Source organism: Micromonospora sp. CA-248260 (assembly GCF_050942205.1).
GTDB lineage: Bacteria > Actinomycetota > Actinomycetes > Mycobacteriales > Micromonosporaceae > Micromonospora > Micromonospora antibiotica.
The window spans coordinates 6,073,846-6,303,624 of record NZ_CP192021.1; the positions used below are offsets into that span (position 1 = coordinate 6,073,846).

Below are 229,779 nucleotides of genomic sequence, written 5' to 3' on the forward strand. Positions count from 1 at the left end.
AGAGCCCCCCGACCACGGTGGCGCAGCGCAACCCCAGCGCCCGGGCGTACGGGGTGAGTGCCGTGGTGACCTGGGCGGCCAGCTCACGGGTGGGGACCAGCACCAGGGCGAGCGGGCGACCCGGGCGGGCCCGGTGACCGGCGGTGCGGTGCAGCAGCGGGAGCCCGAAGGCGAGGGTCTTGCCCGAGCCGGTGCGGCCCCGGCCGAGCACGTCCCGGCCGGCCAGCGAGTCCGGCAGGGTGGCCGTCTGGATCGGGAACGGCTCGGTGATGCCCTGCTTGGTCAGCTCGGCGAGCAGCGCCGGCGCGAGGCCGGTCGCGGCGAAGGTGGGAATGGTCATGGTCATGCGGAATGCCTTCCTCGACGCGGCACGTGTCGAGGGAGGGCGCCGAGACTCGGCGCGGTCTCCGACGGAGCAGTCCGTCGAAGACTCACAAGCACGAACCGATGGGGTACGGGCCGGTCCGCCGCAGCACGCCGCGTCCCGCCGGAGCGGGGGGCGGCGCGGCGGACCGGTCCGTCACCGGGTCCGGAGGACCCGGTGGGTGTTACGGACGATCCGAAGATCAGAGCGGGCGGATGTTCTCCGCCTGCGGGCCCTTCTGGCCCTGGGTCACCTCGAACTCGACCCGCTGGTTCTCGTCCAGGCTCCGGTAGCCGGAGGACTGGATCGCCGAGAAGTGGGCGAAGACGTCGGCGCCGCCGCCGTCCGGGGTGATGAAGCCGAAGCCCTTGTCAGCGTTGAACCACTTGACGGTGCCAATTGCCATCTGTTTCGTCTCCTTGACGGAACGTCGAACCCGCACCTGTTGCGGGCCCGAAGAGGAGCGCCCCGCGCGGGATGCGCGAATCGCCTGTTGTTTTTGGTCGCCCCGCCCGGAGAGCTCCGGACACAACAAAGAGCGCCTGGGGCCACAATCCGCCAGGCGCACACAGAGTCTCTGGAAACCAAAACTGCAACAAGAACAACCTACCACGGATCTTCGGGAGCGCCACCCCCCGCTGGAATTTCCGGCAACCCGGCGATGATCGTGGTCAGCCCGTCGGCGTCCAGCAGGTCCGCCGGCCGCACCGTCACCCCCTCCCGGACGTAGTGGAAGGCCGCCCCCACCCGGTCCACCGGCACTCCGGCCAGCTCCGCCCAGGCCAGCCGGTACACGGCCAGCTGCACCGCGACCACCTCGGCCTCAACCCCGGTCGGCTGCCGGCCGGTCTTCCAGTCGACCACGTCGTACCGGCCGCCGGGGCGGGTGAACACGGCGTCCATCCGGCCCCGCACCACCACGCCGGCCAGCACCGTGGCGAACGGCACCTCGACCTCCACCGGCACCCGGTCGGCCCACTCGCTGGCCAGGAAGCGCTCCTGGAGCTCGGCCAGCGCCGCGTCGGGGGCGGCGTCCGCGTCGGCCGCACCCGGCAACTCGTCCACGTCGAGCAGCCGGTCGGCCCCGAAGCGGGCCTCCAGCCACGCGTGGAAGGCGGTACCCCGCCGGGCGTACGGGCTGGGCGGGGCCGGCATCGGCCGGCGCAGCGTACGGGCCAGCTGCGCCGGGTCCCGGCGCAGCGCCACCAACTGGGTGACCGACAGGTGCCCGGGTAGCACCACCTCCACCGCCTCGGCCTGCCGCAGCAGCTCCGCCCGCTCGGCCAGGAGCAGATCCGCCTCCCGCCGCCACCGCGCCACCTCCGGATCGGGCTCCGGACCCGCCGCCTCCGGACCAGCCGCCCCCCTGCCCGCCGCCGGCGTGCCCGTGGGAGGCGGGGCCACCGCCTGGGGGGCCACCACCTGCGAGGCCACCACCTGCGGGGCCGCCGCCTGGAGGGCCACCACCTGCGGGGCCGCCGCCTGCGGAGACACCGCCTGGGGGGCCACCACCTGTGGGTCGCCGGGCACCACGGCGGGCGCGGGATCGCGGCGGGCCGCGTCGGGGTCGGCGAGGAAGCGGCGGACCAGGGCCGCCGCCTCGGTCAACGCCGGCCGGCGGGGGCCCAGCGGGTCGGCCGGCCACTCCGCCCGCAGCACCACCTCGGTGGTCGGATTGACCGCGTCACCGGCCGGCTCGGGCGTCCACTCGTCGACCAGCAGGCCGTCCCCACCGGCCAGGCAGGCGTCGTACACCTCGCGGAGCAGCACCGACGGGCCCCGGAACCGTTTGGTCCCCTCCCCCCACCAGTAGCCGGAGCAGAGCAGCAGCCGCCGGGGCCGGGTCACCGCCACGTACGCCAGCCGGCGTTCCTCACGCTCGTCGTGGGCCCGCCAGGCGTCGGTGAAGTCGGACACCACCCGGGCCACCCCGCGCTGGTCTATCACCTCGGTCAGGTCGAGCGTGGGCAACCCGTCGGCGTCGCCGCGCAACGGGAACGGCAGCACCCCGAGCCCACCCAGCCAGTGGTCGGAGCTACGGACCTGACCGGGCCAGCTGCCCCGGGTCAACCCGGCGACCGCCACGACGTCCCACTCCAGGCCCTTGGCGGCGTGTGCGGTGAGCACCTGCACCGCGCCCTCCACCACCTCCACCTCGCCCGGGGACAGCCCACGTTCCTCGTCCTCGGCGGCGGCCAGGTAGGCCAGGAAACCGGCGAGCGTCGCCGCCGGGGTCTCGCCGCTGAACCGGGCCGCCACGTCACCGAGCGCGTCCAGGTGCCCCCGGGCCAGTCCGGCGTCGCCGGTGCCGTCCCGGCCGGCCCGGACCGCCACCTCGACGTCCAGCCCGATGGTGCGTTCCACGTCCGCGATCAGCTCCGGCAGCGTCTGGTCCAGCCGGTAGCGCAGCAGGGCCAGCTCCATCCCGTACGACCGCAGCCGCGCGTAGCCCTCCGCCGAGTACGTCTGCGCCGGCCCCAGATCGGCCAGCGCCTCCACCAGGGTCGCCTCGTCGAGGGTGTCCACGACGATCTCCGGCCCGTCGTCGCCGGTCAGCTCCCGGCGGGCCCGGGCGATGACCCGCGCCCGCCGGTGCAGGGCGACCAGGTCACGCGGCCCGATCCGCCAGCGCGCCCCGGTGAGCAGCCGCAGCAGCGCCGCACCGTCGGTCGGGTCGGCGAGCACCCGCAGCGTGCAGACCACGTCCCGTACCTCAGGGGTGTCCAGCAGCCCGCCCAGGCCGACCACCTCGACCGGCAGCCCCCGGGCCCGCAGGGCGGCCTCGATCGCCGGGATCTGGCTGCGCAGCCGGACCAGCACGGCGGTGGCGGGGCGCTGCGGCACCGGGATGTGCTCGGGCAGCGCGCCGGGCATCCGGGCCGCCCCCCGCCAGGCGGCGAGCACACTGTCGGCGATCCAGTCCGCCTCGTCGACGTACGTGGGCAGCAGCGCGCAGTGCACGGTGCCGGCGGCCCGCCCGCGCGGGCTGCGGTGCGGGATCGGGTCGCGGACGCTCAGCGCGGCGTGCAGCTCCGGCACCCGGGCGCCGGCGGCCCGCAGCGGCACCGACAGCGCGTTGGCCACGCCGAGGATCTCCGGCCGGTTACGCCAGCTGGTGGTGAGGCTCATCGCCTCGGCGGGGGCACCGTCGGCGCGGGCGAAGTCGGTGGGGAACCGGTCCAGCGTGCCGGCGCTGGCCCCCCGCCACCCGTAGATCGACTGGCAGGGGTCGCCGACGGCGGTGACCGGGTGACCGCCGCCGAAGAGGTGGTTGAGCAGCACCACCTGGGCGTGGCTGGTGTCCTGGTACTCGTCGAGCAGCACCACCCGGAAGCGGTCCCGCTCGACCGCGCCGACCGCCGGGTGGTCCCGGGCCACCCGGGCGGCACGGGCGAGCTGGTCGGCGAAGTCCATCGCCTCGAAGTCGTCCTTGCGCCGGGCGTACGCCCGCACCAGCGGCAGCAGCTTCAGCCGGGTGCGTTGCAGCTGGAGGGCCTTGCGGACGTCGGCATAGACCCGGCCCGGGTGGGACTGCACCTCGGCGAAGAACCGGCCCGTCCAGGCGGCCAGGGTGTCCGGGTCGACCAGGTGCTCGTCCAACTCGCCGGCCAGCGCGAGCACGGCGTCGGTGATGGTGCTCGGCATCCGGTCGACCTCGGACATGTCGCCGTCGTAGTTGCGCACCAGCAGGTCGACGAGCTGCCACCGGGACGCCTCGGTGAGCAGCCGGGTGGTCGGCTCGTAGCCGGCCCGTAGCCCGTGCTCGGTGACGATCCGCCCGGCGTACGAGTGGTAGGTGGAGACGGTGGGCTCGCCGGCCAGCGGGTCGTCCAGCGGGTTGCGGGCCCGCCGCCCGAGCCGCCGCACCAACTGGTCGAGCCGGGTCCGCACCCGGTGCGCCAACTCACCGGCCGCCTTGCGGGTGAAGGTCAGCCCGAGGATCTGCTCCGGGCGGACGTAGGAGTTGGCGACCAGCCAGACCACCCGGGCGGCCATCGTCTCGGTCTTGCCCGAACCGGCACCCGCCACCACCAGCAGCGGCGCGACCGGTGCCGCGATGATCGCGGCCTGTTCGGCGGTGGGGGCGGGCAGCCGGAGCAGCCGGGCCAGCTCCACCGGCGTGTAGCGCGGCCCGGCGTCGGCGGCGCGGGGCGCGGGGGTGGCCGCGCTGAACAGCGTCGGTTGGGTCACCCCTCCCCCTCGTGGCCGGTCGCCGGTGGCTCCACGACCTGGCGGCCCTGCCCGGAGACGGGGCAGCTGGTCCGCACCGGGCAGACCCGGCACTTCGCGTTGGCGACGGCGGCGAAGGTCGAGGCGGCCATCGTATCGGCGGTGCGCCGGACCAGGGCGGTGGCCCAGCCGGCCTCGGGGCCCTGCCCGGCGGCGGCCTGGGTCTGCTCGCGGGCGTCCTTCGCACCGGTACCGAGCTGCACCAGCGCCGCGCCCCCGGCCTCGTCGCCGAACTCGGCGAACCCACCCGCCTCCACCGCCGCCTGGTACGCCCCGAGCTGCGGATGCTCGGCCACCTCCCGCTCGGTGACCATCGTCGACTTGCCGGTCTTGAGGTCGATCACCACGAGCCGGCCGTCGGCGTCGACCTCCAGCCGGTCGACCCGGCCGGTCAGCTCGATCGGACGGGTCGGGTCGTCGAGGCGGACCGCGAACTCGTGTTCGATGGCGAGCAGCCGACGCGGGTTGCCGGCCAGCCAGCGCAGCAGCTTGTCCACCATGGCCTCGGCGCGTTCCCGTTCCGGGCCGACCATCCACCGGGCGGCCAGCTCGATCGCGTCGAACCGGGCGGCCACGTACTCCAGCAGGGCCGTGCGGTCGGCGCTGGCGTCCTCGGCCAGCATCGCGGCGGCGTGCACCAGGTTGCCGACGCCCTGGGCGGCGCTGGCCGGCCCGCTGCCGCCGTGCCGTTCGAGCAGCCAGCGCAGGCTGCACCGCAGCGCGCTCTCCATCCCCGACGGGGTGACCCGGACCGGTTCGCCCTCGTCGGCCAACGGCCGGTCGTCGGAGAGGCTGCGCAGCCCCCACCAGTCGTCCGGGTGCGCGCCGGGAATGCCGGCGGCGGCCAGCCGGGCCAGTTCGGCCGCCGCCGCACGCCGCCGGGCCACCGACGCCGCCGGATCGACGACTGCGGTACGCAGCTCAGCCACCAGCGCGGAGAGGGTGAGCGCCCGGGGTGGCCGCCCCACGGGCAACTCGCCGGGCAGGGCGTCACCGGCCTCCCCGGGCCCCGCCGCCGACCCCTGGTCAGCCGCCTCGGCGCCGTGGCGGTGGGCGGTCGGCGGATCGTGGCGGGAGGGTGCCCCTGCGGGGGCCGGCTCCGGCCGCGGGTCCTGGTTGTCCACGCCGGCAGTGGGCAGGGCCGGCGTGGTGCTGTCACCCTGCGCCCGGTCGGCACCGACGCCGCCGACGGACGGGGTCCGAGCGGGGCCCCCGGGCGAGGTCGGGGGCCGGGTCGGGGTCGGGATCGGATCGTCGGGCGGGATCGGATCGTCAGGCGGGGTCGGATCGTCAGGCGGGGTGGGGTCGTCGCCGGAGGTGCCGGTGACGCCGAGTTCGTGCAGGAACCGGCTGGGCTGCTCCTCGTGGTCGTCGCCACCGACGGCCGCCGAGGCGACGGCGGTGACCAGCAGCCGACGCCGGGCCCGGGTCACCGCCACGTGGAACAGCCGGCGTTCCTCGTCGAGCAGGGCGGAGGTCTGCCCGACCAGGCCGGCCCGGGTGCCGGTGCCGTCCGCCCGGCCGACCAGCACGTCGACCAGCCGTTCGGAGCCGAGCAGGCTGCCGCGCAGCCGCAGGTCGGGCCAGACGCCCTCCTGCACGCCGGCCACCGCGACGAGGTCCCACTCCAGTCCCTTGGCGGCGTGCGCGGTGAGCAGGCGGACCGCCTCGCCCCGGTCGGCGCTGGCCGCCAGGGTGTCCGCCGGCAGGTCCTGGCCGAGGACGTGGTCGAGGAATACCTCGGTACGCGCGCCGGGCAGCCGGTCGACGAACCGGGCCGCCGCGTCGAAGAGCACCAGCACCGCGTCGAGGTCCCGGTCGGCGGCCTCGGCCCGCCAACGCTGGGCGGTCTCGTGCTCCCCGGTGGCCTCCCGGCCCCGGTTGATCGCCCCCGCCCAGCGTTCGGCGAGCCCGCTGGCGTCCCACACCGCCCAGAGCACGTCCTCGGCGGTGGCCCGGGGCACCGCCGCCGCCGTCCGCGCGGTGGCGAGCAGCTCCGCCACCGTCCGGGCCGGCTCGACCCAGCGGCGTTCGATGCCGGCCAGCTCCGCCGGGTCGGCCAGCGCCTCGACGATCAGCTCGCCGGAGGGCCGCCGGTCGCCCCGGGCCAGGGCGAGCGCCCGCAGCCCCTGCCGCAGCCGCCGCTCGGCCAGCGGGTCGGCCCCGCCCAGCGGCGAGTGCAGCAGGGCGACCGCGGACTCCTCGTCCAGCCGGGCCGGTTCGAGCGCGCAGCGCAGCAGGAGCAGCAGCGGGGCGACCGCGGGTTGCAGGTGCAGCGGCAGGTCCTCGCCGTGCACGACGGTGGGCACCCCGGCGGCGTGCAACGCCCGCCGCAGCGCCGGCAGGTGCAGGTGGGTCGAGCGGACCAGCACCGCCATCGCCGACCAGGGCACCCCGTCGAGCAGGTGGGCGGAGCGCAGCGCGTGGGCCAACCAGGCGGCCTCGCTGGTGGCCGAACGGAAGGTACGCACCTGCACGCTGCCGGGTGGCGCGTCGGGCAGCGGTCGTAGCCGCCGGTGCCCGGCCGGCCCGCGCAACCGCCGGGCCAGGCGACCGGTGGCCCCGAGCAGCACCGCACCCGCCCGGTAGGACGTGGTGAGGGTGACCTGCGCCGCCGGGGCCCCGGAGGCCGTCCGGAACCGGTGCGGGAAGGCGGTCACCACGGCCGGGTCGGCACCCCGGAAGGCGTACGTGGAGGAGTCCGGGTCGGCGAAGGCCACCAGGGAACGGCCACCACCGGCCAGGACGGCCAGCAGGTCCTGCTGGGCCGGGTCGGTGTCGGCCAGTTCGTCGACGTAGACGTGGGCCAGCCGGCGACGCTCGGCCTCCAGCAGCTCCGGATCGTCGAGGAGCATGCCGGTGGCCGCCCGCACCAGCTCGGCCGGGTCGTACGCCACGGAGCCCCGGTTGCTGACGTCGCGCAGCGCGAGGACGGCGACGTACTCCCGGAGGAACCGGGCGGCGGCCGGCCAGTCGGTGCGGCCCAGCTTCTCCCCCAGCCGGGCCAGCTCGACCGGCCCGACGCCGCGTTCGGCGGCCCGCATCAGCAGGTCACGCAGCTGGCCGGCGAACGCCCGGGTACGCAGGGCGGGGAGCAGGTCGTCCGGCCAACCGACCGGGTCGTCGGGTTCGGTGCCGACGACGTCCAGCAGCTCCCGGATGATCAGATCCTGCTCGGGCCCGGTGAGCAGCCGGGGGGACGGCTCGCCGCGTTCGGCGGCGGCCCGGCGCAGCAGGCCGAAGGCGTACGCCGGGAAGGTGCGCACCAGCGGCTCGCGCAGCACCCGGTGGCCGTCGGCGGCGATCCGGGCCTCGATCCGGTGCCGCAGCCCGGTGGCCTGCCGACGGCTGAAGGTGAGCACCAGCAGGCGCTCCGGGTCGACCCCCTCGGCGACCCGGGCGGCGACCGCCTCGACCAGGGTGCCGGTCTTGCCGGTGCCCGGCCCGCCGAGGACCAGCATCGGCCCGGCGGTGTGCGCCACGACCTCCGCCTGGAGCGGATCGGGCCGACGCGCCGGCGGGTGGGTGGCCCCACTCGCCGTTGCCCGGGGCCGCAACTCCCCCCGGGGGTACGCGGCATCGCCCGCCGACCCCCCGGGCCGCGGCTCCCCCTCGACGCCTGACCCGGCCCGATCCGGGCCCACGGTCGCCCCGCCGTGCCGACCGTCCCCCCGGACGCTCGCGGCGGACCGGCCGCCTTCCGGGCCCGATCCGGCAGGTCGGCGCACCAGCCGGTACCCCTGCACCCCCACATCCCACCACGCGGGTACGACACCACCCACCGCACCACCCCGCCCGGGCCCGGCCGGTGGCCGGCGGTCGGAAGTCGGTGCCGGCCACCCGGCCCGAACCCGCACCGCCCGGCCCCGGCGACGGGTGGGGATCAGGGCAGTTGGGACTCCAGGGCGTCCAGCGCGGTCGAGACGGTGGGGGCGACAGTGAGCAGGCCCAGGCCGGCCGGCTTGAGGAAGGTCTGTTCGGTGATGGTGCCCAGCCAGTCGAGCAATGGACGGTAGAAGCCGTCGGTGTCGACCAGCACCATCGGCTTGGTGTGCATGGCCAGGGTGGCCGTGGTCCAGACCTCGAACAGCTCGTCCAGGGTGCCCAGTCCGCCGGGCAGGGTGAGGAACGCGTCCGACTTCTCGATCATGATGGTCTTGCGGCTGGCCATGCCGTCGGTGACGAGCAGTTCGTCCGAGGCCAGGTCGGCGACCTCCAGGTCCACCAGCGCCTGCGGGATCACCCCGACGGTGCGCCCACCGGCCGCCCGCGCCCCGTCGACGAGGGCGCCCATCATGCCGACGCAGCCACCGCCGCTGACCAGCGTGTGCCCGCGCCGGGCCAGCTCCGCGCCGGTCTCGGCCGCCAGATCCAACCAGCGCTGGTCGAGGGTACGGGAGGACGCGCAGAAGACACAGATCGCCGCCACCGGCTCAGCCCTCCCGACCGTCGACGACACCCCGGCCCGCCCCGGACCCCGGCTCACCGGACCCTGACTCACCGGACCCCGGCTCACCAGGCCCGGCCGGACCGGACGCGGGGCTGCCTGGCGGCGGGCTACCGGAATCGGCGCTGCTCGACGTCGGACTGCCGGACGCGTGGCTGCCCGATGGGTGACTGCCCGATGGGTGGCTGCCCGACGCGGGACTGCCGGGCGAGAGACTGCCCGACGCGGGACTGCCCGACGCGGGACTGCCCGACGCGGGGGTGTCGGGCTTCGTGTCGGTGGCGTCTGCGACGGCGGCGGCCCGGCGGGCGGCCTGTTGGTCGGCGGCGGTCCGGGCGACCGCCTCCTCACGTACCGCCTCCTGGTCGACGGCGAGGGCCGCCTCGGCCTCGACGATGTGCCGTACCGCCGCGTCGACGTCGTCGGTGAGGCAGATCAGCTCCAGGTCCACCGGGCCGATCTTGCCCTCGGCAGCCATGCTGTCCCGCAGCCAGTCGAGCAGCCCCCGCCAGTAGTCGGTGCCCATCAGCACCACCGGGAAGCGGGTCACCTTGCCGGTCTGCACCAGGGTGAGCGCCTCGAACAGCTCGTCCATGGTGCCGAAGCCGCCGGGCAGCACGACGAACGCCTGGGCGTACTTGACGAACATGGTCTTGCGGGCGAAAAAGTAGCGGAAGTCGATGGCCAGGTCGACCCAGTCGTTGAGCCCCTGCTCGAAGGGAAGTTCGATGCCCAGCCCGACGGAGAGGCCGCCGGCTTCACTGGCACCCCGGTTGGCCGCCTCCATCACTCCGGGGCCACCGCCGGTGATCACCGCGTAACCGGCCCGGGCGAGGCCGGCCCCCAACTCCTCGGCCAGCCGGCACTCCGGACTGTCGGGTTTACTACGCGCGGAGCCGAAGACACTCACCGCGGGCGGCAGGTCGGCCAGCGTGTCGAAGCCCTCGACGAACTCGGCGAGGATCCGCAGCGCGCGCCAGGCGTCCTTGGTTTTCCAGTCGCTGCGCCCCCGGGAGTCCAACAACCGCTGGTCAGCGGTGCTGGTGGGGATCGCGCCACGGCGCAGCGTGACCGCTCCCCGGTGCCGCTCCGGATCGCGGCCCGGCCGCCGCCCGTTGGTCTGACTCATGACAGCCACCGTAGTGGAGGCGCACGTCAGGGCGGTGCCGGCCGACAGGTCGGAGAAAAAGTTCGCGATCATGGGCAACTAATTCTGTCGCCCGTACGTCTTACTATTCACATACCGGGTATGGCCCGGCGCGCGCCTTCGGGGGAGGAGCAAGCGTGATCAGCAACAACGAGCGGATGCGTATCCGCCGGCAGATGCAGCGACGGATCAACGAGGTGGTGGCCGAGCGCCGCCGCGCCCGACAGCTGGAGGTGCCGGTGGAACCCGCCGCCCAGCCCGTCGAGCCCACCGAACCCGACAATCCCCGCCTCACCACCGTCTGACACCCACCACCCGCCCAACCAGCCCCACCCCGCTCCCCACCCAATCAGCCTCACCCCACCAGCCTCACCCAGCCAGCCTCACCCTGAGTTTCACCCCACCAGCCCCACCACGGCCCCGGCGGTCCCCGACCCCGGGGCCTCACCATGCATCCCCCACCCCTTCCAGCGCCCACACCCCACCCGCGCCCCTCCCCGCACTGGCGATCAAGAAGTTTGCGGCTGGTGATCAAGAAGTTTGCGGGCCGGGAGAGCGCTCCCCGTGACGCAAACCTCTTGATCACCGGGCCGAGCCGGGGCGCGGGCGGAGCGCGGGGTGGGGTGGGTTGGGGTGGGTTGGGGTGGGGGGTGGGTTAGGCGGGGGTCAGCCAGCGGTGGAGGGTGGCGGCGCCGTCGCGGATCTTGGTCAGTTCGACGTGCTCGTCCTTGTGGTGGGCCAGGTTGGGGTCGCCCGGGCCGAAGTTCAGCGCCGGGATGCCCATCGCCGCGAACCGGGCGACGTCCGTCCAGCCCAGCTTGCCCCTCGGGGCCGAGCCCACCGCCGCCAGGAACTCCTGGGCCACCGGGGCCTTGAGGCCGGGGAGTGCGCCGGCCGCCACGTCGGTGACCGTCAACTCGTAGCCGGCGAGCACTTCGCGCAGGTGCGCCTCGGCTGCCGCCGGGTCGCGGTCCGGGGCGAACCGGTAGTTGATCTCGATCTCGCAGCGGTCGGGGACGACGTTGCCGGCCACCCCGCCGCCGATCCGCACCGCGTTCAGGCCCTCACGGAAGTCGCAGCCGTCGATGGTGACCCGCCGCGCCTCGTACGTCGAGAGCCGGCGCAGCACCTCGCCCGCCCCGTGGATGGCGTTCACCCCACGCCAGGACCGGGCCGCGTGGGCCCGCTCGCCGTGCAGGGTGACGACCGCCCGCATGGTGCCCTGACAGCCGACCTCGACGATGCCGTACGTCGGCTCCAGCAGCACCGCGAAGTCGGCCTGGAGCCACTCCGGGTGCGCCCCACCGACCAGGGTGAGGCCGTTGTACCGGGACTCGATCTCCTCGGCCTCGTAGAACAGGTACGTCACGTCGTAGCGGGGGTCGGGCAGGGTCACCGCCAGGTGCAGCGCGAAGGCCACCCCGGACTTCATGTCGGAGGTGCCGCAGCCGTACATCAGGTCGCCGCGCATGGTCGACGGGAAGTTGTCGTTGAGGGGCACCGTGTCCAGGTGCCCGGCGAGCACCACCCGGGAGTCCCGGCCGAGGTCCGTGCGCGCCATCACCGTGTTGCCGTGCCGGAAGGTGCTCAGGTGCGGCACCCGGCGCAGCACCTCCTCGACGCAGTCGGCGATCGCCTTCTCGTCGAGGGAGACGGACTCGATGTCGACCAGGGCACGGGTCAGCGCCACCGGATCGGCCAGGACCTCGGGGGTAAGCGGGTTCTCCATGGTTCGCACGGTACCGTCCTGAACGGTGGGCGCGAGGGGTGAGCCCACCGGCCCCGCAGCCGCGAACGAGAGGGTAGAACAGTGACGTCCCAATCCGCCTGGGGAATCGGCGTGGCCACCGTGACCGCCGCCGAGCAGGTGCTCGACACCTGGTACCCGACCGGCAAGCTGGGCCTGGGTGAGCTGCCGCTGGTCCCCGGCGAGGACCAGGCCGACGTGCTCGACCTGCCACCCGGCGCGATCGGCGAGCGGGCCCTGCCGGGTCTGCGTACGGTGCAGGTGGTCACCGTGATCGGCGCGCTGGACGAGCCGATCAAGGACGCCGCCGACGCGTACCTGCGGCTGCACCTGCTCTCCCACCGCCTGGTGCGGCCCAACGAGCTGAACCTCGACGGCATCTTCGGCAAACTGGCGAACGTGGCCTGGACCTCGGCCGGGCCGTGCCCGCCGGAGCGGGTCGACGAGCTGCGGGTGATCGAGCGGGCCGCCGGCCGCCACCTGGCCGTGTACGGGGTGGACAAGTTCCCCCGGATGACCGACTACGTGGTGCCCGCCGGGGTGCGGATCGCCGACGCGGACCGGGTCCGGCTCGGCGCCCACCTCGCCACGGGAACCACCGTGATGCAGGAGGGTTTCGTCAACTTCAACGCCGGCACGCTGGGCACCTCGATGGTCGAGGGCCGGATCGTGCAGGGCGTGGTGGTCGGTGACGGCTCCGACATCGGCGGCGGCGCGTCGATCATGGGGACCCTCTCCGGTGGCGGCACCGACCGGGTCCGCATCGGTGAGCGGAGCCTGGTCGGCGCGAACGCCGGGGTCGGCATCTCGCTCGGCGACGACTGTGTGGTCGAGGCCGGCTGCTACGTCACCGCCGCCTCCAAGATCACTCTGCCGGACGGCCGGGTGGTCAAGGCCCGTGAGCTGTCCGGCGTCGACGGGCTGCTGTTCTGGCGTAACTCGGTGACCGGCGCGTTGGAGGCGAAGCCGCGCACGGGTCGGGGCATCGAGCTGAACGCCGCCCTGCACGCCAACGACTGAACCGCCCGAAACGCCGACGCCCGGGCCGCCCTGCACGCCAACAACCGAACCGCCCGAGACGCCAACAACCGGGCCGCCCTGCACGCCGACGCCCGAGCCGCCCGGCGGCGTGCGGGCCGCCGTCGGTGCGCGCACGGGCTCCGGGCCCGCGACGTCACCGTCGCGGGCCCGGACGTCGGGTCACTTCAGGCGGTACGCCTGGATGATCCGGGTGCTCGCGGTGTTGCCGTCGGTGTCCCGGGCGGTCGCCCGCAGGGACGCGTACCCGGCACCGGCCGGGTGCTTGACCAGCGCCACCGTGCCCTGGCCCGGCACCTTCACCACGGTCGCCCGCCGCCAGGTCTTCCCGCCGTCGTACGACACGTCGACGCTGAGCTTCGCCAGCTTGGCGGTGCCGGCGCCCGCCTGCCGCCGCACCTGCACCGGTACGGCGAAGACCTGCCCGGCCGGGGCGGTGTTGTCGGCGTTCAGCCGCGGGGTGAACCGGATCTCCGACAGCTGCAGCCGCTTCGGCGTGTCACCCGCCACGTGCCCCGAGCGGAAGGTCCAGCTCGCCTCCACCTCGGTGCTGAGGTCGGTGAGGTTCCGCTTGGCCCCGACGGTCAGCTTGTAGTCGGCGTCCCCCTTCGGCACGGTGAACTCGCCGTACCCCGAGGTGTCGAGCTCCTCCACCAGCTTGCCGTTGCGCCACAGGACGGTACGGGCGGTGTCGTTGAGCGACACCCCGATGTGCCCGGCCGCGTCACTGTGCAGTGCCACGCTCACCAGGATGGTGTCCCCGATCCGGGTGACGCTCTCCTCCGGCCAGCGTGGGGTGGGCAGGGACGGCCCGAGCGGCGCGGCCCCCCAGGTCTCGGTGACCCGGCGGCCTGCCTGGTAGGCGGCGGACCGGCTCAGGAGGATCGCCTGGAGGTCCAGCCAGCCATCCTCGGTCCGGGTGCCGAAGTCCAGTTCGGAGTCCCAGCGCACACCCTTGGTGCTGTAGTGCTCGACCCGCTGGCCGGGCACGTCGGTGGCGAGCCCGACGGCCCAGCCGCCGGTGTTGTAGCCGTTGTCCGGGAAGACCAGCCGCTCGGCTTCCATCTTCGGGTACGGGTCACGGAACCTGTGCACCACCGTGGCCAGGTCACGCTTGCGGTAGTCGCGGACGAAACCACTGGGCAGCCTGCCCGGGATGGTCTCGGCCAGCGCGTACAGGTAGGGGCTGTGCTCGGCTTCGAGGTCGGCCCACTGGCTGTTGACGGTGGCGACGAACTCGTCGGCCGACACCGCCCTGCCGAGCTGCCCGGTGGACAGTCCGTCGAAGGTGTCGAAGGAGACGATGCCGGAGCCGAAGCTGCCGCCGTCGGGGGTGAGGAAGTTGGCGCTGACGTCGACCAGGGCGACCTTCGCGTCGGCCTGCGGGACGGTCATCCGCACCGGCTTGGCCTTGCGCAGATCGATGGTGACCGCCGTGTCGCCGTCGACCACCAGCTCCGGCTGGGCGAGCAGGGCCAGCCCGCCCGACTGCTCGTCCGGCCCCGGCTCGAAGAAGACGCTGCTCAGCCCGTACCTGCCCTTGGGGACCCGGACCTCGGCGACGCCGTCGAAGTCGGTGACGTCCACCAGGTCGTACCCGGTGAGGTCGGCCAGGGTGGTCGAGTAGTCGCCGCCGGGCTTTCCGCTGCGGTCGAGGTGGGTGAGCGTGACGGTGTAGCTCTCCACCTCCCGGTGCACGGCCAGCGGGGTCACCGCGACGGTGGACCCCGACCGGGCCACCACCCGACCGGTCCAGTAGCCGTCGACACCGAGTCGGGTGTCGGCGGTGACGGTGGTCTCGGCCCGACCGCCGGCCGGGACGGTGATCCGGTTGACGCCGAGGGTGAACATGCCGGCCGGCGCGGCCTTCCCGCCCGGTCCCTGCACCTCAAGGGTCAGGTCGAGGGTGACCGGGGCCGTCCCGGCGTTGTGCCAGGCGACGGTCCGGGTGATCGGGGCGTCGTCGCCGTGCGGCCAGAGGGCCCGACCGAACGAGACGCTGACCGGGTCGGTGGTGACCTGCTCGGTGATCGCCCGGGTCAGGTCCACCCGACCGGCGCCCTGTTCGTATGCGGTCTGCGTGGGGTGCGGCTTGGCGGCGGCCATCAGGGTCGCCTTGAGCTGCCCGGCCTTCCAGCCGGGGTGCTGCTGGGCCAGCAACGCCACCGAGCCGGCGACGTGCGGGGTGGCCATCGAGGTGCCGGAGAGTGCGACGTACTGCGTCCCCACCGGGTCACCGATCTGGCCGTCGACGGAGCGGGCGGCCACGATGTCGACGCCGGGTGCGGTGATGTCGGGCTTGAGCGCGTCGTCACCGACCCGGGGACCCCGGCTGGAGAAGTCGGCCAGTTCGTCGTCCCGGTCGACCGCGCCGACGGTGAGCGCGGCGTCGGCGCTGCCAGGTGAGCCGACCGAGCCGTCCCGGCCGTCGTTGCCGGCGGCGATGACGAAGAGGCTGCCGGTCTGGGCGGTCAGCGTCTGGACGGCCTCCTCCAGCGGGTCGACCTCCGGGGTGTCCGTGCCACCGAGGCTGAGGTTGACCACGGCGGCCTTCTTGTCGACAGTGGCCCACTGCATGCCGGCCAGGATCGACGACTCGGCGCAGCCGAACTCCTCGCAGACCTTGCCGTCGAGGAGCTTCGCGTCCGGCGCGACGCCCTTGTACTTCCCACCGGAGGCGGCACCGCTGCCGGCGATGGTGGACGCGACGTGGGTGCCGTGCCCGACGGTGTCCTTCTGGTCCGGCGTGTCGCTGAAGTTGCGTGCCTCGCTCACCTTGCCGGCCAGGTCCGGGTGGGTGGCGTCGACGCCGGTGTCCAGCACCGCGACGGTCACCCCCTTGCCGGTGTAACCGGCCGCCCATGCGGTCGGCGCACCGATCTGGGGCACGCTGTGGTCGAGGGAGAGTGCGCGACGACCGTCCAACCAGATCCGCTCGACGCCCCCTGCCGCGCCGAGTCGGGCACTGCCGGCACCGGTGAGCGTGGACCAGACCGCGCCGGCTGAGGACTTGCCGGCGGTCAGGGCCGCGCCCTGGATCGCCGGGAGCTCGCGGGTCACCCGGGTGCCGGGCAGCGCGGTCGCGCCACGCCGGGACTGCTCCGAGCGGTACGACACCAGCAGTGGCAGATTGTCCCGGTGGGCGTCGTCGTAGCGGGCGGCGATCAGCGCGGTGACGTCGAACAGCCGCCGGTCGACCTGGCCCGAGCGCAGCAGCGGCAGCGCGTCGCGGGGCACCACGTTGAGGTGGCCGTGTTCGCGGCGGACCAGGAACTGCTGGTGCTTGCGGCCGACGCCGGGGCGCACGGCGGCGCCACCGGTGCGGGTGACGGTGACCTGGTCCCCGGTGATCAGGGTGACCGTGGTGGAGCCGGCGGCCGGCGTGGTGGGCCGGGACGCGGGCGGGGCGGCCGGGGCGGCGTTCGCGCCCGTCGCCGGCAGACCGAGAGCCAGGGCGAGCACCAACCCGCCGGCCGCGGTTCTTCTGCTTCCGTGCAACGGATCCTCCTTCTGGGGCGTTTCATGACCGGAGTCACATCGACGCCTAGAATTACATACCCGGTATGCAAATAGAAGGCCGAATGATGACCGTCCGGACACATTGCTGCGACAGGACCGACCCACTTCCCACCCCGGGGACGACCGACCGGTGACCATGGCCTGGTGACGTCCATGAGGGAACGCATGCTCGCCGGCGAGCCGTACATCGCGAACGAGCCCGAGATCATCGCCGACCTGGACCGCGCGGCGCGGCTCACCGAACGCTTCAACCGCAGCGCCGCCGACGACCCGCAGGGCCGGCTCGCCACCCTGCGCGACCTGCTCGGCAGCCTCGGCGAGGGCGCCTGGGTACGCCCGCCGCTGCACTGCGACTACGGCTGGCAGACCCACCTCGGGGCCCGCAGCTTCGTCAACTTCAACGCGGTCCTGCTCGACGTGGCCCGGATCACCATCGGCGCGGACGTCCAGATCGGACCCAACGTGCAACTGCTCACCGCCACCCACCCGGTCGAGGCGGAGCCCCGCCGGGCCAAGTGGGAGTCCGCCCAGCCGATCACCATCGGCGACAACGTCTGGCTCGGCGGCGGGGTGATCGTCCTCGCCGGAGTGACCATCGGGGCGAACACGGTGGTCGGGGCCGGCTCGGTGGTCACCCGCGACCTACCGGCCAACGTGGTCGCCGTGGGTAACCCAGCACGGGTGATCCGTACCCTGAAATAGCGGCTGAGCTGCGAGAACACCGGACAGATCGGTGGGCGAATCAGGAAATCCGATGCACTCTGGGTAGTGAAGACGTCACCAGGGAGCACCGATGGCCGAGCGTGTACTCGAACTCCGGGTGCACGGCGTGTCGAACACCCCGCCCGACCAGATCCTCGGCCTGCCCACCGACCCGACCGGTGTCGGCCAGCCGCCCCGACTCGTCTCCGGCGGTGACGTCACGGGCTTCTACCGCGCCAGCGACTCCGCCCCGGACGACCCGGTCGTCGTCGAGGCGTACAGCTGGGGGCAGTTGACGTCGGGGGCGCGGACCGCACGTGACGTCGAACGGGCCCTGTGGACGCTGCTGCTGCCGTTCACCCTGGCCAACGTCGCGCTGTACGCCCGCCCCGGCATCCCGCCCGACCCGGACACCGAACGCTGGGGCAGCCGCTCCGGCATCACCGCCTGGCTGATCCGGCTGTTCTGTCTGAGCCTCACCGGCACCCTGGTGCTCGCCGCCGCCGGCGTCGGGGTCGACCTGATCGCCTGGCAGTGCATCGATCAGGAGTGCCTGCGGCAACTGCCCGGCTCGTGGGAGTTCCTCGGCCGGGGCTGGTGGCGCACGGACGCCCACGCGCTCGCCGCCGGCCTGCTGGTGCCGTTGTCCATGCTGCTGGTGCTCGGCGTCGTCGCTTGGCGCACCTACCAGTACGAGGCCGAGATGCCCGCCGACCCCCGCCCCCCGCTGGCCGACGACGGGGAACAACCCGCCGCTGCCGGGCCCGGCCTGGCCAACCCGTTGCAGGACCCCACCTTCTGGAGCGGGGAGGGCCAACTGCGCCGCGCCGCCGTCCTGCACCTGTGCGTCGGCGCGGCGCTCGCCGCCGCGGTACCCGTCGGCGCGGTGCTGGTGATGGACCCGGCCCGGGGCGTACGGGCCGTGATCGCCGCCCCGACCGTCACCGCCCTGGTCGTGGTGGTGGCGATCGCGGTGGTGGCGGTGGGCCGGCCCTGGCTGACCCGGCGCAGCGGGGCCACCCCGCTCGGCCGGTGGAGCCTCGCCGTCGGCGTGCTCACCGGCCTGGCCCTGGTCGGCACCTTCACCCTCCTGCTGCTGCCGGACGGCCCCGCCGGCACCCCGCTGGCGCAGTGGCGTCCGCCCGCCGGGTGCGCCCGTGACCCGGGCCTCGCCGGCTGCCTCACCGACCACTCCCTGCCCGGCTACGACGGCCTCGTCGCCTGGCTCGCCACCTACCAGGTGCTGCTGCTGATCGCCATCGGCACCGTCGCCCGGTCCGGACGACGCGCACTGCTCCTCCCCGGCACGGTCGGCGTGCTGCTGCCCCTCGGGATGGCCTGGCGCGACGGCTGGCTGCCCGGCCTCCCCACCGCCCCCGACGGGCTGCTGATCTGGATGCTCGCCGCACCGGCCATCGCGGTCGCCGCGATCGGGTTGCTGCTGCCGCGCACCGGCAGCGACGACGACCAGCAACCGCTGGGCACGTACACCGACGTGGCCTGGGGCGGCCGGGGGGCGGCGGTGATCGCCGGCTTCGGCTGGATGATGGCCATCGCCTACTGTGCCGGTCTGCTCTACTGGATCGCCGACCGGCTCGACGGTCCCGCCTCACCCAGCGGATTCTCCCCGATCGCGCCGCCGTTGCCGGTGATCTGGGCCGGCCTGGCCTTCACCGTCGCCACCGCCGCCCTGATCGGCACGCTGATCCGCGCCGCAATGATCTTCGGCGGGCTGCGTCGCGCCGAGTACACCCGGCTCACCGCCGGCCGGCGGGACCTCTCCGCGCACGACCTGCGCCGCTGCCGGGACGTCAGCACCTTCCGCGCGCTGCACCGCCTGGTCGGCGAACACGCGGTACGGCTGATCGGCCACTACGCCGCCATCGCGGCGGTGCTGGTGGCCTTCTCCTGCGTGGCCGCGCTCACCCGTACCCGCCCCGCACCGGCCGGCGCGTCGGGCTGGGCGGGTCTGGTACGCGCCGCCGCCGACCTCGGCGACACCATGCTGGGCTGGCTCCCCCTGGTGGTCGCCGGCCTGGGCATGCTCGTCTACCGCAACGACACCGTCCGGCGCAGCGTCGGGGTGCTCTGGGACATCGGCACCTTCTGGCCGCGCGCCGCGCACCCGCTCGCCCCGCCCAGCTATGCGGAACGGGCCGTACCCGAGTTGCAGACCCGGGTCGCCGGAATCCTGGCGCTGAGCGAACAGGACCCGCGCCGGATGGACGGGGTGATCCTCTCCGGGCACAGCCAGGGCACGGTGATCTGCGCGGCGACGCTGCTCCAGCTCCCGGCCCGGTGGCGGCGGCGGATCTGGTTCCTGTCGTACGGCTGCCAGCTCACCCGGCTCTACGGACGGGTCTTCCCCGCCTACTTCGGCCCGGACCGGCTCCGGGTGCTCGCCGACAACCTGACCTGGCCCTCCGGCCACGTCGCGTGGACCAACTTCTGGCGCGACACCGACCCCCTCGGCTGGCGGGTCAGCGCCGGGGAACGGGACGTGCCGGTGACCGACCCGGAGGCGCTGCACCCCAGCGGGGGTGAGGTCGCCGACCCGCCGATCCGCAACCACAGCGGCTATCCGGAGGCGTTGGAGTTCCACCGGGAACGGACCCTGGTGGCCCGGCTGCTGCGGCGTACCGTCCCGTCACCCCGGGTCGGTTGACCGGATCACCAGGTCGGCCCGGTCGGCGGTGCCCGCCACCAGCGCGGCGTTCGCCTCGTCGCTGCCGTACGCCCAGGTGTGCGCCGCCTCCGGCGACCGCCCGTACGCCACGTGCCGCGCCACCAACCGACGCAACCGCAGCTCGGCGTCCAGGTCGAGGAACCACGCCTCGTGCAGCAACGACCGCACCTCGTCCCAGGGGGGATCGTCGAGCAGCAGATAGTTGCCCTCGGTCACCACCAGCCGGACCGAGGGCGGCACCTCCACCGCCCCGGCCACCGGCTCCTCCAGATCACGGCGGAACAGCGGCGCGTACACGGCGGTCGGCTCCAACCGGCGCAACCGGCGCAGCAACGACACGTACCCGTTGGCGTCGAAGGTGTCGACCGCGCCCTTGCGGTCGGCCCGGCCCAGCCGGACCAGCTCCGCCTGGGCGAGGTGGAAACCGTCCATCGGCACCAGCCGGGCGGTCGGGCCGACCGCCGCGACGATCCGCTCGGCCAGCGTGGACTTGCCCGCCCCGGGCGCACCGGTGATGCCCAGCAGCTGCCGGGGGCCGGCGTCGGCCAGCGACCGGGCCCGGGCCACCAGGTCGTCGAGGGAGCACGGACGCGCCTCGGGCATCAGGTCAGGACCGGCTCGCTGATGGTGAACCGGGCCCGCACCACCGCGTGCACCGACTGCGGGCGGGGGTCGAGTTCCAGCTCCGGTGCGCCGGCCATCCGGTCCTGGCGGGCGTACATCGCCCCACCCCCGGCGAACCCCTCGTCGGTGTCGGCCAGCTCCAGCAGGGCGGTCACCCGGGCACCGAGCGCCTCGGCGTACTCCCGGGCCCGGCGCAACGCGTCGGCGATCGCCTCGTGCCGGGCCTCCCGGTGGGCCGGGCTGTCCGGCCGCAGCGACCACCAGGGGCCGGCCACCTCGACGTGGTCCAGCTCGGCCAGCCGCAACATCAGCTCGGCCAGGGAGCCGAAGTCGGTGACGGTGACCGTGGTGGAGACGCTGCCCAGGTAGCCGACGACCCGCTCACCGGACCGGTTCGTCTCGGGTCGCACCCGCAGCTCCCCGGCCTCCCGGCGGTCCACCGCCGGCTCGTGCTCGTCGAGCAGCACCCGGACGGCGGCGGCCCGCTCGGCGAGCCGGGTCAGGGCGACCTGACGGTCCCGTTCCCGGGCCGTCGCGGTCACCTCGAACCGGGCCAGCTCGGGTGCCACCTCCCGGTACGCCTCACCGCGTACCGCCACCACCGGTCCGTCCGCCACGCACCCACCCTAACGGCGCAACCGGACCGCCGCCGGTTTCCGCACGGTCAGGCCGGGGCCTCGGCGGGCCGCAGACCGGTGTACGTCACCGTCTCCCCCGCCACCGTGCAACCGGTGAGGTGCCCACCGGACTCACCCACCGACCGGACGAACGCCAACTCCTGCGCCGGGTCCCCGGCGAGGGCGAACCGCCGGTGGACGGGTCGCACGTCGCCCGGCGGCAGCCGTACCGTCCGGGCCCGCTCGTAGTGCGCCACCAGCGCGGGCAGGTCGTCGTCGCGGACCGCCTCGGTCAGCCCGTCGAGCGCCGCCCGCACCTCGGCCAACTGCCGCAGCACCTGCTCCCGGTTGGCCAGCAGCATGTCGGCGGTACGCCGGGCCGGGGTCGTCGCGACCCGGGTGCCGTCACGGAAGCTGCCCGCCGCGAGCCGGACCACCGCGTCCCGCACCGCCGAGTCGGCGGCGGCCCCGGCCAGGCTGCCGGCCAGCAGGTGCGGTACGTGGGAGGAGAGCGCCACCACGGAGTCGTGCACCCCCGGCGACATCGGTACGACGTGCGCGGCGAAGACGTCGACGATGAGCCCGACCAGCGTCCGGAACGGCACCAACCCGTCGACGCTCGGGCAGAGCACCCAGGCCGCGTCGACGAAGAGGCCCGCGAGCGCGGCCGTCAGCCCGGCCCGCTCGGTGCCGGCCATCGGGTGACCGGGGACGAACCGGCCGGTCAGCCCGTGCGCCCCGGCGAACCCGGCGACGGCCGCCTTGGTGCTGCCCACGTCGGTGATGACACACCGGTCGTCGGTCAGCCCGGACACGGTGAGCAGGGTCTGCGGCAGACTCGGCAGGGGACCACCGAGGAACACCACGTCCCGGTCCCGGACCGCGTCGGCCAGCTCGTCGGGGAAGGTGAGGCCCCGGCGACGGCCCTCGGCCCGGGTCGCCGGGTCCGGGTCCCAGCCGGCCACCGGCGTACCCGCCTCGTGCAGCCGCAGCAGGATCGAACCGCCGATCAGGCCGGTGCCGACCACGGCGACCCGGGGCCGGCCCACCTCGTCACCCACCGCAGCCGCCCCTACGGCTGGGCGAGCCGCTGGGCGACCGCCGCGACGTGCGCGTCCGACCCGGTCAAGGCCACCCGGACGTGCCGCTGCCCGGCCGGGCCGTAGAAGGCCCCGGCGGCGACCAGGATGCCCCGTCGGGCCAGCCGGTCGACGGTGTCCCAGCAGTCCTCGTCGCGGGTGACCCAGAGGTAGAGGCCCGCCTCGGAGTGGTCCACCCGGAAGCCCGCCCGGGTGAACGCGGCGAGCAGTGTCTCCCGCCGGGCCCGGTAGCGTTCCCGCTGCTCGTCGGCGTGCGCCTGGTCGGCCAGCGCGGCCACCATCGCGGCCTGCACCGGAGCCGGGACGATCATGCCGGCGTGCTTGCGGATCTTCAGCAGCTCGGCGACGAGCGCCGGATCACCGGCGACGAACCCGGCCCGGTAGCCGGCCAGGTTGGACCGCTTGGACAGCGAGTGCACCGCCAGCACCGAGTCGTACGACCCGCCGCAGACCTCCGGCGCGAGCACCGACACCGGCGCGGCGTCGGCCGTCCAGCCCAGCGGCAGGTAGCACTCGTCGCTGGCCACCACGGCACCGCGCTCCCGGGCCCAGTCGACCACCTTGCGCAGGTGGGCGGCGGGCAGCACCCGACCGGTCGGGTTGCCGGGCGAGTTGACCCAGACCAGGCGTACCCGGGAGGTGGGGCCGACCGCGGTCAGCGAGTCGGCGCGGACGGTGGTGGCGCCGGCCAGCCGGGCCCCGTCCTCATATGTCGGATAGGCGACCGACGGCACCACGACCACGTCGCCGGGGCCGATCCCGAGCAGGGTGGGCAGCCAGGCGACCAGTTCCTTGGAACCGATCGTCGGCAGCACCCCGAGCCCGTCGGCACCCGCACCGCAGGCGCGGGCCACCCAGCCGGCGATGGCGTCGCGTAGCGCCGGGGTGCCCGCCGTCAGCGGGTAGCCCGGCGCGTCGGCGGCGTCCGCCAGCGCCTGCCGGATCACCGGGGGCACCGGGTCGACCGGCGTGCCCATGGAGAGGTTGATCAGGCCGTCCGGGTGCGCCGCGGCCAGGGCGGCCGCGGCGTCCAGCGTGTCCCAGGTGAACTCGGGCAACCGCGCCGACACCGGACCGGGCCGGGCCGGGCCCGACGCGGACCCGGCCGACGACCCCGACGCACCACCGGCCGGCACCACCGACCCGGGGCCGACCGGCACCACAGCCGGCCCGGCCGGCGAGCCCGGCACCGCAGCCGGCGAGCCCGGTGTCCCGGCTGCCGGCCGGTTCAGTGGCCCTCGCCGCGCGGCGGCTGGCCGGCGACGAACGTCGCGTCCTTCTCCACCTTGCCGATCTTCGACGCGCCGCCCGGCGAGCCCAGGTCCTCGAAGAACTCGTAGTTGGCCCCGGTGTAGTCCTTCCACTGCTCCGGGACGTCGTCCTCGTAGAAGATGGCCTCCACCGGGCAGACCGGCTCACAGGCACCACAGTCGACGCATTCGTCGGGGTGGATGTAGAGCATCCGGTTGCCCTCGTAAATGCAGTCGACCGGGCATTCCTCGATGCATGCCTTGTCGAGCACATCCACGCACGGCTCGGCGATGATGTAGGTCACCGGTCTTCTCCTCCGCCAGACTCGTCGCGATCACCCGCGACGCTAAGAGCCTAGTATCTCGCCGGGGAGGAGGTCGATCGTGCTCCGACAGCAGGATGTGGGACACCGGATCGTGGTTCGCCGCATTGTGGGGATTCGCGAGGGCCGGCCCCTCTTTTCGGACGCCCTCGGTGAGCTGGTCGAGCTGAGCGAGACTCATCTCACCATCGCCACCGCCCAGGGCCGGCTCCGGGTGCCGGTGGCCGAGGTGCACCGGGCCAAGCGGGTGCCCCCCACCCGCCGGCCCACCGCCTCGGCCGTGGTCGAACTGGAACTCGCCGCCGACGAGGCGTGGCCGGCACCGGTACGCGCCCGGCTCGGCGACTGGCTGCTGCGCTCCGCCGACGGCTGGACCGGCCGGGCCAATTCGGCGCTGCCGGTCGGCGACCCGGACCGCCCGCTGCCGGCGGCGATCGACGCGATCGAACGCTGGTACGCCGAACACGGCCAACCCGCCATGGTCAACACGCCGTTGCCGCTGGCCGTGCCGGTCGGCGCCGAACTGGACGCCCGGGGCTGGACCGCCCGGCCGCTGACCCTGGTGCAGACCGTCCCGCTGGCCACGCTGCGGCCGGCGGAGCCGCCCCCGCATCGCCCCCGGTCCCACCCCGCAAGGCCCGGCCGGCGGTGCGGCGGTCGCCCTCACCGGCGTGCCGTCCGAGGAGTGGCTCGCGGTCGCCGCCGGGCGCAAGGGCGGCCTGCCGGACTCCGCCCGGCACATCCTGACCGCCGTGGCCCAGGTCCGCTTCGCCCAGGTGTACGGCGACGGCGCGCTGCTGGCGACGGGCCGGGGCACGGTCACCGGGCAGGGCCGCTGGCTGGGGCTCAGCCTGATCGAGGTGGCCCCGCAGGCACGCCGGCAGGGGCTGGCCGCCCGGGTGATCCGGGCGCTGGCCGACTGGGGCACGGCCGAGGGCGCGACCCACGCCTTCCTCCAGGTGGAACAGCGCAACATCGAGGCGGTCTCGCTCTACCGCAAGCTCGGCTTCACCACCCACCACACCTACCTCACCCGCGTCGCCCCTCCCACCTGACCCACCCCGGGCGGGTGGGTCAGCGGCGGACCACCCGGCGGGGCTTGCCCACGTTACGCTCGGCGTACCGTTGGAGCTGGCGGGAGCGGTGGTCGCGGCCGAGGGCGATGAGCACCAGGTAGCCGATCGCCACGCCGGCCGCCGCGGCGGCGAGATAGAGCCAGATCTGGGCGAAGAAGAGCCCCGCTCCCCCACCGAACGGATCGTTGCCGACCAGCAGCGGGCCGACGAGCACGGTCAGCAGCAGCGCCACCGCCACCGCGGCGGCCACGTCGGCTCCCCAACGCGCCGCCGGCACGACCCGGCCCCAGGCGAAGACCACCCCGGCCAGCACCAGTCCGACCACGATGAACATGCCCAGCGAGACCCGGTCGGCGGCAGTGTCGTTCCCGTCGAAGCCGAGCTTGATGATCACCCGGGCCACCACGTTGACCGCGAACAATGCCGCCGCGAGTACGCCGACAGCCCGCCACCGATCTCTCATCACACGCCTCCTGCCACACCGCCCGCCGCGTCGACGGGGCTCCTGGCAGGAATATCTACCACCGTCGGCTGTGTGCCGTCATCACCCGTCGTGGCGGCGCGGCTGCGGGCTGAGGATCTGCCGGAACGCCATCACCGCGAACGTCATCGCGCCGGTGGTGATCATCGCCAGCCCGACCCAGTTGTCCCCGGCGACCAGCAGGTCACCCTCGGCAGTACGGACCGCTGCCACCGCCATCAGCACGAACCACGGCAGGGCCGGCAACGCCACCGCCCACTTGCGGCCGATCGTGGCGTACGCGAACCAGCTCACCGCGATCGCCCCCAGGATGGTGACCACCACCGACACCCCGATCAGCTGCCCGCCGACCCGGACGGTGGACAGCAGCAGGCCGATCAGGGCGGTGAGCACCCCGCCGACCACGGCGACCAGCCCGCCGACCAACCGCAGCACGACGTCGAACAGGCGTACCGTCGGGCCGGGTGGCGGCGGGACGGCGGCGGTCTCCTCCTCGACTACCGGCATCGGCGTGGCGGGCAGCGTCACCGGAGCCCGGCCGTCGCCGAGGCCGGCCCGCCCCCCACCGGGTACGCCTGCTCCGGCCGACGTGCCGCCGCCACCGGCTGACCGGCAGCCGGGTCGGGCCGGCCGGCGGACGAGCCCGACGGGTTCGTGTCGATCCCGGCGAAGAGGTCACTCTCCCAGCCGTTCGGTCCACCGGCTGGGCCGGGTTCCCCCACCGCCAGGGTGAAGAACTCCACACCCATGAACTCGGCGCCGAAGTTGCCGGCGATCGCGTACAACCAGGAGTTGGCGGGGATCTGGGTGCCGTGCGCCCGCATCGCCGCCTCTTTGGCGGCGTGCTGGTCGGTGGCGTCGATCCGGGCGGCGATCTGGTCGTCCGGGGTGCCGAAGGGCAGTTCGTCGACGCTGTCGATGCCCGCGAACGGGTTGTCCGAGGACTCGGTGAAGTGGCTCATGCCGGCCTCCAGGACGCTGCGTGGCAGCGCCGTCCAGTAGACCTTGGCCGGGGCGATGCCCTCCGCGGCGGCCAGCTCGTGTGCCCGCATCGTCACCCGGTGCGCCTGGATGTGGTCCGGGTGACCGTAGAAGCCGTTCGGGTCGTAGGTGACCATGACCTGCGGGCGGATCTCCCGGATGACGTCCAGGAGCTGACCGGCGGCCACGTCGAGGTCGGCCGCCCAGAACGCCCGGGGGTGCTCGTTGGTGGCCAGCCCCATCATGCCCGAGTCCCGGTAGCGGCCCGCGCCACCGAGGAAGCGGTGGTCGGTGACGCCGAGCGCGGCGCAGGCGGCGGCCAGCTCCCCGATCCGGAAGCCGCCGAGCTGGTCGGCCTCGGCAGCGGCGAGCTGCGCCAGCTCCGGCACGTGGATCTCGCCTTCCTCGCCGAGGGTGCAGGTCACCAGCGTGACGTGGGCGCCGTCGGCGGCGTAGTGCGCCATCGTCGACCCGGTGCCGATGGACTCGTCGTCGGGATGCGCGTGGACCAGCAGCAGGCGTCGGTCGGGCAGCGTCGTCACGACGGTCACTCTAACCGGCGGTCCGTCCGCGCCGGGGCGTACGCGTCCACCCAGGTCGGCCACATCACGCCCGGCACCGCTCTACGATCCGGGTTGTGGACTTTCCCGAGCTGGCCGCCCGTACCCGTCGGTTCAGCCACGGGGCGCCGCGTGCCGTGTCCGTGACCGGTGACGGTTCCCGGGTGGTCTTCCTCCGCTCGGGCGGCCCGGAGGACCCGGCCGACGCGCTCTGGGCGCTGGAGACCGCCTCCGCCGAGGAACGCCTGGTCGCCGACCCGGCCGTGCTGCTCGGCGACGACGCCGACCCGGTGGCGCTGGCCCCCGGTGAGCGGGCGTTGCGCGAACGACGCCGGCTCAGCACCGCCGGCATCGGCTCGTACGCCCTGGACGGGGCGGGCCGGGTGGCGGTGTTCGCGCTGGCCGGCCGGCTGTTCCGGGCCGATCTGGTGCACGGCGACGTGATCGAGGTGAGCACCGTCGGCCCGGTGATCGACCCGCGTCCCGACCCGACCGGTCAGCGGGTGGCCTACGTGACCGACACCGCCGACGGGGTACGCCGGGGCGAGCTGCGGGTGGTCGCCCCGGACGGCACCGACTCCCTGCTGGCCGGCGAGGACGGTGGGGTGAGCTGGGGGCTCGCCGAGCATGTGGCGGCGGAGGAGTTCGGCCGGTTCCGGGGTTACTGGTGGGCCCCGGACGGGCGGATGGTGCTCGCCGCCCGGGTCGACGAGTCCCGGCTGCCGCGCTGGCACCTGCACGACCCGGCGGACCCGGCGACCCCGCCGACCACCGTCGCGTACCCCCGGGCGGGTGGGCCGAACGCCGAGGTCAGCCTGCACCTGCTCGACCTGGACGACGGCTGGGTCGACGTGCACTGGGACCGGGAGACCTACCCGTACCTGGCCTCGGTCGACTGGGCCGACGGCAACCCGCTGATCACGGTGCTGCGCCGGTCGCAGCAACACGGCCTGGTGCTGGCGGTGGACCCGCGTACCGGGGAGACGCAGGTGCACGCGGAGCTGGCCGACCCGCGCTGGGTGGAGCCGATCCCGGGCACCCCCGCGCACCTGCCGGACGGCCGGGTGCTGGTCGGCGGCGAACTGGCCCACGACGGGTACGACGCCCGCTGCCTGTTCGCCGACGGCACCCTGCTCACCCCGCCCTCGCTGTACGTACGACGGGTGGTGGGCCGGCTGCCCACCGGTCCCGGGCCGGCCGACCTGCTGGTGGAGGCGAGCGAGGGCGAACCGAGCCAACGGCACCTCTACCGGGTCCGTACCGTGATCGGTGGTGGGGTGGACGCCCGCCGGATGAGCAGCACCCCCGGCTGGCACACGGCGGCGGTCGGCGGGGACACCCTGGTGGTCGGCACCGCCTCGCTGGACGAGGCCGGGACGAGCTGGTCGGTGTGGCGCGGCGACCGGGAGGTGGCCCGGCTACGGTCGCTGGCGGCGACCCCGTCGTCGGCGCCCCGGCCGATGCTGGTCCGGGTGACCGACCGCCGGTTACCGTCGGCGGTGCTCTACCCGACCGAGCACGTCAAGGGCACCCGGCTGCCGGTGCTGCTGGACGTCTACGGCGGCCCCGGCCACCAGGAGGTGGTGGCAGCCCGGTCGGCCTGGCTGGAACGGCAGTGGTGGGCGGACTGCGGGTTCGCCGTGGTCACCATCGACAACCGGGGTACGCCGGGCGTGGCACCGTCGTTCGAGAAGGCTATCCACCGGCGGGTGGCCGACGTGATCCTGACCGACCAGGTGGACGCGTTGACCGCGCTCGCCGGCAAGCACCCCGACCTGGACCTCGACCGGGTGGCGATCCGGGGCTGGTCGTTCGGCGGCTGGCTGGCCGGGTTGGCCGTGCTACGCCACCCGGAGCTGTTCCGGTGCGGCATCGCCGGCGCCCCGGTCACCGACTGGACGCTGTACGACACCGCCTACACCGAGCGTTACCTGGGCCTGCCCGACGACGGCATCGACGTGTACGGGCACCACTCGCTGGTGGAGCTGGCGGCGGAGCCGCTGCATCCCGGCGAGCCGGCCCGCCCGCTGCTGCTGGTGCACGGGATGGTCGACGACAACGTGGTCGCCGCGCACACGCTGCGGCTGTCGGCGGCACTGCTGTCGACCGGCCGGCCGCACGCGGTGCTGCCGCTGACCGGGGCCACCCACATGGCGGCCGGTGGGCTGTCCGAACGCCTGCTCCGCCTGGAACTCGACTTCCTCCGCACCCACCTGGGTTGACCTGGTCGGCGCGGACCGGACCGGTCTGCTGGTCGGGGCGGGCCAGCAGGGCGAACGCGTTCGGCAGGCGGCCCCGAAAGCCCGCCGCGTCAACGTCACCACCACCCCACCCCACCCCCGCCCCGGTGATCAAGAGGTTTACGTCATTCTGCGGCCGAATTCTGACGCATACCTCTTGATCACCGGGGCGGGGCGAGCAACCGGTCACCGGGTGGGACGGGGAACGGAAACAGGGCTGCGGTGGGGGGCGGGTTCGCGCAGACTTTCCGGTGATTCCGCCGCCCCGAACCCGGAGATGACATGCAGACGTTGCGTCCAGAGCCGACCGCGCGGCGTGCCGGCTGGATGTGGGCCGGGGCTGCGGCTGGGCTCCTGCTCGCGGTGGGCATGTTCGTGAACAGCAACAAGTCCCGTACCCCTGCCTCGGCGAGCCGGCCGCCGACGGAGACCTTCGTGGCCTCCGGCACGGTGCTGCTCGGCGACGGGGCGTCCTTCGTCGCCGACGGGCACGGCGGCTGCGCCGGTACGGGCGACCATGCCGGCGTCGACCAGGTGCGCGGCCCGGTGCTCGACCGGCAGCCAGCGCCACCCCTCCCAGCCGATCACCTCATCGTGCCGGGCGACCGCCTGCGGGCCGTCGCCCAACTCCACGGCGGCGGTGACCCGTCCCGCCTCGACGGCAGCCGGCCCGAACCCCGTCCGGTGGTGGTCGTGCCCGTCGCCCACCCGGGCGGCCATCTCGGCGGCCTCGTTCAACAGCTCACCGGCCGCCCGGTCGTCTCCGGCCCGCGCCGCGATCAATGCGGCCTGCACCAGCAGCGACCCACACAGCGACCACTCCTGCGGCGTACCACCGTCAGGGTCGGCCGGGGCCACCTGGTAGGCCGCAGCCAACATCACGGACCGCGCCCCCGCCGACGCCCGCAGCACCTGACCGAGTTGCACCGCCGCACCCGCCAGCAACACCCGCTCACCGGTGGCGGCGCACATCGCCCGCTCGGCGGCCATCCAGGCAAGACTCCCCTCGTCCAGCTTCACCAGCAGCGCCGCCGTCACCCGGTACGCCTGCACCACCGCCGCCCGACCCGCCTCCGGGTCCCGCACGTGGGCGCGGTGCACCTCGGTCAACAGCCCCGGCAGCAACTCCACGAGGCGCGGGTAGCGGGCCTGCTGGAATGTCGTCCACGCGTGCTCCACCGCCCGCGCCAGTCGATCCGTCGACGGCACCTCCCGGCCCGCCGTCGGCCGACCAAGTGCCATCTCGTACGTCGACAACGCCGCCCTGATCCGGCCGACGCCCGCACCACGCACGGCCGCCTCGGCGGGCTGGACCTCCCGACCGAGCAGCGTCGCGGTGTCCACCCGCAGCACGGCCGCGACCTCCCGGATGGTCGACATCCGCTCCAGGGGGCGTACTCCCCGTTCGACCTTGTCCACCCAGCTCTTCGACTTGCCCAGCCGGTCGGCGAACGACTGTTGCGACAGCTTCCGCCGCACCCGCAGGTATGCCACCCGCCGACCGATCGGCAGGGAGTCACCGCCACCGCGTCACCGCCGATCCGGCACTGCCCTGGTCGTCTCCTCTACGGGTATCCGCTCCGCCTCGGCCTGCGCCAGAATCCGCTGCCGCGCCGCCTCCCGCTCGGCGGCGTCGATCTGCTCGCCCCGGCCCGTCGTCGACCCGTCGCCACGACGCTTCATCGTCACCCCCATCAACATCGCGGCGGCAAGCTCATGCCAACGCGTGCTTCATAGATTGACGCTGGAGTGTCGCCATGCGCGGCGGCATAAGGAGTGACAATAGGGTCACTTAGGGGACGACATTAAGGCGACAGAGCGGTACGGTGACCGGCATGGCTGCCCCCAACATCACGCTGCGTACGGTCCGGACCAGGATGCGGATGAGCCAGGACGACTTCGCCCGTGCGCTCCAAGCAGCCGGCCACCGCGTCGGCGAGCCCAATGACGCCAACAAGCGACTCGTCCAACGCTGGGAGGCCGGGGTGATCGCCGCCCCTCGGCCCCTCTACGCCCGCGCGTTGGAGGTCGTCACCGGCCTGCCCATCACACTGCTCGGTTTCGCCGCGATGCCGGACGGCGGCGCGGTGGATGATCCCCACGGCGGCAACGGCCTCACCTCGCCCATGGGCGACCTGGCCACCCCGGCGCCCAGATCAGCCGCCGTGCACGGGTCACACGAGGGGGTGTGGCTGAGCCGCTATCAATACCACTCCAGCAGCCGGGGCGAGTCCTTCGCCGGGCAGCACTTCGTGGTCGTGCTCCAGCACGGTGACCGGTTGACCGTGCGCAGCCTGCCCGGCTCGGCGGCCTCGTCGCTGTCGCTGGATCTCAGCGTGGACGGTGCCGTCGTCACCGGCACCTGGGTGGAGCAGACCGACCCCGCCGGCCACTACCGGGGAGCCCGCTACCACGGCGCGATCCAACTGCTGGTGGAGCCGACCGGCCGGCGGATGGCGGGGAAGTGGGTCGGGTTCGGCAAGGACATGGACGTCAACACGGGCCCCTGGGAGCTGACCTTCCAGGACGCTTCGACGTCCAAGACGACGCTCGACCGCTACAACACCCCGCCCGAGTAGTCTCTTGACGCCATGTGCCTCCGTTCGGGATCCCACTACTCACCGATCAGGGCGCGAGGGGGCGATTCCCCCGCCGCCACAGGGCCGTCCATGGGTGGCATGCTTCGTCGGACCGTCGCGGCGAAGCGTCGTGCGCCTGCGCTGGCCAGGTAGTCCAATACCTGGTGGGCCGTCAACTGACGACCACGTCGGCCCGTGCCGGCCGCCTGCTCGCCGAGAATCCGCAGCAGGGTTCGCGGCTCACGGGCCCACAGATCGAGGAGAACGGTGTCGGGGTGTTCGGCGACCACCCCGTGGGGTTCGCAGGCGGCGAGGGGGAAGTCCCGCAGGTTGCAGGTGATGATCGAGTCTGCTCCGGTTGCCACCGCAGCGGCCAGCACGTGCCGGTCCTTGGGGTCGTTGCGCATCTGGTCGATCAGGTGCTCGTAGCCGGTGACCAATGCGTCCTCGAAGGCCGCGTTCATGAACGCGATTCGCCGGTCGATCGCGGCTGCCGGCACCGGCACGTGTCGTCGGACCTCCGCAAGAATGGCCGGTGACCAGCGCGGTTGATAGAGGTCTTCCTCAGCCAGCCGCAACAGGAAGTCGCACAGTGCGTTGGGGATCAGAACGTTGGCGTCCAGGACCGCGATCGTCGTCACCCGTCAGGCCGCGTCATCCGTCTCGACCGGTGCGGGCTGTCCGTACATGCCCATCTCGACCGCGTCTGCAGTCAACTCGTCGAGGAGCGCCCGCCGGGCCTGCCCACGCCGATCCCGATAGGCCAGAACCTGGTCAAGCGGGATCCGGCGCGACGAGTTCGGCCGCGAATAGCCGATCTCGCCGGCCTCCAGCAGTTTGATCAGGGTGGGACGGGACACTCCGAGCAACCCCGCTGCCTCGGTGGTCGTCAACTCCCGGTCCACCGGCACGATTGCCACCCCCCGACCGGAGGCCAGGACATCGGCGATCCGGGTCAACACGTCCCGCACGGACGACGACACCTCGACCTGCACCCCACCACGGGTTACCGCCAAAGCCCCCGAGCCGTCGTGGAGCAGGCTGACCAACTCGGTAAGCGAATGGCGTTCGCTGTCCCCCGGCATGATCGCTTCCGCAGCCATAGCCCCTCCCTACCGTTCGACGCCATCACCATCATCCCCTGAAGTGAAAAAAGTGCAACCACCTTCGCGGTTCGGAGCGGCCCGAGCTGGCGGCGGGCTCGCTCATGTCAACAATTGCGCAAATCGTACGAGTCGTACAAGCTTCGACGGACGCCGCCATTACCACTCAGCGCGCCCACGAGCGCCGACGGGCTCCCTCCCGACGCCGACCGGGGAGGGAGCCCGCCGGCTCAGGGTGGCGTCACTGTTTGACGTGGGCGTTGACGAAGGACGGGTAGCCGAAGACGCTGGAGATGAAGACCCCGCCGGCCTTGGACCCGTGGACCGTGTAGGCCACGTCGACGAAGAGCGGCACCACCGGGGCGTACTCGGTCATGATCCGCTGGTCGAGCTTGCCCCACTCGGGCCCCTGGTCGGCCGGGGGCATCGCCTGGATCCGGTCGATCTCGGCGTTGACCGCCGGGTCGTTGAAGTACGCCTGGTTGCTGTTGCCCTCGGCCTTGATGGTGCGGCCGTCGTAGAGCACCGGCAGGATCGACGCGCCGCTGGGCCAGTCGGCGGCCCAGTTGCCGATGTAGAGGTCCCACGGGTTGTTCTTCTTCTTGATCTCGTCGAGCTTCGCGTCGTCCGGGATGTTCCGCACAGTGATCTTGAAGCCGGCGCGTTCCAGGTTGCCCTTGAGCTGGGTGCCGATCTGCTGTTCGGTGGCGCTGTCGGCCACCCCGAGGACCAGCTCCGGGGTTTTCCCGCCGAGCAGTTCCTTGGCCTTGTCGACGTCGCCGTTGGCACCGGCCGGGTAGGCGTCGTACGCCTGGTAGCCGATGGTGGACGGCGGCATCAGGGTGGTCATCGGCTGGGCGACGGTCTGCCCACCGAGGGCCTTGACCAGGCCGTCCCGGTCGATGGCGTAGTTGAGCGCCCGCCGGACCGCGAGGTCGGTCACCCGCTGGTTGTTGATCACCAACTGGTTGGCGCTCGGCGTCGGGGACAGGATGCTCCGCGCCTTGAGGGCCTGGTCCTGGGCGACCCGCGCGACCAGCGAGGCGGGCACGTAGTTCCAGGCCAGCGCGCTCTGGTCGGTGCCGTTGTCGGCGATCACCCGGTTGACGGCCGCGTCGGGTGTCGGCCCGAAGGTCCAGACGAACTGGTCCGGATACTGGTGGCGGACCGGGTCGGTGGCGGCGTCCCAGTGCGGGTTGCGGTCCAGGGTGAGTTGCACCCCGGCCTGGTTCTTGGCGATCTTGTACGGTCCGGAGGAGAACGGCTTCTGGTCCAGGTTGACCCCGGTGTCCCGGTCCGGCCGCAGTGGCGCGGTCGTCGGCAGCGAGACCGCGAACGGCAGGTCGCAGCGGGGCTTGGCGAACTCGAACCGCACCGTCTTGGCGTCCGGGGTGGTCAGGCCCGGCGGCAGCGACGTCCTGTTCTTCGCGAAGTCCCACTTCGTGTCGTACTGCGGGCTGTCGGCCAGCCACTCCTGCAGGTAGGTGGGGCCGCCGGTCAGGTCGGGGTCGAAGGAGCGGGCGATGCCGTACGCGATCTCCTTGGACGTGATCGGGCTGCCGTCCTCGAACTTGACCCCGTCCTTGACGGTGAACTCCCAGACCCGGCAGTCGCTGTTGACGTTGTTGCCGGGGGTCTGCGCCAGGTCACCGACCAGGACCAGGCCACCCTTGCCGTCGTCCTTCCAGGTGGTCAGGTAGCGGGCGAAGAGCGGGTTGGCCATCAGCCCGGCGAAGGAGTACGTCCGCTGCGGGTCCAGGTGGGAGATGGGCGTCTCCCGGATGACGGTGAAGGTGCCGCCCTTCGCCGCGCCGGCCACCTCGGCGGCGGGGCCCTGCGAGTCCTTCGGGTCGGTGGCGATCACCCCGGTCTGCTGCCGGCCGGTGTCCACGGTGGTGCCTTCGCCCGTGTTCTCCGAGCAGGCCCCCAACGCCACCACCAGGGCGATCGCGCCGCCTGCGGCGGCTGCTGCGCGTGGTCGCATTCCTACCTCCTCCACCCCGTCACCGTCGGGCGTGAACGCCGACGTCCCGAGGATCGTCAAGAAGAAAAACTTCGGACTGTCTAACAGATGTCGACAACTCTTGTCGCCCGGCGGGCCGGGTGCGCTGCACCCGACAGGCCGCCCGCCGGCTCAGCGCAGCCGTACCCGGGGGTCGATCGCCGCGTACAGCAGGTCCACCAGCACGTTCGCCAGCACCACGAAGACCGCCGCGATCAGCACGGTCGCCATGATGGTGGGCAGGTCACCGGCGCGCACCGCGTCGACCGCCGTGCGCCCCATGCCGTTGAGGCCGAAGGTGGTCTCGGTGATCACCGTGCCGCCGAGCGCGCCGCCGACGTCCAGGCCGGCGATGGTCACCACCGGGGTGATCGCCGCGCGCAGCGCGTGCCGGCCGTACACCGTGGGTTGGGACAGGCCCTTGGCCCGCGCGGTGCGGACGAAGTCCTCGGACAGCGTCTCCAGCATCTGCGCCCGGGACAGCCGGGCGTAGATGGCGGAGAAGAGGAACGCCAGCGCCAGCCAGGCCAGCACCAGGCCACTGGCCCAGCGCACCGGGTCGTCCAGCAGCGGCGTGTAGCTGGGCACCGGCAGCCAGCGCAGCGTGTAGACGAACACCAGCAGCAGCACCGCCCCCACGAAGTACAGCTGCAACGACGCCCCGGTCAGTGAGAAGCCGATCGCCGCCCGGTCCAGCCAGGTGCCCCGGCGCAGCGCCGACACCACACCCAGGCCCACCCCGAGCAGCAGCCACAGCACCGCCGCCGGGACGACGATGCTCAACGTCACCGGCAGCACCCGGGAGATGGTGTCGCTGACCGCCTCGTTGGACACGTACGACCAGCCCAGGCAGGGCGCGTCGCACCGGCCACCCTGGGTGCTGCCGAGGTCCCGGCCGGTGACGATGCCCTTCATGTAGCCGGCGTACTGGCTGATCAGCGGGTCGCGCAGGCCCAACTCCTGACGGACCCGTTCCAACCGTTCCGGGTTGCAGTTCTTCGGGCACATGCCGGTGACCGGGTCCCGGGGCAGGGCGAAGAACATCAGGAAGCTGAGCACGCTCACCGCGAAGAGCGTCAACGTCGCCGAGAAGAGCCGCTTGACCAGGAACCGCGCCACCGCCGCACCCTCCTACCGGGACGACTTCGGGTCGAGCGCGTCGCGCAACGCGTCACCGAAGAGGTTGAAGGCGAACACGAGCGCAAAGATCGTGACGCCGGGGAAGAAGACGTACGCCGGGTCGGTCTGGAGGTAGTCCAGGCTGCGGTAGATCATCCGGCCGAAGCTGGGGGTGGCGTCGGTCAACCCGACCCCGATGAACGACAACGCCGCCTCGCCGGTGACGTACGCCGGCACCGCCAGCGAGAAGGACACCAGGATCGGCGCCCAGAGGTTGGGCAGCAGTTGCCGGAACAGCATGTGTCCCAGCCCCGCGCCGCTGGCCCGCGCCGCCTCCACGAACTCCCGCTCGCGCAGCGCGATCACCTGCCCGCGCACCAGCCGGGCGGTGCTCGTCCAGCCGAACAACGCGAAGACGGCGATCAGCACCCCGATCTGGAACGCGGCCGGCACCTCGTCCCGCTGGCCGTAGAAGCGCAGCGCGAGGGTCGGCGTCAACGCCAACGCGATGATCAGGAACGGCATCGCCAGGGTCAGGTCGGTGACCCAGTTGACCACCGCGTCCACCCAGCCGCCCAGGTAGCCGGCGACGGTGCCCAGCACGACACCGATCACCGCCGTGGTCACCGCCGCCGCCACGGCGATGAACAGTGAGGTACGCAGCCCGTGCACCAGCCGGATGAAGATGTCCCGGCCCAGCCCCGGCTCCAGCCCGAACCAGTGTTCCCCGGTCACCCCGCCGGCATAACCGAGCGGCATCCCGAACCCGTCCAACCGGGACTGGAACTGCTCCCGGGGTCCGACCCCGTACGCCCACTCGATCAGCGGGACGGCGAGCGCCACCAGCACGAAGAAGACCAGCAGCGCACCGCTGAACAGCCCGGTCCGGTCGCGCCGCAGCCGGGCCCAGGCGAGCTGTCCGGGCGAGCGTCCGACGAACCCGGGCCCGGACCGGTCGCCACCCGGCCCCGTCCCGGTCTCGGCTTCGGCCAGCGCCGCCGGATCGACCGGGGACACACTCATCGCGCCACCTCCCCGGCGTTCCCGTCCAGCCGACCCGCACCGTCGCCCGCAGGCGTCGCGTCCACGACGGCACCGCCCGGACCGGCCGCGCCCGGGTGGGACGGGGTCGGCGGTCCGGCCTCCGGGAAGTGGCAGGCGGCCGCCTGCCGGGCCTCGTCGCGGGCCACCAGCGTCGGCTCCTCGCGGGCGCACACCTCCTGCGCCCGGGGGCACCGGGTACGGAACCGGCACCCCGACGGCGGGTCCAGCGGCGTCGGCACCTCCCCGGCCAACCTGATCCGCCCGGCCGGGCCGAGCGTGCCCACGTCCGGGATCGCCGACAGCAACGCCCGGGTGTACGGGTGCCGGGGTCGCTGGTAGATGTCGTCCCGGTCGCCGATCTCCACGATCCGGCCCAGGTACATCACCGCGACCCGTTGGCAGAAGTGCCGCACCACGGCCAGGTCGTGCGCGATGAACACGAACGCCAGGCCGAGGTCGCGTTGCAGGTCCCGCAGCAGGTTCACCACCTGTGCCTGGATCGAGACGTCGAGGGCGGAGACCGGCTCGTCGGCGACGATCAGCCTGGGTCGCAGGGCCAGCGCGCGGGCGATCCCGATCCGTTGCCGCTGCCCACCGGAGAACTCGTGCGGGTACCGGTTGTAGTGCTCCGGATTGAGCCCGACCAGTTCCAGCAGTTCCCGGACCCGCGCCTTCACCCCGCCGGGTGGGTCGATCCCGTTGACCTGCAACGGCATCGCCACGATCCGCCCGACGGTGTGCCGGGGGTTCAGCGAGGCGTACGGGTCCTGGAAGATGATCTGGAGGTCCTGCCGCAGCGGGCGCAGCTCACGCCGACGGGCGTGGGTGATGTCCCGGCCGGCGAACTCGATCGTCCCGGCGGTCGGCTCCAGCAGCCGGACCAGCATCCGGCCGGTGGTGCTCTTACCGCAGCCGGACTCCCCCACGAGCCCCAACGTCTCGCCGGGCCGCACGTCGAAGTCGAGCCCGTCGACGGCCCGCACCAGCCCCCGGGACCGCAGGCCGCTACGTACCGGGAAGTGCTTGGTCAGCCCCCGCACCCGCAACAACGGCTCGGCCGCGCTCATGGCAGCCGCCTCTCGCCCGCGACTGCGGGACTCCGCTGCGCTACGTTTCTCGCGCTCATGGCAGCCGCCTCTCGCCAGCGACTGCGGGACTCCGCTGCGCTACGTTCCTCGCGCTCATGGCAGCCGCCTCTCGCTCAAAGCCCCGGCTGCCAGGCGGGTGCGCTCGTCGGGGGGGAGGTGGCAGGCGACCAGGTGACCGTCCGCGCCGGTCGGGACGAGGCGCGGCACCTCTGCGCGGGAGCGGTCGCCGGCGTACCGGCAGCGCGGGTGGAACGCGCAGCCGGGGGGCAGGTGGATCAGGGAGGGCGGGTTGCCCGGGATGGGCACCAGGTCCGCGTCCGGGTCGCCGTGCAGCGACGGCACGCTGGAGAGCAGTCCCCAGGTGTACGGGTGCTGCGCCCGGCGGAGCACCTGTGCCGCGCTGCCCTGCTCGACCACCCGACCGGCGTACATCACCAGCACGTCGTCGGCGACCTGGGCGACCACCCCCAGGTCGTGGGTGATCAGCACGATCGCGGTGTGGAACTCGGCCTGGAGGTCGGCGAGCAGATCGAGGATCTGCGCCTGCACCGTCACGTCCAGGGCGGTGGTCGGCTCGTCGGCGATGATCAGCGCCGGGTCGTTGACCAGCGCCATCGCGATCATCGCCCGCTGCCGCATGCCGCCGGAGAACTCGTGCGGGTACTGGTCGTGACGGCGGGCCGGCTGCGGGATGCCCACCCGGTCGAGCATGTCCACGGCACGGGCCCGTGCCGCCCGCCGCCCCGCCCGGGGGTGGTGCACCCGGTACGCCTCCGCGATCTGCCGCCCCACGGTGTAGTAGGGGTGCAGCGCGGAGAGCGGATCCTGGAAGATCATCGCCACGTCCCGGCCGCGCAGCCGGCGCATCCGGTCCTCGGGGAGGCCGACGAGTTGCCGGCCGCCGACGGTGATCGCGCCGGTGACGGTGCTGCGCCGGGGGTCGTGCAGGCCGAGGACGGCCAGCGAGGTGACGCTCTTGCCGGAGCCCGACTCGCCGACGATGCCGAGCGTCCGGCCGCGCCGGACGGTGAAGGACACCCCGTCGACCGCGCGCACCACACCGTCGGCGGTGTCGAACCGCACCCGCAGGTCGTCCACCCGCAGGTACGGCTCGTCGCCGACGCGCTGTCCCGGCACGGCCGGGCCGGCGTCCGGCGGACCGGGCGGCGCTGCTTGCGGACTGTCCACGACCGCCTCCCTCGGGTTGTAGGGAACCTACAACAAAGAGCCGAGGCTGAAAATAAGCTACGGACCGTGAGCTGACAGCGGACCACAGCGTAACGACCCGATGACCCCACCGCGCGCCCCGGCCGCCCCGCCCGAACCAGCGCGCCCGCCGTCGCGGCCCCGCGTCGCCGTGCGGTGTCGTCACCCGCCTGTCGCACCCGGGGTGCGACCATGGCCATGGTGCCCGATGGAGGATGCCCGGCGACACGAGGTGGAGGTGACCGACCATGACCGCAGCGGTGTTCGGCCACGACGGACCGTGGACCGAAGAGGAGTACCTCTCCCTCGATGAGACGTCCCAACGCGTCGAACTCTTCGACGGGAGCCTCCACGTGACCCCAGCCCCCACCCCCCGCCACCAGCGCATCTCGCGCAAACTGGGCAACATACTCGAACCGGCGGCCGAGAAGGTCGGTCTGGAACTGCTGGAGGCGGTGAACGTTCGACTCCGGCCCGGCCGCATCCCCATCCCCGACCTCATCATCACCGACCCGGTGAATCTGGACGTGCTCATGATCGAGGCAGCTGAAGTGCACCTCATCTGCGAGATCATCTCGCCGAGCAACGCGTCCACCGACAAGGTCCTGAAGATGCACTACTACGCGGCAGCCGGCATCGAGTGGTACCTGCTGGTGGAGCAGAAGACCGGCACGCTACGCCTCTACCGTCGGCGGGGCCGCCACTACACGGAACACTCCGCCACCAAACGCGGAGAAACCCTGCGCCTGCTTGAGCCGGTGCAGGCCACGATCCGCCCGGAGGAGCTGGTGCCCTGACGGATGTCGGTCGGCTCGCTAGGGTCGGTCCATGACCGAGTTCGATGCCGCAGCCGCCGCCGTGCAGGCCGCCCTCGACGCGGGCGCCCGGTATGCCGACGCCCGGGTGATGCACCTGCGCTACGAGTCGATGTCCGCGCGCAACGGCGACATCGAGGAGCTGACCCAGGACGAGAGCCTCGGCCTGGGGGTGCGCGCGCTGGTCGGGTCGGGGTGGGGCTTCCACGCCGTACCCGAGCTGTCCGACGCGGCGGCGCGCGAAGCCGGCCGGCGGGCCGCGCAGGTCGCCGCCGCGAGCGCCCGGGTGCCCGGCCCGCCGATCACGCTGACCCCGGCCGAGCCGGTGGTGGCGAGCTGGGCCTCCGACTGCGCCGTCGATCCGCTCGGGGTGGCCCTGTCCGACAAGGGCGACCTGCTGGTCCGGGCCACCGAGGCGGCCCGCGGGCAGGGGGCCGACCTGGCCCAGGGGCTCTACCAGGTCTGGGACACCCGCAAGTGGTTCGTCTCCAGCGAGGGGCACCGCATCGACCAGCACATCCGCGAGTGCGGCGGCGGCATCTCGGCCACCTCGATCGGCGAGCACGAGACCCAGCGCCGCTCCTGGCCGAGCTACCGGGGCCAGTACGGCACCACCGGCTGGGAGCTGGTCGAGTCGCTGGATCTGACCGGGCACGCCGCCCGGATCGCCGACGAGTCCCGGGCGCTGCTCACCGCCCCGGAGTGCCCGGCCGGCGAGACCGACCTGATCCTCGGCGACGAGCAGCTCGCGTTGCAGATCCACGAGTCGGTCGGGCACGCCATCGAGCTGGACCGCATCCTCGGCTGGGAGGCGGCGTTCGCCGGCACCTCCTGGCTCGACCTGGCCCAGCTCGGCTCGCTGCGCTACGGCTCCGAGCTGATGAACGTCACCATCGACCCGACGATCCCCGGCGCGCTGGGCAGCTTCGGCTTCGACGACGAGGGCTCCCCGGCGGTCAAACGCGACGCGGTACGCGAAGGCCGCTGGGTCGGGGTGCTCGCCGGCCGGGACTCGGCCGCCGTCGCCGGCCTGGACCACGGCGGCAGCGTACGCGCCGACGGCTGGGCCCGGCTGCCGATGGTGCGGATGACCAACGTGGGCCTGGAACCCGGCCCGCACACCCTCGACGAGATCATCGCGGCGACCGACGACGGGGTGCTGATGGACGTCAACCGGTCCTGGTCGATCGACGACCGGCGGCTCAACTTCCAGTTCGGCTGCGAGATCGCCTGGGAGGTGCGCAACGGCCGGCGCGGCCGGATGCTGCGCAACCCCACCTACACCGGCATCGGGCCGCTGTTCTGGCGGTCGATGGACATGCTCTCCTCCGAGATCGTCCCGTGGGGCACCCCGAACTGCGGCAAGGGCCAGCCCGGCCAGATCGGGCACACCGGCCATCCGGCCGCACCGGCCCGGTTCCGGGGCGTCCGGGTGGGGGTACGGGCATGACCGGCCTGCGGGACGCCGGGGCGACCGAGCTGGACGTCGCCGCCCGGGTGGTGGAGCTGGTCCACCAGCTCGCCGGGCCGGCCGCCGAGGCCGAGGCCATCGTCGTCCGGCACGACCTGGCGCTGACCCGGTTCGCCAACTCGTTCATCCACCAGAACGTCGCCGGGTCTCAGGTGACGGTGCGGCTGCGGGTGCACGTCGACGGCCGCACGGCCACCGGTGGCGGCAGCCTGGTCGACCCGGACGGGCTGCGCGCCCTGGTCGGGCGGACCCTCGCCGCGGCCCGGCTCTGCCCGCCCGACCCGGCCTGGCCGGGGCTGACCCCACCGTCGGCGGTCCACTCCAACGGCCTGCTCGACGAGGCGACCGCCTACGCCGAGCCGGCGGACCGCGCCGACCGGGTCCGGGCCTTCGTCGACGCGGTGGGCGGGCTGGAGGCAGCCGGCTACTGCCGCACCTCCTACCGGTCGGGGGCGTTCGCCAACTCGGCCGGCCAGTCGGCGCAGGGGCGCACCACCGAGGCGGCGATGGACGGCATCGCCCGCACGGGCGGCGCGGACGGGGTGGCCCGGCTCTGCGCCGGTCGCCTCGACGAGGTGGACGGCACGCTCCTGGGGGTCCGGGCGGCGGCGAAGGCACGGGCCGCCGCCGACCCGGTCGAGCTGCCCCCGGGCCGGTACGAGGTGGTACTCGAACCGGCCGCCGTGGCCGACCTGTTGCAGAATCTCGCCTGGTCCGGTTTCAACGGCAAGCGGTACGTCGAACGTCAGTCGTTCGCCCGCCCCGGCACCGCCCAGTTCGATCCGGCGGTGACCCTGGTCGACGACCCGACCGGCACGCTGCCGTTCGACCTGGAGGGCACCCCGCGTCGGGCGCTCACCCTGGTCGAGGCGGGCACCACCCGTGCGGTGGCCCACGACCGGCGCAGCGCCGTCGCGGCGGGCACGACGTCGACCGGGCACGGGACGCCCGACGGATCCACCTTCGGCCCGGTCCCCGGCAACCTGCGGTTGCTCGGGGCACCCGACGACGGCCCGACCGGCGGGGCGGTGGACCCGGCGACAGACGGCGACCCGACCGGCGGCCCGGTGCCGGGGGCGGTGGTGGATGCGGACACCGCCGCGCTGGTCGCCCCGATGACCCGGGGGCTGCTGGTCAGCGACTTCTGGTACACCCGGGTGCTCGACCCGTTGAGCCTGGTGATCACCGGGTTGACCCGCAACGGGGTGTGGCTGGTGGAGGACGGTGTGCCGGTGCGGGCGGTGCGGAACTTCCGCTTCACCGAGTCGTACCCCCGGGCGTTGGGGCCGGGCACGGTGCTCGGCCTCGGCCGGCGGCCGGTCCGCCAGCCGGACCGCACCGACGGCGGCTGGTGGGAGGGACCACCGCTGCGGCTGGCCTCGTGGAACTTCACCGGTGGCGCCTCGGGCTGACCGGTTCCCGCTGGTCCGCCGGGGGGTGTAGCCGGTTGGCCGCAACCGGTCAGGATTGATCACGGTCCGGGTCTTTCCAAGGTGCGGGACACACGGGACACTGCGTTGCGCGGCCCGACCGTGATGATCGGCGTAACGTGTGTCACTTAGCTGCGCCGATGTCCCGGCGTGGTCGCCTGCTTGCGCACGACGCGGCAGTGGACACGGTCCGGCCGGTCCACTGACCGGCACGGAACGTGAACCGCCCGCCCGCGAGGGCCCGTCCCGTCAGGAAGACGACTCGAATGACATCAACGGCAACGAAGCCGCGGGGTGCGCGGGCGCGCGCCGCCATCGCGGCGAAGACGTTGCGGACCGACCGCTGGTGGTTCGCCCCCCTGATCACCGTCGTCGGGCTCAGCGCCTGGGTGGCGTACGCGACCGTCCGGGTGTTCATGCACAAGTGGTACTGGGTGGACCAGTACCACTACCTGACGCCGTTCTACTCCCCCTGTGTGACCGACCGGTGTGTCGAGGGTTCCTCGCACTTCGGCACTCTCCTGCCCGGCTGGTGGATCATCCCGGACGCGGCGCTGACCCTGCCGTTCCTGCTGCTGTTCCGGTTGACCTGCTACTACTACCGCAAGGCGTACTACCGGTCGTTCTGGTTGTCGCCGCCGGCCTGCGCGGTGCCGGACGGGCACAAGTCCTACTCCGGGGAGACCCGGTTCCCGCTGCTCGGGCAGAACCTGCACCGCTACTTCTTCTACGCCGCCGCGATCATCTCGCTGATCAACACCTGGGACGCGGTCCTGGCCTTCCACTCGCCCGAGGGCTTCGGCTTCGGGCTGGGCAACATCGTCCTGCTGGTCAACGTGGTGATGCTGTGGGCGTACACGATCTCCTGCCACTCCTGCCGGCACATCATCGGCGGGCGGCTCAAGCACTTCTCCGCGCACCCGGTGCGGTACCGGGCCTGGACGTTCGTGTCCAAGCTGAACACCCGGCACATGCAGCTCGCCTGGATCACCCTCGGCACGCTGGCCTTCACCGACTTCTACGTGATGGCCATCGCCGCCGGCTGGTTCACCGACCTGCGGTTCATCAACTAGAGGGCGCGGCGACATGACCACTACCACTCGCATCGAACGACACCACTACGACGTCGTCGTGATCGGGGCCGGCGGCGCCGGCCTGCGCGCGGCGATCGAGGCCCGGCTCGCCGGCAAGAAGACCGCGATCATCTCCAAGTCGCTCTTCGGTAAGGCGCACACCGTGATGGCCGAGGGCGGCGCGGCTGCCGCGATGGGGAACGTGAACAGCCGGGACAACTGGCAGGTGCACTTCCGCGACACCATGCGCGGCGGCAAGTTCCTCAACAACTTCCGGATGGCCGAGCTGCACGCGAAGGAGTCGCCGCAGCGGATCTGGGAGCTGGAGACGTACGGGGCGCTCTTCGACCGGACCAAGGACGGCAAGATCTCCCAGCGCAACTTCGGTGGGCACGAGTACCCCCGGCTGGCGCACGTCGGTGACCGGACCGGCCTGGAGCTGATCCGCACCCTCCAGCAGAAGATCGTCTCCCTCCAGCAGGAGGACAAGCGCGACCTCGGCGACTACGAGGCCCGGATCAAGGTGTTCTCCGAGACCACCATCACCGAGCTGCTGCTCGACGGCGACCGGGTGGCCGGGGCGTTCGGCTACTACCGGGAGTCCGGGGAGTTCATCCTGTTCGAGGCCCCGGCGGTGGTGCTGGCCACCGGCGGCGTCGGCCGCTCCTACAAGGTCACCTCGAACTCCTGGGAGTACACCGGGGACGGGCACGCGTTGGCCCTGCGCGCCGGGGCCACGCTGATCAACATGGAGTTCCTCCAGTTCCACCCGACCGGCATGGTCTGGCCGCCCTCGGTGAAGGGCATCCTGGTCACCGAGTCGGTGCGCGGTGACGGCGGGGTGCTGAAGAACTCCGACGGCAAGCGGTTCATGTTCGACTACGTCCCCGACGTCTTCCGCAAGCAGTACGCGGAGACCGAGGAGGAGGCGGACCGCTGGTACACCGACCCGGACAACAACCGACGCCCGCCGGAGCTGCTCCCCCGCGACGAGGTCGCCCGCGCGATCAACAGCGAGGTCAAGGCCGGTCGGGGTACGCCGGCCGGCGGTGTCTACCTGGACATCGCCTCCCGGCGTTCGGCCGACGAGATCCGTCGCCGGCTGCCGTCGATGTACCACCAGTTCAAGGAACTGGCCGACGTCGACATCACGGCCGAGCCGATGGAGGTCGGGCCGACCTGCCACTACGTGATGGGCGGCGTCGAGGTGGACCCGGACTCCGGGGCCGCGTACGGCACCGTGCAGGGGCTGTTCGCCGCTGGTGAGGTGTCCGGTGGCATGCACGGCTCCAACCGGTTGGGTGGCAACTCCCTGTCCGACCTGCTGGTCTTCGGCAAGCGGGCGGGCGGGCACGCGGCGTCGTACACCGATCAGCTGACCTCGCGGCCGAAGGTGCCGGTGGGTGCGGTGGAGACCGCCGTGGAGGCGGCGCTGGCGCCGTTGCAGCGGGACACCGGGGAGAACCCGTACACCCTGCAGCAGGACCTCCAGGCGGTGATGGGGGATCTGGTCGGGATCATCCGCCGGGAGGGCGAGCTGGTCGACGCGCTGCACAGGCTGACCGAGCTGCGCGAGCGGGTGGCGAAGGTGAGCGCGGCCGGCGGCCGGCGCTACAACCCGGGCTGGCACCTGGCGTTGGACCTGCGCAACATGCTGGTCGTCTCGGAGTGCACCGCGAAGGCGGCGCTGGAGCGGCAGGAGTCGCGCGGCGGGCACACCCGCGAGGACTTCCCGACCATGGATCCGAGCTGGCGTCGGGTCAACCTGGTCTGCGCCCTGGACGGCGACACCGTCCGGCTGGAGCACAAGCCGCTGCCGAAGATGCGGGCCGAGTTGATCGGTCTCTTCGACCGGACCGAGCTGGCCAAGTATCTGACCGACGAGGAGCTGGCCGACTTCGACGCCCTCACCGAGGAGGCGAACTGATGGGAAGCAAGAGGGAGTTCCGCATCTGGCGGGGCGACGAGACCGGCGGTGACCTCCAGGACTACTCGGTCGAGGTGAACGAGGGCGAGGTCGTCCTCGACGTCATCCACCGGCTCCAGGCCACCGAGGCGCCGGACCTGGCCTGCCGGTGGAACTGCAAGGCGGGCAAGTGCGGCTCCTGCTCGATGGAGATCAACGGCAAGCCCCGGCTGAGCTGCATGACCCGGATGTCGACGTTCGAGGAGTCGGAGACCGTCACGGTCACCCCGCTGCGGACCTTCCCGGTGATCCGGGACCTGGTCACGGACGTCTCGTTCAACTACGAAAAGGCGCGGGAGACGCCGGCCTTCGCCCCGCCGGCCGACCTGGCCCCGGGCGAGTACCGGATGCAGCAGGTCGACGTGGAGCGCTCGCAGGAGTTCCGCAAGTGCATCGAGTGCTTCCTGTGCCAGAACGTGTGCCACGTGATCCGCGACCACGAGGAGAACAAGCCGGCCTTCTCCGGCCCCCGGTTCTTCATCCGGGCCGCCGAGCTGGACATGCACCCGTTGGACGCGAAGACCGACCGCAAGCAGTACGCGCAGCAGGAGCAGGGGCTCGGCTTCTGCAATATCACCAAGTGCTGCACGGAGGTCTGCCCCGAGCACATCAAGATCACCGATAACGGGATCATCCCCATGAAGGAACGGGTCGTCGACCGCAGGTACGATCCCCTGGTATGGCTCGGTAGCAAGATCTTCCGTCGGGGCGAGACGCCCCAGAGCACCGCGAACAGCGCGGGAAAGGGGTCCGTGGTGCACAGCGGCGCTCGTCAGACCGGGGTCCACTCGCACGCCGGCGGTTCCGGCGACCCGGCCGCGGAGGCCCAGGCGCAGCAGGGTGTGAACTGGCACCGCGAGGTCCCGCACCCGACGATGCCGGCGGTCGACGACCGGGGCAGGCTCCCGCTGACGGAGCTGACCTTCGACCGGGCGGCGGCCCCGTCGCCGTTCGGTGACGACGTCACCTTCCCGCTGCCGCCGGAGCACCTCAACTTCGCCCACCCGAGCCAGGACGACAAGCCGGCAGGCGAGGGCGACAGGCACTGACGCCACCCGGCGGGCCCGCAAGCACTGACGCCACCCGGCGGGCCCGCAACGGGCACGACAGACGACGGGGGTCGCGGCGCAAGCCGCGGCCCCCGTCGCCGTCCGCACCCGGGTGGCCGACCCGTCAGTCGGCGGCCAGCAGCGGGCGGAGGGCGGCGACGATCGGCGCGTCGGCGGGAAGCCAGGTGACGCTGTCCAGCTCACCGGCGGCGAGCCAGCGCAGCGCGGAGTGTTCCAGCGCGCGCGGCTGGTCGCCGTGCAACAGGCGGGCCGCGTACACCTTCAACACCGACCGGCCGTGGGCCATCCGGACGTCCCGGCCGATCCGGTCGCCGATCTCCACCCGGACGGCCAGCTCCTCGGCGCACTCGCGGATCAGCGCGGCCGTCTCGCTCTCGCCCGGCTCGACCTTGCCGCCGGGAAACTCGAACATGCCGGCGACCTCGGGGGGCGCGGTGCGCGCACAGGCGAGCACCCGCCCCGCGGAGATGATCGCCGCACCCACGACCACCCGCGGCTCACGCCGGTCGGTCTGCCCGTCACCGCTACACCGTTCGGTCTGCACGGGCGTCCAGCGTGCCAGATCAATCGTCGGTTTGGGTACCGTCCTCGACCGGTAGGCCAATAAGAGACGGAAGTGTGGGCGTGGACACACCGCCGTCAGGTCGACAGACTGTTAACACCACGAGGACACGGGACGGCGACGATTTGGCCACAAGCCGGCAACGGCGCCTGGGAGGTGCGGTGATGCGTGCGCTGTTCACCAGCCGAACCAAGCACGACTATCTCAGTGACGCCCTCACGCTCCTGCACGGGTGGACCCGTGACGGTGAGCAGATCCGCCGCACCCTGGTAATGGACGACTCCCAGCACGCGGAGCTGACCGAGCGGGTCAAGGTCGTCGCGGACGCGCTGCGGTTGCGACCGGACATCAGCCGACAGGACACCGAGACGCGCATCCGGGTCGGCCACGGCGACGGCGAGCCACTCACCGACGGTGAGGTGCTGCTCGCCGCCCGCATCGAGGACGCGTACCGTGCGGTGACGGCGGACTGAGCGCCCCGCGACGGCGGGCACCCGTCCGACGGCAGCACGCCCACGGCCACCCCCGTCATCGTCGGCCCCCGTCCGCCACCGCACCGTCGCCACCAGCCTCAGCCTAGGGCCGATCAGCGGCCGACCAGCTCCCCGGAACGTCCGACCCACCCCCACCGAGTGGTCAACTCGACACCGTCGGTCACGGTCACCGCATCGGTTCACCCTGCGCGGTGGGCAACCGAAGGGCCTGGCGTACGGCGAGCTCGGTGGCCGGGTCCGGGTGCTGCCCCGCCTGTGCCACGATCTGGAGCAGCCTGCCCCGGTCGGGCTCGCCGTCGGCGTCCCGCCAGGCCGGCTCGTCCTGCTCCATCTCGGTGAGCAGCCGTTCCATCGCCGGCCAGACCGCCTCCGGCCAGGGTTCCCGGCGCAACCGGAACCACATGTCGGTGTGGGTGCCCTCGGCCCGGCGGACCGCGTCACGCAACGTCGCCGGGGTGGCGGTCGACCCGCTGGCCACCAGGGCGGCCCGCGCCTCGGTCCAGTCCCGGCTGGCCAGCAGGTAGCCGAGCTGCGCCGGGTCGAGCACCGTACTGTCCATCCGCAGCGGACGGGACAGCTGGGTCGGTGAGGTCAGATAGCAGGTGATGGTGGGATCGGTGGACCAGTCGACCCGGGTCGGCAGGTACCAGCTCAACCGCACCTCGGCGGGCAACCCCAGCGGGTCCACCACGTAGCTGCGCTGGCGCTGCCGGCAGAGCGTCTCCGCCCGCTGGGAGAGCGCCGCCGCGCCGGGGTAACGCTCGTCGGCGGAGCGTTCGTACGCCGGAAAGTCGTCGACGTACTCGGCGTTGTGGGGCGCGTCACAGCCGACCCGGGTGACCTGCTCCGGCGCGGTACGGCTGGCGGTGGCCCCGGTTGGCACCCGGAAGCAGTCCCCCACCCGTAGCCCCCGCAGCCCGGTGTCCGGGTCGGTGCCGGTCGTCGTGACGCCCCACGCCACCAGGCCGGCCAGCACCCAGCCGCCGAGAAGCACCAGCCCGGCGGTCACCAGACCCTTCCCCCGCTCGCCCTCGCGCCTGATCCGTCGCAGCGCGAACACGGCGGTGACCGGCGCGAGCACCCCGCCGAGCAGGCCGAACACGAGGGTGACGACGGCCATCCGGTTCAGCCGGCCCCGGGTGGGCGGCCGCTGCGGCCACGGCTCCCAGTCGGGCACGTCGGTGGTGCCCGCCCGGCGGGGCGCAGCCGCGTCCGCGCCACCGGTCGGTGCCGACGAGGGCTCCGGCCGGGCCTCGTCGGTGGGTTGCGCCTCGGAATGCTCGCTGGTCACGCCGCTTCCCTCCCCCGTCGCCCGCGTCTGGCCAGGCATGGGGAGACTAGTCGACGGGGCCAACCGGCGGGCAACCGCCGACGCTGGCGGGCACCTCCTACCGTGGATTCCATGGCAAATGCGACGTACGACCGCAAGGAGCAGTTCAACCAGATCCGCAGTGGACTGCTCGACGGGGAACAGATCATCGCCGTCTACGACGCCGTCGGCACCGGCACCGGGTTCATCGGCCTGACCGACCGGCGGGTGATCATCCAGGACCGGTCATTCGTGGGGAAGAAGTTCGCGATCACCAGCATCCCGTACTCCAAGATCACTAGCGTGAGCGTGGTGAGCAACAAGTCGTGGGGCGGGGAGTTCTTCTCCACCGGCTCGATCGCGGTGCACGTCGGCACCCACACCTACGAGGTGGAGTTCCGGGGGGCGCAGAAGAGCCACCACGTGCACAACGTGATCCTGCACTACATCTCCTGACCGCCCCCGCGCTGCCGGCCACCGACCCGCCCGCCGACCCGCCCCTCCCGCCGCGCCGCCGACGGGTGCCCACCCCGCTCCGCCTGACCCCCGGATCGGGCGGTCCCTGGAATACTCGGCCCATGCGGACGACTCTCCACTGTGGCCGGCGGGGGCAGGTGCGGCGTGTTCCTGCGTGACGTGCTGGCCACCGACGTCGAGGCGTACCTGCGGATGCGCTGCGACCCGGTGATGATGGCCGAACTCGGCGGGCCGCTGCCGCCGGCCCACGTGACCCGGCAGGTCCGCCGGGACGCCCGGTTGGCCGCCGACGGCACCGCCCTGATCAAGATGATCGTGGTGGACGACGCCGTCGCCGGGACCGTCACCCTCTGGCGGCCCGCGCCGGACGACGGGACGGCCGCCGAGATCGGCTGGATGGTGCTGCCCGAGTTCCAGGGCCGGGGCCTGGCCAAGCGGGGCGTCCGCGCGCTGCTCGACCAGGCCCGGGCCGAGCGACGGTGGGACACCGTGCACGCCTTCCCGGCCGTCACCAACGGCCCGTCCAACGGGATCTGCCGGGCACTCGGATTCACCCCGCGCGGCGAGGAGGACGTCGAGTTCAACGAGCAGGTGATCCGTACCCGGCACTGGACGCTGGACCTGGCCCGCCCGCCGGAAACCGGGTTGCCCCACTGACGGGCCGCTGCTTGGCTGGGCGTGAAGCCGACCGGAAGGAGCTGACGACATGTCGTACCCGACGGGGTCCACCCAGGCACCGACAATCCTCCAGCAGCGGGAATCGAGGCTTCGTGACCACCAGCGACACGGCAGTGCCGGCGCGGCTCAGCGCCGGTAACGACAGAGCGGTCCGGCCCGGGGAAGGGGGCCGCTGATGTCGGTCTTCGACGACCCGGGCCACTTCGGCAGGATGTGGGCCGACAGCTACGACAACCCCGGCAACCCCGACCCGGCACCGGCGGTGGACTTCCTCGCCGGTCGGGCCGACGGCGGACGGGTGCTGGAACTCGCCATCGGGACGGGCCGGGTGGCGTTGCCGCTCGCCGCCCGGGGCGTACCCGTCGACGGGGTCGAGGCGTCACCGGAGATGGTGGCGAAGCTGCGCGCCAAGCCCGGCGGAGACGGCATCCCGGTCACCGTCGGCGACCTGGCCGACGTGCCCGTCACGGGTCCGTACCAGCTGATCTACCTGGTGTTCAACACCCTGTTCAACCTGGTGCGCGCGGAGCGGCAGCAGGACTGCTTCCGCAACGTGGCCCGGGTGCTGGCCCCCGGTGGCGAGTTCGTCGTCGAGGCGTTCGTGCCCGACCCGGCCAACTTCGACCGGGACGAGCAGGTACAGATGCGGGCGGTGACCGAGGACTCCGCCACCATCCGGCTGCACCAGTACGACCGGGCCGCACAGACCTTCATCCGGCAGACGATCACCTTCGACCGCGACGGGGTGCACCTGGAACCGTTCGCGATGCACTACCGCTGGCCGGAACAGATCGACGAGCTGGCCGAACAGGCCGGTCTACGGCTCGTCGCCCGGTACGCCGACTGGCACCGGCAACCCTTCGACGACGGCAGCAGATCGCACGTCTCGGTCTACCGGCGCTGACCCGGTGACCGGCCGGGGTCGGGGCGGGGTCGGGGCGGGCGTCCCGACCCCGGCCGGGCCAGCCGTCGATCGTCGAGGTGCCGGTGTTGGCGCCGGCACGCCGTCGCCCGCTCCCGGGGCGCTCGTTCGGGCGGCCCGGGATCCGCACGTCACAGCCGCTTGGCCATCCGGATCGCGGTCACCTCGAAGCCCATCTGCTCGTAGAGCGCCCGCGCGCCGGTGTTGAACCCGAACACGCTCAGCCCGATGGCGACCACGCCCCACTCCCGGCAGAGCCGCTCGGCGGCCTCGATGATCGCCCGGCCGTAGCCCCGGCGGCGCAGCTCCTCGCGTACCGCGAAGTCGTAGCCGAAGGCGTGCAGGCCGTCGGACTTCTGCTCCAGGTGCAGCCAGAGCCGACCGACCTCGACGTCGTCGTCGTACGCCGTCCAGAGCCGGTGCCCCTCGGTGGCCAGGCCGTCGGGCAGCAGGCCCTGGAAGTCCTGCCGGGCCTTCTCCCGCGCCTCCGGCAACGGCATCGCCCCGGAGGCGGCGATGTTGCGCGCGTAGTCCTCCTCGGCGTGTTCCCGGTAGCGGAGGTACTGCTCGTCGGTCATCGGTTCCAGCCGCAAGGTCACCACACCACCACCGTAGGGTCAGCACCACCCCGCCCGCTGTCCCGTGGTCGCCGGGTCGACCGGTGACCCGCGAGAGCGCCGGTTCCCGACTGGCGTCCGGCGGGGCCGGCTGTCAGCCTGGGTCCGTGCGGTACGACCCTCAACGGCACCTCTGGTCCGCGCTCTCGGTCGCCGAGGTGCACGAGTTGTTCGCCGGCTGCCCGACGCGCTGGTGGCTCTCCGGGGGATGGGCCATCGACCACTGGCACGGCAGCCCGAGCCGACCGCACGGCGACATCGACGTCAGCACCCTGCGGCCGGCGCTGCCCGCCCTGCTGCACGCACTACCGGCGGACCTGCGGCCGTTCGCGGCCCGGCGGGGGCACCTGTTCCCGCTGGCGGACGGGCACGACGCCACCGGGCTGCACAACATCTGGGTGTACGACGCCGGCCGGGACCGCTTCGTCCTCCAGATCAACCTGGAGGACGGTGCCGAGACGGACTGGCGCTACCGACGCGATCCACGGATCACGCTCCCGTGGGAATCGGCGGTAGTGTCCGTCCGCGCCGTACCGACCGGGACGCCCGGCACCCAACTGCTGTGGAAGTCACCCGACCCGCGCCCCCGCGACGAGCACGACCTGGACGTCGCCCGACACCTGCTGACCCCGGCGCAGCGCCGGTGGTTGCGCGACGCGGTCCGACTGGCCCACCCGCACTCACCGTGGGCGGACGACCCCCGGCTGGGGCACCCCTGACCCGCGCCCCTCGGCGGCGGCGAGGCACCCGCGGTCCGCGGCTGGGCGGGCTGGGATCAGACGTTGAAGCGGAACTCCACCACGTCGCCGTCCTGCATGACGTACTCCTTGCCCTCGATCCGGACCTTGCCGGCGGCCTTCGCCGCCGCCATCGAACCGGCCGCGACCAGGTCGCCGTAGGAGACCACCTCGGCCTTGATGAAGCCGCGCTGGAAATCGCTGTGGATCACCCCGGCGGCCTCCGGGGCGGTCGCGCCGACCGGCACCGTCCAGGCCCGCGCCTCCTTCGGCCCCGCCGTGAGGTACGTCTGGAGCCCGAGCGTGCGGAAGCCGACCCGGACGAGCTGGTTCAGCCCCGGCTCGGACTGCCCGATGGACTCCAGCAGCTCGCGGGCCTCCTCCTCGGGCAGATCCACCAGCTCGGATTCGATCTTGGCGTCCATGAACACCGCCTCGGCGGGGGCCACCAGGGCGCGCAACTCGTCGAGGAAGGCGGCGTTGGCCAACTCCGCCTCGTCGACGTTGAAGACGTAGAGGAACGGCTTGGTGGTGAGCAGGTGCAGCTCCCGCAGGTGCTCCAGCTCGATCTTGGCGGCGGCTGCCCCGGCGTACAGGGTGATGCCGCCGTCGAGCACCTCGACGGCCTGCTTCGCGGCGGCGACGGCGGCGGCCCGGTCCTTACGGAGCTTGGCCTCCTTCTCCAGCCGTGGCAGCGCCTTCTCCAGGGTCTGCAGGTCGGCCAGGATCAGCTCGGTGTTGATCGTCTCGATGTCGTCGGCCGGCGAGACCTTGCCGTCGACGTGCACCACGTTCGGGTCGGAGAAGGCCCGCACCACCTGGCAGATGGCCGAGGCGTCCCGGATGTTCGCCAGGAACGCGTTGCCCCGGCCCTGCCCCTTCGACGCCCCCCGGACCAGACCGGCGATGTCGACGAACGACACCGGCGCGGGCAGCACCTTCTGCGACGAGAAGATCTCCGCGAGCTTGTCGAGCCGCCCGTCCGGCAGCCCCACCACCCCGACGTTGGGCTCGATGGTGGCGAACGGGTAGTTCGCCGCGAGCACGTCGTTCTTGGTCAACGCGTTGAACAGGGTGCTCTTGCCGACGTTGGGCAGGCCGACGATGCCGATGGTGAGACTCACGACGGGCCAGCTTACGCCGTCGGCCCCCGGTACCCGGCAGGCAGGCCCGTCGGAGACGCTCAGGCGGTCAGCAGCCGGGGCTCGATCCGGGTCTCCCGCACCCCACCCGCACCGTCCGGCACCACCTCGTACGCGGCCACGCCGGGCCGGTCGGCGACCGCCTCGGCCAGCCGGGTGCCCCGGTAGACCAACCCCACCCCGTCGTCGGTGCAGTGGCTGGCCGGCAGGGTGCCGTCGGCGACCAACCGGTGCAGCAGCGGCCGGCGCTGCGCCTCACTGTCGTAGTGCACCCCGTTGCCGTACCGCAACCAGCCCAGGCCGTCGGTGTAGGCGCGCAACTGCCGCCCGAAGCTGTCGGTGGGCCCGCCGACGTGCCAGCAGATCGAGCCCGCGGAGACCCCACCGAGCACCACCCCGGCCTCCCAGCACTCGCGCAGGATCTCCGGCAGGCCGTGCACCCGCCACACCGCGCACAGGTTGGCCACGCTGCCGCCACCGACCCAGATGATGTCCTGGCCGAGCAGGTGGGCCCGGACGTCCTCGACGTTGGGCATCGGAAACAGCGCCAGGTGCGACGGGCGGTAACGGGTACCGGCGAATGCGCCGTGGAAGATCGTCAACGAGGTGGGCTGGTCGCCGACGGCCTGGTTGAGATAGCAGATCCTCGGCTCGTCGACCTGCGCCAACTCGGCCATCAGGTCGAAGACCGGCCCGGGGGCGGCATCCAGGGGCCCCCGACCCCGGCTGGTGAAACCCATGCTGGTGGCGACGATCGTCGGTTGAACGGCGGGCATCCTGGTCCTCTCGCTGGCTGACTCCCGCCCCCATCCTGCGCCACCGCCGGCCCCGCCCACCCCAACCCCCGGCAACCGCCACCCGGCGGGTCGCGCCGCCGCTGCGGTCACCGGCCCGGGTCACCCGGCGAGACGCCAGCCCACCCCGCCGTCGGTCACCCCGGGCAACTCACCCGCCGCCGCGAGCGGCAGGGTGAACCGGTCCGGCGCGGTCGGGCCGGCCCGCTCGGACTCACCGAGCATCCAGTGGACCTCGTCGGCCGTCCAGCCCAGCCCCCGCCGGCCGGCGATCTCCCGGACCAGCCGCCGGCCGACCCGGGTGTCGTCGTCGTAGAACCGCATGCACCAGTGGTGCGCCCACATGCCCAGCGCCCGCAGACCGGCCGCGTCGAGGGACCCGGCCAGCCGACCGCACGCGGTGTCGGCGAACGGCCGCGCCGGGTCGTCGGCCCGGTCCCGCTCGATCGCACCGAAGGCGGCCGGCGCGACCACCCGCATCCGGTCGTAGAGGCCCTGCGCGGCGGCCTCGTCCAGCCGCGCCCGCCCTGACCGAGGGTCGCCCCGCCCGGTCACGCTCGCCATCGCCGCACCCTTCTGGAGTTGGTGCCGGGACGCTACCGACCACTACCGACACTTTGCCGCGGGAAACTCCCCGCGGATCCCGGGATAGCTGCGCCGGGCTGGGGCGTCTGTATCGGTGACAGCCAACATCGGGGAGGGCGGGTGGACGAGGACGACCGGGCCCGGCTGGCCGAGTTCGTGGCCAGCCGGACGCCGGCCCTGATGCGGGTCGCGTACCTGCTCACCGGGGACCGGCACGCCGCCGAGGACCTGTTCCAGTCGGCGCTGGCCAGGACCATTCCGAAGTGGCGCGACCTGCGTCACGCCGACCCGGAGGGTTACCTGCGCGCGGTCATGTACCGGGAGCAGGTCAGCTGGTGGCGGCGACTGCGCCGGTACCGGGAGACGTTGCTCACCGGTGCCGCCGAACGGGCCGGTCCCGACCCGTTCGGCGGCACCGACGTACGCCTGGCGATGCGGGCCGCGCTGCGCGCGCTGCCGGCGGCCCAGCGCACGGTCGTGGTCCTGCGCTACTACGAGGACCTGACCGAGACCCAGGTGGCCGCCGCGCTCGGCTGCTCGGTCGGCACCGTGCGCAGCCGCACCCACCGGGCCGTGGCCCGGTTGCGGCAACTCCTGCCGGACATCGAACTGCTGGAGGTACGGCGGTGACCACGCCCATCGAGGACCTCATCCGCGCCACCCTCACCGACCTTGCCGAGGAGGCACCGACAGTGCACGACCAGTTGACCCGCGCGGAACACCGGGCCCGTACCCGACGCCGCGCCACCGTGACGATGAGCGCCGTGGGTGCCGTCGCCGCCGTGCTGATCGCCGCCCCGCTCGCGATGGCCGCCAGCGGTCGCGGGGACGCCCCGCCCGCCGTACCGGCCTCGACGCCGAGCAGGGGGCCGGCCGCGCCGGTCCCCGCCCCGGCCCGGACCGCACCACCCGTAGACCGGCCACCGCTGACCGGCCGGACCGCCGAACCGGGCGCACCCGTCCCGGCCCGCACCGCCGCACCGGCGGCACCCGGGATGCCCGCACCGGCCCGCACCGCACCACCCGTCGACCAGCCCCGGACCGGCCGGGTCCCCGCCGCACCGGTCCCCGCCCGCACCGCACCGCCCGTCGACGAGGGCCGCGCGGGCGGCCGGCCGGCCGCCCCGACGACGGGGAACTGACGCACGGCGACCCTGCCGGCCGTCGACTTACTGCTGTCGGCCGGCGGGGTCGCCCGCCCTCGCGCCGGGCGGCGCGGACGGTGGCCGCCCTCGGACCGGGCATGCTCAGGTCCGATTCCCGCGAGCCACCGCTGCTGAGCTGCGGGCATGATCGGTGGCGTGGAGTTGGACTTTGAACGGTGCTATCGGGCCGTGGACAGCCGTGACCAGCGGTTCGACGGCTGGTTCTACACCGGCGTCACGTCGACCGGGATCTACTGCCGGCCGTCGTGTCCGGCGATGACGCCGAAGCGGCGCAACGTCCGGTTCTTCCCGTCGGCCGCCGCCGCGCAGGGGGCCGGGCTACGGGCCTGCCGCCGGTGCCGGCCGGACGCCGCGCCCGGTTCCCCGCAGTGGGACGTCCGCGCCGACGTGGTGGGTCGGGCCATGCGGCTGATCGCCGACGGGGTGGTCGACCGGGACGGCGTGCCGGGGCTGGCCGCCCGGCTGGGCTACACCGAGCGGCACCTGCACCGGATGCTCCGGGCGGAGTTGGGTGCCGGCCCGTTGGCGCTGGCCCGGGCGCAACGGGCACAGACCGCACGGACGCTGATCGAGACCACCGGACTGGGCCTGGCGGAGGTGGCGTTCGCGGCCGGCTTCGGCAGTGTGCGGCAGTTCAACGACACCGTCCGCGAGGTGTACGGGACGGTGCCGTCGCAACTGCGTACCGGGCGGGGCAGCCGACCGGCACCGGGCGGGGCGGGCACGATCACGCTCCGGTTGGCGTACCGGCCGCCGCTGCACGCCGCTGCCCTGCTGGAGTACCTCGCCGCCCGGGTGCTGCCCGGCCTGGAGGAGGTGCGCGACGGGACGTACCGCCGGGAGTTGCGGTTGCCGCACGGCCCGGCGGAGGTCGCGTTGACGCCGACGAGCGGACACGTCGTGGCGACGCTGCGGCTGGCCGACCTGCGGGACCTGGCCCCGGCGGTGGCCCGGTGCAGGCGTCTGTTCGACCTGGACGCCGACCCGGAGGCGATCGACCAGACACTGGCCGCCGACCCGGTCCTCGCCGGGGTCGTCGCCGCCGAACCCGGGGTCCGTGTGCCCCGGTCGGTGGACGGCTTCGAGTTGGCCCTGCGCGCCATCGTCGGCCAGCAAGTCTCCCTCCCCGCCGCCCGCACCACCCTCACCCGCCTCCTGACCCACCCCACCCCCACCCCCGGCCCCACCCCCACCCCCGGCCCTGGCCCCGGTGATCAAGAGGTTTGCGTCACGGAGAGCGCTTCCCCGCGACGCAAACCTCTTGATCACCCCGGCGGGGCGGGCGGGGACGGCGGGGCGGGCGGGGGCGGCGGGGCGGGCAGTGGGGGGTGGGGGGTGTGGGGGGTTCCGGGGGCGGAGGAGGTGCTGGGGTTGCCGGATGCGGCGTTCGGGATGCCGGTCGCCCGACGGGAGACGATCCGGGCGCTCGCCCGGGCGGTCGCCGCCGGGGAGATCGACCTGGAACCGGGCGGGGACCGGGCCGAGACGGTACGACGGTTGACCGCGCTGCCCGGGATCGGCCCGTGGACGGCCGGTTACCTGGCCATGCGGGCTCTCGGCGACCCCGACGTGCTGCTCCCCACCGACCTCGCGATACGCCGGGGCGCCGCCGCCCTCGGCCTGCCCCACACCCCCACCACCCTGGACGCGTACGCCGACCGTTGGCGGCCCTGGCGGTCGTACGCGGCGATCAGACTCTGGAGAGCGGCATGACCACCATCGGCACCACCACCATGGACACCCCGGCCGGCCCGCTCAGCGTGCTGGTCGACCCGGACGGCGCGGTCCGGGCCGCCGGGTTCACCGCCGACCCGCAGAGCCTGCTGCCGTTGGTGCACCCGAGCCTGCGTGGCCCACTGGAGCCGTACGCCGACCTCGGGCCGGTGACCGCCGCCGTCCGCGCCTACCTCGACGGGGACCTGACCGCGATCGACGGGGTGCCGGTACGGCAGCAGAGCGGCGGCGCGTTCCAGACCCATGCGTGGACCGTGCTGCGCGACGTCAAGCCCGGTGAGCCGATCACCTACACCGGGTACGCCGCGCTGGCCGGCCGGCCCGCCGCGGTCCGGGCGGCCGCCGCCGCCTGTGCCCGTAACGCCGCCGCCCTCTTCGTCCCCTGTCACCGGGTGCTGCGCACCGACGGGACCCTCGGCGGCTACCGGTACGGGCTGCCGGTGAAGAAGTGGTTGCTCGGGCACGAGCGCCGGCTGACGGCAACCTGACAGCGGCATCGACGCGGATCGACGCTACCGTCGGGTAGTGCCTGCGCAGCGCGACGGCGACCCGGCCATCCCGAGGGCGGACGGCCGGGTCCCTCCGCTGCGCAACCTCTGGCGGCTGCGCCGCTACCTGCGCCCGTACGCCGCCGCGTACGTGCTGTTGCTGCTGGCCGCGCTGGCCGCGACGGGGGCGGGTCTCGCCGTACCCCTGGTGGCGCAGCGGGTGGTGGACGGGCCGATCGCCCGGCACGACCCGGCGGGGCTGCTCCGCCTCGGCGGGCTGGCCCTGCTGCTCGGGCTGGTCGAGGCGGTGCTGATCTTCATCCGGCGGTGGAGCCAGTCGTCCTCCTCGGTCGGCATGGAGGCGACCATCCGCGCCGACCTCTACGCCCACCTGCAACGCCTGCCGGCCGGCTTCCACGACCGCTGGCAGTCCGGGCAGCTGCTCTCCCGGGCGATCAGCGACCTGTCGGTGCTGCGCCGGTTCCTCTCCTTCGGCCTGCTGTTCCTGGTGCTCAACGTGGTCACCTACGTCGCCGTGGTGGCCCTTCTGCTCCGGCTGCACGGGCCGCTGGGGCTGCTGGTGGCCGCCAGCGCGGTGCCGCTGTTCCTGATCAGCCGCCGGTTCGGCCGGCACTACCACACGGCGTCGCGGCGGATGCAGGACCAGCAGGGCGACGTGGCCACCCTGGTCGAGGAGACCGCGCAGGGGCTGCGCACCATGAAGGCGTACGGGCGGGGGCCGGAGCTGGCCGACCGGTTCGCCGGGCGGGCCCGCGCGCTGCACGACACCGGCGTCGGCAAGGGCGCCCTGCTGGCCCGCGCGTCGGCCCTGTTCGACCTGGTGCCCAACCTGACCCTGGGGGCGACCCTGGTCGGCGGCGCGACGCTTGTCGCCCGGGGCACGTTGACCATCGGGGAACTGGTCGCGTTCGTCAGCCTCCAGCTCATGCTGATCTGGCCGGTGCAGTCGCTCGGTTGGATCATCGCCAACGGGCAGGAGGCGGCGACCGCGGCGGACCGCATCCAGGAGGTGCTGGACACCCCGCCGTCGATCGTGGACGCCCCGGACGCGGTCGCACTGACCCGGTCGGCGGTGCGCGGCCGGCTCCGCTTCGAGGGGGTGTCGTTCCGCTACCCGGGCAGCGCCGAACCGGTGCTGCGGGAGATCGAGCTGACCGTCGAGCCGGGCGAGACGCTGGCCCTGGTCGGGGCGACCGGCTGCGGCAAGAGCACCCTGCTCTCCCTGGTCCCCCGGCTCTACGACGTGACCGGCGGCCGGATCACCCTGGACGGACACGACCTGCGGGGGGTACGCCTGGATGCGCTGCGCCGGCTGGTCGGGGTGGCCTTCGAGGAGCCGACCCTGTTCTCCATGTCGGTCTGGGAGAACCTCACCCTGGGCTGCCCGGACGCGACCGGCGACGAGGTCCGGGCCGCGTTGGCGCTGGCCCAGGCCGACTTCGCGTACGACCTGCCGTGGGGGTTGGCGACCCGGGTGGGCGAGCAGGGCCTGTCGCTCTCCGGCGGGCAGCGGCAACGGTTGGCACTGGCCCGCGCGGTGCTCGGCCGGCCGGCGCTGCTGGTCCTCGACGACCCGCTCTCCGCCCTGGACGTGCAGACCGAGGCGCTGGTCGAGGCGGCGTTACGCCGGGTGCTGCGGGACACCACCGCGCTGCTGGTGGTGCACCGGCCGTCGACCGTCGCGCTGGCCGACCGGGTGGCGCTGCTCGACGGGGGGCGGATCACCGCCGTCGGCCGGCACTCCGAACTGCTGGCCACGGTGCCGGCGTACCGTGCGGTGCTCGCCGCCGAACCCTCGCCGGCACCGGGCCTGGTGCGTTCGTGAGCCGTCGACCACCGCGGCAGCACCCCCCGGCCGGTGACGACAGCCAGCCCGGCACCGCGTTGTCGCACTGGCGGGGCCGGGCCACCGACCCGGACGCCGACCGCAGCCGCGCCGAGGACGACTCCCCCGAGGCGGTGGCCCGGCTGCGGGGTCGCAGTCGGGCGCTGCTGCGGGACCTGCTCCGTCCGCACCGCCGGCCGTTGGGCGTGGCGGTGGCCCTGCTGCTGGCCCAGAACACCGCCGCGATGGCCGGTCCGTACCTGGTCATGCTCGGTATCGACCGGGCGGTGCCGCCGCTGCGGGCCGGCGACCCGGGTCCGTTGGCGGCCGTCGCGGGCGCGTTCGCCGTCGCGGCCGTCACCGAGTACGTCGCCCGGCGCAGCTACCTCACCCGCTCCGCCCGGATCGGCCAGGCCGTCCTGCTCGACCTGCGCCAGCGGGTGTACGGCCACCTGCTGACCCTCTCGGTCGGGTTCCACGAGCGGTACACCTCGGGTCGGGTGGTGTCCCGGCTCACCAGTGACGTGGACTCCATCGCCGAACTGGTCGACGGGGGGATCGACACCCTGGTCGCCGCCGCGCTGTCGGTGCTGTCGGTCGCCGCCATCCTGCTCTGGCTGGACCTGCCGCTGGCGGCGGTGACCCTGCTGGCGTTCCCGTTCCTTTACTGGCTGTCCCGCTGGTTCGCCCGGGCCTCGGCCCGGGCCTACCGGCACAGCCGGGAGGCGGTGGCGCTGGTGATCGTCCACTTCGTGGAGTCACTGCGCGGCATCCGTGCGGTGCAGGCGTTCCGGCGTGAGCCGCGCAACCAGCAGATCTTCGTGACGGTCAACGACGAGTATCGGCGGACCAGCCTGCACGGCTTCCGGCTGATCGCCACCTACTCGCCGGGGATCAAGGTGATCGGCAACGTGACCGTGGCGCTGGTGCTCGGGTACGGCGGTTGGCGGGTGCTGGGCGGCGCCACCGAGGTCGGGGTGCTCGCCGCGTTCCTGCTCTATCTGCGCCGGTTCTTCGAGCCGATGCAGGAGCTGAGCCAGTTCTACAACTCCCTCCAGTCGGCGACCGCCGCCCTGGAGAAGCTCGCCGGGGTGCTGGACGAGCAGCCCGGGGTGCCCGAACCGGCGTCGCCGGTGCCGTTGCCGGCCGGGCCGGGCCGGGGTGCGGTGACGTTCCACGCGGTGTCCTTCGGCTACCTGCCGCAGACGCCGATCCTGACCGGGTTGGACCTGGTCGTGCCGGCCGGGCAGACGGTCGCCCTGATCGGCCCGACCGGCGCCGGCAAGTCGACGGTGGCGAAGCTGCTCGCCCGGTTCCACGACCCGGACGCCGGCACGGTCGAACTGGACGGCGTCGACCTGCGGGACCTGTCCGACGCCGAGCTGCGGCGCGCGGTGGTGCTGGTGACCCAGGAGAACCACCTGTTCGGCGGCTCGGTGGCGGAGAACATCCGGTTCGGGCGGCCGGACGCCACCGACGCGGCGGTGCAGGCGGCGGCGCGGGCGATCGGTGCGCACGACTTCATCGCCGCCCTACCCGACGGGTACGCCACCGAGGTGCACCGGCGCGGCGGCCGGCTCTCCGCCGGGCAGCGGCAGCTCGTCGCGTTCGCCCGCGCGTTCCTGGCCGACCCCCGGGTGCTGATCCTCGACGAGGCCACGTCGTCGCTGGACGTGCCGACCGAGCGGTTGGTGCAGCGGGCGCTGTCCACCGTGCTGCGCGACCGCACCGCGCTGGTGATCGCGCACCGGCTCTCCACGGTGGAGACCGCCGACCGGGTGCTGGTCGTCGACTGTGGACGGATCGTCGAGGACGGCCCACCCGCCCGGCTCGCCACCACCGGTGGCCGGTACGCCGCGCTGCACCGGCAGTGGCGTGATTCGCTGGTCTGACCCGGCCGAGGGGCAGCCCGGTGGCCGTGGGACGACTAGACTCTGCCCGCATCGATGGGCCTCGCCCCCGTTTTCACCGGTCCGCCCGGTCGGGTGCGGCGGAGCCGATCACATCGCCGGCATACGGGGAGGTTGCGGCGTGCGGATCCGTGGACGAGTGGTGCTGGCAGCGGCATTGGCGCTGAGCACGATGGGGACGACAGGCGTGGCGTTGGCCGTGGACCGGGATGCCGGTGCGGCCACCGGCGCGACCGGGGGCACCTGGGCGGCGGGGACGGTCCCGGTCGCCGGGGAGGTCCGCGCGTCGGCCCGCGCCGACACGGCTGGCCGGGCGGCGGCGCCGGCCGCAGCACGCCCGGCGCCGGTGGTGACCCGCCCCGCGACCCAGGTCGCGCAGGCCGCCCCCGCCTCGGTGAGCTACCTGAGCGACCGTTACCGGGTCGCCCCGGGCGAGGCCGCCCGCCGGCTGGCCCTCCAGGAGCTGTCCGCGCCGCTGGCCGACACCCTCGCCGCCCGTTTCCCCGGTTCGTACGCCGGGATGTGGCTGGACCAGGCCGGTGGCGGGGTGCTCACCATCGCCGCCACCGATCCGGCACCGGTCACCGAGGCGGTCGCCGGCCTGCCCGACGCCCGGCACGTCACCGTCGTGCCGGTCCGCCACTCGCGGCGCGACCTCGACGCGGCGGCGGCCCGGCTGGCCGGGACGCTGGGCGTCACCGCCGGTCGGGACGTGCTGGTCGACGAGCGGGCCAACGAGGTGCTGGTGCTCACCGGCGACGCGGTGCCCGCCGACGACGCCCGGCTGGCCGGCACGCTCGACGCGGCCGGGGTGCCGGTGCGGGCCCGGGCCCGGCTCGACGACTCCGCGATCCCCAAGGCGTGCGACCCGCGCTACTGCGCCAAGGCGCCGATGCGGGGCGGCATCCGGCTCGACGTGCCCCGCGACGACGGCACCGTCGGCGGCTGCACCACCGGCTTCAACGTCCGGGCGAAGTCCGGGCAGTACTACGTGCTGACCGCCGGGCACTGCGTGGTCGGCGGCCGGCACCAGCGCGTCGACGACACCTGGCACCAGTTCCTCGGGCCGAAGGTGCCGGTGGGCCTGGAGTCGACCAACCCGGTGCTGGCCGAGAACGCCTTCCCCAACGACTACGCGGTCCTGCCGTACGCGAAGGGCGCGACGACCCGCTGGGCGTACCCGAGGCGGACCGTGGGCAACGCGCCGAGCCTGGTCAACTACTGGTGCGTGGCGGACAATCCGGCCTGCGCCAGCAAGGGCAGCCGCGACGTGCCGATCACCGGCGTCACGCCGTACTCCGCCGTGCAGGCCGGCTGGGTGGTCTGCGCCACCGGCTCGGCGTACACCCCGAAGGCCGGCGAGCAGTACGTCGACTCGGGCGCCGGAGCCGGCTACCTGCCGGGCACCCGCTGCGGTGAGGTCATCGGCAAGGCCAGTGGCGGCATCGACGTGCGGGTGTGCGCCCGGCCGGGTGACAGCGGCGGTCCGCTGTTCACCGAGTCCGACGGGCGGGCGCTGGGCATCCTGAACAACGGCGACCCCGGTGAGGGCCCCTGCACCAACCCGGACGAGAAGAACACCTACGCGCCGGTCTCGGTGATTCTCGACCGGGTCAACGGCCGCACCGGGCTCGGCTTCCAGATCGCCACCCAGGGCCCACTGCTCACCCCGCCGGTCGGCTCCTCGAACCGGTAACCCACCGGGTCCGGCCGGCTCCCCGAACCGTTAGGTCGACGGGTCCGGCCGGCTCCCCGAAGCGGTAGGTCGGCGGGTCGGGTCGGTCGACGGGTCGGGTCGGTCGCCGCGCCCGGCCCGCCCCACGTCGTACCGCACACCCGGCCCGCCACGACCCATGACGTGCCGGCACCCGGCGCGAGGAAGCCGGCACGCCGGGTAAAGCCGGTGGGCGGGAGGTCGCAGGCTGCCTACGATCGACCGATGACTGATACGGCGAGGACGGTCCGCGCCGGTGTGCCCGAACGTCCCACCCTGGACGGCATCGAGGAGCACTGGGCGCACCGCTGGCAGGAGGAGGGCACGTACGCGTTCGACCGGGAGAAGGCGACCGTAGCGGGTCGCGGGCCGGCGGGAACCCCGCGTCGGCACGGTCGCGGCGACGACGTGTACTCCATCGACACCCCGCCGCCGACCGTATCCGGCGAACTGCACATGGGGCACGTCTTCTCGTACACGCACACCGACACGGTGGCCCGGTTCCAGCGGATGCGCGGGCGCAACGTGTTCTACCCGATGGGCTGGGACGACAACGGCCTGCCCACCGAACGCCGGGTGCAGAACGTCTACGGGGTGCGCTGCGACCCGTCCCTGCCGTACGACCCGGCGTGGCAGCCGCCCGACGCCCCGGTCACCGAGGCCCGACGCCGGGAGCCGACGCCGATCTCCCGACGCAACTTCGTCGAGCTGTGCGAACGGTTGACCGCCGACGACGAGCAGGTCTTCGAGGCGCTCTGGCGGCGGCTCGGGCTGTCCGTGGACTGGTCGCTGACGTACACCACGATCGGGCGGGCGGCGCGGGCCACCTCGCAGCGGATGTTCCTGCGCAACCTGGCCCGGGGTGAGGCCTACCAGGCGGAGGCGCCGACGCTGTGGGACGTCGGGTTCGGCACCGCCGTGGCGCAGGCGGAACTGGAGGACCGGGAGCGCCCGGGGGCGTACCACCGGCTGCGGTTCACCGGGCCGGGCGGGCGGGAGGTGCTGATCGACACCACCCGGCCGGAGCTGCTGCCGGCCTGCGTGGCGCTGGTCTGCCACCCCGACGACGAGCGGTACGCCGACCTGGTGGGCGCGACGGTGCGTACCCCCGTGTTCGGGGTGGAGGTGCCGGTGCGCGCGCACCCGCTGGCGGACCCGGCGAAGGGCACCGGCGTCGCGATGGTGTGCACGTTCGGTGACCTGACCGACGTGACCTGGTGGCGGGACCTCGACCTGGAAACCCGGGTGGTGATCGGCCGGGACGGTCGGCTGCTGGCCGAGCCACCGGCCGACGTGCCGGCGGCCCCCTACGCGGCGTTGGCCGGGCAGCCGGTCAACGCCGCCCGCCGGGCCCTGGTGGAGCTGCTGCGCGAGGCCGGTGACCTGGTCGGCGAGCCGCGCGAGATCACCCATCCGGTGAAGTTCTACGAGCGCGGCGACCGGCCGTTGGAGATCGTCTCGACGCGGCAGTGGTATCTGCGCAACGGCGGCCGGGACGCCGGGCTGCGGGCGGAGCTGCTGGCCCGGGGTGACGAGCTGCGCTGGGTGCCGGAGCACATGGGGCACCGCTACGCGCACTGGGTGGGTGGGCTGACCGGTGACTGGCTGGTCAGCCGGCAGCGCTTCTTCGGGGTGCCGGTGCCGGTGTGGTACCGGCTCGACGCCGTTGGCGAGCCGGACCACGCCAACCCTCTCACACCGGACGAAGCGTCGTTGCCGATCGACCCGTCCAGCGAACCGCCGCCCGGCTACGACGAATCGCAGCGCGGCGTGCCGGGCGGTTTCGTCGGCGACCCGGACGTGTTGGACACCTGGGCCACCTCGTCGTTGACCCCGCAGATCGTCGGCGGCTGGGAGACCGACCCGGAGTTGTTCGACCGGATCTTCCCGATGGACCTGCGCCCGCAGGGGCAGGAGATCATCCGGACCTGGCTCTTCGCCACCGTGGCCCGCGCCCACCTGGAACACGGGGTGCTGCCCTGGCGGGACGCGGTGTTGTCCGGCTGGATCCTCGACCCGGACCGCAAGAAGATGTCCAAGTCCAAGGGGAACGTCGTCACCCCGATGGCGCTGCTGGAGCAGCACGGGTCGGACGCGGTCCGCTACTGGGCGGCCAACGGCCGCCCCGGCATGGACCTGGCCTTCGACCCGGCGCAGATCAAGGTGGGGCGGCGACTGGCCACCAAACTGCTCAACGCGTCGAAGTTCGCGCTCGGCCTCGGTGCCGGCGACGCCCTGCGCGCCCCGGCGACCACCCCGCTGGACACCGCCATGCTCGCCGAACTGTCCGCCGTGGTCAGCACCGCGACGACCGCCTTCGACGGGTACGACCACACGACCGCCCTACAGGCCACCGAGGCGTTCTTCTGGCGGTTCTGCGACGACTACATCGAGTTGGTGAAGGAACGCGCCTACGGCACCGGGCCGGGTGCCGACTCGGCCCGGGCGGCACTCGCCACCGCCCTGTCGGTGCAGCTACGGCTCTTCGCCCCGGTGCTGCCGTACGTGACCGAGGAGGTCTGGTCGTGGTGGCGGTACGGCTCGGTGCACCGGTCGACCTGGCCCACCACGTACGAGGTGGACCGGGCCATCACCGGCACCGGTGACCCGGCCCTGCTCCGGCTGGCCGGGGACGCCCTGGCCCAGATCCGCCGGGCCAAGTCCGACCGCAAGTTGTCGATGCGGGCGGAGATCCCGCTGGCCGAGGCGTTGGGCCCGGCGGCCCTGCTCGACCAGCTCACCCTGATCGCCGACGACGTGCGCGCCGCCGGCCGGATCACCACCCTCGACCTGCTCCCCGACCGCACGTCCGAGCTGGTGATCGCCAGCGCCTTCTGACCGGCAGGGCCCCGCACGGGGTCGGCATGGCCGCGCGGGGTCGGCGACCCCGCGCGGAGGTTCGCAATATCGCCGATATAGCGGTGTCAGCGTGGGGCGGATGCCGCTATATCGGCGCACCTGTGTCGATCATGCTGCCCCATCCGGCCCGCCCAGCCCAGTCGCACCACCGCCCGGCCCGGGACAAGGCTGCCGGGCCGGGCGGGGTGCCGGGATCAGCTGGTTTCGCCGGCGACGCTGAAGGAGCGGAGCCGGTCGATCGCCAGGACGGTGAAGCCGACGCTCACCAGGGCGATCAACACGACCGCCACCGGCACCGAGACGGTCGTCGACAGCAGTGCCGTGGGGGCCATCCGGTCGGCCAGGGCGATCACCCACTGCTGGATCGACAGCACCCTGGTGCCGCTGACGAAGTTGCCCAGCAGCCCCTCCCAGATCAGCACGTACACCAGGCCGAGCAGCACCGGCCGCCGGGTGACCAGGCTGAGCGCCAGGAACAGCGCCGAGTAGGCCAGCGCACCCAGCGCCGAAGCGGCGGCGAGGGCCAGGCCGAGGCGTACCGAGTCGGCGAGCACGCCCGCGACGTAGAGCGGCACGGCGACGGTGACCGCGCTGACCCCGGCGGCCACGGCGAGTTTCGGCAGCACGATCTGCCAGCGCGGCAGCGGCTTGGTCAGGATGTGCACCACCGTGCCGTCGTCGATCTCCGCGCCCAGCACGCCGGTGCCGACGATGAGCGCCACCACCGGCAGCACCACGGCCAGACCGAGGCCGACCAGCACCGGCGACGCCCACTCGCCCGGGTCCACCCCGAGCGACCGGCAGAGCACGGCGAGCAGCACCAGCACCGCCGGCAGCGGCAGCAGCATGAGGAACCGGCGACGGCCGAAGAGCCCACGCGCGGTGATCCAGGAAACGGTTGACATCAGGCCTCCACCAGGTAGGAGAAGACGCTCTCCAGGGACTCGTCCTCGGGGGTCAACTGCCGGACCCGGATCTGCCGGGCGAGCGCGATCTTGGGCAGCGCCCGGGTGAACGCGCCGTAGTCGCCGGCCCGTACGGTCAGGCCGGTCTTGTCCAGCTCGACGCCGGTGACCGACGGGTCGGCCATCAGCGCCACGGCCAGCGCCCGGTCGTCGGTGGAGCGGACCGCGAAGACGTGCGGTCGGTTGGTCATCAGCCGGCGGATGGTCCGGAAGTCGCCGGAGGCGGCCAGCCGCCCGGCGACCATCACCTGCACCGTGCCGGAGACCTGCTCGACCTCCTCCAGGATGTGCGAGCTGAACAGGATGGTCCGCCCGGCGTCGCCGAGGGAGTGCAGCAGACCCATCATGTGCAGCCGCTGGCGCGGGTCCATCCCGTTGAACGGCTCGTCGAGCAGCAGCACCTGCGGGTCGTGCACCAGCGCGGCGGCCACCCGGGTACGTTGCCGCATCCCCTTGGAGTACGTGCCGATCCGGCGGTCCTGAGCGTCGGTCATCTCGACCAGCTCGATCGCCCGGCGGGCCGCGGCCTGCGGGTCGGGCAACCGGTGCAGCTTCGCACTGGCCAGCACGAACTCCTTGGCGGTGAGGAAGGAGTGCACCGCCTCCCGCTCGCTGACCAGCCCGAGCTGCCGGTAGACACCGGGATTGCGCCAGGTCGACTCGCCGTCGAGGGTGAGCGTGCCCCGGGACGGGGCGAGGAAGCCGGCCATCATGTGCAGCAGGGTGGTCTTGCCTGCGCCGTTCGGGCCGAGCAGGCCGGTCACCCCGGGGCCCAGCCGCATGGTGACGTCGTTGACCGCCACCACGTTGCCGTACCAGCGGGAGACCCCGACGAGATCCAGGGTGCTGGTGGTGACCGCCGGCCGGGCGTCGGTGTCGAGTGTGGTCATCGGGCGGCCACCTTCCGGTATCGCAGCAGCAGCAGGGCGGTGCAGGCGGTGACCAGCAGCACGGCGACGATCGCGTAGACCGGGCCGAAGCTGCCGATCGGCATCCCGCCGCCCTGTCCCTCGGGCACCAGCAGGTCACCGAGCGCCCAGGTGCCCACCCCGCCGACCAGCGTCGACGGCGAGGCGAGGAAGGCCAGCTCGTTGACCGCGCGGGACGGCAGGATCGACAGCACGCCGACGACCGGGGTGGTCATCAGGAAGACCGCCACGATCCCACCGGCGGCGAAGGCCCGCTTGCCGGTGAGCGAGGCGACCAGCAGACCGATCGAGGCGAAGACCACCGCCCACAGCCCGGCGTAGAGCAACCCGGGCAGCAGGTCCAGCAGCTCGTTCCAGGTCCCGCGCAGGCCGTCGGGGGTGGTGAACGCCGCCCCCAGGAACATCACCAGCTGCGGCCCGCCCAGCAGCAGCCAGATCGCGCTGACCAGGGAGAGCAGCTTGGCCAGCGCGTAGTCGTCGCGCGGCAGCGGCCGGGAGAAGTAGAGCGGGAGCACGCCGCTGCGCAGGTCCCGGGAGACCAGCTCGGGGGCGGCCACCGCGACGAAGAAGATGACCAGCCAGCTCATCGCGTCGGCGAACTGGGCGTACGTCATCACCACCTCGCCGAGCTGGCTGCGGACGGCGGTAAGGCCCGCGGCCACCACGGTCACGATGCCGACGACCAGCCAGGGGAAGATCTTCGCCTTGGCGCTGCGGCCCAACCCGAAGACCGTCCGCAGGCCGTGCCCGTAGAGCGCGCCGAAGACGTGCCGGCGGCCCAGCCTCGGGCCGGTGTACCGCTGGTAGCCGATGTCGTGGATGACGCCGGTCGGCTCAGGCATTGCTGGGCTCCCTCGGGGCGAAGAGTTCGGCCACCCGGTGCCGGCGCTGGTCCAGCCGGTGCAGCGGCAGGTCCAGCTCGGCGACCACGCCGAGGATCAGGTCGTAGGTACGCTCGTCGACCAGCGGGACGAGCAGCATCCGGCCGTCGCGGGTCACCGGCAGGTCGAGCGCGGCGAGCCGGCCGGCCAGCTGGTCGGTGCCCTCGCTGACCTCGACGGCGAGCAGGTCGGTGGCCGAGGTCATCGCGTCGATCCGGTCGGCGCGCAGGAGCCGGCCACCGTCGATGGCGATCAGGGTGTCGCAGATCCGCTCCACCTCGCCGAGCAGGTGCGAGCAGACCAGCACGGAGATGCCGAATTCGGTGCCGATCCGGTGGACCAGGGCGAGCATGGCGTCCCGGCCGGCCGGGTCGAGGCCGTTGGTGGGCTCGTCGAGCAGCAGCAGGTCCGGGTCGTGCACCAGGGCCTGGGCGAGCTTGACCCGCTGCTTCATCCCGGTGGAGTAGCCGCCGACCGGCCGGTACCGCTCCTCGTAGAGGCCGACGTGCCGCAGCGTCTCGGAGGCGCGCTCGCGGGCCACCGTCCGGGGCAGGCCGCTCATCCGCCCGAGGTGGGTGACGAGTTCGGCGGCGGACAGGTCGGGTGGGAGCGCCTCGTGCTCCGGCATGTAGCCGACCCGGGCGCGGACCGCCGCCGGGTCGGTGGTGGGGTCGAGGTCGAGCACGGAGACCCGTCCGCTGGTCGGCGGGAGCAGGCCCAGCAGGATCTTTATCAGGGTCGACTTGCCGGCGCCGTTGGCGCCGACCAGCCCGATGATCCCCGGCTCGACCGCGACGGTGAGGTCGGTCAACGCGGTGACCCGGCCCCCGTACGTCTTGGTCAGCGACTCGGTCGCGATCAGTGTCACGCCGCCAGCCTAGGGAGGCGGCACCCTGGCGGGTATCCGGAATCGCCCGGGGACTTCCCTGAGGTCGGTGACGGGACGCGGGCCTGGTGCCGGCCCGCGTCCCGTCGGCTTCAGCTCCGGGTGATCACCTCGTGCTTGCCCAGGCTCTCGGTCCGCTGGCCGATAAGGGTGCGTAGCTGGGCCACGTCGGAGTCGACGGCGGCGGCGTCCGCCCCATCGACCTTCTTCAGCACCGTGCTGATCGCGGTGAGTGACTCCGCCGCCTTCCCGCTGCCGAAGACCTGTTGGTACAGCTCCCGGTAGGCGTCCTCGTAGGTCGCCTTGAAGGCGTCGCTGGCGAGGAAGCGCTCCTTGAGCTTGTGGCCCATCATCATCCCGCCGCGCGGGCCACCACCCTCGTTGTCCGCACCCCGGGCACCCGGCCCGGCTGGCTGCCCGGGTGGCGCTCCGGCCTGCTGACCCGGCTGCTGACCGGCCTGTTGCCCCGGCTGCTGGCCCGGCCCGCCCGGTGCTGCCTGGTCCGTGACCGCACCGTTGGCACCGGCCGCGCCGGGGAAGCCCCGGCCCGGGCCGAACCCGCCGCTGTCGTGCGGGCCCTGGCTGGCGTTGCCGCTGAAGGTCAGGTTGTGGTCCCAGCTGATCACGCTGAACTTCTTCGTCCCCAGGTCGTACCAGAGGTAGTAGTTCTTCCCCGGGCCGGCCATGTCGTCGAAGTTGAGCAGCAGGTTCTGCAACGCGACGTACCGGGCGAAGGACGCCACGTCCACCCTGTCGGCGAGGTGCGCGTCGAACTCCTCGTCGCTGGCCGAGTTCACCCACCGGATCAGGTTGATCACCGGTTGCAGGTCCTGACTGCCCTTCATGGTGATCTGCTTGAAGTCGTCGGCGTACTCGGTCGGATCGTCGCCCTGGTCGGTGAAGCTGCCGCTGGCCAGCGACTTGTAGAGCACCCCTGTGCCGTCCATCTGATCGGCGAAGTGCTCGTCCGGGTGCTCGACCAGCAGCCGGGCGGTGGTGGGCCGGTCGTTGACGGTGAACGAGGAGTACGCGTACCGCTGCGCGGGCTCACCCGTGGCGTCGAGCAGCGACAACGACAGGGCCTCGTTGAGCACCGTCGAGCCGCCGCCCATACCGCCCACCCGGACGGCCACCTCCCGGTGCCCCTGGTAGCGCCGGCCGTCGACGAACTCGTCGAAGCTGAGCAGCCACGGCAACGTCTCCGGCTCCTCGGCCTTCAACGCCGCCCGGGTCATCCCACCGGGGAACTGACCACCACCGGCCTGCTGACCGCCGCCGGCCTGCTCGCCTGTTCCGGGCTGCTGAGTGCCGGGAGCAGCCCCGTCCGGCAGCCCGCCGTCGGGGAATCCTGCGCCCTGCGGCAGCCCGCCGTCGGGGAATCCTGCGCCCTGCGGCGGCCCGCCGTCGGGTGGCCCGCCCGGGAACCCGCCGCCCGGTCGCGGCCCACCGCCGTTCTCACCCCGGCCCCCGGAGGGCCGCGTCTCGCCCTTCCAACTGAGCTGGCCGAGCGTCGAGTTGCCCTTGAGTCGGATGCCCACGCTGGGGATCGTGGTCCCGTCGACGGTCAGGTCGGCCTCGACGTACCCCTTCTCGCCCTCCTTCCAGTAGGCGTCGAGCATCCGCTCGTAGTCGGCGTTGCGGAACGTCAGCGAGATCTCGTGCGCGCGACCGGCGTCGAAGAGGTCGACGGTGCCGGGGATGTCCACGCTCACCACGTCGCCCCCGGAGCCCCCGGCACTTGTCACGTAGGGGCGGATCCGTTCCGTCCCCAGCACCAGGGTCAGTACGGCGAGGAAGGCCGCGCAGGTGGTGAGCAGCTTCCAGTTCTGCCGCACCCGGACCGGCAGTCGGCGACGCAGCCGGGGCGGCAGCACCGACCGGGTACGCAGGGACTGCGCCATCACAGGTCCGTCTGGTCGTAGCCGGTCAGCACGGTCACCCGCTGGCCCGAGGTCCGCTCGCTGAGCGCGCTGATCAGGTCACCCGGCTCGCCGCCCTTCTTCAACCGGACCGTGTACGTCATCTCGGTGAGCGCACCGGCCCGGATCGTCTCCATGCTGACCAGTTCGAATTCGGTGGTGTGCCGGACCAGCACGTCCTGGATGTCAGCGGTGTGGTTGCCGCCGGCCGGGACCTGGACCTTGACGACCTGCCGCTGCACGTTGAGCGCGAACCAGTTGAACCGGTACATCACCACGATGATCAGGCTGATCGCCACGGCGGCGACGACGGCCAGGCTGTAGAACCGGGTGCCGCAGGCCATCCCGACGCCCATCACCAGGAAGATGAAGCCGACGTCGCGGGTCTCCTTGATGGCGTTGCGGAACCGCACCACTGACAGCGCGCCGACCAGGGCGAAGGCCCGAGCGATGTTGGAGCCCACCACCAGCATGATCAGCGAGATCAGCATGCCCAGGATGATCAGCGTCTGGACGTACGACTGGCTGTACGACACGTTGCGGTGGGTGGACCGGTAGACCCAGCCGATCATGGCGCTGAGCAGGAAGGACAACGACAGCGTGAGGGCGATGTCGCCCGTGCTGAAGGTGCCGGACAGGTCCTGGAACGTGATGTCCATCGGGGTTCAGGCCTCGCTTCTCGGGGTGGGGGCCACCAGGTCGGCGGCGGGATCGGCATCCTGGACGTGGAAGATCGAGCGCGGCACGCGGCCGAACGCCTCGACGCTCTGGCAGTACTTGGAGACCCGCACCACCGACAGCTCGGCCCGGCCGGCCAGGTCGGTGAGCCAGTACGGGACCCGTTCGTTCGCCTTGACCTCGACGATCGACTTCGAGGCCGGAATGATCAGGCGGTTCTCGGCGTCCGCGCCGAGGTGGAAGTCGCGGTCCCGGCCGCGCACCCGGTGGTCGAGGGTGACCCGCAGGCCCAGGTCGGCTGCTTGGCCGACGAACGCCTCACGCTGGTAGCCGGTCATCGCCACCGGACGCAGGTCGAGGCCGGAGACGAGTCCCAGCACCTCCTCGACGAAACCGCGCTGGGAGGGATCGTGTTCGATCATGACGCGCTCGTCGCAGAGTTGGCGGGCCACCCGATAGGGCACGGCGATCCGGCGCTTCTGGGTGACCCGGTTGACCCGCTGCTTGATCTCGACGTGCACGGTCCCGTCGTCGGTCACGCCGGACCGGTCGCCGTAGTGGCGTACCCGCAGCTTGCGACGGAACTTCAGCCCCTCGATCTTCTCCCAGTAGAAACGCAGGTCGGTGGTGTCGTAGTAGACGCTCCAGACGCCGTAGCCACCGTCACCGCCGTGCGCGTCGGGCGTCATCCGGGCGGCGAGTGCGGCCCGCAACGCCGGTACCTTCGTCGTCTCGACCAGGTACTTGATCTCGTACCGGTTGAACGCGTGCAGCTTGCTCGGCGCCCGGAGGGCGTGGCCGGCGTGGTCGGTGTCACCAGCAGGGGGCGACGACTCGCGGTGCCCTCGGGCGGAGGGTTCGGCGATGGTGGACGGATCGGATCCGGGGGTCCGGCGGGGGAATCGTAGTCGCATGCGGTGGGCGCTCTCTGGTCGCGAAGGGGTCGCCGGCAGCTAAGGCGACCGGACCGGAAAGTCGATGTGAACGACCTATGAACGAGCTATGGATCGTGGATGTCCGACGACGGTAAGGCTTTCGTAACGCCGCCGGCCGGTGCCCGGCCGCCGCGGTCCGGCAAGACTGGGCGGCATGTCCCGTCGACCGTTTCGTACCCCGCTGACCTGGGTCGCCGTCGCCGTCGCCGTCCTCGGTGTCGGCGTCGCCTTCGGCCTGTACTGGTTCCAACCCTGGAAGGTGGTGACCGACAACCAGGTCGACGAGCAACTCTCCGAGGTGGACGCCGCCCCGGCCGGCACCACCCCGACCGACGCCCCCGGCGGCACGCCCACCGGGACCACCCCCGCCGGCACCACGCCGACCACCGGCACCCCCGCCGGCAGCCCCACCAGCACCCGGCCGGTGGTGGTCAGCCGGGGAGAGTTCGTCAGTCATGAACACGACACCTCGGGCACCGCCCGGATCGTCCGTACCGCAGACGGGGGGCACCGGCTGGAACTGGTCGGGTTGGACACCTCCAACGGCCCCGACCTGAAGGTCTGGCTGACCGACCAGCCGGTCCGCACCGGCCGGGCCGGCTGGGGCGTGTTCGACGACGGCCGCCGGGTTGAGCTGGGCCGACTCAAGGGCAACAAGGGCGACCAGGCGTACGCCATCCCGTCCGGTGCCGACCCCGCCGGGCTGACGAGTGTCGCGATCTGGTGTCAGAGATTCGCCGTCTCGTTCGGTGCCGCACCCCTGGTTCCGGTGGGTTGACCTCGCTCATCGACCGGTCGACACCCTCCCCCGTTGATCCACTTCCGGGTCGGCAGTGGAGTGGCGCTCTCGACCGATCGCCGGCCGACTGAGAAACTGTGATCCGGCCAGCGAGTGAGGGGTACGGATGAGCAACGGTTCAGTGCTGCCCGAGGACGTGCTGCGGGATGCCCCCGCGTACGCGCCGCGCCCCGGTGAGCTGGCCGATCTGGAGTTGCTGCTGAGCGGGGCGTACACCCCGCTGGCCGGCTTCATGACCCGCGCCGACCTGGCCTCGCTACAGCGTCGCGGTCGGCTGGCCGACGGCACCTCCTGGCCGGTCCCGGTGACCCTCCAGGTGCCCACCGCCGTCGCCGACGGGCTGGACCAGGCCGACCCGGGCCGGCGGACGCTGGTGCTCACCGACGGCGAGGGTGCCCCGGTGGCGGCCCTTGAGGTGACCGACGTCTGGCCGGTCCGCGAGGGTGTGGCCGGGCTGGGCGGCCCGGTCCGCCGGCTCGGCGACGGCGGGCACGGCCCGTTCCAGCGGCTGCGCCGGGGTCCGGAGGAGATCCGACCGCTGCTGCCCCCGGGACGGGTGCTCGGGGTGATCGCCGACCGGCCGCTGCACCGGCCGCAGCTGGCGCAGATCGCGCACGCGGCCCGTACCCTCGGCGCGCACCTGCTGGTGATGATCCCGGTCGGCGAGGACGGCGCGGGTGGGTTGCCCACCGAGGCCCTGGTCCGCAGCGTTTTCGCCGCCCGGGACCGGATGCCCCCGGCGACCCTGGTCGCGGTGCCGCTGCCCCGCCGCGCCGACGAGATCAGCGACGCCCTGTTGCGGGCGAGGATCTCCGCCGCGTACGGGGTGACCCACCTCCTCTCCACCGGCGCCATGCTCTCCGGGGCGGGGCTGCGGGTGCTGGTCCCCCGCGAGCTGGCCTACGACAGCCGGGACGGCCAGTGGCGCTGGCGGGACGACATCCCGCCGCGTAACCGCAAGCTGGCGCTGAGCGAGGCGGAGATCGACGACCTGCTCGACCGGGGGTTCCCGCTGCCCGAGTGGCACACCCCGCCGGCAGTGGCCAAGGAGCTCGCCCGGGCCCGCCCGCCGCGCCGGCACCGGGGGCTGGTGGTCTTCCTGACCGGGCTCTCCGGTTCCGGCAAGTCGACCATCGCCCGGGGGCTCGCCGACCTGCTCCGGGAGCAGGGCGAGCGCACGATCACCCTGCTCGACGGCGACGTGGTACGCCGGGAGTTGTCGGCCGGGTTGACCTTCAGCCGGGCCGACCGGGACGCCAACGTCCGGCGGATCGGCTGGGTGGCGGCCGAGATCGCCAGGCACCGGGGGGTGGGCATCTGCTGCCCGATCGCCCCGTACGCCCAGGCCCGGGCCGCCGTGCGGGAGATGGCCCGGTCCGCCGGGGCGGGGTTCCTGCTGGTGCACGTGGCCACCCCGTTGGAGGTCTGTGAGCAGCGCGACCGCAAGGGGCTGTACGCCCGCGCCCGGGCCGGCCTGCTCACCGGGATGACCGGCATCGACGACCCGTACGAGACGCCGACCGATGCCGATCTGGTGGTCGACACCACCGGCCAGAGCATCGAGGAGGCGGTGCAGGCGGTGATGAACCATCTCACCGAGACCGGCTGGGTGGAGCCGCGCCTGCCGTCCGCCTGACCTCGGGGGTTCCACTTCCGCCGCTGCCTGCTGCGCGCTAGTGTTCAATCTTGTTTGAACACGTTCGAGCGCGTGCAGGTGTGCGGGGAGGTACGGCGGATGCTGGCACGGCAGCGACAGGCGACGATCCTCGACCGGGTCCGGACCGCCGGTGGCGTACGGGTCACCGAGCTGGCTGCCGAGTTCGGTGTCTCCGACATGACCATCCGGCGGGACCTGGACACGCTGCACGACCAGGGGCTGCTGGCCAAGGTGCACGGCGGGGCCACCACCACCGGCCCCGGCTCGACCGACGAACCGGGCTTCCACGCCAAGTCCGTCCGGCAGTCCGCCGAGAAGGCCGCCATCGCCGGTCACGCGGCCGAACTGGTCCGGCCCGGTGCGGCGATCGCCCTCTCCGCCGGCACCACCACCGCCGAGCTGGCCCGCCGCCTGGTCGACGTCGCCGGGCTGACCGTGGTGACCAACTCGCTGCCGGTGGCCGAGATCCTGCACACCGCCGGCCGCCCCGACCAGACCGTGGTGCTGACCGGCGGGGTACGCACCCCGTCCGACGCGCTGGTCGGCCCGCTGGCCGTGGAGGCCATCCGGTCGCTGCACCTGGACCTGCTCTTCCTCGGCGTGCACGGGATCACCGAGCGGGCGGGTTTCACCACCCCCAACCTGATGGAGGCGGAGACCGACCGGGCCCTGGTGGAGGCCGCCGACCGGCTGGTCGTCCTCGCCGACCACACCAAGTGGGGCACCGTGGGCATCTCCTCCATCGTCGGCCTGGGCGCCGCCGACGTGCTGGTCAGCGACGACCGGTTGGCCCCCGAAGCGCGCCGGGTGATCGACGAGAAGGTGGGCGAGCTGGTGATCGTGACAGGCACGGGCCGGGCGACCGGGCAGGAGACGACGCGGTGAAGCGTACGGCGATCGAGCTGGCCGACGGCCGCGAGCTGATCTACTTCGACGAGCGGGACGACGCCGTCCGGGACCAGCCGGACCAGCGGGAGCTGCCCCCACCTCCGCCGGCCTCCCAGCTACGGTACGACCCGCTCACCGACGAGTGGGTGGCGGTGGCGGTGCACCGGCAGACCCGGACCTTCCTCCCCCCGGCCGACCAGTGCCCGCTGTGCCCGTCCCGGGGCGACCGGCACAGCGAGATCCCCGCCCCCGACTACGACGTGGCGGTCTTCGAGAACCGGTTCCCCTCGCTGAGCCAACGGATCGCCGACGAGCCGGCCGAGATCACCGGGTTCACCCCGGTCCGCCCCGGCCAGGGACGCTGCGAGGTGGTCTGCTTCACCGACGACCACCGGGCGTCCTTCGCCAGCCTCTCCCCCGCCCGGGTCCGGCTGGTGCTGGACGCGCTGGCCGACCGGACCACGGCGGTCGGCGCACTGCCCGGGGTGGAGCAGGTGTTCTGCTTCGAGAACCGGGGGGTGGAGATCGGCGTCACCCTGCACCACCCGCACGGCCAGATCTACGCGTACCCGTTCGTCACACCGCGTACCCGGTCGCTGCTCGCGGCGGCCCGCCGGCACGCGGAGCGCACCGGCGGCGGCAACCTCTACGCCGACGTGCTCGCCACCGAGCGCGCCGCCGGGGACCGGGTGGTCGCGGCCAACGACCACTGGACGGCGTACGTGCCGGCGGCGGCCCGCTGGCCGTTCGAGGTGCACGTCGCGCCGCACCGGCCGGTGCCGGACATCCCGGCGCTCGACGACGCCGAACGGGACGCGTTCGGCCCGCTCTACCTGGACGTGCTCCGCCGCTTCGACGGGCTGTTCGACCTGCCCATGCCGTACATCGCGGCCTGGCACCAGGCGCCGGTGCGGATCGACCGGGAGCTGGGCCACCTGCACCTCCAGCTGTTCACCATCCGCCGGGCGAAGGACAAACTGAAGTACCTGGCCGGCTCCGAGTCGGGCATGGGGGTCTTCATCAACGACATCGCCCCCGAGCGCGCCGCCGAGCTCCTGCGCGCCGGCTGACCCCGCTCCCCTGCCCGCCGGCCGACCCCGCACAGCAGGACGCGGGGGGCCCGGGACGGGCCCCCCGCGGGGAAGGGACGGCTGGCTGTGCTCGACAGCCCGGGAGGCTTGTCGATCGGCACTGGTGCCGTGCGGTGACCGACGTGCTCCCTGGACGCGACTGGCACCACGTCCACCCGGCTCAACGACCTCTTCCCCGACCGGTGACGCCGCCGTCACCCGGACGGGTGGCACCGCCGGTGCCGCCGACCGCAGGCCGCCGGTGCTGCCGGGGCCTGTGCTGCCGGGGTCGCCGGTTCCGGTGCTGCCTGTGCTGCCGGTGCCGGTGCTGCCGGGGCTGCCGGTGCCGGTGCTGCCGGGGCTGCCGGTGCCGGTGCTGCCGACCTTCTGGCACACCGGTGCCGCCGGTGCGCGTCGCCGGGCCGCAGACGACGGAACCCGTCGGCGGACCGCCGACGGGTTCCGTGGGTACGGGCGAGGGTCAGGCGCTGAGCCTGCGCGCCAGGTTCTCGTCGAGGGTGTTCATGAACTCGTCGGTGCTCTGCCACGGGGCGTCGCGCGAGATGAGCAGCGCGAGGTCCTTGGTCATCTGGCCGGACTCGACGGTGTCGACGATGACCTGCTCCAGGGTGTCGGCGAACTCGGTGACCGCCGGGGTGCCGTCCAGCTTGCCCCGGTGGGCCAGGCCCCGGGTCCAGGCGTAGATCGAGGCGATCGGGTTGGTCGAGGTCTTCTCGCCCTTCTGGTACTGCCGGTAGTGCCGGGTGACCGTGCCGTGCGCGGCCTCCGCCTCGACGGTACGACCGTCCGGGGAGAGCAGCACGGAGGTCATCAGGCCTAGCGAGCCGAAGCCCTGCGCGACGGTGTCGGACTGCACGTCACCGTCGTAGTTCTTGCAGGCCCAGACGTAGCCGCCCTCCCACTTGAGCGCGGCGGCGACCATGTCGTCGATGAGCCGGTGCTCGTAGGTGATGCCGGCGGCGGCGAACTCGTCCTTGAACTCGTTCTCGAACACCTCGGCGAAGAGGTCCTTGAACCGGCCGTCGTACGCCTTGAGGATGGTGTTCTTGGTGGACAGGTAGACCGGGTAGCCCCGGTCCAGGCCGTACCGGAACGAGGCGCGGGCGAAGTCCCGGATCGACTCGTCGTAGTTGTACATGCCCATGGCGATGCCGCCGCCGGGGAAGTTGGCGACCTCCATCTCCATCGGGGTGCCGCCGTCGGCCGGGGTGTAGGTGATGGTCACCGTGCCCGGGCCGGGGACCACGAAGTCGGTGGCCTTGTACTGGTCGCCGTGGGCGTGCCGGCCGATGATGATCGGCTTGGTCCAGCCGGGGACCAGCCGGGGCACGTTCGACATGATGATCGGCTCGCGGAAGACGACGCCGCCGAGGATGTTACGGATGGTGCCGTTCGGCGACCGCCACATCTTCTTGAGGCCGAACTCCTCCACCCGGGCCTCGTCCGGGGTGATGGTGGCGCACTTGACGCCGACGCCGTGCTCCTTGATGGCGTTCGCGGCGTCGATGGTCACCTGGTCGTCGGTGGCGTCCCGGTGCTGGATCGACAGGTCGTAGTAGTGCAGGTCGACGTCGAGGTAGGGCAGGATCAGCTGCTCCCGGATCTGCTTCCAGATGATCCGGGTCATCTCGTCGCCGTCGAGCTCTACGACCGGGTTGTTTACCTTGATCTTCGCCATCGGCCGGCGCTCCTCTCGGGGGACACGTGCTCAAGCAGTACGAGCGTACTGGAAACCGGTTCACGGCACCGAGCCGGCCTCGACCCGGCGGCCCCGGACGGCCAAAATCACCGCGTGGGCCGGGGCGGACCCTGGCACCATCACCGGATGCCACTGAGCCGCACCCTCGGGTCTATCACGGTCACCGCCCTCACCGACGGCGAGGGACCGTTCTTCCAGCCCCGGACGCAGGCATTCCCCGCAGCCACCGCCGCACACTGGCGCGAGGCGGACCGGCGCGAACCCGGTTCGGTCACCGACGACGGCGACTGGTGGCTGCCGTTCCGCGCCTTCGCGCTGCGCGTCGGGGACGGGCCGGTGACCCTGGTCGACGCCGGCATCGGGCCGGCCGACTCGCCCGCCGCGAGCTGGGCACCGGTCCCCGGTCGGCTGCCGGCCGAACTGGCCGCCGCCGGCATCGACCCGGCCGACGTACACACCGTGATCCTCACCCACCTGCACAGCGACCACATCGGCTGGGCGGTGACCGGCACCCCGGGCCGGCCCTACTTCCACAACGCGACCTACCTGCTCCAGCGGGCCGAGCTGGCCGCCGTGGAGAGCATCAACCCGGGACTGCCGGCCGGTCTGATCGCGCCGTTGCGCGCCGCCGGCCAGCTCCGCGTGGTCGACGGCGACACCACCCTCACCCCCGGGGTACGCCTGCTACCCACCCCCGGGCACACCCCCGGCCACCAGTGCGTGCTGGTCGACACCGGCGACGACCGGATCCTGTTCACCGGCGACCTGCTGGTGCACGTGGTGCAGCTGATCGACCCGGAGCTGGCCTACGCCCACGAGGCGGACCCGACCACCGCCCGAGACTCCCGCACCACCCTGCTCGACCAGCTCGCCACCACCTCCACCCCCACCCTCCTAGCCACCCCCCACCTCACCGCCCCCTTCACCCCCCACCCGCCCACCCTCGCCCCACCCCGTCCCACCTAGCCCCGTCCCACCTAGCCCCGTCCCACCTCGCCCCGGTGATCAAGAGGTTTCGGTCATGCCAGGGCGATTTCCTGACCCAAACCTCTTGATCACCACCGGAGCCGGGCACCTGCCAGCGGTGATCAAGAGGTTTGGGTCACGTCAGGGCGGTTTCCTGACCGAAACCTCTTGATCACCCGCCGCGAGCCCTGACCCACCGCAGTGATCAAGAGGTTTGGGTCAACTCAGGCCGGCTGGTTGACGCAAACCTCTTGATCACCGGGGCAGGGACGGCGGGACGGGCGGGACGGGGTGGGGTGGGGACGGCGCAGGGGCGGGACGGCGGAAGCCGTCCCGCCCCTGCGGCGGATGGTTCAGCGGATCACATGCTGGCCACGTCGGCCTGCTTGGCGCGGACGGCCTCGGCGGCCTCCTTGAGGCTGGCCAGCTCGTCGGCGTCCAGGTCGGTCTCGACGACCCGCTTCACGCCCTCCGCGCCGATCTCGGCCTCGACGCCCAGGTAGACCCCGGAGATGCCGTACTCGCCGTCGACCCAGGCGCAGACCGGCATGACCGCGCCGGAGTCCTCGGCCACGGCCCGTGCCATCCGGGCGGCGGCGGCGGACGGGGCGTAGTACGCCGAACCGGTCTTGAGCAGCGCGACGACCTCGGCGCCACCGTTGCGGGTCTTGACGACCAGCTCCTCGATCTGCTCGGCGGGCATCGCGTCGCGCAGCGGCTTGCCGTTGACGGTGCTCTGCGACGGCACCGGGACCATGGTGTCGCCGTGCGAGCCGAGGGTCAGCGTCTTGACCGACTTCACCGGTACGTCGAGGGCCTCGGCGACGAAGTTGGTGAACCGGGCGCTGTCGAGCATGCCGGCCTGGCCGAGCACCCGGTTCTTGGGGAACTGGGTGGCGAGCTGGGCGAGCGCGGTCATCTCGTCGAGCGGGTTGGACACCACGATCACGACGGCGTTCGGGGCGTACTTGGCGACGTTCTCGGCGACCTGCCGCACGATCTTGGCGTTGGTCTCCAGCAGGTCCATCCGGCTCATGCCCGGCTTACGGGGCAGACCTGCGGTGATCACCACGACGTCCGAGCCCTCGATGGCCTCGTAGCCCTCGCCGTTGGGGCCGGTGGTGGCACCGACGACCTTGGTCTCGAAGCCCTCGATCGCGCGGGACTGGTTGAGGTCCAGCGCGAGACCCGCCGGCTTGCCCTCCACGATGTCGGTGATCACGACGGTGTCGAAGACGTCGTACTCGGCCAGGCGCTGTGCGGTGGTGGAGCCGTAGAACCCGGCCCCGACGACAGTGACCTTCTTACCCATGGTCGTCCCACTCCCCTGCTACCAGTCGGTTTTCCCGACCGTAACAGTCAACGTGGCACCGTTCGGGCCAGGGGCGGCGACCATCCCCGGGATGGGGCCAACGTCACCACCGCCCGGTTCCCGGTGGGGTACGCGGTGGGCGGCGGCACCTGCGGCGGAGCATCCCGGTAGCGCAGGCGTGCGCCACCGCCGCGCAGGGCAGACCACCCGCCCAGCAGGGAACACCCGCCGCCGCGCTGGGGAGTCAACCGCCAAGCGGGGAAGGCCGGCCGCCCAGCGGGGAAGGCCGGCCGCCCAGCGGGGAAGGCCGGCCGCCCAGCGGGGAAGGCCGGCCGCCCAGCAGATGAGGTCAGCCGGCAGCGGGGAGTCAACAACCAAGCGTGGAAGGCCGGCCACCCAGCGGGACAACCGGCCACCCGGCAGGGGAGGCCAGCCGGCACGGGAGGTAAGCCGGCAGCGGGGGGGAGCCGCCGGGCGGCAGGGGAGGTCAGCCGCGTTCGGCGCGTTCGACGACGTTGGTGAGCAGCATGGCCCGGGTCATCGGCCCGACGCCGCCCGGCATCGGCGCGAGCCGGGCGGCGACCTGGGCCACCTCCGGGTCCACGTCGCCGGTGTAGCGGCCCTTGCCGTCGTCGCCGATCACCCGGGTGATGCCGACGTCGACCACCGTGGTGCCCGGGGTGACCATGTCGGCGGTGAGCAGGCCGGGCACCCCGGCGGCGACGATGACGATGTCGGCGGCGCGGGTGTGGGCGGCGAGGTCGAGGGTGCCGGTGTGGCACAGGGTGACGGTCGCGTTCTCGCTGCGCCGGTTGAGCAGCAGGCCGAGCGGCCGCCCGACGGTGTTGCCCCGGCCGACCAGGGCGACGTTGGCACCGCGCAGCGGCACGTCGTACCGGCGGAGCAGCTCGACGATGCCGCGCGGGGTGCAGGGCAGTGGGCCGTCGTAGCCGAGCACCAGCCGGCCCAGGTTCACCGGGTGCAGGCCGTCGGCGTCCTTGTCGGGGTCGATCAGCTCCAGGGCCCGCTGGGTGTCGAGGTGCGCCGGCAGCGGCAGCTGGACGATGTAGCCGTGGCAGCCCGGGTCGGCGTTCAGCTCGGTGAGCACGTCGTCGAGCTGCTGCTGGGTGGCGTCGGCGGGCAGCTCCCGGCGGATCGAGGCGATGCCCACCTCGGCGCAGTCGCGGTGCTTGCCGTTGACGTACGCCTCCGAGCCGGGGTCCGCGCCGACCAGGACGGTGCCCAGGCCTGGGGTGACCCCTCGCTCGGCCAACGCCTTGACCCGTACCCGCAGCTCGTCCTTGATCTTGGCTGCGGTCGCCTTGCCGTCCAGGATGATCGCCGTCACGACCAGATCGTCTCACGGCCGGCGGACGGCGAGCCGGCGACGGGGCGGCCGTCACTTTGAGTTACGTGCCATTGGTCACTTTGTGTCACCTTAGTGTGGCAGGCCACGACGTCGTGGCGGACGGAAGACCCCACACCGACTGCGGGCCGGACAGGCGACGCATACCCCCCACGGCGACCGATCGGCCCTCCGTGGGCATCCGACACCCCCTCCACGCCCATAGTGAGCAGCAAAAATCGCTTCTCCCCGATACCAGGCGAGCAGAACAACCACAAGGGCACTGCCGGTGGTCCGTTATCCGTTCGCAACGCTTCCGTTGTCGTCGGGCCGATCCCGACCTACCGTTGCCGGACGTTGCGCAGAGTCACCCAGCGCCGGGTCCGGCTGCGCTACGTAATGAGATGAGGAGACCCCCATGCGTGTGCGCAGGCTTGCTGCCTGGACCGCTCTCCCGCTCGCGGTGACCCTGGGCCTGGCGGCCTGCGGCTCGGGCGGCGGCAGCGGAACCGGTCAGTCCGACCCCAACGCGGCCGTGCGGATCGAGATCGCCGAGCCGCAGCACCTGGTGCCGACCAACACCAACGAGACCAGCGGTTCGCAGGTGCTCGCCGCCCTGTTCAGCCCACTGGTCGACTACGACGAGGCCAACAAGCCCTACGAGGTGGCGGCCGAGTCGGTCACCTCGTCGGACAACAAGGTCTGGACGGTCAAGCTCAAGGACGGCTACACCTTCCACAACGGCGAGAAGGTCACCGCCGACAACTACCTCGACGCCTGGAACTACGGCGCGTACGCCCCCAACGGGCAGAACTCCAGCTACTTCTTCGAGAAGATCGCCGGGTACGCCGACCTGCAGGGCGACAAGCCGGCTGCCGAGCGGCTGTCCGGGCTGAAGAAGGTCGACGACCTGACCTTCACCGTCACGCTGACCGAGCCGTACAGCGAGTTCAAGACGATGCTCGGGTACACCGCCTTCTATCCGCTGCCGAAGGCCGCCTTCTCGGGGCCCGGCACGCTGAAGGAGGGCTACGAGCAGGCCCCGATCGGGCAGGGCCCGTTCCGGATGAAGGGCTCCTGGCAGCACGACGCCAAGGTCGAGGTGGAGCGCTACGACGCCTTCCCCGGCGAGCAGCCGAAGGTGGGCGGGGTCGAGTTCCGGATCTACCAGCAGCCCACCGCCGCGTACGCGGACGTGCTGTCGGACAACCTCGACGTGATCAAGACGATCCCGACCGAGAACCTGTCGACCGCCGCGACCGACCTGGGCGACCGGTTCCAGCAGAGCCCGGCATCGTCGTTGCAGGTGCTGGCCTTCCCGACCTTTCAGAAGGAGTTCAGCAAGCCCGAGGTGCGCAAGGCCATCTCGATGGCGATCGACCGGGACGAGATCACCAAGTCGATCTTCAAGGACTCGCAGCAGCCGGCCCGCTCGTTCGTCTCGCCGGTGGTCGCGGGTTACCGGGAGAACACCATCGGCGCGGCCGGCGAGTTCGACCCGGCCAAGGCGAAGTCGGCGTACGAGGCCGCCGGTGGCCCGAAGAAGATCGAGCTGTCGTACAACGGCGACGGTGGGCACAAGGACTGGATCGACGCGACCTGCAACCAGCTCAAGGCCAACCTGGGTGTGGAGTGCGTCGGCACCGCCGAGCCCAAGTTCGCCGACCTGCTGACCAAGGTCAAGGCGAAGCAGCCGGTGGGCCTGTTCCGGATGGGCTGGGTGATGGACTACCCGTCGATGGAGAACTACCTCGGCCCGCTGTACAGCACGAACGGTTCGTCGAACTACTACGGCTACAGCAACCCGGAGTTCGACAAGCTGCTCGTCGAGGGCGCCAAGGCCCCGAACGAGGAGGCCGCGATCGCGAAGTACCAGGCGGCGGAGGACCTGCTGGCCAAGGACCTGCCGGTGATCCCGCTGCGCTACGGCCAGAACAACTTCGGCCACTCGACCAAGGTGAAGAACGTCCAGATGGACCTCTTCGACCGGATCGACCTGCTGAAGATCGAGGCGGTCAGCTAGTCCGGGCGGCGCGAACGGCCGCCAGCAGGTGAAGGGGCGGCGTCGGCGAACGGCCGCCGGCAGATGAAGGCGCGGCGGCGGCGAACGGCCGACCGGCACGTGCAGGGCGCGTCGGCGGCAACGGGGCCGTCGACGGGAGCAACGGGTCGGGTCATCGGTGGACGGTGGCCCGACCCGCCTCCGTCTCCGCCCCTTATCAGCAAGACTGCACAGTATGTTCCGCTTCGTTCTGCGGCGTCTGCTCCAGATGGTCCTCGCCTTCTTCGGGACCACGCTGATCGTGTACGCCCTGATGTTCGCCGGCCAGGGCGACCCGATCCAGGCGCTGGCCGGCGAACGGCCGGTCACCCCGGCCCAGCGGGCGTACCTCACGGAGAAGTTCCACCTCGACCGGACCGGGATCGGCGGCTTCTTCTACCGCTACCTCGACTACCTCAAGAACCTGCTCCAGGGTGACCTCGGCCAGTCGCTGACCGGCCGGTCGATCGGGGACATCCTCGCCGCCGCCTGGCCGGTCACCGTCAAGCTGGCCGTGATCGCGATGGCCGTGACGATCCTGTTCGGGGTCACCGCCGGGGTGCTCGCCGGCATCCGCCGGGCCAGCCTCTTCGACAACGCCACGCTGGTGCTGACCCTGCTGGTGCTGGGCATCCCCACCATCGTGCTGGCCCCGCTCGCGCAGTACCTGCTCGGCGTCCGCTGGCCGATCTTCCCCCCGACCGCCGGCGCCGACCCCGACCTGTGGGCCCTGCTGCTGCCCGGCATCGTGCTCGGCTCCCTGTCGCTGGCCACCGCGCTGCGGCTGACCCGGACCTCGGTCGCCGAGAACCTGCGCGCCGACTACGTCCGCACCGCCCGGTCGAAGGGGCTGGTCCGGCGACGGATCATCGGGGTGCACGTACTGCGTAACTCGCTCATCCCCGTGATCACCTTCCTCGGCGTCGAGCTGGGCAACCTGATGAGCGGCGCGATCATCACCGAGGGCGTGTTCAACATCCCGGGGGTGGGCTTCAACCTGTTCCGGGGCATCCGCACCGAGGACGGCCCGCTGGTGGTGGGCATCGTCAGCGTGCTCGTCGTCGTCTACCTGGTCGCCAACCTGGTGGTGGACGTCCTGTACGCCGTACTCGATCCGAGGATCCGCTATGAGTGAGCGCGACGAGGTACGGGCATGAGCGACTTCGAGACGGTGGCGGCGACGGAGGACCAGGCCGCCCGCCGGGGGGTCTCCGGTGAGCCCGGCACCCCCGACCGGGTCGGCGTACCGCAGAAACCCCGCAGCCTGGCCGGGGACGCCTGGCGTGAGCTGCGCCGCAAGCCGGTCTTCTGGATCAGTCTGGTGCTGGTCGTGCTGGTCGCCGCGATGGCCGCCGTGCCGTCGCTGTTCACCGCCAACGACCCGCGCGACTGCGTGCTGTCCCGCCAGCACGCCGGGGCGTCCGGCGGGGCCATCTTCGGGTACGACTTCCAGGGCTGCGACACGTACGCCCGGGCGGTCTACGGGGCCCGCGCCTCGCTGCTTGTGGGCGCGCTCTCCGCCCTGCTCACCGGGGTCGTCGCGCTGGTGGTCGGGATGGTGGCCGGCTACTTCGGCCGCTGGGTCGACGCGGTGCTCTCCCGGGTGATCGACATCGTGCTCGGCATCCCGCTGCTGCTCGCCGCGATCGTGCTGCTCAAGCGGGTCAGCACCAGCAGCGACACGGTCCGGCTGTTCGCGGTGATCTTCGTGTTGGCGGTGCTCGGCTGGACCACCGCCGCCCGGGTGGTCCGCTCCTCGGTGATCACCGCCAAGGAGCAGGACTACGTCGCCGCCGCCCGGATGCTCGGCGCGGGCGACGGCCGGATCATGTGGCGGCACATCCTGCCCAATGCGCTCGCCCCGGCGATCGTGGTGCTGACCATCGCGCTCGGTTCGTTCATCGCCGCCGAGGCGACCCTGAGCTTCCTGGGCATCGGACTGAAGGCGCCCACCATCTCCTGGGGCATCGAGATCGACGCCGGCCGGGTGCACATGCGCGAGTCGGCGACCCCGCTGGTCGTCCCGTCCGCCTTCCTCGCGCTGACCGTGCTGGCCTTCATCATGCTGGGCGACGCGATCCGCGACGCCTTCGACCCGAAGCTGCGGTGAGCACCGTGCCGGCCACAGCGCCCCCACCCCCCACGCCCGCAACGGGCCCGGCACCCACGCCCCGCACGCCCGCAACGGGCCCGGCACCCACGCCCCGCACGCCCGCAGCGGGTCCCGCAGTCGCGAGCGAGAGGCAGATCCGGTGACCGAGTCCGCGGTCCGGCCCACGCCGGCCTCACCCACCCCGCCCGGCGGTCACCTGCTGGAGGTACGAGACCTGCACGTCGAGTTCCGCACCGGCGAGGGGGTGGCCAAGGTGATCAACGGGGTCTCCTACCACCTGGACCCGGGCGAGACGCTGGCCGTGCTCGGTGAGTCCGGCTCCGGCAAGTCGGTCACCGCCCAGGCGGTCATGGGCATCCTGGACACCCCACCGGCGGCGATCCGTTCCGGTCAGATCCGCTACCGGGGCCGCGATCTGCTCACCCTGCCCGAGGAGCAACGCCGGCAGGTACGCGGCAAGGAGGTCGCGATGATCTTCCAGGACGCCCTGTCGGCGTTGAACCCGGTCTTCCCGGTCGGCTGGCAGATCGGCGAGACGCTGCGACACCGGGACGGGATGTCCCGCGCCGACGCCCGACGGCGGACCGTCGAACTGATGGACCTGGTGCGCATCCCGGGGGCGGCCGGACGGCTCGGCGACCACCCGCACCAGTTCTCCGGCGGGATGCGGCAACGCGTCATGATCGCCATGGCGCTGGCCCTGGACCCGAAGGTGCTGATCGCCGACGAACCGACCACCGCCCTCGACGTCACCGTGCAGGCCCAGATCATGGACCTACTGGCCGACCTGCGGCGCGACCTCGACATGGCGATGATCCTGATCACCCACGACCTGGGGGTGGTGGCCGGCGTCGCGGACCGGATCGCCGTCATGTACGCCGGCCGGATCGTCGAGCACGCCGACGTCCACGCGTTGTACCGGGCACCGGCCCACCCGTACACCAAGGGGTTGCTGGCCTCGATTCCCCGGCTGGACGTGCGCGGCCGGGAGCTGGCCACGATCCGGGGACTGCCACCGAACCTGATGCGGATCCCCACCGGCTGCCCGTTCCACCCCCGATGCCCGTACGTGCGGCAGGTCTGCGTGGACGTGGTGCCGGACGACCTGGTCCTCGCCGACGGCCGGACCAGCGCGTGCCACTTCGCGCAGGAGGTCCACGATGACCGCGCCCGCTAGCCCGGCCAAGGTCCGGGGCGAGGCCATCCTCGCCGTCGACGACCTGGTCAAACACTTCCCGATCACCCGGGGCGTGCTCTTCCAACGGCAGGTCGGCGCGGTCCGGTCGGTCGACGGGGTCAGCTTCGTGCTGCGTCGGGGCGAGACGCTCGGCATCGTCGGCGAATCCGGCTGCGGCAAGTCGACCCTCGCCCGGCTGCTGATGCGGCTGGAGACGCCGACCTCCGGCCGGGCCACCCTGGAGGGCCGCGACCTGCTCTCCGCCTCCGGGGGCGAACTGCGCCGGCTGCGGCGCAACATGCAGATGGTGATGCAGGACCCGTACACCTCGCTGAACCCCCGGATGACGGTGGGCGACATCATCGGCGAGCCGTTCGACATCCACCCCGACGCCGCACCCAAGGGCAGCAAACGCGGCCGGGTGCAGGAGTTGCTGGACCTGGTCGGGCTGAACCCCGAGCACGTCAACCGCTACCCGCACCAGTTCTCCGGCGGTCAGCGGCAACGCATCGGCATCGCCCGGGCGCTCGCCCTGCGCCCCGAGGTGATCGTCTGCGACGAGCCGGTCTCCGCCCTGGACGTCTCGATCCAGGCCCAGGTCATCAACCTGTTGGGGCAACTCCAGGACGAGCTGGGCCTGTCGTACGTCTTCATCGCGCACGACCTGTCGGTGGTCCGGCACATCTGCGACCGGGTGGCGGTGATGTACCTGGGCCGGATCGTCGAGATCGGCACCGAGGAGGAGATCTACGAACGGGCCACCCACCCGTACACCCAGGCGCTGCTGTCCGCGGTGCCGGTGCCCGACCCGGCCGCCCGCGACGCCACCGGCATCATCCGGCTGACCGGCGACGTGCCCAGCCCGGCCGACCCGCCGTCCGGCTGCCACTTCCGCACCCGCTGCTGGAAAGCCGAGGACATCTGCGCCCGGGAAGACCCGCCGACCGTCCCCCGGCCCGCCGACCCCCACCCCAGCGCCTGCCACTTCGCCGCCCTACGCGACCCGCCGGGCGGGGCCTGACCACCGGTCACCGCGCCGTGTGGACACCTACGGCCGAGCACACACCGGGTGCCGCTCGGCCGTAGGTGATCACGCAGGCGGTGCGCCGGGCCGGCCGGTGGCGGCCCGCCCGGCCGGGGTGGATCAGTGGAAGAAGTGCCGGGTGGCGGTGAGGTACATGGTGACGCCGGCCTGCTGGCAGGCGGCGATGGTGTCCTCGTCGCGGATCGACCCGCCGGGCTGGACGATCGCCTTCACCCCGGCGTCGATCAGGATCTGCGCGCCGTCGGCGAACGGGAAGAAGGCGTCCGAGGCGGCGACGGACCCCCGGGCCCGCTCCGCACCGGCCCGGCTGACCGCCAGCCGGGCCGAGTCGACCCGGTTGACCTGACCCATCCCCACCCCGACCGACGCGCCGTCGCGGGCCAGCAGGATCGCGTTGCTCTTCACCGCGCGGACCGCCCGCCAGGCCAGCACCAGGTCCCGCAGGGTCGCCTCGTCGGCGGCCTCGCCGGTGGCCAGCTTCCAGTTGGCCGGGTCGTCGCCCTCGGCGTCGATCCGGTCCCGCTGCTGCACGAGGACACCGCCGGTGACCTGCCGCCACTCAGCCGGCAGCGGGGCGAAGGCCGGGGCGCGCAGCAGCCGGATGTTCTTCTTGCCCTGGAGGATCTCCACCGCGCCGGGCTCGAACTCCGGTGCCACCAGCACCTCGGTGAAGATCTCCGCGACCTGCCCGGCCAGCTCCACCGAGACCGGTCGGTTGACGGCGATCACCCCGCCGAACGCGGAGACCGGGTCGCAGGCGTGGGCCTTGCGGTGCGCCTCGGCGACGTCCGCGCCGACGGCGATGCCGCACGGGTTGGCGTGCTTGATGACCGCCACCGCCGGCTGGTCGGGGAAGTCGTTCGCGGCCCGCCAGGCGGCGTCCGCGTCGACGTAGTTGTTGTAGGACATCTCCTTGCCGTGCAACTGCTCGGCCTGGGCCAGCCCCGGCGGGCTGCCCGGGTCGGCGTAGACGGCGGCACCCTGGTGCGGGTTCTCGCCGTAGCGCAGCGTCGCCTGCCGGCGCAGGGCCAGCCCGGCGAAGTGCGGCCAGCCGTCCTCGGCGGGGGCGGCGGTGCCGGCGAACCAGTCGGCGACCGCGACGTCGTACTCGGCGATGTCGGCGAACGCGCGGGCGGCCAGCGCCCGCCGCTGGGCCAGCGTGAAACCGCCCTCGGCCAGCGCGGCGACCAGCGCCGGGTACGCGGCCGGGTCGGTCACCACGGCGACCGAGGCGTGGTTCTTGGCGGCGGCCCGGACCATCGCCGGCCCACCGATGTCGATCTGCTCGACGCACTCGTCCGCCGACGCGCCGGAGGCGACGGTTTCCTGGAACGGGTAGAGGTTGGAGACCAGGACGTCGATGCCGGCGATGCCGTGCTCGTCGAGCTGCGCGCCGTGCGAGTCCTTGCGCAGGTCGGCCAGGAGACCGCCGTGGATCTTGGGGTGCAGGGTCTTGACCCGGCCGTCGAGGATCTCGGGGAAGCCGGTCACCTGCTCGACCGGGGTCACCGGCACGCCCGCGCCGGAGATCGTCGAGGCGGTGGAACCGGTCGAGACGATCTCCACCCCGGCCCCGTGCAACGCGCGGGCCAGCTCGACCAGACCACTCTTGTCGTAGACGCTGACCAGTGCCCGCCTGATCGGGCGGCGGGAGTCCTGCGGGGCACTCACGGAACGGTGACCTTTCTTCCGGTGATCGTCCAACCTGCACGAACCAGGCGACCGACCTGCTCGACGAGCTGGCGGCGCTCGGCTTGCTTGATGCGCTCGGTGAGCGTCTCCTCGTCGTCGTCGTCGAGGACCGGCACCGCGACCTGCGCGACGATCGGGCCGGTGTCCATCCCGGCGTCGACGAAGAAGAGGGTGGCCCCGGTGACCTTGACGCCGTAGGCGAGCGCGTCCCGGGGGCCGTGGATGCCGGGGAACGCCGGCAGCAGCGTGTTGTGCGTGTTGAGATAGCGGTCGCCGAAGGCCGCCAGGAACTGCGGCCCGACCAGCTTCAGGAAACCGGCGGAGATGACCAGGTCGGGCTGGTGCTCGGCGACGTGCGCGGTGAGGGCCTTGTCCCAGTCGGCGCGGGTGGGGTGGTCCTTCACCCGGTCGACGAAGGTCGGCACCCCGGCGGCGGCGGCGCGGTCCAGCCCGACGATGCCGTCCCGGTCGGCGCCGACGGCCACCACCCGGGCCCCGTAGCCGGGGTCGGCGGCGGCGTCCAGCAGCGCCTGGAGGTTGCTGCCGGAGCCGGAGACGAGGACGACGAGGCGGGCGACGGGCGCGGGCTCGGTCACACGGGCCACCCTAGCGGGCAGGTCGGCCCGCCCATCCTGCGGGCGGCGACGTTTCGGGTGATCACGCGTGTCGCCCGGACACGGTACGCTGCCGGTCGCCCGGTGGCCGGGCCGCGCCCGCCACCGCACCCCATAGCCAATGATCAGGTACGGACGCCGTACCGACGTGAACGAGGAGTACCACAGATGCAGCCCGGCTACCCCAACCCGCAGCAGCCGATCAACAACAACATGACCCCGTCGATCGTGGCCATCTTCTTCTTCTGGCCGCTGGCGATCCCCGCCATCATCAACGCATCCAAGGTCAACCCGGCCCTGCAGCAGGGCGACTACGCGGGTGCCGAGGCCGCCGCCCGCGAGTCCAAGAAGTGGTCGAAGCTGGCCTTCATCATCGGTGGTGTGTGGCTCGTCATCGTGCTGCTGTGCTGCATCTTCGGTGGTGTGATGGGTGCGATCGACGGCAGCAGCACCAGCAGCTACTGACGGCCCACGACTGAGGAGCAGCCGAGATGCAGCCCGGAAACCCCGGCCACGACCCGTACGGCCAGCAGCCCCCGCACGATCCGTACGGGCAGCAGCCCGTCTCGGGCCAGCCGCAGGACCCGTACGCCGCGCCGCAGGCACCGTACGGGCAGCAACCGGCGGCACCGTACGGCGAGCAGCCTCCGCAGTACGGGCAGCCTCCGCAGTACGGGCAGCCCCCGCACGACCCGTACGGCCCCCAGCCCACCTCGGGCCAGCCGTACGAGCAGCCCTTCCAGCCGGACCCGTACGGCCAGCCCGTCCACAAGGACCCCTACGGGCAGCAGCCGTACGCCGCGGCGGCCTCCTATCCGGGGGCCGGCTATCCGGCGCCGCAGGGGCAGCAGAACACCCTCGGCCTGGTGTCGCTGATCCTCGGCATCGCGTCGCTTCCGCTGCTCTGCTGCCTCTTCCTGGGCATCCCGCTCGGCATCGGCGCGGTGATCACCGGTTGGCTGGGGATGCAGAAGGCCAACCAGGGTCTGGCCAGCAACGCCGGTCAGGCCAAGGCCGGCCTGATCTGCGGCGCGATCGCGGTCGGGCTCGGCATCCTGCTGCTGCTGCTCAACCTCATCGGCAGCTTCACGCTGCCCACCTCGCCCTGACCGGGCGCGACATCGAGGGGCGTCCCGGCACCGTCCGGGGCGCCCCTCGCCGTAAACCGGCAGCACCGCGAGACCGCCGGGCCGGCACGGGACGGCCAGGCCAGACCGCCGGGCCGGCAAGAGACGGCCAGGCCGGCAGCACCGCGAGGCCGGCGGGCCGGCACGAGACGGCGAGGTCGACCCGGCCAGGCCGGCCGGACCGCGCAGCCGGCAGCAGGGTGCGCGGCGCGGTGCAGCCGGCAGGACCGCGCAGCCGGCAGGAGCGGATGCTCAGTCGACGACCGGGCGGGGCGGCCGGTCGGCGGCTGATCGGGGCGGTCCCGGCCCGTACGCGACCGGTCCTCGACCGGGCCCGGCCGGTCCGCAGCCGGCCGGGGGCGGGTGACGGGCGACCGCGGCCGGGCGGGTGGGCGGGCCGACGACGGACGGTCGAGCACCTTGGCGGCGGCGGCCCCGAGCAGCGCGCCGACCGCGACCACGGCGGTGGCCACTGCCGCCACCTGCCACGGCACCGGGCCGATCTCGGCCAGCCGGCCGCCGCCGAGCGATCCGCCGGAGGCCACCGCGGCGAGCCCGACGACCAGGCCGACCACCGGCCCGGCGAGCGCCGCCGGGCCGAGCAGCGCCGGCCAGTCCGGCCCGGCCCGGTCGTCGGGGTCCGGGCGGAGCAGCCGGCGGCCGAGCAGCCAACCCGCCGTCATGCCGGCCAGCACCGGCACCGCCAGCAGCGCCGCACCGAGCCCGTCGACCGGGCCGCTGGGCAGGCCGGCGAGCAGCGGTACGGCCGGCAGCGACCCGACGGACACTTCGCTGAGGCGGATCGCCGTGCCGGTGCCGACGGCGAACCCGGGGCCGAGCAGGTAGGCGGTGGACCAGACGGTGGCGTTCGGTGCGTAGGCCAGGCTGACCAGGGTGATGCCGGCCTGCCCGGCCACCCCGGTCCGGTAGGCCCCGATCAGGTCGGCGGCGTCTCCCCCGCCGGTCGCCACCGCCAGGCCGGCCGCCACGGCACCCGCCCCGAGCAGCAGCAGAGCGGCGACCAGGCCGGTGCGGACACCGTCGCGCAGCACCGCCGGCGCACGCTCGGCCAGCAGGCCGGCGACCCCGGTGGTGCGTGCCGCCCCGACCAGGGCCGCCACCGTGCCGAAGAGCAGCAGGGTCAGCCCGGACCGGACCGGGGAGACCCGCAGGCCGGTGCTGTCGACCAGCAGCGCGGCCAGGACGCCGAACAGGGCGTACCCGATGCCGACCGCGACGGCGACGGTGGCCGCCTGCCGGGGGACCGGCCGCCGCGCGCGCCGACCGCCCGGCTGGCGTGCACCCCGGCCCGGCTCAGCCGCCAGCACGCGAACACCGAGAGCGCCAGCGGGACGAGGCCGATCGGGCCGGCGGTGGTCCCCAGCGGCACCCCGTGGCCGAGCAGCCAACCGGCGAGACCGGCCCGCAGCGCACCGACCACCGAGCCGGCGTCCTCGGTGAACTGGGCCAGCCCGAGCACCACCGCCACCGGCAGATAGGAGGTGACGGCGGCACCGGCGGCGGCCACCCCGGCGGCGACCGGTAACGGCGCCCGGGAGCGTCCGGGCTGCTCCGGCCGACGGGGGGCGGGCACCCGGGCACCACCGGCACGGCCCGGCGGCCGGCCGCCGGCACGGGCACCGCTGGGACGGCGGGGCTGATCAGGGGTGATCGAGGACATCGGGTCTACTCTGGCACGCCGCGCCGGTGGTGGCTGCCCGCCGGGGCCGCCCGGCTCCGGCGAGTTCCGTGATCCACCGCCATGGGCCCCCGATCCGGTCTAGCCTCGGCGCAGGGACGCGACCGAAGTCGCGGCACCGATCGCCCGGAGGAAGCCGTGAATGCTCCGTACCCACCGCCACCGGCTGCGGCCGGGCGGGACCGCACCACGCTCTGGGGGGTGCTCGGCATCGTCCTCGGCCTGATCTGCTGCGGCATCCTGGGCATCGTCTTCGGTTACCTGTCGATCCGCGACGCCAAGCGGTACGGCCAGTCGCCGCTGCTCGGTTACCTGGCCATCGCGTTCGGCGTGATCAACATCATCGGCACCGCGATCTGGCGGGCCAGCGGGAACTACCCGCTCTGGAACAACTGAAGGGGCCGACCGTCTCCGGTCGCCCCCTTCAGCTGTGCGTCGCTCGTTCGGGCTGGTGCAGCCCACGGCTCAGCGGCCGGACATCAGCTCCCGCATCAGCTTGGCGGTCTCGGTCGGGGTCTTGCCGACCTTGACCCCGACCGCCTCCAGCGCCTGCTGCTTGGCCTCGGCGGTGCCCGCCGAGCCGGAGATGATCGCGCCGGCGTGCCCCATGGTCTTGCCGGGGGGCGCGGTGAAGCCGGCGATGTAGCCGACCACCGGCTTGGTGACGTTGTCCTTGATGAAGTCGGCGGCCCGCTCCTCGGCGTCGCCGCCGATCTCGCCGATCATGACGATCGCGTCGGTCTCCGGGTCGGCCTCGAACGCGGCGAGCGCGTCGATGTGGGTGGTCCCGATGATCGGGTCGCCACCGATGCCGACGCAGGTGGAGAAGCCGATGTCGCGCAGCTCGTACATCATCTGGTAGGTCAGCGTGCCGCTCTTGCTGACCAGGCCGATCCGGCCGGAGCCGGTGATGTCGGCCGGGATGATGCCGGCGTTGGACGCGCCGGGCGAGGCGATGCCGGGGCAGTTCGGCCCGATGATCCGGGTCTGCTCCCCCTTGGCCACATTGTACGCCCAGAACGAGGCGGTGTCGTGCACCGGCACGCCCTCGGTGATCACCACGGCGAGCGGGATCTGCGCGTCGATCGCCTCGACCACCGCGCCCTTGGTGAACTGCGGCGGTACGAAGATCACCGTGACGTCCGCCCCGGTCTCCCGCATCGCGTCCGCGACGGAGGCGAAGACCGGCAGCTCGGTGCCGTCGAAGTCGACGGTGGTGCCGGCCTTGCGCGGGTTGACCCCGCCGACGACGTTGGTGCCGGCGGCGAGCATCCGCCGGGTGTGCTTGGAACCCTCGGAACCGGTCATCCCCTGCACGATGACCTTCGACTCCTTGGTCAGCCAGATCGCCATCGTCAGACCCCCGCAGCTGCCAGCTCGGCGGCCCGCTCGGCCGCGCCGTCCATGGTGTCGACCCGCTGCACGAGCGGGTTGCCGGCGCCGTCGAGGATCGCCCGACCGGCCTCCGCGTTGTTGCCGTCGAGCCGGACGACGAGCGGCTTGGTGACCTTCTCGCCGCGTTCCTCCAGCAGGGCCAGCGCCTGGATGATGCCGTTGGCGACCTCGTCGCAGGCGGTGATGCCGCCGAAGACGTTGACGAAGACGCTGCGAACCGACGGGTCGGACAGCACGATCTCCAGACCGTTGGCCATCACCGCGGCGCTCGCGCCGCCGCCGATGTCGAGGAAGTTGGCCGGCTTGACGTTGCCGTGCCGCTCGCCCGCGTAGGCCACCACGTCGAGGGTGGACATGACCAGACCCGCGCCGTTGCCGATGATGCCGACCTCGCCGTCGAGCTTGACGTAGTTGAGGTCCTTCTCCTTGGCGGCCTGCTCCAGCGGGTCCACCGCGGCCTGGTCGACCAGCGCCTCGTGGTCCGGGTGCCGGAAACCGGCGTTCTCGTCCAGCGTGATCTTGGCGTCGAGCAGCAGCATCGTGCCGTCGCCCGTCTTGGCCAGCGGGTTCACCTCGACCAGGGTGGCGTCCTCGGCGACGAACGCCTTCCACAGCCCGACCGCGACCGCGACGACCTGGTCGGCGACCTCGGCCGGGAACCCGGCCGCGGCGACGATCTCCCGGGCCTTTGCCTCGTCCACGCCCTCGACCGCGTCGATCGGGGCCTTGACCACCTTGTCGGGGGTCTCGGCCGCGACCTGCTCGATGTCCATACCGCCGGCCACGCTGGCGATGCAGAGGAAGGTGCGGTTCGCCCGGTCGAGCAGGTAGGAGAAGTAGTACTCCTCGGCCACGTCCGCGGTCACGGTGATCATGACCTTGTGGACGGTGTGACCCTTGATGTCCATGCCGAGGATGTCGGTGGCCCTGGCCACCGTCTCGTCGGCGCCCTCGGCCAGCTTGACGCCGCCGGCCTTGCCACGGCCACCGACCTTCACCTGCGCCTTGACGACCACCCGATCGCCGAGGCGTTCGGCGATCGCGCGGGCCTCCTCCGGGGTCGTGGCGACGCCGCCGGCGAGCACGGGCAAGCCGTGCCGCTCGAACAGGTCCCGCCCCTGGTACTCGTACAGGTCCACGATTGCGCGTCCCGTCCCGTCTCCGCGGCGCGCCGTCGCGCCGCCGCCAGCGTTGTGAAACTCCGTTGACGCCTGTCATCAGTTGAAACAGGCCATTGGCCGCAGCCTAGCGAGGTGGGCACCGGCGGCAACCGAGCGGGTGCGCGGTGTGCGGTAATGCACAGCGCGCCGCTGGCGACTCGCCGGTGACACAAATTGGTCCACAGGTTGTCCCAAGCAACGCGTAACCCCACCGTACGGGCGTCGTTGAGTCTGATGTCGGAGCGCTGGTCAGCGCGAAGACGGGAGCGGCCGATGCCCTGTCGGTCGAGGGGTGGCGGCGGGGCATCGTGCATAGAAGGGCCGGGCGTGTGAGGGGTGCGTCCGGCCCTTCACCCTGCCCGGATTCGGATGCCTCCCGATCCGTCGCCCCGGCCGGGCCACACCGCCCCCGGGATCACACCGCCGCCCGGGTCACACCACCGCGGGGAGCACACCGCCGCCGGGGTCACGGCACGACGAAAACGGCGGCGACCGGAAACCGGCACACCACCGTCGGCGTACGAAGGGGTGCGGCGCACCCGGGTGGTCAGCCCACCGGCTGGGCCACGTTGGCCCGGACCCACTCCACGATCGACTGGGTGGTCGCACCCGGCGTGAAGATCTTCTTGACGCCCAGCTCCACCAGCTCGGGGAGATCGGCGTCGGGGATGATGCCGCCGCCGAAGACGACGATGTCCCGCGCGTCCCGCTCGGCGAGCAGCTCCAGCACTCGGCGGAAGAGCGTCATGTGCGCACCGGAGAGCACCGAGAGGCCGACCGCGTCGGCGTCCTCCTGGATGGCGGTCTCGACGATCTGCTCCGGGGTCTGGTGCAGGCCGGTGTAGATGACCTCCATGCCCGCGTCACGCAGCGCACGCGCCACCACCTTCGCGCCCCGGTCGTGGCCGTCGAGGCCCGGCTTCGCGACGACTACCCGGATACGAGAGTTCATCAGCGCACACCCTTCACGGCTCCGCGGCTACCAGCTGAACGAACGGTAACCCGACCGACCCGGGGTGGAGAACCCGGGCCGGACCCCTACCGTGCCGACCGGCGACCCGGAAGCCGGACGCCTCCGCCGAACGGTCACGGTGCGCGACGAACGGGCAGGAAGAGGGACAGCCGTCCGGCGTCTGGAGCTATGACAATGAGGGACGGAAAGGGACAGAAGGAATCGCCGCTTCGGTGCCTACGCTTGTGACCGGAGCGGTGGAGGGCTAACGTGTCCACGGTTGTCATCAGGTCCACGGACGGGTGATGACGCGATCTACGACCGTTCGATCAGCTGCACCGAACGGTCGGAGATTGCATCGGATCCCCGACAACGGAGGGTGTGCGTGCGCCAGCGCCTGTCGTCTGAGCCCGATAGATATCGCGGCCGCCGCCGTGTACCAACCCCCCCACGGAGCCGCTACGCGGCGGTCGTCACCACCGCGTTCGTCGGTGCCGGGATCGTCGCGCTCGGCGCGGGGGCGATGCCGGACGCCAAGAGCGTCAGCCCGTCGGTCCTCGACGAGCTCCGGCAGGCCTCGATCACCAGCCAGGACGCCGCCGCGCGGGCCGACGCCGCCGACCGGGCCACCCGCGACAACGCCCGGGACACCGCGGCGGGCGTCGACGAGCAGGACCCGTGGCTGCTGCCCATGCAGGGCTACGACTTCAACTCCCCGTACGGCATGCGGTGGGGCAAGCTGCACACCGGCATCGACCTGGTCGCGCCGGAGGGCACCCCGTACGTGGCCATCCACTCCGGCACGGTCACCAAGGCCGGCTGGTTCGGCGGTTACGGCTACGCGGTGATCGTCCAGCACGCCGACGGCAGCGAGGCCATCTACGGTCACTCCTCCGCGGTGAGCGTGCACGAGGGCCAGCAGGTCAAGGCGGGCGACCAGCTCGGCCTGGTCGGCAACACCGGCCACTCGTACGGCGCGCACCTGCACCTGGAGGTCCACGTCAAGGGCCAGCCCCTCGACCCGGTGCCGTGGCTCCAGGAGCGCGGAGTGGACATCAAGCTACAGGTCGAGGCGTACTACACCGAGAAAGCCGCCTCCTGACCCTGCGTGACGCCTGTTGACCGCCCGGATCTACGGATCCGGGCGGTTTCGCGTGCGGGTAAGTCTGCTGCGTCACACACCGCGATGTGACCGACGGCACTGGCGACCCGGCCCGGTCAACGGGGCAGACGACACCCCGGCGGGACATAGCCGGGCAGCCCTGCGGGGCGGTCGGGGCTACCCGCCGGTACCGGTTCCCGTCCCGGCGCGCTCCGACACCCAGGATGGTCCGGTCCGAATCCCCTGAGTGTGTGAAGGTCCGCCGTGCAGGAAGACAACGACAGCACCACCGGCAACGCCGACAGCACCACCCGCAGTGCCAGCACCACCCGCAACGCGCGGATTTCCGCCGCCGTGATCCGGCACCGGCGGCGTCACCCACGCGGCGCGCGCGCCCTCGCCGTCGGCGTGGTCGCCCTGGTCGGCCTCGGCCTGGCCGGGGCCGCCACGGCCGCCCTCGACCGGGACGACGCCCCCGAGCCGGCCACCGTCGCGCTCGACGCACAGGCCCGTGCCGAGGCCGCCGACCGTGCCGACCGGTCCACCCGGGAGTCGACCGCCCCGGCCAGCCCCAGCGCCGTGCCGACCCCCACCAGCGCCAGTCCCACCCCGACGGCCGCCCCGACGCGGAAGCCGAAGACCAAGCCGAAGGTCACCGCGAAGCCGAAGGCCGTCGCCAGGAAGACCACCGCTCCCAAGCCGAAGCCGTCCTGGGTGATCCCCATGGCGGGGGCCGGGATCACCTCCTGCTACGGGCAGCGCGGGGGCGCCCTGCACGCCGGAATCGACTTCGCCATGCCGGCCGGTACCCCGATCCACGCCGCTGCGGCCGGCACCGTGGTCAAGGCCGGCGACGTCGGCGACGGCTACGGCATCTCGGTCTTCGTCGACCACGGCAACGGCTACCTGACCCACTACGCCCACCAGAGCAGCGTGAAGGTCGGCGTCGGCGACCGGGTCGGCGTCGGCGAGGTGCTCGGCTACGAGGGCTCCACCGGCGACTCCACCGGCCCCCACCTGCACTTCGAGGTGCACCAGGGGCAGATGTGGAACCAGATCGACCCGGCGCCGTTCCTGCGCGCCCGGGGCATCGACGTGGCCTGCTGAGCCGTACCGGCGAAGGGTCCGGCCCGGCAACGCGCCGGACCGGGCCCTTCGGCGTCGGTCAGAGCTTGTCGAGCGGGGCGTGGCGCAGCACCAGCCACATGGTCTGGTCGCCGAAGTCGATCTGCGCGCGGGCGCTCGGCCCGTGCCCTTCGACCGCGAGCACCCGCCCCAGGCCGTAGCGCTGGTGGTTGACCCGGTCGCCGGCAGACACCTTCGGCCCCTGCGGCAGCTCGCTGGCGGTGGCCAGCCGACTGGCGTCGACCCCGAGCCGTTTCGCCAGCTCCGTCGCCCTCGGCGTGCCCCCGGTGAAGCCGCCACGCCCGCCGGGCACGCGGTCCGCACGCCCCCCGACGCCGCCGCCCCCACCGGCCCACGAGGTGTACGTCCCCTCGGTGCGCTCCCAGCGGACCAGCTCCGGCGGCAGCTCCTCCAGGAAGCGCGACGGCGGGTTGTACGACGGCTGCCCCCAGGCCGAACGGGTGACCGCCCGGGACAGGTAGAGCCGCTGCCGGGCCCGGGTGATCCCCACGTACGCCAGCCGCCGCTCCTCCTCCAACTCCCGGGTGTCGCCCAGCGAGCGCAGGTGGGGGAAGACGCCGTCCTCCAGGCCGGTCAGGAACACCACCGGGAACTCCAGGCCCTTGGCGGTGTGCAGGGTCATCAGGGTGACGACCCCCTGGTGGTCGGGGTCGTCGGACGGGATCTGGTCGGCGTCGGCGACCAGCGCCACCTGCTCCAGGAAACCGGCCAGGGTGGCCCGCTCACCGTCCTCGCCAAGCGCCTCGATCCGCTCGGTGTACTCCCGGGCGACGCTGACCAGTTCCTGGAGGTTGTCGACCCGGCCGGCGTCCTGCGGGTCGACGCTCTCCTCCAGCTCGGTCAGGTAGCCCGACCGGGTCAGCAGCGCCTCCAGCACCTCCTCCGGGGTGCCCTCCTCGGCCAGCTCGCGGGCACCGTCGAGCAGCGCGACGAACTCGGCGATGGAGTTGGCGGCCCGGGTGGAGATGCCCGGTGCCTCCCGGGCCCGGCGCAGCGCCGCGCCGAAGGAGATCCGGTCCCGGCTGGAGAGCGCCTCGACGCACGCCTCGGCCCGGTCGCCGATGCCCCGACGTGGGGTGTTCAGCACCCGGCGGAGGCTGACCGTGTCGTCGTCGTTGACCACCGCGCGCAGGTAGGCCAGCGCGTCGCGGACCTCCTTGCGTTCGTAGAAGCGCACCCCGCCGACCACCTTGTAGGGCAGGCCGACCCGGATGAACACCTCCTCGAAGACCCGGGACTGGGCGTTGGTGCGGTAGAAGACGGCCACGTCGCCGGGGCGGGTCTCTCCCGCGTCGACCAGCCGGTCGACCTCCCGGCCCACCCAGTCGGCCTCGGCGTGCTCGGTGTCGGCGACGTAGCCGACGATCTGCTCACCGGCCCCGGCGTCGCTCCACAGCCGCTTGGGCTTGCGGGAGGTGTTGCGGTCGATCACCGCGTTGGCCGCGTTGAGGATGGTCTGGGTGGAGCGGTAGTTCTGCTCCAGCAGGATCGTCCGGGCGTCGGTGAAGTCCCGTTCGAACTCCAGGATGTTGCGGATCGTCGCGCCCCGGAACGCGTAGATCGACTGGTCGGCGTCACCGACGACGCACAGCTCGGCCGGCGCGATCCCCTCGGTGCCGGCGACCAGCTCCTTGATCAGGGTGTACTGCGCGTGGTTGGTGTCCTGGTACTCGTCGACCAGGACGTGCCGGAACCGGCGGCGGTAGCTCTCCGCGACGTGCGGGTGCGACTGGAGCAGGTGCACCGTCGTCATGATCAGGTCGTCGAAGTCCAGCGCGTGCGCCTCCCGCAGCCGCCGCTGGTAGAGGGTGTACGCCTCGGCGAGCGCCCGCTCGTTGGGGCCCGTGGCCCGGCCGGCGAACTCCTCCGGGTCGGTCAGCTCGTTCTTCAGGTTGGACACCTGGGCGGCGAGCCCCCGGGCCGGGTAGCGCTTCGGGTCGAGATCCAGCTCCCGGGCGACCATCTGCATCAGCCGGCGAGAGTCGTCGGCGTCGTAGATGGAGAAGGTCGACTTCAGGCCGGCGTGCTCGTGCTCGGCGCGCAGGATGCGCACGCAGGCGGAGTGGAACGTCGACACCCACATCAGCCGGGCGCGCGGGCCGACCAGGTGGGTCACCCGTTCCTTCATCTCACCGGCGGCCTTGTTGGTGAAGGTGATCGCGATGATCTCGCCGGGGTGGACGTCCCGCGCGGCGAGCAGGTAGGCGATCCGGTGGGTGAGCACCCGGGTCTTGCCGGAGCCGGCCCCGGCCACGATCAGCAACGGCGAGCCGGAATGGGTGACCGCATCCCGCTGGGGACCGTTCAGGCCCTCCACCAGGTCCTGCGGGTCGAGGCGGCGGGCGGGGCCGGGCCGGCGCGGCGGAACCGACGCGGGCTCGGGCGCGGGCGGGGACGCGGGGATGTCGAAGAGAGGATGCATCGCACGGCGAGTCTATGCCGTCGGCCGGACACTTCCCGCCCGCGCACGCCCGGGGCGCCCGAGCCCCGTCACCACCGCCGCGCCACGGCCACCTGCCGCCGCTGTCACGCCACGACCCGGTGACGGCGTCGGCCAGGACTGAGACGAACCTGTCACGCTGGCCCCACTGGCATCTTGGGTCCCGAGGCGCGACGATGACCCGGGAAATCCCCGCCTGCTCCCCCGTAGACGACTTGGGAGAACAACCATGAGTCAACCGCGCTCGCGCGGTCGGGCCGTGCTGCGTCACCTCGCCGCGCCGGTCCTCGCCCTGGCCGTCGTGGCCAGCCTGCCCAGCACCGGCCGCACCACCACGCCGCCGGCCGACGCCGCCCCCGGGGCCGGCCTCGCCCCGGTCGCCGTCTCGTACGCCACCGCGACGGGTGGCGAGGTCAAGGGCCAGTTCCTCAGCTACAACGACTTCCACGGCGCGATCGACCCGCCCGGCGGCAGCGGCGCGACCGTCAACGGCACCCCGGCCGGCGGGGTGGAATACCTGGCCACCTGGCTGAAGAAGCTGCGGGCCGAGGCGAAGGCCGAGGGCCGGGTCACCACCACCGTCGGCGCCGGCGACCTGATCGGGGCCACCCCGCTGGTCAGCGCCGCCTTCCACGACGAGCCCACCATCGAGCTGATGAACCAGATCGGCCTGGACGTCAGCTCGGTCGGCAACCACGAGTTCGACGAGGGCGTCAAGGAGCTGCTCCGGATCGACAAGGGCGGCTGCCACCCGGTCGACGGCTGCCAGGACGGCGACGGCTTCGCCGGCGCGAAGTTCACCTACCTCGCCGCCAACACCATCAACAAGAAGACCAAGCTGCCGATCCTGCCCCCGATCGACGTGAAGTTCGTCGGTGGCGTGCCGGTCGGCTTCGTCGGGGTCACCCTGGAGGGCACCCCGGGCATCGTCAACCCGGCCGGTATCAAGGACGTCACCTTCACCGACGAGGTGCAGACCGCCAACAAGTGGGGCGGCCTGCTCAAGCTCTTCGGTGTCAAGGCGATGGTGCTGCTGGTGCACGAGGGCGGCGCACAGTCCGCGCCGCCGGCCACCCCGGGCGTCTCCGACTGCGCCAACTTCTCCGGCCCGATCGTCGACATCGTCAAGGGCCTGCGGCCGGAGTTCGGCGTGGTGGTCTCCGGGCACACCCACCGCTTCTACTCCTGCTCGCTGCCGAACTCCTCGGGCAAGCCGAGCGTGGTCACCAGCGCCGGCAACAACGGCCAGCTGGTCACCGACATCGACTACTCGCTGGACCGGCGGTCCGGCCGGTTCACCGGCATCACCGCGAAGAACGTGATCGTGGAGAACGGCGTGCGCAACGCCGACGGGACCTGGCAGCAGACCGGCGGGGTGTTCGCCAAGAACCCGGCCCTGGTCGACGCGGGCGCGAAGACGCTGGCCGACAAGTACCGCACGGCGGTCGCCCCGATCGCCAACCGGGTGGTCGGGAAGATCAGCGCCGACCTCGTCCGGGACGTCCGGCCCAACGGGGAGAGCCCGATGGGTGACGTGATCGCCGACGCGCAGCTGGCGTACACCAGGGGCGACGGGGCGCAGCTCGCGCTGATGAACCCGGGCGGCGTACGGGCCTCCCTGTCGTACGGGGCGTCGGCCGGTGGTGAGGCGCCGGGCGAGGTGACCTACGGCGAGGCGTTCACCGTGCAACCGTTCAACAACCTGGTGGTCACCCAGACGTTCACCGGCGCGCAGCTCAAGGACGTGCTGGAGCAGCAGTTCGTCGGCTTCAAGGGGCAGACCACCCAGCGCATCCTCCAGCCGTCGGCCGGGCTGACCTACTCGTACGACAGCACCGCGCCGGCCGGCTCGCGGGTCAGCGCGCTGACCCTGAACGGCACCCCGGTCGACCCGGCGGCCAGCTTCCGGGTCACCACGAACGACTTCCTCGCCAACGGCGGGGACGGGTTCACCGAGCTGGCGGGCGGCACCGGCCGGACCACCGCCCCCGGCTTCGACGTGGACGCCCTGGTGGCGTACCTGGGTGCCGGGGAGCCGGTCGCCCCCACGGCGGCGGACCGCATCACCCGGTTGGGCTGACCTGAGGGCCGGGCTTCCCGTCGGCGCGTCCGCGCGCCGACGGGGGCCCGGCCCGATCCCGTCGGCGGGGGACACGGTCGAACCCAGCGGCCGGGGACTGCTTGCGCGGACCGGCTTCCGGTCGGCATACTCGACGACGTGATCGAGCGGCGGTTCTTCTTTTACTACGGCACCGGGAGTCCGGCAGCCGTGGGTCGCGCCTGATCGACAGGACCTACGAAAGCCCCGGGCTCGGAGAGCCCGGGGCTTTTTCGTCCCGGGATCCGAACACCGGGCCCGAGACCCGAGGGGTACGACGATGATGACTGACGTGGTGGAGTCCAGCGGTGGCCCCGCGCGGCACGACGAGCCGGCCGGGGCCGATCCCACGGAGACCGACCCGACCGGAGCCGCTGCCGCCCGTACCGGCACCGGTGACACGGCGGCGGCCGAGCGGATCGTGGCGATCAGGGAACGGATCGACGAGATCGACCGGACGCTGATCGCGCTCTGGCAGGAACGGGCGGCCCTCTCCCAGGAGGTCGGGGTGACCCGGATGGCCTCCGGGGGCACCCGGCTGGTGCTCTCCCGGGAGCGCGAGATCCTGGAGCGCTTCCGCACCGAGTTGGGGGCCGACGGTACCCAACTCGCGCTGTTGCTGCTGCGGGCGGGGCGCGGCCCGCTGTAAGGGCGGACCGCCGGGCGCTGCGGAAGGGCGGGCCGCCGGGTGTGGGGGTGGAGCTGCCGGACCACGGGCCGGCAACGACGAACCGCCTGCCGCCGTCGGGGTGACGGTGGCAGGCGGCCCGGGTGTGGCTCACGCGTCGTGCGTGGCGACGATCTCCCGCTTCTCGGCGAAGTGGCAGGCGCTCGGGTGGTCCGAGCCGGGGCGGATCTCCAGCAGCGGCGGCTGCTCGGCGCAGAGGTCCTGCGCCTTCCAGCACCGGGTGCGGAACCGGCAGCCCGACGGCGGGCTGATCGGCGACGGGACGTCACCGGTGAGCCGGATGATCGCCTTGTTCTCCCGCAGCGTCGGGTCCGGCACCGGCACCGCCGACAGCAGCGCCTGGGTGTACGGGTGGGTCGGCCGCTCGTAGATCTCGTCCTCGGTGCCGATCTCCACGATCTTGCCGAGGTACATCACCGCGACCCGGTCCGACAGGTGCCGGACCACCGACAGGTCGTGCGCGATGAACACGTACGACAGGCCCAGCTCGTTCTGGAGCTTCTCCAGCAGGTTCATCACCTGGGCCTGGATCGAGACGTCCAGGGCGGAGACCGGCTCGTCGCAGACGATCACCTCGGGGCGCAGGGCGAGCGCCCGGGCGATGCCGATGCGTTGCCGCTGACCGCCGGAGAACTGGTGCGGGTACCGGTTGATGTGCTCCGGGTTGAGGCCGACCAGGTCGAGCAGTTCCTTGACCTTGTCCCGGCGGCTGCCCCGCGGCGCGACCTCCGAGTGGATCTCGAACGGCTCACCGATCAGGTCACCGACGGTCATCCGCGGGTTCAGCGAGGTGTACGGGTCCTGCATCACCAGCTGGATCTGCCGGCGCAGCCGCCGCAGCGCGCCACCGGAGAGCTTGGCGATGTCCTGGCCCTTGTAGTGCACCGTGCCGGCGGTGGGCTTCTCCAGGTTCATCAGGACCCGGCTCAGCGTCGACTTGCCGCAGCCCGACTCGCCGACCACGCCCAGCGTCTCGCCGGCCTTGAGGTCGAACGAGACGCCGTCGACGGCCTTGACCTGGCCGATGGTCTTCTTGAACACGATGCCCCGGGTGACCGGGTAGTGCTTGACCAGGTCACGGACTTCGATGATGTTGTCAGTCACGGTTCACCAGCTCCTCGGCGAAGTGGCAGGCGCTGGCCCGACCGGTGCCGATCTGCAACAGCGGGGGGACGGTCTCCCGGCACACCGGCTGCGCCATGGGGCAGCGCGGGTTGAACGGGCAGCCCGGCGGGATGTTCATCAGGTTCGGCGGGAGGCCCTTGATGGTGCGGAGCTGCTGCCCCTTCTCGTCCAGCCGGGGGATCGAGTTGAGCAGGCCGAGCGTGTACGGGTGCGCCGGCTTGGCGTACAGGTCGTAGACGTCGGCTTCCTCGACGATCCGGCCGGCGTACATGACCGCGATCCGGTCCGCGACGTCGGCGACCACGCCGAGGTCGTGGGTGATCAGGATCATGCCCATCCGGCGTTCCCGCTGGAGTTCGCCGAGCAGGTCCATGATCTGGGCCTGCACGGTCACGTCCAGCGCGGTGGTCGGCTCGTCGGCGATCAGCACCTCGGGGTCGAGCGCCAGCGACATCGCGATCATCGCGCGCTGCCGCATGCCCCCGGAGAACTGGTGCGGGTAGTTGCTGAACCGGCCCTTGGCGTTCGGGATCTTGACCTGGTCGAGCATCTCGATCGCGCGCTTCTTGGCGTCGGAACGGCTCATCCCGCGCCGGATCCGGAACTGCTCGGCGATCTGGAACCCGACGGTGAAGACCGGGTTCAGGGCGGAGAGCGAGTCCTGGAAGATCATCGCGATGCCCTCGCCACGGATGCGGCGACGTTCCTCGGCGGACATGGTGAGCATGTCCTTGCCGTGGAAGCGGACCTGACCGCCGGTGACGAAGCCGGGCGGCATGTCCAGGATGCCCATGATGGTCTGCGCGGTGACGCTCTTACCGGAGCCGGACTCGCCGAGCACGGCGAGGGTCTCCCCCGCGTCGACGTGGTACGTCACTCCGTTGATGACCTTGGCGACGCCGTCCCGGGTGCGGAACTCCACCCGCAGGTCGTCGACCTCGAGCAGCCGGCCGGAGGGGCGACCGGATCCGTCGGCGCCGGGCGCGGACTGCTCGGACACGAGAATGTCGGACAACTCAGTCTCCCCTATCGGAGCTTCGGGTCGAGGGCCTCGCGGACCGCCTCGCCGAGCATGACGAAGCTCAGCACGGCGGTGACGAGGAACGCGGAGGGGAAGAAGAGCAGGAAGGGCGAGACCCGGAGGTAGTTCTGCGCTTCATTGATCATGATGCCCCAGGAGACCACCGGGCTCTGCAGGCCGATACCCAGGAAGGACAGGGTGGCCTCGGCGCCGATGAAGGAGCCGATCATGATCGTCCCGTAGACCAGCAGTGGCGCCAGGCAGTTCGGCAGCAGGTGCTTGAAGATGATCCGGCCGGTGCTGGCACCCATCGCGCGGGCCGCCACGATGTAGTCGGCCTCCTTGGTGGCGAGCACCGAGGAGCGCATCAGCCGCATCACCACCGGCCAGCTCAGCAGCACCAGCGAGCCGATCACCAGGAACTTGATCTCCCACTCGCCGTTGTTGGCGCCGGCGCCGTTGAACGTGGTGAGGATGACGATCGCGCCGAGCACGAACGGCAGGCCGAAGAAGATGTCGGTGATCCGGGAGAGCAGGCCGTCGACCCAGCCGCCCTTGTAGCCCGCGATGATGCCGACCGCCCCGCCGATCAGCAGTGTGCCGATCGTGGAGAGCAGGGAGACCACGATCGAGGCGTTGGCGCCGTAGATCACCCGGGCATAGACGTCCCGCCCGAGCACGTCGTAGCCGAACCACGCGTCGCCGGAGGGCTCGAGCCGGCTGCGGGAGAGCGCGGTGGCGTCCGGGTCACCGGAGGTGAACAGCGACGGGAAGGCCGACATCACCACGAAGAGCACGATGAAGATGGCGGAGATCCAGAACAGCGGCTTGCGGCGCAGGTCGATCCAGGCGTCGCCGAGCAGGCTGCGCGGCTTCTCCTTCTTGCCCGCCGGGCCGACGGGGGCCGGGGAGCTTGCCTCGGTCAACTGCTCGGGACGGGGCGTGCTCACGATCGAAGCGGCACTCGGGTCGCTCATGCCTGCACCTCGCTGCGCTCGGCGCCGGCCTGGTTGCCCGCGCACACTGCAATGACGATTCGTTCGCTGCTGCGCTCACTCATAGCGGATCCTCGGGTCAAGTGCGGCGTAGAGCAGGTCCACCAGCAAATTCATCACCAGGTAGACGAGTACCAGCACGACCACGATGGAGACAACGGTAGCGCTCTCCTTGGTGACGATCGCCCGCAGCACGGTGCGGCCGATGCCGTTGATGCCGAAGATGCCCTCGGTGATGATCGCGCCACCCATCAGGGCGCCGAGGTCGGTGCCGAGCAGGGTCACCACCGGGATCAGCGAGTTGCGCAGCAGGTGGATACCGACCACCCGGCGCATCGGCAGCCCCTTGGCGATCGCGGTACGCACGTAGTCGGCCCGGCGGTTCTCCGCGATGCTGGTGCGTGACACCCGGGCGATGTACGCCATCGACGCGCTACCCAGCACGAAGCCCGGTAGGAGCAGTTCGGTGATCCGCATCTCGTTGGAGACGGTCGGCTTGACGATGCCGAGCTTCACACCGAAGAACCACTGGAGCACGAAGCCGACCACGAAGACCGGCAGCGCGATCAGGAAGAGCGTGGAGACGAGGACCAGGTTGTCCAGGAAGCCGTTGCGGCGCAGGCCGGTGAGCACACCGGCGGTGAGACCGATGACACCCTCGATGACCAGGGCCACCAGGGCCAGCTTGAGGGTGTTCGGGTACGCGGTGGCGATGATCTCGCCGACGTCGCGCCCCGACCAGGTGGTCCCGAAGTCGCCTTGCAGGAGGTTCTTCATGTAGGTGGCGTACTGCACGAACCAGGGCTGATCCAGCTGGAACTTCTCGGTCATCATGGCCCGGTAGTTGTCCGGGCAGCCACGGTCACCGCACTTGCCGGCGAACGGGTCCCCGGGGACCTTCCACACCAGCAGGTAGATCATCAGCGTCGTCCCGATGAAGACCGGGACGAGTTGGAGCAGCCGTCTCACCAGATAACGGCCCATGGGGTGGTCCTCCTGACAAGGGGTGTGCCGGGGGCGGGGGTGCGGCCGACACGGGTGGCGACAACGTGGCGAGGGGTGGGGTGCACGCACTCGCGGAACGGCCCCGGGTCGGGCTCACCGGTAGGCGAGCCCGACCCGGGGTCAGATCGAACGGATCAGAGCTCGACGGAGGTGATGTCGAGCTCGCCGACGTTGGTCAGCTCCATCTTCTTGATCTTCTCGGAGTGACCGGACTGCTGGCCACCGAAGTAGATCGGCATCGACGGAACGTCCTGGTCGATCTTCTCGACCGCCTTGGCGAACAGCTCGTGCGAGGCCTCCAGGCTCGGGGCGGAGCTGGCCTGCTTGGACAGGGCGTCCACCTCGGGGTTGCTGTAGAGACCGTCGTTCGAGGAGCCACCGGTCACGTAGAGCGGGTTGATCCAGTTCTCCACGTCCGGGTAGTCCTGCTGCCAGCCGGCACGGTAGGCGCCGTCCATCTTGTGGGCGTTGATGTTCTGCCGGAAGACCGCGAAGGTCGGCACACCGACGGCGACCGCGTCGATACCCAGAGTGTTCTTGATCTGCCCGGCGACGGCCTCCATCCAGTCCTTGTGGCTGGCGTCGGCGTTGTAGTACATCTTCAGCTGCCCGGTGAAGCCACCGGCCTCGCTCAGGAGCTGCTTGGCCTCGTCCGGCTTGAACTGGCAGGCGGTGCAGTTGCCCGGCTTGGCACCCGGGGTCAGCGGGTTGGCCCAGCTGTCGGCCGGCTTACGGTTACCGAAGAAGATCTTGTCGGTGATCTCCTGCCGGTTGATCGACAGCGAGATCGCCTTGCGCAGCTTCGGGTTCTGGAAGCGCTTGTCGTAGATCGGGAACGCGATGATGCCGGTGGACGGCGTGGTCGACGGGATCGCCCGGTCGGCCAGGTCGGCCTTCCACTTGTCGCCGGCCAGCGAGGAGACCGGAACCTGCTGCTGGAAGTCCAGGTTGTTGGAGACCAGGTCGTTGTAGGCCGCCGTGTCGTCCTGGTAGATCTTGACGTTGACGTCCTTGATCTTCATCTTGTCGCGCAGGTTGTAGTCGTCGAACCGCGTCAGCTTGATCGCGACGTTGTTCTCCCACGAGACGAAGCTGACCGGGCCGTTGCCGATCGGCTTCTTGCCGAATGCCTCGGCGCCCTGCGAGAAGAAGGCGTCCGGCAGCGGCATGAAGGTGCTGTAGCCGAGCTTGGTCGGGAACACGGCGGTCGGCGCGGCGAGCGTGACCTCGAAGTTCCAGTCGTCGACGACCTTGAGGCCGGACATCTCCTTGGCCTTGGGCTCGGGCGCCTTCTTCGGGCCGTCACCGTCCGGGTCGGAGGTGTTGACGTCCTCGAAGCCGGCGATGTCGGCGAAGAAGCTGGCGTTCTGCGCGCCGTTCGGCGAGTACGCGCCCCAGTTCCAGGCGTCCACGAAGTTCTTGGCCTTGACGACGGTGCCGTCGTGGAACTTCGTGTTCTGCTTGATCTTGATCTTGTAGACCTTGGAGTCGGTCGTCTCGATCGACTCGGCCAGCGCGTTCTGCGGCGCACCACCGTTGTTGGGGTACTCGACCAGACCGGTCCAGAGCCAGTCGATGATCTTGCCGCCACCGGTCTCGGTGGTGTTCGCCGGAACCAGGGGGTTCTCCGGCTCGGTGCCGTCGACGACGATGGCCCCGTCCGAGCTGCTGGCGCCGCTGCTGCCTTCGTCGTCGTTACCGCTGGAGCAGCCGGACGCGATGAGCGCGAACGCCGCACCCATCGCAATGGCGCCGCTCGCCCGCTTCGAGACTCTCATTCCGAGGGGCCTCCTCTTTCTAACCTGGTTCCGTCGTGGGTTTCACGCACGTTGGGGGGTGACACCGCACGGCGATCATGTGTTGCAGATCACCGGTTACCGCAGAGAAATCGGGACACCCCAGGGGTACCGATCCGCCGGGCCACCACACCCCCGTACTCGGCTCCCGGGCAGGCTCGACGACCACGATCCGTGCCGGAGGCAGCGGCGACGTGGTCGGCCGGGACACACGGGTGCCTCACATCAGGGGTGAGGTGCTGCCACTGTGACACCCACCGGCCCATTACGTGAAGGTGCCGTTATCAAGCCGTTAGTTGCCTGCCGTGTTGCCGATACTTGAGAAAAGATCATGAGATGCCCTGGTCGTACCGCTCTGAGCAGGAAAGACAGCAAGTCCGCTCGACCGGGTGGTGACCCCCGGGTCAGCAGTGTGAGCTTTACCGCCGTCCGGTTGGCGTGCTCCGACCTCCACCGGGCGTCACCGCATTCTGCCCGTCCGGCTGAGGGCGGCTTCGGCCAGCCGGAGCACAGTCCCAGCCAGCCGGCCGAAGACAGTCGACACACCTGCACCGCAGCTGACTGCCGGCCGCCGCGACGCCCCACCCCGCCGACGACCGGCCCTCCGCCACACCGCCCCCACGCCACCGGGTCTCGGAGCCCCCGCAGGGGTGACCGGTGAAACAGCCGGCCCCGGCACCGTCGGGTGCCGGGGCCGCAGGGAGCCGTACGTCAGACGGTGAAGTGGACCTTGCGACGACGGACCAGCAGCACGGCCACCGCGCCGAAGGCCAGCAACGCCAGCCCCGCCAGGGCGGCCAGCGCGACCGGCGAACCGGTCAACGGCAGCCCGCCACCGTTGCTGGCGGGCGAGGTCGACGGTGCCGGGCTGGCCGGCGACGAGGACTCGACCGGGGTGGCCGACGGCGACGGCGACCCGGCCGAGGGGGACGGCGACGGCGACGGCGACCCGGACGGGGTGGCCGACGGCGACGGAGAGGCGGGGGCGGCGGCGAAACTCGCTGCCGCGTCGGCGTTCACCGAGGTGCCGGTGCTGCCACCCAGGATCAGCTTCTGCTTGGCGTTCTTGCCGCCGGAGAAGAGGAAGACCCGACCGAAGGAGACCGAGTCCGGCGCGGAGACCGTCACGGTGACCCGACCGGCGGCGGTTGCGGTCAGCCAGAACCGGCCACCGTTGGTGGTCGTACCGACCGGACGCCCCTCGGCGTCGACGGCACGGCCACCCTCGACCTTCAGCGCGATCTCCCCCGCCGGCCCGTGCACCGTGAACGGCCCGGCCCGCCCGCCGGTGGTCGCGGTGGCCGACGCCGGGTCCAGGCTCAGCTCGGCCTTCGGCTCCGGCTGGTCGGTGGCGTTGCGCACCAGGTAGTCGTGTACCCGGCGGATCACGTCGTACTCGGCGGCGGCGGTCAGCCCCCGCTCCCAGTCGCCCAGGGTGATGCCGTCACTGAAGTGCCAGACGGCCGTCTGGGTGCCGAAGTAGAGCAGCGTGTCACGCCGGGAGTCGGGCAGCCCGGCGGGCAGGGTGGCCCCGGCGGCGGCGAGCAGCTTCGCCCGGTCGGCGTTGGGGTAGCCGTGGGTGAGCACCCACTGCACCCGACCGAGGTTCTTCACCTCCGACTCGCCCCAGGTGCCCTCGGCGTACTCGCCGTCACGGGCCACCGGGGTGTGGAAGTCGATGCAGAAGACCGGCACGGTGCCGTCCTTCAACTCCAGGGCCAGCGCCGAGGTCTTCTGCGCCCGACCGTCCAGCTTCAGCGTGACGCCGGTACCCGGCACCGCCCGCGCCACGCCCTTCGTCGCCGGCTCGGCGGCGGCCGGACCGGCTGCGGCGAGCACCAGCGCGCCACCGGTGACGAGCGCCGTGGCGATACCCGCCCAGCGTCGTCCTCGTTGTCCGAACATCAGTTCCGTGCACCTCTCCCCAGGGGTGGGCCCGCTCCCGGCGGGCCGGTGTGCGTCGCCCCCGGGCGGGGTCGTGACACCACCCGCACGCGCGAAGGCGACGGGGCATTATGCGACACGAATTGATCTCTTGTCAGCCCTGGGGCGATGCTCCCGGAATGGGAGGTCTCAGACGAGTCGTCGGTCCGCCGCCCAGCGGGACAACTCGTACCGGTTGGACATCTGGAGCTTGCGCAGCACGTTCGACACGTGCGTCTCGACCGTCTTGATCGAGATGAACAGCTCCTTGGCGATCTCCTTGTACGCGTACCCCCGGGCGAGTAGGCGCAGCACCTCGCGCTCGCGGTTGGTGAGCTGGTCCAGCTCGGGGTCGGCGACCGGGGCGTCCGGCCGGGCCGCGAAGGCGTCCAGCACGAACCCGGCCAGCCGGGGGCTGAACACGGCGTCCCCGTCGGCCACCCGGCGGATCGCGTCGGTCAGCTCGTCCGGGGAGATGGTCTTGGTCACGTAGCCCCGGGCACCCGCCCGGATCAGCCCGATCACGTCCTCGGCGGCGTCGGACACGCTCAGCGCCAGGAACTTCACCTGCGGGTGGCTACGGCGCATCGCCTCCAGCACCGCCCGACCCCCACCGTCGGGCATGTGCACGTCGAGCAGCACCACTTCCGGCCCGGTCGCGGCGATCCGGGCGACCGCCTCGGCCACCGTGCTCGCCTCCCCGACCACCTCGACGTGTGCGCCCAGCTCGGCCCGGACCCCGGCCCGGAACATGGCGTGGTCGTCGACCAGGAAGACCCGCAAACGCTCCACCCGGGTCGGGGCGTCCGAACCCGGTTCCATCGACTGCTCCGCCATCTCAGCTGTCCCTTTCCGCCGTGGAGCCGGTGCCGGTGATCGGCAGCATCAACCGGACCTCCGTCCCCTCCCCGGGCTCGGAACGGATCTCCGCCCGGCCACCGTGCCGCTTCATCCGCCCGATGATCGACCCTCGGACGCCGTGCCGGTGATCCTCCACCGTATCCGGGTCGAATCCCTTGCCCCGGTCCCGGACGAAGACGCTCACCTGCTCCGGCTCGACCTCGGCGTAGAGCGACACCGTCTGCACCCCGGCATGGCGGGCCGCGTTGACCAGCGCCTCCCGGGCCGCCGCCACCAGCGCCCCGACCCGTTCGTCGGTCTCCCGGTCACCCACCACCACCGCCTCGACGGTGATCGCGAAGGTGTCCTCCACCTCGGCGGCGGCCTGTTCGAGCGCTGCCGCGAACCGTTCGGTCGGCGAGGCGGTCGGCTTGTAGAGCCAGTTGCGCAACGACCGCTCCTGGCCCCGGGCGAGCCGCTGCACCGTCTTGACGTCGCTGGCGTTGCGCTGGATCAGGGCCAGGGTGTGCAGCACCTGGTCGTGCACCATGGCGGCCAGTTCGGCACGCTCCTGCTCGCGGATGCGCCCCTCCCGCTCCGAGCGGAGCTGGTTCCACGTACGCCACAGCACCGGGGCGGCCACCACCCCGACGCCGACCAGCCCGACCAACGCGAAGATCACCCCGTTGACCACCGCGTCGAGGTTCTGCACCGGCGAGTAGACCGCCGCCACACCGATGATGCCCACGGCGACCAGTACCGCGCCCCCGGCGAAGCGGAGCACGAAGGCCCGCCGGTCGCTCTCCTCCACCACCGCGCCGAGCCACGGCACCGGCATCGACCCGCTCCACTGCCGGCGGCGCTCCGGCGCGGACTGGTGCCAGATCACCCCGGCACCGACCGCGATGATCGCCACCAGCCAACCGGCGGTGCCCGCCGCGCCGACCGAGTCGAAGACCAGCACCTGGACCAGCAGCACACCGAGGCCGATCGCCACGAACGGCAGCAACTGCCCGGGGTCCCGCCGGGGCGGGGTCGCGGTGTCACCCGGCCGCAGCGGCACCACCGCCCAGAACGCCGCGTACAGCAGCAGCCCCAGTCCGCTGAGCCCGAGCAGCACCATGAAGGCGACGCGTACCCGCAGCACCGAGATGCCGAGATGGTCGGCGATGCCGGCGGCCACACCGGCGGCCAGCCGGTGCTCGGGCGCCCGGTAGAGGCGCGGCGGCGGGGTCACGACGCTGATCGGAGGCTCCCAGGTCACGGTGGGTGGCGGACGGACACCCCGGAGTGCGGTGCCGCTCCGATCGTCACACGGGGGAGACGGTGCCGACCACGGGGACGCCCCGGACATCCGCCCACCGGGATCTCAGGGTGGGGTCAGGGTCGGTTCCGGAGGCGACTCGGCCCGGCGACGCCGCAGGATCGAGTCATGACCGAGGACCCTGCCCCGCCGCCGTACCCTCAGGTGGCCGCACCGGGTGGTATGCCGCCGCCCGGCTCCGCCGCCGGGCCGCCCCCGGCGCCCACGTCGCCCACGGGGGGCGACGACGCGCCGAACCCGCCCGGGGGGTATCCCCCGCCGTCCGGAGGTGCCAGCTTCACCTCACGGTACGGCCTGGTCCGGCCCCGTGACGGCCGCTACCTGGCCGGGGTCTGCGCGGCCATCGGCCGGGCCACCAACACCGACCCGGTGCTGTGGCGGGTGCTCCTCGCGGTGCTCGGGTTCTTCGGCGGGGTCGGCATCCTGGTCTACGTGGCCGCCTGGCTGATCATCCCGGGTGAGGGGGACAGCGCCTCGCCGCTGGAGTCGATGCTGGGTCGGGGCCGGTCGAGCATGTCCCCGATCACCGTGATCCTGCTGACCATCACGGTCGCGGTGGGCTTCGGTTACATCGTCACCGACGCGTTCCGGGCGGTGCTGCTGGGCGCGGCCATCCTCATCGGTGGTGCGCTGCTACTCAACCGGGAGAGCCGCCCCGGCGTGCCGGCCGCCGCCGGTCCACAGCCCGGCCCGGCCGCCCCGCCCGGACCGGTCCCCCCGGTCGGCTGGCCGGCCCCCTTCGCCCCGGTGGCGCCCGCCCCGCCGGCATCCCCGTTCCCGTCGGATCGTGGCGGGCAACCCGCGGGGTGGCCGGCGGCCCGCACCGGCTGGCCGGCGCAGACCCGTACCGCACCGCTTCCGGCCTGGCCACCGGCCGCGCCGATGGAGCTGGCGGCGACCCGGGCGGAGGCACCGGCCTGGCCGCCCCGGCCACCGCTGACCGGTGTGCCCGCCACCGCGCCGGTGACCGTCCCACCCACCGGTACGGGCTACCGGCCGCCGTTCGCGCCCCACGGCCCGTACGCCGGGGGCCCTCCCCCACCGCCGCCGCCCGCACCCCGGGTCAAACCGCCGAAGAAACCGAAGGAACGGTCGGCGCTGGGTGCCGCGACCTTCTCGCTGATCTTCCTGGCCCTCGGCGTGGTCGCCATCCTGGACCTGCTGGACGTCTTCCCGATCGGCGCCGCCGGCTACTTCGCGGCGGTGCTCGCCACCATCGGGTTCGGGCTGCTGGTCGGCACCTGGTTCGGCCGGGCCCGCTGGCTGATCGCCCTCGGCCTGGTCGCCGCCGCCGCTCTCGGTGTCGCCACGGTCGCCGAGTCCTACGACCGGGTTCGGGGTGTCGACGGGGCGGTCACCTGGGCCCCGACCAGTTACCAGGAGCTGGCCGACCGCTACGAGAACAGCTTCGGTGACGCGACCCTGGACCTGCGTGCGGTGGACTTCGACAAGCGGGACACCGACCTGACCGTGGTGGTCAACTTCGGGGAGGCCACCATCGTGGTGCCGCCGAACGTGGACGTCACGGCCGTGACGAACGTCAAGGCCGGGGAGGCCACCGTCTTCGGGAAGAGCAGCTCCGGGTTGGACGGGCAGGGACGCCAGGTCACCGATCTGGGGCTGGACGGGGCCGGCGGCGGCACGCTGCGGCTCACCGTCCACGTCAACGCGGGCAATCTGGAGGTGATCCGGTGAAGGGCCATCGCACCGATCTGGTGTCGTTCGTCTTCGGGCTGCTCTTCGTCGGGCTCTCCCTCTGGTGGCTGCTCGCCCAGATCCTCGGGCTGGCCCTGCCCGCGGTGGGCTGGTTCCTGGCCGGCGCGCTGGTGCTCATCGGAGTGCTCGGGCTGGTCGGGGCGGTGCGCTCGGCCCGCACCCCGGACCGCCTGGTCCCGCCGGCCGACGGCGAGCCGGCCCTCACTCCGGCCGGCCGGGTGAGCGCCACGCCGACCGGCCCGGTGAGCACCACCCCGGGCAGCTCGGTGAGCAGCGCGCCGACCGGCCCGGCTGGCGGGGACGACGAACGCGCCGGCTGGCGGGACACCGCCGAGCTGCACCTCGGCGACCCGGCGCGCGAGCCGGGCCGACAGCACGGCTCGGACCACCGACCCGAGCACGAACCGGCGGCCCGGTCCGACGACCAGGACGCTTCTCGGCGGCCGTCCGGCGACCTGGTGGACCCCCCGGTCACCGGCCCACCCGGGGCGCCCAGCTGACCGCACCGGTGCGGGCGGCGTCCGACGGCTCGTATGCTGGCCGGGGAGATCCCGCCTCCGCCGGCACGCGCCACGTCGTCGGGCTCCGCCGGTGCCTGCGCACCAGGTGCCCCGGCACCGGCCCGGATGCGCCTCGTCCGGGCGTCCGAGGCGGTCCCGCCGCGACGTCCGTCTCTACCCGTCAGGAGTCCGCCCGACATGACCCAGTTCCCCGCCGTGCGCCCCTCCGGTCCATCCGGTCCGGTCCGCATCGGCGAGCGTGCCGCCCGTACCCTCGTCGCCGAACTCGCCCGACGCAACGACCCGAAGGCAGCCCTGCTGGTGGGTGCGGCCCCCGGGGCCGCGGCCCTCGCCGAGGCGATCGACGCGCTGCTGCCGGGCGACACGTTGACCGTCGTGCCGGCCGCGACGACCGACGCCGCCACGCTGCGTGAGCACGTGACGGTCCAGGGCCGCTGGGTCGCCGACCGGGTCCGGGTGGTCGACTCCCTCGCCGAGGCGGACGCCGCCGAGCTGGTCATCGCCGCCGAGCCGTTCACCGGCACCGACGAGGAGACCCGCGACGTCGTCGACGGGCTCACCAAGTACCTGACCGACGGCGCGGTGCTCAGCGTCGCCGCACCGGTGTTCCGCACCGACGGGGCCGCCGCCGAACTGGACCGGATCGGGGTGCTGCACGGCGTCCGCACCGACCTGGTGCTGCGTAACTCCCCGCCGGTACGGGTGCACCACCTGCGGTTCACCCCGGCCGCCGCCGCCTCGGCCGCCCAGCTGGCCCCGGCGTACCGGCCGTCGAGCGTGCCGCTGACCCGGGGCATGCACATCGACTCGAACGGGGTCACCGCGGCCGGCATCGCGCTCGGCCTGGCCGCCGTCGCCCGGGTCGTCCGGCCGAAGTCGAAGCTGTGGCTGGTGCCGGCACTGGCCGCCGCCCCGGTGGCCGCGTTCTTCCGGGACCCGCAGCGGGACGTGCCGGAGGACCCGTCCGCGGTGGTCGCCGCCGCCGACGGTCAGGTGCTGTCGGTGCAGCGGCTGCACGACGAACGGTTCGGCGACGGTGAGTGGCTGCGGATCGCGGTCTTCCTGTCGGTGCTGGACGTGCACGTCAACCGCTCCCCCGTGGCGGGCAAGGTGGTCGACTACTTCGTCGCCGACGGCGGCTTCGTCAACGCCATGAAGCCGGACGCCGAGCACAACGTCGCCGCCTACACGGTGCTGGACACCGCGCACGGCACGGTGGTGGTGGCGCAGCGGACCGGGCTGATCGCCCGCCGGATCGTGCAGCGGGCACCGGTGGGGGCGCTGCTGGCCCGGGGGGAGCGGTTCGGGCTGATCCGTTTCGGCTCCCGTACCGACGTCTACCTGCCGGCCGACGCCGCCACCCCGCTGGTCGGCCCCGGCGACAAGGTGGTCGGCGGTTCCTCGGTCATCGCCCGCTGGAGCTGAGTCGACACGAACGCGAACAGGGGCGCCGCGGTCGCGGCGCCCCTGTCGTGTAGCTGCGGACGGGTCAGGCGGTGCGGCGCTGGTGCAGCCAGAGCAGCGGACCGCTGACCAGGTAGCCCACCACCACGAGGGCGAAGGTGAGCCGGATGTCGACAAGCGCGCCGACGGCCGGGGCCAGCCACAGCCACGGCGGCAGTTTCACCAGCCGGGCCAGCTTGGCGTACGGGAAGCTGGAGACCATCGCGAAGGCCAGCAGCGCCACCCCGCCGATCTGCACGCTCGCCGGCAGCGGCAGCCCGATGGCCACGGTGAGGGCGAGCACCGCCGCCGCCATCGTGGTGGGCACACCGCAGAAGAACCGGCCGTCCTTGGGCGAGACGTTGAACCGGGCGAGCCGGATCGCGGCGCAGGACGCGACGAGGGCGGCCGCGACCGCCGCGGCGGCGGTGGGGGCCGATCCGGCCAGTGCGGCGTAGACCACCACCGGGGCGGCGAGGCCGAACGAGCACATGTCGGCCAGCGAGTCCATCTGGGCACCGAACGGGCTGGCCACGCCGAACTTGCGGGCGAGCGCGCCGTCGAGGCCGTCGAAGATGACGCAGGCGATCAGCAGGAGTGCTGCGATCCGGGTCTGGCCGTTCATGGCGACGAAGATGGCGTTGATGCCGAGCACCAGGCTGGCCAGGGTGCAGGCGTTGACCAGCGCGAACTTCATCCGGCGGGCGGGGGTACGCGCGCCGGGGAGCAGCGGGATCGCCATCGCGGGCGACTCGTCGACCGGCGCGGCGGGGCTGAGGGCCGGGCTGACCGGGGCGACCGCCGCGATCTCGGCACGGTCGAGGGTGACCCCGCGACGGTCGAAACCGTAACGGCGACGCTGCCGGTCGACGCGGTGCTCGGGAAGAACCAGGTCGGTGCCGTTGAGCTGGTCGCCATCCCGGCGACCCACCCGGACCAGCAGCACCTGGCGGGCGAATGTGCTGCTGCGGCGCAACCGGCCCGCCCAGCGACGCCCTGCGGGGCGCGGACTGTCAGTCGTACGACGCCGGCGCCATGGGGCTCTCGGCACGTTTTCCTCCATCACCGGATCGGCTGGCCGCCCGTGTGGGCGGGTGTCCGGCTGTCTCGTGCCGGACCGCTCTTGGCCCGGCAGCCGTTCGAGCGGAGTACACCATTGCACAGCGGCGTGGTGGTTGGCGATAGCTGCCGGCGGTACTGGTAACTACTCTTAACCGCGCAAACCGCTCGCTTATTCCCATCTCGGGCTTCATCGCCCGTTTTCTTCGCCAACCGCAGTGCCGACTTTACCGGAGCACCCCACAGTCGGCTCGTCGAGCGACCGTCATCCGACCGTCCGCCCGGTGGCCAACTCCGCGACGTCGGTCATCGCCAGGCCGCTGAGCTGGGCAGACGTGAACCAGGCGGCGGCCTGCGTCGATCCGCCGGCCGCCTCGGTGACCACTGGATCGGTGGGCTCGTCAACCAGCACCCGATAGATCACCCGCACCCCGTGCCAGTCCAACGGACGCCCTTCCGGGCCCAGCGCGACCGGATTGTGCAGATTGTCGGCCAGCATCAGCCGGTCGATCCGGCCCCGCTGACCCGACTCCTCCACCAACTCCCGTAACAGACCGTCAACCGGTTGCTCACCGTGATCGGTGCCGCCACCGGGCAGGTGCCACAGACCGGCACCCGGATAGCCGGGCGCGATCATCGTGAGCAGCACCCGTCCGTCGGGGTCGGTGACCAGCCCGTACGCGGCGAACCGCTGCCGTCGGTCAGCAGTGGGCTCCACCCCGGCGGACGTTACTTCCGCCGACCCCGCCTCTTCCGCCGACTCCGACCCGGCCGGTGAATCCGACGGGGCTGGCCCGGTCGGCGGTCCGGCGGCGGGCGGAGGTGGTGGCGGTCCAGGCGGTCCAGGCGGTCCGGCGGCGGGCGGGGCGGGCAGGCCGAACAGTTCGGCGGTGAACGGCATCAGCGGCCGCGTGGCGGCCTGCTGCGGAGTGCACCAGGCCAGTTCGGCGGGACCGTCGGCGGTCGTTTGGTCACCGTGCGACGGCTGACCATCGAGGACCGTGACGTGGAACACCAACCGGTCGGTGTGCACCGGCACCTCGACCGCGCCGAGGCGGCGGGTGGACAGGTCGGCGACGGCGGCGCGCAACCCGCCGACGGCGACGCCCAGCCCGGTCTCCCCGGTGAACCGGCGGACCACCGTGTCGGCCGGATGCTCCGCGTGCGCCACACCCCCACCGGGCAGCCGCCAGAGCCCCGGTGCCGGATCGGCTGCGGCCCCGCGCACCAGCAGCACCCGGCCGGTGTCGTCCGCACACCAGCCGTACGCCGCGATCCGTCGTCGCTCCTGCACGTGTACTCCCCCGCCCGCGTTCCGCCCCGTCGATCATGAGGCTAGCGGTCGCCCGAGCGGGGTGGGTGCCGTCGCACCGGCCTGTCCGGCCGGTGCGACGGGCGCAGCCGGTCAGGCGGTGAGGCGGGCGGCCTGGACCGCCTCGGCGGTGACCTCGGTGAGCCGGTCGGTGGGCAGGGCGCCCAACTCCTCGCGGCCGAACCAGCGGGCCTCGCAGGTGGAGCCGCCCACGTCGGTGACGGTGGGCGGGGCGGGCTGGTCGACCATCACCCGGTAGAAGGCCCGCACGCCGTGCCAGTCGATCGGGTAGCCCTCCGGGCCGAGCGAGGCGGCGTCGCGGTGGCTGGCCACCCCGAGCAGCTCGACCAGTCGCCCCGTCTGCCCGGTCTCCTCGACCAGTTCCCGGATCAGCGCCGCGCCCGGCTGCTCGCCGTAGTCGGTGCCGCCGCCGGGCAGGTGCCAGCAGCCCGCGCCCGGGTAGCCGTCGGAGACCCGGGTGAGCAGCACCCGACCCGCCGGGTCGGTGGCCACCGCGTACGCGGCGAAGCGCTGCGCCCGGTGCAGCCCGTCCGGGCCGGGGACGGCGTAGAAGGAGGGGAACTCGGGGGCCTCGTCGGGGACCACGTCGGCGGAGGACGCCGGCAGCCCGAGGGCACGGGCGGTGAAGGCCCGCAGCGGCAGCTCCCGTGCCTCGTCGAGGGTGTACCAACGGGCCAGGTCGGTGGAGCGGTCGACCCGGTCGGTGAGGGTGCCGCCGCGCACCGACACCTGGTAGATCAGGCGGTCGGTGTGGATGGTGATGCGGCGCTCGGGCAGCGCGCGCATGTCGGCCAGCACGTCCGCCAGGCCGGCGACGGCGACCGAGAGACCGGTCTCGGCGGCGGTCTCCCGGACGACGGTGTGGTTCGGGTCCTCGCCGTGGTCGACCGCCCCGCCGGGCAGGGACCATACGCCGGGGGTGCCGGAGCGCTCCGATGCGCGGACCAGTAACACTCGGCCGACTGAATCAGCACAGACTGCATATGCCGCGATCCTGCGGAGCGGCTCCAGCAAGGTGGTCACGGGGCCAAATTCTCCCCGGGTCGCGTTACCAGTGCGGAAAAGAGTCGGATTCCTGACTCAGGGCTGGCCTCTCGGGGATCGATCAGGGTAGGGATCGGGGCAGTCACCGAGGTCGTCGGGGTGGTCGGCGCGGACCGTGGAGACATGACTTCGACGAGCACCCCTCACGCCCCGTACAAGCAGCTCCGCCGGCCGACCACCGACCGGATGGTGGCCGGCGTCGCCAGCGGTCTCGGCCGCTACTTCGCCGTCGACCCCACCCTGGTCCGGGTGTTGTTCGCGGTGGCGACCCTGGTCACCGGCGGTCTGGCCGCGCTGGCGTACCCGGTCATGTGGTTCCTGATGCCCGAGGAGCCGGCCGGCGCACCGGCCTGGCCGCACCCGACGGACCCGGCGGCGCAGCCGGCGACGACGGCTCCGACCACCTGGCCGCAGCCGACGGCCCCGACCACCGGACCCCAGCCGGGCGGGCCGACCACCTGGCCGCAGCGGGACGGCCCGACCGCCGGGCCTCAGCCGGGCGGGCCGGCGGTCGGGCCGCAGCCGCCGACGACCCCGCCGACGGCCGGCTGAGCCCGGCTCACTCCCACTCGATGGTGCCCGGCGGCTTGCTGGTCACGTCCAGGACCACCCGGTTGACCTCGGCGACCTCGTTGGTGATCCGGGTGGAGATCCGGGCCACCACCTCGTAGGGCAGCCGGGACCAGTCGGCGGTCATCGCGTCCTCGCTGGAGACCGGGCGCAGCACCACGGGATGCCCGTAGCTGCGCCCGTCACCCTGCACCCCGACGCTGCGCACGTCGGCCAGGAGCACCACCGGGAACTGCCAGACACCCCGGTCCAGGCCGGCGGCCGTCAGCTCCTCCCGGGCGATCAGGTCGGCGTGGCGCAGCAGGTCGAGGCGCTCGCGGTCGACCGCGCCGATGATCCGGATGGCCAGCCCCGGCCCCGGGAACGGGTGCCGCCACACCATCGCCTCGGGCAGACCCAGCTGGAGCCCGAGCGCCCGGACCTCGTCCTTGAACAGCGTGCGCAGCGGCTCGACCAGGGCGAACTTCAGATCCTCCGGCAGGCCGCCGACGTTGTGGTGGCTCTTGATGTTGGCGGTGCCGGTGCCGCCACCGGACTCGACCACGTCCGGGTAGAGGGTGCCCTGCACCAGGAACTCGACGTCGCCGTGGGCGGCGATCTCCCGGGCGGCGGCCTCGAAGACCCGGATGAACTCCCGGCCGATGATCTTCCGCTTCTGCTCCGGGTCGGTCACCCCGGCCAACGCGCCGAGGAACCGGTCGGCCGCGTCGACCACCTTCAGCTTGATGCCGGTGGCCGCCACGTAGTCCTTCTCCACCTGCTCGGCCTCACCGGCGCGCAGCAGGCCGTGGTCGACGAAGACGCAGGTGAGCTGGTCCCCCACCGCCTCGTGGACCAGCGCGGCGGCGACCGCCGAGTCCACCCCGCCGGACAGGCCGCAGATGACCTCCTTGTCGCCGACCTGGGCCCGGATCCGGGCCACCTGCTCGTCGATGATGTTCTGCGGGGTCCAGGTTGGCGCGATGCCGGCGATGTCGTAGAGGAAGCGGCGGAGCATCTCCTGCCCCTGCGCGGTGTGCCCCACCTCCGGGTGGAACTGCACACCGGCCCGCCGACCGGCCAGGTCCTCGAAGGCGGCGACCGGGGCCCCGGCCGACTCGGCGGTCACCGTGAACCCGGCGGGGGCCTCGGTCACCGCGTCACCGTGGCTCATCCAGACCGGCAGGTCCGCCGGCAGGTCCCGCAGCAGCACACCCGGGTCGAGCAGCCGGGGACGCAGCGGGGTGCCGCCGTACTCCCGGTTGCCGGTCCGGGCGACCGTGCCGCCGAGCGCCTGGGCCATCGCCTGGAAGCCGTAGCAGATGCCGAAGACCGGCACGCCCGCGTCGAACAGCCCGGCGTCGATCTGCGGGGCGTCCGGGGCGTAGACACTGGACGGGCCGCCGGACAGGATGATCGCGGCCGGGTCCTTCGCCAGCATCTCGACGACCGGCATGGAGTGCGGGACGATCTCCGAGTAGACCTTCGCCTCGCGCACCCGGCGCGCGATGAGCTGGGCGTACTGGGCTCCGAAGTCCACCACGAGGACTGGGCGAGGCGTGCTCATGTGCGCAAAGCCTACCGACAGTCACACCCGCCCCGGGCACGGGCCGCCCCCGGGCGTGCCGCACCCGGTCAGCGCGGCCCGTGACGCAGCGCGCCGGGGGCGTCCGCCGGGACCGCCGGGTGCCGCGGTGCCACCACACCCACCCGGGTGTACGCCGACCCGAGCGGCGGCCGTGGGTCCGGTTCGCCCTTGTTCGGCCAGTACGACATGGCCCGCTCCGCCTGCGCGGTGATCGTCAGCGACGGGTTCACCCCGAGGTTCGCCGAGACCGCTGCCCCGTCGACCACGTGCAGTCCCGGATGGCCGTGCACCCGGTGCCACGGGTCGATCACCCCGTCGGCCGGGCTGACCCCGATCACCGCACCGCCGAGGATGTGCGCGGTCATCGGGATGTCGAACGGTTCGGTGAGCGCCCCGCCGGGGGTGCCGCCGATCTCCTCGGCGAGCAGTCGGGCGGCCCGGTTGCCGGCCGGGATCCAGGTCGGGTTCGGGGTGCCGTGCCCCGGCCCGGAGACCAGCCGCCGCCGGCCCAGCCACCCCCGCCGCCAGCGGGTGGTCAGCGAGTTGTCGACCGACTGCATCACCAACGCGATGACCGTCCGCTCGGACCAGTGCCGCACCGAGAGCATCCGGACGGCCTGCCCCGGATGCCGGGCCAGGCCGACCAGCCAACGCCGGAGCCGGTGCGGGCCACCGTCGACCAGCAGCGACTGGAGCAGCCCCATCGCGTTGGCGCCCCGGCCGTAGCGGACCGGCTCGACGTGGGTCTGCGGGTCGGGGTGGAACGAGCTGGTGATCGCCACCCCGTCGGTGAAGTCCAGCCCCCGCAGCCGGGCCTGCCGCCGGCCGACCGAAGCGCCGAGGATCGCCTCCGAGTTGGTGCGGGTCAGCTCGCCGAGGCGGTCCGACAGGCGGGGCAGCACACCGGTCTGCTTCATCTCGTGCAGCAGCCGTTGGGTGCCGAGCGCACCGGCCGCGAAGACCACCTGGTCGGCCCGGAACACCTGGCGACGGCGGCGCAGCCAGGCGCCGGTCCGTACGGTGTGCACCCGGTAGCCGCCGTCGGCGGCCGGCTGGACGGCGGTGACCGTCGTCAGCGGGTGGACCCGCGCGCCGAGCCGTTCGGCCAGCCACAGGTAGTTCTTGACCAGGGTGTTCTTGGCACCGTGCCGGCAGCCGGTCATGCACGAACCGCAGTGCGTGCAGCCGGTGCGCTCCGGACCGGCCCCGCCGAAGTACGGGTCCGCCACGCGTCGGCCGGGGTGGCCGAGGTGCACCCCCACCGGGGTGGGCCCGAAGGTGTGCCCCACCCCCATCCGCTCGGCCACCGCCCGCATCGCCCGGTCCGCGCCGGTGTGCCGGGGGTACGTGGTGACCCCGAGCATCCGGGCGGCCTGGTCGTAGTGGGGGGCGAGTTCGGCCCGCCAGTCGGTGACGTCGCGCCACTGCGGGTCGGTGTAGAAGGCGTCCGGCGGCTGGTAGAGGGTGTTCGCGTAGACCAGGGAGCCGCCGCCCACCCCGGCGCCGGAGAGCACCAGCACACCGCCGCCGTGCTTCCGGTCGGCCGGGCGGAGCAGGGTGATCCGTTGCAGCCCGTAGCAGCCGAGCCGGGGTGCCCAGAGGAACCGGCGCAGCCGCCAGGAGGTCTGCGGGAACTCGTCGTCGGCGAACCGCCGGCCCGCCTCCAGCACCCCGACGGTGTAGCCCTTCTCGGCCAGCCGCAGCGCGGTGACGCTGCCGCCGAAGCCGGAGCCGATGACGAGCACGTCGTACCGCATGAACGCATCATTACCGGCGGGTAGCCATCGCGCCAGTGCCGGATTTCGCGCGATCATGCTGACCGTCGCCGACCGCAACCCGGGGGGCCGGTCGACGCGTTGTGCAGACGGGGGTGGCGAGCGATGACTCAGGAAACCGGAACGGGACGCCCACGATGGGTGTGGGGGCTGGCCGCCCTGGTCGGTGTCGTACTGGTGGCGGTGGTCGCCCTGGTGGTGACCCGGCAGGTCCGCGACGACGGGCCACGGCGTACGGCGGGGCCGGTCGCCACGACCGCCAGCCCCACACCGAGCCCCACCCCCAGCCCGACCCCGCCCCCCGGCGCGGCCATCACCGGCCCGCTCAACCTGCTGCTGGTCGGGGTGGACACCCGGGTCAGCGTGCCCGGCTGGGAACCGCACGGCGACTCGGTGCTGATCCTGCACGTGCCGGCCGGGCTGGACCGGGCGTACCTCTTCTCGCTCCCCCGCGACCTGGTGGTCGACATCCCGGCGTTCCCCAAGTCGGGCTACCAGGGCGGCCGGACCAAGCTCACCCATGCCATGAGCTACGGCAGCCGGGTGCCGGGCAAGCCCAAGAACCCGAGCGCCGCCCAGGGGTACGAGCTGCTGCGCAGCACCGTCGCCGGGTACACCGGGCTGCGCTTCGACGCCGGTGCGGTGATCACCTTCAACGGCTTCGACCGGCTGGTCGACACCCTCGGCGGGGTGGACCTCTACGTCGACCAGCGGGTCCCCTCCCTGCACCGCCGACCGGACGGCAAGTACCGCGACCCGGCCCCCGGTGGGGGCGGGTACACCGGCCCGCAGATGGTCTACGAGAAGGGCGAGCGGCACCTCAACGGCTGGCAGGCGCTGGACTACGCCCGGCAGCGGTACATCACCGGCGGCGACTACGCCCGGCAGCGGCACCAGCAGCAACTCCTCCGGGCGCTGGCCGCCAAGATCCTCAGCGAGAACCTGGCCCGGGAACCCGACCGGGTGGACCAGGTGGTGGCGGCGCTCGGCGACACCCTGGTCTATGCCGGCGGCCCGCGCATCGTCGACCTGGCGTACGCGCTGGGTGGGATGAGCGCCGACCGGATCACCCTGGTCGGGCTGCCCGGCGACGGGGTGGGCAAGGGCAGCAGCTACCGGGGTGAGCAGCTCACCAGCGTCGGCAAGGGCTTCCTGCCCGCGCTCAAGGCCGGCAAGGCCGAAACCTACCTCGACGCCCACCCCGAGCTGCGGGTGAAGAACTAGCCGTCCTTGACGCCCGCAGATCAGCCAGCCGACGGGGCACCGGTTCCTGTCATCCGAACAGTGCCACGGCCACACGAGGCATCATCGACAAGAGTTCTCACGAGCGGGATACAGTCCTTCCAATCCCACGCCACACTCCGCCGCGCCCCTCACACTCGTCGTCCTGAAGAGTTTGCCGTCGGGCCCGGTGACCGAGGTCTGACCACTTCGACCTTCGGACAACCAGGAAACCACCACTCTCCAGCTGCAGTCGCACTCTTCTGTCTCCGAAACGACTCTGAAGTTCTCCACTTCGGTAGCCGAAACCTGGTAGGGGAACTTGATGGGCTGCACAACATGGGGCGGCAGGTTCAGTTCCGGGTCGATCGCCTCGGGGCTGAAGTACGGTTTCACACGCGGCGGGCGCACATCAAGGTCTGCCTCCAGGCCGCGGAACTCGCCCGGATCTCCGCAGGGCACGTCCAGCAGGGTCCCGCTCATCGGCGGACGGCGTTCTTCGACGCGGACCTCCACGTTCGTGATGGTCACCGGTGCGGAGCTCGTGCCTCGGACCTGAAGGTCCACAATCCCGGGGGCCGCCGCAACCCCACCTTTCCCCGGGGGCCACTCCTCCCACCGATTCACCCTCTCGACATCGAGTGACACCGACCCGAGCTGTCGGGGTGTCACCGGCACCACCCAGTTCGACATGCAAGGTTGGGTGATCACTTCTGCAGCAACCTCGATCGGGTCCGCACCGGATGGGTCCGCCCCGTTAGCCCGCTTGGGGAGGTCGGGGAAGAACAGCAGAAGCAGCAACAGGCTGACCGAGGCGGATACGTTCACGCCCATCCAGAAGCCCTTCAGGCTTACGTGCTCCGCGCCGGGCCGCATCTCGATCGGCTCGTCATCGGGGGGCACCGCCACAGCGGGTCGACTCGGACGGAGGGCACCCGCCTCCTCGGCAACAGCCGGGGAACCCGCCACCCGCGGGGCGGTGGACAGCGCCTGCCGCTCCTTCATCCGCTGGAAGTCACGCCCCCACTGATCCAGATCCAGATCGTCGCGCTTCCCGATCCGGTAGCAGGCTTGGACGAACTCCTTGACGTTCGGCCAGGTAGGCCTGGTCTTCCCGTTAATCAAGTCGTTGTAAGTCGATCGACCTCCCGCCGCGTAGTCCGCAATCTCCTTGAAAGAAGGTTCTCCTACCGCACGCTTCAAATCCTTCAGCTTCTCGACGAATTCGGCTTCCGGATCAGCGCCTTGGGGTCCGCCCTGTTCCCGTCCCACGCTGCGATCGTGATGCGACACCCGCGCACTCTAACGCCCCCGGACCGGCTTTGACGGCGCTCGGTGCCCCGGACCCGACCCCTCATTCGCGTCCGGATCCCATCCGGCCTTCGTCCGGAGCCTTGCCGGACGCCCTGCCGGACGGCAACCGTGGTTGTCGAACCCCTGATCACCGGAGGAAAGACAACCATGAGGTCTACCCTCGACACCGCGGCCGACGCGGTCAGGCAGTCGCTACCCGAAGTGGCAGTCGTGCTCCAGGTCATCAACGGACTGACGACCCTGACCCGCCTTATCGGACTAGCCATTCGCCGTTTGCGCAACGGCCGACCCCCAGCGGATCGCCAGATCCCCGAATGACCGCTTCTTGGGCGACGGCACGGGCCGTCGCCCAAGAAGCACCGGTCGATGACATCGCGGCCTTGGCGATCCAGTGACGCGGACAAGTGAATACCGTGGCGTGACGCAAGGCGAGGCGGTCACACCTACAGACAGGATCCGTTCTTTCGGCTGGTCGTCGATTCGGGCCCGCACCCCAGGCCATCAGGTCCCTCGGGGAGCGCGACATCGGCACCACGATTGTCTCAGCCGCAACTATCGCCCAGGATCGGAGACGACCCGTCTGAGCCGCCCGCAGATTCGACAGCTCGGAGGGTCACCCTGCCCGGGTCGGGGGCGGGGGACGCTCGGTGCCGTACAACCAGGCGGCGAAGAGGTCGTCGAGCTGCTGCCCGCTGACCCGCTCGGCGGTCGCCACGAACTCGGCGGTGGTGGCGTTGCCGTTGCGCTTCTCCGCCGCCCAGGTCTTCAGCAGCCGGAAGAACGCGTCGTCGCCGACCGTCACCCGCAGCGCGTGCACCGCCATCCCGCCCCGCTGGTAGACCGACTCGCTGAACAGGTTGGCCGCCCCGGGCGCGGCCGGCGGCACCCGCCACACCGCGTCGTCGGCGGTGGTGTACTCCTGGTCGAAGGTGGCCTGCGCGGTGTTCCGGCCCTCGTGCTCGGCCCACAGCCACTCGGCGTACGTGGCCAGCCCCTCGTTGAGCCAGATGTCCGCCCAGCGGGCCACCGACACGCTGTCGCCGAACCACTGGTGGGCCAGCTCGTGCGCGACTACCCCGGTGTTCTCACCGCCCCGGAAGAAGTTGGCCGAGTAGACCGGCCGGCTCTGCGTCTCCAACGCGTACCTGATCCGGGGCTCGTCGACCACCACCCCGCCGTACGCCGCGAACGGGTACGGCCCGAAGACGCTCTCCAGGTAGTCGGCGACCGCCACGGTGCGGGCGATCGAACCGTCAGCGGCCCCCCGGGGCAGGCTGCTGGCGACCGCGCTGAACACCGGCCGGCCCTGGTGCTCGCCGGTGCTGGTGCGGTACTTCCCGATCACCACCGTGCTCAGGTAACTGGCCATCGGGGCGGCCTCCGACCAGCGCCACGTGGTGAAACCACCGGCCGCCGGACGTTGCCCCCCGGGCACCCCGTTGGCGACCGCGACCAGCCCCTTGGGCACGGTGATCTCGAAGTCGTAGGCGGCCTTGTCGGAGGGGTGGTCGTTGACCGGGAACCAGGTGCTCGCCGACTCGGGTTGGCCGAGCGCGACCGCGCCGTCGGCGGTGTGCAGCCAGCCACCCTCGCCGATCGTCTCGTTGCGCAGCGGCACCGGCCGGCCGTCGTACCCGACCTGGACGGTGAAGGCCGCCCCGGCACGGACCGGCGCGGCCGGGGTGACCACCAGCTCGGTCCCCTCGCGGGTGTGCCGGGCCGGGACGCCGTCCACGGTCACCCGACGCACCGTCAGCCCGGCCAGGTCGAGGTGGAACAGCGGCAGGTCGGCCCCCGCGGTGGCCCGGACGGTGGCGTCGCCGCGCAACTCGTCGCTGGCCGGGTCGTAGCGGACCTTGAGGGTGTACCGCTCGACGTCGTACCCGCTGTTGCCGGCGGTCGGGAAGTACGGGTCGCCCACGCCCGCCGGTCCGGGGGTCACGCTCGGGGTCGCCCCGGGCGTCGGGGCCGACCGGGATTCCCGCCGGGGTGCCGGGTCGGCGGTGCAGCCGGCCAGGGCGAGCGCCCCGGTGACGAGCAGCGCGAGCCCGCGCCGGTTCCGGCTGATGGCCACCTTCGTCCCCCGTTCACCGCCGCCGTCCGCGCAGCCTACCGAGCCGGCCGACCCCGCGTGCCCGCAACGCCTGACGACGGTACGGCCGGCCGGCCCACGACGGGACCGGCCGGCCGGGACGGACCCGGGTCAGCGGTCGAGGACCAGGCCGACCTTCTGGAACTCCTTGAGGTCGCGGTAGCCGCACTTGGCCATCGCCCGACGCAGCCCGCCGAAGAGGTTGAGCTGGCCGTCCGGCTCGTCGGCCGGGCCGAAGAGCAGCCGCTCCATCGAGCCGAGCGGCTCACCGGCCACCTCGAAGGCACCGCGCGGCAGCGACGGGTGGCTGGCCGCCGAGTGCCACCACGCCCCGCCGGCCGGGGCCTCCTCGCACAGCGACAGCGGCTCACCGAGCATCACCGCGTCCGCGCCGCAGCCGAGCGCCTTGGCGATGTCGCCGGAGGTCTGCATGTCACCGTCGGCGATGAGGTGCACGTAGCGTCCACCGGTCTCGTCGAGGTAGTCGCGGCGGGCCGCGGCGGCGTCGGCGATCGCGGTGGCCATCGGCACCCGGATGCCGAGCACCGACTCGCTGGTCGACCAGTCGTCGCCGCCGATGCCGACGATCACCCCGGCCGCACCGGTACGCATCAGGTGCAGCGCCGTCTTGTAGTCGGTGCAACCGCCCACGACCACCGGAAGGTCGAGGTCGGCGATGAACTCCTTGAGGTTCAGCGGCTCGTCGGTGGTCGAGACGTGCTCGGCCGAGACGATGGTGCCCTGGATGACCAGGATGTCGACGCCCGCGTCCAGGATCACCGGGGCCAACGCCAGGGTGTGCTGCGGGGAGACCCGGACGGCCACCGTGCTGCCACCGGCCCGCAGCTCACGGACCCGCTCGGCGATCAGGTCGGGGCGGATCGGCTCGGCGTAGACCTCCTGGAGCCGCTTGGTGGCCCGGGCGTCCTCCCCCAGACCGGCCAGCTCCTCCAGGACCTTGGCCGGGTTCTCGTACCGGGTCCACAGGCCCTCGACGTTGAGCACGCCCAGGCCGCCGAGCTGACCGAGCCGGACCGCCGAGGCGGGGCTCATGGTGGCGTCCGACGGGTGGCCGACACAGGGGATGTCGAACTGGTAGGCGTCGAGCTGCCAGCCGGTGGAGACGTCGTCGACGTCCCTGGTCCGGCGGCTGGGCACGATGGCGATGTCGTCCAGGTGGTAACCGCGCTGCGCGGTCTTGCCCAGCCCGATCTCGACCACGTCACGCATGAGGGACTCCAGGTGGTTGGGGTGGTGGGTCAGCGGGTGTGGTAGTTGGGGGCTTCGACGGTCATCTGGATGTCGTGCGGGTGGCTCTCCTTGAGCCCGGCCGCGGTGATCCGGATGAGCTGGCCCCGGTGGTGCAGGTCGGGGATGTTCTCCGCACCGGCGTACCCCATCGCCAGCCGCAGCCCACCGACCAACTGGTGGGCCACCCGGGACAGCGGCCCCCGGTAGGGCACCTGACCCTCCACGCCCTCCGGGACCAGCTTGTCGTCGCTGAGCACGTCCTGCTGGAAGTAGCGGTCCTTGCTGTACGACTTGGCCTGGCCCCGGGACTGCATCGCGCCCAGTGACCCCATCCCCCGGTACGCCTTGAACTGCTTGCCGTTGACGAAGATCAGCTCGCCGGGGCTCTCCTCACAGCCGGCCAGCAGGCTGCCGAGCATCACCGAGTCGGCACCGGCCACCAGGGCCTTGGCGATGTCGCCGGAATACTGGATGCCACCGTCGCCGATCACCGGGACGCCGGCCGGACGGGCGGCGCGGGCCGCCTCCATGATCGCGGTCACCTGCGGCACGCCGACCCCGGCGACGATCCGGGTGGTGCAGATGGCCCCCGGGCCGACACCCACCTTGACGCCGTCGGCACCGGCGTCGACCAGGGCCTTCGCCCCGGCGTACGTGGCCACGTTGCCGCCCACGATGTCGATCGTGACGTCGGCCTTGAGCCGGCGGACCATGTCCAGCACGGCCCGCTGGTGACCGTGCGCGGTGTCCACGATCAGCACGTCGACGCCCGCGTCGACCAGGGTGCGGGCCCGCTTGTAGGCGTCCTCGCCGACCCCGATGGCGGCGGCGACCCGCAGCCGGCCGGCGTCGTCCTTGGTGGCCTCCGGGTACTGCTCGCTCTTGGTGAAGTCCTTCACGGTGATCAGGCCGCGCAGCCGCCCCGACTCGTCCACGATCGGCAGCTTCTCGACCTTGTGCTGGCGCAGCAGCGCCAGCGCGTCGTCCTTGCTCACCCCGACCGGGGCGGTGACCAGCGGCGTCCGGGTCATGATCGCGTGGACCGGGGTGGCCGGGTCGGAGACGAAGCGCATGTCCCGGTTGGTGACGATGCCGACCAGCTGACCGTCGCCGTCGACCACCGGGACGCCGGAGATGCGGTAGCGACCGCACAGCTCGTCGACCTCGCGCAGGGTGTCCTCGGGGCTGGCCGTCACCGGGTTGGTGATCATGCCGGACTCGGAGCGCTTGACCAGGTCGACCTGGAGCGCCTGGTCCTCCAGGGACAGATTGCGGTGCAGCACGCCGATGCCGCCCTGCCGGGCCATGGCGATCGCCATCCGGGCCTCGGTGACGGTGTCCATCGCGCTGGACAGCAGCGGGATGGTCAACTCGACGTTGCGGGTGAGCCGGGTGCGGGTGTTCACCCGACTGGGCACCACGTCCGACTCGCCCGGCTGGAGCAGCACGTCGTCGAAGGTCAGCCCGAGCGGCACCACCCGCGCCGACCCGGCGGGCAGCTCCGGCAGGTGGCCGCCCCACTCGCCGCTGTCGACGCCGGCCGGAAGATCGGTGCTGGGCGAATTCTCCACGATTGCTCCCCTGAGCTGCTCGGACGGGATTCAGCGAGGCGGCGCGCGCGGCACCGGCGCACGCCGGGGTGACGGCGAGTCGTCTCATCGTACCCACTGAGCTGGGCGGCCCTCGTCGGCGACCGGCCGGCGTCGGCGAGGCCACAGCGACCGCCGGGGGGCGCGTGCGGCGAGGGTTGGGTCTACGGTGAGGGGGTGCACGACGAGCCCATCGACCCGTTCAACGGCGACCCGGCCGATCCGGCTGCGGGGCTGGACGATCCGGGCGACGACGCCCCGCTCGACCCGCTGACCGAGGTCGAGCGGCAGGACGTGCTGGAAGACCTCGCCGACCTGGAGATCTACCAGGCCCTGCTGGCCCCGATCGGCGTGCGCGGGTTGGTCATCGAGTGCGAGGACTGCCGCGAGCCGCACTACTTCGACTGGGACCTGCTCCGGGGCAACCTGCGGCACCTGCTCAGCTCGGGCCGCCCCCGGGTGCACGAGCCGGCCTACGACCCCGACCCGGACCACTACGTCACCTGGGACTACGCCCGTGGCTACGCCGACGGGGTGCACGACACCCTGACCGAGTCCACCGGCGACGACGACCCCGACCCGGACGACTGACCGGCACGACAGACGCCCAGGCACCCAGGCCGGCACTCTGACGACCAGGCCGGTACGACGCCCAGGCCCGCACGACGATCCGACGACCAGGCCGGCACGACGCCCAGGCGACACGACGGTCTGACGACCAGGCCGATGCAGCGCTCAGGCGACCAGGCCGGCGCGGAAGCCGGCGGCCACCGCGTGCGCCCGGTCCCGGGCACCGAGCTTGCGGAACAGCCGTCGGGCATGGGTCTTGACGGTGTCCTCCGAGACGAACAACTCCCGGCCGATCTCCGCGTTGCTCTTACCCTCGGCCATGCCGAGCAGCACCTGGAGTTCACGCTCGGTCAGCCCGACCGAGGTCCGCCCGCCGCGCGCGCCGGGGGCCGGCCGGGATACCCCACCGGCCGGGCCCGCCTCGACCGGGCCGGTCTCCGGTTCCTCGTCGACCTCGTCGTCACCACGCTGCACGGGCACCACCGACGGCGCTCCGGGCGGCCCCTCGGCCGCCGCCTGCGACCAGCCCGCCGTCGGCGTACGGCCGGTGGTGGGTCGGGGTGGTGCACCGACCGCCGCGGTATCCCGGGCGGGGTCGGCGACCCGGTGCCGGGCGGGCCGGCCGGGTGCGGAGAGCAGCAGCAGTGCCTTGGCCACCGCGCTGGTCAGGTCGTGGTCGGCACCCTGGATCAGGCCGCGCGCCCCGGCGCTGATGGTGGCCGCTGCGGCCTCCGACTCCTCGACGCCGAGCAGCAGCACCGCGGCATGCGGTGCGCGGGCCAGCACCCGGCGGACGAAACCGGCGCTGTCCGGCCGGGTGAGCGCCGTGTCGGCGAGCACCACGTCGACCGGGCGTTCGGCGAGGCGCAGCATCACCTCGGGATCGGAGACGGCCGTCCGGACGACCGCGGCCAGGCCGAGTCGCGACGCCGCATTGGTCAACTGCTGCGCGGCGGCCGGTGTCCGGACGCATACGAGAACGGTACGCACGGTGGTCTCCTCTCCGGACACGAGCAGACCATGACGGGGTCCACCGGGGAGGAGGTTCCGGGCAATCCTCCGAACTTTTCCGACATTTGGGTCATAGGCCGCAGCCGGCTCGGGTTTTCGATCTCATCACGTGTGAGTCGACGCGGGTTCGGGTACCGATGCTCCAGGCCGGAAGGCGGTACGCAGCGCGGACCACAGCCCGGACACCGGTTCAACGAGGATCTCCGCGGTGCCGCGCGGGAGGAGGGGTGCTGATGTCGAACGTACGCAGACTGCCCGGACCCATCGTCGACCTGTGGGACTGGCAGCGTCTCGGTGCCTGCCGGGGCCGCGACAGCGCCCAGTTCTTCCACCCGGACGGCGAGCGCGGTTCTTCGCGGCTGCGCCGGGAGTCCGGCGCCAAGTCCGTCTGCCAGGCCTGCCCGGTACGCGCCGAGTGCGCGGCGCACGCCCTGGCGGTCCGCGAACCGTACGGCGTCTGGGGTGGGCTCAGCGAGTCGGAGCGGCTGCGGCTGCTCGCCCTCGGCTGGGAGGACCTGGCCGACCGCCGGCAGACCCGGGTGGACATCGCCCGGATGGAGGCCCGCCTCGGCGCTCCGCACAAGACCGCCGTACCGGCCCAGCACAAGATCGCCTGACCGACCCCACACCTCGACGAGGCCGCACTCCGATCTCCGGAGCGCGGCCTCGTCGTTTCCCCGGCCCCTGGTCCCGACGCCGGGCCGGCCGACATGCACGAAGAGCGGGGCGGGCCCGGCATCGCCGGACCCGCCCCTCATTCCACCCGATCCCGCTCCGAGCCGTCCTACGGCTCACCCGGTGCGGCGTACGCCGCCGGTCGCGGGAGTCAGGAACAGCGGGGTCCCACCTGCATCACACCGTCAGCGCTGCAGGGTCAGCAGACCCGGCCGGTACGGCAGGAGGCCGTAGTCACCGCCCGAGTTCGTGGCGCGGCCCTGGTACAGCAGCTGCAGGTTGCACGGGTCGATCGTGTTCGTCTGGTCCGCGCTGGTGCGCAGCAGTTCACCGTGACTGATGTCGTTGGTCCAGGTGGCACCGCTGTTGGTCTTGCCTGCGAACGGGTTGTTGTAGGTCGTCGCGTTCGGCGTCCAGGTGCCGCTCAGGCTGGTCGCCGTGAACGAGCGGAAGTAGCGCTCCCAGGAGCTGGTCCTGGCCTCGATGATCATCAGGTACTGGTTGCGGCCCGCGACCTTGTAGACCTGCGGTGCCTCGAAGATGTTCTCCGAGGTGTCGCTCATGATCGTCGTGTAGCTGGAGCCGAAGCTGCCCGGGAAGTTCCCGATCGGCATGATCTGGCGGTAGATCTTGCCGTTGTCACCGGCGAAGAACAGGTACATGTTCTGGTCGTCGCCGATGATCGTCTGGTCGATCACGCCGGTGCCGGAGTCGGTGATCTTCGCGGTCGACAGGGTCTGCGCGGCCGACCAGCCGTTGGCGTTGGCCGGGTTGGTCGACGTGCGGTACGAGAACGACGTCGGGCCCCACTGGTGGGCGAGGATCCAGATGTTCTTCGGCGCGAAGTAGAACAGCGACGGCGCGACGGTGCTCTGGCTCATGGTGTTCTGGCTGGCCGAGCCGAGCTGGTTGAGGTTGTCGACCAGGCCGAAGTTCATCGAACCCCAGCCGCCGGTGGCGCTGCTGCTGTGGGTGGTGGCGTACACCAACTGCTTGCCCTGGTAGGGGGCGATGGTGAAGTCCTTGAGTGACGCCCAGCCGGACTTCGGCTGCGCCAGCGGGCCGGTCGACGACCAGCGGTAGGACGTCGGCAGGGAGCAGTTGCCCGGCGGCGGGGTGGTCGGCGGAGGCGTGGTCGGCGGCGGGGTCGTGGGGGGCGGCGTGGTCGGCGGCGGGGTCGTCGGGGGCGGGGTGGTCGGCGGCGGGGTGGTCGGGTTCGGGCCACCGTTGCAGGCCACCCCGTTGAGCGCGAAGCTCGTCGGGACGGGGTTGCTGGACGTCCACGCGCCGTTGAAACCGAACGACACCGAGCCGTTGGTCGGGATCGCGCCGTTGTAGCTGACGTTCTTGGCGGTCACCGCCGAGCCGCTCTGCGTCACGGTCGCGTTCCACGCCTGGGTCACCGACTGCCCGGAGGCGAAGGACCAGGTCAGCGTCCAACTGCTCAGCGCGTCACCCAGGTTGGTGATGGCGACGTTGGCCCCGAAGCCGCCACCCCACTCCGAGGAGACGGCGTAGTTCACCGAGCATCCCGCCGCCGCCGCGCCTGCGGGCAACGCGGTGACGATCGATGCCGACGCCAGCAACGCGACACCGGCCGAGATCAGGCCGACATTGGCCGATCTGGATCTGGACATAAAACACCCTCCTGACGGGACGGAACGTGCACATTGGTGGTGGTCGTTGTTAGGTGAACGTTAACAGTCGCATCAGGGATGTTACGGGAGCGCTCCCACAGCCTCAACCCTCGACACCGCGGAGGATTTTCCAGTAATCAACATATCGATCATGGCTGATGACCGAGAGGTGGTGCGGAATCAGCGGACGGTGACTGTGACACTGTGCCAACCGGTGGCGCCGTCCGGGGCCACCGGGGCGGCCAGCGGGGTCTGGGTCTCGCCGTCCCGGTCGGTCGCCCGCACCTGGACGGTGTGCTCACCCGGGGTCGCCGGCCACCGCCACGACCACTGCACCCAGGTGTCCACCGACACCGCCGGGGCGAGGGTCGCCTCCTGCCACGCGCCGCCGTCCACCCGTACCTCGACCCGGGCGATCCCCCGGTGCTGCGCCCAGGCCACCCCGGCCACCACCACCTCACCGGCGGTCAGCCGGTTGCGCGGGCGGGGGGTGTCGATCCTCGACTGGGTCTTCACCGGCCCCTGCGCCGACCAGCCACGTGGCACCCAGTACGCGTCGAAGTCGGCGAAGCTGGTCAACTCCAACTCGGTGACCCACTTGCAGGCCGACACGTACCCGTAGAGGCCCGGCACCACCATCCGCACCGGGAACCCGTGCTCGACGGGCAGCGGCTCGCCGTTCATCCCCACCGCCAGCAGGGCGTCCCGGCCGTCGCGCAGCACCGCCGTCGGGGTACCGCAGGTCCAGCCGTCGACCGAGCGGCCGACCACCTGGTCGGCCCCCTCCTCCGGTTCCGCCTCGTCGAGCAGTTCCCTGATCGGGACGCCCAGCCAGCGGGCGTTGCCGATCAGGTCCCCGCCCACCTCGTTGGAGACGCAGGCGAGGGTGACGTAGCGCTCCACCATCGGGCGGGCGAGCAGCTCGGCGAAGGTCAGCTCGATCGGCTTGCGTACCCGGCCATGGATGCGCAACCGCCAGGTCTCCGGATCGACCTGCGGCACCACCAGCGCCGTGTCGATCCGGTAGAAGCCACCGTTCGGCGTGGTGTAGGGGGCGAGCTGGGCCAGCGACAGGTCCGCGCCGGCCGGCACCGTAGGCGCCGCCGCCGACGGGGTGGGCAACGCGACCGCCTCCCGGGCCGCCGAGACCCCCCGCCGCCCGGCGAGCCAATGCCCGCCCAGCCCCACCACGGTCGCCGCGCCCGCCAGCAGGCCGGCCCCCCGCAGGAACCGCCGCCGGGACTCGGGGTCGGTCGACTCCAACGGTTCCCAGCCGGCCGGTGGCCCGGCGGCCGGGGGACCGCCCGACCCGACGGACCGCTCCGCCGCAGGCCCCGGGGTCGGCTCGCCCATCGACGTGGCGGACGACCCGACGGCTGCGGGCCCCCCTGCGGCCGGGGACGGGGACACCTCCGCCGCCGGGGACGGCCCGACGGACGGAGCCGGCTCACCGGAAGGAGCCGGCGCGGGGTGAGCCGCCGCAGTGGCTGGCAGGGCGGTGGATGGCAGCGCGGTGGGTGGCTGCCAGGGCCAGGGGTCGAGCTGCCACGGGCCGGCCACGAACGCCCAGAGCACCAGCGCACCCAGCCCTCCGCCGAGCAGGGCCGGAAGGGTGTCGGCAGCGTCCGCGCCGGCCCGGGTGAGCGCGGCGGCGGCACCGAGACCGGCGAACACCGTGATGCCCAACAGCCCCACGGCCAGCCGGCGCGCGGCGAGCACACCGATCCCGGCGGCGAACGCCGCCAGCAGCACCGCCGTACCCACCAGCAGGGCGATCTTGTCGTACCGGCCGAAGACGTCGATGGCGAACTGCTTGAGCGGCTCGGGGACCGTGTCGACCACCACCCCGCCGACCGCGATCAGCGGGGCGGAACGTGGGCCGGTGAGGACGGCGACCGGCTCGGCGACACCGATGGCCACCACGGCGGCGGTGACCCCGGCCAGTGCGGCGAAGCCGCGGGGGGTGGTGCTCATCCGGCCAGTGTCGTCGATCGACCGGGCCGGCCGCCAACCACGTCACCGATCCGTAAGCAGCCGGCCCCGGACGCGTCAGGGCGCACCGCCGAGGTACGACGGTGCGCCCTGAACAGGCGTACTACCGGGTCAGAAACCCGGGCCGTGCTGGTGGCCGTGACCGTGGCCGTGGCCGTGCCCACCGGCGGCGGCCGGCTCCGGCTGCTCCGGCTTCTCCACCACGAGGCTCTCGGTGGTCAGCAGCAGACCGGCGATCGAGGCGGCGTTGGTGACCGCGTTACGGGTCACCTTCACCGGGTCGATGATGCCGGACTTGACCAGGTCGACGTACTCGCCCTTGGCGGCGTCGAGGCCGTGGCCCCACTCCTTGCCGGCGACCTTCTCGACCACCACGTAACCGTCGTGGCCGGCGTTCTGGGCGATCCAGCGCAGCGGCTCGACCAGCGACTTGCGCACGATCGAGACACCGACCTTCTCGTCACCGGTCAGGCCGAGGTCGTCGTCGAGCACCGAACGGATCTGGGCCAGCGCGGCGCCGCCGCCGGGAACCGTACCCTCCTCGACCGCGGCCTTGGTCGCGGCGATCGCGTCCTCGATGCGGTGCTTGCGCTCCTTCATCTCGACCTCGGTCGCCGCGCCCGCCTTGATGACCGCGATGCCACCGGAGAGCTTCGCCAGCCGCTCGGCCAGCTTCTCCCGGTCCCAGTCGGAGTCGGACGCCTCGATCTCCTTGCGGATCTGGGCGACCCGGTCGGCGACCTCGGCGGACTGGCCGCCGCCGTCGATGACGGTGGTGTTCTCCTTGTCGACCACGACGCGCCGGGCGGTGCCGAGCGCCTCCAGGCCGACCTGGTCGAGGCGGTAGCCCAGCTCCGGGGCGACCAGCTCGGCGCCGGTCAGGATCGCCATGTCCTGCAGCATCGCCTTGCGACGGTCGCCGAAGCCCGGGGCCTTGACCGCGCAGACCTTGATGGTCTTGCGGATCGCGTTGACCACCAGGGTCGACAGCGCCTGGCCGTCGACGTCCTCGGCGACGATCAGCAGCGGCTTGCTGTTCTGGAGGACCTTCTCCAGCAGCGGCAGCAGCTCCTCGATCGCCGAGATCTTCTGCGTGGTGATGAGGATGTACGGGTCGTCCAGCACCGACTCCTGCGACTCGGAGTCGGTGACGAAGTTGGGCGAGATGAAGCCCTTGTCGAACTGGAGACCCTCGGTCACCTCCAGCTCGGTGGTGAGGGTGGAGCCCTCCTCGACGGTGATGACACCGTCGCGGCCGACCCGCTCCATCGCCTCGGCGATCAGCTCGCCGATGGTGGCGTCCTGCGCGGAGATCGTCGCCACGTGCGCGATCGACTCCTTGTCGGCCACCTCGACGGCCCGGCCGAGCAGCGCCTCGGAGACCTTGGCGGCCGCCGCGTCGACGCCCCGCTTGAGGCCGGCCGGGTTGGCCCCGGCGGTCACGTTGCGCAGGCCCTCGCGCACCATCGCCTGGGCCAGCACGGTCGCGGTGGTGGTCCCGTCGCCGGCGACGTCGTTGGTCTTCGTCGCCACCTCCTTGACCAGCTGCGCGCCGAGGTTCTCGTACGGGTTGGTGAGCTCGATCTCCTTGGCGATGGTCACACCATCGTTGGTGATCGTCGGCGCACCGAATTTCTTGTCCAGGACGACGTTGCGCCCGCGCGGGCCGAGGGTGACCTTGACCGTGTCCGCGAGGGCGTTGACACCGTGCTCCAGCAGGTGTCGGGCGTCGTCCGAGAAGCTCAGGATCTTCGCCATGAATGTCCCTTCGAAGCGTCGTCGCCCCGGCCCGGCGAGCCGGACCGGGGCGACGACACTGGAATCGGTTGGTTACTTCTCGATGACCGCGAGAACGTCGCGGGCGGAGAGCACCAGGTACTCCTCGCCGGCGTACTTGATCTCGGTGCCGCCGTACTTCGAGTAGAGAACGGTGTCGCCGACCTTGACGTCGAGCGGCACGCGGTTGCCCTTGTCGTCGATCCGGCCCGGGCCGACGGCGAGGACGGTGCCCTCCTGCGGCTTCTCCTTGGCGGTGTCGGGGATCACGATGCCCGACGCCGTGGTGGTCTCAGCCTCGTTCGCCTGGACCACGATGCGGTCCTCGAGCGGCTTGATCGCAACCTTGGTCGCGGTAGTCACGGGCATACCCTCCTGGGGTACTTGGTTTCGTTGCCGGCCGAGAGTCCGACCAGCGTCAATCTGCCACATGCCACCGGGCGGGGCCGTCGTCGCGGGTGCCGGTCCGCCTGGCGTTCAGCACCCGGACCAGGTGGCCCGGACGCTGGCACCCTCAGGGTGAGAGTGCTAATCGCAGGTTATTCCTCGGCTAGCACTCCGTCAAGGAGAGTGCCAATCCGCCGCCCTTCGTGTCGACCGGGCGGTGCCCGACCCGACGGCGGCGATCCGGCGGTGCGGACACCGCCCGGAGGCCGCGACACCGGCCCGACCGAGTCGGCCCGCCGGCCGGGCCGGACAATGAGGGCGTGGATCTCGACCAGTTCGCCGCGCTGCGTACCCCCGAGGGGTCGGTCGTGCTCGCCGCGGCGACCGAGGTGGCCGGCGGCGACCCGCTGGTCGCGGCGGCGGCGCTGCGGTCGCGTGGGGTGCCCCCGGGCTGGCCGCCGCCGCGCTGACCCAGGCCGAGCTGCGTCGCCGGGCGGTCGGCAAGTTCGGCCCCGAGGCGGCCGGGATGTTCCTCACCCGCCCCGGCCTGGAGCAGGCCACCCGTCGGGTCGTCGCCGACCGGCGGGCCGGGCGGCTCGCCGCCGCCGGGGTGCGCACCCTCGCCGACCTGGGCTGCGGCCTCGGCGCCGACGCGCTCGCCGCCGCCCGCGCCGGCATCCGGGTGTACGGGGTGGAGGCCGACCCGGTCACCGCCGCGCTCGCCGCCGCGAACGCCGAGGCGGCCGGCCTGGCCGGGCGGTTCACCGTCGAGTGCGGCGACGCGACGGCGTTCGACGTGACCCGGGTCGACGCGGTCTTCTGTGATCCGGCCCGACGGCGGGCCGGCACCGGACGACGGATCTTCGACCCGAACGCCTACTCGCCGCCGTGGGACTTCGTCACCGGGCTGGCCGGCAGGGTGCCGCACACGGTGGTGAAGGTGGCCCCCGGCGTCGACCACGCGTTGATCCCGGCCGGGGCCGAGGCGGAGTGGGTCAGCGTCGACGGGGACCTGGTCGAGGCGGCCCTCTGGGGCGGCCCGCTCGCCGAGGTGCCCCGCCGGGCGACCGTGCTGAGGGCGGGGACCGCCGACCGGCAGCGCCCGGCAGACGGTTCTCCCACCTGCCGTACCGCCGACCGCGATCCGGTCGCCGCCCACCAGTTGACCGGCACCGGTGCGGCCGAGGCCACGGTCGGACCGGTGCGGCGCTACCTGTACGACCCGGACCCGGCGGTGGTCCGGGCGCACCTGGTCGCGGAGCTGGCCGGCACGCTCGACGCGACGCTTGCCGATCCGAGCATCGCCTACCTCTACGCCGACGCCCCGCGGCCGACCCCGTTCGGCCGGTGCCTGGAGATCGTCGACGTGCTGCCGTTCTCGCTGAAGCGGCTGCGCGCACTGCTGCGGGAGCGCCGGGTCGGCCGGGTCGAGATCCTCAAGCGGGGCTCGGCGCTGGTGCCCGAACAGCTGCGCCGGGACCTGCGGCTGGCCGGAGAGAACCCGGCCAGCCTGGTGCTGACCCGGGTGGCCGGGGCACCGACGGTGCTGGTCGGTCGACCGGTCGCGGACGGGGCCGGGCCGGGCTAGCGTGACCGCATGGCGGGACGGTCCACCGCGGCGACAGCGCTGCTGACCAGGCAGAAGATCACCCACAGCATCCATCCGTACGACGTCTCCCCGGATGCGCCCCACTACGGCGCGCTGGTCGCGGCGGCGCTCGGGGTGCCACCGCAGCGGGTGTTCAAGACCCTCGTCGCCGAGGTGGACGGGGCGCTGACGGTGGCGGTCGTCCCGGTCACCGGCGAGCTGGACCTCAAGGCGCTGTCGGCGGCGGTCGGTGGCAAACGGGCCACGTTGGCCGACCGGGCCGTCGCCGAGCGGAGCACCGGGTACGTGCGGGGCGGGATCAGTCCGCTCGGTCAACGGCGACGGTTGCCGACGGTGGTGGACGTCTCCGCGCTGGACCACGAGACCGTCTATGTCTCGGCGGGTCGTCGGGGTCTGCAGCTCCAGCTCGCCCCGACCGACCTGGTCGCCCTCACCGGGGCCGGTACCGCGCGGATCGCCACCCGCTGACCAGCCCCGGCAGGGCGGTCGCAGACCGGACACGCAGCGTGATTGCGGGACGGGTGTCCTGCGGGTGACAACCGCGTTGCTGAATTGTTACCGCCGCCAACAAACTTCTGACCTCGGCAGTCTTGCGCCCGAGATGTGAGCGGGAATACGTTGCCGGACACAACAAAACACCGACCACTCCTTCCCCCACCCTCGAAAGGACCCGTGCAGACATGCGCAAGGGCTTCCTCACCTTCGCCGCCGTCGGCCTGCTCGCCACCGGCAGCATGGCCGCCTGTGGCGACGACTCCAGCAGCAACGACACCGGCGGCAGCGCCGCCAAGAAGCCGAAGATCGGCGTGATCCTGCCGGACAGCAAGTCCTCCGCCCGCTGGGAGACGGCCGACCGCCGGTTCCTCAAGGAGGCGTTCGACAAGGCCGGCGTCGAGTCGGACATCCAGAACGCGCAGAACGACAAGAACGCCTTCCAGACCATCGCCGACCAGATGATCACCGGTGGCGTCACCACCCTGATGATCGTCAACCTGGACTCCGGCACCGGCAAGGCCGTGCTGGACAAGGCGAAGTCGCAGGGCGTCGCGACGATCGACTACGACCGGCTCACCCTGGGCGGCTCCGCCCAGTACTACGTCAGCTTCGACAACGAGGCCGTCGGCAAGCTCCAGGGCGAGGGCCTGGCCAAGTGCCTGACCGAGAAGGGCGTCAAGAACCCGACGGTCGCCTACCTCAACGGCTCGCCGACCGACAACAACGCCACCCTGTTCAAGAACGGCTACGACTCGGTGCTCAAGCCGAAGTTCGAGTCGAAGGAATACACCAAGGGCCCCGACCAGGCCGTCCCGGACTGGGACCCGGCGCAGGGTGCCACCATCTTCGAGCAGATGCTCACCCAGACCGGCGGCAAGATCGACGGCGTGCTCTCCGCCAACGACGGCCTCGGCAACGCGGCCATCTCGGTGCTCAAGAAGAACAAGCTCAACGGCAAGGTCCCGGTGACCGGCCAGGACGCCGACGTGACCGGCCTGCAGAACATCCTCGCCGGTGACCAGTGCATGACCGTCTACAAGGCCGTCAAGAAGGAGGCCGACGCGGCCGCCGAGCTGGCCATCGCCGTGGCGAAGGGCGAGCGCAAGGAGACCGGGCAGACCGTCAAGGACCCGGAGAGCGGCCGGGACGTCCCGTCCGTGCTGCTGGAGCCGAAGGCGATCGACAAGTCGACCGTCAAGGACGTCGTGGCCGACGGCTACGTCGACAAGGCCAAGCTCTGCACCGGCGCGTACGCCGCGCTCTGCACCGCCAACGGCATCAGCTGACCCGTACGACGAGCGTCGTACCCCGCCGACGCGACGCCGCCCGGCACGGAACCTCGTGCCGGGCGGCGCTCGCCGCCGGACGGGTCCCGAGATCTTCCCTCCGTACGAAGGAGACCCCCGTGTCCGCGACCCCCCTGCTGGAACTGCGCGGGATCGACAAGAGCTTCGGTCCCGTCCAGGTCCTGCGCGACGTCGCCCTCGCCGCCCACGCCGGAGAGGTGACCGCACTGGTCGGCGACAACGGCGCCGGCAAGTCCACGCTGGTCAAGTGCATCAGCGGCATCTACCCGGCCGACGCCGGTGAGTTCCTCTTCGACGGCCGACCGGTGAGCATCAACAGCCCCCGCGACGCCGCCACGCTCGGCATCGAGGTCGTCTACCAGGACCTCGCGCTCTGCGACAACCTCGACATCGTGCAGAACATGTTCCTCGGCCGGGAGAAGCACAGCGGGCTGGTGCTCGACGAGCCGACCATGGAGCAGATGGCCGCGGAAACCCTGGCCGGGCTCTCCGTACGGACCGTGAAGTCGCTGCGCCAGCACGTCTCCAGCCTCTCCGGCGGGCAGCGGCAGACCGTCGCCATCGCCAAGGCGGTGCTCTGGAACAGCAAACTGGTCATCCTCGACGAGCCGACCGCCGCGCTGGGCGTCGCCCAGACCGCCCAGGTGCTCGAACTGGTCCGCCGGTTGGCCGACAACGGGCTGGCCGTGGTGCTGATCTCACACAACATGAACGACGTCTTCGCCGTGTCCGACCGGGTCGCCGCGCTCTACCTCGGCCAGATGGTCGCCCAGGTGAAGACCACCGACATCACCCACTCACAGGTCGTCGAGTTGATCACCGCCGGTCGTTCCGGCAATCTCGGTCTGACCGGCGAGCCGGTCACCGCCGGCAACGGCGCAGGACCCGCCGACACCACTGCAGGAGGCGTTCGATGACCACCACCGCCGTGCGCAAGGAAGGCCCGGCGGCGGTCACGCCACCGCCTACCGTCGGCAGCCACCTCCGCGGCTACTGGGGCCGGGTACGCGGCGGCGACATCGGCGCGCTGCCCGCCGTACTCGGGCTGATCGTGCTCTGCACGGTCTTCTCGGTCATGCGGCCGTCGTTCCTCACCGCCGGCAACTTCGCCAACCTGTTCACCCAGGGCGCGGCGGTCACCCTGATCGCCATGGGGCTGGTCTTCGTCCTGCTGCTCGGCGAGATCGACCTCTCGGCCGGCTTCGCCAGCGGGGTCTGCGCGGCCGTCCTGGCCAACGTCGCCACCAAGGCCGGCTACCCCTGGTACGTGGCGGTGCTCGCCGCGATCCTCACCGGCGTGGTCATCGGCACCGTGCTCGGCTTCCTGGTCGCCAAGATCGGCATCCCGTCCTTCGTGGTCACCCTGGCCGGCTTCCTCGCCTTCCAGGGCATCGTGCTGATGCTGATCAGCGGGGGCGCCAACATCTCGGTCAACGACGAGGTGCTGGTGGCGATCGCCAACCGCAACCTGCCGCCCACCCTCGGCTGGGCGCTGGCCGCCATCGCCATCGGCGGGTACGCGGCCGTGCAACTGCTGCGCCACCGCAAGCGGCTGTCCCGGGGCCTGACCACCGACCCGATGGCGGTGGTGCTCGCCCGCATCGGCGGGCTGACCCTGATCCTCGGCATCGCGGTCTACATCCTCAACCAGGAACGCAGCCGCAACGTCCTGATCAACTCGCTCAAGGGCGTACCGATCGTGGTGCCGGTCATCGCGGTGCTGCTGATCGTCTGGACCTTCGTGCTCCAGCGCACCAGCTACGGCCGGCACGTCTACGCCGTCGGCGGCAACAAGGAGGCCGCCCGCCGGGCCGGCATCAACGTCGACAAGATCCGCATCTCGGTCTTCGTGATCTGCTCGTCCATGGCGGCCATCGGCGGCATCGTCGCGGCCAGCCGGGCCAACTCGGTGGACCCGAACACCGGCGGCAGCAACGTGCTGCTCTACGCTGTCGGCGCAGCGGTGATCGGCGGCACCAGCCTCTTCGGCGGCAAGGGCCGGGTCCTCGACGCCGTGCTCGGTGGCGCGGTGGTCGCCGTCATCGACAACGGCATGGGCCTGATGGGCTACAGCGCCGGGGTGAAGTACGTCGTCACCGGCGTGGTGCTGCTCCTCGCGGCCAGCGTGGACGCGCTGTCGCGCCGCCGCGCCTCCGCCTCCGGCACCCGCTGATCCGCGTACGCCACCGGCGGGACATGGGGTGCCACCAACGATGCGGGTAGGACCGAGCCAGGACGAGATCCGGCGGCAGAACCTCGGGGCCCTGCTCCGGCACGTCCACGTGCACGGCGCCACCTCCCGCGCGGAACTCACCACCGCCCTCGGCCTCAACCGCAGCACCATCGGCGCGCTCACCTCCGACCTGGCCGGCGCCGGGCTGGTCAGCGAGGGCACGCCCAAGGAGACCGGCCGGGCCGGACGACCCTCACTGGTCGTCCGGCCCGAGTCGGCCCGGGTCTACGCGTACGCGTACTCGATCGAGGTGGACCGGCTGCGGGCCGCGCGGGTCGGTCTCGGCGGCGAGGTGCTCGACCGCCGTGAGCTGGACCGGCCGCGTGACCTGGACGCCGCGGAGACCGCCCCGATGCTGGCCGGCGCGCTCAAGCAGATGCGGGAACGGGTGGCACCCGGGTCGGTCTGCGTCGGCGCCGGGGTCGCCGTCTGCGGCATGGTCCGCAAGGCCGACGGGCTGGTCCGGCTCGGCCCCACCACCGGGTGGGTGGACGAGCCGATCGGCGCGGCGCTCGCCGCCGAGGTGGGCGTGGAGTTGCCGGTCACGGTCGGCAACGTGGCCGACGTCGCCGCCTTCGCCGAACACGCCCGGGGTGTCGCCGCCGGCTGCGACAACGTCATCTACCTCTACGGGGACGTCGGCGTCGGTGCCGGCATCATCGCCGGAGGCCGCCGGCTGACCGGCCACGGTGGCTACGGCGGCGAGGTCGGACACATGGTCGTGGTACGCGACGGCACGCCCTGCGAGTGCGGCTCACGGGGCTGCTGGGAGACCCAGATCGGCGAGTACGGGCTGCTGCGGGCCGCCGGCCGCTCCGAGGCCCGGGGCCGCGACGCGCTGCTGGCCGTGTTCGACGCCGCCGACCGGGGTGACGCCCGCGCCCAGACCGCCGTACGGCACGCCGGTGACTGGCTCGGCTTCGGCGTGGCGAACCTGGTCAACATCTTCAACCCCGAGATGGTCATCTTCGGTGGCACCATGCGGGACCTCTACCTCGCCGCCGCAGCCCAGGTCCGCAGCCGGCTCAACGAGACCGGGCTGCCCGCCTGCCTGGAACACGTCCGGCTGCGTACCCCCAAACTCGGTGACGACGCGGCCCTGATCGGCGCGGCCGAGCTGGCCTTCGAACGGCTCCTCGCCGACCCGCTCGACGCCGCCTGAACGGATACCTCCCGACTCGTGCGCCACCCGGTGAACTGATCGGCCCGACAGTCCGTACCAGTGGACGGACGGGCAGCCGGCAGGTCGCTGCCCGGCAGGACAGGTCGGCCCGGATCGAGGAGGCACCGCAGCATGGCATCGCTGGATTCCGTACGTCGTCGGCGAGGGCACCGGACCCACCGGGTGGCGGTGTTGGTCGTCACCTTCCTGGCCGGGCTGGTCGTGCTACCCGGCATGGCCGTCGCCGCTCCCGGCGTCCAGATGAACGCCGCCGACGTGGCGCTGCTCAACGGCGTTCGACTGGCCGGCCTGTGGGAGATGCCGGCCGGCACGATGGCCGCCGACAAGGGCCAGTCCGCGCGGGTACGGGAAGTCGGCGCGGAGATCGCCCGGCAGCACGGCGTCCTCGACGAACTGGTGGTGCAGGCCGCCAACAAGCTGGGCGCGACGCTGCCGAGCGACCCCACCACCGAGCAGAAGGGGTGGCTGACCGAAATGCAGAACGCCTCCGGTGCTCAGTTCGACCAGATCTTCGTCACCCGGCTCCGGGTGGCCCACGGCAAGATCTTCCCGGTGATCGGCGCGGTCCGGGCCAGCACCCGGGACAACACCGTCCGCAAGCTCGCCGACGAGGCCAACAAGTTCGTCAACGACCACATGGCCATGCTGGAGAGCACCGGCCTGGTCCGCTGGCAGCAGATGCCGCCGGCCGCGATCCCGGCCGCGCAGCAGGACTCGCTGGTCGCCGCCGCCCAGGCCGGGGCCGCCGGCCCGTCGGTCGCGATCAGCACCACCGTCGTCTGGGCGGTCTTCCTGCTCGCGCTCGGCGCGGGCGGCTACGCCACCTGGCGGATCACCCGCCGCAGCTGACCCCACGCACCTGACCCGACGGCCCGCAGGCGGCACCACCGCCGGCGGGCCGTCGGGCTGTCCGGGCCGGGGCGGCCGATTTTCCGGCCGGGGTGGCCGACTTCCGGGCGCACCGGGTTGGGGACGGCCGGCTGTCCGGGCGCACCGGGTTGGGGGCGGTCGGTCAGCGGTCGACCTGGGTGAAATCCCACGAGTGCGGGGGACGGGCGACCAGGGTGGCCGGCGGATCAGGCAACGCGCGGGGGTTGCTGCGCCACTTCGAGATGACCACCACCCGGTGGTCGGTGGACGAGAAGACCTCACTGGACAGGTGCAGCGGATCGTGCTCGAACTCCGGCAGCGCCGTCTCGCACACCCAGGTGATCAGGTCGGCGAAGCCGTACGACTCGGCCCGCGCCTCCCACATCCGTACGATCACGTCGCCCCTCCCGTCACACGCTGACCGTGGTCAGGGGCAACGCCGAGTCGGCGGGCAGGTCCAGCCGGCTCGGGCGTACCCCGGCGGCCACCAGGTGCGACCCGAGTGCGGCGACCATCGCCCCGTTGTCGGTACACAACCCCGGCCGGGGCACCCGGACCCGGATGCCGTACCGCTGCGCCCGCTGCTCGGCCATCGACCGCAGCCGTGAGTTCGCCGCCACTCCCCCGCCGATGACCAAAGTGTCCACCCCGTGTGCCCGGCACGCGGCGAGGGCCTTGCCGGTGAGCACGTCGCAGACCGCCTCCTGGAACGACGCGGCCACGTCGGCCACCGGCACCGGCTCACCGGAGCGCCGCCGGCCCTCCACCCAGCGGGCCACCGCCGTCTTCAGTCCCGAGAAGGAGAAGTCGTACCGGTGGGCGGCGAGATCCTTGGCGGCGGTGAGGCCGCGAGGGAAGGCGATCGACGCCGGGTCGCCGGACCGCGCCTCCCGGTCGATGTACGGGCCACCCGGGAAGGGCAGGCCGAGCAGCCGGGCCACCTTGTCGAACGCCTCCCCGGCCGCGTCGTCGATGGTCGCGCCCAGCGGGGTCACCCCCCGGGCCAGGTCGTCGACGAGCAGCAGCGAGGAGTGCCCACCGGAGACCAGCATCGCGATCGCCGGCGCGGGCAGCGGGCCGTGCTCCAGGGTGTCCACGGCGACGTGCGCGGCCAGGTGGTTCACCCCGTACACCGGTTTCTCGGCGGCCAACGCGTAACCCTTGGCGGCGGCCACCCCGACCAGCAGGGCACCGGCCAGGCCGGGCCCGGAGGTGACCGCGATCGCGTCGATGTCGGCGATGGTCACCCCCGCCTCGCGCAGCGCCCGGTCCATGGTCGGCACGATGGCCTCCAGGTGTGCCCGGCTGGCCACCTCGGGCACCACCCCACCGAACCGGGCGTGTTCGTCCACACTGGAGGCGAGCGCGTCGGCGAGCAGGGTGTGCCCGCGCACGATGCCCACCCCGGTCTCGTCGCAGGAGGTCTCGATGCCGAGGATCAGCGGTTCGTCAGCCATGGTCCGTCCCGTCTGCGGCCGGTTCCGCGTCACGCCGCATGACCAGCGCGTCGGTGTTGCTCGGTTGGTAGTAGCCCCGCCGTACGCCGATCGGCTCGAACCCGTACGTCGCGTAGAGCCGCTGGGCGGGGGCGTTGTCGACGGCCACCTCCAGCAGGACGCTGCCGATCCCGCGCCGGGCCGCCTCGGCGAGCAGGTCCACCAGCAGCGCCCGGCCGATCCCGCGCCGCTGGGCGTCCCGGCGGACCGCGATGTTCTGCACCCACGACTCGCCGTCCGGGTCGACGGTCAGACCCGCGTAGCCCAGCAACGACCCGTCCGTGTCCAGGGCGACCCGGTAGTAGTGGCCGCTGGCCAACTCGTTCCAGAACATCGCCGGCGACCACTGCTCGGCACCGAACAGGTCCTCCTCGATCGGCAGCACCTCGGCGACGTGCCACCAGCGGAACCGGTCGATGCGTACCGTCACGGCAGCACCGACTTGCGGCTGGTCGCCGCGACCGCGTCCGGGCGGCGCAGATACAACGGGGTGAGCGTCTCGCCGGGGGCACCCGCCCGGATCCGTTCGGCGGCCAGGGTCACCAGCGCGACGGCGTCGGGGTAGCGGGGTTCGGCGCACAGCGGCAGGCCGAGCACGTCGGCGTAGCGGTGGGCACCGTCGCCGGCCGCGACGGTCACGGCCAACTCCCGGGCCCGGGCGGCGGCGACCGCCGGGGCGTCCACCTCCGGCCCGACGATCCGCTGGCCGTCGCCGTCGTAGACCGCCCAGTAGACCTCCTTGCGCCGGGCGTCGGCGGCGACCAGCACCCGCCGCTCCCCCGCCGCCGCGTCGCCGACCGTCGCCCCGCCTGTTCCGACCTGTCCGCCCGTGGCGTCGCCGGCTGTGGCCTGTCCGGCCGTGGCGTCGCCGGCTGTGGCCTGCCCGCCCGTGGCGTCGCCGGTTCCGGCCGGCCCGGCCGTGGCGCTGCTGGCTTCGGCCTTACCGGACACGGCGTGGCCGGGCGACGCATCCGCCGTGGTGGTCGGGGTGGTGGGGTGGGCGATGCCGTCGAGCGAGCAGACGCCGTACGTGGGGATGCCGAGCACCTGGCCCATGGTGGCGGCGGTGACCAGGCCGACCCGCAGCCCGGTGAAGGGACCGGGGCCGAGCCCAGCGACGATCGCGCCGAGGTCACCCGGTCGCGCGTCGACGTCGGTGAGCACCGCCTCGACCTGCGGGGCGAGTAGCTCACCGTGGGCCCGGGCATCGATCGTGCACCGGTACGCCCGCAGCGCGACGCCGTCCGCCGTGACCTCGACCAGCGCCGCGGTGACCGCGGGGGTCGAGGAGTCCACCACCAGTACGAGCACGGTAAGCCAGCCTAGCCGTCCGCCCGCGCCGCCCGCCCACACCCCGCCCGCCAGCCACGCCCACGCCCGCCCCACCCCCGGTCGGGCAACGCCGGTGCCGCCATCGCCGGAGCCGGTCGTCGGGAGGGGCCGGCCGCAGGACGCAGGACGGTGGGGGTGGGCCGGAACGGGGTGCAGACGGTGGGGTGGGCCGGCGCGGGGTGTAGTAGTCCGTGGTAACCGTTATGCCTCTCCGTCATTTTTATGACGCACAGGCATAACGGTTACCGCCATCACCTCATCATGCTGGGATGCCTGAGAGTGGTCGCCTCACCACAGAGATCGCCGCCCTGCTGCGCCGGGAACGCCATGCCGCCGCGCTCACCCAGCAGCAACTGGCGGATCGAGCCGGGACGAGTCAGAGCGCGGTGGCCCGCATCGAGCGCGGGGAACGGGTGCCGGCCCTCCCGTTGGTGGAGCGTCTCTTCGCCGCCCTCGGCCAACAACTCGCCGTTACCGCCGAGCCGCTCGACAGCCACCTCGACGCCCGGATGGACGCCCTTGCCGCACGGTCGCTCGACGAGCGGATCGACGAACTGGGGCTGGACCGGATGTTGGAGCGGCTGGGCGATCTGCCCCACCTGGTCACCGGCGGCACCGCCGCACTGCTCCAGGGCGCGCCGGTACCGGTCGACGCGGTCGAGATCGCCGTCCGGTGGCGCGACTCCGCCCGGTTCACGGCCTGGCTGGAAGCCGCCTACGGGCAGCGCTGGAACGCCAGGTGGCGGGAGTTCGGCGGACTGTACCTGGAGCCGCAGGAGCCGGGCGAGCACTACTGGATGACCCGGTACGGCGGGATCCGTGCCCAACTGTGCGACGAGTTCCCGGAGGCGATCGAGGTGCGACACGGGGGCCGCGGCTACCGGGTGGTCCCGCTGGTCATGGTGGAGCTGACCGACCCGCAGGCCGCCGCCCTGCTGCGCCGACACCGCCAACGCTCAGCCGCCGACCGCACCTGACTCAACCCACACCTCGGTCACCGGCCACCTCCCTGGGCAGCGGGCCGAAGGAGGTGAGCCAGGGAGGTGGCCGGTGACCGAGGAGGTGAGCCGGGCGGCCGACAGCCGAGAACGGTGGGCCAGGTGGCCGCGAGGGGCGGGCCGGGCGACCGGTATGGCGGGCCGGGTGGGCGGGCGGCGGGGTGGGCGGGTCAGCCGGCCGTGCGCTCCCAGTCGATCGGGGGCGCACCCGCGTCGGCGAGGGCCTTGTTGGTGGCGCTGAACGGGCGGCTGCCGAGGAAGCCGCGCGGGTTCATCGGGCTCGGGTGGCCGGCCTCCAGCACGACGTGCCGGGTGTTGGTGACCAGGGCGGCCTTCTTGCGGGCGTAGCCGCCCCAGAGCAGGAAGACCACCGGCTCGTCCCGGGCGTCCAGGGCCCGGATCGTCGCGTCGGTGAACTCCTCCCACCCCCTGTTCGCGTGCGAACCGGGGCTGGCCTGCCGGACGGTGAGCACCGCGTTGAGCAGCAGCACACCCTGCGCCGCCCAGCCGTCCAGGTTGCCGCTGCGCGGCTTGGGCACACCGAGGTCCTCGCTCAGCTCCTTGAAGACGTTGCGCAACGACGGCGGCACGGACACCCCCTCGCGGACGCTGAAGCTCAACCCGTGCGCCTGCCCCGCCTTGTGGTAGGGGTCCTGGCCGAGGATCAGCACCCGGCACTGCTGCGGACCGCACAGCCGGTAGGCCGAGAAGAGATCGTCCAGCGGCGGAAAGACGGTCTGGGTGGCGTACTCGTGGGCGACGAACTCGGCCAGCGCCGCCGTCCGGGCCGGGTCCAGGTGCGGGGTGAGCACGGCACGCCACTCCTGCGGCAGCAGCGACAGCAGGTCGAGGGCGGGGGTGTCGTCGGGCATCGGCAACCTTTCACAACGAAGTCCACGGCACTCTAGGCAGCGGGTACGACAGCCCTCGGCGCAGGGCGGCCCTTCCGGAGCCGGTCAGCCCAGCGCGGTCAACCGTCGCGACCAGTCCCCGCCCACCGGCTCCAACTCGACCACCCGGGTGTCGTCGTCGCGCCGGTCGATGCGGACCCGCAGGTGGGCGTCGGCGAGCTGCTCGACCAGCCCTTCGCCCCACTCGACCACGGTCACCGAGTCGTCCACCGAGGCGTCGAGGTCCAGGTCGTCGATCTCGGCGCGCGGGTCGGTCGCGTCACCCAACCGGTACGCGTCGGCGTGCACCAGGGCCACCGTGCCGCCGCGTGCCGGGTCGGGCCGGTGCACCCGGGCGATCACGAAGGTCGGCGAGGTGACGTCGCCGCGTACCCCCAGGCCGGCACCGAGGCCCTGGGTGAGCGCGGTCTTGCCGGCCCCCAGCGGGCCGGTGAGCAGCAGCAGGTCACCGGCGCGCAGCACCCCGGCGAGCCGCCGGCCGAAGGCGTGCGTGTCGTCGACCGTGGGTAGCGTGACGCGTACGGTCACCGGGCCACCCCGGGTCGGTCCGGTCCGCCGGCGACCGGCGCAGGAACGACGGACCAGCTCACAGCGCCTCCAGGAAGCGTTCCAGCGCGGCGTTGACCTCGTCGGCGTGTTCCAGCATCACCACGTGCCCGCTGTCTCGGATCTTCAGGTATTCGGCGTGCGGCAGCCGACGGACGATCTCGTCCGAGTGGACCACCGGCGTGATCATGTCCTTGTCGCCCACCACGACCAGCACCGGTGTGCCGCTCAGCGCGGCCAGCGCCGGGAACCGGGAGTGGGTGGCCAGGGTCCGCAGGTAGCGGGTCACCGTGTCGGCCGACGTGCGGGAGTTCATCCGTTCCACGTACGACACCAGGGCCGGGCTCGGTTTCGGGGTGCCGAAGCCGTACCGGCGGGTCAGCAGCCAGGCCACGTTGGAGGTGGACTTCCGGGCCCGGTCGATGACGAGCCCGCCGTACCGGGTGGTGGTGCTCATCATGAACAGCACCGGCGAGCCGACCCGGCCGAGTAGGGCCGGCGCCACCAGCTTCGTCTCGGCGAGCAACCCGCCCGACGTGGCCATCAGCACCGTGCCGACCACCCGGTCACCGAAGAACTCCGGGTACGCCTCGGCGAACGCCATGATGGTCATCCCGCCCATCGAGTGCCCGACCAGCACCAACGGCCCCTCCGGGGCGGTCCGGTCGATCACCCGGCGCAGGGTGTGCCCGAGCGCGGCGAGGTCGTACTCGCCGCTCTCCAACCGCCCCGACCGGCCGTGCCCCGGCTGGTCGTACGCGACGACCCGGTAGTCGCCCCGCTCGGCGAGCAGTTGACGCTGGAAGTGGAACGTCCCCATGTCCAGGCAGAAGCCGTGCACCAGCACCACCGTCGGGTGCCCCGGCACCGGCCGGGTCGGCTCGACCACCTCGACGTGGATGTCGGTGCCGTCCGGCAACTCCAGCCGGTACGCCTCGTCGTAGCGCTGCGCGCCGAAGTCCTCCCCCGCGTACGGGTCGGCGGGGTCGGCCTTGAGCCGGCGGACCAGGGCGCGTTCGGTGGCCACCCCGGCGGCCAGCCCGGCGGCGGCCACCCCGACCGCGGCCCCGACCACGCCGGCCACCCTGCCTGCGGCCGTCCTCGGCCGGGGCACCCGGAACCGGCTGACCGCGCTCACGGTCGCTCCCCGTCGTAGATCCGGGGCACCCGGACCCCGCCGAACCGGGTGACGATCTCGTAGTTGATCGTGCCGACCGCCTCGGCCCAGTCGTCGGCGGTGGGCATCCCGTCGTCGCCGCTGCCGAACAGGGTCGCCACGTCACCGGCGGCCACCTCGTCGGCACCGCAGTCGAGCACGAACTGGTCCATGCAGACCCGGCCGGAGATGGTGCGTCGTTTCCCGCCGAGTTGCACCGGGCCGACGTTGGAGGCGTGCCGGGGCACCCCGTCGGCGTAGCCGAGCGGCACCACCGCCAGGTTCGCCTCCTCCTCGGTGGTGTAGGTGTGCCCGTAGGACACGCCGGTGCCGGCGGGGACCCGCTTGGTGAGCATCACCCGGGCCCGCGCGGTCATCGCCCGACGCAACCCGAACTGCTGCCCGGCGATCGGTGACAGCCCGTACACGGCGATCCCGGGCCGGACCAGGTCGAAGTGGGTGTCGGGTCGGGTCAGGGTGGCCGCCGAGTTGGCCAGGTGCCGGTAACGCGGGCGCAGGCCGGCCCGGTCGACCATGGCCAGCCCCTCGTGGAACACCGCCAACTGCCGGTCGGTGGTGGGGTGGCCGGGCGAGTCCGCGTACACGAAGTGGCTCCACACGCCGACGACCTCGACCAGGCCGTCGGCCTGGGCCTTCGCGGCGGCCTCCAGCAGGGTCGGCCAGTCGGCCACGGTGGCGCCGCCCCGGGACAGGCCGGTGTCGATCTTGAGGTGCAGCCGGGCGGGCCGGTCGGCGGCCCGGCCCGCCGCGACCATCTCGTCGAGCTGGGACAGGCTCGCGGCGGCCAGGTCCACCCCGGCCGCCACCCCCTCGTGCAGGGGCAGCCCCGGGTCGAGCAGCCAGGCCAGCACCGGCACGGTGATCCCGGCCCGGCGCAGGGTCAACGCCTCGTCGAGGGTGCACACCCCCAGCCAGTCCGCCCCCGCGTCGAGCGCGGCCCGCGCCGACGGGACCATGCCGTGGCCGTACCCGTCGCCCTTCACCACCGCCATCAGCTCGGCGCTGGTGCCCGACCGGAGTCGGGTCACGTTTGCACGGATCGCGTCCAGATCGACGCGTACCTCGGCCTGCCACATGCGCCCAGCCTACTGGCGTCGCTGATCACCGGCCGGTGGACGCCGACCCGGGCCGGTCAGAGCAGCGGGGCCACCACCGGGCGCAACGCGGCCACCACGTCCGGCGCGGTCACCGGGCCGCCCCGGGCCGCCTCCCGACCGGCCAGCCCGTGCAGGTACGCCGCGACGACCGCCGCCCGTTCCGGGGCCAGCCCGGCGGCGAGCAGCGAACCGAGCAACCCGGCCAGCACGTCCCCGGTGCCCCCGGTGGCCAGCGCGGGGCTGCCGGTCGGGTTGACGTACGCCCGGCCGTCGGGCGTCCCGACGACCGTGCGGTCCCCCTTGAGCAGCACCGTCGCGTTCATCCAGGCGGCCAGCCGCAGCGCGGCGGCGACCCGGTCGGCCCCCGGCTCCTCCCCGGAGAGCCGGCGGAACTCCCGGTCGTGCGGGGTGACCACGATCGGGGCGTCCCGGTTGCGCAGCCGGCCGGCGAGCGAACCGTCCACCAGCAGGGTCAACGCGTCGGCGTCGAGCACCACCGGCACCGGCGCGGCCAGCACCGCGCGCAGCTCCGCCCCGGCCTGCTCGTCGGTGCCCAGGCCGGAGCCGCAGACCCAGGTCTGAACCCGGCCGGCCCCGGCGACCCGGTCGGTGGCGATCACCGACGGGTGCTGCCGGACCACCTCGCCCCGGGCGCCACCGGCGTACCGGACCAGCCCGGTGGGGCCGGCCAGCGCGCCACCCACCGAGAGCACCGCCGCCCCCGGGTAGGTCCGCGACCCGGTGGCCACCCCGACCACGCCCCGGCTGTACTTCTCCGAGGACGCCCCGGTGCGGGGCCACCAGTCGCGCACGTCCGACCATTCGGTCACCCACGATGCAGGGGTGCCGCGCAGCCACGGCCCGAGCCCGATGTCGACCAGCTCGACCTGACCGGCGAGCGGGGCCGCCGGGCCGACCACCAGGGCAGGTTTGAGCGCGCCGAACGCCACCGTCACGTCGGCCCGGACGGCGCCGGGCCGACCGGACCCGTCCGTCGGCACGTCCCCGGTGTCCACCGCCACCCCGCTGGGCACGTCCACCGCGACGACCGTGGCCCGGCCGCCGTCGCGTCCCCGCAGCGCGGGCAGGCCGGCGACGAGGTCGTCAGCGGCCTCCCGCAGCCCACCGCTGCCCCCGATCCCGACGATCCCGTCGAGCACCAGATCGACGGTGGGCGGTGGGGCGTCGACCAGCCGGCCACCGGCGGCCCGCAGCGCCGCCAACCCGTCGGCGTGCGTCCGGCCGGGGCGGTCGCCAGCACGGCGACCTGCGCGCCGCGCCGGGCCAGCCGCTCGCCCGCGTACAGCGCGTCGCCGCCGTTGTCGCCGGAACCGGCCAGCACCAGCACCCGCGCGCCGTAGACCCCGCCCCGGCCGGCGAGCAGCAGGGCGCAACGTCGGGCCAGCCCGGCCGCCGCCCGCTGCATCAGCGTCCCGGGCGGGAGGGTGGCCATCAGGCCGGCCTCCGCCGCACGTACGTCCGATACCCGCCACACCGGTCTCATGCCGTCCCCGTCCCTGCCGCCGGCCGTCTTCCCGGCCACGGCGTCCCGTCGCGGAGGGACGGCCGGTTCGACCCACGTCCCGGCTCCGTCGTGGCCGAGATCACCCTACCGGCGGCCGGGCGGCAGAGTAGCCACCGGCGACGCCCCGGGCAAGACCTGTGGACAACCCGGGGGTACGACCGCCGCCCGTCGTCCACAGGGCAGGTCCACCGGCTGCCCGTCCGCCTAGCGTCGGTGCGGCAGTCGGGCGGCGGGACCGACCACGGGGGTGGAGGAGGCGGGCGGGTGACGAACGAGCCGGTGGAGGTCGACCTGTCGGTGCTGCGGGTGGCGGCCGGTGGGTTGGCCGACGAGGCGTACGCGCTGGCCCAGGGGTTGGCGGGCCGACCCGGCCTGGTGCTGTCCGCACCGGGGTGGCGGGCCGGCTCTGCCCTGGCCGGGCTGGAGTCGGCGGTGCACGCGTGGCACGGGGCGCTCGGCGTCCGGGTGGCGGAGGCCGGCGCGGCCCTGCGCGCCGCCGCCGATGCGTACACGGCGGCCGACGACCGGGCCGCCGGGCGGCTGGTCGGCCGACCCCGATGATCGGGTACGCCCAGCTCTGGTCCGCCTCCCGGGTGACTGGGACGCGGCGGGGGTGGCCTGGCGCGGGGTGGACGCACCGGTCGGGCGGCGACGGGCCGGGCTGGCCGACCGGGCCGCGGCGTTGCGGGCGGGCTGGGCCGGCGGGGCGGCGACAGCGGCCGGTGGGCGGCTCGACGGGCTCCGGTCGGAACTGGCCACCATCCTGCCGGCGCTGGTCGAGGTCGACCAGGTGCTCGCCGAGTTCGCCGGTCGGCTCCGGGTGGCGAAGGCCCGGCTCGCCGAGGCGGTGGCGCTGGCCGACCGCACCGGCGTGGCGGTGGACCGGCACGGCGGTGTCCGGGCGGCACCCCTGCTCTGGCGCGGCCCCGAGGCGGGTGAGCTCCCGGTCGGGGTGGGTGCCCGCCCTTCTCCGACGGGCGGTGGCGTCGGCGCGGGGGCCAGGTCCGTGGTCCGGCCCCGGACCCCCGCGCCGGTGGGAGCGCCGCCGGCGGCGGCGCGGGTGCCGGGGGCGGCAACGGGGCGGCGGCTGCGGGCGCAGGCGGCGGGGGCGGGGGCGGCGGGGTGGGTTCGCCCGTGGCGGTGGGGCAGGTGGCGGCGGCGCTGCGGGAGGCGCTCGCGCTGGCCGACGCGGCCGACCGGGAGGCGGCCTCCCGGCTGGCCGAGCTGTCCGGGGCGGCCCGCACCGGCTGGGTCGAGCGGCCACCACCGGGCCGACCGGCCGACGACGCCAGTGCGGCGACGGTCCGGGCCTGGTGGGCCACCCTCACCCCGGCCCAGCGGCGCTGGCTGGTGCTGCACGAGCCGACCCGGATCGGCCCGCGCGACGGGGTGCCGACCTCGGCCCGGGACCAGGCGAACCGGCTGCTGCTGGCCGGCCACCGGGAGGCGCTGCTGACCGCCCGCCGGGCGACGCCGGGCGGGCGCGGTCGGCGGCGGATCGATGCGGCGTTGGCCGTCCTGGACGGGCTCGCCGGTCGGCTGGCCGCCACCTCACCGCCCCGGGCGTACCTGCTCGGGCTCGACCCGCGCGGTGACGGCCGGGCGATCGTCGCGCTGGGCAATCCGGACCGGGCCGGCCGGGTGCTCACCTACGTGCCGGGGATGACCAGCGACCTCGCCGACGTCCCTGGTGAGCTGGGCCGGGCCGCCCGGGTGCAGGCCAGGTGCGCCGCCATCGCCCCCGGCGCGGAGACGGCGGCGGTGCTCTGGCTGGACTACGACGCCCCCGACTTCCTGCCCGAGGCGTCCTCGCCGACCCAGGCCCGGGACGCCGGTCCGGCGCTGCACCGTTTCCAGGAAGGGCTGCGCGCCACCCACGACGGGCCCCCGGCCCGGCAGACCGTGCTCGGGCACAGTTACGGCTCACTGGTGGTGGGCAGCGCCGCCCGGGACCACGGGCTGGCCGCCGACGCGCTCGCCTTCGTCGGCTCACCCGGAGTGGGGGTGGACCGGGCCGGGGCGCTCGGCCTGCCACCGCAGCAGGTCTGGTCGAGCACCGCCGGCGACGACGTGATCAGGCTGGTCGAGCCGCCCCGGGAGCTGGCCGGCCGGGCGGTGCTGGCCGCCTCGCCGCTGGCCAGCGCCGCCTGGCTGCTACGCCCCGACGACCACCAACTGTGGTTCGGGCACGACCCGAGCGATCCGGGTTTCGGTGGCCGGACCTTCCCCAGCGGCCGGTACGGCCACACCGGCTACTGGGAGCCCGGCAACCCCGCCCTGGACGGGATGGCCCGGATCGTGCTCGGCCGGTGACCGGGTCACCGTCGGTGGCGCGGGGTCACCTACTCGACGGTGACCGACTTCGCCAGGTTGCGCGGCTGGTCGACGTCGTGGCCCCGGGCAGCGGCGATCTCGGCCGCGAACACCTGCAACGGCACGGTGGTGACCAGCGGCGCGAGCAGGGTCGGCGTACGCGGCACATAGATCAGGTGGTCGGCGTAACGCACCACCGCCTCGTCGCCCTCCTCGGCGATCACGATGGTCCGCGCACCTCGGGCCCGGACCTCCTGGATGTTGGAGACGATCTTGTCGTGCAGCATGCCCCGGCCGACCGGGGACGGCACCACGCAGATCACCGGGGTGCCCTGGTCGATCAGGGCGATCGGCCCGTGCTTCAGCTCACCGGCGGCGAACCCCTCGGCGTGCATGTACGCCAGCTCCTTGAGCTTGAGCGCGCCCTCCAGGGCCACCGGGTAGCCGACGTGCCGACCGATGAACAGCACCGTCGGCTCGGACTTCAGCTCCCGGGCCAGCTCCCGCACCGGCTCGATCCGGCCCAGCAGCTCCCGCAGCTTGCCCGGCATCTCCTGGAGCTGGGCCACCACCGCGCCGACCTCGTCGGCGAACTTGATCCCGCGTACCTGGGCCAGGTGCAGCCCGATCAGATAGCAGGCGACCAGCTGGGTGAGGAACGCCTTGGTGGAGGCGACGGCGATCTCCGGGCCGCCGTGGGTGTAGAGCACCGCGTCGGACTCGCGCGGGATGGTGGAGCCGTTGGTGTTGCAGATGGCCAACACCCGGGCCTTCTGCTCCTTGGCGTGCCGCAGCGCCATCAGGGTGTCCATCGTCTCGCCGGACTGCGAGATCACCACGATCAGGGTGGACCGGTCGAGCACCGGGTCGCGGTAGCGGAACTCGCTGGCCAGCTCCACCTCACAGGGGATCCGGGTCCAGTGCTCGATGGCGTACTTGGCGACCATGCCGGAGTGGTAGGCGGTGCCGCAGGCCACGATGAAGATCTTGTCGACGTCGCGCAGGTCCTGGTCGCTGAGGCGGACCTCGTCGAGGGCGATCTCGCCGGTCTCGGTGAGCCGGCCGAGCAGGGTGTCCGCGATGGCCTGCGGCTGCTCCTCGATCTCCTTGAGCATGAACCAGTCGTAGCCGCCCTTCTCGGCAGCCGAGGAGTCCCAGTCGATGTGGAAGTCCTTGCCGGTGGCCGGCTGACCGTCGAAGTCGGTGATCTCGATGCTGTCGGCGGTGATCAGGACGAGTTGGTCCTGCCCCAGCTCGACCGCCTCGCGGGTGTGCTCGATGAACGCCGCCACGTCACTGGCCAGGTAGTTCTCCCCCTCGCCCCGGCCCACCACCAGCGGCGAGTTGCGCCGGGCGCCGACCACCGCACCGGGAATGGCGGCATCGACGGCGAGCAGGGTGAACGCGCCCTCCAACCGCCGGCACACCACCCGCATCGCGGCGGCGAGCAGTTGCGGGCTGTCGGTCCCGCCGGCCGCCCGCAGCTCGGCGAGCGCGTGGGAGAGCAGATGGGCGGCGCACTCCGTGTCGGTGTCGCTGGTGAACTGGACGCCGTCGTCCTCCAGCTCGGCGCGGAGCTTGGCGAAGTTCTCGATGATGCCGTTGTGGATCACGGCGACCCGGCCGTCGGGGGCCAGGTGCGGGTGGGCGTTACGGTCGGTCGGGCCGCCGTGGGTGGCCCACCGGGTGTGCCCGATGCCGGTGGTGCCGTCGCCGATGCCGACCGGGCTGGCGGCGCAGTCGTCCGGGTTGGTGGCGGCCCGCTCGGACAGGACCTTCTCCAGGTTGGCCAGCTTGCCGGCCTTCTTCTCGGTGAGCAGCTCGTCGTCGCAGACGATCGCGACCCCGGCCGAGTCGTAGCCCCGGTATTCCAGCCGCCGCAATCCGTCGAGCACGATGCCGAGCGCCGGACGTGCGCCGGCGTAACCCACGATTCCACACATGGTTCGCAGCCTAACCCAGTTTCGCTCACCTCGCGTGCGCGGAAGTCGGGCAATCAATCACCGAATTTGAGCGATCGGTCGGTGACGGGCGGCAATCGGACTACCGGCGCACCCGGCCGTCCGGACGGGGTTGCGGGCGGCCCGGCGGTACGAGAGTCTCTCGGCGACCCCTGGAACGTCCCTGGGACGGCCCGCTCGCCCCTTTCCTCCACTTCCGTCCCGGAGCCGCCATGTCCGACGCGCCACCCCCCAGCGATCCCCCGCCCCCGCCCGGCGACCCGGCCCCGGCGGCGTCCAACGACCCGTCGCCCGGCCCGTCCCCCTGGACTCCACCGGACCCGTTCGCGGTCCCGCAGCCCTGGGCGGCCCCCGACCCGTGGCCCGGCGGTCCGACTGCCGGCAGCGCGCCCGCCGGGCCGGTCCCTCCCGACCCGCCGATCGACCCTGCCGGCGCACCCGCTCCCGGCTGGCCCGGCACACCCCGCCCACCGGTTGGCCCGGTCCGGCGCCGGGACCCACCGGTTGGTCCGGTCCGGCCCCGGACCCACCGGTTGGCCCGGCGCGGCCCCCGGGCTGCCCGGCGGCCCGCCCACCGGGTGGCCCGGCACGACCCCGGGAATGCCGGGCGGGCCACCCGGTCCCGGCTGGCCACCGCCGGGGTATCCGCCGCCGTTCGCCTATCCGGCCCACCCGTCGCCGGGCGGGCGGAGCTCCACCGGCACCGGTGCGGTGGTGGGCATCGTGGTCGCCGTGGTCGTGGTGCTCGTCCTCGTCGTCTGCGCCTGCTTCTGCGGGGGAGGTCGCCTGCTGGGCAGCTCCGGGCCGGACACGGCAACCGCGGAGCCCTACGACAACGGTTACTACGACGACGAACCCGAGCCGAGCTGGAGCCCGCCGCAGCCGCTCCAGCCGCCCGCGCCCGCCACCGCGCCGGCCGACGGCCCCGGCCGGTACCCGGTGACGTACGAGGTGACCGGGACCGGCTCCGTCGACCTCCAGTTCTATGACGGGGACGGCTACTTCATCCGACAGGACAAGGTGCGGCTGCCCTGGCGGATGACGCTGCGTGTCGACGATCCGAACCGGGTGCTGGTCAGCGCCACCCGCTCCGGCGGCAACCCGGGCGGGTTCCGGTGCACCACCACCGTCGGCACCCGGCCCCCGGTCACCGACGTGGCCGGCCCGGACGACTGGCAGGTGCAGTGCCACGCCAACCGGGTCCGCTGACCCGCCGGACCAGGGGAAGACCCCGTCAGGGGAAGAATGGCGGCGACCGGACCCGGTGGCAGGGGTGGTCGCGGGCCGTAGGCTGACGGGCGTGACGACGTCGACCGATGTGGACCCGCTGGTGACCCGGATGCGTCCGTTCGGGACGACGGTGTTCGCGGAGATGTCCGCGCTCGCCGTCCGGACCGGTGCGGTCAACCTGGGCCAGGGCTTCCCGGACACCGACGGGCCGCCGGAGATGCTGGCCGCCGCCGCCGAGGCGCTGCGCTCCGGGCACAACCAGTACCCGCCGGGCCCCGGCATTCCCGCCCTGCGCGCTGCCGTCGCCGCGCACCAACGGCGGTTCTGGGCGCTGGACTACGACCCGGACGGCGAGGTGATCGTCACCGCCGGGGCCACCGAGGCGATCGCCGCGAGCATCCTCGCGCTCTGCGAGCCGGGCGACGAGGTGATCTGCTTCGAGCCCTACTACGACTCGTACGCGGCGTCGATCGCCCTCGCCGGGGCGGTACGACGGCCGGTGACGCTGCGCCCCGGCGACGACGGCCGGTACGCCTTCGACCCCGCCGAGCTGCGGGCCGCGTTCGGGCCGCGTACCCGGCTGATGCTGCTGAACTCCCCGCACAACCCGACCGGGAAGGTGTTCACCGCGCCGGAGCTGGCCCTGCTCGCCGACCTCTGCCAGGAGCACGACGTGTACGCGGTCACCGACGAGGTGTACGAGCACCTCGTCTTCACCGACGCCGCCGCCGCGCACCTGCCGCTGGCCACCCTGCCGGGGATGTGGGAACGGACCCTGCGCATCTCGTCGGCCGGCAAGACGTTCTCCTGCACCGGCTGGAAGGTGGGCTGGGTCAGTGGCCCCGCCGCGCTGGTGTCGGCGGTGCTGCGGGTCAAGCAGTTCCTCACCTTCGTCAACGCGGCACCGCTGCAACCGGCGGTCGCCGTGGCGCTGGCCCTGCCCGACGACTACTACACCGGTTTCCGTGACAGCCTCCAGCGGCAGCGGGACCTGCTGATCGGTGGCCTGACCGACGCCGGTTTCGCGGTGCTCACCCCGGAGGGGACGTACTTCGTCACCGCCGACATCACCGGCCTCGGCGGTCGGGACGGGTTGGAGTTCTGCCGGTCCCTGCCGGAACGCTGCGGTGTGGTGGCGGTGCCCACCCAGGTCTTCTACGACGACGCGGAGGCCGGCCGGCGGTTGGTCCGGTTCGCCTTCTGCAAGCGTCCCGAGGTGCTGACCGAGGCGGTCGCCCGGCTACGCGCCCTGTCCGACCCCCGCTGATCACCCGCGCGGGACTGGCGTCCGACGCCCGCTGACCACCCACGCGGGACAGGCGTCCGACGCCCGCTGACCACCCACGCGGGCCGGCATCGTCGCGCCCGCCAGCAGGGTCAGCCGGCACCGGCACAACCGGGGGCACGCGGTGGGGCAGCCACCGGGACGCTCCCCGGGCCCACCGGCGACGCCGGCAGCACAACGAGGGGTGGAGCAGGCGGGACCCGCCCGCAACGGGGACGGTCAGTTGGCAGGGCTGGCGGCGCTGACCTGGGCGGCGATCCGTTCGGCCACCGACCGGGCGGTCTCCTCGGTGCCGGCCTCGACCATCACCCGGACCAACGGTTCGGTGCCCGACGGCCGCAGCAGCACCCGGCCGGTCTCCCCCAGCTCCGCCTCGGCCCGCTCGACCTCGGCCTTGACGGTGGGTGCGGTGGCACCGGCGGTGCGGTCGCCGACCGGCACGTTGATCAGCACCTGCGGCAGCTTGGTGACCACCGAGGCCAGTTCGGCCAGGGACCGGCCGGTGGCGGCCATCCGGGCCATCAGGTGCAGGCCGGTGAGGACCCCGTCGCCGGTGGTGGCGTGCGCGGGCATGACGAGGTGGCCGCTCTGCTCGCCGCCGAGGGCGAGGCCGGAGGCGCGCAGCTCCTCCAACACGTACCGGTCGCCGACCTTGGTCTCGACCAGCCGGATGCCCTGCGCGGACATGGCCAGCCGCAGGCCGAGGTTGCTCATCACGGTGGCGACCAGGGTGTCCTGGGTCAGCTCACCGGCGTCGCGCAGGGCCAGCGCGAGGATCGCCATCAGCTCGTCGCCGTCGACCTCCGCGCCGGTGGCGTCGACCGCCACGCAGCGGTCGGCGTCGCCGTCGTGGGCGAGGCCCAGGTGCGCACCGTGCTCGACCACGGCGGCCCGCAGGCTGTCGAGGTGGTTGGAGCCGCACTCGTCGTTGATGTTGAGGCCGTCCGGTTCGGCGTGGATCGCGATGACCTCGGCGCCGGCCTCCCGGTAGGCCACCGGGGCGACCTCGGCGGCGGCGCCGTTGGCGCAGTCGACCACGACCTTGATGCCGTCGAGGCGGTGCGGCACGGTCCCGACGAGGTGCTGCACGTAGTGGTCGGCACCGTCGAGCAGGTCGTGTACCCGGCCGACCCCCGCGCCGACCGGACGGTCCCAGGCGGTGGTGGCGTTCGCCTCGACGGCCGCCTCGATCCGCAACTCGATCTCGTCGGGCAGCTTGTGCCCACCGGCGGCGAACAGCTTGATCCCGTTGTCCGGCATCGGGTTGTGCGAGGCGGAGAGCATCACGCCCAGGTCGGCCTTGGCCTCGGCGGTCAGGAACGCCACGGCCGGGGTGGGCAGCACGCCGACCCGGACCACGCTGGCCCCGGCGCTGGTGAGCCCGGCGACCACGGCGGCCTCCAGCATCTCGCCGCTGGCCCGGGTGTCCCGCCCGACCACCGCCAGCGGCGGGTGGCTGCGGTCCGACTCGGCCAGCGTGTGCGCGGCGGCCACCGCCACCGCGAGCGCCAACTCCGGGGTGAGATCCACGTTCGCCCGCCCGCGTACGCCGTCCGTGCCGAACAACCGCCCCATACCCGCGAACCTCCGGTGCACCTGCGATGAGTGGAGAAAACGGAAACGGCCGGGCCGCCTCCCCGTGGAGGGGAGGCGGACCCGGCCGTCCGTCAGAAGTACAACGCGCTGGTGGTGATCAGCGCTTCGAGTACTGAGGCGCCTTACGGGCCTTCTTGAGACCGTACTTCTTGCTCTCCTTGACCCGGGCGTCCCGGGTCAGGAAGCCGGCCTTCTTCAGGGCCGGGCGGTCGTCCGGCTCGTTGACGATCAGCGCACGGGCGATGCCCAGCCGCAGCGCACCGGCCTGGCCGGTGGTGCCGCCGCCACGCAGGTTGGCGATGACGTCGAACTGCTCCAGCTTCTCGGCGGTGACCAGCGGGTCCTTGATGAGCTGCTGGTGCACCTTGCTCGGGAAGTACGACTCGAGCTCCTGGCCGTTGCAGGTGATCTTGCCGGTGCCGGGGACGATACGGACCCGGACGATGGCCTCCTTGCGGCGGCCCACGGTCTGGATCGGCCGGTCACCACGAGGCGCGCGGGCGACGGGCGCGGGCGCCTCGGTGGCCTCAGGGGCTTCCGGGGCAACCTCGGTCTCGGTGATGTCGGTCATGCTGTTTCCTTCGCCCTCGCTCACTGCGCGATCTGCTTGATCTCGAACGGCACCGGCTGCTGCGCCAGGTGCGGGTGCTCGGCACCGGCGTAGACCTTCAGCTTCTTGATCAGCTGACGGCCGAGCTTGTTGTGCGGGAGCATCCCCTTCACGGCCAGCTCGATGGCCCGCTCGGGCCGCTTGGTCAGCAGCTCCTCGTAGCCGATCTGCTTGAGGCCGCCCGGGTAACCGGAGTGCCGGTAGGCGACCTTGGTCTGCCGCTTGTTGCCGGTCAGCGCCACCTTGCCCGCGTTCACGATGACGACGAAGTCGCCCGTGTCGACGTGCGGCGCGAAAGTCGGCTTGTGCTTGCCGCGCAGCAGCGTGGCGGCGTGGGTGGCCAGGCGGCCCAGCACGACATCAGAGGCGTCGATAACGTGCCACTGACGCTCGATCTCACCCGGCTTCGGGCTGTACGTACGCACAGGTCTACCTTGTCTCGTCGTCGGTCTGGGGTCGCGCGCCGAGGTGACCAGAGGCTTCCCGGCCGGACCAGCGCGCACGAACGACCAAGCGTACCTGAGCGGCACGCCTCTGGATGTCGTACAACAGCAGGCAACGATACCCGGCGCCCGGTCTGCTGGTCAAAACGGGGGGTCGGCCGGCGTGGCCTGCGGTTTCGGCGGATGACCAGGGTCACACGCCGATCAGCTTACCCGGGCCGGGCCGCAGGTAGACCACCCAGGTCACCACGAAACAGAGCGCGTACCAGCCGATGAAGGCCAGGTAGGCGGCGTCCGCGTTGCCCGAGGTGAGGAACGACTGCCGGAAGGCCACGTTCACCAGCACCCCGCCCGAGGCGCCGACCGCCCCGGCGATGCCGATCAGCGCCCCGGAGCGTCGCCGGGCCCGGCGCTGCGCCGCGACCGGGTCGCCGGTCAGCTCCGCCTCGGCCGCCGCCCGGACCCGGAAGATCGCCGGGATCATCTTGTAGGTCGACCCGTTGCCGATGCCGGAGAAGACGAACAACGCCAGGAACCCGACGAGGTAGAGCGGGAACGACTGCTCCCGGGCGGCGTAGAGCACCAGGCCGGCGCCGACGGCCATCGCGACGAAGTTCCAGAACGTCACCCGGGCCCCGCCCAGCCGGTCGGCGAGCTGACCGCCGAACGGTCGGATCAACGAACCGATCAGCGGCCCGAGGAAGGTCAGCCAGGCCGCGTCGACCGGGGTGGGGAACCGCTCGGCGAACTGGAGCTGGAGCACCTGGCCGAAGGCGAAGCCGAAGCCGATGAACGAGCCGAAGGTGCCGATGTACAGCAGGGACATCACCCAGGTGTGCCGGTCGCGGGCGGCCTCCCGCAACGCGCCGGGTTCGTTGTGGGCGTCCGGGATGTTGTCCAGCCAGCGGGCGGCGGCGAGCGCGGCCAGCACGATCAGCGGCAGGTACACCGCCGGCACCAGCCGGGGGTACGCGGCCCCGGCGGTGGCCAGCACCGCCAGCCCGACCAGTTGCACCGCCGGCACGCCGAGGTTGCCGCCCCCGGCGTTGAGCCCGAGTGCGCGACCCTTGAGCCGGTCCGGGAAGAACAGGTTGATGTTCGCCATCGACGAGGCGAAGTTGCCGCCGCCGACCCCGGTCAGGCAGGCCAGCACCATCAGCGTGGTGTACGACACACCCGGCTCCAGCAGCAGCGCCATCGGCACCGCCGGCACCAGCAGCAGCAGCGCGCTGACGATGGTCCAGTTCCGCCCGCCGAAGCGCGCCACCGCCAGGGTGTACGGCAGCCGCAGCACCGCCCCCAGCGCGGCCGGTACGGCGGTGAGCAGGAACTTCCCCGCCGGGTCGATGCCGTACGCCGGGCCGAGGAAGAGCACGGTGACCGACCAGAGGCTCCACACCGAGAAGCCGACGTGCTCGGCGAAGATCGACACCCAGAGGTTGCGACGGGCGATCGGCGCTCCGGTCGTCTGCCAGAAGGTCGGGTCCTCGGGTCGCCAGTCGTCGATCCGGTGCCGCCGCCCGGCGGGCCGGTCGGGTCCGGCGGCGGTGACAGCCGCGTCGGCGGTCGGCGGGACGTCGGTGTCGCCCGGCGGACCGACCGTGGCGGCGGCCAGCGGGTCGGTGGTGGCGGCCGGTGGATCGGCGGCGGCGTTACTGCTGCTGGCGAGCGTGCTCACGGCGACTCCTCCTCGTCGATGTGAGCAGGACGCTAGGCAGGGTCGGTTTCCCGGCGGTGCCCCACGTGGGTCGGGCCGGAAACGGAGACCGCACGTCGACCGGGAACCGGTGGTGAGGGGCCCACCGTTGCGGTGGGTCGCCGCTCCCGCCGGGGCGGGTCACAGCTCCTGGAGGATGCGCAGTGCGCGGGCCACCCGCTGCATGGTCTCGGTGTCGGCGACGTCCACGCACTCGGTGAACCACTTCTTCATCGGCGCCGACAGCCGGTCGGGCATCACCACGTTGGCACCCATCGGCACGGCGAGCGGGGAGTCGCGCAGCAGGGCGGTCTCGACCACCTCGGCGACGATCACGATCGGCACGTCGGTGGAGTTGTAGACGTCGGAGCTGATCACCAGGCCGAGCCGTTCCCGGGCGCCCTCGATGCGCCAGACCTCTCCCCTACGCAGCACGCGGGCGACCGCCGAAGAGCACGTCGGCGACCATGCCCACCTCGCGGGCGTCGGCGAGGGCGGCGGACTCCAGGTCGAGCCCGGCCCGCCCGACCGCCTCGGCGTGGGCGGTGAAGACCTCCCGCAGCGCCTTCTCCCGGGCGGCCTGGTCCATCCAGGCGGAGAGGGAGAGTCCTTCCCGCTTGGCGAACCGGCGGGCCTCCTCGATCGTCTCGTCGGAGAACGAGAGGGTCACCTTGGCAGTCATGCCTGCGATCCTACTCCCGGTATGACCGCCGGTCGTTCCGTTCGCCCGCCTCGACGAACCCGACAAACCGCCGTGTGCCACCGCCCGGCCCGCCCGCCGCAGGGGGTCCGGGTCAGGCGGGACGGCGACCGCCGAAGACCGCGAACCGCCACGCCTTGTAGAAGCAGTCCACGTCGACCAGGCCGGCGTCGACCAGCCACCGGCACTGGTCGGTCACCGACGCCGGGCGGTCGTGCCGCATCCGCTCCCGGGCGGCGGCGATCTCGTCGGCATCCGAGCCGCGCGCGGCGGTCTGGGCCAGCCAGACGTCGTCGTAGCGGCGGTCCAGGGTCGGGGTGGGGCCGGCCACCTGCTCGGCGTTGACGAACACCCCGCCGGGGACGAGCGCGTCGGCCGCCCGCCGGTAGAGGGCGCGCTTGCCGTCGTCGTCGAGGTGGTGCACGGCCAGGGCGGAGACCACCGCGTCGTAGCGGCCGGCGGGGAGCGGGTCGGCCAGGTCGGCCACGACGGTCCGGTGCGCCACCCCCCGGGCGGCCAACCCGTCGGCGGCCACCGCGAGCATCCGCGCGGCCCCGTCGACCAGGGTCACCCGCACCCCGGGCAGCGCTGCGGTGAGCAGCAGGGAGAGCAGTCCGGTGCCGGCGCCCAGGTCGAGCACCTCGGGGGTACGGCCGGCGGCGAGCGCGGCCCGCAGCGGTGGGGCGGCCACCTCGACGGCGGTGCCGTAGAAGTCGTCGAAGCAGGGGACGAGCCGGCGGCGGGCCCCGTCGTAGGAACCTGCCACCGCATCGAAGGCCGCCGTCACGTCCACGATCCACCCCTCTCACATATTAAGAAACTTGTCTCACATTATAGACCCCACCGACCGGTCCCCTGCCCCCGTGCGGTGTGAACCGCTCTTGACAGGACCGAAACAGAAGGGACCCCGGTCGGAAACCGCCCGGCGGCACGCTTTGCGGACATGACAGACGGTGCACGCGCCGCGACACGAACGGAGCCCCCGCCCCGGGAGACGGAAACGCACTGCCCGTACTGCGCGCTCCAGTGCGGCATGATCCTGCGGGACGCCGACGGCCGGATCGAGGTCCGGCCCCGGGAGTTCCCCACCAACCGCGGCGGGCTGTGCCAGAAGGGCTGGACCGCCGCCGAACTGCTCGACCACCCCGACCGGTTGACCACCCCGCTGGTCCGCGACCCGTCCGGCACGCTGCGCCCGGCCAGCTGGGACGTCGCGCTGGACCGGATCGCCGACGGGCTGCGCACCATCCAGCGGGCCCACGGCCGGGACGCGGTCGCGGTCTTCGGCGGCGGCGGGCTCACCAACGAGAAGGCGTACGCCCTCGGCAAGTTCGCCCGGGTGGCGCTGCGGACCCGGCACATCGACTACAACGGCCGGTGGTGCATGTCCTCCGCGGCGGCGGCCGGACTGCGCGCCTTCGGCGTCGACCGGGGGCTGCCGTTCCCGCTGACCGACCTGGGCCGCACCGGAACCCTGCTGCTGGTCGGGGCGAACCCGGCCGAGACCATGCCGCCGCTGATGCGCCACGTGACCGACCAGCGGGCCCGGGGCGGCCGGCTGATCGTGGTCGACCCCCGGCTCACCGCCACCGCCCGCCAGGCCGACCTGCACCTGCAACCGCTGCCCGGCACCGATCTCGCGGTCGCCAACGCACTGCTGCACATCGCGCTCACCGAAGGGCTGATCGACCGGGAGTACGTCGCCACCCGTACCGAGGGCTTCGACGCGGTACGCCGTACCGTCGCGGGGTACTGGCCGGCCGAGGTGGAACGGCTCTCCGGGGTGCCGGTGGCCGACCTGGAGGCGACCGCCCGCGCGCTCGGCACCGCCGACTCGGCGGTCATCCTCACCGCCCGGGGCGCCGAACAGCACGCCAAGGGCGTCGACACCGTCAGCGCGTACGTCAATCTCGCCCTCGCCCTCGGCCTGCCCGGCCGCCCACACTCCGGCTACGGCTGCCTCACCGGTCAGGGCAACGGCCAGGGTGGACGCGAGCACGGCCAGAAGTCCGACCAGCTCCCCGGCTACCGCAAGATCGACGACCCGGCGGCCCGCGCCCACGTCGCCGGGGTCTGGGGAGTCGACCCCGCCGAACTGCCCGGCCCCGGGGTGCCGGCCTACCAGCTGCTCGACTCGCTCGGCACCCCCGACGGCCCCCGGGCACTGCTGGTCTTCGGCTCCAACCCGGTGGTCTCCGCGCCCCGGGCGGCCCGGGTCGAGTCCCGGCTACGCGGGCTGGACCTGCTGGTGGTGGCCGACTTCCTGCGCTCCGAGACGGCCGAGCTGGCCGACGTGGTGCTGCCGGTGGCCCAGTGGGCCGAGGAGGACGGCACGATGACCAACCTGGAGGGTCGGGTGCTGCGCCGCCGGGCGCTGCGCCCACCGCCCCCCGGCGTCCGCACCGACCTGACCGTCCTCGCCGAGCTCGCGGCCCGCCTCGACGACGCCCCCGACGCACCGGCCCCGGCGACGACGCCGGACGGCCCGGCCCCGACCACCCCGACGACCACCCGGCCCGCCGTCCCGGCCCCGCGCACCCCTGCGGACCACGTCCCGGCCCCGCGGACCGCGCCGGACCGGTTCCCGACCGACCCGAGGGTCGTCTTCGCCGAGCTACGGCGGGCCTCCGCCGGGGGCGTCGCCGACTACGCCGGGGTCAGCTGGGACCGGATCGAATCCGCCGACGGGGTCTTCTGGCCGTGCCCCGACCCGGACGGGCCGGACTCCCCCCGGCTCTTCGCCGACACCTTCCCCACCCCCAGCGGCCGGGCCCGGTTCCACGCCGTGCAGCACCGGCCGGCGGCCGAGGAGGTCTGCGCCGACTACCCGCTGCACTTCACCACCGGGCGGGTGCTGGCCCAGTACCAGTCCGGCGCGCAGACCCGGCGGGTGGCCGCGCTGCACCGGGCCGCCCCGCACGGCTTCGTCGAGCTGCACCCCGACCTGGCCGACCGGCTCGGGGTGGCCGAGGGCGACGAGGTCCGGGTCGCCTCCCGCCGGGGTGAGCTGCGGGCACCGGCCCGGCTCAGCCCGACCATCCGGCCCGACACCGTCTTCGCCCCGTTCCACTGGCCCGGGGCGGCGCGCGCCAACTCGGTCACCAACGACGCCCTCGACCCGGTCTCCGGGATGCCCGAGTTCAAGATCTGCGCGGTCCGGGTGGAGCGGGCATGACCGGGCAGATCGTGATCGTCGGGTACGGGATGGCCGGCGCCCGGCTCGCCACCGAGCTGCACGCCCGCAACGGCGACCGGAAGGTCACCGTGCTCGGGGCGGAACCGCACCGGGCGTACAACCGGATCATGCTCTCCACCCTGCTGGCCGGCAAGGTCGACGAGCCCGACGTGGAGCTGGCCGAGGTCGCCGGGCAGGGCACCGACGTGCGGACCGGGGTGGTGGCCGCCGCGATCGACCGGGCCACCCGGACGGTGCACACCACCGACGGCGACCGGATCGACTACGACCACCTGGTCCTCGCCACCGGCAGCCGGGCCGTGGTGCCCCCGCTGCCCGGCCTCGACCCGGCCGCCCTGCCGCCCCGGGTCGCCGTCTTCCGCACCCTGGCCGACTGCCGCCGCATCCTCGCCACCGCCCGCACCGCCCGCACCGCGCTGGTGCTCGGCGGTGGGCTGCTCGGCCTGGAAGCGGCGCGCGGCCTGGCCGCCCGGGGGTTGGCGGTGACCGTGGTGCACCCCCACCCGCACCTGATGGAACGCCAGCTCGACCCGGCCGCCGGGGAGGTGCTCGCCGCCACGCTCGCCAGGCTCGGCGTCACCACCCGACGGGGGGTGCCGGCGACCGGGTTGGCCACCGACGACGACGGGGTCCGCCTCGACGTGGCCGACGGCACCACCCTGCACGCCGACCTGCTGGTGCTCTCCTGCGGGGTGCGCCCCGACACCGACCTCGCCACCGCCGCCGGGCTGGCCGTCGACCGGGGGGTGCTGGTCGACGACCGGCTACGCACCGACGACGGGTCGATCTCGGCGATCGGCGACTGCGCCCGCACCGGCGGCCCGACCGGGCTCGTCGCACCCGCCTGGGCACAGGCCCGGGTGGTGGCCCGGCTGCTCACCGGCGAGGACCCGGCGGCCCGCTACCGGCCCCGACCGGTGGTGACCCGGCTCAAGGCCGCCGGGATCGACCTGGCCGCGATGGGCGACCCGACGGGCGGCCCCGGCGAGGAGTTGACCTTCGCCGACCCGGCCCGGGGAACGTACGCCCGGCTGCGTATCCACCACGACCGGCTGACCGGGGCGATCCTGCTCGGTGACAACCCGGCGGTCGGCACGGTCGTGCAGCTCTTCGACCGGGGCGCCCCGGTCCCCACCGACCGGCGGGCGCTGCTGCTCGGCCGGTCGCTCGGCAGCGCCCCCGCGACACCCGCCGCCTCCCCGGCGCTGATGCCGGACGCGGTGACCGTCTGCCAGTGCAACGACGTCGACAAGGGCACCCTGGTGCGCTGCTGGCGCTCCGGCGCCCGGACCGTCGACGAGGTGGTCGCCGCGACCCGGGCCGGGACCGGCTGCGGTGGCTGCCGGCAGGCCGTCGAGGGCATCGTCGGCTGGCTGTCCGAGGTGGACTCGGTGGGGACGACCCGATGACCGTGATGACACCACGAGGAGGTGACCCGATGACCGGTGGACGATTGGTCGTCGTCGGCAACGGCATGGTCGGCCAACGGTTCGTCGAGGCGCTGCGCGCCCGCGACCACGACCGGCGCTGGCAGGTGACGGTGCTCGCCGAGGAACCCCGCCCGGCGTACGACCGGGTGCGACTGTCGGCGTTCTTCGACGGGGTGTCCGCCGAGGAGCTCAACCTGCACACCCCCGACGAGGGGGTGCGGCTACACCTCGGCGAGCCGGTCACCGGGATCGACCGGGACCGGCGGGTGGTGACCACCGCGACCGGGGAGCACCCGTACGACGCGCTGGTGCTGGCCACCGGGTCGTACCCGTTCGTCCCGCCGGTGGCCGGCACGGACCTGCCGGGCGTCTTCGTCTACCGCACCCTGGACGACCTGGAGGCGATCCGGGAGCACGCCCGGGGCCGGGTGACCGGGGCGGTGATCGGCGGCGGCCTGCTCGGTCTGGAGGCCGCCAACGCGCTGCGGCTGCTGGGGTTGCGCACCCACGTGGTGGAGTTCGCCCCCCGGCTGATGCCGGTGCAGGTCGACGAGGCGGGCGGCGCGATGCTGCGGCGCTACGTGGAAGAGCTGGGCGTCACCACCCACCTCGGGGTGGGCACCACCGCGCTGCGGCCCGGCCCGACCGGCACGGTCGCCGCGTTGGACCTCTCCGACGGTGGCACGGTCGACGCCGACCTGGTGGTGGTGGCCGCCGGCATCCGGCCCCGCGACGAGCTGGCCCGCGCCGCCGGGCTGGGCCTCGGCCCCCGGGGCGGGGTGCTGGTCGACGGGAGCTGCCGCAGCGACGACGAGCGGATCTGGGCGGTCGGCGAGTGCGCGGCCGTCGACGGCACCTGCCACGGCCTGGTCGCCCCCGGGTACGCGATGGCCGAGGTGGTGGCCGACCGGCTGCTGGGCGGCGCGGCCACCTTCCCCGGCGCGGACAGCGCCACCAAGCTCAAGCTGCTCGGCGTCGACGTGGCCTCGTTCGGTGACGCCCACGGCACCACCCCCGGCTGCCTGGACGTCACGTTCACCGACCCGGTCACCCGCTCGTACGCGAAGCTGGTCCTCTCCGACGACGCGCGGACGCTGCTCGGCGGGGTGCTGGTCGGGGACGCGACCGCCTACCCGACGTTGCGGGCCAGCGTCGGCGGGCCGCTGCCCGCTCCCCCGTTGACGCTGCTGGCCCCGGCCGGCGAGGGCGGCGGCGGGGTGACCGCGCTGCCCGGTGCGGCGCAGGTCTGCTCCTGCAACGCGGTGACCCGCGACGACATCGACGCGGCCATCGTCGGCGGGGCGTGCGACGTGCCGGCGTTGAAGGCGTGCACCCGGGCCGGGACGAGCTGCGGCTCCTGCGTGCCGATGCTCAAGCAGTTGCTCGACGCGGCCGGGGTGCAGCAGTCCACGGCGCTGTGCGAGCACTTCGACGCCAGCCGGCAGGAGTTGTTCGACATCGTCCGGGTGCGCGGCATCCGGACGTTCTCGCAGCTCGTCGCCGAGCACGGCCGGGGCCGGGGCTGCGACGTCTGCAAGCCGGTGGTGGCCTCGATCCTCGCGTCGCTGGGCACCGGGCACGTGCTCGACGGCGAGCAGGCGTCGTTGCAGGACACCAACGACCACTTCCTGGCCAACCTGCAACGCGACGGCAGCTACTCGGTGGTGCCCCGGATCCCGGGCGGCGAGATCACCCCGGACAAGCTGATCGTGATCGGTGAGGTGGCCCGCGACTTCCAGCTCTACACCAAGATCACCGGCGGGCAGCGGATCGACCTGTTCGGCGCGCGGGTCGAGCAGCTCCCGCAGATCTGGCGGCGGCTGGTCGACGCCGGCTTCGAGTCCGGCCACGCGTACGGCAAGGCGCTGCGCACGGTGAAGTCCTGCGTCGGCGAGACCTGGTGCCGCTACGGGGTGCAGGACTCGGTCGGCCTGGCCGTCGCGCTGGAACTGCGTTACCGGGGGTTGCGGGCCCCGCACAAGCTCAAGTCCGCCGTCTCCGGCTGCGCCCGGGAGTGCGCCGAGGCCCGCAGCAAGGACTTCGGCATCATCGCCACCGACACCGGGTGGAACCTCTACCTCGGCGGCAACGGCGGTTTCCGGCCCCGGCACGCCGACCTGTTCGCCACCGACCTGACCACCGACGAGCTGATCACCCTGATCGACAGGTTCCTGATGTTCTACGTCCGCACCGCCGACCGGCTGCAACGCACCTCCGCCTGGATCGAGGCGATGGACGGTGGCCTGGAGCACCTCCGGTCGGTGATCGTCGACGACTCGCTCGGGCTCTGCGCCGAACTCGACGCGGCGATGGCCCGGCACGTCACGTCCTATTCCGACGAGTGGCGGGACGTGCTCGACGACCCGGAACGGCTGCGCCGGTTCACCTCCTTCGTCAACGCCCCCGAGGTGCCGGACCCGTCGATCACCTTCGCCGTGGAACGCGGCCAGCCGGTACCGACACGCGGTCCCGTCGCCGCCGGGGCCGCACCACCGGACGGGGCCGCCGCCCCCGCCGGGGCACCCACCCGGCGTCGCCAGCCGGTCGTCCTCGGCCTGCCGGAGGTGCGGCGATGAGCGACACCGTCACCATCGGCTGGGCCCCGGTCTGCCCGCTGGAGAGGCTGGAACCCGAGCGCGGCGTCGCCGCCCTGGTCGACGGCGTCCAGGTGGCCATCTTCCGCACCGACGACGAGCTGTTCGCGGTCGACAACCTCGACCCGCTCAGCGGCGCGTACGTGATGTCGCGGGGCATCGTCGGCAGCCGGGGCGGGGTGCCCACCGTCGCCTCCCCCCTGCACAAGCAGGTGTACGACCTGCGAACCGGGCTGTGCCTGGACCTGCCCGGGGTGACCCTGCCCCGGTACGACGTCCGCTGCCGGGACGGCCTGGTCGAGGTGCGGCTGCGACAGGAGGAGTGATGCGGGACGAACTGGCCGGCTTCACCATCGGAGTGACCGCCGACCGGCGACGCGACGAGTTGGCCGCGTTGCTGGAACGGCGCGGTGCCCGGGTGGTGCTCGCCCCGGCCCTGCGGATCGTGCCGCTGGCCGACGACACCGACCTGCGGGACGCCACCCGGGCCTGCCTGGACCGGCCACCGGACGTGCTGATGGCCAACACCGGCATCGGGATGCGCGGCTGGTTGGAGGCGGCCGAGGGCTGGGGGCTGGCCGAGCCGCTGAAGAACGTGCTGTCCCGGGCCTACGTGGTGGCCCGGGGCCCCAAGGCGCGCGGCGCGATCCGGGCCGCCGGCCTGCACGACCAGTGGTCGCCGGCCTCGGAGAGCTGCGAGGAGGTGGTCGAGCACCTGTGCCGACGTGGGGTGGCCGGGCAGGTGATCGCCATGCAGCTGCACGGCGACCGGCAACCGGAGTGCACCGAGGCCCTGGAGGCCGCCGGGGCCACCGTGATCGAGGTGCCCGTCTACCGGTGGGCCCCACCGACCGACCCGGCCCCGCTGCACCGGCTGATCGACCTCGTCGCCGGCCGGCTGGTCGACGCCGTCACCTTCACCTCCGCCCCGGCGGCGGAGGCGCTGCTGCGCGCCGCCGGGGACCGTACCGAGACGGTGCTGGCCGCGTTGCGGGGCGACGTGCTGGTCAGCTGCGTCGGCGCGGTCACCGCCGAACCGCTGGTGCGGCGGGGCGTGCCGGTCAGCGCGCCGACCCGGGCCCGGCTCGGCGCGCTGGTCCGCACCATCGTGGACGAACTGCCCCGCCGAACCGTCACGGTCAAGGCGGCCGGGCACCTGCTGACCCTGCGTGGGCACGCCGCCGTCATCGACGGGGAGCTGCGGCCCCTGGCGCCCGCGCCGATGGCGGTACTGCGGGCGCTCGCCGCCCAGCCCGGTCGGGTGCTGTCCCGGACCGAACTGCTGCGCACGCTGCCCCGGGGGGCCGACGAGCACGCGGTGGAGATGGCGGTGGCCCGGCTGCGGGTGGGGCTGCGGGCACCCCGGGTGGTGCAGACCGTGGTCAAGCGCGGCTACCGGCTCCGGGTGGAGTGAGGCCGGGGGTTGGTGGAGTGCGGTCGACGTCGCGCGGGCGGGATGCTCAGACCTCCAGTCGCACCAGCGCCCGCAGGAAGGCCGACGCGTGGTCGGCCTCGTCGAAGGCGATCTCCCGGAACAGCGCCGCCGCCCGGCGGTCACCCGCCGCAGCCGCCTGCCGGGAGAACGTGGGGTACATGACGGTGGCCTCGTACTGCTCGCCGTCGATCGACTCCCGCAGGTTGGCCGCGTTGTCGCGGACCAGTCCGGCCAGCTCGGCGGTCTGGGCGAAGTGCTCGCCCAGCTCCTGGCCGGCCGTGTTGTCCCAGAGCCGGGCCAGCCGGAGGACACCGGTGGCGCGGGCGTGCCCGGCGTACGAGGTGTAGCGCGCGTTGGCGAACGCCTCACCCCGTAGGGTGGCCTCCAGGTTCTCCTGGGTCGCCCCGGTGCAGGCGGGCAGGCTCGGCAGGATCGGCACCGGGGGCACCGCCTCGCCCACCGGGATGCGTACCCCGGAGCCCGGATCGGTAAGCGCTTGCAGCGCGGTGCGGAACCGGGCCGCGTGCACCGCCTCGTCGGCGGCGAGCTCGGTGAACAGCTCGGCCGCCTCGGCACAGCCGTCCTGCTGCGCCTGGGCGGCGAAGCCGGGATAGACCACTGTCGCCTCGTGCTCCTCGCCGGCGATCGACTCCCGCAGGTTGTCCACGTTGCTGCCGACGAAGTCGATCAGGTTCGCCTCGGCCGCGAAGTGGTCGTACCGCTCGGTCCGCGCCGTGTCGGCGAAGAGCCGGGCGATCCGCCGTTCGCCGGTACGCGCCGCCTGTTCGCCGTACGCCAGGTACTTCGCGTGGGCGAACGCCTCCCCCTCCATCGCCGTCAACGCGTCCGCCCGGGTCTGCGGATCGAGACCGGCCGCCTGGGCCGGCCCGGCGACTCCGGCCCCGAGCACGACCCCGGCCGCAATGATCGACATCACTGTCACTGTGCGCATGACGCCACCTCCACCAATGTTCCAGTGAGGAACCTCTCACTGGGCGTTACATTCGTGGAAAAGCGTACGTTGCTGCAGGTCAGAGTGGGTTCATCCAGTTTCTGGGCGCACCCGGAGGGCGTCGTCGGATTGAGCGCGGCCACGCCGTGTCGTTACAAATGGTGACAGGTTTGCCCTCAGCCCACCGGAGTCGGGAAGCCCCGGCCGTGCTCGGCCTGCAGCCGGATCATGGCGTGCTCGACCACCGTCACCAGCACCTGCTTGACCGACTCCCGGTCCCGGGCGTCGCACATCACCAGCGGCACGTCCGCCGAGATGGCCAACGCCTCGCGGACCTCGTCCGGCTCGTACAGGTCCGAGCCGTCGAACCGGTTCAGCGCCACCACGTACGGGAGTTTGCGGTTCTCGAAGTAGTCCAACGGGGCGAAGGCGTCGGTGATCCGCCGGGTGTCCACCAGCACGGCGGCACCCACCGCACCCCGGATGATCTCGTCCCACATGAACCAGAAGCGGGTCTGCCCGGGGGTGCCGAACAGGTACAGGATCAGGTCCTGCGCCATGGTGATCCGGCCGAAGTCCATGGCGACCGTGGTGGTCTCCTTGCCGGGCACCTTCGACGGATCGTCGATGCCGACGCCAGCGGCGGTCATCAGCGCCTCTGTGGTCAGCGGAGTGATCTCGGAGATCGCCCCGACCAGGGTCGTCTTGCCCACGCCGAAGCCGCCCGCGACCACGATCTTCGCGGAGACGATTCCCCGGCTCTGGCGCGACCCGACGGGGTCATAGCCTGCGAAGTCCACTTAGCACCCTTCCAAGGATTTCCATTCGCTCCTCGAACCCCTCGGCGGGAGCGGCAGTGTGTAGCGTGAGCAGACCGTCGGCGACCAGGTCGGCGACCAGCACCCGGGCGACGCCCAACGGCATCCGGGTGTAAGCGGCGATCTCCGCCAGCGACTGCGCCCGGCCCTCGCAGACGGTGGCGATCCGGTACTTGTCGTGGCCGGCGAAGCGGGACTCGGCCACCTGGGTCGCACTGGAGGTGAGCACCGCCTCCAGTGCGATGTCCCGGCTCGGCTCGGTGCGGCCCCGGGTGACCGCGTACGGACGCACCAACGCCCCGCGCGGGTCCCGTCGGGGGTCCATGCCGCGATCACCTCCTTCCGCCCGGGTCCGGCCCGGATGCGTCGTCCCTCCGGCCGGACGCGGTCGCGCCCGGCCTCACCGGTGCTACGAACGCACGGCGTCCCGGGGCAGCGGCACCAACGCCGCACCCACCCGTTCGACCAGCAACGCCATCTCGTAGCCGACCTGACCCACGTCACAGCTGCGGGCGGCGAGCACCGCCATCGACGAACCGTCGCTGATCGACATGAGGAACAGGTAACCGCTGTCCATTTCGATCACTGTCTGCAGCACCCCGCCCGCGCTGAACATCCGGGCGGCACCCTCGGTCAGACTCACCACGCCGGAGGTGATCGCGGCGAGCTGGTCGGCCCGGTCGGTGGGCAGGTCCCGCGAGGAGGCGAGCAGCAGCCCATCCGCGGACACCGCCACCACGTGGGCGATGCCCGCCACGCTGTCGGCGAAGTTGGTGAGCAGCCAACCCATGTCCTGCATGGCAGCTGGCCTGTTCATCGGTTCGTCTCCTTGGTCGAGGTGCTGTTGAGGTCCGCGCCTGCGGTGCGTCCGCGCTGCACGCCGCGGTGGTAGGCCGAGAGCAGACCGCGTACTTCGTCGGGGGTGCGGCGGCTGCGGTCCCGGCCCTCCTTCGGCTCGATCCCGCCGGGGACGAGCTGCGCCTGCGGCACCCGCTTCGGCAGGCCGGAACGGGTGGTGCCGGCGTTGGCCGGTTCGGCCGCCTGGCTGGCCCGGGTCCAGCCCTCGTCGGCCGCTGTCCGCCAGGCGTCGGCGTCGGCGGCCGGTGGGCCTGCCGGCGCCTCGGGCGCGGCCGGCGGGGTGGTGCCGAATGTCGACGCCGTGGTGGGGGCGGCCGGCGCGGTGGTGCCGAATGTGGACGCCGCGGTGGGGGCCGGCGGTACGGGTCCGGTGGCGGCGGGCGCTTGCGGGGCCGCCGGGGCGGGGGTGACGGTCGGGGTGCCGGCGGCGGTGGGTGCCGTCGGTACCCGGGTGGGCAGCGGCGGGCGGGTCGGCTTGCTCGCGCCGTTGGACCGCGGCGGTGCGGCCGGCGGTTCCTCGTCGAAGCGGGGCCGGGTGAAGATCGCGGTGGCGTCGTCGCCGTGCGACCGGAACCACACCGCCTCCATCTCCCGGAAGATCGGCGAGTCGGCCGGCCGGTCCGGGCGGGCGACCACCGGTGCGGCCGGCGCCGGCGGGGTGTAGGACGCGGCCGGTGCGGTGTACGGCTGGGCGGCCGGTGCGGCGTACGCGGCCGGCTGGGCCGCCGGGGCGAACGCCGCCGCGGCGGCGGCCGGGGCGAACAGGGTGGCCGCCGGAGCACCCGCGTACGGGGTGGCGGCGGGCGCACCGGCGTACGGGGTCGCCGCCGGGGCACCGGCGTACGGAGTCGTTGCCGGGGCACCGGCGAACGGCATGGCCGGCGCACCGTAGGACTCCGTCGGGGCGGGCGTGGCACCGGCGACCGGGCCGACCGGGAGCACCGGGGCGGACTCGCCCGGCGCGGCCCGGCGCGGCAGCGGGTCGATGGTCGGGTTCGCCACCGTCGGGCTGCCGGCCGAGAAGGCCCCGAACCCGGAGTCGGCCGACGGGGCGGGGACCGGCGCGAACGGTGGGGCGGAGACCGGGCCGCCGAACTGCACGGCGGGGGCGGTCTCCCGGGCGTCCACCGGCGGCTGCCACGGCGCGGGCGCCGGTGGGGCGGTGCGCCACTGGTCGTTCAGCGTCGCCGCCGCGCTGCGGGCACCGCTGAAGGCCCCGCCGATGCCGGACGACGCGGGCGTCGGCTGCTCGACCGCGAGCGGCTGGCGCGGACGGCTGATCGCCTGGTCGCGGCCCCGGTGGGCGGGCAGGACCACGGTGGCGTTGGGCAGCGTCACCTGGGCGACGGTGCCGCCCTCGACGTTGCGTCGCAGCTCCACCCGGACGCCGTAGCGGCTGGCCAGCCGGCTGACCACGGCCAGACCCATCAGCCGGAAGGCGGCCACGTCCACGGTCGGCGGGGCGGCGAGGCGGCGGTTGAGCGAGTCGAGCTGCTCGTCGGTGAGGCCGAGTCCCCGGTCCTCGATCTGGATCAGCACGTAGTCGCGGATCCGCCGGCCGTCGGCGACGACGGTGGTGGTCGGCGGCGAGAAGCGGGTGGCGTTGTCCAGCAGCTCGGCGACGAGGCGTACCACGTCGTTGACCGCGTGGGCGGCGACCGAGATGTCGGTGTCGACGGTGCCGAACTCGATCCGGTTGTAGAGCTCCACCTCGGACTGGGCGGCGCGCAGCACGTCGACCAGCAGCGCGTCGTCGCGGCGCGGCACCGCCGAGTCGGCACCGGCCAGCACCAGCAGGTTCTCGTCGTTGCGGCGCATCCGGGTGGCGAGGTGGTCCAGCTCGAAGAGCTGGGCGAGCCGCTTCGGGTCCTCCTCGCCGCGCTCGATCGCGTCCAGTTCGCCGATCATCCGGTCGACCAGGGTCTGACTGCGGCGGGCCAGGTTGAGGAACATCGCCGAGACGCTGGTCCGCAGCGCCGCCTGCTCGGCGGCGACCCGGACGGCCTCCCGGTGGACCACGTTGAACGCCAGGGCCACCTGGCCGACCTCGTCCCGGTTGGTCAACCGGATCGGGTCCCGCACCTGGCGGACGATCTCCTCGACCCCGCCGTCGCCGACGCTGCCCATGTTCTGCAACCGCTTGACCGCGTCCGGCAGGTCGTGGTTGGCCACCGAGAGGGCGCCCTCCCGCAGCCGGCGCAGCGAGTGGTTGAGCGAGCGGGCCAGCACCACGGCGAGGGTGATCGCGACGATCAGGGTGAGCAGCACCAGCACCGTCTCGATGACGGCCTGCTGGATGACGTCGCTGCGGGCCTGCTCGGAGCGGGCGAGCAGGGTGTCCTGGAGCTGGATCTCGGTCCACCGCATCAGGTCGTTGACCGCGCCGATCGCGGCGCTGGCGTCACCGGCGCTGATCGGGCTGCGCTGGCCGACCGAGCGGGTGATGTCGGCGGCCACCCGGTCGGCGAGGCCGACGGCGTCACCGGAGACCGCGCTGAAGACCAGCGCACGTTGGGTGGGGTCGGCGGCGAGGGAGAAGCCGAGCAGTGCCTCCTGCTGACTGGTCAGGGTCGCCACGAACGAGGAGAACTGCTCCTCGTCGAGGCGTCCGCTGACCAGTGCGGTGTAGGCGACCGCCTCCTCCTCGGCGACGGCGGACTTGGCCCGGCTGAACGCGGCCACCGCGCGGCGGGCGTCCGCGAGACTCTCCTGGCCGGGCAGCTGGGCCAGGGTGTCGCCGTACGAGACCAGGTCGGTGAGGATCACGCCGTACCGCAGGGTGGCCTCGGCGACGGGCATCTGCCGGCGGTCGAGCACCTCCTGCCGGGTCGCGTCGAGCGTCCGCAGGTGGTCGTCGATCACCTTGAGCCGGTCCCGCACGGCGGCCGGGACCTCACCGAGGTCGGCCCGCTCGGCCCGGTAAGCGTTGATCCGCTCACCGGTGGCCCGGACCCGAAGGTTGTAGTCGTCCGGGAGCAGCTGCGGGTTGGCCAGGTAGCCGGCGGCGGCCATCCGCTCCTTGTGCAGATCCTGCGTCAGCGCCGAAACGTCGATGGAGAGCGCGGTCAGCGAGCGGATCTGGGTGGCGTCGACCGCACCCTCGGTAGTGGAGACGAGTCGGATTGTCGCCAGTGCGATGACCGCTGCGACCGGTACGACCAGAATGAGGGCGAGTTTGGAACGAATCCGCGCATCCCGCAGCCGGGGCAGTCGGCGCTCCCGTTCGGTTCCGGCGCTTTCGCCTGGCTCGGGCAGGGTCGTCGGTCCGGTGCTCACGACATCGCCTCCGTCGTATCTTCCACACGCCTGACCCGCCGACCCGCGCCTGGTGCGACGGACAGCGCCACGCGCGGCACGGCCGCGATTTCATCAGAGAAGATCCTGTTTGGGAAGCCGCGTTCGGACAGGAATCGGTCGACCAGCATGCTGATCACCGTTTTCCCTGCTTAGCAGGCCACCCCTGAACAGGGCATGTCACTCCAGAGTGTTCGTACGCCTCTGATGAGTGAGCATGGGTAAATATCTGATGTCCCCACAATGTGAGATTCGCGTCCCGAAACCGCCGACAGCATCCGCGCTTGACCGCACGCCCCGGCATTGGCAAGGTTTTGCAGGCTTTCGCGCACACCGTACGGCACACAATCCCGTTTCTCCACTGAGGACGGACTAGCGGCGGTGACCGGGCCCGTCCCGCGCCGCACCTGGAGGACTGAGTTGAGCCCCATCCGCTCCGCGACCATCGTGGCGCTCGCATCGGCCGTGCTGGCCACCACGCTCACCGGCTGCTCGTTCGGCGCGACAGAGGAGGACGACAGCCCGATCACGATCGCCGCCGATCTCGAACTCTCCGGCGTCGCCGCGCCGGTCGGCAAGGCATACCAGCGCGCCCTTGATCTGAAGGTCGAGCAGTTGAACTCCTCCGGCGCCCTGGGCTCCCGGAAGATCAAACTGGTGGTCAAGGACAACCGGTCCGACGCCAACGAGTCGCTGCGCAACATCGGCGACTTCAGCAACGACTCCACGGTCAACGCCATCATCATGGGTGGCTGCAACGAATGCGCCGTCGGCGCCGCGCGCACCATCAACGAACGGAAGGTGCCGACGATCGCACTCGCGCCGTCGGGCGCGGTCGCCAGCCCCGTCCCCGAACGCCGGTACGTGTTCAAGCTCGCGCCGAACGCGGGCGACAGCGCCGCCGCGCTCACCGCCGAACTGCGGCGGCGCGGGATCACCGAGGTCGGCATCCTGCACAGCGACGACGACTACGGCCGCGAGGGGCTGACCGCGCTGGAGGGCGAGTTCCGCAAGGTCGGCATCGAGCGGGTCCGCGCCGAGGCGGTACGCACCACCGACACCGAACTCGCCGCACCGGTTCGCCGGCTGGTCGACCGCGACCCCACCGGGCTGGTCATCTGGACCCCGCCGGAGCAGGCCACCCTCGCCGCCACCGCCGCCGACCAGTCCGGTTACTCCGGGTCGCTCTTCCTCGACGCCGCCGCGGCCGGTGACCTCTTCCTGGGCGGCTCCGGCCGGGCCACCGAGCGGGCCACCCTGATCTTCACCCAGACCATGGTGATCGACGACGTCATCGCCACCACCCCGGCCAAGGCCGCCCGCCGGCAGTGGTTCCAGGACTACACGGCCCGGTTCGGCGGCTACAACGGCCTCTCGTCGTTCGCCGCCGACGCCGTCCAGCTGATCGCCGACTCGGCGGTACGGGCTGGCGGCCCGAGTGGCCGGGTCAACCGGGACGGCCTGCGGGACGTGCTGGAGACGTCCCAGTTGGACGGCCTGTCCGGGCCGATCCGGATGACCCCGGACAACCACTCCGGGCTGATGCCGCAGGCGCTGACCACGCTGGTGGCCCGGGGCGGCCGGTGGCGGCTGGCGAGCTGACCGCCCCCGACCGACGGGCCGGCCCCCGGGTGGGGTCGGCCCGTCGGTGCTTCGGGTCGGGTGGCTGCGAGGGTCAGCGGGCCGAGGTGGTGGCCCGGACCCAGGGCAGGGCCAGCCGCTCGACCAGCGACAACGCCGAATAGAGCAGGATGCTCATCGCCGCGATCAGCACGATCGCCGCCCAGGCCGTGGCGGTGTCGCCTACCCCGTTGTACTGGAGGATCTGGTAGCCCAGGCCCGGCTTGTCGGAGTAGAACTCCCCGATCACCGCGCCGATCGCGGCCAGCGGCATCGCCACCTTCAGCCCGACGAAGATCTGCGGCAGGGCGGCCGGGAACCGCACCTTGCGGAACGACTGCCACCAGGAGGCGTTCAGCGACCGGGCCAGCTCGGCCAGGTCCGCCGGGGTGGTGGTCAGGCCGGTGGCGGTGGAGAGCACGATCGGAAAGAAGCAGAGCAGGAACACCATGGTCAGGATCGGCTTCGAACCCCAGCCGACCGAGACCACCAGCAGCGGCCCCAGCGCGATCTTGGGCACCGCGTTGATCGCCACCAGCAGCGGGGCGAACATCCGCTCGGCCCGCCGGGAGGCGGCCAGCGCCATCCCGATCAGCACCCCGGCGACCGTCGACAGCAGGAAACCGAGGACCGTCATCAGGGTCGTCGTGCCCAGCGCCGGGAAGAGCACGTCCGCCGATGCGGTCAGGGACGTCCAGACCGCCTGCGGTGGCGGCAGGGACGCCGGGTGCACCAGGTGCAGCCCGGAGGTGACCACCCACCAGACGGCCACCGTGACCACCAGGCCGGCCAGCGGCAGGCCGACCGCCGCCGGGCGTATCCGGGACCAGGGTGACCGGGCGGGCGGCGGGGGGACGGTCGGCACGGGCCGACCCGCGGGGGTCGGCAGGCCGGCCGAGCCGGGTACGGGACGGGTCCGGATCGAGTCCGTCACAGGATCCTCCTCTCCTGCCGGCACGCTGGCCGGCACGCGAACGGGGGTGCGCCCACCGGTCGTCCCGCTGGGTCGCACCCCCGTGGCACCTCGGCGTCGATCAGGCCTTCGGGACGAGGTTGAAGTCGATGATCTGGTCCGGGGTGATGTTCGACTTGAGCGCGCCGGCGCCCTGGAGGATCGCGATGCTCTTGGCGACCCGGTCGCTGTCCAGCGTGCCGATCGCCGTGCCGGAGTTGCTGGAACGCACGTAGCCGGCCATCAGCTGCAACTCGGCAGCGGCGGCGGCCGGGTTGGTGGTGTCCACGTTCTTCTTCAGGATGTCGGCCGCCTCCTGCGGGTGGGCCAGAGCGTACTCAAGCCCCTTGAGCAGCGCGGCGGTGAACTTCTTCACCTTCTCCGGGTTCTCCTTGGCGATCTTGCTGGAGGTGATCAGCGCGTTGCCGTAGAGGTCCTGCATCACGTTGCTGTACGGCAGCACGACGGGCTTCTTCTTGGTGACCGCCTCGACGGTGGGCTGGCCGACGACGAACTGGCCGATGCCGTCCACCTGGCCGGAGGCCAGCGTGCCCATCAGGGTCTGCGCGTCACCGTTGACCCAGGTGACTTTGTTGTAGTCCACCCCGGCCATCCGGGCGTACGTCGGGAAGAGGTTGCGCACGACGGAGCCGGGGGTGTCGGCGAGCTTCTTGCCCTCGAGGTCCTTGGGCGTGGCGATGTTCTTGCCCTCGACCGAGACGATGGCGGCCATGGTGCGCTGCTGGATCGCGGCCACCGCCACGAAGTCCTTGGCCACCCCGTTGCCGACCTGGAGCAGGCCGCCGGTCAGGTCGATCGGACCGAAGTCGGCCTGGCCGCCGACGATGGTCTGGATGACCGCGCCGGTGCCCTGACCGGGCTTGATCTCCACCTCGAAGCCGGCCTCCTTGAAGAAGCCCTTGTCCTTCGCCACCCAGGCGTAGGAGTCGCGACCGAAGTTGCCGAACGAGGTGAGGTAGGTCACCTTCTCCAGCGACTTGCCGTCGCCGGTCTTTGCGTCCGCCGAGTCGGACCCGCCACTGCAGGCGGATACCAGAGCGAGGGCGGTGGCCAGGGTGGCCGCGGCGACCGTGCGGGTCAGCCTTGTCATCTGTGCACCATGTCCTTTCCGACCGGGCGGTGTGCCCGGAGGGGGTTGTCGTTCCGGCGGGACGGCGTGAGGGGGCGCCGACGCAGCCGTCGTGAAGGGACTCTTCGCTGGCACAGCGTACGAGACACTTACCGTCACCACACCAGGCGGATCGGGTTGCGGAACGGAAACAACTCGACTCCACCCCGGACGGTGAGCGGCCGGCACGCTGGGGATATCCTTGTCGGATTCCTGACCGCCGACTCAGGGGAGACCGACGGCGATGATCAGACTGTCCGATGTGTCGCGCACCTTCGACGGCCGTTCCGGGCGGGTGGAGGCGCTGCGCGGGATCGACCTCGACGTGGCCGAGGGCGAGTTCGTCGCCGTGCTCGGCCGCTCCGGTTGCGGCAAGTCCACTCTACTCAGGATGATCGCCGGGTTGCTGCCCGTCAGCAGCGGCGAGATCACCGTCGCCGGCAGCCCGATCACCCGGCCCCGCCGGGACGTCGCGATGCTCTTCCAGAAACCCGCCCTGCTCCCCTGGCGCACGGTGCTCGACAACGTGCTGCTGCCGGCCGAGATCTTCGGCTGGAGCCGCGCCAAGCACCGCGAACGCGCCCGCCAACTGCTGGAACTCTCCGGCCTGGCCGGCTTCGAGAAGCGGCTGCCACACGAACTCTCCGGTGGCATGCAGCAGCGGGTGTCGCTGTGCCGGTCGCTGATCGGCGAACCCCGGGTGATGCTGATGGACGAACCCTTCTCCGCCCTGGACGCGCTCACCCGGGAGGAACTCTCCGGCGAACTGCAACGGGTGCACATGGAGACCGGGGCGACCGTCGTCTTCGTCACCCACTCCATCGACGAGGCGGTGCTGCTCGCCGACCGGGTGGTCGTGCTCAGCCCCCGCCCCGGACGGATCCGCAAGATCGTCGACGTGGACATCCCCCGCCCCCGCACCCTCGGCCGCAACGCCCACCTGGCCGACGTCGCACGGGTCAGCGCCGACCTGCACGAACTGCTGATGGAACGGGAGACACCGGCGACCGCCGGGGTGGAGGGACGATGACCGTGCGAGTGGCGATCTTCACCGAGCCGCACCGGGGCGCCAGCTACGACGACCAGCTCCGGTTCGCCCAGCTCTGCGAGGCCGGCGGCTTCGACGGGTTCCTCCGGGCCGACCACTACCGGGCGATGGGCGACGAACCCGGGCTGCCCGGCCCCACCGACGCCTGGCTGACCCTGGCCGCACTCGCCCGCGAAACCTCCCGCATCCGGCTCGGCACCCTGGTCACCTCGGCCACCTTCCGGCTGCCCGGCCCGCTGGCCGTGATGGTCGCCCAGGTCGACCAGATGAGCGGCGGCCGGGTCGAGCTGGGCATCGGCGCCGGGTGGTACGAACGGGAACACACCGCCTATGGCATCCCCTTCCCGAAGGTCGGCGAACGCTTCGACCGGCTCGCCGAGCAGCTGGAGATCGTCACCGGGCTGTGGCGCACCCCGGTCGGCGCGACCTACAGCTGGGCCGGCGAGCACTACCAGCTCGTCGACGCCCCGGCCCTACCCAAGCCGGTCCAGCAGCCCGGCCCGCCGATCATCATCGGCGGCCGGGGCCCGAAACGCACCCCCGACCTCGCCGCCCGGTACGCCGACGAGTTCAACATGCCGTTCAAGTCGGTCGAGGAGACCGCCGAGGCGTACGACCGGGTACGGGAGGCGTGCGACCGGACCGGCCGGGACGGGACGGGACGGGCACCGCTGGTGCTCTCCGCCGGGATCGTGGTGGCGATCGGGCGTACCGACGCGCAGGCCCAGCGCCGGGCCGCACCGCTGCACGTCAAGAGCGCCCTGCCGCCGGAGGACCCGGTGGTCGGCTCCCCCGCCCAACTGGTCGACCGGATCGGCGAGTTCGCCGCGATCGGGGCCACCCGGGTCCACCTGCGGTTGATCGAACTCGATGACCTCGACCACCTGGAGCTCATCGCCGCCGAGGTGCTCCCCCAACTGGACGGAACCCGATGACCGACGTGACCCACGACCTCGAACTCGGCCCGGTCGGCCAGGAGATCGTCTTCGAGAACGACCGGGTCCGGGTGTGGCACATCCGGCTCGCCCCGGGTGAGCGGCAGCCGCTGCACCGGCACGACCACCCGTACCTGGTGGTGGCGATCGAGGGCGCGAAGAACGTGGTCCAGACGATCGACGGGACCCGGATCGACGCCGACGAGCCCACCGGCGGGGTGGTCTACCGGGACCCGGGTGCCGTCCACATGCTCACCAATGTCGGGGACACGACCTATCTGGCCCGCCTGGTGGAACTCAAGTAGTCGCTGGTAGCGCTTGGGTAACAGCTGGTCCCGGCCGCGCCGCGCCACAGTGGCGATCGGGCGCACCGGGCCGTAACGTGCGCGACATGGCCTTTCGGACGTGGGGCAAACTGCTGCTCACCGCACTCGGGGTGAGCATGTTGGCCGGGGCCGGCCAGCTCGGCATCGCGTACGGCTTCGGCATCGTCCGACTCACCGGCGACTTCACCGACGTCAACCGGTGGCCGGCCCAGCTCGCCTGGGTGGGTTGGTTCGCGGTGACCGCCGCCGTGGTCGGCGCGGTCCTCACCGGCCGGCTCGTCCGCCGTGAAGGGCTGCCGCAGGACACCCCCGTGCAGCTGGCGATCTCCGGGGCCGCCGCGCTCGGCGCGCTGGTCGTCGCCCCGCTGTGCATGCAACCCGCCTGGGCCGCCGAGCTGAGCGCCGTCGACCCGGTCTGGGCGGTCGGCATCTGCGCGGTCGCCGGGGCGGTGGTCGGTGCGGCTGCCGCCTCGGCCGTCCTGCTGCGCCCCCCGCTGGGCTGGAACGTCGCCCTGATGGGCGGGGCGGTCTGGCTGGTCGCGCTCGTCTCGGCCGCACCGGGGGTGCTCTCCACCGAGCCGCTGCGCACCGTACGCCTGGGCGTGCTGGAGCCGGCCTGGCTCGGCGCGGACCGGGCGCAGCAGTTGGCGATGCTGCTGCTGCCCGTGGTCGCGCTGGTGGCCGGCGCGGTGACCGGCGGGGTGGCCCGGCGGCGGGGGCACGTCCCGCTGATCGGCGGGGCCGCCGGGGCGGCCGGCCCGGTGCTGCTCGCCTTCGCCTACCTGACCGCAGGGCCGGGCGACGCGGTGGACCGTTACCAGCTCGCCCCCTACTACGCCGCGGTGATCGCGGTCGCCACCGGTGCGCTCGGCTCGGTCGCCGCCACGCTGCTGCGTTGGCCGCTGCTGCCCGCCCGCCCGGCCGCCGACGACGCGGCGATCGAGCCGACCGACATCCTCGCGCCCCTGCCCACCGCCCCCGACCCGCCCCGGCCCGACCCGACCGGAGCCGTCTCCCCGGCAACCGGCCCGACCGGGACCGGCAGCCCGACTGGAACCGGCAGCACGACCGGGACCGGCTCGGACGAGGCGGTCACGGTGGAGCTGAGCGCCGCCGCACGGGCCTTCGACCCCGAGCCGCCGCGCGTCGGCCGCACCCCCGCCCACTGGGACTGGCCGGATCCCGCCGCTACCGTCACCGACCGGCCGGCGACCCGCCCCGCCCCGACCCCGGGCGGACCGGCCCGGATCGGCTCGACCCCGACCGAGCCGATCCCGACCGAGCCGCCCCGGGTCGAACCGGCCAGAGTCGAGCCGCCCAGGGTCGAGCCGGCCCCCGCCAGGTCGACGCGGGCCGAGACCAGCCAGACCGCACCCACCGCGGCGAAGCAGCGCAAGGCGACCGGACCGGCCACGGGGGAAGAACCCGAGGCCGCGCCCAGGCCAGGGGCGAAGCGGACCAGCCGGACCCGTCCCGCCGCCGTCGTCCCGGTGGCCGAGACCGGTCAGCCCGCGCCCGATCCAGCGGCCCCCACCGGCACCGGCAGCGCGGAGACGGACCGACCGGCCGTCACCGAACCCCGCCACACCCGGCCCGCCAGCGGTGGGCTGGAAGGCACCGGGCCGCAGCCCACCCGACAGGGCCGCAGCGGGACGGGCAGCACCGCGTCCGACCGCCCGGGTGTCGCCGGGCCGGGCGGTGCCCGTCCCGATGCGACGGCCGCCGAAGCGGACCCGGCAAGGGCCGGAACGCGGCACGTCCCACCGGACGGTGTCGAAAGCATGCCGCGCCCCCGCCACCAACTACCAGACCTCAGCGGTACGGGTGGCCCGGCCGACTCCCCCCGCCCGGAACCAGCCCGGGCCTCCCTGCCGTTTCCCGAACCGGACACCACCGAGCGAACGGAGCCCCCGGGGCCGGTCAGCCTCCGGTGGGAAGGAGACAGCTCCCGCAGCACCGCGCCGGTGGACGACACCTCCCCCGGTGCGGCTCCCGCCGGCCCAGCTCCGAGCGGCGACGGTCAGCAGCCAGCCGGCCGGGCCAAGGGCCGACGAGGACTGTTCCGACGGAACCGGTCACCCGAGGGTGAGTCGGCAGGCGATCCTCCCGCGGAGCCGGCGACGGCCGACGACGAGTACGTCGACTGGGTCGCCGGCCTGAGCAAGCCCCTCGCCGACAACGAACCGGAACGGGAGAGCGGCCGCCGCTCCCTACGCACCAGCGGCCGCCACCACCACCACGACTAACCCCCCTCACCCCGCCCCACCCCCGCCCTGCCTCACCCCCACCCCGCCCCGCCCCGGCCCGGTGATCAAGAGGTTTACGTCAGATTCCGGCCGTCCCGTGACGCAAACCTCTTGATCACCGGGGCAGGGGGGGCGGGGACGGGGGCAGGGGGGCGGGGGCGGGGACGGGGGCGGGGGCGGGGGCGGGGGCGGGGGCGGGAGTCAGGCTAGGGGGAGGTAGACGCGGTTGCCGGTGGAGCGGAATTCGGCTGACTTGGCCTGCATGCCCTGGGCGGCGTACTCCTTCAGCTCCTGGGTGATCTTCATGGAGCAGAATTTCGGGCCGCACATGGAGCAGAAGTGGGCGGTCTTCGCCGGCTCCGCCGGGAGCGTCGCGTCGTGGTAGGCGCGGGCGGTCTCCGGGTCCAGCGACAGGTTGAACTGGTCTTCCCAGCGGAACTCGAACCGCGCCTTGGACAGCGCGTCGTCCCAGGCCTGCGCGCCGGGGTGCCCCTTGGCCAGGTCGGCCGCGTGTGCGGCGATCTTGTACGCGATCACGCCGGCCTTCACGTCGTCCCGGTCGGGCAGGCCGAGGTGTTCCTTCGGGGTGACGTAGCACAGCATGGCGGTGCCGAACATGCCGATCATCGCGGCCCCGATGGCCGAGGTGATGTGGTCGTACGCGGGCGCGATGTCGGTGGTCAGCGGGCCGAGGGTGTAGAACGGGGCCTGGTGGCACCACTCCTGCTGGAGGTCCACGTTCTCCTTGATCTTGTGCATCGGCACGTGGCCGGGGCCCTCGATCATCACCTGCACGTCGTACTCCCAGGCGATCCGGGTCAACTCGCCGAGGGTGCGTAGCTCGGCGAACTGGGCCTCGTCGTTGGCGTCGGCGATCGAGCCGGGTCGCAGCCCGTCGCCGAGGGAGAACGTCACGTCGTAGCGGGCGAGGATCGCGCACAGCTCCCGGAAGTTGGTGTAGAGGAAGTTCTCCTCGTGGTGCGCCAGACACCAGGCCGCCATGATCGAACCGCCCCGGGAGACGATCCCGGTGACCCGGTCGACGGCCAGCGGCACGTACGGCAGCAGCACCCCCGCGTGCACCGTCATGTAGTCGACGCCCTGCTCGGCCTGCTCGATGACGGTCTCCCGGAACACCTCCCAGCTCAGCTTGACCGGGTCGCCACCGACCTTCTCCAGCGCCTGGTAGATCGGCACGGTGCCGATCGGCACCGGCGAGTTGCGGACGATCGCCTCCCGGGTCTCGTGGATGCGCTTGCCGGTCGACAGGTCCATCACGGTGTCCGCGCCCCACCGGGTGGCCCAGGTCAGCTTCTCCACCTCCTCGGCGACCGACGAGGTCACCGCCGAGGTGCCGATGTTGGCGTTGACCTTCACCAGGAACGCCTTGCCGATGATCGCCGGCTCGCACTCGGGGTGGTTGACGTTGAGTGGCAGCACCGCCCGGCCGGCGGCGATCTCGTCGCGCACCAGCTCCGGCGGCAGCCCCTCCCGGATCGCCACGAACTCCATCTCCGGGGTGACCACCCCGGCGCGGGCGTACCAGAGCTGGGTGGGGCGTTTGGCGTCGACGCCGGCCAGCGGGGTGCCCGCGCCCCGGACCGGCGCGACGTCGCCCCGCTCGGCGATCCACGGTCCGCGCAGCGGCGGCAGCCCCACCTCCGGGTCCGAGCCGGGGCCGGAGGTGTCGTAGAGGCGCAGCGGCGGGTTGTCCCCGGCCAGCTCCACCTCGGCGAACGGCACCCGGACGTCCGGCCGGGACCCCTCGACGTAGACCTTGCGACGTGCCTGCATGACAGCCTCCCTGTTGGTCATCGGGACCAGCCGAAGTGGTCCAGCGGGCCGCGTCCCGCGCCCAGTTCCCAACCCCGCGCGCCGGTCAGCGCACGGGTGACGTACTCCTTGGCGGTGGCGACCGCGACCGGCACCGGGTCGCCGGCGGCCAGCCGGACGGCGATCGCCGCCGAGAACGAGCAGCCGGTGCCGTGGCTGTGCCGGGTGTCCACCCGGGGGGCGCGCAGCAGGGTGGTCGTTGCGCCGTCGGCCAGCACGTCGACCGACTCGCCGGCCGCGTCGACGTCACCGCCGGTGACCACCACGTACTCGGGGCCGCCGGCCGCCAGGGCCTGCGCCGCGGCGACCATCTCCTCGACCGTGGTCACCGGGCGTCCGGTGAGGGCGGCGGCCTCCGCGCAGTTCGGCGTCGCCACCCGGGCGTACGGCAGCAGCCGCTCGACGGCCGCGACCACCCCGAGCCGGTGTCCGCTGGTGGCGACGAGCACCGGGTCGACGACGAGGTGCGGCAGCCGGCCCGCCTTCGCCGCCTCGGCCACCGCGTCGGCGACCGCCGGGGTGCCGAGCATCCCGGTCTTCACCGCCCGGACCGCGAAGTCGCCGAGCACGCTGTCGAGCTGCTCGGTGACGGTGCGTGGGGGTAGCGGCAGCACGGCGTCCACGCCCCGGGTGTTCTGCGCGGTGACGGCGGTCAGCACGCTGGTCCCGTACGCGCCGAGGGCGGCGAACACCTTCAGGTCGGCCTGGATGCCGGCGCCGCCGCCGGAGTCGGAGCCGGCGATGGTGAGCACGGTCGTGGGTGTCATGTCCCCTCCTCGGGCCACGTGTCGCTGATCGGGGTGCGGTCCGTCGGGCGTGGGGCGAAGACACCGGTAAGGGTCGCGGCGACCTCGGCCGGGTCGGCGGCCCGCATGATCGCGCCGAGCACCGCCACCCCGACCGCGCCCGCCTCGACACAGGCCGTCACCTGCTGCGGCGTCTCGATACCGCCCAGGGCGAGGACGGGCACCGGACTGAGCCGGACCAGCCGGCGAAGCCCGTCCGGGTGCAGGGGTGGGCCGTAGCCGGGTTTGCTGCGGGTGGTCCAGACCGGCGAGAGCGTCACGTAGTGCTCGGTGCTGAGCCGGGCCAGCTCGGCCGGGTCGTGACAGGACCGACCGACGAGCCGCACGGCCGGCGGCGGGTACGGCCCGACTGCTGCCAGATGCACCGCCCCACCGGCACCACCCGGGTCCGGGCCGGGCGGGTCGGAGCCGTCGGAGCCGTCGTCGAGCGGGTCGGGGCCGGCCACGATCAGGGTGCCGCCGGCCTGCGCCAGGACGGCCCGCAGGTCGACGGCGAGGGCGGCCCGTTCGGCGCGGGGCAGGTCCCTCTCCCGCAGCACCACCCACCGCACCCCGCCGCGTACCGCCCCCGCGACGACGTCGACGAGGTCACCGCGCGCCACCAGCCGGTCGGTCAGCAGCACCACCCCGGCCGGCCGGAGGAGGGGTGGGGCGGCCGGGCGGGTCACAGGTCGGGTCTTCCGTCGTCGGGGGTGGAGGCGAGGGCGTGGAAGCGGCGGGGTATCCGCCCGGCGTTGTACGCGAGCCGTCCGGCCCGTACGCCGTACCGCATGGCGGTGGCCATCGCCGTCGGGTCGGCGGCCCGGGTGACGGCGCTGGCCAGCAGCACCCCGTCGCAGCCCAGTTCCATGGCGAGCGCCGCGTCGGAGGCGGTGCCGATCCCGGCGTCGAGGATCACCGGCACGTCGATGCTCTGCCGGATGAGCCGGATGTGGTGCGGGTTGGTGATGCCCAGTCCGGAACCGATCGGCGCACCGGCCGGCATCACCGCCGCGCAGCCGACGTCGGCCAGCCGGCGGGCCAGCACCGGGTCGTCGGAGGTGTACGGCAGCACGACGAAGCCGTCGGCGACGAGTTCCTCGGCGGCCCGCAGCAGCTCCACCCCGTCCGGGAGCAGGGTGCGTTCGTCGCCGATCACCTCCAGCTTGACCCAGTCGGTGTCGAACGCCTCCCGGGCCAGCCTGGCGACCTTGACCGCCTCGGCGGCGGTGTAGCAGCCGGCGGTGTTGGGCAGCAGCCGCACCGCGCACCGGTCGAGCAGGTCGAGCAGGCCACCGGCGGTGCCGGGGGCGGTGTCGACGCGGCGCAGGGCGAGGGTGACCAGTTCGGTGCCGGAGGCCCGGATCGCCTGTTCCAGCACGTGCAGGTTGGCCGCGCCGCCGGTGCCGAGGATGAGCCGGGAGGAGAAGGTCTGTCCGGCGATGGTGAGGGGCATCCGGGTCACCCGCCCTGGGCGGCGCTGAGCACCTCGACCCGGTCGCCGTCGCGCAGCTCGGTGGCGGGCCAGCCGCCCCGGGGGACCACCTCGCCGTTGACCGCGACGGCGATTCCGCGCCGCTGCCCGGTGACCGTGGCGACCAGGTCCGCGACGGTCGTGCCGCCGGTCAGCTCGCGTCCGACGCCGTTGACGATCAGTCGCACGTCTTCCTCCTCAGTGGAACCGGTCGGCGGTGAAGGGGGTGAGCAGTGGGTCCGGCTGACCGGTGACGATCAGGTCGGTGATCAGGTCGGCGGTGACCGGGGTGAGCACGATGCCGTGCCGGTGGTGGCCGGTGGCGGCGAGCACGCCGGGCCGGTCGGGCAGCGGGCCGAGGATCGGCGCGTTGTCCGGGGTGCCGGGGCGCAGCCCGGCGGTGGCCTCGGTCAGCGCGTACTCGGCGAGTTCGGGGACGAGGTCGACGGCGGCCCGGAGCAGCCGCAGCACCGCCCCGGTGGTCACCTCGGTGTCGGCGCGTTCCTCGACGGTCGCCCCGAGCACCACCTCGCCGTCGTCGCGGGGGACGAGGTAGACCGACTCGCCGTCGGCGTACCCCCGGATGACGTGCCGGAAGCCGGGCGGGCGGTGGTCGGGCGCGCGCAGCCGCAGCACCTGGCCCTTGACCGGGCGGACCGGCAGCCCGGTCAGCGCGGCGGCGCCGCAGCCGGCGGCGACCACGACGACGGGCGCGTCCACCTCGGCCAGTCGGGTCACCGCGCCGGGCAGCAGGGTCGCGCCGGCCCGCTCGGCGGCGACCCGTAGCGCGTCGACCAGCCGGCGCGGGTCGACCTGGTGGTCGCCGGGGGCGACCGCGCCGCCGCGCAGCCGGGGGGTCAGCGCCGGTTCGCGCTCCCGCAGCTGCGACGGGCGCAGCGCGCTGATCGGCAGCCCCAACCCCTGCTGGTACGACCAGAGCCGGTGGGCCTCGGCCAGGTCGTCCCCGGTGAGCCCGACGACGAGGGTGCCGTCGGTGCGGTAGCCGAACTCGCTGCCGGTGGCGGCGGTCAGGTCGGCGGCGAAACCCGGCCAGCGGGCGGCGGACGCGGTGAGCAGCCCGGTCAGTTCCCGTTCCCCGAAGTACGCCTCGGCGACCGGGGCGAGCATCCCGGCGGCGACCCGGGACGCGCCGGAGCCGGGGGCCGGGTCGTGCACGGTCACCCGCAGGCCCCGGGTGGCGCAGCGCCAGGCGATCGCCAATCCGACCGGCCCCGCGCCCACGATGGCGACGTCGGGCCGGGTCAGCACGTCAGTGCCGCGATCAGTTCGGCGGTGGCCCGGCCCGGGTCGGCGGCGGTGGACAGCGCCCCGACCACCGCCACGCCGTACGCCCCGGCGGCCCGCAGCGCCGGCACGGTGGCGGCGGTGACCCCGCCGATGGCGATCACCGGCACGGCGACGGCGGCGACGACGGCGTGGATGCCGGCGGGGCCGATCGGGTCGGGCAGGCCGGTCTTGGTGGCGGTGGGATGGCACGGGCCGACGCCCAGGTAGCTGGCCCCGGCGGCGACGGCCCGGGCGGCGGCGTCCGGTTCCCGGGCGGTCGCGCCGAGCACGGCGGCGGGGCCGAGGACCCGGCGGGCCGCCGCGACGGGCAGGTCGTCCGCGCCGACGTGGCCGCCGTGGGCGTCCACCGCGAGGGCGACGTGCAGCCGGTCGTTGACCAGGCAGGTCGCCTCGTACGGCAGGCAGAGCGCGCGTACCCGTCGGGCCAGGTCGTACGCCTGCCGGTCGGTGGTGTCGTCGGTCACCCGGACCTGGACGACGAGGTCGGCGCGGGCCACCGGGAGGGCGGCGCGGACGACGGCGAGCGGGTCGCACCCGGGTCGGGTGTCGGTGATCAGATGCAGTCGGCCGAGGGACGGCACGGCAACTCTCCTCCCTGCGCCGGCATTACCCGGATCAGGTTCGACGGTCGGGGGCTCTCAGCCCCCCTCTCAGCCCGGTGTACCGGGCTCCCGTGGGTCACGTGCCTGTGACCGTACGACAGATCCGCTGATCCGCCAAGGGATGTTAGATTGATCCAGGACTATCGATGCGTACGGTTGTGGGCTTGTATCCACATAAGCCGGAAAAGCGAGTCGCCGATACCGAATCGTTACATGCTCATGCCTTGCCGGAAACCAATCCAGCGGCGCTAATTTGTTCAACCGATCGACATTATTCCGGTGCGGAGCCTCGGCGTGGCCCGCACCTGATCGCCACTGGTGCGGACCTCGGCGGGCCCACACCGATCCGACCGGGGACGGTCTGCGGCGAGTCGTCCCCATGCCCCCACCACTGTCCAGCACGGACAAAAGGAGCATGGAGTGTCTCCATCCCGCCATCGCCGCGCCCGTCGCGGCCCACTGGGTGCCGGTCTACTGGCCCTCTCCCTACTCGCCAGCGGCCTGATCGGCGGCACCGCCGCCCAGGCCGCTCCCGTCGCGGCGGCCCAGCCACAGGCCGCACCGGCACCGGCGGCAGCCGCCGCCGAACCCTTCTCGGTCCTGGTCTTCTCCAAGACCGCCGGATTCCGGCACGACGCCATCCCGGCCGGCATCGCCGCGATCCAGAAGCTCGGCACTGACAACGGGTTCACCGTCGACACCACCGAGGACGGAGCCGCCTTCAACGACACCAACCTGGCGAAATACCAGGCGGTGATCTGGCTCTCCACCACCGGTGACGTCCTCGACGCCACCCAGCAGGCCGCGTTCGAGCGCTACATCAAGGCCGGCGGCGGCTACGCCGGCGTGCACGCCGCCTCCGACACCGAGTACGACTGGGCCTGGTACGGCAACCTGGTCGGCGCGTACTTCTCCGGCCACCCCGCCAACCAGCAGGCCACCGTCAAGGTCGAGGACCACGCGCACCCGTCGACCGCCGACCTGCCGGACCGCTGGTCCCGGTTCGACGAGTGGTACAACTTCCGCACCAACCCGCGCTCCAAGGTGCACGTGCTGGCCAGCCTGGACGAGAAGTCCTACAGCCCGGGTGCCGGCGCGATGGGCGCCGACCACCCCACCGCCTGGTGCCAGGACTACGACGGCGGTCGGTCCTGGTACACCGGCGGCGGCCACACCCAGGCGTCGTACACCGAGCCGGAGTTCCTCAGCCACCTGCTCGGCGGCATCCGCACCGCGGCCGGCGTCGAGAACGCCGACTGCGGCGCCTCCAAGACCGCGAACTTCGAGAAGGTCACCCTCGACAGCAACACCAACAACCCGATGGAGCTGGACATCGCTCCGGACGGCCGGGTGTTCTACGCCGAGCGCGACGGCCGGGTGCAGATCGTGAAGCCGGACACCGGCAACACGGTCACCGCGACCCGGCTGGACGTCTTCACCGGCAACGAGGACGGCCTGCTCGGGCTGCGCCTCGACCCGGACTTCGCCACCAACAAGTGGATCTACCTGTACTACGCACCGGCCGGTGGCGCCCCGCGCAACTACCTGTCCCGGTTCACCGTCAACGGTGACACCATCGACAAGGCCACCGAGAAGGTCATCCTCCAGGTCGACACGCAGCGCAACACCTGCTGCCACGCCGGCGGCAGCATGACCTTCGACTCGCAGGGCAACCTCTACCTGGCCACCGGCGACAACACCAACCCGTTCGAGTCGAGCGCCTTCACCCCGATCGACGAGCGGGCCGGCCGGCAGGACTACGACGCGCAGCGCAGCGCCGGAAACACCAACGACCTGCGCGGCAAGGTGATCCGGGTGCACCCGGAGGACGACGGCACCTACACGATCCCGACGGGCAACCTGTTCGCCCCGGGCACCGCGAAGACCCGTCCCGAGATCTTCGGCATGGGCTTCCGTAACCCGTTCCGGATCGGCGTCGACCAGAAGACCGACACCCTCTACGTCGCCGACTACGGGCCGGACGCCTCGACGGCCAACCCGAACCGGGGCCCCGAGGGCCTGGTGGAGTGGAACATCGTCGCCACCGCCGGCAACTACGGCTGGCCATACTGCACCGGCAACAACAAGGCGTACAACGACTACACCTTCCCGTCCGGGCCGAGCGGGGCGAAGTTCGACTGCGCCGCGCCGGTCAACGACTCGCCCAACAACACCGGCCTGACCAACCTGCCGCCGGCCATCGCGGCGACGGTGGACTACGGCTACGCGGGCGACCCACGCTTCCCCGAGATCGGTGGCGGCGGTGCCCCGATGGGCGGCCCGGTCTACCGCTACGACGCCGACAGCACGTCGAGCCGCAAGTGGCCGGCGTACTACGACGGCAAGGCGCTGCTCGGCGAGTGGAACCAGTCGAAGATGTACACGATGCAGGTCAGCGCGGACGGCAAGACGCTGGTCGACATCAACCAGCTGCTCACCGGCATGCCGATGATCCGTCCGATGGACTTCGAGTTCGGTCCGGACGGCGCGCTCTACATGATCGAGTGGGGCACCGGTTTCGGCGGCAACAACGACGACTCCGGGGTCTACCGGATCGACTACACCGCCGGTGACCGCGCCCCCATCGCCGAGGCCAGCGCCGACCCCACCTCCGGGGCCGCGCCGCTGACCGTGAACTTCTCCAGCGCCGGGTCGCGTGACCCGGACGGCGGCACGCTGACCTACGCGTGGAAGTTCGGTGACGGCCAGACCTCCACCGAGGCGAACCCCACCCACACCTACACCGCGGCCGGCGACTACACCGCGCAGCTCACCGTCACCAACCCCAAGGGCCGCACCGCCGTGGCGAACGTGCCGGTGACGGTCGGCAACACCGCCCCGACGGTGACCATCGAGTTCCCGCCCAGCGGCGGTTTCTTCGAGTGGGGCGACCAGGTCAAGTACACGATCAAGGTGACCGACCCGGAGGACGGCACCGTCGACTGTGACCGGGTGCAGCTGCAGGTGCTGCTCGGCCACGACGAGCACGCCCACCCGCTGGAGCAGCACACCGGCTGCACCGGCACCGTGCAGACCTCGCTGGCGTCGGGTCACGGCGCGGAGGCCAACGTCTTCGCGGTCTTCGAGGCCACCTACACCGACGACGGCGGCACCGGCGGCGCCGGCCCGTTGACCGGTCGGGCGATCGAGATCCTCCAGCCCAAGCGCAAGCAGGCCGAGTACTACACGGCCACCGGGCGGGCCCCGGGCAGCACCGGCGGCGGTGACCCGGGCGTGCAGAAGGAGACCACCACCGACCCCGCCGGTGGCGGCCAGAACATCGGCTTCATCGAGGACGGCGACTGGTGGTCGCTCGTCCCGGCCAACCTGACCGGGGTCGAGCAGATCCGGTTCCGGGTGGCCTCCGAGGTCCAGGGCGGTCGGATCGACGTGCACGCCGGTGCCGTCGACGGCCCGGTCGTGGCCACGGCCACCGTGCCGAGCACGGGTGGCTGGCAGCAGTTCGTCGACGTGACCGCGCCGGTGACGGCCGGTGCGGAGGGCGCGCTGTACTTCGTCGCCAAGGACCCCGCCGGTGGCGCGGGTTCGCTGTTCAACGTCAACTGGATGGACTTCATCGGCCGGGGCGTCACCGACAACGCGCCGCCGCAGGTGACGGCCACCGCCACCCCGGCGACCGGCACCGCGCCGGTCACCGTGACCTTCACCGGCACGGCCACCGACACCGAGGGTGACACCCCGCTGACGTACGCCTGGGACTTCGGTGACGGCGGGACGGCGACGACCCTGAACGCCACCCACACCTACACCACCCCGGGCACCTTCACCGCCACCCTGACGGTGACGGACAACCGGGGTGCGAAGTCCTACGCGACCGTCCCGGTCAAGGTGGACGCGCCGACCAACTCGTGCCTCGGCGCGCGGTCGGACGAGTTCCTCGGCAACAGCCTCGACAAGGACCGCTGGTCGGTGGTCCGGGAGAACCAGCTCTACTCGGTCTCCGGTGGGGCGCTGCGGCTGCCCACCTCCTCGGGTGACCTGTACGGCTCCCGTAACGACGCGACCAACCTGGTGCTCCAGCCCGCACCCAGCGGGGCCTGGCAGGCCACCACGAAGGTCACCGTGCCCGTCACCGCCGACTACCAGCAGGCCGGCCTGCTGATCTACGGCGACGACGACAACTACGCCAAGGTGGACCTGCTCTACGGCGGTTCGCGCAAGGTGGAGTTCATCCGGGAGACCGCCGGGACTCCGCGTAACGACGCGGCCGACGCCGTGGCCGCCCCGGCCGGTGACACCATCTGGCTGCGGCTGATCAGCGACGGCACCAACCTGACCGCGCAGTTCTCGACCGACGGTGTCACGTTCACCCCGGTCGGCCGGTCCGCCGCGCTGGCCGGCATCACCAACCCGCGCATCGGCCTGCTCGCCCTCAACGGTGGCACCACCGCCCCGGTGGTGGACGCGGTGTTCGACTCGTTCCTGGTCTCGCCGGACGCCCCGGCCGGCCCGGTCACCCCGTCGGACGAGTTCACCGGCACCACGCTCGACAAGTGCCGGTGGAACGCGGTGCTCCGTGAGGACCCGGCCGGTTACCGGGTGGTCGACGGTGCGCTGAAGATCGACGTGCCGTCCGGTGACATCTACGGCACCAACAACACCGGGCCGAAGAACTTCATCCTCCAGACCGCGCCGAGCGGTGACTGGACCCTGGAGACGAAGGTCGACGGCAGTGCCCTGGCCGAGCAGTACCAGCAGGCCGGTCTGATCGTCCACGCCGACGACGACAACTACGTCAAGTTGGACTACATCGTGGACAACCAGGCCGGGCAGGCGGTCTCCCGGCGGATCGAGTTCCGTGGCGAACTCGCCGGGGCGACGCAGAACCCGCAGCCCCAGGTCTCCAACCTGACCTCGGGGGTGTGGTACCTGCGGCTGGCCCGCGCCGGTGACACCTTCACCGCGTCGTACTCGGCGGACGGGCAGGAGTGGACCACGTTCGAGACGGTGACGAACACCGCCGTCGGGGCCACCCCGAAGATCGGTCTGTTCACCCTCGGCGCGAACGCGGCCACCTCGAAGACGGCCTCGTTCGACTACTTCCGGCTCTCCACCAGGGCGGCCGACACGACCGCCCCGGTGACCACGGCCACCGTCTCCGGCACCCCGACCGAGGGTTGGCACACCGGCCCGGTCACCGTGACGCTGGCGGCGGCCGACGAGGCCGGCGGTAGCGGGGTGGCGAGCACCGAGTACCAGCTCGACGGGGCCACCACGTGGACCGCGTACACCGAGCCGGTGCAGGTCAGCGGGGACGGCACCCACGAGGTGCGGTTCCGGTCGACGGACGCGGCCGGCAACGTGGAGGCGACGAAGAAGGTCGCCGTGAAGATCGACGCCACCGCGCCGGTCAGCTCGGCGTCGTTCGCCCCGGCCAACGACGACGGCTGGCACAACGGCACCGTCCCGGTGGTGATCACCTCCACCGACGCCGGTTCCGGGGTCAAGAAGCTGGAGTGGTCGCTCGACGGTGGCGCCTGGACGGCGTACACCACGCCGGTGGAGGTGACCGGGGACGGCACGCACGAGCTGCTGTACCGGGCCACCGACGCCGCCGGCAACGTCGAGGCGCTGAAGTCGGCGGTCGTCAAGATCGACGGCACCAAGCCGACGTTGCTGGTCTCCGGCATCGCCGACGGCCAACTCTACGGTGACAGCCAGGACGTCCGGATCTCGTGGCAGGCGGTCGACCCGACCTCCGGCATCAAGACGACCTCCGGCGTGCTGGACGGTCGGGCGTACGCCAGCGGCACCCTGCAGGCGCTGTACGAGCTGCCGCTCGGCCTGCACGAGCTGACGGTGACCGCGACCGACAAGGCGGGCAACTCCACCACCTCGACGGTCCGGTTCTTCGTCACCACCTCGTTCCGGGACATGCAGAACCTGCTGGACCGGTTCAAGGCGACCGGACGACTCTCCACCAAGGCGCACCGTCAGCTGTCCAACAAGCTGGACGCGGTACGGGAGTCCGAGGCGGCGGGCAACGACAAGCGGGCGGTGCAGCAGTTGACCGCCTTCAAGGCGTTGGCCACCGACCCCGCGGTGGTGACCGACACCGACGTGCGGGACGTGCTGGTCCGGGACGCCGACGCCATGATCGTCCGGCTCGGTGGCGCGGCCACCAAGGCCGGCGTCAAGGCGAACGCCAACAAGTCGGTCAACGGGGCCGGCCGGCTCGGTGCCGACCCCACCCGGATCGCCAAGGGCGGTTCGCTGTAAGGAGCACCACGGGGCCGCTCCCACCGTCGACACCGACGGTGGGGGCGGCCCCTCCACATAGCAAGGGAGACGTCGATGCGTACCTTGAGAGCCCTCGCCGCGCTGGTCGTGGCGGCCCTGGTGACCCTGCCGGCGGGTCCGGCGGCGGCGCACGGCGGAAAGGTCAAGCTGACGGTGGCCGGTGACGGCGCCGGTGGGGTGACCGTGATGGCCGTGTACGCCGACGGGCACCGGCTGGACCAGCCGGTCCGGCTCACCGTGACAGCCGAGGGTGAGGGGGGCCGGACGGCCGGGCCGGTGCAGATCGAGCCGTCCGGGGAGGGGCAGGGCTTCTACAGCAGCGGCCCGCTGCTCTCCCCCGGCGACTGGCGGGTGACGGTCCGCGCCCCCGCCCCCTACCAGAGCACGGCGACCGCTCAGGTGCAGGCCCGGGTGGCCCAGTCGCCGTCGCCGGTCGCCGCCACGCTGCCGCCCACCGGCGGGGACGCCGACGACGGCTTCGGCGGCTGGCCGTGGCTGGCCGGTGCGCTGGCGGTGGTCGTCGTCGCCGGGTCGACGCTGCTGTGGTGGCGTCGCCGGGCCCACCCCGGGGAGCCGACCGGCCTGGCCGGCTGACGACCTGGTACCCGGTCGGGCCCGGACACCGCGACGGTGTCCGGGCCCGACCGCGTCCGACCCGGGCCGGTCAGAGCAGGGCGTCCAGGGCGTCGAGGTCGTCGTCGGTGGGCTGCCAGGTGCCGGCGGCGGCGTTCGCCCGGACCTGCTCGGCGGTGGTGGCCCCGGCGATGACGGAGGCCACCGCCGGTCGGGCGGCCAGCCCGCCGATGGCCACCTGGAGCAGCGTCAGCCCCCGCTGCGCCGCAAACGTCTCCAGCGCCTCGATGGTCTCCCAGCGGGCCGCGGCGAGCCGCTCGGCGTACCGGCCACCGCCGGAGAGGCGGCTGCCGGCGGGTGGGGCGGTGTCCCGCCGGTACTTGCCGGTGAGCAGCCCGTTGGCGAGCGGGAAGAACGGCAGCAGGCCCAGGCCGAACCGCTCGCAGGCCGGAATGATCTCGACCTCGGCGTCGCGGTGGAGCAGGTTGTAGTGGTTCTGCGCGCTGACGAACCGGGTCAGCCCCCGGGTCTTCGCCGTCCAGTCGGCGTCGGCGATCTGCCAGCCGGAGAAGTTGGAGTTGCCCAGGTAGCGCACCTTGCCGGCGCGGACCAGGTCGTCCAGCGCGGCGAGCGTCTCGTCGATCGGGGTGTCCGGGTCGGGTTCGTGCAGCTGGTACAGGTCGATGTGGTCGGTGCCGAGCCGGCGCAGCGACGCCTCGACGGCCCGCACCACGTACCGCCGGGACCCGCGTACCCCGAAGTCGCGGCCGTTGCGCCCGCCCATCGACATGCCGAACTTGGTGGCCAGCACCACGTCGTCCCGGCGGCCCTTGAGGGCCTGCCCGAGCAGTTCCTCGGAACCCCCCGGGGGCTCGCCGTAGATGTCGGCGGTGTCGAAGAAGGTGATCCCGGCGTCGAGCGCGGCGTCGACCACCGCCCGGGTGCCGTCGATGTCGAGCTTGCGGCCGAAGTTGTTGCAGCCGATGCCGACCACGGACACCACGAGCCCGGAGTCGCCCAACCGGCGGTAGGTCATCTCAGTCACGAGATCCACCCTATGCCGCCCGGACCGGCCCCGACCCCGCCCGACGACCGGCCGGGGTCGGCACCTCACGGTCCGCGTGGGTGACTCAGCCCACGTCCCAGACCGGCTCCGGGGTCTCCACCACCTCACCGTCCCCCCGGAACAGCACGAACCGGTCGAACGAGCGGGTGAACCAGCGGTCGTGGGTGACCGCGACGACCGTCCCGGCGAACGCGGCCAGTCCCGCCTCCAACGCCTCGGCCGAGGCCAGGTCGAGGTTGTCGGTCGGCTCGTCGAGCAGCAGCAGGGTCGCCCCGGACAGCTCCAGCAGCAGCACCAGGAACCGGGCCTGCTGACCGCCGGACAGGGTGCCGAAGCGCTGGTCGCCCTGGCCGGCCAGCTCGTAGCGGCTCAGCGCCGCCATCGCCGCGTGCCGGTCCATTCCGGCCCGGTGCTCGTCGCCCCGCCACAGCGCCTCGACCAGGGTCTTGGCCATCAGCTCCGGCCGGTCGTGGGTCTGCGAGAAGTGCCCCGGGCGGACCCGGGCACCCAGCCGGACCACCCCGCCGTGTGCCACCGGGGCCAGCGCGGCGGCCCCGTCGACCGGGCCGTTGGCCGGGTCGGGGTCGGTGCCGCCCCGGGCCAGCAGGCGCAGGAAGTGCGACTTGCCGGTGCCGTTGGCCCCGAGCACCGCCACCCGGTCGCCGTACCACAGCTCCAGGTCGAAGGGGTAGGTCAGGCCGTCCAGCTCCAGCTGCTCGCAGATCACCGCGCGCTTGCCGGTCCGCCCGCCGGCCAGCTGCATCCGGATGTCCTGGTCCTTCGGCGGTACGGGTGGCGGCCCGGCCTCCTCGAACTTGCGCAGCCGGGTCTGCGCCGCCTGGTAACGGGAGGCGAGCCCGTCGTTGTACGCGGCTTTCTGCTTGTACATCAGCATCAGCTCACGCAGCTTCTGGTGCTCCTCGTCCCAGCGGCGACGCAACTCGTCGAGGCGGGCGTGCCGGGCGGTGCGGGCCTCGTGCCAGCTGGCGAAGCTCCCCGGGTGCACCCAGGCGCTGCCCCCCTCGACGGCGACCACCCGGTCGGCGGTACGGGCCAGCAGCTCCCGGTCGTGTGAGACGTACAGCACCGACTTGGTGGACTCGCGCAGCCGTTGCTCCAGCCAACGTTTACCGGGCACGTCGAGGAAGTTGTCCGGCTCGTCGAGCAGCAGCACCTCGTCGGTGCCCCGCAGCAGCAGCTCCAGGGCGAAGCGCTTCTGCTGGCCACCGGACAGGGTCCGCACCGGGCGGTCCCGGGACGCGTCCCAGGGCAGGTCGAGCACGGTGGTGGTGACGGTGTCGAAGAGCACCTCGGCGTCGTACCCGCCGGCCTCGCCCCAGGCGGCCAGCGCGTCCGCGTACGCCAGCTGGGCCTTGCCGGCGGCGGTGCTGTACTTGCCGCGCAGCTCGGCGGCGCGCATGGCCTGTTCGGTGTCGACGAGCCGGCGGCCGGCGTCGCGCAGCGCCGGCGGGGCCAGCGACAGGGCCAGGTCGGCCAGCGTCGACTCGTCACCGATCATGCCGATGAACTGCCGCATCACGCCGAGCCCGCCGGCCCGCGCGACCGCGCCGGTGCGCACCGGCAGGTCCCCGGCGACCATCCTCAGCAGCGTCGTCTTGCCGGCGCCGTTCGGCCCGACCAGGGCGACCTTGGCCCCCTCACCGACCCGGAACGACACGTCGGCGAAGAGTTCCCGACCGTCCGGGAGGATGTGCCCGACCGCTGCCACGTCCACGTATCCCACGCGGGCATCCTGCCCGAGGCGTGGGGCCGGAGGACACCGGATTACCGGGTGACCCGCAGCACCCGGTAGCCCTTCTGGCTGGCGTGCCGGGTCACCGCGAAGCCCTCGTCGAGCAGCCAGCGGTGCAGCGAGTCGCCGCCGAGGTGGCGGGCCACCACCAGCCAGCCGACGCCGTCCGGGGCGAGCCGGGGCAGCCAGCGGCGCAGCAGTCCGTGCAGTTCGGGTTTGCCGACGTGGATCGGCGGGTTGGACCAGACCTGGGTGAAGGTGACGTCGGCCGGCACCTCGTCGGGGGTGACCGCGTGGACCCGGTCGGCGGCGTCGATGCGGGCGGCGTTCGCGGCGGTCAGTGCGCGGGCCCGTTCGTTGACGTCGACCGCCCAGACGGTGGCGGTCGGCGCGAGGTCGGCCAGCACGCAGCTGATCGGGCCGAACCCGGAGCCGATGTCGAGCAGGTGGCCACCGGTGGCGGCGGTCGGCAGGTCGGCCTTGCGCAGCAGGACGGCGGTGCCGGGGTCGAGCCGGGTGGCGGAGAAGACCCCGCTGGCGGAGGCGAGTGTGTAGTCGCGCCCGGCGACGTGGAACTCCACCTCGCGGGGGTGGGCCGGGGCGCTGGGCTCCGCGGTGAAGTAGTGGTCGCCGGTCACCGGGGCATTGTTCCACCGGTCCGGAGCGGGGCTGCCGTCGGCCGGCGTCCCCGCCCGACGCGCCACAGACCGTATTTCCTGTTATTACCCCCTAAAGGGGCAATGAACCCTACTCTGGGCGACATGGTATATCGGTACGAGTCCGCTGAGGACGCATTCGAGGAGAACCCGCGGCCCGACGCGGACCTGCCGCTGTTCCAGCCCCCGCCGACCACGGCGGCCGGGCCCTCCCCGTCCCGCTTCCCGGCACCGTCGCTGCCCCGGGTCAACCAACCGGCACCGCCGACGGTCGACCCCGTCCCGATCCGGTCCGCCGTCCAGGTGCCCGGCGCGACGTCCGCACCGGACCGCGCCAGGTCCCGCCGCTCCGGCGACGGCCGGGGCCGCCGGGGTGGCCGCGGCTGGCAGATCGTCGTCGGCGGGGCCGCCGTGCTGATGCTGCTCGGCCTCTGCGGGCTCGGCGGGGCCGTCCTGCTCATCGACCGCACCCCGACCGACGACACGTCGCCGAACGGGCAGGCCGCGCCGACGGCACCGGGCACCGCCACCCCCGACGACCAGGCCGACGGGCCACTGGACTCCCGGGAGGTCGACCGGCAGCCGTTGACCGCCAAGGAGGTCTTCCCCGGCAGCAAGCTGGTCATCGGCGTCGACCGGCACGAATACCAGGTGCTCAAGACCCAGTCGAACGCCAGCTGCGCCGTCGCGGCCACCGGCGAGATAGCCGACCTGCTGGTCACCCTCGGGTGCAGCCAGGTGGTCCGGGCCACCCTGCGCTCCCCCGACGAGGACCACCTGGTCACCGTCGGCCTGCTCAACCTGACCGACCTGGCCACCGCGCAACGCGTCCGGGACCGGATCCGCCCACTGCTCGACGACCGGCGCGGCCGGTTCCGGGGCATGCCCGCGAGGGAAGACACCGAGTCGGTCGCCACCGCCGCCGCCCGCGTCGCCTGGCAGGTGCGCGGCCACTACGTCGCCTACTGCCTGGTGACCAGGGACGACGCCGGTGCCGTCCCGGCCGGCGACCAGACCGTCCGCGAGATCATCTACGACCTGGTCGAACTGCACCTCGACAAGGGCGTCCTGGACCGCCGGGCGGCCGGCGTCAGCGTCGACCAACCCACCGCCAAGGCCACCAGCCCCTCGGCCACCCCGCACGCCGGGAACCGGAAGACCCCCACCCCCACCGCGACCCCCCGCGCCGGCGACCCGGACACCGACGAGCTGCCCGGCGACTGACGACCACCGACGCAGGCCCGGCCGGCGCGGCCGGGCCTGCGTCGTGCCCGGCCCGGAGGGAACGGGATCCGCCGCCCGGGACCCGACCGTCCCCCGGCCCTCAGGACTGGACGGGGAGCCGCAACCGGCGGGTACGGTCGGCGCGGTCGGCGTACTCGGCCGGGTCGTGTGGATAGCCGACGGCCACCAGGGTCAACCCGTGCGCCGGCGCGACCGTCACCTCGCTGGAGCGTTCCCGCCGGGCCAGCAGCCCCGCCGGCCACTCGACCGGACGTCGACCGTCCCCGGCGGTCAGCATCGCCCCCACCAGGCTGCGCACCATCGCCTGGCAGAACGCGTCGGCCTGCACGGTGGCGACCAGAATGCCGTCCGGGTCCCGCCGCCAGTCCAGCCGGGTCACCTCACGCAGGGTGGTGGCGTTCTCCTTGCGCCGGCAGTACGCCGCGAAGTCGTGCTCCCCCACCAGCCCGGCCGCCGCGACGTTCAGGGCGCCCAGGTCCAACGGTCGGGGCCAGGCGAGGGTGTCCCGACGCCGCAACGGCTCGACACCCCACGGCGCGTCGGTCACCCGGTACTCGTACCGGCGGAAGGTCGCCGAGAAGCGGGCGTCGAACTCGACGGGCACCTCGGTCATCGCCCGGACCCGCACGTCACCGGGGAGCAGCCGGGCCAGCCGGCGCAACAGCCGCCCCCGGTGCTCCGCCCAGACGACGACGGGCACGTCGAGATGGCAGACCTGCCCGGTGGCGTGCACCCCGGCGTCGGTCCGCCCGGCCACCGTCAACCCGGTGACGGCACCCGCCCCGAGCACCAGGTCCAGCGTCTCGACCAGCACCCCGGCCACGGTGCGCCGGGTCGGTTGGACCGCCCAGCCGGAGAAGTCGGTGCCGTCGTACGAGACGTCCAGCCGCAGCCGGATCCGCTCGTCCACCTCGTACCTCCCGTTCACGACGTCGGGCCCGGCACCCCAGGAAGGGATGCCGGGCCCGACGGTGCTGCCGTTGCTCAGGCCTTCTTCTCGGTGGCCTCGGTCTCGGTAGCCTCGTCGCTGTCCTCGCGGGCGGCGGCGGTGTCACCGGACGCCGAGACCGGCGCCTCGGAGTCCTGGTCGGCCGGGGCCGCCGGGGTCTCCTCGGCCGGGGCGAGCGCCTCGACCTTGTCCTGCTGGGCGGCCTTGCGGGCGGCGGTCTTCTTGTTCGCCTTGGGCTCGGCGACCTGAAGCTCCTCCACCAGCTCGATGATCGCCATCGGAGCGGCGTCACCCTTGCGCGGGCCGGTCTTCACGATCCGGGTGTAGCCACCGTTGCGGTTGGCGTACCGGGGCGCGATCTGGTCGAACAGGGAGTAGACCACGTCCTTGTCCTTGACGACGCCCAGCACCCGCCGCCGCGAGGCGAGGTCGCCCCGCTTGGCCTTGGTGATGAGCTGCTCGGCCAGCGGACGCAGCCGCCGGGCCTTCGTCTCGGTGGTCTGGATCTTGCCGTGCTGGAACAGCGCGGTGGCCAGGTTGGCCAGCATCAGCCGCTCGTGCGCGGGGCTGCCGCCGAGGCGGGGGCCCTTGGTGGGCGTGGGCATGCTTGGTGCTCCTCAGGTGTGGCGGCAGCGCGGACTAGAGCTGCTCGGTCTCGCGATAGTCGTCGGTGTCGTAGTCGGCCTCACCGAAGGCGTCCACGACGTGTGCCGGGTCGAAGTTCGGGGCCGAGTCCTTCAGCCCCAGACCCATCCCGGCGAGCTTCATCTTGACCTCGTCGATCGACTTCTGGCCGAAGTTGCGGATGTCGAGGAGGTCGGCCTCGGTACGCCCGATCAGCTCACCAACGGAGTTGATGCCCTCGCGCTTGAGGCAGTTGTAGGAACGGACCGTGAGGTCCAGCTCCTCGATCGGCAGGGCCAGGTCCGCCGCCAGCTGGGCGTCCTGCGGGGACGGCCCGATGTCGATGCCCTCGGCGGTCTCGTCCAGCTCCCGGGCCAACCCGAACAGCTCCACCAGCGTCGAACCGGCGGAGGCCAGCGCGGTACGCGGGCCCATCGACGGCTTGGTCTCGACGTCGATGATCAGCCGGTCGAAGTCGGTCCGCTGCTCGACGCGGGTCGCCTCGACGCGGTACGTCACCTTGAGCACCGGCGAGTAGATCGAGTCGACCGGGATCCGGCCGATCTCGGCGCCGGCCTGCTTGTTCTGCGCCGCCGTCACGTAGCCGCGACCCCGCTCGACGGTCAGCTCCATGTCGAGCCGGCCCTTGCCGTTGAGGGTGGCGAGCTTGAGGTCGGGGTTGTGCACCGAGACACCGGCCGGGGGCTGGATGTCGCCTGCGGTGACGTCGCCCGGACCCTGCTTGCGCAGGTACATGCTGACCGGCTCGTCGTGCTCGGAGCTGACGCAGAGCTCCTTGATGTTCATGACGAGCTCGACCACGTCCTCCTTGACCCCGGGGATCGTGGTGAACTCGTGCAGCACACCGTCGATCTTGATCGAGGTGACCGCGGCACCCGGGATGGACGACAGCAGCGTACGCCGCAGCGAGTTACCCAGGGTGTAGCCGAAGCCGGGCTCCAGCGGCTCGATGGTGAACCGGGAACGGGTCTCGTTGATCGACTCTTCGGAGAGAGACGGTCGCTGGCTGATGAGCATCTTTTCTCTTCTCTTCCGGGACGCCCGCTATATGACGTCCACGACACGAACTGTTCCGGTGGCCCGCCCCGCAGGACGGGCCACCGCAACGGGCCCTACTTGGAGTAGAGCTCGACGATCAGCTGCTCCTGGACCTGGGTGTCGATCACCTGACGGGCCGGGAGCGAGTGCACCAGGACCTTCATCTGGCTCGGGATCGCCTCCAGCCACGCCGGAACGGTCTTCGAGCCGGCCTGGGCCTGCGCCACGATGAACGGGGTGAGCTCCTTGCTCTTGCCCCGGACCTCGATGATGTCGTGCTCCTTGACGCGGTACGACGGGATGTCGACCTTCTTGCCGTTCACGGTGAAGTGACCGTGCTTGACAAGCTGGCGGGCCATGTCCCGCGAGTGCGCGTAACCGGCCCGGTAGACCACGTTGTCGAGGCGCGACTCGAGGATCTGCAGGAGGACCTCACCGGTCTTGGCCTGCTTGGCCACGGCCTCCTCGTAGTACCCGCGGAACTGCTTCTCCAGCACGCCGTAGACCCGACGCGCCTTCTGCTTCTCGCGGAGCTGGAGCAGGTACTCCGTCTCCTTGGTGCGGCCACGACCGTGCTGCCCGGGCGGGAACGGCCGGGACTCGAACGGGCACTTCGGGCCATCGCACTTGCTGCCCTTGAGGAACAGCTTCATCTTCTCCCGCCGGCAACGGCGGCAGTCAGCACCGGTGTAACGAGCCATCTCTCTCTAACCTCTCAGACCCGGCGACGCTTCGGCGGACGGCACCCGTTGTGCGGCTGCGGGGTGACGTCGGCGATCTGGCCGACCTCCAGCCCGACGGCCTGCAGCGAGCGGATGGCGGTTTCCCGGCCGGAGCCGGGGCCCTTGACGAACACGTCGACCTTGCGCATGCCGTGCTCCATCGCCCGACGCGCGGCGGCCTCGGCGGCCAGCTGCGCGGCGAACGGGGTCGACTTGCGGGAGCCCTTGAAGCCAACCTGGCCCGCGGAGGCCCAGGAGATGACCGCACCGGTCGGGTCCGTGATGGACACGATGGTGTTGTTGAACGTGCTCTTGATGTGCGCCTGCCCGTGGGCGACGTTCTTGCGTTCCTTGCGCCGGACCTTCTTGACTGCGGCTCCGGCACGAGCCTTAGGTGGCATAAGTCTTCTGCGCTCCTGTATGGGTTCTCGATCGACTGCTGGCTCTTCGCCTGAATCCCGGCTGGGAAGTTACTTCTTGCCGGGCTTCTTCTTGCCGGCCACGGTCCGCTTCGGGCCCTTGCGGGTGCGGGCGTTGGTCCGCGTCCGCTGGCCACGCACGGGCAGGCCCCGGCGGTGCCGGATGCCGGCGTAGCAGCCGATCTCGACCTTGCGGCGGATGTCAGCGGCGACCTCGCGGCGCAGGTCGCCTTCAACCTTGTAGTTCGACTCGATGTGGTCGCGGAGCTGGACCAGCTCCTCGTCCGTGAGGTCCCGAGCGCGCTTGTCCGGCGAGATGCCGGTAGCAGCGAGCGTCTCCTGGGCACGGGTGCGACCGACCCCGAAGATGTAGGTGAGCGCGATCTCCATCCGCTTTTCGCGGGGGAGATCCACGCCGACTAGACGTGCCATGTGCGGGCGTACTCCTCGTGATGTGTGGCGGAGGTGTGGACCCGTCCCACCCCGCTACCGACCTGTCCGACTCCGACGCGGTGTGCGCCGGCGACCGAACGGCCGCTGCCCGAGCGGGCCCCGGCCTCCGACCGGGGGTTGGCCACGAGAAGGTACGCGTGCGTACGTTCCGCGGCTGGGACGAGCTGGTGACGTGTTGTCGTCGGATCTGCGCGACCCGGACCGGTCCGCCGCCCTCCGTTCGTCACGGACGGCGGAATCGGATCAGCCCTGGCGCTGCTTGTGGCGCGGGTCGGTGCAGATCACCATGACCCGGCCGTGCCGGCGGATAACCCGGCACTTGTTGCAGATCCTCTTGACGCTCGGCTTGACCTTCACGGTTGCCTTACTTCCCATCTGGCCCGGCGACGCGATGACCGCGACTCCGGACGTCGAAGACGGACACGGGGACTTCCCGGCCGCCGTCAGGCTTACTTGTAGCGGTAGACGATGCGCCCGCGGGTCAGGTCGTACGGCGAGAGTTCGACGACGACCCGGTCCTCCGGCAGGATGCGGATGTAGTGCTGCCGCATCTTGCCGCTGATGTGAGCCAGCACCTTGTGGCCGTTCGCGAGCTCCACCCGGAACATTGCGTTCGGCAGAGGCTCGATGACCCGACCCTCGATCTCGATGGCTCCGTCTTTTTTCGGCATGTACTCCGCTGTCCTGACGTCGGTTGCTCCGGACGGCCCACAACGCCTTACACGGACCTCCCGATGGTCATCGGGGGCCCGCGCCAGCCGCGGCTCCGGGCTCCCACCGAAGCGCGGGGTGGGCATGCCGGAGTGGACGCTGTGCGCCGATCTGAAAGTGTACGCCCGCCCACTGGTGGTCGCCAAACCGGCCACCAGTGGTGTCACCCAACCGGACGAAACTGGGCACCCTCCCACGCAACGCCCGGCGGTCGGCGGTCGTTGCGGCGCTACTTGCGGCGCTTGCGCCGCCGCGTGTCGCGCGCCACCCGCCGGCGGTCCCGCCGGGCGGGAGCACCGCCGGCGAACCCGCCAGTGGTACGCAGGAGCAGCAGGACCCCCCACGGGCCGAGCGCCCATGCCGGCCAGTAGAACAGCAGTTCCCGGCTGCCGACCGAGGAGATCGCCCAGATCACGGTGAGCAGGGCCGCCACCCGCAGCCAGGGCACCCACACCTCGACCGGCCACCGCCGGGAGCCGACACCCACGGGCACCGGCTCACCTACTGCGGTGCTCCCGGTCACCGGCGGCTCCGGCGTCACCTCCCGGTCGGGCTCCGACGCCCCGGAACCGGACACCGGCGGGGCCTGCGGGCCGAGCGGGGCCAGCGGGCCGAGCGGGGCCAGCGCGGAGCGCTGCGCGGACGCCGGTGCCGGCAGATCAGCCAGGACGGTGTCCAGTTCCGCGTAGGTCTTCGCCCCGTACGTCTGTTGCAGGCGTTCGTCGTACTCGTGCAGGTCGAGCCGGCCCTCCTCCAGGGCGACCCGGAGCCGTTCCGCCGTCGCCTCCCGGTCGGTGTCCGCCGCCCGCATCCGGTCCCGCTCCTGCTTGCCGGCCCGCCTCTCCATGCCGGCAAGCATGACACCACGGGTCCACCGCCACCGAACCCCGTCACCGCCCACCGGGCCACAGGTCGGCTGCCGGACCAGAGGCCACACCGCCACCGCCCCGCGACCACCGCCAAGACCACCACCTCGGCCACGGCCACCACCACCACGACCATCACCACGGCCACCACCACCACCACGACCATCACCACGGCCACCGCCACCACGGCCCCGCCACCACCTCGGCCACGGCCACCGCCACCACCAAGACCACCGCCACGGCCACCACCACGGCCCCGCCACCACCACGGCCACGGCCACGGCCACGGCCACGGCCACGGCCAGCCGGATGCTCGTCCGGCTACGACGCCGGAACCGGCCAGCGCGACCGCTGCCACCGGGCGGTTCCTCCGGTAACGAGCCCATGCGGTCGACGGGTCGCCCCGACTCTCCACTCGAGGGGCCGCCCGTCCGCCCACCGGTGACCGCCCTCCCCCACCGCATCTGTCCTCGGGCCCTTTCGACCTGATGACATCAGCGATTCAGCCAGCACCCCCACCTCGGTCAGGAGGGGATCGGTCAGGAGGGGATCGGTCAGGAGGGGACCGCCGCCGCGAGGTCCTCTCCCTGCTCAGGCTGACACTCGACGTTCATGTGCTTCCCCCTACCGACGGTTGAGTCGTCAACGCCATCAGCTCGAAAGGACCCGGGGTGGTCAACTGGCACCGGCCCGTCGGGCCCGGTACGACAGCCAGCCACGCAGCGGCAACGGCGGCAACGGCGACAGGGGCGACAGCGGACGGCGACAGCGGCGGGCGGCGGCAGCGGCGGGCGGCGGCAGCGGCGGGCGACGGCAGCGGCGGGCGGCGGCAGCGACAGCGGCGGGCGACGACAGCGGCGGGCGACGACAGCGGCGGTGTGACCCCTGGTTCGGCAGCTGCCCTCCGTAGACGGACCACGGCGGCGTGAACCGCCGAGACGAGCACAGCTCGGCACCGCCCCCTGCCGGACATCCCCATCCGGACACGCCCCGACCGGGTCGGCGACGAGGGGGCGCGGACGAGGCTGCCAGCGCCCGGCAGGGGGCGGGCCCGGACGCTCCTCAGCGGACCTTACTCAGGGGCCCGCAGGGCAGAGAGCCGCAGGGCAGAGAGGCCTGATGACCGGTCAGGTGGCCGGGGAATCGGCAGGCTGCCGGGCGGTCACCAGGTCGCCGAGCCGCGCCCGTCCGCCGTCGAACGCGGTCAGCACCCAGACCCCGTCCTCCAGCAGCGCCATCGAGTGCTCGACGTGCACCGCCATCGACCGGTCCCGGGTGACCACCGTCCACCCATCGGACAACTCGACGGTACGTGGGGAACCCATCGTGATCATCGGCTCGATCGCCAACGCCATGCCCGGCACCAGCCGGGGACCCTTGCCGGGGCGGCCGTGGTTGAGCACGTGCGGGTCCTGGTGCATCTCGGTGCCGATGCCGTGGCCGCCGTAGCCCTCGACGATGCCGTACCGGCCACCCCGACGGACCGCGGTCTCGACGGCGTGCGAGATGTCGGTGAGCCGGCCCCTGCCGTTCGCGGCACCCCGGGCGGCGGCGGCGATCCCGGCCCACATGGCGTCCTCAGCGACCGACGCCATCTTCAGCAGCGCCGGGTCGACCTCGCCCACCCCGACGGTGACCGCCGCGTCGCCGTGCCAGCCGTCCAGCACCGCGCCGCAGTCGATCGAGATCAGGTCGCCCTCCCGGAGCAACTGGTCCGCTGCCGGGATCGCGTGCACCACCTGCTCGTTGACCGACGAGCAGATCGAGGCGGGAAAGCCGTGGTAGCCCTTGAACGAGGGGACCGCGCCCGCCTCCCGGATGGTCGCCTCGGCGATCGCGTCGAGGTCGGCCGTACTGACCCCGGGGGCGACTGCCGCGCTCATCCGACGCAGGGCCTCGGCGACCACCAGGCCGGCGGCGCGCATCTTCTGAATCTGGTCAGGGGTCTTCAGCTGGATGTCCAGCTGGGCACGGCGCATGGAGCAGTCACCTTTCGTTGCCGATTACACAGCGCAACAGCGGGGTACGTGGCGTACCCCGCTGTTCGCACTCTATCCGCCGGGCTGCGGCGGGCGGTCAGCCGCCGTACGAGCGCAGCGCGTCGATGGCACGGACGGTGACGTCCTCCACCGGGCCGGTGGCGTCGATCCCGACCAGCTTGTTCTGGGCGCCGTAGTAGTCGACCAGCGGCGCGGTCTTGTCGGCGTACTCCCGCAGGCGGGCCGCGATGGTCTCCGGCTTGTCGTCGTCGCGCTGGAACAGCTCGGCGCCGCACCGGTCGCAGATGCCGTCCTTGGTGGTGGCGTCGAACTCGACGTGCCAGATCTTGCCGCAACCCCGACAGGTGCGCCGCCCGGAGAGCCGCCGGATCACCTCGTCGTCGTCGACCACCAGCTCCAGCACCAGATCCAGGGCGGTGCCCAGGTCGGCGAGGAGCTTGTCCAGCGCGGCGGCCTGCGGCGTGGTGCGCGGGAAGCCGTCGAGCAGGAAACCCTCGGAGGCGTCCGGCTCGGCGAGCCGGTCCCGGACCATGTTGATGGTCACCTCGTCCGGAACCAGCTTGCCCGCGTCCATGTACCGCTTCGCCTCGACCCCCAGGGGCGTCCCCTGGGAGACGTTGGCCCGGAAGATGTCACCGGTGGAGATCTTCGGCACCGAGAGGTGTGCGGCGATGAACTCCGCCTGTGTGCCCTTGCCCGCGCCCGGCGGGCCAACCAGAACGAGTCGCATCTACCGCAGGAACCCTTCGTAGTTCCGCTGCATGAGTTGGCTCTCGATCTGCTTCACGGTCTCCAGACCGACGCCGACCATGATGAGCACAGCGGTGCCGCCGAACGGGAAGTTCTGGAACTGCTGGCTGTTCAGCCAGATGAAGAAGAAGTTCGGCAGGACCGCCACGATGCCCAGGTAGAGCGCGCCCGGCAGGGTGATCCGGCTGAGGATGAAGTCGAGGTAGTCGGCGGTCGGCTTGCCGGGGCGGATGCCCGGCACGAAGCCGCCGTACTTCTTCATGTTGTCCGCGACCTCGGTCGGGTTGAACGTGATCGAGACGTAGAAGTACGTGAAGAAGATGATCAGCAGGAAGTAGATCACGATGTGCAGCGGCGCGTCGGCCTGCACGATGTTGTTCTGGATCCAGGCCTGGGTCTTTCCCGGGTCGGTCTGGTCGAAGAACTGGAGCGCCAGCTGCGGCAGGTAGAGCAGCGACGAGGCGAAGATGACCGGGATGACACCGGCCTGGTTCACCTTGAGCGGGATGTAGGTGGAGGTGCCGCCGTACATCCGCCGGCCGATCATCCGCTTGGCGTACTGCACCGGGATGCGGCGCTGCGCCTGCTCGATGAAGCAGACCGCGGTGATGACCACCAGGACCAGGGCGAGCACCAGGGCGAACTTGCCCCAGCCCTCGTTGGTCTTGATCTTCCAGCCCTCGCTGGGGAGCCGGGCCGCGATCGAGGTGAAGATCAGGACGGACATGCCGTTGCCGACGCCCCGGTCGGTGATCAGCTCGCCGAGCCACATCACCATGCCGGTGCCGGCGGTCATCGTCATGACCAGGATGCTGAGGGTCAGCCAGTCCGGGATGCCGGTGCCCTCGGGCACGATCGGGAACTGGTCGCAGCGGTTCTGGAACAGCTGGCCGGAACGGGCCAGCGCCACGAACGCCGACGACTGGAGGATGCCCAGGCCGAGGGTCAGGTAGCGGGTGTACTGGGTGATCTTCGCCTGGCCGGCCTGGCCCTCCTTGCGGAGCTGCTCCAGCCGGGGGATGACCACTGTCAGCAGTTGCAGGATGATCGACGCGGTGATGTAGGGCATGATGCCCAGCGCGAAGACCGAGAGCTGCAACAGCGCGCCGCCGGAGAACAGGTCGAGCAGGTTGAGCACGCCCGTGTTCTGGCCCTGCAGACTGTCGAGACACTTCTGCACGTTGCCGTACGAGACGCCGGGGCTGGGCAGAGTGGCGCCGAGCCGGTAGACCGCGATGATGCCTACTGTGAACAGCAGCTTCTTGCGCAGGTCAGGCGTACGGAACGCACTGAGAAAGGCGGACAGCAACTTCTTCCTCCTGCGCGCGGGCCGCCCGGTGGTGGTCCCTGGCGGGTCGGGGTGGGTGCCGGGCGAGTGCCCGATATCCATGGCTGGGAAGGGACTCTAACAGCCCGATCCCGCTCCGGGCAGGTGTGCCCGGCTACATAAACCGAATCCGATGTTACCCGGCGCACAGGCTCCGGGGAGACCAGGGCGCCCGCCCAGTTACGGAGAACTGAGCGGGCGCCCTGGTTTGCCTGTCCTACAGCTCGGTGACCGAGCCGCCGGCGGCGGTGATCTTCTCCTTGGCCGACGCGCTGAACGCCTGCGCCGACACCTGGAGGGTCACCCCGCCGAGATCGCCGGTGCCGAGGATCTTGACCGGGTGGCCCTTGCGGACCGCGCCGGCCTCGACCAGCTCCAGCGGGCCGACCTGGCCGCCGTTGGGGAACAGTTCGGCGAGCCGGTCCAGGTTGACCACCTGGAAGACGACCTTGAACTTGTTCTTGAAGCCCTTCATCTTCGGCAGGCGCATGTGGATGGGCATCTGCCCACCCTCGAACGCCGCCGAGATGTTCTTACGGGCCTTGGAGCCCTTGGTGCCGCGACCGGCGGTCTTGCCCTTGGAGCCCTCACCGCGACCCACCCGGGTCTTCGCGGTCTTGGCGCCCGGGGCCGGACGCAGGTGGTGAACCTTGATCGTCATTACTCGACCTCCTCGACCTTCACGAGGTGGCTGACCGCGAAGATCATGCCCCGAATCTCGGGACGGTCCTCCTTGACCACCACGTCGTTGATCCGCTTCAGGCCGAGCGAACGCAGCGAGTGCCGCTGGTTCTGCTTACGCCCGATCGCGGACCGGAGCTGGGTGACCTTCAGGCGTGCCATCAGGACGCCACCCCCGCCCGCGACGCCAGCATGGCGGCCGGCGCGACGTCCTCGACCGGCAGGCCACGACGGGCCGCGACGGCCTCCGGGGACTCGAGCCCCTTCAGCGCCGCCACCGTGGCGTGCACGATGTTGATGGGGTTGGACGAGCCGAGGCTCTTGGAGAGCACGTCGTGGATGCCCGCGCACTCCAGCACGGCACGCACCGGGCCACCGGCGATGACGCCGGTACCGGCGGACGCCGGCTTGAGCAGCACGACGCCGGCCGCGGCCTCACCCTGGATCGGGTGCGGGATCGACTGACCGATCCGCGGCACCTTGAAGAAGTGCTTCTTGGCCTCCTCGACGCCCTTGGCGATCGCCGCAGGCACCTCCTTGGCCTTCCCGTAGCCCACGCCGACCGTGCCGTCGCCGTCGCCCACGATCACCAGGGCGGTGAAGCTGAAGCGACGACCACCCTTCACGACCTTGGCGACGCGGTTGATCGCGACGACCCGCTCGAGGTGCGGGGTCTTCTCGACGGGCGCGTTTCCGCGGCCGCCCTCACGGCGGTTGTCGCGGCGACCACCCTCGTTGCCACCGGACCCGCCGCCACGGCGCTGTTGACCTGGCATCAGCAGCCTTCCTTATCTCTCGTGACGGGGTTTCTAGAACTCGAGCCCGGCTTCGCGGGCGGCGTCGGCAAGCGCGGCGACCCGCCCCGCGTACCGGTTGCCACCGCGGTCGAAGACGACCTTGGACACACCGGCCGCCTTGGCCCGCTCGGCGAGCAGACCGCCGACCTTGCCGGCCAGGGCGCTCTTGTCGCCGTCCGTACCGCGCAGCGACGCGTCCAGGGTCGAGGCCGACGCCAGGGTGTGACCCTTGGTGTCGTCGACGATCTGGGCGACGATGTGCCGCAGGGAGCGGGTGACCACCAGGCGGGGACGCTCGGCGGTGCCGCTGACGTTCTTGCGGACCCGGAAGTGTCGACGCGCACGGCCGACGGCGCGCTTGGCGGCGACGCCGCGGCGGCGCTTGAGCAGCGTGGCGCTCACTTCTTACCTGCCTTTCCGGCCTTGCGGCGGATGACCTCGCCCTGGTACTTGACGCCCTTGCCCTTGTAGGGCTCCGGCGGGCGGATCTTCCGGATGTTGGCGGCGACCTCACCGACCTGCTGCTTGTCGATGCCGGCCACGTGGAACAGGGTCGGCCGCTCCACCGTGAAGGTGATGCCGTCCGGCGCGGGGACCAGCACCGGGTGCGAGAACCCGAGCGCGAACTCGAGGTCCTTGCCCTTGGCCGTGACCCGGTAACCGGTGCCGGCGATCTCCAGGCTCTTGCGGTAGCCCTCGGTCACGCCGACGATCATGTTGGCGACCAGGGTGCGGCTCAGGCCGTGCAGTTCCTTGGCCTTGCGCTCGTCGTTCGGCCGGTTGACGTGCAACTGGCCGTCCTCGCCCCGCTCCGCCTTGATCGGCTCGGCGAGCGTGTGCGACAGCTCGCCCTTGGGGCCCTTGACCTTGACGGTCTGGCCCTCGATCGTGATGTCGACGCCGGAAGGCACCGGGATCGACTTACGTCCAATACGCGACATTTCTACCTGTCTCCCGTTACCAGACGAAGGCGAGGACTTCCCCGCCAACGCTCCGCTTGCGGGCCTGCCGGTCGGTGAGCAGCCCCTGGGACGTCGAAATGATCGCCACGCCCAGCCCGCCGAGCACCCGCGGGAGCCCGTCCGACTTGGCGTACACCCGGAGACCGGGCTTGGACACGCGCTTGATGCCGGCCAGGCTCCGCTCCCGGTTCTGGCCGTACTTCAGCTCGACGACCAGTCGCTTGCCGACGGCACCCTCTTCGGGCTCCTCGACCAACCAGGTGGCGATGTAACCCTCGGCCTTGAGGACCTCGGCGATGTTCGCCTTGATCTTCGAGTAGGGCATCGTCACCCGGTCGTGGTACGCCTGGTTGGCGTTACGCAGACGCGTGAGCATGTCTGCGATCGGGTCGGTCATCGTCATGAAATTCGTCAACCTTTCTCGCCGGGGTTCCCCGGGCACGGCCCGGGGCCTACGGCGAAGAGACAGTTCAGCTGACGCGCGAAGCGCGCCGGGCTATTACCAGGAAGCCTTGGACACGCCGGGCAGCTCACCGCGGTGGGCCATCTCCCGGATGCACACCCGGCAGAGACCGAACTTGCGGTAGACCGCCTTCGGACGCCCGCACCGCTGGCAGCGGGTGTACGCGCGAACCGAGAACTTCGGCTTCGCGGCGGCCTTGAGGATCAGCGCCTTCTTGGCCATCTCAGTTCTCCTTGAACGGGAAGCCCAGGAGCTTGAGCAGCGCCCGGCCCTCGTCGTCGGTCGTGGCGGTCGTGACCACCGTGATGTCCATGCCCCGCTGGCGATCGATCCGGTCCTGGTCGATCTCGTGGAACACCGACTGCTCGGTCAGGCCGAACGTGTAGTTGCCGTGCCCGTCCAGCTTGCGTCCGTCGAGGCCGCGGAAGTCACGGATACGCGGCAGCGCGATCGACAGCAGTCGGTCCAGGAACTCCCACATCCGGTCGCCGCGCAGGGTCACCTTCGCGCCGATCGGCATGCCCTCACGCAGCTTGAACTGCGCGATCGACTTGGTGGCCCGCCGCACCTGCGGCTTCTGGCCGGTGATCGTGGCCAGGTCGCGCACGGCGCCGTCGATCAGCTTGGCGTCGCGGGCGGCCTCGCCGACGCCCATGTTGACGACGATCTTGACCAACCGCGGCACCTGCATGGGGTTGCCGAAGTTGTGCTGCTCCTGCAGCTTGGCCACGATCTCGTTGCGGTACCGCTCCTTGAGGCGCGGCAGGGTCTTGGTTTCGGTAGCCGTGGTCATCACAGGTCCTTACCGGTGCTACGCGCGATGCGGACCTTCTGGCCGTTGTCGTCGAAGCGGTAACCGACCCGGGTCGGCTTCCCGTCGGAGTCCAGGACCTGCACGTTCGAGACGTGGATCGGGGCCTCCTGGGTGACGATGCCACCGGTCTTGGCGCCACGCTGGGTGGTGCTGATACGGGTGTGCTTCTTGACCCGGTTCACGCCTTCGACGAGGACCTTGTCCTGCCGTGGGTAGGCCGCGATGACCTTGCCCTTGGCACCCTTGTCCTTGCCGGCGATGACGATGACCGTGTCGCCCTTCTTGACCTTCACGGTCACAACACCTCCGGCGCGAGGGAAATGATCTTCATGAACCGCTTGTCCCGCAGCTCACGACCCACCGGGCCGAAGATACGGGTCCCGCGCGGGTCCCCGCCGTCCTTGATGATGACGGCGGCGTTCTCGTCGAAACGGATGTACGAGCCGTCCGGCCGCCGCTTCTCCTTGGCGGTGCGGACGACGACGGCCTTGACGACGTCGCCCTTCTTCACACCGGCACCCGGGATCGCGTCCTTGACGGTGGCCACGATGACGTCGCCGATGCTCGCGTAGCGCCGACCGGAGCCACCGAGAACCCGGATGCACAGGATCTCCCGGGCACCCGTGTTGTCGGCGACGCGCAGTCGCGACTCCTGCTGAATCACGTCTATCTCCTATGTCTGCCGGTTCTCCGGCCGCCCGTCGAGGGCGGCCGGAGCCTGGCGGAACCTGCGCCCGACCGAAACCGGCCGAGCTCGAGCCTTCGCTACTTGGCCTTCTCGAGGATCTCCACGATGCGCCAACGCTTGGTGGCGGACAGCGGCCGGGTCTCCATGATCAGGACCCGGTCGCCGATGCCGGCGGCGTTCGGCTCGTCGTGCACCTTCAGCTTGCGGGTACGACGCATGATCTTGCCGTACAACGCGTGCTTGACGCGGTCCTCGACCTCGACCACGACGGTCTTGTCCATCTTGTCGCTGACCACCAGGCCCTCACGAACCTTACGGCGGGCCCGCACGTCGGCGGTGGTGTTCTCGGTCTCGCTCATGATGCAGTCACCTCAGTCGGCGCGGCCGAGAGACCCAGCTCGCGCTCACGCATGATCGTGTAGATCCGGGCGATCTCCCGACGGATGACCTGCAACCGCCGGTTGTTGTCCAGCTGACCGGTGGCGGCCTGCACGCGGAGGTTGAACAGCTCCGCCTTGGCCTCGCGCAGCTTCGTGACCAGCTCCTCCTCGGAGAGCTCACGCAGCTCGGAAGGCTTGACGCCCGCTGCCATCAGGATTCACCCACTTCGCGCGTAACAATGCGGCACTTCATCGGGAGCTTGTGGATCGCGCGACGCATCGCCTCTCGCGCGATCTGCTCGTTGGGGAAGGACATCTCGAAGAGCACCCGCCCCGGCTTGACGTTCGCGACCCACCACTCGGGCGAGCCCTTACCGGAACCCATCCGGGTCTCGGCCGGCTTCTTGGTGAGGGCCTGGTCCGGGAAGACCGTGATCCAGACCTTGCCACCACGCTTGATGTGCCGGGTCATGGCGATACGTGCCGACTCGATCTGCCGGTTCGTCACGTACGCCGGCTCGAGAGCCTGGATCCCGAACTCGCCGAACACCACCCGGTTACCGCCCTTGGACGCGCCGTGGCGGTCCGGGTGGTGCGGCTTGCGGAAGCCCTTCGGGGGCTTGCGCGGCATCAGCATCTGTCAGCCCTCCTGCTGCGTTTCTGCCGGCTGGGTGGCGGCCGCGGCGACAGCGGAACTGTCGACGGGCTCGCCACTCGGCGTCTCGGCCTGCTGCGCGATGGTGGTCGCGGCAGCCCGGCCGGCCTCGGTACCGCCGGCGGTCGTACCGGACGAACCCGACCGGCCACGACGCGGCCGCTCGGGCCGGTCGCCACGCTCACCACGACGCGGGCGGGACGGACCGGCCTCGGCCGGGGCCTCCCGGCCCGGGACGGCGTCGCCCTTGTAGATCCAGACCTTCACGCCGATCCGGCCGAAGGTGGTACGGGCCTCGAAGAAGCCGTACTCGATGTTGGCCCGCAGCGTGTGCAGCGGGACCCGACCCTCGCGGTAGAACTCCGTGCGGCTCATCTCGGCGCCACCGAGGCGGCCCGAGACCTGCACCCGGATGCCCTTGCAGACGGGGTTCTTCATCGCCGACTGCATCGACTTGCGCATGGCCCGACGGAAGCTGACCCGGCTGGAGAGCTGCTCGGCGACACCCTGGGCGACCAGCTGCGCGTCCGACTCGGGGTTCTTCACCTCGATGATGTTCAGCTGCACCTGCTTGCCGGTGAGCTTCTCCAGCTCGCCGCGGATCCGGTCGGCCTCCGCACCCTTACGGCCGATGACGATGCCCGGCCGGGCGGTGTGGATGTCGACCCGGACGCGGTCCCGGGTGCGCTCGATGTCGACCTTGGAGATGCCGGCGCGCTCGAGCCCCTTGGACATCATCCGGCGGATCTTGACGTCCTCGCCGATGTAGTCCTTGTAGAGCTTGTCCGCGAACCAGCGGGACTTCCAGTCGGTCGAGATGCCGAGCCGGAATCCAGTGGGGTGAACCTTCTGACCCATTACTCGGCACCCTCCGTCTTACTTTCGGTCGCCGCGGGCTCGGCCTGCTGCGCCGGTGCCGCCTTCTTCGCCGCGGACTTCTTCGGCGCGGCCGGCGCGACCGCCTCGACCGCCACGGTGATGTGGCAGGTGCGCTTGCGGATCCGGTACGCCCGGCCCTGCGCCCGCGGCCGGAACCGCTTCATCGTCGGGCCCTCGTCGACGAACGCCTCGCTGACGAGCAGCGCGTCGGGGTCCAGCCGCTCGTTGTTCTCCGCGTTGGCGATCGCGCTCGCGAGCACCTTGTACACCTGCTCACTCGCCGCCTGCGGCGCGAACTGCAGCACCGTGAGCGCCTCCTTCGCGGGCAGGCCGCGGACGAGGTTGACCACCCGGCGCGCCTTCATCGGCGAGATGCGCACGTGTCGCGCAACCGCCCGCGCGCCCGGAAGCACCGGAGCGTCGCCCTTTCCTGGCATCGCTGTAACCCCTTGTTCCTCTATCCGTATGCCCGCGGCGTCAGCGCCGGCGGCTCTTCCGGTCGTCCTTCTCGTGACCCTTGAACGTGCGGGTCAGCGCGAACTCGCCGAGCTTGTGCCCGACCATGGCCTCGGTCACGAACACCGGGACGTGCTTGCGTCCGTCGTGCACGGCGATCGTGTGCCCGAGCATCTCGGGGATGATCGTCGAGCGGCGCGACCAGGTCTTGATGACGTTCTTCGAGCCCTTGTCGTTCTGCGTCTCCACCTTCTTGAGCAGGTGGTCGTCGATGAACGGGCCCTTCTTCAGGCTGCGAGGCATGCTCTATCTCCCTCAGCCGCGCTTACGCGTGGCGTAGCGGCGGCGGACGATCAGCCGGTCGCTCGGCTGGCCCTTACGACGGGTGCGGCCCTCGGGCTTACCCTGCGGGTTCACCGGGTGACGACCACCGGAGGTCTTACCCTCACCACCACCGTGCGGGTGGTCGACCGGGTTCATCGCGACACCACGGACGGTCGGGCGCTTGCCCTTCCAGCGCATCCGGCCGGCCTTGCCCCAGTTGATGTTCGACTGGTCGGCGTTGCCGATCTCGCCGATGCTGGCGCGGCAGCGCACGTCGACCCGCCGGATTTCACCGGACGGCATCCGGAGGGTCGCGTAGACGCCCTCCCGGCCGAGCAGCTGGATGCCGACGCCGGCCGAACGGGCCAGCTTGGCGCCGCCGCCCGGACGCAGCTCCACGTTGTGGATGGTGGTACCCACCGGGATGTTGCGCAGCGGCAGGTTGTTGCCCGGCTTGATGTCGGCGCCCGGACCGGACTCGACCCGGTCGCCCTGCTTCATGTCCTTCGGCGCGAGGATGTAGCGCTTCTCGCCGTCGGCGTAGTGCAGCAGCGCGATGCGCGCGGTGCGGTTCGGGTCGTACTCGATGTGCGCGACCTTCGCCGGCACGCCGTCCTTGTCGACCCGCTTGAAGTCGATCAGGCGGTACTGCCGC

At 72.5% G+C, this 229,779-nt stretch carries 203 protein-coding genes, 8 pseudogenes and 1 riboswitch (2 of these 212 cut by a window edge); of the genes and pseudogenes, 77 read left to right on the plus strand and 134 right to left on the minus strand.

What is annotated here, in order from left to right; all coding sequences use genetic code 11:
- From ACQP2H_RS26215 to ACQP2H_RS26240, 6 genes and pseudogenes are all read right to left on the minus strand, one after another.
- Positions 1–346, minus strand: the 5' end (the start) of a protein-coding gene (locus ACQP2H_RS26215; protein ID WP_219464599.1) for a DEAD/DEAH box helicase. 977 nt of this gene lie to the left of the window's left edge; 346 of the gene's 1,323 nt are visible here — the first part of the coding sequence; the start codon lies at positions 344–346; its stop codon lies off the left edge, out of view.
- 220 nt (positions 347–566) lie between these two features.
- The gene (gene cspE, locus ACQP2H_RS26220) at positions 567–770 is read right to left on the minus strand and encodes a transcription antiterminator/RNA stability regulator CspE (RefSeq protein WP_007464836.1); all 204 of its coding nucleotides are present in this window, start codon (positions 768–770) and stop codon (positions 567–569) included.
- A gap of 200 nt (positions 771–970) precedes the next feature.
- Positions 971–4,555, minus strand: a complete 3,585-nt coding sequence (locus tag ACQP2H_RS26225; protein ID WP_433229258.1) for a UvrD-helicase domain-containing protein — start codon at positions 4,553–4,555, stop codon at positions 971–973.
- Entirely contained in the window at positions 4,552–8,151 is a 3,600-nt protein-coding gene (locus ACQP2H_RS26230) for an ATP-dependent helicase (protein WP_433229260.1), read from the minus strand. The genes ACQP2H_RS26225 and ACQP2H_RS26230 overlap by 4 nt, the downstream gene beginning before the upstream one ends.
- Before the next feature lie 326 nt (positions 8,152–8,477).
- Entirely contained in the window at positions 8,478–9,023 is a 546-nt protein-coding gene (locus ACQP2H_RS26235) for a TIGR00730 family Rossman fold protein (protein WP_219464602.1), read from the minus strand.
- Positions 9,024–9,348: 325 nt separating this feature from the next.
- A pseudogene (locus ACQP2H_RS26240) lies at positions 9,349–10,170 on the minus strand (TIGR00730 family Rossman fold protein); the annotation flags it as partial.
- Between the two features lie 155 nt (positions 10,171–10,325).
- Here ACQP2H_RS26240 and ACQP2H_RS26245 point away from each other — a divergent pair.
- Positions 10,326–10,493, plus strand: coding sequence for a hypothetical protein (locus tag ACQP2H_RS26245; RefSeq protein WP_208568156.1), 168 nt, complete (start codon positions 10,326–10,328; stop codon positions 10,491–10,493).
- A gap of 350 nt (positions 10,494–10,843) precedes the next feature.
- On the opposite strand, the gene dapE is transcribed toward ACQP2H_RS26245, so the two are convergent.
- Positions 10,844–11,917, minus strand: coding sequence for a succinyl-diaminopimelate desuccinylase (gene dapE, locus ACQP2H_RS26250; protein WP_433229263.1), 1,074 nt, complete (start codon positions 11,915–11,917; stop codon positions 10,844–10,846).
- An 81-nt stretch (positions 11,918–11,998) separates the two neighbouring features.
- Here dapE and dapD point away from each other — a divergent pair, with 81 nt between their 5' ends.
- Complete coding sequence (gene dapD, locus ACQP2H_RS26255; RefSeq protein ID WP_219464603.1) at positions 11,999–12,955, plus strand: 2,3,4,5-tetrahydropyridine-2,6-dicarboxylate N-succinyltransferase; 957 nt, start codon at positions 11,999–12,001, stop codon at positions 12,953–12,955.
- A gap of 180 nt (positions 12,956–13,135) precedes the next feature.
- Here dapD and ACQP2H_RS26260 read toward each other — a convergent pair whose 3' ends face one another.
- Entirely contained in the window at positions 13,136–16,435 is a 3,300-nt protein-coding gene (locus ACQP2H_RS26260; protein WP_219470363.1) for a S8 family serine peptidase, read from the minus strand.
- Positions 16,436–16,636: 201 nt separating this feature from the next.
- Here ACQP2H_RS26260 and ACQP2H_RS26265 point away from each other — a divergent pair, with 201 nt between their 5' ends.
- Together ACQP2H_RS26265 and ACQP2H_RS26270 are read left to right on the plus strand one after the other, a co-directional pair.
- Positions 16,637–17,194: a sugar O-acetyltransferase gene (locus tag ACQP2H_RS26265; protein ID WP_433229265.1), complete on the plus strand. Its 558-nt coding sequence runs from the start codon at positions 16,637–16,639 to the stop codon at positions 17,192–17,194.
- 91 nt (positions 17,195–17,285) lie between these two features.
- Positions 17,286–19,859 carry a hypothetical protein gene (locus ACQP2H_RS26270; protein WP_433229267.1) on the plus strand — a complete coding sequence of 858 codons (2,574 nt, stop codon included), beginning with the start codon at positions 17,286–17,288 and terminating at the stop codon, positions 19,857–19,859.
- On the opposite strand, the gene ACQP2H_RS26275 is transcribed toward ACQP2H_RS26270, so the two are convergent.
- The 5 genes from ACQP2H_RS26275 to fdxA form a co-directional block, all read right to left on the minus strand.
- Positions 19,842–20,483 (minus strand): nucleoside/nucleotide kinase family protein, encoded by a 642-nt coding sequence (locus tag ACQP2H_RS26275; protein WP_219464607.1) that lies wholly within the window; start codon positions 20,481–20,483, stop codon positions 19,842–19,844. The two genes, ACQP2H_RS26270 and ACQP2H_RS26275, sit on opposite strands and share 18 nt — an antisense overlap.
- Entirely contained in the window at positions 20,483–21,121 is a 639-nt protein-coding gene (locus ACQP2H_RS26280; RefSeq protein WP_219464608.1) for an SIMPL domain-containing protein, read from the minus strand. Before ACQP2H_RS26280 ends, ACQP2H_RS26275 begins: the two co-directional genes overlap by 1 nt.
- Positions 21,122–21,168: 47 nt before the next feature.
- Positions 21,169–22,182 (minus strand): prephenate dehydrogenase, encoded by a 1,014-nt coding sequence (locus ACQP2H_RS26285; RefSeq protein WP_433229270.1) that lies wholly within the window; start codon positions 22,180–22,182, stop codon positions 21,169–21,171.
- 11 nt (positions 22,183–22,193) lie between these two features.
- A complete protein-coding gene (gene dapC / locus ACQP2H_RS26290) occupies positions 22,194–23,291 on the minus strand; it encodes a succinyldiaminopimelate transaminase (RefSeq protein WP_433229272.1) in 1,098 nt (365 codons plus the stop codon).
- A gap of 158 nt (positions 23,292–23,449) precedes the next feature.
- Positions 23,450–23,776 (minus strand): ferredoxin, encoded by a 327-nt coding sequence (fdxA, locus tag ACQP2H_RS26295; protein ID WP_007072862.1) that lies wholly within the window; start codon positions 23,774–23,776, stop codon positions 23,450–23,452.
- Positions 23,777–23,855: 79 nt separating this feature from the next.
- On the opposite strand from fdxA, the pseudogene ACQP2H_RS26300 reads away from it, so the two are divergent.
- Positions 23,856–24,849 (plus strand): annotated as a pseudogene (locus ACQP2H_RS26300) (GNAT family N-acetyltransferase).
- Positions 24,850–24,868: 19 nt separating this feature from the next.
- Here the strand turns inward: ACQP2H_RS26300 and ACQP2H_RS26305 are convergent.
- The 3 genes from ACQP2H_RS26305 to mshB form a co-directional block, all read right to left on the minus strand.
- A complete protein-coding gene (locus tag ACQP2H_RS26305; RefSeq protein WP_208568042.1) occupies positions 24,869–25,333 on the minus strand; it encodes a hypothetical protein in 465 nt (154 codons plus the stop codon).
- An 81-nt stretch (positions 25,334–25,414) separates the two neighbouring features.
- Positions 25,415–25,858 (minus strand): hypothetical protein, encoded by a 444-nt coding sequence (locus tag ACQP2H_RS26310; RefSeq protein ID WP_219464613.1) that lies wholly within the window; start codon positions 25,856–25,858, stop codon positions 25,415–25,417.
- A 17-nt stretch (positions 25,859–25,875) separates the two neighbouring features.
- Positions 25,876–26,883 (minus strand): N-acetyl-1-D-myo-inositol-2-amino-2-deoxy-alpha-D-glucopyranoside deacetylase, encoded by a 1,008-nt coding sequence (gene mshB / locus ACQP2H_RS26315; RefSeq protein ID WP_219464614.1) that lies wholly within the window; start codon positions 26,881–26,883, stop codon positions 25,876–25,878.
- Positions 26,884–26,969: 86 nt separating this feature from the next.
- Between mshB and ACQP2H_RS26320 the strand changes: the two genes are divergently transcribed.
- Entirely contained in the window at positions 26,970–29,114 is a 2,145-nt protein-coding gene (locus ACQP2H_RS26320; RefSeq protein WP_433229275.1) for a prolyl oligopeptidase family serine peptidase, read from the plus strand.
- Between the two features lie 204 nt (positions 29,115–29,318).
- Here the strand turns inward: ACQP2H_RS26320 and ACQP2H_RS26325 are convergent, their stop codons facing one another.
- Together ACQP2H_RS26325 and ACQP2H_RS26330 are read right to left on the minus strand one after the other, a co-directional pair.
- The gene (locus ACQP2H_RS26325) at positions 29,319–30,626 is read right to left on the minus strand and encodes a helix-turn-helix domain-containing protein (RefSeq protein WP_433229277.1); all 1,308 of its coding nucleotides are present in this window, start codon (positions 30,624–30,626) and stop codon (positions 29,319–29,321) included.
- Positions 30,627–30,662: 36 nt separating this feature from the next.
- Complete coding sequence (locus ACQP2H_RS26330; RefSeq protein ID WP_433233774.1) at positions 30,663–30,821, minus strand: hypothetical protein; 159 nt, start codon at positions 30,819–30,821, stop codon at positions 30,663–30,665.
- Between the two features lie 146 nt (positions 30,822–30,967).
- Between ACQP2H_RS26330 and ACQP2H_RS26335 the strand changes: the two genes are divergently transcribed.
- Entirely contained in the window at positions 30,968–31,711 is a 744-nt protein-coding gene (locus tag ACQP2H_RS26335) for a helix-turn-helix domain-containing protein (protein ID WP_433229279.1), read from the plus strand.
- A 35-nt stretch (positions 31,712–31,746) separates the two neighbouring features.
- Here the strand turns inward: ACQP2H_RS26335 and ACQP2H_RS26340 are convergent, their stop codons facing one another.
- The 7 genes from ACQP2H_RS26340 to ACQP2H_RS26370 all read right to left on the minus strand — a co-directional run bounded on the left by ACQP2H_RS26340 (position 31,747) and on the right by ACQP2H_RS26370 (position 39,204).
- Positions 31,747–32,352, minus strand: a complete 606-nt coding sequence (locus ACQP2H_RS26340) for a PIN domain-containing protein (RefSeq protein ID WP_219464620.1) — start codon at positions 32,350–32,352, stop codon at positions 31,747–31,749.
- A gap of 3 nt (positions 32,353–32,355) precedes the next feature.
- Positions 32,356–32,814 (minus strand): excisionase family DNA-binding protein, encoded by a 459-nt coding sequence (locus tag ACQP2H_RS26345; RefSeq protein ID WP_357535163.1) that lies wholly within the window; start codon positions 32,812–32,814, stop codon positions 32,356–32,358.
- Positions 32,815–33,055: 241 nt separating this feature from the next.
- Positions 33,056–34,798: an ABC transporter substrate-binding protein gene (locus ACQP2H_RS26350; RefSeq protein WP_357535165.1), complete on the minus strand. Its 1,743-nt coding sequence runs from the start codon at positions 34,796–34,798 to the stop codon at positions 33,056–33,058.
- 150 nt (positions 34,799–34,948) lie between these two features.
- Positions 34,949–35,935: an ABC transporter permease gene (locus tag ACQP2H_RS26355; RefSeq protein ID WP_433229283.1), complete on the minus strand. Its 987-nt coding sequence runs from the start codon at positions 35,933–35,935 to the stop codon at positions 34,949–34,951.
- Positions 35,936–35,947: 12 nt separating this feature from the next.
- Positions 35,948–36,958 carry an ABC transporter permease gene (locus tag ACQP2H_RS26360; RefSeq protein WP_357535168.1) on the minus strand — a complete coding sequence of 337 codons (1,011 nt, stop codon included), beginning with the start codon at positions 36,956–36,958 and terminating at the stop codon, positions 35,948–35,950.
- Positions 36,955–38,046: an ABC transporter ATP-binding protein gene (locus tag ACQP2H_RS26365; RefSeq protein ID WP_433229285.1), complete on the minus strand. Its 1,092-nt coding sequence runs from the start codon at positions 38,044–38,046 to the stop codon at positions 36,955–36,957. Before ACQP2H_RS26365 ends, ACQP2H_RS26360 begins: the two co-directional genes overlap by 4 nt.
- A gap of 114 nt (positions 38,047–38,160) precedes the next feature.
- Positions 38,161–39,204 (minus strand): ABC transporter ATP-binding protein, encoded by a 1,044-nt coding sequence (locus ACQP2H_RS26370; protein ID WP_357535289.1) that lies wholly within the window; start codon positions 39,202–39,204, stop codon positions 38,161–38,163.
- 317 nt (positions 39,205–39,521) lie between these two features.
- On the opposite strand from ACQP2H_RS26370, the gene ACQP2H_RS26375 reads away from it, so the two are divergent.
- From ACQP2H_RS26375 to ACQP2H_RS26400, 6 genes are all read left to right on the plus strand, one after another.
- Positions 39,522–40,070, plus strand: a complete 549-nt coding sequence (locus ACQP2H_RS26375; protein WP_433229287.1) for a Uma2 family endonuclease — start codon at positions 39,522–39,524, stop codon at positions 40,068–40,070.
- Positions 40,071–40,101: 31 nt separating this feature from the next.
- Positions 40,102–41,538: a TldD/PmbA family protein gene (locus tag ACQP2H_RS26380; RefSeq protein WP_357535174.1), complete on the plus strand. Its 1,437-nt coding sequence runs from the start codon at positions 40,102–40,104 to the stop codon at positions 41,536–41,538.
- Positions 41,535–42,971: a TldD/PmbA family protein gene (locus tag ACQP2H_RS26385; protein ID WP_433229289.1), complete on the plus strand. Its 1,437-nt coding sequence runs from the start codon at positions 41,535–41,537 to the stop codon at positions 42,969–42,971. Before ACQP2H_RS26380 ends, ACQP2H_RS26385 begins: the two co-directional genes overlap by 4 nt.
- A 284-nt stretch (positions 42,972–43,255) precedes the next feature.
- Positions 43,256–44,062, plus strand: coding sequence for a hypothetical protein (locus tag ACQP2H_RS26390; RefSeq protein WP_204957815.1), 807 nt, complete (start codon positions 43,256–43,258; stop codon positions 44,060–44,062).
- Positions 44,063–44,075: 13 nt separating this feature from the next.
- The gene (locus ACQP2H_RS26395; protein ID WP_208568031.1) at positions 44,076–45,989 is read left to right on the plus strand and encodes a fumarate reductase/succinate dehydrogenase flavoprotein subunit; all 1,914 of its coding nucleotides are present in this window, start codon (positions 44,076–44,078) and stop codon (positions 45,987–45,989) included.
- Complete coding sequence (locus ACQP2H_RS26400; RefSeq protein ID WP_208568030.1) at positions 45,989–47,077, plus strand: succinate dehydrogenase/fumarate reductase iron-sulfur subunit; 1,089 nt, start codon at positions 45,989–45,991, stop codon at positions 47,075–47,077. Before ACQP2H_RS26395 ends, ACQP2H_RS26400 begins: the two co-directional genes overlap by 1 nt.
- A 124-nt stretch (positions 47,078–47,201) precedes the next feature.
- Here the strand turns inward: ACQP2H_RS26400 and ACQP2H_RS26405 are convergent, their stop codons facing one another.
- Positions 47,202–47,642, minus strand: coding sequence for a (deoxy)nucleoside triphosphate pyrophosphohydrolase (locus tag ACQP2H_RS26405; RefSeq protein WP_357535179.1), 441 nt, complete (start codon positions 47,640–47,642; stop codon positions 47,202–47,204).
- Positions 47,643–47,824: 182 nt separating this feature from the next.
- Here ACQP2H_RS26405 and ACQP2H_RS26410 point away from each other — a divergent pair, with 182 nt between their 5' ends.
- Positions 47,825–48,133, plus strand: a complete 309-nt coding sequence (locus ACQP2H_RS26410) for a 4a-hydroxytetrahydrobiopterin dehydratase (RefSeq protein WP_357535181.1) — start codon at positions 47,825–47,827, stop codon at positions 48,131–48,133.
- Between the two features lie 187 nt (positions 48,134–48,320).
- Here the strand turns inward: ACQP2H_RS26410 and ACQP2H_RS26415 are convergent, their stop codons facing one another.
- Entirely contained in the window at positions 48,321–49,445 is a 1,125-nt protein-coding gene (locus ACQP2H_RS26415; protein ID WP_433229293.1) for a septum formation family protein, read from the minus strand.
- Positions 49,446–49,556: 111 nt separating this feature from the next.
- Here ACQP2H_RS26415 and ACQP2H_RS26420 point away from each other — a divergent pair, with 111 nt between their 5' ends.
- From ACQP2H_RS26420 to ACQP2H_RS26430, 3 genes are all read left to right on the plus strand, one after another.
- Positions 49,557–49,919, plus strand: a complete 363-nt coding sequence (locus ACQP2H_RS26420; RefSeq protein ID WP_208568026.1) for a PH domain-containing protein — start codon at positions 49,557–49,559, stop codon at positions 49,917–49,919.
- Positions 49,920–50,084: 165 nt separating this feature from the next.
- Complete coding sequence (locus ACQP2H_RS26425; protein ID WP_219464633.1) at positions 50,085–50,597, plus strand: GNAT family N-acetyltransferase; 513 nt, start codon at positions 50,085–50,087, stop codon at positions 50,595–50,597.
- Between the two features lie 196 nt (positions 50,598–50,793).
- Positions 50,794–51,522 carry a class I SAM-dependent methyltransferase gene (locus ACQP2H_RS26430; RefSeq protein ID WP_357535185.1) on the plus strand — a complete coding sequence of 243 codons (729 nt, stop codon included), beginning with the start codon at positions 50,794–50,796 and terminating at the stop codon, positions 51,520–51,522.
- A 149-nt stretch (positions 51,523–51,671) separates the two neighbouring features.
- Here the strand turns inward: ACQP2H_RS26430 and ACQP2H_RS26435 are convergent, their stop codons facing one another.
- Positions 51,672–52,142 carry a GNAT family N-acetyltransferase gene (locus ACQP2H_RS26435; RefSeq protein WP_433229296.1) on the minus strand — a complete coding sequence of 157 codons (471 nt, stop codon included), beginning with the start codon at positions 52,140–52,142 and terminating at the stop codon, positions 51,672–51,674.
- 122 nt (positions 52,143–52,264) lie between these two features.
- On the opposite strand from ACQP2H_RS26435, the gene ACQP2H_RS26440 reads away from it, so the two are divergent.
- Positions 52,265–52,876, plus strand: coding sequence for a nucleotidyltransferase domain-containing protein (locus ACQP2H_RS26440; RefSeq protein WP_363818960.1), 612 nt, complete (start codon positions 52,265–52,267; stop codon positions 52,874–52,876).
- A 56-nt stretch (positions 52,877–52,932) separates the two neighbouring features.
- Here the strand turns inward: ACQP2H_RS26440 and ychF are convergent, their stop codons facing one another.
- The 3 genes from ychF to ACQP2H_RS26455 form a co-directional block, all read right to left on the minus strand.
- The gene (ychF, locus tag ACQP2H_RS26445; RefSeq protein WP_219464639.1) at positions 52,933–54,018 is read right to left on the minus strand and encodes a redox-regulated ATPase YchF; all 1,086 of its coding nucleotides are present in this window, start codon (positions 54,016–54,018) and stop codon (positions 52,933–52,935) included.
- Between the two features lie 59 nt (positions 54,019–54,077).
- On the minus strand, positions 54,078–54,812 hold the full coding sequence (locus ACQP2H_RS26450; RefSeq protein ID WP_219464640.1) for a peptidase E: 735 nt from the start codon (positions 54,810–54,812) through the stop codon (positions 54,078–54,080).
- A gap of 120 nt (positions 54,813–54,932) precedes the next feature.
- Entirely contained in the window at positions 54,933–55,394 is a 462-nt protein-coding gene (locus ACQP2H_RS26455; protein WP_219464641.1) for a hypothetical protein, read from the minus strand.
- Between the two features lie 141 nt (positions 55,395–55,535).
- On the opposite strand from ACQP2H_RS26455, the gene ACQP2H_RS26460 reads away from it, so the two are divergent.
- The 9 genes and pseudogenes from ACQP2H_RS26460 (at position 55,536) to valS (ending at position 67,111) form a co-directional block, all read left to right on the plus strand.
- Positions 55,536–56,045, plus strand: coding sequence for a SigE family RNA polymerase sigma factor (locus ACQP2H_RS26460; RefSeq protein ID WP_219464642.1), 510 nt, complete (start codon positions 55,536–55,538; stop codon positions 56,043–56,045).
- On the plus strand, positions 56,042–56,557 hold the full coding sequence (locus ACQP2H_RS26465; RefSeq protein WP_433229300.1) for a hypothetical protein: 516 nt from the start codon (positions 56,042–56,044) through the stop codon (positions 56,555–56,557). The genes ACQP2H_RS26460 and ACQP2H_RS26465 overlap by 4 nt, the downstream gene beginning before the upstream one ends.
- A 159-nt stretch (positions 56,558–56,716) precedes the next feature.
- A pseudogene (locus tag ACQP2H_RS26470) lies at positions 56,717–57,740 on the plus strand (bifunctional transcriptional activator/DNA repair enzyme AdaA); the annotation flags it as partial.
- 188 nt (positions 57,741–57,928) lie between these two features.
- Positions 57,929–58,294 (plus strand): annotated as a pseudogene (locus tag ACQP2H_RS26475) (DNA-3-methyladenine glycosylase family protein); the annotation flags it as partial.
- The gene (locus ACQP2H_RS26480; RefSeq protein WP_219464644.1) at positions 58,291–58,803 is read left to right on the plus strand and encodes a methylated-DNA--[protein]-cysteine S-methyltransferase; all 513 of its coding nucleotides are present in this window, start codon (positions 58,291–58,293) and stop codon (positions 58,801–58,803) included. The pseudogene ACQP2H_RS26475 and the gene ACQP2H_RS26480, both read left to right, overlap by 4 nt.
- 37 nt (positions 58,804–58,840) lie before the next feature.
- Positions 58,841–60,649: an ABC transporter ATP-binding protein gene (locus tag ACQP2H_RS26485; protein WP_219464645.1), complete on the plus strand. Its 1,809-nt coding sequence runs from the start codon at positions 58,841–58,843 to the stop codon at positions 60,647–60,649.
- Positions 60,650–60,708: 59 nt separating this feature from the next.
- A complete protein-coding gene (locus ACQP2H_RS26490) occupies positions 60,709–62,541 on the plus strand; it encodes an ABC transporter ATP-binding protein (RefSeq protein WP_433233686.1) in 1,833 nt (610 codons plus the stop codon).
- A gap of 160 nt (positions 62,542–62,701) precedes the next feature.
- Positions 62,702–64,255, plus strand: a complete 1,554-nt coding sequence (locus ACQP2H_RS26495) for a trypsin-like peptidase domain-containing protein (protein WP_433229303.1) — start codon at positions 62,702–62,704, stop codon at positions 64,253–64,255.
- Positions 64,256–64,498: 243 nt separating this feature from the next.
- Positions 64,499–67,111 (plus strand): valine--tRNA ligase, encoded by a 2,613-nt coding sequence (valS, locus tag ACQP2H_RS26500; protein WP_433229305.1) that lies wholly within the window; start codon positions 64,499–64,501, stop codon positions 67,109–67,111.
- A 215-nt stretch (positions 67,112–67,326) separates the two neighbouring features.
- On the opposite strand, the gene ACQP2H_RS26505 is transcribed toward valS, so the two are convergent.
- From ACQP2H_RS26505 to ACQP2H_RS26535, 7 genes and pseudogenes are all read right to left on the minus strand, one after another.
- Positions 67,327–68,037, minus strand: a complete 711-nt coding sequence (locus ACQP2H_RS26505) for an ABC transporter permease (RefSeq protein WP_208568005.1) — start codon at positions 68,035–68,037, stop codon at positions 67,327–67,329.
- Positions 68,037–68,987, minus strand: coding sequence for an ABC transporter ATP-binding protein (locus ACQP2H_RS26510; protein WP_219464650.1), 951 nt, complete (start codon positions 68,985–68,987; stop codon positions 68,037–68,039). Before ACQP2H_RS26510 ends, ACQP2H_RS26505 begins: the two co-directional genes overlap by 1 nt.
- On the minus strand, positions 68,984–69,868 hold the full coding sequence (locus ACQP2H_RS26515; protein WP_433229307.1) for an ABC transporter permease: 885 nt from the start codon (positions 69,866–69,868) through the stop codon (positions 68,984–68,986). The genes ACQP2H_RS26510 and ACQP2H_RS26515 overlap by 4 nt, the downstream gene beginning before the upstream one ends.
- Positions 69,861–70,682 (minus strand): annotated as a pseudogene (locus tag ACQP2H_RS26520) (ABC transporter ATP-binding protein); the annotation flags it as partial. The gene ACQP2H_RS26515 and the pseudogene ACQP2H_RS26520, both read right to left, overlap by 8 nt.
- Positions 70,683–70,885: 203 nt before the next feature.
- Positions 70,886–72,694, minus strand: a complete 1,809-nt coding sequence (locus tag ACQP2H_RS26525) for a CotH kinase family protein (RefSeq protein WP_433229309.1) — start codon at positions 72,692–72,694, stop codon at positions 70,886–70,888.
- Positions 72,694–73,371, minus strand: a complete 678-nt coding sequence (locus ACQP2H_RS26530; RefSeq protein WP_219464653.1) for a DUF4956 domain-containing protein — start codon at positions 73,369–73,371, stop codon at positions 72,694–72,696. Before ACQP2H_RS26530 ends, ACQP2H_RS26525 begins: the two co-directional genes overlap by 1 nt.
- 6 nt (positions 73,372–73,377) lie before the next feature.
- Positions 73,378–74,304, minus strand: a complete 927-nt coding sequence (locus ACQP2H_RS26535; RefSeq protein ID WP_219464654.1) for a polyphosphate polymerase domain-containing protein — start codon at positions 74,302–74,304, stop codon at positions 73,378–73,380.
- Positions 74,305–74,479: 175 nt separating this feature from the next.
- Between ACQP2H_RS26535 and ACQP2H_RS26540 the strand changes: the two genes are divergently transcribed.
- The 4 genes from ACQP2H_RS26540 to galT all read left to right on the plus strand — a co-directional run bounded on the left by ACQP2H_RS26540 (position 74,480) and on the right by galT (position 78,739).
- Positions 74,480–75,103 carry a DM13 domain-containing protein gene (locus ACQP2H_RS26540; protein ID WP_433229312.1) on the plus strand — a complete coding sequence of 208 codons (624 nt, stop codon included), beginning with the start codon at positions 74,480–74,482 and terminating at the stop codon, positions 75,101–75,103.
- A gap of 127 nt (positions 75,104–75,230) precedes the next feature.
- A complete protein-coding gene (gene cysC, locus ACQP2H_RS26545) occupies positions 75,231–76,760 on the plus strand; it encodes an adenylyl-sulfate kinase (RefSeq protein WP_219464656.1) in 1,530 nt (509 codons plus the stop codon).
- A 99-nt stretch (positions 76,761–76,859) separates the two neighbouring features.
- Positions 76,860–77,666 (plus strand): DeoR/GlpR family DNA-binding transcription regulator, encoded by an 807-nt coding sequence (locus ACQP2H_RS26550; protein ID WP_208567999.1) that lies wholly within the window; start codon positions 76,860–76,862, stop codon positions 77,664–77,666.
- Positions 77,663–78,739: a galactose-1-phosphate uridylyltransferase gene (gene galT, locus ACQP2H_RS26555; RefSeq protein WP_219464658.1), complete on the plus strand. Its 1,077-nt coding sequence runs from the start codon at positions 77,663–77,665 to the stop codon at positions 78,737–78,739. The genes ACQP2H_RS26550 and galT overlap by 4 nt, the downstream gene beginning before the upstream one ends.
- Positions 78,740–79,220: 481 nt before the next feature.
- Here the strand turns inward: galT and ACQP2H_RS26560 are convergent, their stop codons facing one another.
- Positions 79,221–80,438 (minus strand): NADP-dependent isocitrate dehydrogenase, encoded by a 1,218-nt coding sequence (locus ACQP2H_RS26560; protein ID WP_208567997.1) that lies wholly within the window; start codon positions 80,436–80,438, stop codon positions 79,221–79,223.
- Between the two features lie 147 nt (positions 80,439–80,585).
- Between ACQP2H_RS26560 and ACQP2H_RS26565 the strand changes: the two genes are divergently transcribed.
- Positions 80,586–81,425, plus strand: coding sequence for an MBL fold metallo-hydrolase (locus ACQP2H_RS26565; protein ID WP_433229315.1), 840 nt, complete (start codon positions 80,586–80,588; stop codon positions 81,423–81,425).
- Positions 81,426–81,786: 361 nt separating this feature from the next.
- Here the strand turns inward: ACQP2H_RS26565 and mdh are convergent, their stop codons facing one another.
- Together mdh and ACQP2H_RS26575 are read right to left on the minus strand one after the other, a co-directional pair.
- Entirely contained in the window at positions 81,787–82,737 is a 951-nt protein-coding gene (gene mdh / locus ACQP2H_RS26570) for a malate dehydrogenase (RefSeq protein ID WP_219464661.1), read from the minus strand.
- A 487-nt stretch (positions 82,738–83,224) separates the two neighbouring features.
- Positions 83,225–84,085, minus strand: a complete 861-nt coding sequence (locus ACQP2H_RS26575) for a bifunctional methylenetetrahydrofolate dehydrogenase/methenyltetrahydrofolate cyclohydrolase (RefSeq protein ID WP_208567994.1) — start codon at positions 84,083–84,085, stop codon at positions 83,225–83,227.
- A 415-nt stretch (positions 84,086–84,500) separates the two neighbouring features.
- Here ACQP2H_RS26575 and ACQP2H_RS26580 point away from each other — a divergent pair, with 415 nt between their 5' ends.
- The 5 genes from ACQP2H_RS26580 (at position 84,501) to ACQP2H_RS26600 (ending at position 90,434) form a co-directional block, all read left to right on the plus strand.
- Positions 84,501–86,105 (plus strand): peptide ABC transporter substrate-binding protein, encoded by a 1,605-nt coding sequence (locus ACQP2H_RS26580; RefSeq protein ID WP_219464662.1) that lies wholly within the window; start codon positions 84,501–84,503, stop codon positions 86,103–86,105.
- Positions 86,106–86,319: 214 nt separating this feature from the next.
- Positions 86,320–87,258 carry an ABC transporter permease gene (locus ACQP2H_RS26585; protein ID WP_208567992.1) on the plus strand — a complete coding sequence of 313 codons (939 nt, stop codon included), beginning with the start codon at positions 86,320–86,322 and terminating at the stop codon, positions 87,256–87,258.
- A gap of 18 nt (positions 87,259–87,276) precedes the next feature.
- Complete coding sequence (locus ACQP2H_RS26590; protein WP_357535206.1) at positions 87,277–88,233, plus strand: ABC transporter permease; 957 nt, start codon at positions 87,277–87,279, stop codon at positions 88,231–88,233.
- Between the two features lie 142 nt (positions 88,234–88,375).
- Complete coding sequence (locus ACQP2H_RS26595; protein WP_433229319.1) at positions 88,376–89,413, plus strand: ABC transporter ATP-binding protein; 1,038 nt, start codon at positions 88,376–88,378, stop codon at positions 89,411–89,413.
- Entirely contained in the window at positions 89,397–90,434 is a 1,038-nt protein-coding gene (locus tag ACQP2H_RS26600) for an ABC transporter ATP-binding protein (protein WP_433229321.1), read from the plus strand. The genes ACQP2H_RS26595 and ACQP2H_RS26600 overlap by 17 nt, the downstream gene beginning before the upstream one ends.
- Positions 90,435–90,557: 123 nt before the next feature.
- On the opposite strand, the gene purH is transcribed toward ACQP2H_RS26600, so the two are convergent.
- Both purH and purN read right to left on the minus strand, forming a co-directional pair.
- Positions 90,558–92,129: a bifunctional phosphoribosylaminoimidazolecarboxamide formyltransferase/IMP cyclohydrolase gene (gene purH, locus ACQP2H_RS26605; RefSeq protein ID WP_219464668.1), complete on the minus strand. Its 1,572-nt coding sequence runs from the start codon at positions 92,127–92,129 to the stop codon at positions 90,558–90,560.
- Positions 92,126–92,746 (minus strand): phosphoribosylglycinamide formyltransferase, encoded by a 621-nt coding sequence (gene purN / locus ACQP2H_RS26610; RefSeq protein WP_219464669.1) that lies wholly within the window; start codon positions 92,744–92,746, stop codon positions 92,126–92,128. Before purN ends, purH begins: the two co-directional genes overlap by 4 nt.
- 186 nt (positions 92,747–92,932) lie before the next feature.
- On the opposite strand from purN, the gene ACQP2H_RS26615 reads away from it, so the two are divergent.
- Positions 92,933–93,229, plus strand: a complete 297-nt coding sequence (locus ACQP2H_RS26615) for a CD225/dispanin family protein (RefSeq protein ID WP_208567986.1) — start codon at positions 92,933–92,935, stop codon at positions 93,227–93,229.
- Positions 93,230–93,255: 26 nt separating this feature from the next.
- The gene (locus ACQP2H_RS26620; RefSeq protein WP_219464670.1) at positions 93,256–93,873 is read left to right on the plus strand and encodes a DUF4190 domain-containing protein; all 618 of its coding nucleotides are present in this window, start codon (positions 93,256–93,258) and stop codon (positions 93,871–93,873) included.
- Between the two features lie 425 nt (positions 93,874–94,298).
- Here the strand turns inward: ACQP2H_RS26620 and ACQP2H_RS26625 are convergent.
- Positions 94,299–95,572 (minus strand): annotated as a pseudogene (locus ACQP2H_RS26625) (cell division protein PerM); the annotation flags it as partial.
- A 156-nt stretch (positions 95,573–95,728) separates the two neighbouring features.
- Here ACQP2H_RS26625 and ACQP2H_RS26630 point away from each other — a divergent pair.
- Positions 95,729–95,986 (plus strand): hypothetical protein, encoded by a 258-nt coding sequence (locus tag ACQP2H_RS26630; RefSeq protein WP_208567984.1) that lies wholly within the window; start codon positions 95,729–95,731, stop codon positions 95,984–95,986.
- Between the two features lie 69 nt (positions 95,987–96,055).
- Here the strand turns inward: ACQP2H_RS26630 and sucD are convergent, their stop codons facing one another.
- The 3 genes from sucD to ACQP2H_RS26645 all read right to left on the minus strand — a co-directional run bounded on the left by sucD (position 96,056) and on the right by ACQP2H_RS26645 (position 99,097).
- Entirely contained in the window at positions 96,056–96,943 is an 888-nt protein-coding gene (gene sucD / locus ACQP2H_RS26635; protein WP_208567983.1) for a succinate--CoA ligase subunit alpha, read from the minus strand.
- A gap of 2 nt (positions 96,944–96,945) precedes the next feature.
- A complete protein-coding gene (gene sucC / locus ACQP2H_RS26640; protein WP_433229324.1) occupies positions 96,946–98,124 on the minus strand; it encodes an ADP-forming succinate--CoA ligase subunit beta in 1,179 nt (392 codons plus the stop codon).
- 568 nt (positions 98,125–98,692) lie between these two features.
- A complete protein-coding gene (locus ACQP2H_RS26645) occupies positions 98,693–99,097 on the minus strand; it encodes a cobalamin B12-binding domain-containing protein (protein ID WP_208567981.1) in 405 nt (134 codons plus the stop codon).
- 385 nt (positions 99,098–99,482) lie between these two features.
- Between ACQP2H_RS26645 and ACQP2H_RS26650 the strand changes: the two genes are divergently transcribed.
- Positions 99,483–100,199: a M23 family metallopeptidase gene (locus tag ACQP2H_RS26650; RefSeq protein WP_208567980.1), complete on the plus strand. Its 717-nt coding sequence runs from the start codon at positions 99,483–99,485 to the stop codon at positions 100,197–100,199.
- Between the two features lie 342 nt (positions 100,200–100,541).
- The gene (locus ACQP2H_RS26655; RefSeq protein ID WP_433233688.1) at positions 100,542–101,306 is read left to right on the plus strand and encodes a peptidoglycan DD-metalloendopeptidase family protein; all 765 of its coding nucleotides are present in this window, start codon (positions 100,542–100,544) and stop codon (positions 101,304–101,306) included.
- Positions 101,307–101,364: 58 nt separating this feature from the next.
- Here ACQP2H_RS26655 and pcrA read toward each other — a convergent pair whose 3' ends face one another.
- Positions 101,365–103,767, minus strand: a complete 2,403-nt coding sequence (gene pcrA, locus ACQP2H_RS26660) for a DNA helicase PcrA (protein WP_219464673.1) — start codon at positions 103,765–103,767, stop codon at positions 101,365–101,367.
- Between the two features lie 247 nt (positions 103,768–104,014).
- On the opposite strand from pcrA, the gene ACQP2H_RS26665 reads away from it, so the two are divergent.
- Together ACQP2H_RS26665 and ACQP2H_RS26670 are read left to right on the plus strand one after the other, a co-directional pair.
- Complete coding sequence (locus tag ACQP2H_RS26665; RefSeq protein ID WP_357535215.1) at positions 104,015–105,865, plus strand: bifunctional metallophosphatase/5'-nucleotidase; 1,851 nt, start codon at positions 104,015–104,017, stop codon at positions 105,863–105,865.
- A 298-nt stretch (positions 105,866–106,163) separates the two neighbouring features.
- The gene (locus tag ACQP2H_RS26670) at positions 106,164–106,532 is read left to right on the plus strand and encodes a chorismate mutase (protein ID WP_208567977.1); all 369 of its coding nucleotides are present in this window, start codon (positions 106,164–106,166) and stop codon (positions 106,530–106,532) included.
- Between the two features lie 129 nt (positions 106,533–106,661).
- Here the strand turns inward: ACQP2H_RS26670 and ACQP2H_RS26675 are convergent, their stop codons facing one another.
- The 8 genes from ACQP2H_RS26675 to ACQP2H_RS26710 all read right to left on the minus strand — a co-directional run bounded on the left by ACQP2H_RS26675 (position 106,662) and on the right by ACQP2H_RS26710 (position 116,540).
- A complete protein-coding gene (locus ACQP2H_RS26675) occupies positions 106,662–107,675 on the minus strand; it encodes an ABC transporter ATP-binding protein (RefSeq protein ID WP_208567976.1) in 1,014 nt (337 codons plus the stop codon).
- Complete coding sequence (locus ACQP2H_RS26680) at positions 107,668–108,696, minus strand: ABC transporter ATP-binding protein (RefSeq protein WP_357535297.1); 1,029 nt, start codon at positions 108,694–108,696, stop codon at positions 107,668–107,670. Before ACQP2H_RS26680 ends, ACQP2H_RS26675 begins: the two co-directional genes overlap by 8 nt.
- 26 nt (positions 108,697–108,722) lie before the next feature.
- A complete protein-coding gene (locus ACQP2H_RS26685; RefSeq protein WP_357535217.1) occupies positions 108,723–109,694 on the minus strand; it encodes an ABC transporter permease in 972 nt (323 codons plus the stop codon).
- Between the two features lie 75 nt (positions 109,695–109,769).
- On the minus strand, positions 109,770–110,696 hold the full coding sequence (locus ACQP2H_RS26690; RefSeq protein ID WP_357014576.1) for an ABC transporter permease: 927 nt from the start codon (positions 110,694–110,696) through the stop codon (positions 109,770–109,772).
- Positions 110,697–110,851: 155 nt separating this feature from the next.
- Positions 110,852–112,495, minus strand: coding sequence for a peptide ABC transporter substrate-binding protein (locus ACQP2H_RS26695; RefSeq protein ID WP_433229328.1), 1,644 nt, complete (start codon positions 112,493–112,495; stop codon positions 110,852–110,854).
- A gap of 729 nt (positions 112,496–113,224) precedes the next feature.
- Positions 113,225–114,418, minus strand: a complete 1,194-nt coding sequence (locus tag ACQP2H_RS26700; protein WP_255597737.1) for a thioester domain-containing protein — start codon at positions 114,416–114,418, stop codon at positions 113,225–113,227.
- Between the two features lie 168 nt (positions 114,419–114,586).
- Positions 114,587–115,273: a response regulator gene (locus ACQP2H_RS26705; protein ID WP_208567972.1), complete on the minus strand. Its 687-nt coding sequence runs from the start codon at positions 115,271–115,273 to the stop codon at positions 114,587–114,589.
- A gap of 1 nt (position 115,274) precedes the next feature.
- On the minus strand, positions 115,275–116,540 hold the full coding sequence (locus ACQP2H_RS26710; RefSeq protein WP_219464680.1) for an ATP-binding protein: 1,266 nt from the start codon (positions 116,538–116,540) through the stop codon (positions 115,275–115,277).
- Positions 116,541–116,708: 168 nt separating this feature from the next.
- On the opposite strand from ACQP2H_RS26710, the gene ACQP2H_RS26715 reads away from it, so the two are divergent.
- The 3 genes and pseudogenes from ACQP2H_RS26715 to ACQP2H_RS26725 all read left to right on the plus strand — a co-directional run bounded on the left by ACQP2H_RS26715 (position 116,709) and on the right by ACQP2H_RS26725 (position 120,262).
- Complete coding sequence (locus tag ACQP2H_RS26715; RefSeq protein WP_433229331.1) at positions 116,709–118,295, plus strand: PspC domain-containing protein; 1,587 nt, start codon at positions 116,709–116,711, stop codon at positions 118,293–118,295.
- Positions 118,292–118,528: pseudogene (locus tag ACQP2H_RS26720) on the plus strand (hypothetical protein); the annotation flags it as partial. The gene ACQP2H_RS26715 and the pseudogene ACQP2H_RS26720, both read left to right, overlap by 4 nt.
- 486 nt (positions 118,529–119,014) lie before the next feature.
- Complete coding sequence (locus ACQP2H_RS26725; protein WP_357535224.1) at positions 119,015–120,262, plus strand: phosphatidylserine decarboxylase; 1,248 nt, start codon at positions 119,015–119,017, stop codon at positions 120,260–120,262.
- A 64-nt stretch (positions 120,263–120,326) separates the two neighbouring features.
- Here ACQP2H_RS26725 and ACQP2H_RS26730 read toward each other — a convergent pair whose 3' ends face one another.
- From ACQP2H_RS26730 to ACQP2H_RS26740, 3 genes are all read right to left on the minus strand, one after another.
- A complete protein-coding gene (locus ACQP2H_RS26730; RefSeq protein WP_208567968.1) occupies positions 120,327–121,256 on the minus strand; it encodes a CDP-alcohol phosphatidyltransferase family protein in 930 nt (309 codons plus the stop codon).
- Positions 121,257–121,604: 348 nt separating this feature from the next.
- Entirely contained in the window at positions 121,605–122,633 is a 1,029-nt protein-coding gene (locus ACQP2H_RS26735) for an NUDIX hydrolase (protein WP_433229333.1), read from the minus strand.
- A 111-nt stretch (positions 122,634–122,744) separates the two neighbouring features.
- Positions 122,745–123,695, minus strand: coding sequence for an NUDIX hydrolase (locus tag ACQP2H_RS26740; protein ID WP_219464683.1), 951 nt, complete (start codon positions 123,693–123,695; stop codon positions 122,745–122,747).
- 144 nt (positions 123,696–123,839) lie between these two features.
- Between ACQP2H_RS26740 and ACQP2H_RS26745 the strand changes: the two genes are divergently transcribed.
- Positions 123,840–124,268 (plus strand): PspC domain-containing protein, encoded by a 429-nt coding sequence (locus tag ACQP2H_RS26745; protein WP_219464684.1) that lies wholly within the window; start codon positions 123,840–123,842, stop codon positions 124,266–124,268.
- Positions 124,269–124,275: 7 nt separating this feature from the next.
- Here the strand turns inward: ACQP2H_RS26745 and guaA are convergent, their stop codons facing one another.
- A complete protein-coding gene (gene guaA / locus ACQP2H_RS26750) occupies positions 124,276–125,832 on the minus strand; it encodes a glutamine-hydrolyzing GMP synthase (RefSeq protein WP_219464686.1) in 1,557 nt (518 codons plus the stop codon).
- Between the two features lie 68 nt (positions 125,833–125,900).
- Complete coding sequence (locus ACQP2H_RS26755) at positions 125,901–127,610, minus strand: FAD-dependent oxidoreductase (protein ID WP_433229336.1); 1,710 nt, start codon at positions 127,608–127,610, stop codon at positions 125,901–125,903.
- 123 nt (positions 127,611–127,733) lie between these two features.
- Here ACQP2H_RS26755 and ACQP2H_RS26760 point away from each other — a divergent pair, with 123 nt between their 5' ends.
- Entirely contained in the window at positions 127,734–128,852 is a 1,119-nt protein-coding gene (locus ACQP2H_RS26760; protein WP_357535236.1) for an LCP family protein, read from the plus strand.
- An 81-nt stretch (positions 128,853–128,933) separates the two neighbouring features.
- On the opposite strand, the gene ACQP2H_RS26765 is transcribed toward ACQP2H_RS26760, so the two are convergent.
- The 4 genes from ACQP2H_RS26765 to guaB all read right to left on the minus strand — a co-directional run bounded on the left by ACQP2H_RS26765 (position 128,934) and on the right by guaB (position 135,077).
- Positions 128,934–130,142 (minus strand): hypothetical protein, encoded by a 1,209-nt coding sequence (locus ACQP2H_RS26765; RefSeq protein WP_219464690.1) that lies wholly within the window; start codon positions 130,140–130,142, stop codon positions 128,934–128,936.
- Between the two features lie 634 nt (positions 130,143–130,776).
- Complete coding sequence (locus tag ACQP2H_RS26770) at positions 130,777–132,231, minus strand: M1 family metallopeptidase (protein WP_433233690.1); 1,455 nt, start codon at positions 132,229–132,231, stop codon at positions 130,777–130,779.
- A gap of 135 nt (positions 132,232–132,366) precedes the next feature.
- Positions 132,367–133,485: a GuaB3 family IMP dehydrogenase-related protein gene (locus ACQP2H_RS26775; RefSeq protein ID WP_208567960.1), complete on the minus strand. Its 1,119-nt coding sequence runs from the start codon at positions 133,483–133,485 to the stop codon at positions 132,367–132,369.
- 29 nt (positions 133,486–133,514) lie between these two features.
- Positions 133,515–135,077 (minus strand): IMP dehydrogenase, encoded by a 1,563-nt coding sequence (guaB, locus tag ACQP2H_RS26780; RefSeq protein WP_219464692.1) that lies wholly within the window; start codon positions 135,075–135,077, stop codon positions 133,515–133,517.
- 195 nt (positions 135,078–135,272) lie between these two features.
- Here guaB and ACQP2H_RS26785 point away from each other — a divergent pair, with 195 nt between their 5' ends.
- Positions 135,273–135,686 carry a DUF5319 domain-containing protein gene (locus tag ACQP2H_RS26785; protein WP_208567958.1) on the plus strand — a complete coding sequence of 138 codons (414 nt, stop codon included), beginning with the start codon at positions 135,273–135,275 and terminating at the stop codon, positions 135,684–135,686.
- Positions 135,687–135,830: 144 nt separating this feature from the next.
- Here the strand turns inward: ACQP2H_RS26785 and ACQP2H_RS26790 are convergent, their stop codons facing one another.
- The gene (locus tag ACQP2H_RS26790) at positions 135,831–136,655 is read right to left on the minus strand and encodes a helix-turn-helix transcriptional regulator (protein ID WP_357535240.1); all 825 of its coding nucleotides are present in this window, start codon (positions 136,653–136,655) and stop codon (positions 135,831–135,833) included.
- Between the two features lie 254 nt (positions 136,656–136,909).
- Between ACQP2H_RS26790 and ACQP2H_RS26795 the strand changes: the two genes are divergently transcribed.
- On the plus strand, positions 136,910–137,293 hold the full coding sequence (locus ACQP2H_RS26795; protein WP_208567956.1) for a WhiB family transcriptional regulator: 384 nt from the start codon (positions 136,910–136,912) through the stop codon (positions 137,291–137,293).
- A gap of 243 nt (positions 137,294–137,536) precedes the next feature.
- Here ACQP2H_RS26795 and ACQP2H_RS26800 read toward each other — a convergent pair whose 3' ends face one another.
- From ACQP2H_RS26800 to groES, 4 genes are all read right to left on the minus strand, one after another.
- Positions 137,537–138,988 (minus strand): non-reducing end alpha-L-arabinofuranosidase family hydrolase, encoded by a 1,452-nt coding sequence (locus ACQP2H_RS26800; RefSeq protein WP_357535242.1) that lies wholly within the window; start codon positions 138,986–138,988, stop codon positions 137,537–137,539.
- 180 nt (positions 138,989–139,168) lie between these two features.
- Positions 139,169–140,962 carry a molybdopterin-dependent oxidoreductase gene (locus tag ACQP2H_RS26805; protein ID WP_433229338.1) on the minus strand — a complete coding sequence of 598 codons (1,794 nt, stop codon included), beginning with the start codon at positions 140,960–140,962 and terminating at the stop codon, positions 139,169–139,171.
- Between the two features lie 129 nt (positions 140,963–141,091).
- Complete coding sequence (gene groL, locus ACQP2H_RS26810) at positions 141,092–142,738, minus strand: chaperonin GroEL (RefSeq protein WP_208567953.1); 1,647 nt, start codon at positions 142,736–142,738, stop codon at positions 141,092–141,094.
- Positions 142,739–142,810: 72 nt separating this feature from the next.
- The gene (gene groES, locus ACQP2H_RS26815; protein ID WP_084261531.1) at positions 142,811–143,125 is read right to left on the minus strand and encodes a co-chaperone GroES; all 315 of its coding nucleotides are present in this window, start codon (positions 143,123–143,125) and stop codon (positions 142,811–142,813) included.
- A 338-nt stretch (positions 143,126–143,463) separates the two neighbouring features.
- On the opposite strand from groES, the gene ACQP2H_RS26820 reads away from it, so the two are divergent.
- From ACQP2H_RS26820 to ACQP2H_RS26855, 8 genes are all read left to right on the plus strand, one after another.
- Positions 143,464–143,613 carry a hypothetical protein gene (locus ACQP2H_RS26820; RefSeq protein ID WP_433229340.1) on the plus strand — a complete coding sequence of 50 codons (150 nt, stop codon included), beginning with the start codon at positions 143,464–143,466 and terminating at the stop codon, positions 143,611–143,613.
- Between the two features lie 56 nt (positions 143,614–143,669).
- Positions 143,670–144,731 carry a THUMP-like domain-containing protein gene (locus ACQP2H_RS26825; protein ID WP_433229341.1) on the plus strand — a complete coding sequence of 354 codons (1,062 nt, stop codon included), beginning with the start codon at positions 143,670–143,672 and terminating at the stop codon, positions 144,729–144,731.
- 9 nt (positions 144,732–144,740) lie between these two features.
- Positions 144,741–145,220, plus strand: coding sequence for a Cys-tRNA(Pro) deacylase (ybaK, locus tag ACQP2H_RS26830; protein ID WP_363819024.1), 480 nt, complete (start codon positions 144,741–144,743; stop codon positions 145,218–145,220).
- A 212-nt stretch (positions 145,221–145,432) separates the two neighbouring features.
- The gene (locus ACQP2H_RS26835; protein ID WP_219464695.1) at positions 145,433–146,533 is read left to right on the plus strand and encodes a sugar ABC transporter substrate-binding protein; all 1,101 of its coding nucleotides are present in this window, start codon (positions 145,433–145,435) and stop codon (positions 146,531–146,533) included.
- Positions 146,534–146,652: 119 nt separating this feature from the next.
- Positions 146,653–147,471 carry an ATP-binding cassette domain-containing protein gene (locus ACQP2H_RS26840; RefSeq protein WP_208567949.1) on the plus strand — a complete coding sequence of 273 codons (819 nt, stop codon included), beginning with the start codon at positions 146,653–146,655 and terminating at the stop codon, positions 147,469–147,471.
- Positions 147,468–148,727: a sugar ABC transporter permease gene (locus tag ACQP2H_RS26845; RefSeq protein WP_208567948.1), complete on the plus strand. Its 1,260-nt coding sequence runs from the start codon at positions 147,468–147,470 to the stop codon at positions 148,725–148,727. The genes ACQP2H_RS26840 and ACQP2H_RS26845 overlap by 4 nt, the downstream gene beginning before the upstream one ends.
- A gap of 40 nt (positions 148,728–148,767) precedes the next feature.
- Positions 148,768–149,949: an ROK family protein gene (locus ACQP2H_RS26850; protein ID WP_219464696.1), complete on the plus strand. Its 1,182-nt coding sequence runs from the start codon at positions 148,768–148,770 to the stop codon at positions 149,947–149,949.
- A gap of 132 nt (positions 149,950–150,081) precedes the next feature.
- On the plus strand, positions 150,082–150,819 hold the full coding sequence (locus tag ACQP2H_RS26855; RefSeq protein WP_219464697.1) for a DUF4142 domain-containing protein: 738 nt from the start codon (positions 150,082–150,084) through the stop codon (positions 150,817–150,819).
- Positions 150,820–150,982: 163 nt separating this feature from the next.
- Here ACQP2H_RS26855 and ACQP2H_RS26860 read toward each other — a convergent pair whose 3' ends face one another.
- The 4 genes from ACQP2H_RS26860 to tsaB are packed head-to-tail and all read right to left on the minus strand — an operon-like array spanning position 150,983 to position 153,647.
- Positions 150,983–151,237, minus strand: coding sequence for a hypothetical protein (locus tag ACQP2H_RS26860; RefSeq protein ID WP_208567945.1), 255 nt, complete (start codon positions 151,235–151,237; stop codon positions 150,983–150,985).
- A 13-nt stretch (positions 151,238–151,250) separates the two neighbouring features.
- Positions 151,251–152,297, minus strand: a complete 1,047-nt coding sequence (tsaD, locus tag ACQP2H_RS26865; RefSeq protein WP_208567944.1) for a tRNA (adenosine(37)-N6)-threonylcarbamoyltransferase complex transferase subunit TsaD — start codon at positions 152,295–152,297, stop codon at positions 151,251–151,253.
- Entirely contained in the window at positions 152,290–152,766 is a 477-nt protein-coding gene (gene rimI, locus ACQP2H_RS26870) for a ribosomal protein S18-alanine N-acetyltransferase (RefSeq protein WP_219464699.1), read from the minus strand. The genes tsaD and rimI overlap by 8 nt, the downstream gene beginning before the upstream one ends.
- Positions 152,763–153,647, minus strand: coding sequence for a tRNA (adenosine(37)-N6)-threonylcarbamoyltransferase complex dimerization subunit type 1 TsaB (gene tsaB / locus ACQP2H_RS26875; protein WP_363819031.1), 885 nt, complete (start codon positions 153,645–153,647; stop codon positions 152,763–152,765). The genes rimI and tsaB overlap by 4 nt, the downstream gene beginning before the upstream one ends.
- Positions 153,648–153,937: 290 nt before the next feature.
- Between tsaB and ACQP2H_RS26880 the strand changes: the two genes are divergently transcribed.
- On the plus strand, positions 153,938–154,645 hold the full coding sequence (locus ACQP2H_RS26880) for a helix-turn-helix domain-containing protein (RefSeq protein WP_357535250.1): 708 nt from the start codon (positions 153,938–153,940) through the stop codon (positions 154,643–154,645).
- 191 nt (positions 154,646–154,836) lie between these two features.
- On the opposite strand, the gene ung is transcribed toward ACQP2H_RS26880, so the two are convergent.
- From ung to ACQP2H_RS26905, 5 genes and pseudogenes are all read right to left on the minus strand, one after another.
- Complete coding sequence (gene ung, locus ACQP2H_RS26885; RefSeq protein ID WP_219464703.1) at positions 154,837–155,538, minus strand: uracil-DNA glycosylase; 702 nt, start codon at positions 155,536–155,538, stop codon at positions 154,837–154,839.
- A gap of 84 nt (positions 155,539–155,622) precedes the next feature.
- Positions 155,623–156,105: a tRNA (adenosine(37)-N6)-threonylcarbamoyltransferase complex ATPase subunit type 1 TsaE gene (tsaE, locus tag ACQP2H_RS26890; RefSeq protein ID WP_208568160.1), complete on the minus strand. Its 483-nt coding sequence runs from the start codon at positions 156,103–156,105 to the stop codon at positions 155,623–155,625.
- 58 nt (positions 156,106–156,163) lie between these two features.
- Positions 156,164–157,261, minus strand: a complete 1,098-nt coding sequence (locus ACQP2H_RS26895; protein WP_219464704.1) for an alpha/beta fold hydrolase — start codon at positions 157,259–157,261, stop codon at positions 156,164–156,166.
- On the minus strand, positions 157,258–158,376 hold the full coding sequence (alr, locus tag ACQP2H_RS26900) for an alanine racemase (RefSeq protein WP_219464705.1): 1,119 nt from the start codon (positions 158,374–158,376) through the stop codon (positions 157,258–157,260). Before alr ends, ACQP2H_RS26895 begins: the two co-directional genes overlap by 4 nt.
- 56 nt (positions 158,377–158,432) lie before the next feature.
- Positions 158,433–159,901 (minus strand): annotated as a pseudogene (locus tag ACQP2H_RS26905) (NAD(P)H-hydrate dehydratase).
- Between the two features lie 285 nt (positions 159,902–160,186).
- Here ACQP2H_RS26905 and ACQP2H_RS26910 point away from each other — a divergent pair.
- Positions 160,187–160,483, plus strand: coding sequence for a hypothetical protein (locus ACQP2H_RS26910; protein ID WP_219464707.1), 297 nt, complete (start codon positions 160,187–160,189; stop codon positions 160,481–160,483).
- A 561-nt stretch (positions 160,484–161,044) separates the two neighbouring features.
- Positions 161,045–162,235: an alpha/beta hydrolase gene (locus ACQP2H_RS26915; protein ID WP_433229346.1), complete on the plus strand. Its 1,191-nt coding sequence runs from the start codon at positions 161,045–161,047 to the stop codon at positions 162,233–162,235.
- A 29-nt stretch (positions 162,236–162,264) separates the two neighbouring features.
- Here ACQP2H_RS26915 and glmS read toward each other — a convergent pair whose 3' ends face one another.
- Positions 162,265–164,178, minus strand: coding sequence for a glutamine--fructose-6-phosphate transaminase (isomerizing) (gene glmS, locus ACQP2H_RS26920; RefSeq protein WP_208568166.1), 1,914 nt, complete (start codon positions 164,176–164,178; stop codon positions 162,265–162,267).
- 732 nt (positions 164,179–164,910) lie between these two features.
- Between glmS and ACQP2H_RS26925 the strand changes: the two genes are divergently transcribed.
- On the plus strand, positions 164,911–165,405 hold the full coding sequence (locus tag ACQP2H_RS26925; RefSeq protein ID WP_433229348.1) for a hypothetical protein: 495 nt from the start codon (positions 164,911–164,913) through the stop codon (positions 165,403–165,405).
- A gap of 130 nt (positions 165,406–165,535) precedes the next feature.
- Positions 165,536–166,693, plus strand: a complete 1,158-nt coding sequence (locus ACQP2H_RS26930) for a pyridoxal phosphate-dependent aminotransferase (RefSeq protein WP_433233692.1) — start codon at positions 165,536–165,538, stop codon at positions 166,691–166,693.
- A 237-nt stretch (positions 166,694–166,930) separates the two neighbouring features.
- Here the strand turns inward: ACQP2H_RS26930 and glmM are convergent, their stop codons facing one another.
- The 7 genes from glmM to ACQP2H_RS26965 all read right to left on the minus strand — a co-directional run bounded on the left by glmM (position 166,931) and on the right by ACQP2H_RS26965 (position 172,549).
- Positions 166,931–168,286: a phosphoglucosamine mutase gene (gene glmM / locus ACQP2H_RS26935; RefSeq protein WP_433229350.1), complete on the minus strand. Its 1,356-nt coding sequence runs from the start codon at positions 168,284–168,286 to the stop codon at positions 166,931–166,933.
- Positions 168,287–168,404: 118 nt separating this feature from the next.
- Positions 168,405–168,878, minus strand: coding sequence for a 30S ribosomal protein S9 (gene rpsI, locus ACQP2H_RS26940; protein ID WP_091241865.1), 474 nt, complete (start codon positions 168,876–168,878; stop codon positions 168,405–168,407).
- 20 nt (positions 168,879–168,898) lie between these two features.
- Entirely contained in the window at positions 168,899–169,342 is a 444-nt protein-coding gene (gene rplM / locus ACQP2H_RS26945) for a 50S ribosomal protein L13 (RefSeq protein ID WP_030489638.1), read from the minus strand.
- 211 nt (positions 169,343–169,553) lie between these two features.
- A complete protein-coding gene (locus tag ACQP2H_RS26950; protein WP_208568316.1) occupies positions 169,554–170,867 on the minus strand; it encodes an MFS transporter in 1,314 nt (437 codons plus the stop codon).
- 330 nt (positions 170,868–171,197) lie between these two features.
- Positions 171,198–171,491 carry a type II toxin-antitoxin system PemK/MazF family toxin gene (locus ACQP2H_RS26955; protein ID WP_208568170.1) on the minus strand — a complete coding sequence of 98 codons (294 nt, stop codon included), beginning with the start codon at positions 171,489–171,491 and terminating at the stop codon, positions 171,198–171,200.
- Complete coding sequence (locus ACQP2H_RS26960) at positions 171,481–171,738, minus strand: DUF6364 family protein (RefSeq protein WP_091241872.1); 258 nt, start codon at positions 171,736–171,738, stop codon at positions 171,481–171,483. The genes ACQP2H_RS26955 and ACQP2H_RS26960 overlap by 11 nt, the downstream gene beginning before the upstream one ends.
- 112 nt (positions 171,739–171,850) lie before the next feature.
- Positions 171,851–172,549: a class I SAM-dependent methyltransferase gene (locus ACQP2H_RS26965; RefSeq protein WP_219464712.1), complete on the minus strand. Its 699-nt coding sequence runs from the start codon at positions 172,547–172,549 to the stop codon at positions 171,851–171,853.
- A 150-nt stretch (positions 172,550–172,699) separates the two neighbouring features.
- Between ACQP2H_RS26965 and ACQP2H_RS26970 the strand changes: the two genes are divergently transcribed.
- The 5 genes from ACQP2H_RS26970 to ACQP2H_RS26990 are packed head-to-tail and all read left to right on the plus strand — an operon-like array spanning position 172,700 to position 180,390.
- Positions 172,700–174,931 (plus strand): molybdopterin oxidoreductase family protein, encoded by a 2,232-nt coding sequence (locus ACQP2H_RS26970; protein ID WP_219464713.1) that lies wholly within the window; start codon positions 172,700–172,702, stop codon positions 174,929–174,931.
- Positions 174,928–176,361 (plus strand): FAD-dependent oxidoreductase, encoded by a 1,434-nt coding sequence (locus ACQP2H_RS26975; protein ID WP_219464714.1) that lies wholly within the window; start codon positions 174,928–174,930, stop codon positions 176,359–176,361. The genes ACQP2H_RS26970 and ACQP2H_RS26975 overlap by 4 nt, the downstream gene beginning before the upstream one ends.
- A 29-nt stretch (positions 176,362–176,390) precedes the next feature.
- Positions 176,391–178,958 (plus strand): nitrite reductase large subunit NirB, encoded by a 2,568-nt coding sequence (gene nirB / locus ACQP2H_RS26980; protein WP_363819045.1) that lies wholly within the window; start codon positions 176,391–176,393, stop codon positions 178,956–178,958.
- The gene (gene nirD, locus ACQP2H_RS26985; protein WP_208568175.1) at positions 178,955–179,302 is read left to right on the plus strand and encodes a nitrite reductase small subunit NirD; all 348 of its coding nucleotides are present in this window, start codon (positions 178,955–178,957) and stop codon (positions 179,300–179,302) included. The genes nirB and nirD overlap by 4 nt, the downstream gene beginning before the upstream one ends.
- Positions 179,302–180,390, plus strand: a complete 1,089-nt coding sequence (locus ACQP2H_RS26990) for a uroporphyrinogen-III synthase (protein ID WP_208568176.1) — start codon at positions 179,302–179,304, stop codon at positions 180,388–180,390. Before nirD ends, ACQP2H_RS26990 begins: the two co-directional genes overlap by 1 nt.
- A gap of 46 nt (positions 180,391–180,436) precedes the next feature.
- On the opposite strand, the gene ACQP2H_RS26995 is transcribed toward ACQP2H_RS26990, so the two are convergent.
- From ACQP2H_RS26995 to ACQP2H_RS27020, 6 genes are all read right to left on the minus strand, one after another.
- Complete coding sequence (locus ACQP2H_RS26995) at positions 180,437–181,345, minus strand: ferritin family protein (RefSeq protein ID WP_357537841.1); 909 nt, start codon at positions 181,343–181,345, stop codon at positions 180,437–180,439.
- Between the two features lie 194 nt (positions 181,346–181,539).
- Entirely contained in the window at positions 181,540–182,163 is a 624-nt protein-coding gene (locus ACQP2H_RS27000) for a GTP-binding protein (protein WP_357537842.1), read from the minus strand.
- Positions 182,144–182,506 carry a DUF742 domain-containing protein gene (locus ACQP2H_RS27005; protein ID WP_067313317.1) on the minus strand — a complete coding sequence of 121 codons (363 nt, stop codon included), beginning with the start codon at positions 182,504–182,506 and terminating at the stop codon, positions 182,144–182,146. Before ACQP2H_RS27005 ends, ACQP2H_RS27000 begins: the two co-directional genes overlap by 20 nt.
- A gap of 84 nt (positions 182,507–182,590) precedes the next feature.
- Positions 182,591–182,998 (minus strand): roadblock/LC7 domain-containing protein, encoded by a 408-nt coding sequence (locus ACQP2H_RS27010; RefSeq protein WP_067313320.1) that lies wholly within the window; start codon positions 182,996–182,998, stop codon positions 182,591–182,593.
- The gene (locus ACQP2H_RS27015; protein ID WP_433229356.1) at positions 182,995–186,315 is read right to left on the minus strand and encodes a nitrate- and nitrite sensing domain-containing protein; all 3,321 of its coding nucleotides are present in this window, start codon (positions 186,313–186,315) and stop codon (positions 182,995–182,997) included. Before ACQP2H_RS27015 ends, ACQP2H_RS27010 begins: the two co-directional genes overlap by 4 nt.
- Positions 186,312–186,473: a hypothetical protein gene (locus ACQP2H_RS27020; protein WP_208568179.1), complete on the minus strand. Its 162-nt coding sequence runs from the start codon at positions 186,471–186,473 to the stop codon at positions 186,312–186,314. The genes ACQP2H_RS27015 and ACQP2H_RS27020 overlap by 4 nt, the downstream gene beginning before the upstream one ends.
- A gap of 280 nt (positions 186,474–186,753) precedes the next feature.
- On the opposite strand from ACQP2H_RS27020, the gene ACQP2H_RS27025 reads away from it, so the two are divergent.
- Positions 186,754–187,935, plus strand: coding sequence for an ABC transporter substrate-binding protein (locus ACQP2H_RS27025; protein ID WP_363819053.1), 1,182 nt, complete (start codon positions 186,754–186,756; stop codon positions 187,933–187,935).
- A gap of 73 nt (positions 187,936–188,008) precedes the next feature.
- Here the strand turns inward: ACQP2H_RS27025 and ACQP2H_RS27030 are convergent, their stop codons facing one another.
- On the minus strand, positions 188,009–188,818 hold the full coding sequence (locus ACQP2H_RS27030) for an ABC transporter permease (RefSeq protein ID WP_363819222.1): 810 nt from the start codon (positions 188,816–188,818) through the stop codon (positions 188,009–188,011).
- A gap of 169 nt (positions 188,819–188,987) precedes the next feature.
- Entirely contained in the window at positions 188,988–190,016 is a 1,029-nt protein-coding gene (locus ACQP2H_RS27035) for an ABC transporter substrate-binding protein (RefSeq protein WP_357014499.1), read from the minus strand.
- A gap of 262 nt (positions 190,017–190,278) precedes the next feature.
- On the opposite strand from ACQP2H_RS27035, the gene ACQP2H_RS27040 reads away from it, so the two are divergent.
- The 4 genes from ACQP2H_RS27040 to ACQP2H_RS27055 all read left to right on the plus strand — a co-directional run bounded on the left by ACQP2H_RS27040 (position 190,279) and on the right by ACQP2H_RS27055 (position 194,589).
- Positions 190,279–191,064: an ABC transporter ATP-binding protein gene (locus tag ACQP2H_RS27040; RefSeq protein WP_208568183.1), complete on the plus strand. Its 786-nt coding sequence runs from the start codon at positions 190,279–190,281 to the stop codon at positions 191,062–191,064.
- 2 nt (positions 191,065–191,066) lie between these two features.
- The gene (locus tag ACQP2H_RS27045) at positions 191,067–192,017 is read left to right on the plus strand and encodes an LLM class F420-dependent oxidoreductase (protein WP_219470379.1); all 951 of its coding nucleotides are present in this window, start codon (positions 191,067–191,069) and stop codon (positions 192,015–192,017) included.
- The gene (locus ACQP2H_RS27050; RefSeq protein WP_145921730.1) at positions 192,014–192,322 is read left to right on the plus strand and encodes a cupin; all 309 of its coding nucleotides are present in this window, start codon (positions 192,014–192,016) and stop codon (positions 192,320–192,322) included. Before ACQP2H_RS27045 ends, ACQP2H_RS27050 begins: the two co-directional genes overlap by 4 nt.
- Before the next feature lie 86 nt (positions 192,323–192,408).
- On the plus strand, positions 192,409–194,589 hold the full coding sequence (locus ACQP2H_RS27055; protein ID WP_433229359.1) for a hypothetical protein: 2,181 nt from the start codon (positions 192,409–192,411) through the stop codon (positions 194,587–194,589).
- 201 nt (positions 194,590–194,790) lie between these two features.
- Here ACQP2H_RS27055 and thiC read toward each other — a convergent pair whose 3' ends face one another.
- The 7 genes from thiC to thiE all read right to left on the minus strand — a co-directional run bounded on the left by thiC (position 194,791) and on the right by thiE (position 200,570).
- Positions 194,791–196,383: a phosphomethylpyrimidine synthase ThiC gene (thiC, locus tag ACQP2H_RS27060; RefSeq protein ID WP_219464721.1), complete on the minus strand. Its 1,593-nt coding sequence runs from the start codon at positions 196,381–196,383 to the stop codon at positions 194,791–194,793.
- A gap of 17 nt (positions 196,384–196,400) precedes the next feature.
- On the minus strand, positions 196,401–197,189 hold the full coding sequence (thiD, locus tag ACQP2H_RS27065; protein ID WP_219464723.1) for a bifunctional hydroxymethylpyrimidine kinase/phosphomethylpyrimidine kinase: 789 nt from the start codon (positions 197,187–197,189) through the stop codon (positions 196,401–196,403).
- Entirely contained in the window at positions 197,186–197,896 is a 711-nt protein-coding gene (locus ACQP2H_RS27070; RefSeq protein WP_433229362.1) for a thiamine phosphate synthase, read from the minus strand. The genes thiD and ACQP2H_RS27070 overlap by 4 nt, the downstream gene beginning before the upstream one ends.
- Positions 197,893–198,663 carry a thiazole synthase gene (locus ACQP2H_RS27075; protein ID WP_433229364.1) on the minus strand — a complete coding sequence of 257 codons (771 nt, stop codon included), beginning with the start codon at positions 198,661–198,663 and terminating at the stop codon, positions 197,893–197,895. The genes ACQP2H_RS27070 and ACQP2H_RS27075 overlap by 4 nt, the downstream gene beginning before the upstream one ends.
- A gap of 5 nt (positions 198,664–198,668) precedes the next feature.
- A complete protein-coding gene (thiS, locus tag ACQP2H_RS27080) occupies positions 198,669–198,869 on the minus strand; it encodes a sulfur carrier protein ThiS (RefSeq protein ID WP_208568188.1) in 201 nt (66 codons plus the stop codon).
- 10 nt (positions 198,870–198,879) lie between these two features.
- Positions 198,880–199,950: a glycine oxidase ThiO gene (thiO, locus tag ACQP2H_RS27085; RefSeq protein ID WP_433229366.1), complete on the minus strand. Its 1,071-nt coding sequence runs from the start codon at positions 199,948–199,950 to the stop codon at positions 198,880–198,882.
- Positions 199,944–200,570 (minus strand): thiamine phosphate synthase, encoded by a 627-nt coding sequence (gene thiE, locus ACQP2H_RS27090; protein WP_433229367.1) that lies wholly within the window; start codon positions 200,568–200,570, stop codon positions 199,944–199,946. Before thiE ends, thiO begins: the two co-directional genes overlap by 7 nt.
- Positions 200,565–200,674: riboswitch (TPP riboswitch) on the minus strand. (Overlaps the previous gene by 6 nt.)
- 337 nt (positions 200,675–201,011) lie before the next feature.
- Between thiE and ACQP2H_RS27095 the strand changes: the two genes are divergently transcribed.
- Both ACQP2H_RS27095 and ACQP2H_RS27100 read left to right on the plus strand, forming a co-directional pair.
- Positions 201,012–206,831, plus strand: a complete 5,820-nt coding sequence (locus tag ACQP2H_RS27095) for a ThuA domain-containing protein (RefSeq protein ID WP_433229369.1) — start codon at positions 201,012–201,014, stop codon at positions 206,829–206,831.
- A 75-nt stretch (positions 206,832–206,906) separates the two neighbouring features.
- Entirely contained in the window at positions 206,907–207,446 is a 540-nt protein-coding gene (locus ACQP2H_RS27100; RefSeq protein WP_219464735.1) for a hypothetical protein, read from the plus strand.
- Positions 207,447–207,516: 70 nt separating this feature from the next.
- On the opposite strand, the gene ACQP2H_RS27105 is transcribed toward ACQP2H_RS27100, so the two are convergent.
- The 3 genes from ACQP2H_RS27105 to ACQP2H_RS27115 all read right to left on the minus strand — a co-directional run bounded on the left by ACQP2H_RS27105 (position 207,517) and on the right by ACQP2H_RS27115 (position 210,882).
- Positions 207,517–208,479, minus strand: a complete 963-nt coding sequence (locus ACQP2H_RS27105) for an aldo/keto reductase (RefSeq protein ID WP_219464737.1) — start codon at positions 208,477–208,479, stop codon at positions 207,517–207,519.
- Positions 208,480–208,555: 76 nt separating this feature from the next.
- Positions 208,556–210,235, minus strand: coding sequence for an ABC-F family ATP-binding cassette domain-containing protein (locus ACQP2H_RS27110; RefSeq protein WP_219464738.1), 1,680 nt, complete (start codon positions 210,233–210,235; stop codon positions 208,556–208,558).
- Between the two features lie 41 nt (positions 210,236–210,276).
- The gene (locus ACQP2H_RS27115) at positions 210,277–210,882 is read right to left on the minus strand and encodes a class I SAM-dependent methyltransferase (RefSeq protein ID WP_219464739.1); all 606 of its coding nucleotides are present in this window, start codon (positions 210,880–210,882) and stop codon (positions 210,277–210,279) included.
- Positions 210,883–211,005: 123 nt separating this feature from the next.
- On the opposite strand from ACQP2H_RS27115, the gene ACQP2H_RS27120 reads away from it, so the two are divergent.
- Positions 211,006–212,124 (plus strand): hypothetical protein, encoded by a 1,119-nt coding sequence (locus ACQP2H_RS27120; protein WP_433229371.1) that lies wholly within the window; start codon positions 211,006–211,008, stop codon positions 212,122–212,124.
- A gap of 100 nt (positions 212,125–212,224) precedes the next feature.
- On the opposite strand, the gene truA is transcribed toward ACQP2H_RS27120, so the two are convergent.
- From truA to rplB, 29 genes are all read right to left on the minus strand, one after another.
- Positions 212,225–213,055: a tRNA pseudouridine(38-40) synthase TruA gene (gene truA, locus ACQP2H_RS27125; protein WP_357537861.1), complete on the minus strand. Its 831-nt coding sequence runs from the start codon at positions 213,053–213,055 to the stop codon at positions 212,225–212,227.
- Positions 213,056–213,129: 74 nt separating this feature from the next.
- Positions 213,130–213,699, minus strand: coding sequence for a 50S ribosomal protein L17 (gene rplQ, locus ACQP2H_RS27130; RefSeq protein ID WP_208568198.1), 570 nt, complete (start codon positions 213,697–213,699; stop codon positions 213,130–213,132).
- A 34-nt stretch (positions 213,700–213,733) separates the two neighbouring features.
- On the minus strand, positions 213,734–214,756 hold the full coding sequence (locus ACQP2H_RS27135; protein ID WP_007073009.1) for a DNA-directed RNA polymerase subunit alpha: 1,023 nt from the start codon (positions 214,754–214,756) through the stop codon (positions 213,734–213,736).
- Positions 214,757–214,851: 95 nt separating this feature from the next.
- Positions 214,852–215,478 carry a 30S ribosomal protein S4 gene (gene rpsD / locus ACQP2H_RS27140; RefSeq protein WP_067301470.1) on the minus strand — a complete coding sequence of 209 codons (627 nt, stop codon included), beginning with the start codon at positions 215,476–215,478 and terminating at the stop codon, positions 214,852–214,854.
- A gap of 14 nt (positions 215,479–215,492) precedes the next feature.
- On the minus strand, positions 215,493–215,900 hold the full coding sequence (gene rpsK, locus ACQP2H_RS27145; RefSeq protein ID WP_030329919.1) for a 30S ribosomal protein S11: 408 nt from the start codon (positions 215,898–215,900) through the stop codon (positions 215,493–215,495).
- A gap of 69 nt (positions 215,901–215,969) precedes the next feature.
- A complete protein-coding gene (gene rpsM, locus ACQP2H_RS27150) occupies positions 215,970–216,350 on the minus strand; it encodes a 30S ribosomal protein S13 (protein WP_091241981.1) in 381 nt (126 codons plus the stop codon).
- 264 nt (positions 216,351–216,614) lie between these two features.
- Entirely contained in the window at positions 216,615–216,728 is a 114-nt protein-coding gene (gene rpmJ, locus ACQP2H_RS27155; RefSeq protein ID WP_012184307.1) for a 50S ribosomal protein L36, read from the minus strand.
- Positions 216,729–216,820: 92 nt separating this feature from the next.
- Positions 216,821–217,042, minus strand: coding sequence for a translation initiation factor IF-1 (infA, locus tag ACQP2H_RS27160; protein WP_007073013.1), 222 nt, complete (start codon positions 217,040–217,042; stop codon positions 216,821–216,823).
- A 269-nt stretch (positions 217,043–217,311) separates the two neighbouring features.
- Positions 217,312–217,929 (minus strand): DUF1707 SHOCT-like domain-containing protein, encoded by a 618-nt coding sequence (locus ACQP2H_RS27165; RefSeq protein WP_433229375.1) that lies wholly within the window; start codon positions 217,927–217,929, stop codon positions 217,312–217,314.
- A 1,146-nt stretch (positions 217,930–219,075) separates the two neighbouring features.
- Entirely contained in the window at positions 219,076–219,927 is an 852-nt protein-coding gene (gene map / locus ACQP2H_RS27170) for a type I methionyl aminopeptidase (protein ID WP_357537865.1), read from the minus strand.
- Between the two features lie 97 nt (positions 219,928–220,024).
- Positions 220,025–220,678 (minus strand): adenylate kinase, encoded by a 654-nt coding sequence (locus ACQP2H_RS27175; protein WP_091241987.1) that lies wholly within the window; start codon positions 220,676–220,678, stop codon positions 220,025–220,027.
- Entirely contained in the window at positions 220,679–222,007 is a 1,329-nt protein-coding gene (gene secY, locus ACQP2H_RS27180; RefSeq protein WP_208568320.1) for a preprotein translocase subunit SecY, read from the minus strand.
- A gap of 235 nt (positions 222,008–222,242) precedes the next feature.
- Positions 222,243–222,686 carry a 50S ribosomal protein L15 gene (gene rplO / locus ACQP2H_RS27185; RefSeq protein ID WP_088646994.1) on the minus strand — a complete coding sequence of 148 codons (444 nt, stop codon included), beginning with the start codon at positions 222,684–222,686 and terminating at the stop codon, positions 222,243–222,245.
- Positions 222,686–222,868 carry a 50S ribosomal protein L30 gene (gene rpmD, locus ACQP2H_RS27190; RefSeq protein ID WP_067301451.1) on the minus strand — a complete coding sequence of 61 codons (183 nt, stop codon included), beginning with the start codon at positions 222,866–222,868 and terminating at the stop codon, positions 222,686–222,688. The genes rplO and rpmD overlap by 1 nt, the downstream gene beginning before the upstream one ends.
- Positions 222,868–223,482 (minus strand): 30S ribosomal protein S5, encoded by a 615-nt coding sequence (gene rpsE, locus ACQP2H_RS27195; protein WP_088646996.1) that lies wholly within the window; start codon positions 223,480–223,482, stop codon positions 222,868–222,870. The genes rpmD and rpsE overlap by 1 nt, the downstream gene beginning before the upstream one ends.
- A gap of 33 nt (positions 223,483–223,515) precedes the next feature.
- Positions 223,516–223,905: a 50S ribosomal protein L18 gene (gene rplR / locus ACQP2H_RS27200; RefSeq protein ID WP_208568202.1), complete on the minus strand. Its 390-nt coding sequence runs from the start codon at positions 223,903–223,905 to the stop codon at positions 223,516–223,518.
- Positions 223,902–224,444, minus strand: a complete 543-nt coding sequence (rplF, locus tag ACQP2H_RS27205; RefSeq protein ID WP_208568203.1) for a 50S ribosomal protein L6 — start codon at positions 224,442–224,444, stop codon at positions 223,902–223,904. Before rplF ends, rplR begins: the two co-directional genes overlap by 4 nt.
- A 16-nt stretch (positions 224,445–224,460) precedes the next feature.
- Entirely contained in the window at positions 224,461–224,868 is a 408-nt protein-coding gene (gene rpsH, locus ACQP2H_RS27210) for a 30S ribosomal protein S8 (RefSeq protein WP_067301438.1), read from the minus strand.
- A 96-nt stretch (positions 224,869–224,964) separates the two neighbouring features.
- Positions 224,965–225,150, minus strand: a complete 186-nt coding sequence (locus tag ACQP2H_RS27215) for a type Z 30S ribosomal protein S14 (protein WP_007073023.1) — start codon at positions 225,148–225,150, stop codon at positions 224,965–224,967.
- A 1-nt stretch (position 225,151) separates the two neighbouring features.
- Positions 225,152–225,721, minus strand: a complete 570-nt coding sequence (gene rplE, locus ACQP2H_RS27220; RefSeq protein WP_204957695.1) for a 50S ribosomal protein L5 — start codon at positions 225,719–225,721, stop codon at positions 225,152–225,154.
- Positions 225,721–226,041, minus strand: coding sequence for a 50S ribosomal protein L24 (rplX, locus tag ACQP2H_RS27225; RefSeq protein WP_208568204.1), 321 nt, complete (start codon positions 226,039–226,041; stop codon positions 225,721–225,723). The genes rplE and rplX overlap by 1 nt, the downstream gene beginning before the upstream one ends.
- Entirely contained in the window at positions 226,038–226,406 is a 369-nt protein-coding gene (gene rplN, locus ACQP2H_RS27230) for a 50S ribosomal protein L14 (protein ID WP_007073026.1), read from the minus strand. Before rplN ends, rplX begins: the two co-directional genes overlap by 4 nt.
- A 101-nt stretch (positions 226,407–226,507) precedes the next feature.
- Complete coding sequence (gene rpsQ / locus ACQP2H_RS27235) at positions 226,508–226,789, minus strand: 30S ribosomal protein S17 (protein WP_208568205.1); 282 nt, start codon at positions 226,787–226,789, stop codon at positions 226,508–226,510.
- Positions 226,786–227,022: a 50S ribosomal protein L29 gene (rpmC, locus tag ACQP2H_RS27240; protein ID WP_013288628.1), complete on the minus strand. Its 237-nt coding sequence runs from the start codon at positions 227,020–227,022 to the stop codon at positions 226,786–226,788. The genes rpsQ and rpmC overlap by 4 nt, the downstream gene beginning before the upstream one ends.
- A complete protein-coding gene (rplP, locus tag ACQP2H_RS27245; protein WP_088647000.1) occupies positions 227,022–227,447 on the minus strand; it encodes a 50S ribosomal protein L16 in 426 nt (141 codons plus the stop codon). The genes rpmC and rplP overlap by 1 nt, the downstream gene beginning before the upstream one ends.
- 3 nt (positions 227,448–227,450) lie before the next feature.
- Positions 227,451–228,323 (minus strand): 30S ribosomal protein S3, encoded by an 873-nt coding sequence (gene rpsC / locus ACQP2H_RS27250; RefSeq protein WP_088647001.1) that lies wholly within the window; start codon positions 228,321–228,323, stop codon positions 227,451–227,453.
- Complete coding sequence (gene rplV, locus ACQP2H_RS27255; RefSeq protein WP_088647002.1) at positions 228,323–228,781, minus strand: 50S ribosomal protein L22; 459 nt, start codon at positions 228,779–228,781, stop codon at positions 228,323–228,325. Before rplV ends, rpsC begins: the two co-directional genes overlap by 1 nt.
- Positions 228,782–228,821: 40 nt before the next feature.
- Positions 228,822–229,103: a 30S ribosomal protein S19 gene (gene rpsS / locus ACQP2H_RS27260; RefSeq protein ID WP_088647003.1), complete on the minus strand. Its 282-nt coding sequence runs from the start codon at positions 229,101–229,103 to the stop codon at positions 228,822–228,824.
- Between the two features lie 12 nt (positions 229,104–229,115).
- Positions 229,116–229,779 carry the 3' portion of a 50S ribosomal protein L2 gene (rplB, locus tag ACQP2H_RS27265; RefSeq protein WP_091242024.1) on the minus strand. It continues 176 nt past the right edge of the window, so 664 of the gene's 840 nt are visible here — the last part of the coding sequence; the start codon falls outside the window, past its right edge — the gene reads right to left on this strand; the stop codon is at positions 229,116–229,118.

Bases quoted from the DNA above. Each gene is read 5' to 3' on its own strand.
- glmS (WP_208568166.1), bottom strand. From the start codon at position 164,178: ATGTGTGGAATCGTGGGTTACGCCGGCGCACGTCCGGCGCTCGGCATC.
- ACQP2H_RS26700 (WP_255597737.1), bottom strand. From the start codon at position 114,418: ATGTTCGGACAACGAGGACGACGCTGGGCGGGTATCGCCACGGCGCTC.
- ACQP2H_RS26715 (WP_433229331.1), top strand. From the start codon at position 116,709: ATGACCGAGGACCCTGCCCCGCCGCCGTACCCTCAGGTGGCCGCACCG.
- rpmD (WP_067301451.1), bottom strand. From the start codon at position 222,868: ATGGCACGCCTGAAGGTCACCCAGCTCCGGTCCGCGATCGGGCGTAAG.
- ACQP2H_RS26455 (WP_219464641.1), bottom strand. From the start codon at position 55,394: ATGGCGAGCGTGACCGGGCGGGGCGACCCTCGGTCAGGGCGGGCGCGG.
- ACQP2H_RS27035 (WP_357014499.1), bottom strand. From the start codon at position 190,016: ATGACAAGGCTGACCCGCACGGTCGCCGCGGCCACCCTGGCCACCGCC.
- cysC (WP_219464656.1), top strand. From the start codon at position 75,231: ATGAGCAACGGTTCAGTGCTGCCCGAGGACGTGCTGCGGGATGCCCCC.
- mdh (WP_219464661.1), bottom strand. From the start codon at position 82,737: ATGGGTAAGAAGGTCACTGTCGTCGGGGCCGGGTTCTACGGCTCCACC.
- ACQP2H_RS26480 (WP_219464644.1), top strand. From the start codon at position 58,291: ATGACCACCATCGGCACCACCACCATGGACACCCCGGCCGGCCCGCTC.
- ACQP2H_RS26805 (WP_433229338.1), bottom strand. From the start codon at position 140,962: ATGAGCACCACCCCCCGCGGCTTCGCCGCACTGGCCGGGGTCACCGCC.
- ACQP2H_RS26540 (WP_433229312.1), top strand. From the start codon at position 74,480: ATGTCCCGTCGACCGTTTCGTACCCCGCTGACCTGGGTCGCCGTCGCC.
- rpsI (WP_091241865.1), bottom strand. From the start codon at position 168,878: ATGACCGACATCACCGAGACCGAGGTTGCCCCGGAAGCCCCTGAGGCC.
- ung (WP_219464703.1), bottom strand. From the start codon at position 155,538: ATGCCCGACGACACCCCCGCCCTCGACCTGCTGTCGCTGCTGCCGCAG.
- tsaD (WP_208567944.1), bottom strand. From the start codon at position 152,297: ATGGCTGACGAACCGCTGATCCTCGGCATCGAGACCTCCTGCGACGAG.
- nirD (WP_208568175.1), top strand. From the start codon at position 178,955: ATGAGCGACACCGTCACCATCGGCTGGGCCCCGGTCTGCCCGCTGGAG.
- ACQP2H_RS26760 (WP_357535236.1), top strand. From the start codon at position 127,734: ATGACTCAGGAAACCGGAACGGGACGCCCACGATGGGTGTGGGGGCTG.
- ACQP2H_RS26275 (WP_219464607.1), bottom strand. From the start codon at position 20,483: ATGCCCGAGGCGCGTCCGTGCTCCCTCGACGACCTGGTGGCCCGGGCC.
- ACQP2H_RS26530 (WP_219464653.1), bottom strand. From the start codon at position 73,371: ATGGACATCACGTTCCAGGACCTGTCCGGCACCTTCAGCACGGGCGAC.
- rplQ (WP_208568198.1), bottom strand. From the start codon at position 213,699: ATGCCCACGCCCACCAAGGGCCCCCGCCTCGGCGGCAGCCCCGCGCAC.
- ACQP2H_RS26695 (WP_433229328.1), bottom strand. From the start codon at position 112,495: ATGAGAGTCTCGAAGCGGGCGAGCGGCGCCATTGCGATGGGTGCGGCG.
- ACQP2H_RS26600 (WP_433229321.1), top strand. From the start codon at position 89,397: ATGACCGCGCCCGCTAGCCCGGCCAAGGTCCGGGGCGAGGCCATCCTC.
- rpsM (WP_091241981.1), bottom strand. From the start codon at position 216,350: ATGGCACGTCTAGTCGGCGTGGATCTCCCCCGCGAAAAGCGGATGGAG.
- alr (WP_219464705.1), bottom strand. From the start codon at position 158,376: ATGTGGCAGGCCGAGGTACGCGTCGATCTGGACGCGATCCGTGCAAAC.
- ACQP2H_RS27120 (WP_433229371.1), top strand. From the start codon at position 211,006: ATGGTATATCGGTACGAGTCCGCTGAGGACGCATTCGAGGAGAACCCG.
- valS (WP_433229305.1), top strand. From the start codon at position 64,499: ATGACTGATACGGCGAGGACGGTCCGCGCCGGTGTGCCCGAACGTCCC.
- ACQP2H_RS26705 (WP_208567972.1), bottom strand. From the start codon at position 115,273: ATGGCGGAGCAGTCGATGGAACCGGGTTCGGACGCCCCGACCCGGGTG.
- ACQP2H_RS26800 (WP_357535242.1), bottom strand. From the start codon at position 138,988: ATGTCCAGATCCAGATCGGCCAATGTCGGCCTGATCTCGGCCGGTGTC.
- ACQP2H_RS26880 (WP_357535250.1), top strand. From the start codon at position 153,938: ATGCCTGAGAGTGGTCGCCTCACCACAGAGATCGCCGCCCTGCTGCGC.
- ACQP2H_RS26505 (WP_208568005.1), bottom strand. From the start codon at position 68,037: ATGTCAACCGTTTCCTGGATCACCGCGCGTGGGCTCTTCGGCCGTCGC.
- ACQP2H_RS26825 (WP_433229341.1), top strand. From the start codon at position 143,670: ATGTTCCTCACCCGCCCCGGCCTGGAGCAGGCCACCCGTCGGGTCGTC.
- ACQP2H_RS26795 (WP_208567956.1), top strand. From the start codon at position 136,910: ATGTCGAACGTACGCAGACTGCCCGGACCCATCGTCGACCTGTGGGAC.
- ACQP2H_RS26590 (WP_357535206.1), top strand. From the start codon at position 87,277: ATGAGCGACTTCGAGACGGTGGCGGCGACGGAGGACCAGGCCGCCCGC.
- ACQP2H_RS26365 (WP_433229285.1), bottom strand. From the start codon at position 38,046: ATGAGCGCGGCCGAGCCGTTGTTGCGGGTGCGGGGGCTGACCAAGCAC.
- ACQP2H_RS27055 (WP_433229359.1), top strand. From the start codon at position 192,409: ATGGCCTTTCGGACGTGGGGCAAACTGCTGCTCACCGCACTCGGGGTG.
- groES (WP_084261531.1), bottom strand. From the start codon at position 143,125: ATGCCCGTGACTACCGCGACCAAGGTTGCGATCAAGCCGCTCGAGGAC.
- ACQP2H_RS26930 (WP_433233692.1), top strand. From the start codon at position 165,536: ATGCGTCCGTTCGGGACGACGGTGTTCGCGGAGATGTCCGCGCTCGCC.
- ACQP2H_RS26380 (WP_357535174.1), top strand. From the start codon at position 40,102: ATGACCGAGTTCGATGCCGCAGCCGCCGCCGTGCAGGCCGCCCTCGAC.
- ACQP2H_RS26565 (WP_433229315.1), top strand. From the start codon at position 80,586: ATGCCACTGAGCCGCACCCTCGGGTCTATCACGGTCACCGCCCTCACC.
- ACQP2H_RS26535 (WP_219464654.1), bottom strand. From the start codon at position 74,304: ATGCGACTACGATTCCCCCGCCGGACCCCCGGATCCGATCCGTCCACC.
- ACQP2H_RS26335 (WP_433229279.1), top strand. From the start codon at position 30,968: ATGGCTGCCCCCAACATCACGCTGCGTACGGTCCGGACCAGGATGCGG.
- ACQP2H_RS27040 (WP_208568183.1), top strand. From the start codon at position 190,279: ATGATCAGACTGTCCGATGTGTCGCGCACCTTCGACGGCCGTTCCGGG.
- ACQP2H_RS27135 (WP_007073009.1), bottom strand. From the start codon at position 214,756: ATGCTCATCAGCCAGCGACCGTCTCTCTCCGAAGAGTCGATCAACGAG.
- ACQP2H_RS26400 (WP_208568030.1), top strand. From the start codon at position 45,989: ATGGGAAGCAAGAGGGAGTTCCGCATCTGGCGGGGCGACGAGACCGGC.
- ACQP2H_RS26305 (WP_208568042.1), bottom strand. From the start codon at position 25,333: ATGAGAGATCGGTGGCGGGCTGTCGGCGTACTCGCGGCGGCATTGTTC.
- ACQP2H_RS27050 (WP_145921730.1), top strand. From the start codon at position 192,014: ATGACCGACGTGACCCACGACCTCGAACTCGGCCCGGTCGGCCAGGAG.
- ACQP2H_RS26990 (WP_208568176.1), top strand. From the start codon at position 179,302: ATGCGGGACGAACTGGCCGGCTTCACCATCGGAGTGACCGCCGACCGG.
- ACQP2H_RS27005 (WP_067313317.1), bottom strand. From the start codon at position 182,506: ATGGACCCCCGACGGGACCCGCGCGGGGCGTTGGTGCGTCCGTACGCG.
- rplF (WP_208568203.1), bottom strand. From the start codon at position 224,444: ATGTCGCGTATTGGACGTAAGTCGATCCCGGTGCCTTCCGGCGTCGAC.
- ACQP2H_RS26620 (WP_219464670.1), top strand. From the start codon at position 93,256: ATGCAGCCCGGAAACCCCGGCCACGACCCGTACGGCCAGCAGCCCCCG.
- ACQP2H_RS27010 (WP_067313320.1), bottom strand. From the start codon at position 182,998: ATGAACAGGCCAGCTGCCATGCAGGACATGGGTTGGCTGCTCACCAAC.
- ACQP2H_RS26690 (WP_357014576.1), bottom strand. From the start codon at position 110,696: ATGGGCCGTTATCTGGTGAGACGGCTGCTCCAACTCGTCCCGGTCTTC.
- ACQP2H_RS27075 (WP_433229364.1), bottom strand. From the start codon at position 198,663: ATGCCCCTCACCATCGCCGGACAGACCTTCTCCTCCCGGCTCATCCTC.
- pcrA (WP_219464673.1), bottom strand. From the start codon at position 103,767: ATGCATCCTCTCTTCGACATCCCCGCGTCCCCGCCCGCGCCCGAGCCC.
- ACQP2H_RS26410 (WP_357535181.1), top strand. From the start codon at position 47,825: ATGCGTGCGCTGTTCACCAGCCGAACCAAGCACGACTATCTCAGTGAC.
- ACQP2H_RS26615 (WP_208567986.1), top strand. From the start codon at position 92,933: ATGCAGCCCGGCTACCCCAACCCGCAGCAGCCGATCAACAACAACATG.
- ACQP2H_RS26450 (WP_219464640.1), bottom strand. From the start codon at position 54,812: ATGCCCGCCGTTCAACCGACGATCGTCGCCACCAGCATGGGTTTCACC.
- ACQP2H_RS26850 (WP_219464696.1), top strand. From the start codon at position 148,768: ATGCGGGTAGGACCGAGCCAGGACGAGATCCGGCGGCAGAACCTCGGG.
- ACQP2H_RS26725 (WP_357535224.1), top strand. From the start codon at position 119,015: ATGACCCAGTTCCCCGCCGTGCGCCCCTCCGGTCCATCCGGTCCGGTC.
- ACQP2H_RS26420 (WP_208568026.1), top strand. From the start codon at position 49,557: ATGGCAAATGCGACGTACGACCGCAAGGAGCAGTTCAACCAGATCCGC.
- ACQP2H_RS26855 (WP_219464697.1), top strand. From the start codon at position 150,082: ATGGCATCGCTGGATTCCGTACGTCGTCGGCGAGGGCACCGGACCCAC.
- rpsQ (WP_208568205.1), bottom strand. From the start codon at position 226,789: ATGAGCGAGACCGAGAACACCACCGCCGACGTGCGGGCCCGCCGTAAG.
- dapE (WP_433229263.1), bottom strand. From the start codon at position 11,917: ATGGAGAACCCGCTTACCCCCGAGGTCCTGGCCGATCCGGTGGCGCTG.
- ACQP2H_RS26995 (WP_357537841.1), bottom strand. From the start codon at position 181,345: ATGTCGATCATTGCGGCCGGGGTCGTGCTCGGGGCCGGAGTCGCCGGG.
- cspE (WP_007464836.1), bottom strand. From the start codon at position 770: ATGGCAATTGGCACCGTCAAGTGGTTCAACGCTGACAAGGGCTTCGGC.
- rpsC (WP_088647001.1), bottom strand. From the start codon at position 228,323: ATGGGTCAGAAGGTTCACCCCACTGGATTCCGGCTCGGCATCTCGACC.
- ACQP2H_RS27175 (WP_091241987.1), bottom strand. From the start codon at position 220,678: ATGCGACTCGTTCTGGTTGGCCCGCCGGGCGCGGGCAAGGGCACACAG.
- ACQP2H_RS26395 (WP_208568031.1), top strand. From the start codon at position 44,076: ATGACCACTACCACTCGCATCGAACGACACCACTACGACGTCGTCGTG.
- ACQP2H_RS26515 (WP_433229307.1), bottom strand. From the start codon at position 69,868: ATGCCTGAGCCGACCGGCGTCATCCACGACATCGGCTACCAGCGGTAC.
- guaA (WP_219464686.1), bottom strand. From the start codon at position 125,832: ATGAGCACGCCTCGCCCAGTCCTCGTGGTGGACTTCGGAGCCCAGTAC.
- ACQP2H_RS26580 (WP_219464662.1), top strand. From the start codon at position 84,501: ATGCGTGTGCGCAGGCTTGCTGCCTGGACCGCTCTCCCGCTCGCGGTG.
- ACQP2H_RS26745 (WP_219464684.1), top strand. From the start codon at position 123,840: ATGACTTCGACGAGCACCCCTCACGCCCCGTACAAGCAGCTCCGCCGG.
- glmM (WP_433229350.1), bottom strand. From the start codon at position 168,286: ATGGGGCGGTTGTTCGGCACGGACGGCGTACGCGGGCGGGCGAACGTG.
- ACQP2H_RS26970 (WP_219464713.1), top strand. From the start codon at position 172,700: ATGACAGACGGTGCACGCGCCGCGACACGAACGGAGCCCCCGCCCCGG.
- ACQP2H_RS26345 (WP_357535163.1), bottom strand. From the start codon at position 32,814: ATGGCTGCGGAAGCGATCATGCCGGGGGACAGCGAACGCCATTCGCTT.
- ACQP2H_RS26360 (WP_357535168.1), bottom strand. From the start codon at position 36,958: ATGAGTGTGTCCCCGGTCGATCCGGCGGCGCTGGCCGAAGCCGAGACC.
- rpsD (WP_067301470.1), bottom strand. From the start codon at position 215,478: ATGGCTCGTTACACCGGTGCTGACTGCCGCCGTTGCCGGCGGGAGAAG.
- ACQP2H_RS26835 (WP_219464695.1), top strand. From the start codon at position 145,433: ATGCGCAAGGGCTTCCTCACCTTCGCCGCCGTCGGCCTGCTCGCCACC.
- ACQP2H_RS26510 (WP_219464650.1), bottom strand. From the start codon at position 68,987: ATGACCACACTCGACACCGACGCCCGGCCGGCGGTCACCACCAGCACC.
- rplP (WP_088647000.1), bottom strand. From the start codon at position 227,447: ATGCTGATGCCGCGCAAGCCCCCGAAGGGCTTCCGCAAGCCGCACCAC.
- ybaK (WP_363819024.1), top strand. From the start codon at position 144,741: ATGGCGGGACGGTCCACCGCGGCGACAGCGCTGCTGACCAGGCAGAAG.
- ACQP2H_RS26310 (WP_219464613.1), bottom strand. From the start codon at position 25,858: ATGCCGGTAGTCGAGGAGGAGACCGCCGCCGTCCCGCCGCCACCCGGC.
- rpsS (WP_088647003.1), bottom strand. From the start codon at position 229,103: ATGCCTCGCAGCCTGAAGAAGGGCCCGTTCATCGACGACCACCTGCTC.
- rplE (WP_204957695.1), bottom strand. From the start codon at position 225,721: ATGACCACGGCTACCGAAACCAAGACCCTGCCGCGCCTCAAGGAGCGG.
- ACQP2H_RS26975 (WP_219464714.1), top strand. From the start codon at position 174,928: ATGACCGGGCAGATCGTGATCGTCGGGTACGGGATGGCCGGCGCCCGG.
- infA (WP_007073013.1), bottom strand. From the start codon at position 217,042: ATGCCGAAAAAAGACGGAGCCATCGAGATCGAGGGTCGGGTCATCGAG.
- rplO (WP_088646994.1), bottom strand. From the start codon at position 222,686: ATGACGATCAAGGTTCACCACCTGCGTCCGGCCCCGGGCGCCAAGACC.
- ACQP2H_RS26775 (WP_208567960.1), bottom strand. From the start codon at position 133,485: ATGCGTGACGTGGTCGAGATCGGGCTGGGCAAGACCGCGCAGCGCGGT.
- nirB (WP_363819045.1), top strand. From the start codon at position 176,391: ATGACCGGTGGACGATTGGTCGTCGTCGGCAACGGCATGGTCGGCCAA.
- ACQP2H_RS27215 (WP_007073023.1), bottom strand. From the start codon at position 225,150: ATGGCCAAGAAGGCGCTGATCCTCAAGGCCGCCGCGAAGCCGAAGTTC.
- rpsE (WP_088646996.1), bottom strand. From the start codon at position 223,482: ATGCCAGGTCAACAGCGCCGTGGCGGCGGGTCCGGTGGCAACGAGGGT.
- ACQP2H_RS26960 (WP_091241872.1), bottom strand. From the start codon at position 171,738: ATGACTGCCAAGGTGACCCTCTCGTTCTCCGACGAGACGATCGAGGAG.
- ACQP2H_RS26845 (WP_208567948.1), top strand. From the start codon at position 147,468: ATGACCACCACCGCCGTGCGCAAGGAAGGCCCGGCGGCGGTCACGCCA.
- ACQP2H_RS26665 (WP_357535215.1), top strand. From the start codon at position 104,015: ATGAGTCAACCGCGCTCGCGCGGTCGGGCCGTGCTGCGTCACCTCGCC.
- rpmC (WP_013288628.1), bottom strand. From the start codon at position 227,022: ATGGCAGCGGGCGTCAAGCCTTCCGAGCTGCGTGAGCTCTCCGAGGAG.
- ACQP2H_RS26390 (WP_204957815.1), top strand. From the start codon at position 43,256: ATGACATCAACGGCAACGAAGCCGCGGGGTGCGCGGGCGCGCGCCGCC.
- ACQP2H_RS26755 (WP_433229336.1), bottom strand. From the start codon at position 127,610: ATGCGGTACGACGTGCTCGTCATCGGCTCCGGCTTCGGCGGCAGCGTC.
- ACQP2H_RS26550 (WP_208567999.1), top strand. From the start codon at position 76,860: ATGCTGGCACGGCAGCGACAGGCGACGATCCTCGACCGGGTCCGGACC.
- ACQP2H_RS26375 (WP_433229287.1), top strand. From the start codon at position 39,522: ATGACCGCAGCGGTGTTCGGCCACGACGGACCGTGGACCGAAGAGGAG.
- rpsK (WP_030329919.1), bottom strand. From the start codon at position 215,900: ATGCCACCTAAGGCTCGTGCCGGAGCCGCAGTCAAGAAGGTCCGGCGC.
- ACQP2H_RS26430 (WP_357535185.1), top strand. From the start codon at position 50,794: ATGTCGGTCTTCGACGACCCGGGCCACTTCGGCAGGATGTGGGCCGAC.
- rplV (WP_088647002.1), bottom strand. From the start codon at position 228,781: ATGCCAGGAAAGGGCGACGCTCCGGTGCTTCCGGGCGCGCGGGCGGTT.
- rpsH (WP_067301438.1), bottom strand. From the start codon at position 224,868: ATGACGATGACCGACCCGATCGCAGACATGCTCACGCGTCTGCGTAAC.
- ACQP2H_RS26685 (WP_357535217.1), bottom strand. From the start codon at position 109,694: ATGAGCGACCCGAGTGCCGCTTCGATCGTGAGCACGCCCCGTCCCGAG.
- ACQP2H_RS26270 (WP_433229267.1), top strand. From the start codon at position 17,286: ATGGCCGAGCGTGTACTCGAACTCCGGGTGCACGGCGTGTCGAACACC.
- groL (WP_208567953.1), bottom strand. From the start codon at position 142,738: ATGGCGAAGATCCTGAGCTTCTCGGACGACGCCCGACACCTGCTGGAG.
- map (WP_357537865.1), bottom strand. From the start codon at position 219,927: ATGCGCCGTGCCCAGCTGGACATCCAGCTGAAGACCCCTGACCAGATT.
- ACQP2H_RS26670 (WP_208567977.1), top strand. From the start codon at position 106,164: ATGATGACTGACGTGGTGGAGTCCAGCGGTGGCCCCGCGCGGCACGAC.
- ACQP2H_RS26645 (WP_208567981.1), bottom strand. From the start codon at position 99,097: ATGAACTCTCGTATCCGGGTAGTCGTCGCGAAGCCGGGCCTCGACGGC.
- ACQP2H_RS26525 (WP_433229309.1), bottom strand. From the start codon at position 72,694: ATGGCGCAGTCCCTGCGTACCCGGTCGGTGCTGCCGCCCCGGCTGCGT.
- ACQP2H_RS26385 (WP_433229289.1), top strand. From the start codon at position 41,535: ATGACCGGCCTGCGGGACGCCGGGGCGACCGAGCTGGACGTCGCCGCC.
- sucD (WP_208567983.1), bottom strand. From the start codon at position 96,943: ATGGCGATCTGGCTGACCAAGGAGTCGAAGGTCATCGTGCAGGGGATG.
- ACQP2H_RS26585 (WP_208567992.1), top strand. From the start codon at position 86,320: ATGTTCCGCTTCGTTCTGCGGCGTCTGCTCCAGATGGTCCTCGCCTTC.
- thiD (WP_219464723.1), bottom strand. From the start codon at position 197,189: ATGACACCCACGACCGTGCTCACCATCGCCGGCTCCGACTCCGGCGGC.
- ACQP2H_RS26350 (WP_357535165.1), bottom strand. From the start codon at position 34,798: ATGCGACCACGCGCAGCAGCCGCCGCAGGCGGCGCGATCGCCCTGGTG.
- ACQP2H_RS27100 (WP_219464735.1), top strand. From the start codon at position 206,907: ATGCGTACCTTGAGAGCCCTCGCCGCGCTGGTCGTGGCGGCCCTGGTG.
- thiC (WP_219464721.1), bottom strand. From the start codon at position 196,383: ATGCAGGCACGTCGCAAGGTCTACGTCGAGGGGTCCCGGCCGGACGTC.
- ACQP2H_RS26560 (WP_208567997.1), bottom strand. From the start codon at position 80,438: ATGGCGAAGATCAAGGTAAACAACCCGGTCGTAGAGCTCGACGGCGAC.
- ACQP2H_RS27165 (WP_433229375.1), bottom strand. From the start codon at position 217,929: ATGGAGAGGCGGGCCGGCAAGCAGGAGCGGGACCGGATGCGGGCGGCG.